The organism is Microbacterium sp. MYb64 (genome assembly GCF_002979495.1).
Lineage (GTDB): Bacteria > Actinomycetota > Actinomycetes > Actinomycetales > Microbacteriaceae > Microbacterium > Microbacterium azadirachtae_A.
The window spans coordinates 56,495-271,409 of sequence record NZ_PCOW01000003.1 but is presented as its reverse complement, the minus strand read 5'-3'; the positions used below and the strand labels follow the sequence as shown (position 1 = coordinate 271,409).

Genomic DNA, 214,915 nt, shown 5'->3' with positions numbered 1-214,915 from the left:
GGCCCCCCTTGTCGCACCCCACTTCCGAGTCGTCCCCCTCAGCGGAGCCCATAGCGTCCGCTGACGGGGACGACTCGGAGGTGGGCTTTGCGTCGTCCCCGCCAGCGGAGGCCCCCGGGTGCGCTGAGGGGGACGACTCGAAGCAGTAGTTGGCCACATCCTGGATTTACCTCTTGTCATTACCTATCATCATAGGTATTCTGACGGCAGGCCCGTTCAATGCCGAACAGGGCCTGACCGCTCCGCTCGCACTGCCGCGCGCGGACCCGCCGAAAGGATGCCGATCCGTGTCACGCACCACACCCGTCGCGAACCCGATCGCGGCGCGCGCGCTCGTCGACGACTTCTCCCTCGAGATGACCGGGAAGGACGTCCCCGGCCTCCAGGAGGCGCGCGACACGATCCCCGCGGGGACCAAGATCAACGTCACGTTCCTCGGCAATGAGGATCTCGAGATGCGCGTGGCCGCCGCCAAGGCGGTCCGGGATCTGGGCTTCGTGCCGGTCCCGCACATCTCGGCCCGCCGGCTGCGGTCGCGCGCGCAGCTCGAGGAGTTCCTCGGGCGACTGCAGGAGGTGGGCGCCACGGATCACGTCTTCGTCGTCGGCGGGGATCCCGCCACGCCGGACGGGCCGTACGCCTCGGCCTTCGACGTCATCTACACGGGTCTGCTGCTCGACTACGGCGTCCGCGAGGTGTCGATCGCCGGCTATCCCGAAGGGCACCCCGACATCGCCGATGACGAGCTGTGGCGCCATCTCGAGAACAAGTCGGCGGTGCTCGCGGAGCAGGGGCTGGACGCCGTGATCCTCAGCCAGTTCGCCTTCGACACGGATCCGGTCCTGGCCTGGATCGACCAGGTCCGCGCACGCGGGATCGCCTCCGAGATCCGGGTGGGCACGCCGGGACCCGCGGGCGTCAAGCGGCTCCTCGGGTTCGCCCGCCGGTTCGGCATCGGTGCGAACGCGATGATCGTGAAGAAGTACGGCTTCTCCCTCACGAACCTGATGGGGACGGCGGGGCCGGATGCGTTCGTCTCCGACCTGTCCGCGCTGCTCGCGGCCGACGCCGAGACCGGCGCCGTCAAGCTGCACTTCTACACGTTCGGCGGCCTGCTCGCCACGTCGGCATGGGCGCGCGACTTCGTCGCCGCCCGCCGCTGAGGGGCCGGGATGACCATCCACGTCGAGCGACTGCGCGATGACGCCTGCCTGATCGTGCACGGCCCGGATCAGCCCGGGATCGTCTCGGCCGTCAGCGCCCTGATCACCCGCAACCGGGGCAACATCGTGTCTCTGGATCAGTACACCGACGACCCTCAAGGCGGGGGTTTCTTCCAGCGCGTGGTCTTCCACCGCGCCGACCTCTCCGCGGCGATCCCCGAGCTCGAGGCCGACCTCGCCGCCACGCTCGGACCGCTCGGCCTGTCCTGGCGGCTCACCGACCGGTCGGTCCCGAAGCGGATGGCCGTGCTCGCCTCCACCAGCGACCATTGCCTGCTCGAGCTCCTCTGGCGGCACCGGCGCGGCGAGCTGCCGGTCACGATCCCGATGGTCATCAGCAATCACACGAACGTCGCAGAGGACGTCCGCGCCTTCGGCATCCCGTTCTTCCATGTGCCCTCGCAGGGGCCGGACAAGTCCGACGCGGAGGCCAGGATCCTGGAGCTCGTGAAGGGGAATGTCGACTTTCTCGTGCTGGCGCGGTACATGCAGATCATCTCCGAGGACTTCCTGGACGAGGTCGACGTGCCGGTCATCAACATCCACCACTCCTTCCTGCCCGCCTTCATCGGCGCGGCCCCGTATCGCAAGGCCAAGGAGCGCGGCGTGAAGCTCATCGGCGCGACCAGCCACTACGTGACCAAGGTCCTGGACGAGGGCCCGATCATCGAGCAGGACGTCGCCCGCGTCGACCACTCGATGAGCGCGGCCGGCCTGCAGGCCCGCGGCGCGTACGTCGAGCGCGCCGTGCTCTCCCGCGCGGTGCAGTGGCACGCCGAGGACCGGGTGATCCGGAACGGCAATCAGACCGTCGTCTTCACCGACCGCCCCTGACCCCCGACCACCACGAAAGAACAAGAGAGGGCTTCCATGGCCGACAACCTTCAGCAGCTGATCGACGAGACCAACCCCGTCGAACTCCTGCGCAACTCTCAGATCGGGTCGTACATCTACCCGGTCGTGCCCGCCGACTTCAGCAGCTGGATCAAGGAGCAGCGGGCGTGGCGCGACAGCGCGGTGCTGTATGACCAGTCCCACCACATGGACAACGTGTTCCTGAAGGGCTCGGACGCGATCCGTCTGATCAGCGACACCGCCATCAACTCGGTCGCGAACTTCCCCGTCAACCGTGCGAAGCAGTACGTGCCGACCACCGCGGCGGGCCACGTCATCGGCGACGGCATCCTGTTCCGCGAGGCCGAGGACGAGTACGTCTACGTCGGCCGGGCGCCGGCTTCGAACTGGCTGATGTACCACGGCGAGACCGGCGGCTACGGGAACCTCGAGGTGACCGTCGACCGGCGATCGCCGTCCCGCCCGTACGGGCACCCCGTCTCGCGCCGCTACTACCGTTTCCAGATCCAGGGCCCCAGGGCCTGGCAGGTCATCGAGAAGCTCAACGGCGGCCCGCTCGAGGAGCTGCGGTTCTTCAGCATGTCCACGATGGCGATCGAGGGCGCGCAGGTGCGCACCCTGCGCCATGGCATGGCCGGCGCACCCGGCCTCGAGGTCTGGGGCCCGTACGAGGACCACGACCGCGTCCGCGACGCGATCGTCACCGCCGGTGCCGAGTTCGGGCTGCTGCCGGTCGGATCCCGCGCGTATCCGTCCAACACTCTGGAGTCCGGCTGGATCCCCTCGCCCCTCCCCGCCATCTACACCGGTGAGGCCGAGCGCGGCTACCGCGAGTGGCTCGGCGCGGACAGCTACGAGGCCACCGGCACCCTCGCCGGCTCGTTCGTGTCGGGAGACATCGCGGACTACTACCTCACGCCGTGGGAGCTCGGCTACGGATCCTTCGTGAAGTTCGACCACGACTTCATCGGCCGTGACGCGCTCGAGAAGATCGACCCCACGACGCAGCGCCGCAAGGTCACCCTGGCCTGGGACGCCGAGGACATGACGAAGATCTTCGGCTCGCTGTTCGACGTGGACGGCCCCAGCTACAAGTTCTTCGATCTGCCGCTCGCGAACTACGGCTCGGCGAACTACGACGCGGTCGTCGATGCCGACGGCAACGTCGTCGGGTTCTCGATGTTCACCGGCTACAGCGCGAACGAGCGCCGCGCGCTCTCGCTCGCCACCGTCGCGCCCGACGTTCCGGAGGGCGCAGAGCTCCGCGTGCTGTGGGGCGAGGGGCCGAACACCGCGAAGGCGACGGTCGAGCCGCACGAGCAGCTCGCGGTCCGCGCGGTCGTCAGCCCGACGCCGTACTCCTCGGTCGCCCGGCAGACCTACCAGGGCGGGTGGCGCACCGGCTACGCGAGCTGAATCCCGTCATCCCGGCAGTAGGCTCGACGCGGGAGGAACCGCATGAGTCTGCGCTACGCAATCCTGGCGATCCTGCGCGTCGGGCCGCTGTCGGGATACGACCTGCAGAAGCAGTTCTCGCAGTCGGTGGGGCACGTCTGGCACGCCCCCGACTCGCAGATCTACCCGGAGCTGCGCAAGATGGAGGCCGCGGGGCTCATCGAGGGCGAGGAGCAGGCCCGCGGCCAGCGCGGCACCCGGCGCATGTACACCGTGACGCCGGCCGGCGACGCCGACTATCTCGCCTGGATGCAGACGCCCCTGGATTACCAGCGCGTCCGCGACCCCGCGCACCTGCGCGCCGCCTACCTGGAGAACACCACGCCGGAGGCGGCGCGCGACTTCCTGCGCCGGCACATCGCGCAGTGGGAGGGCGAGCTCGAACAGTGGCAGGGCGAGCTCACCCACATCGAGAACCTCAGCAATCCGATGCTGACGCGTCGGCTGAACGTCACTCCGGACAGCGAGCGCGAACGCACGATCGCATACAAGAGGTTCGCGTACGAGGGACTGGTCGAACGGGCGCGGCTCGAGATCGCCTGGGCCCGCCGCGGCCTCGACCTCGTCGACAGCCTCGGCGACTAGCGCGGGCGACCGGCCTCACCGCGATCCGGCCAGCGCCTCGCGATCGATCTGCTCCTGGTTCTCCACGTACGGCGTGCCGTGCGTGTGGAAGGTGGCGACGGTCTTCATGCCCCAGGCCTGCCCCTTGGCGCGCTCGGCCTGGCTCCACTCGACGACCGGCCAGTCCGGGTCCAGGAGGAGCCTGGCCTGCGCGTTCGCGAACTCGATGCGGTTGCCGCCCGGCTCCCAGACGTAGAGGAAGAAGGTCTGGTTGATCGCGTGCTTGTAGGGTCCGTACTCGATGTGGATCCCGTTCTCGAGGCAGATGTCCGCCGCTTTCAGGATGTCCTCCCGGGAGTCCGGCGCGAACGCGAAGTGGTGGAAGCGGCCGCGGCTGCCCGTCCAGTCCGCGGAGTAGACGACGTCGTAGGACTTCTGATGGAACCGGAACCACCGTGCCGCGAACCGTCCATCGTCCTGGCGCACCCGCTCGGACTCCCTCGCGCGCATGACGTCGGCCCAGAACTCCCCCGCGGCGGTCACGTCGCTCGCGAGGTAGTTGATGTGGTCCATGCGGCGGGCGTTGATGCCTCGCCCGGGATAGGCGGAGGCCTGGTTCTTCAGCGCGGGCCGGTCCTCATCGTCCGGCACGTAGAGCTCGGTCTCGTAGTGCAGCGCCATGAGGTGCCCGTCCGGATCCTCGAACTCGTAGGACCGTCCGACGCCGACCTCGGGATCGCGCCAGCCGTGGCCGAGGCCGGTCGCCTCGATCGCGGCCACCCGGCGCTCGAGCGCCTCCTGGCTCGTCGTGCGGAACAGCGTGCGCCCGACTCCGTTGGTATCGGATGCCGTGAGTTTGAGCGTGTACCTCTGGTACTCGTCCCAGCAGCGCAGGTACGCGGAGTCGCCGACGCGGGCGACCTCGCGCATCGCGCAGGTGTCCCGGAAGAAGTGCAGACTCTCCTCGAACTTCGGGGTGTGCAGCTCGACCGCGCCGAGGTGGGCGAGGTCGAAGTTGTCGCTGGTTGCCATGGGGTCCGTCCTTGCTCTGGTTGTGTGGGGTCCGGCGTCAGCGCCGCGGACGCGGGAAGACGATGCCGTCGAAGATCTTGCGCGCGGTGCGCGTCGAACGGGACGATGCCCGCCAGGCGCCGTCGGCGCCGTGCGTGACGTCGACGCGGGTGCGGAGCACTCCGGCGGGATGCTCGATGTCGTGCTCCGGCCCCGCCGGCAGGCGGGCCAGATCGTGTCCGATGGCGCCGGGGATCCGGATGCCCGCAGCGACCGAGGCCGCCATCAGGACGCCGATCGACGCGTGCACGCGGAACGGGATGAACGCCCGCGTGGAGATCGTCCCGCCCTGCCGCGGTGACGAGAGCAGCACGACCTTGGGTACGGTCTGCTCCGTCACATCGCCCAGGCCGAACAGCGGACCGGCGGCTCGGCGGACCTCTTCGACGACAGCGCACAATCGCGCATCGGCCTCGAGCCCGCCCGGATCCTCGTCCCCCGACACCCCGAGCGACCCGGCGTCCATGAGCACGACCGGCAAGCCGTTGTCGACCAGCGTCACGCGGTGTCCGGCGACCGTCTGCGTCACCAGGCCGGTCGGGAGCACGGAGGCTTCGCCGACGCCGAGCCGGAGCTCGATCGGCCCCGCAGAGCCCGGCACGCCGTCGATCTCCGTGTCGCCGTCGTAGTCCGGCATCCCGGCCGGCGTCGCGAACGAGGCCGTCGCGATCCCGCCGGTGTTGCGCAGCCGGATGCGCGCCGTGGTCGTCTCTCCGCCGGCCGGCAGGATTCCTCGCTCGACCGCGAAGGGCCCCACCGCGGCGAGGAGGTTGCCGCAGGTCTGCGCATCGCCCACCGTGGGACGGTCGACGCCGACCTGCAGGAACAGATAGTCGAGATCCGCGCCGGGATCCTCGGAGACCGACACGATCGCCGCCTTGGAGGTCAGCGCGTGCCCGCCCCCGAGCCCGTCGATCTGCCGCGGATCCGGGCTGCCCAGAAGCCGGAGCATCAGCTCGTCGCGCTCCTGGGGATCGGCCGGCACATCCGTCGCGAGGAAGAACGCCCCCTTCGACGTCCCGCCGCGCATGAGCATGCAGCGGATGCCTCCGGGGTGCGCGCCTCCGGCGGCGTCAGCGCGCATCGCCGCTCCGCTGGGCGACGTGCTCGACGCCGAGCCCGTCGAGCACTGCCCGGAGGCCACCGACGTCCATCGAGATCTCACCGGCCCGATAACGCTCGCGCGCTGCGGCCTCGCGCTCCGCCCGCCGCCGCGCCGCCTCCAGCGCCTCGGCCGCACGTGCGCGGGGCACGATCGTCACGCCGTCGTCGTCGGCGACCACGATGTCGCCGGGTTCGACAACGACGCCGTCGAGCGCGATCGGCACGTTCACCGATCCTGCCGCTTCCTTCAGGGTGCCCTGCGCGGTGATGTGCGCGGTCCATACCGGGAACCGCATGGCCCGCAGCTCCGCGACGTCGCGCACCCCGGCGGACGTGACGTAGCCGCCGACCCCTCGGGCCTGCATCTGGGTCGCCATGAGCTCCCCGATGAAACCGTGCCGCGACTCCGACGCCGGCGCCACGACGATGATGTCACCCTCCTGCGCCTGCTCGATCGCGACGTGCACCATGAGGTTGTCCCCGGCGGCCGGGAGCACCGTGATCGCGCTGCCGGAGACCACGACACCCTCCTGGATCGGGCGGATCCGCGCCCCCGCGCAGCCGATCCGGCCGAGCGCCTCGTGCACCGTGGCCGACCCGAACGCGGCGAGCGCGTCGACGAGTGCGCGCTCAGCGCGGGCGATGTCCGTGACGACGACGGGGCTCATGCCAGCACGTCCGTGACCTGGGGGTAGTAGCGCATGTACGCCTCGGCCATCGTCTCGTGGGCGAGGCCGAGATTGGGGCCCGCATTGCGCTTCAACTGAACACCGCGTCGGACGGCGAGATCGGTGTAGTAGGACCACATGTGCTGCTGAGCGGGGAGGCACTCCATCGCTGCGCGCTTGCGCGGGAACGCGGTGGTGATGTCCAGCAGCACGCCGGGGGTGAAGCCGGACTGCTCGCTCTGGTGCGGCTCGAAGAAGAAGACGGGCGGGGCGCCGATGACGTCGTCCGGTCGCGGATAGCCGCCATCCGCGTTCGCGACGCCGATCGCCTGCGCGAGAACTCTCGCCTCCAGCGCCATCCGCGCCGCTGCCGGATGGTCGCCGTTGTACGGGTCTGCGAGAGGGTGGGTCAGCAGCACCGTCGGCTGCAGGCGCCGGAACGCGTCGACCAGCGTCGCCACCACCTCCGGCGACTCCCGCAGCGGGTAGTCGCCGAGGTCGAGGAACTCGATCTCGGCGCCGAGCGCGTTCGCCGCCTCCGTCGCCTCCGCCCGGCGGATCGCCTTGATCTCGTCGAGCCCCCTGCCTGCGAGCCACTGGCTCGCGGACTCCCCTCGCTCCCCGTAGGACAGGCAGATCACGACCGCGCGCTCTCCGCGGAGCGCCGCTGCCGCGATCGCGCCTCCGGCCCGCCACACGAAGTCGCCCGCGTGCGCACTGACCACCACCAGACAGGGCGTGCGCTGCGACATGGGACTCCTCGGGTTCGCGCCGGATCCGGCCGGCCGGCGCCGCTCGTCGCCGCGCCGGGCCCCACACAAGCACAGCGTCCCCCTCGTGGTCAAGGATTGTCGCCAATCTTGTCGCCAACTACTTCCCTCTTCGCTTTACCTATGGACAGAGGGATTGATCTTCCGTACCATCGGGCCTCAGATCGAGCCGACGACGGCGACGATCAGCCGGATCGATGTCGAGGGAGACACCATGGCCAGCACCCTGCAGGAACTGCTCGACGAGAAGGGCGATGCGGTCCGGATGCTGCGCGACTCGCCCCTCGGCACGTACATCTATCCGGTCGTGCCGGCCGAGTTCACGAACTGGCGCCGCGAGCAGAAGGCGTGGCGGGAGACCGCTGTGCTGTACGACCAGACGCACCACATGGTGAACTTCTTCGTCTCCGGCCCCGACGCTCTGCGCCTCCTCTCAGAGACCGGCATCAACTCGTTCGCGAACTTCCCCGTCGACACGGCGAAGCAGTTCGTCCCCACCGCGTCCCACGGAGGCGTGATCGGCGACGGGATCCTGTTCCACGAGGCCGAGCAGGACTACGTGTACGTCGGCCGGGCCCCCGGCGCCAACTGGCTCCAGTTCCATGCGGAGACCGGTGGCTACGACGTCGAGTTCCGCTACGACGACCGATCGCCGTCGCGCCCCTACGGTCAGGCTGTGCATCGCGAGTACTACCGCTTCCAGATCCAGGGCCCGAACGCGTGGGCGATCATCGAGAAACTCGCGGGCGGGCCTGTGGAGCCGGTGCGGTTCTTCCGGATGGGGCACATGACGATCGCCGGCGAGCAGGTGCGCACGCTCCGGCACGGCATGGCGGGAGCACCCGGCCTGGAGCTCTGGGGCCCGTATGTGCAGCATGGGAAGATCCGCGACGCGATCCTCGAGGCCGGCCGCGAGTTCGGCATCGAGCCCTGCGGATCGCGTGCGTACTCGTCGAACACCCTGGAGTCGGGCTGGATCCCGTCCCCGCTGCCGGCCATCTACACGGGCGAGGCGGAGCGCGCCTACCGGGAGTGGCTGCCGGCGACCAGCTATGAGGCCATCAACGCCGTGGCGGGGTCGTTCGTGTCCGAGGACATCGAGGACTACTACCTCAACCCGTGGGAGCTCGGATACGGCTCGTTCGTGAAGTTCGATCACGACTTCATCGGGCGCGACGCGCTCGAGAAGATCGATCCCGCACAGCAGCGCAAGAAGGTGACGCTCGCCTGGAACGACGAGGACCTCGCGAAGATCCTCGCGAGCGCGATCGACCGGAACGGTCCCGGCTACCAGTTCTTCGACCTCCCGAACGCGAACTACGGATCCTCGAACTACGACGCGGTGATCGACGCTGACGGCGAGACCGTCGGGCTCTCCCTGTTCACCGGCGTCACCGCGAACGAACGGCGGGGTCTCTCTCTCGCGACCGTCGACCACGATGTGCCGATCGGCGCCGAGGTGCGGGTCGTCTGGGGCGAACCGGACGGAGGATCGCACAAGACCACGGTCGAGCCGCACGAGCAGTTCGCGGTGCGCGCCGTGGTCAGCCCCGTGCCCTACGCCGCGACAGCCCGCACCGAGTACCAGGGCGGCTGGCGCACGACCAGCGCTTGAGAGTCGGCGACGGGGACGGCATCGCGGGGCCGCGGGGATCGCGGCCCCGTGGAGTCACGCCCCGCGGAGTCACGCCCCGCTCAGGGCACGAGGTCCGTGGCGCCCGCCCGGAACTCGGCCAGCGTGTGCGATTCGAGAGTCCGGCGCGCGCGCCGGAGGTAGTCCGCCAAGGCCGCGGTCTCCTCCTCCGCGAAGCCCGTCGTCAGGAGCCGCTCCAGCTCGGCCAGGCGCGGCGCGGTGCGGTGCACGGCCGCCACGCCCTCATCGGTGAGGAAGAGCAGCAGCCGTCGGGCGTGCTCCGGGTCGCGCTCACGTCGCACCAGGCCGGCGTCCAGGAGCGGATCCATGGTCTGGGCCATCGTCTGCGCACGCACGAAGGAACGCCGCGCGAGTTCGGAGCTCGTGATGCCGGGGCGCCGTTCCAGCACCGTGAGCGCCGTGAACTGGGCGATCGTCATACCGGCCTGAGCACAGACCTCCTCGAAATAAGGACGGAGCGCGAGCTCGAGCTGCTTGATGACATAGGTGAAGTTCGTGCCTTCCATCAAGACCTTTCGTCGCGACCCCGGATACAGGCTAGCTTTCGTGCGACCGCCGCGCACATGCCGCACCGGCCCATCGGCCGGCGATCACGGTGGACGCCCCGTGCGGCCATCCGACGGTGCGGCCCGCTCGGCCCAGACGCGCACCCCTTCCTCCGCCTGCGACACCAGGATCATGCCGCGCTGATCCGTGCGCAGGACCGGCGCACGCAGCGCCTGCAGCATCTCCAGCGTTGAGGCGCGCGGGTGTCCGTAGTCGTTCCCCTCGCCGACGGAGATCAGGGCCAGCGCGGGATCCAGATCCTCGTAGAGCTGCGGATCCTGATCGGCGCTGCCATGGTGGGCGACCTTGACGACGCTCTCATCGTGCGGGCGCGCGAGCCGTCGCAGCGCGCCCTGCGCCGCGGCCGAGAGATCGGCCAGGAACAGGCTTCGCGGAACGCCTCCGCCCTCGATCTGCAGGATCACGCCGGTCTCGTTCCCGGGAGGGAAGACCTTCTCGCCGCGGCGAGGCCACAGCACGCGCCAGTCCGCATCTCCCAGACGCCCCGCCATGCCCGCCGCTGCCTGGACCACGTCCGCTCCCCCGGCTTCGAGCCGCTCGAGTGACCGCTGATGGGCTGGAGTGTCCACCGGCCCGTGCAGCACGGTGCCGACGCGCCCGACCACCACGTCGGCGGCCCCGGCGTGATCCCGGTCGAAATGGGTCAGCACCAGCAGGTCGAGCCGCGCGATCCCCAGCGTGTCGAGGCAGCGCCGCAGCGGTTCCGGCTCTGGCCCGGTGTCGATGAGCATCGTGCGTCCGGCCGAGCGCACCAGCGCGGCGTCCCCCTGCCCGACGTCGCACAGGGCGATCGCCCAGTTCGCTGGGCGCTGCAGCAGCGCGACCGGACCGGCGACGATGCCCCAGCCCGTGCCCGCTCCGATCACGACCGCGAGGACGCCGCCCACGACGGCGCGCCAGGGAGCGCGGAGCGGGCGATGCGGCGCGACGACCCAGAAGACCCCTGCGCTGAGCGCCGCCACCACGAGCGCCGTGCCGACGCCGGCCGGCGCCTCGATCGTGGCCATCGGCAGCGCTGCGGTCGTCACCGCCGTCTGCGCGATCCACGCCGAGGGCAACCAGGCCGCGGCTGCGAACAGGTCGGCCAGCGGCGGGATCGGCATCGCGAGGCAGGCGAGCAGCCCGAGCACCGTCGCGATCGGCGACGCCGGTGCGGCCAGCAGGTTGGCCAGTACGGAGACCAGGGACTGCTGCGCCGCGAACAACGCGATGATCGGACCGCAGGCGAGCTGTGCAGACAGCGGGACCGCGATCGCCAGGGCGACCGGTCGCGGCAGCCGACGCGCGAGCCCCCGCGCCAGTGGCGGGGCGAGCACGATGAGACCGGCTGTGGCCGCAGCCGACAGCGCGAACCCGGGCGCGGCCGCGAGATGCGGATCGACGAGCAGGAGCACCGTCACCGCGAGCATCAGGACCGAGAGGCCCGCACGCGGGCGCCCGAGCAGCAGCGCGGTCAGGGCGACTCCAGCCATGGCCGCGGCCCTGATGACGCTCGGCTGCGGCGTGACGAGCACCACGAATCCGGCGAGGGCCAGCACGGCGATGGCGACGCGGAGCACCCTGCCCCCGCCGCACAGCGCCACGATCCCGAACGCCGCCGCGGCCACGAGCGCGAGGTTGCTGCCGGACACGGCTGTCAGATGCGAGAGCCCGCTGGCCTTCATCGCGGCATCGAGTTCGTCGCTCACGGCTCGCACATCGCCGACCGCAAGCCCCGGAAGCAGCTCTGACCCGGGTTCGGGCAGACGTCCGGCGCGCTCGATGAACGCCGCGCGCACGTCGCCGGCGAGCCGCTCGACCGGGCCGCCACGCGACAGCTGCACCGCCGCCCCGCTCGAGAACAGCACGAGTGCCGCACGCTCGCCCGGATCCGTGCGTTTCGTCTGCGCCGTGAATCGCAGCGCCGTCCCCGGTCCCAGGGTGGCGGATTCGGCGTCGGGCGGGATCCCGATGCGCACCGGCACCCGCAGCGGATCGGGTCGGTCCCCCGGACCGAGCCGGAACGCGTCCGCGTCGGCCCAGAGCCGGCCGTCCGCGCCGAGCGAAGGAAGCGATCGCACGCTCACCTCGGCGGTCACCGCGTGCCCTGCCAGGGAGGCGGCCTGCTCTCGGGCCGGCGTCGCGGCTGTCGCGGCGCCGGCGATCGCCGCGGCGACGGTCAGGCAGACGATCGAAAGAGGCCCGGCGCGGGCGACCGCGGTGCGGGTCCGGGAGCGGCACACGATGAGCAGGATCCCGGTCCCCGTTGCCGAGAACGCGATCACTGTCCCGGCCGTCCAGGGCAGGAACGAGACCAGGAGCGCGATCGCCCACGCGATGACAGCGACCGGCACCATGCGCACGTCGCGCAGCCGGCCTCGCGGAGCCCCCGGAGCCCGCCGATCCAGAGCTGTCATACCCGCACCAGGTCGCGGATCCCGGCCAGCATCTTCTCGCCGATGCCGGAGACTCCGAGGAGATCATCCACGCTCGTGAAGCGCCCGTTGGCCGTGCGCCAGTCGACGATGCGCTGGGCGAGCGCGGGGCCGATCCGGGGCAACTGGTCGAGGGCGGCGACATCGGCCGTGTTGAGGTCGACGAGTCCGCCCGCTGCTCCCCCGCCCGCCGCACCGGATGTTCCTGCCGCCGCGCCCGGTGCAGCACCTGCCGCACCGATCGCCGGCACCAGGATCTGCTCCCCGTCGGCGACCGTACGGGCGAGGTTCACCGCGGCAAGGTCCGCCGTCGGCAGCGTGCCTCCGGCCGCCGCCAGAGCCTCGGCCACCCTCGCACCATCGTCGAGCACGTACAGGCCCGGCTTCGAGACCTCCCCGAGCACGTGCGCGTAGACCGCACCGGCGGAGACCCCCGGCCCACTGGTGCGCGGTGACGGCGACACGACGACCTCCTCCGGCACCGCCGACCGGCCGAGCAGGCCGATGCCCACCGTGACCGACACCGCCACGAGCCCCACCACCACGGCCGCACCGAGCCCCAGCCGGAGCCGCCGGGGCGCACGCGCGACGACCGTCGACCCCGCCTCCTCCGTCTCCGACTGCTCGCTCACACGCCGACGCTAGGCGTGCACGATCGTGTCCGGAGACGACTTCACGCAACCGGTGCGGAGCCTGGTCGGAGCGGGCACTGTGGAGGACGAAAGCGAGCTGTCGCACGGAGCCGCCGCCGCACCGAGCGTTACGCTGGCCTCATCCCACGATCGACCCGGAGCCGCCATGCGCCTGCACGATTTCCTCCCCCCTGACACCGCTGCAGCCCGCGGGGCGCACGAGCTCGTCACCCGGTTCCAGTCCCCCGCCCTGGTCAATCACGTGCTGCGCAGCTGGCTATGGGCGGAGGCCTTCGCGATCGTGGAGGGTCACCGCGGGATCGACCACGAGCTGCTTTACACCGGAGCCGTGCTGCACGACATCGGGCTCGCGCCGGCCTATGACAACCACGTGCTCGGCTACGAGGAGGCGGGCGGCTTCGTGGGCGAGGCACTGACGGCCGGAGCCGGATGGTCCGTCGAGCGGCAGCGCCGCGTCAACGAGATCATCGTGCGGCACAACTGGCCCTCCGTGGATCCCGCCCAGGACGTCGAGGGATACCTGCTCGAGACGTCGACCGGGCTTGACATCGCCGGGCGCCGGGACGAGGAGATCCCCCTCGAGTTCCGCCGCGAAGTGCTGGCAGCGTACCCCCGGCTCGGCCTCGCCGCCGAGTTCGGCGACTGCGTGCAGCAGCAGGCGGAGCGCAAGCCGTACAGCCAGGCGCGACGTCTCGTCGAGGGAGGACTCGTCGGGAGACTCGCGGACAACCCCCTCGAGCGGATCTGACCCGGCCTGGCGACCGCCGGGCCGCGCGCCGCGCGGAGGAACCGGTCAGCGTCCGAGCACCGCGCGCAGCGCGTCCGCGTAGTGCGGGGCGATCTTGTCATGCCCCGCGGGCGCCAGGTGCACGTTGTCGACCTGGGGAGCCGTGTAGTCGCTCACCCATCCGGCGACGGAGATCGCGTGGACGCCGAGCCGCTGCGCCTCCTCGGTCACAGCCGCGTCCATCGCGCGGCGCGCCGCGTGCGCGGCATCGTTGCGGCTCATCACGCCGTCCACGACGATCGCGGCGTTCGGGTAGGCCTGCCGCAGCATCCCGATCAGCTGCTCCTCGGCGGCCGTCACATCGGAGACAGGGCGCTTCTGCGCCGCGTCATTGCCTCCGAGGGTGATGATCACGACGCCCGGATCCCCGTCCGGAAGCAGCAGGCTGTTGCGCGACACGCTCTCGGTGAAGCCGGTCCCCAGCCCGCTGATCGGCGCGAGATATCCCGACCCGCCGTATCCGAACTCCACGATGTTGGAGAACCCGGCCCGCCGCGCTCCCTGCTTGATCCAGGAGTTGCCGCTGCACTGCGAATCGCACAGGAGCACGGCCGTCGAGGCGTCCACCGGTGTCGATGGCACCGTGAGCAGGCGCCCCTCGCGCAGCACCGTCTGCGTCTTCTCCCAGTCCTGATGCACCCCGCGCTCGTCGGTGCGCGAGTCCTTCGTCGGCCATCCGAACCGGGCAGGATCCGCCACCCAGAATGCGAAGTTCGCGGCATCGAGGCGGAAAACCCCTGCCCCTTCATGCCACAGCAGCGCGCCTCCGGCGAACGCCTGATAGCGGCCCCCGGCGACGTCGATCTTCTCGCCCATCGGCAAGCCCAGCTCGCCTCCTGGCCCGCCCAGCTCCTCGTACCGCTGCTGGATGACGCCGGCGGTCGTGGCACGGATCGACCCGTCCTCGTCCGAGCGATACAGAACTCCGCCCTGGAAGGGCTGCATCGAGCCGCCCTCGAGTCGCGATGCCTCTGCGGTGGGCAGGCCGAGCGCCCCGTCCGCGCCACCGCGTTCGTGGAAGGCGGCGAGGAACGGAGCTTGCACCGAAGCGGCACCCGTGTCGCCGGACCACCACACCTCGCCCCCGTCGAACTGCTGCACGAGACGATCGCCGACCGCGCGTTGCGTGCCCTTCGGGTATCCGAGCGGCCCGTACGCCCCTCCGGCGCGACGGTGGGCGGCAGCGATGTCCGAGATCGTGGGCACGGGGGCGCCATCGCGCAGGTAGATCACGCCGTTGATGAAGTTCTGGACCGGATTACCGTGCCTGTCCTTGTGTTCCGCGTCCTTCGGGAACCCGAGGCCGCCGCGCTCTTCGGCGAAGCGCAGCCATGACTGCCAGAACACACCGCGCACGAGGGTCGGGACATCGTCCTCGCTCGCGAAGATCCCCGCGCGCTGGAACGCCTGCCACGGCCGGTCGGCGGGTCCGCTCTGCTCCGCGATCGGCAGACCCAGCCTCGCCACGCCTCCGAGTTCGTCGAACGCCTCGCCGACCGCGCCACCATGAACGATGTGCGCGTCGCCCTTCACCGCGGCGTAGATGGTGCCCCCGCGGTAATTCTGCCGACACACCCCTTCCGCGCACGTCTCGCGGTTCCACGCGGCGCCCAGCTCATCGCTGTGCTTGTGCCAGAGCACGCCGATCGCGCTGGTGTCGCTGATGGGGCGCGGCAGCTGCCAGACCAGCAGCAGCCCCCCGCCCGCGACCAGCGCGACGATCACCGCCGTGCCGAGCACGCGCCTCATCACCCGGAGGGCGCGCGCTCCTTTCCCCCCGGAGCGCAACGGAACTCAGCCCTTGACGGCGAAGTTCACGATCTTCGGAGCCCGCACGATGACGCGCACGATCTCCTTGCCGTCGAGTGCCCGCTGCACCTTCTCGTCCGCACGGGCCAGCGCCTCGAGCTCGGCGTCGCCGATCTTGGCGGGCACCTCGAGCGTCGTGCGCACCTTGCCGTTGACCTGCACGGCGCAGGTCGCCGTGTCCTCGACGAGCAGCAGCGGGTCGGCCTGACGCCAGGTGACGAGTCCCACGGACGGCTCGTGACCGAGGATCTCCCACATCTCCTCCGCCGTGTGCGGCGCGACGAGGTCCAGCATGACGGCGACGGTCTCCGCAGCCTCGCGCACGGCGGGGTCGGCGGGGCCGGAGCCGGCGTCGATCGTCTTGCGGATCGCGTTCACCAGCTCCATCAGGCGCGCGACCAGCACGTTGAACTTGGTCTGCTCGACGAGCGCGGGGGCGTCGGCCAGCAGATGGTGGGTGATCCGGCGCAGTGCCGCATCGCCTCCATCGAAGACGACGTCGACGGCGCTCGAGACGTCCTGCGCCGCGCGCAGCGCACGAGCCAGGAACTTCTGCGCGCCGGTCGTCGAGACGTCCTTCCAGTCCTTGTCGTCCTCCACGGGACCGGCGAAGGCCAGGGCGACGCGCAGCGCGTCGGCGCCGTAGGCATCGAGCTCCTCCTGGAAGAGCACCAGGTTGCCCTTGCTCTTCGACATCTTCGCGCCGTCGAGGATCACCATGCCCTGGTTGATCAGGCTGGAGAACGGCTCGGTGAAATCGATCAGCCCCATGTCGAACAGGACCTTGGTGATGAACCGCGCGTACAGCAGGTGCAGGATCGCGTGCTCGACGCCGCCGATGTACGAGTCGATGGGCGCCCAGCGGCGGGCCTCGTCCACGTCGAAGGCCACGGTGTCGCTGTTCGGCGAGAGGAAGCGCAGGTAGTACCAGGAGCTGTCCACGAAGGTGTCCATGGTGTCCGGGTCGCGCAGCGCCGGCTCACCGGTTCCGGGCACGGTCGTCTGCACCCAGCTGGTCGCCGCGCCCAGCGGCGAGGCTCCCTTCGGCGACAGGTCCAGGCCCTCGATGCTCGGCAGGCGCACGGGCAGCTGCTCCTCGGGCACGGGCACGATCTCCCCGTCCTGCGTGTGCAGCATCGGGATGGGGGTGCCCCAGAACCGCTGGCGCGAGATCAGCCAATCCCGCAGACGGTAGTTCTTCGCAGCGCGGCCGGTGCCGGCCGCCTCCAGCTGCTCGATCGCGCGGGCGATCGCGTTGCGTTTGGAGAGGCCGTTCAGCTCGCCGGAGTTGATCATGCGGCCGTCGCCGGTCAGGGCGATGCCGGTCTTCACCGGGTGCTGGTCGTCGAGCGACTCCAGGGGCTCGATCGGGACCCCGTCCTCGTCGACCTCGATCACGGGCAGCGCGCCGGTGATCGGCGCGGTCGTGTCGACCACGACCTTCACGGGCAGGTCGAACGCGCGGGCGAAGTCGAGGTCGCGCTGGTCGTGGGCGGGCACGGCCATGACCGCGCCGTGGCCGTAGTCGGCCAGCACGTAGTCGGCGGCCCAGATCGGCAGCCGCTCGCCGTTCACGGGGTTGATCGCGAAACGGTCCAGGAACACGCCGGTCTTCGGGCGGTCGGCGGACTGACGGTCGATCTCGCTGGTCTTCTGCACCTGGGTCAGGTAGTCCTGGAAGCGCATCCGCACGTCCTCGGACGATCCGGCGGCCAGCTCGGACGCCAGGTCGGAGTCGGGCGCGACGACCATGAAGGTCGCGCCGTGCAGGGTGTCGGGGCGCGTGGAGAACACGGTCACAACACCCTCGCGGCCCTCGATCGCGAAGTCCACGTCGGCGCCGATCGAGCGGCCGATCCAGTTGCGCTGCATCTGCAGCACCTTGTGCGGCCAGAAGCCCTCGAGCTGGTTCAGGTCGTCCAGCAGGCGGTCGGCGTAGTCGGTGATCCGGAAGTACCACTGGGTCAGGTTCTTCTTCACGACCTCGGCGCCGCAGCGCTCGCAGCGCCCGTCGACGACCTGCTCGTTCGCGAGCACCGTCTGGTCGTTCGGGCACCAGTTCACCGGGCTCTTCTTGCGGTAGGCCAGGCCCCGCTCGTAGAGCTTCAGGAACAGCCACTGGTTCCAGCGGTAGTACTCCTCGTCGGAGGTGTGCAGCACGCGGCTCCAGTCGAAGGAGACGCCGTAGGACTGGAAGCCCGCCTTCTGCTGGGCGATGTTCTGGTACGTCCACTCGCGCGGGTCCGCTCCGCGACGGATGGCCGCGTTCTCGGCGGGCAGCCCGAAGGAGTCCCAGCCGATCGGATTCAGCACGTTGTGTCCGCGGTGACGCCAGAAGCGCGCCACGATGTCGGAGTAGAGGTAGTTCTCGGCGTGCCCCATGTGCAGGTCGCCCGACGGGTACGGGAACATCGCCAGCACATACTTGCGAGGGCGCACGTCCTCGGCGCCGCCGGCCTGGAAGGTCTCGTTCTCGGCCCAGTACCTCTGCCACTTCTCCTGAAGCCGCTGGGCCTGGCGCGCCTGAAGCTCGTGCACCGGCAGCGACTCGTCGATCGACGGGGATGCGGTGTGGGACGGGTTCTCAGACAACGCGACGACCATTCTCTGCAGCAGGGGAAAAGAATGCCCCGAACAGGGCAACCTCCAGATTATCCCAGCCCGCGAGGCCCGGCGTTCCGCCCCTGAGCCTGCGTCAGGGCGCGGACGTGAAAGACTAGAGGCGCTATGCCCTCGTCCTCAGCCCGACCGGAGCGGATCCACTGGTTCGCCCGCCTGGAGCACCGCTTCCACGCGTGGCGTGAGCGGCGTGCCCGCAAACGCGGCCGCACCGCGAGCATCGTGCCCTTCCCGGGCTACGGCGGCGCGGGCTGGGTGCGCGTCGTCGGCCGCGTCCTGATCCTGCCGAAGACCCGTCGCGGCGGCAAGGACGCGAGCGTCCGGGGCTGGCGCAGCTTCGTCGGCATCCCGGTGAGCTTCGCGACCGTCACGATCACGGTCGCCGGTCGTGCGCACGAGGTCGCGGCCGATCGCGGCGGCGTCGTCGACTGCCGCATCGAGGCCGACCTCGCCCCGGGCTGGCAGCAGGTGACGATGTCCGTCGAGGGTCAGGATCCGACCCCTGCGCGGGTGTTCGTCGTCGCCGACGACGTCCGCTTCGGCGTGATCTCCGATGTCGACGACACCGTCATGGTGACGGCCCTGCCGCGGCCTCTGATCGCCGCGTGGAACTCCTTCGTCGTCGACGAGCACGCGCGCACCCCGGTCCCCGGCATGGCGGTGCTGCTCGAACGGCTCATGCGCGACAACCCCGGCTCGCCGATGATCTACCTCTCCACGGGCGCCTGGAACGTGGCTCCCACGCTCAACCGCTTCCTCTCCCGTCACCTCTTCCCCGCCGGATCCATGCTGCTCACCGACTGGGGGCCCACGCATGAGCGCTGGTTCCGCAGCGGGCGCGAGCACAAGCTGCGGAACCTCTCCCGCCTCGCCGAGGAGTTCCCGCACATGCAGTGGCTGCTGATCGGCGACGACGGGCAGCACGACGAGGCCATCTACGGGCAGTTCCTCATCGACCACCCCGAGAACGTCGCGGCCGTCGCGATCCGTCGCCTGCTCCCCGCGGAGGGCGTCCTCGCCGGCCGTCGCGCCTCGGCCCGTGCCGACGGCGACGGCGCAGACGCCGAGGCGCGCGACGAGGACCTCGCGCCGTGGGTGAGCGCGGAGGACGGCGCCGGCATCCTCGACGAGCTCATCGACGCGGGCGTCGTGCGCTCGGAGCCATGACCGGCCCCGCCGGCGCGCCGGCCTCCGCTCTCGCCTCGGCGCCGGGCTCTGCCGCGGCGGCGGTCCCTCGCGCGCGCCTGGATCGCGCGACGTGGTCGGCCCGCGCGGAGGCCCACGCGGAGCGCGCCGACGCGCTGACCGCGGAGCACCGTGCCCGCCAGGCGCGTCGCGAGAAGCACCCCGTCCACGACTTCCTCTTCACGTACTACGGCTACAAGCCGGGTCAGCTGCGCCGCTGGCACCCCGGGGCGGGAGTGGTGCTCGAGGACGCTCCGGAACGGGCGGGCTGGCGCTGGTACTCCCCCGCGCCGCATCAGGACGCCGCGTCATCCGGATCCGGATCCGATGCCGTCATGCCGGACGCGGACGCCTTCGCCGCCGACAAGCCGGAGCTCGCGCGCCTCGTGCACGCGATGCTCGCGCGCACCGCCGCGCGTCCCGGGCAGTTCGGCTGCTTCGGCCTGCACGAGTGGGCGATGGTGTACCGCACGCCCGAGCACCGGCACGCCGTGCCGCTGCGACTGGGGCAGGCGGGAACCGACGCGGTCGTGGAGCAGGGCGAGCTGCGCTGCACGCACATCGACGCGTACCGCTTCTTCACGCCGGACGCGGTGCCCCGCAACCGGCTCGCGCCGACCCGCGAGACGCAGCCCCTCCTCGAGCAGCCCGGCTGCCTGCATGCAGGCATGGACGTCTACAAGTGGGCCATGAAGCTCGGACCGCTCGTGCCCGGCGAGATCCTGCTGGACGCGTTCGAACTGGCCCGCGACATTCGGGTCCTCGACATGGAGGCAGCGCCCTACGATCTCTCCGACTGGGGCGTCGTCCCGGTGCGGATCGAGACCGCGGAGGGCAAGGCCGAGTATGTGCGTCGTCAACGCGAGTTCGCCGAGCGCGGCAACGTCCTGCGCACTCGGATCCTCGAGGGCTGGCAAGGCGCAGCGGGCTGACGCACGGGGCCTGTGACGGGCTCAGTGCCGTCGGTCTGCGATGTCCAGGCGGAGCGCGACCACCCGGGACGCCGCCTCGCGGAGGCGATCGGCGGGAAGGGCGCCGCTGCGGACCGCCGCGACGAGCCCATCGGCGATCTTCTGCGCGGTGTCGGGTCCCGCGCCGTCGAGGGCGAGCACGAGGTCGCTCCCCGCGACGACCGCCTGCACGGCGTCGGACACCTCGTCCGCGTACGCGGGATCGCCGGAGTCGACCAGCATGTCGAGGTCGTCGGTGACGATGACGCCGCGGAAGCCGAGGTCGTCGCGCAGGATCTGATGCCAACGAGGCGACAGGGACGCCGGCTGCGCGTCCACCGCCGTGTACGCGAGATGCCCCATCATCACGATCGGCGCACCCGCCCTGATCCCAGCCAGGAAAGGCGGAGCCACCTCTGAGCGCCAGGTCTCCAGATCCATCCCCGTGCTCGGGATCATGTGGTGCGAGTCGCCCTCGGCCGCACCGTGTCCCGGGAAGTGCTTGAGGGTCGTGGACACCCAGGACGCCTCCCCGCGCACAGCCGCGTCGACGCGCTCGGCCGCGGCGGCCGGATCCGTGCCGAACGAGCGGTCGTAGATGAACGAGTCCGGCGACGACGCCACATCCGCGACGACGCCGAAGTTGACCGTCACGCCCGATTGCGCGAGCAGCATCCCGCGCCGGGCGAACGCGGCCCTGGTAGCGCCGGCGGGCTGCGCCTTGAGCACGTCCGCTCCCGGCTGATCGTCCCAGGGCAGGCGGACCACGTCGCCGCCCTCCTCGTCGGTCGCGATCAGCGGCGGCAGCGCGGGGTCGATCGTGAGAGCCTCGGACATCGCATGCAGGTCACCCGGGGTGGCGGGCACGTTGGATCCCATCAGGATGAACCCGCCGAACCCACGGCTCATCATCGCGCGCATCGCCACCGGATCCGCACCCGGCGTGTTGCCCATCACCACCGCGGACGCCTGCTGCGCGAGATCCATCTGCGTGACGATCTCCTGCACGCGGGAGCGCGGGGACGCTGTCGGCGCGGGTGCGGGCTCAGCGCTCGGTGTGTGCGCGGAGGGCACGGACGCGCCGGATCCCCCCGCGGACGAGGAGTCCGGTGCACAGGCGGATGCAGCGAGCAGCGTCGAGAGCAGCAGGGCCACCGCGCCCGCACGCCTGCCGACCGCGTGCGACGCGTGGGCTCGCCTCGTGAACACCCGCATGCCTCCAGCCTAGGTCGGCGCGGCTGGGCGTCTCTGCGGCGACGCCGGTCGCCGCTGACCGTTCCGAACCGCGCGGGGCCGCCGCACGTTCTACGATTTCAGGTGATGTCCCCTTCCGAACCCGTCTCCCCCGACGTCGCTCTCGGCGACCTCGGCGCGCTGCTGCTCGATTCCGGCGTGTCCGTGACCGACGTGCGCGGCACGCTCGAGCGCGCCCGCGACGCGACCGCTCCCGGCGCCGACCTCTCTTTCGCCGTGCTCCCCGAGCACGTGTTCGTGAGCCGTCCCGGCATCCCGGGAGCGACCACGATCTCCGCCGGCGGAGGGCCGGGGCTGACCTTCCGCCAGACCGCCCACGCCTCGCGTCTCGCACGGCGGCTCGAGGCGGGACGCGTCACGCTGGACCAGGTTCCGGCGCACATCTCGCACATCCGCGGTCTGCAGCGCCGGCATCCGGTCCTGCAGACCGCGCTCGGCGGCGCGCTCCTGGCGGCGGGACTCGCGATACTGTTCCGCTGCCCGTGGTGGGCGATCGTGCTCGCGCTGCTGGTCGGCGGGCTCGTCGCCGCGATCGTGCTGGCCACGGAGCGGATCCGCGCGGCCGCCGCCGTGGTCCCGTTCGTCGCATCGCTCATCTCGACCCTCGTCGTCGGGGTGGTCGCCGATCGCCTGGATCTGGGCGCCGTGCCGCTCTTCGCGGTGTGCGCCCCTGTCGCGCTGCTCGTGCCGGGCGCCCTCATCACGAACGCCCTCCTCGAACTGACCGCGGCCGACATCGTCACCGGCGCATCGCGGCTCGTGTACGGCCTGATCATGCTCACGTTCATGGCCGCGGGGATCTTCACCGGCGCGGCGGCGACCGGCTTGCGCGTGGATCCGCGTTCCGCGGCCCTCGTCGGTGAGACCTCGCTCGTCACGGGGCACGGCGGGTGGGAGGCGGTACCGCCGCTGGCCTGGAGCTGGGTCGGTGTCGTGGTGCTCGCGATCGGGATCGGGCTGAGCTTCGGATCCGGATTCCGCCTCACGATCGCGACGGTGATCGTGATGATCTGCACCTACGCAGCGCTGATGCTGCTGAGCCCGTACACCGGCAGCACCGTCGCGACGGGGATCACCGCCGGGCTGCTGTTCCTCGCGGCGCGCGTGCTGGAGAGGATGACGCTCGCGGTCCCCGCGACGGTCTCGTTCCAGCCGGCTTTCCTGCTCCTGGTCCCGGGCACGGTCGGGCTCGTGGCGCTCGCGTCGTTCGACGCCGCCGCGCTCGCGGCCGCCCCGATGATCTTCATCAGCCTGTGCATCGGGACGAAGGTCGGCGCGCTGATCGCCGACGCGCTGCGGATCACGCGGCCCGTCTCCCCGTCCACCGCGACCGGCTCGATCCGCATCATCCGCTGACCCCCGCGCCCTCTTCCTTCTCCTGGCGCACAAGTGCTCCGTTTGGGGCGCACCCCACCGTTTTGGGGCACGCCACGCCCGGTTTCGACGACGTGGTGCGCCCCAAAACGAGAGAACGCGCCCCGAAGGGTCACGTCGGCCGGATCCGGATCCGACACCGTCCTGACTCAACACCCTGCCGCGCGCGGTCGCTCCGTTTGGGGCGCACCCCCTCGTTTTGGGGCGCACCGCACCCCGATTCCACGTCGTAGCGCGCCCCAAAACCGGAGAACGCGCCCCGAAAGCGGGCGCCCGGAGCCGCGCGGACCCGAGCGGCTCAGCCTGCCTCGACCGCGGCAAGCGCCCGCGCGAGGTAGCGCTGCACGCCGCGCGCCGCGGTGCGGCCGGCCCGGTTCGCGCCGATCGTGCTCGCCGAGGGGCCGTATCCCACGAGCTGGATCCGCGGATCCTTCACCGCCGTCGTTCCGCGACCGTCGCGATCGAGCTGGATCCCGCCGCGCTCGCTGCGCAGGTGCAGCGGGGCGAGGTGCCCGATCGCGGGCCGGAACCCCGTGGCCCATAGGATCGCGTCGACAGGCTCGAAGGAGCCGTCCGCCCAACGGACGCCGTCCGGTTCGATGCGCTCGAACATGGGCCGGCGCGCGTCGTAGACGCCGAGCCGCGCCGCCGCCTGCTCCTGCGGCCGCAGCATCAGGCCGGTCACGCTGACCACACTCTGCGGGGCGAGACCCTGAGCGACGCGCTGTTCGACGAGCGCCACGGCGGCGGCGCCCGCCTCGGGGGTGAAGTCGTCGTCGCGCCAGACGGGCGGACGTCGCGTGACCCACACGACGCCAGCGATCGGTGCGAGCGCACCCAGGAACTGCACGGCCGACGCCCCGCCGCCGACCACGAGCACGCGCTTGCCTCGGAGGTGCTCAGGTCCCGGGTAGTCGACCGTGTGGAACTGCTCCCCGAGGAAGGTCTCCATACCCGGGTAATGCGGCAGGAACGGCTGCGTCCACGTGCCCGTGGCGTTGATGAGGGTGCGGGTGCGCCAGCTCCGATCGCCCGCGTGCACGACGAGGATCCCTTCGTCGTCGGTCACCCGGTCGACGTGGACAGGCCGGATCACCGGCAGCTCATGGGCGCGCTCGTAGCCGGCGAAGTAGGCCGGCACGGCACGGTTCGCCCGCTCCGTCGTGCGCGGAGGCGGAACGGACCCCGGCAGCTCCGCGACGCCGTGCACGTCCTGCATCGTGAGCGCGTCCCAGCGGTGCTGCCACGCGCCGCCCGGCGCATCGTCCGCGTCTAGGACCACATGCGCGATGCCGAGCCGGCGCAGATGGTGCGAGCTCGACAGGCCGGCCTGGCCCGCGCCGATCACGATGCTGTCGAGGATGTCCACGGCCGGTGCAACATCTCGAGTGCTCCCGGTGTTCCCCACCTTTCCCGTGTTCCCCGTGCTCCCCGTGCTCGCCGCAACGATCTGCGGACGCCCTCGGGTTTCTTCACCGGAGCGCGTCACTATCGGCCGGTTGCCGACTCTCTACATCGACGACCCCTCACCGGGTCGGATGATCGGCTCGCGGTGGGCCGATGCACGAGTGAGGATGACATGCGCAACCCGGAGACGCCACCCGAAGGATCCACCCCCGATTCGGAGGAGGTGGGCGAGCGCACGCTCGACCGCAGAAGAGTCCGGCCCAGCGCTGCGTGGAACCTGACCGTCATCACCGCGATCGCCGCCGCCGACGATGCCGCCGCGGCCGCCGCGGCAGTCCCCGCCGCACTGGCGGAACCAGAGGATGAGAGGCCGCGCTGCGCTCCCCACGACGTCCGCCCGCATGACCACCCGCGCCGGAATCTGCGCAAAGGATCGGCCCCTGCCCGCGGCTAGACGTCAGGGAAGCACGACGCGCAGTTCCAACGAGAGTCCCAGGACGCTGATCTGGGACGTCGCGACGAGCTGCGCACTCGTCGGCGGCAGGTCGACGACGGGCAGCGACGCGTCCGGGAGAGTCATCGACCACAGTTCCGCAACACCATCCGGAGGCACCTGCACGGCGGGAACCGGAGGCACCGGCACGGCGGGAACCGGAGGCGCCGGCACGACGACATCCGGAGGCACCGGCGCGGCGGGAACCGTAGGCACCGGCACGACGACATCCGGAGGGAGCGGTACGGCAGGATCCGGAATCACGGCCGCAACGGGATCCGGAGTCACCGCGGAGAGATCCGGAGCCACCGGAGCAGGATCCGGTGCCGCCTCCACCGGAGGATCCGGCGCGGGCGCAACGGGCTCGGGCACCTCGGTCCGAGCTGCCTCCGCGTCCGCGGAGGGGCCCGGAGACGGCGTCGCTGTCGCCGTCGGGGCGCGGAGGGCCTCCGCCGGCGGCGCGACCGCAGGCGCGACGGTGAGCAGCGCCGTCGCCACGAGACCGCCGACCGTGGCGGCGGTGACGCCGCCCGCGAACAGCCAGGCCAGTACACCCGCGCCCGCCGTGGTCGTGGCCGCGGCGGCCGTCCCGGCGCTCAGCGACGCGGTGACCGGCACTCCCGCTCCGACCGTCCCGAGCAGCACCGCCGACAGCGCCCCGCCCTGTGCCCGGGCGACGGAGGCATGCATGCCGCGCAGCAGGTCCGTGCAGAGCATGCAGGTCACGAGGTGCGCGGCGACCTCCGCGGCGAGAGCCGCATTCCGGGGGTGCGCCAGGTGCTGCGGCAGCAGACGGGCGACGTGTGCGGCATCGCCGCGAAGTCCCGTCGGAACCTGCCGGACCAGCCATTGATACTTCATGCCCGCGCGGGCACGACGTTGCAGCGCCGACACCGCATTCGGTCTGATGCCCAGCTCGCGCGCGATCGCGGGACGCCCCGCCTGATCCACCTCTGAGAGCCAGAGCACCCGCTGCCAGCGGTCGGGAAGCGCTCCGAACGCGGCGAGGACATCCGCCGCACCGGACTCCCGTTCGACGTGGCGGAGGCCATCGCGAGGATCCACCTGATCGATGTCCTCGGTGTCGAGCATCCGACCGGCGTCCGCATGCCATCGGGCGGAGGTGTTGCGGATCACCGTCTTCAAGTAGGCACGGAAAGACGAATCCGGCCCGTTGTCCCGCGTTCGCAGCTGCTGGTAGATCGCGAGGAACGACTCCGAGACGAGATCCTCCGCCCGCGACCAGTAGAGGCGCCGGGCGTACCGGAGAGCGGAGTCGTAGTGACGGTGCCACAGGAGCTCCCAGGCGCCACCGTCGCCGCCTCGCACCGCGCGGAGCAGCTGCGCATCGCTGCGGTCGTCGTGCATGCTCGCTCCCCCCGCAAGACGTCGGACCAATATATTCAGTCTGTCATCCCGACGCCGGATCCCGGCGAGCGGATGCCTCCCGCATCCGATCCGCACCCCTGACCGTGCTCAGGCGACACCGGGCGCAGTCATAGCCGAGCCTCAGCCCACCGACCTACGCTCGCCGGATGGCGACGCGGAACGGCGGCAGACGACATCGCAGGCGGACGGCTGCAGAGCGCGGATATCGGACGCCGTGGATCCTCCGAGATGTCTACGGAGCGCCGGTGTGGAGCATGCTCGCGGTCGCGCTGGTGATCATCGGCGTGCTCGTCCTCTATCTGTCGACGCGGTAGCCCCGCGCTCCGAGCAGACCGGCCAGGCGCTACCCGAGAGACAGCAGCTCTCGCTCCGCCGTCTGCTCCGCGAGGTCGCAGGCGTAGGTGCGACGGTACGCGCTCGGCGCGATCCCGACCTCCCGCGTGAAGTGGTGCCGGAACAGCGTCGCACTGCCGAATCCGCAGGTGGTCGCGATCTCCTCGATCGATGCATCGGTCGTCTCGAGGGCGAGCCGCGCATGCAGCACCCGCTGAGCGGTGAGCCACTGCATCGGCGTCACCCCGGTCTCCGCGACGAACCTCCGCGCGAACGTGCGGGTGGACATGTGCGCACGCTGTGCGAGCGACGCGACGGAATGCGCGGCGCCGAGACGATCGCCCAGGTACGCCAGGACGTCGCCCATGGCATCCGAATCGGCCTGCGGGACCGGGCGCTCGATGTACTGACGCTGCCCGCCGTCGCGCTGCGGCGGCACCACCATGTTCCGGGCGATGACGTTGGCGATCGCGCTGCCGAGCTCACGGCGCACGAGGTGCAGACTCGCGTCGATGCCCGCCGCGGTGCCGGCGCTCGTGATCAGATCGCCGTCGTCCACGAACAGCACGTCCGGATCGATACGGGCCGTCGGGTAGCGCCGCTGCAGTTCCTCGGCATAGCGCCAGTGCGTCGTGCACGGCCTCCCGTCGAGCAGACCCGCGGCTCCCAGGATGAACGCCCCGGAGCAAGCGCTCAGCAGGATCGCCCCGCGATCCGCGGCGCGGCGCAGCGCATCCAGCAGCTCGGCCGGGTACTCCTCGGCGGGACGGACGCGTGCCGCCGGCACCGCGATCACGTCGGCATGTTCCATCGCCTCGAGCCCGTAGGCGGGGATCACCTGCGCCCCGACCTCGGTGCTCACGGCTCGCCCGGCCTCGAGGCCGCACACGCGGAAGTCGAAGGCGGGGACGTCCGAATAGACGCTCCGATCCAGTCCGAAAACCTCGCTGAGCAGGCCGAACTCGAAGACGGCGAGCCCGTCGATCACGGGAAGGGTGACGCTCTGCAGCATGCTGCGATCATACTGGCTGAATCTTTATGGCGAAAGTCTTTCCGCCATCTGGTGGCAGGATCCTGGTGCTCGTAGCTTTGAAGCCATGACCGAGACCGCTACGACCCCCGCCCCCTTCCGGATCCCCCTGGCCCGCACGGACGCCTCCCCGCGTACCGCTGCGGACACCGCGCCGTCGCCGCAGCGACGCGCGCGTCTCGCGATGCCGACGTGGCTGCCCCGCCGGATCCTGCAGCGCGGCGGCGTGCCTACCCGCGAGGATGCGCGCGCGATGCGCGACCTGCAGGCCGCGCTCGACCGCAGCGACTGGTGACAGGTCGCCTCTGCGCGAGGATCCGCGCCCCGAGGCTCAGCGAGCCTCGGGCAACGCGACCTTGAGCTTCGCCCAGGATCGCCCCTGGGTGTCCTTCAGGATGTCGTACTCCACGTCGACGTGCGGTTCGATCGCACTGTACTTGTCGTTGGGCGCCCCGATCACGAGCTGGAACCCGAGACCGCGCCATGCGCCGATCGCCCGCTTGGTGAAGTGCGCATCGGCCTTGATGAGGGCCTCGTCCATGAACACCGGGGCGTAGCGCGGGCGCTCGGCTCCGGCATCGCCCAGCTGGTAGCGGAGCGCCGCGCCCACGATGAACGCGATGAGCTCCTGCGACTCGCCGCCGGACTTCTCGCCGATGTGGTCGTAGAGCGCGACGTGCTGCTTGGTGTCGGCGGTGACGCGCTCGGCGCTCACCCGCACGTGGTTGCGCACGTCGATGAGATCGGCGAAGTCCGGCGCGCTGCGCCGCAGGTGCCCGATGAGACGCGACATCCGGCGGTAGGCCTGCTCGCGTTCCTGATCGCTGGACGCGCCCTCGATGAGCCCCCGCACCTCGCGCAGGTCACGCCGGAAGCGCTTGCGCGCCTCGGACTGGCTCTCGCGGGTCGTGATCTGCAGGCGGTGGTGGTCGTCGTAGAACGGCAGGTCCTGCATGATCCGGTTGATCGGCTCGATCCGTTCCCGGATGTCCCGGAGCGCCCGGCCGAGCGTGGAGTCGAGGTTCGTGAGGTCGTTCCCGGAGAGGTGGACGAGGCTGTCCCGCCACTCGCTCTCGAGCTGATGGAGTCCGCTCGTCTCGAGCGCCGCGAGGATGCTCTCGAAGTCGTCGACGTACAGATCCGGATCGGCGACCAGGTTCGGGTTCTCCCAGCGCTCCAGGAATCCGGCCATCAGACGGCGCATGCTCTCGCGCTGTTCGTGGTGAGCCTCGAACGCCGTCGCGCGGTCCTCGTTCAGCCGGTTGCCCGCGGTCTGCAGCGCACCGTCGAAGCGCTCCAGCAGCACCGAGGGCCCGGCCTTTGCCGATGCGGGCGAGGCGAAGCGGTCGTCGAGGTACTGCGCCTGCTCCGCGCCGACGGCGCGATCGGATCCGGTCGCCTCGTCGATCAGCGCCTGACCGGCGTCGACGTCGTCCGTGATCTCGCCCCAGCGCTGCTCGACCTGCTGACGTTCGGCCGTGGCCGCGCCGATCTCCTCGCGGAGTCGTCCCGCCAGCGCCTTGGCCTTCTCGATCTGCGCCGCGATCCCGGCGATGTCCGGGTTCTTCTCCGCGACCTCCGACTCGACGCCGCGCCAGCGCTCCTGCACGGCGACGAGGGCGTCGACGTCGACCTGGTCCCACACGACGTCCACGATCCGCGCGAAGGCCGCGCGCTCGGCGTCGAACCGGTCCAGCGCCGTCTCGGCCGCCGTCACGGCTTCCTCCGCGCGATCGAGGGCGGGTCGCAGCTCCTCGACCGCGGCCTCCAGCTCGCGCAGGCGGGCGCGGTTGGAGAAGCCGAGCACGTTGGCCCTGCCGTGGCCGCCGTGCGCGCCCTGGTCCCCGCGGGAGACCTGGCCCGTGATCGTGAGCGCCTGCTCATGCGCGGCGAGCTCCGCGGAGGAGTTCACGCAGACGAAGCCGAACCGCTCGGCCAGACGCACCTGCAGCCAGCCCGTGAAGGGCGCGTCCGCGTACTCGAGACGTCCCGGCAGGCGGTTCTCCGCTCCCCCGCCGTTCGCGGGGAGACCGGTGTGCACCCCCTGGTACGTGAGGCGACGCGGAGTGCGCACGCCGTCGATCGCGGTGCGGAACCGGTCGAGGTCGGCAACGTCGAGCAGCACGGTCGTGGCGAAGCCGCCGAGGGCGAGGTTGAACGCCTCGCGCCACGGCTCGTACTCCGTGCGGACCTCGATGAGCTCGCCCACGAAGGGCAGCTGGTGCGGTTCGAGCCCCGCCGCCTCGGCGAGCAGCTCCCGGGAACGGTACAGGTCGCCGGGGATGTTGCCCGCGAACGCCGTGGCCTCCTCGGCCGCACGCTCGCGCTGCGCGAGTTCGATCTTGAGGCCGTCCCTGGTGCGACGTGCATCGGCCCACGCCTCGCGCGCGTTGCCCTTGGCGTCCGCGTCGCCGAGCACCGCGCGGGCGCGCCCGACGAGCTTGTCGAACTCCGCCCTGCTGTGCACCTCCGCGCCGAGCGCGCGCAGGTCGTCGTCGAATCTCGCACGAAGGACTCGAGCGTCCTCCAGACGCCGCTCGACACCGCGCAGCTCCCGCTGCGCCGTCTCCAGCCTGTCGCCGCCGCGCTCGCGCAGCAGATCCCGCAGGCCGTCGTGCTCGACCTCCGCGGCCTCCGCCTGCACGCGCTTCTCCCGCACGAGGACGTCGAGCACGCGGGTCCGGTCGCGGAGCTCATCCTCGACCGTGCGGAGCAGGTCCATGCGCCGCTCGGCACGCCAGAGGGAGGCGACGGACGTCGGATCCTCAAACACGCCCACCGCGTCGATGAGCGTCATCCGCCCGGCCGCGGTGTCGATGCGCTGGCGCAGGTCTCGGATCGGCTCGAGGGCGGCGACCTGCTGGCGTGCGACGAGCATGCGCTGCTTCGTGCTCTCGAGTTCATCGAAGTGCACGACCACGGCGTCCGCGGTGCGCATCGTCTCGGGCTCTTCGAGCACCAGGCGCTTGTAGAGGTCGTCGACCGTCGTGATCTGCTGTCCGGCCTGGATACGGGCGAGCAGGCTCATCGCATTCGCGCCGGATCCCGCGGCTCCGATGCCCAGCACGGAGTGCAGCCGTGCCGAGAACTCGCGGTCCGTGCCCACGGGTTCCAGCCCGGCGGCGCGCACGGAGGCGTCGGTGAGGCGCTGCGCGGCCGCACGTTCGAGTGTCGCGAGGTCGAACCCGGTGTTCGCGGTGGCGCGCACGCGCACCGTGTCCTCGAGCACGCGCGCGCCGGCCGGGATGTACCAGGCGCGCACGGCCGTGAAGCGCGAGTCGTCGTGGTCGCGCCACGTCACCGCGATCGCTGTCCAGGTGTCCTCGCCGTCGCCGCGGAGCACCTGCACCTTCGTGCCCTCCTCGGTGCGCGTCTCGTCGAGCTTGCCGCGCCCGTAGGAGAGCACGTTGCGCTGTTCGTCGCCACGAGGGCGCCCGGTGACGCCACCGTTCGACGCGCCGTTGAACGGTGTCGTGTGCGGCATCATGAGCGCGATGTACGCGTCCATGAGCGTCGATTTGCCGGATCCGGATCCGCCGCAGAGCAGGGTCGCGGCAGGAGAGAACCGCACGCGGTGCGGTCCCCCGTCGTAGCCGCCCCAGTTCACCAGCTGCAGATCCTCCGCGACCCACTGCTGGCCGCGGGACGCTTCGGGGATCAGTCCGAAGAGAGTGTCGACCATCGTCATGACAGGGCGTCCTCCAGGGCTTCCTCGGGGGCGTCGGCGTCGAGCGCGACGCCGCCTGCGGCGGCACGTCGTTCGGCGGCGGTGTCGCGCAGCCAGTCGCGCAGCTCAGTGAGCTTCTCCGCGCTCAGCACGACCTCGACGAGAGGACCGATCCGGTAGCGCCCGGTGGTCTCCTCGCTGATGATCCCGTCGTTCGAGAGCTTGCGCATCGCATCGCGCACGGCCTTCTGGCGCCGCGAGATGTCGCCGTCGGCATCGGTGAAGTAGCTGAGCACGGTCTGCTCGACATCCTCGATGTCGATGCGCGGCGCGGCCTCGCCGGCGACGTTCTCCCGTTCGTAGACGGTGCGCAGGTGCACCAGCACCAGGGTCTCGGAGCGGGTGTAGGGCGTATCGCGCAGGAGGATCGGGATATCGAGCTCGTCGATGCGGATCTGCTGCTTGTAAGCGAGGCCGTGCTCGTGATCGACGATCAGCCGGATGTACAGATCGTTGAGGCGCGACTCGATCACCGTCTGGTGGTCGAGCAGGGTGCGCCACTCGGTGCGATTGCGGTCGGCGAGCAGGAAGCGCCGATGCAGGATCAGCGCGAGCGTGCGCCGCACCTCGGGATCGAGCACCCCACGGTCGCCGGGGAACAGCTCGGCGAGGTCGTCCTCCATCGCGACGGGCTCGATGAACCCCGAGGTCTCTGTGGCATCCGAGGTCTCGGCGGCATCGGAGGTCTCTGCAACATCGGAGGTCATCGTTCCTCTTCCTTCCTCGCATGGGCGGTCACGGATCCGAAGGCGAATCGGCGCGCGGTGCCGTCGGGGCGCACGGTCTCCACGATCGAGACCCCGTCCGCCTCTGCCAGCCCGTTGCGGTGGGCGATCTCGAGCAGTCCGAGCAGATCGACCGGGCGGCGGGTGCTTTCCGCGACGATCGCCTGGAACGCTTCGCCGAGGTCGAACACGTCGCCGAGTCCTGAGACGTGCGCCTCGAGTTCGGCGTAGTGCGGGCCGCCCCAGGCCCGTGTGTCGGCGTCGACGAACTCGGCGTCCTGACCCTGCGTGACCAGAGCCACCGGCGATCCGGGCGGGCGGATGTCGCCGAGCGATTGGCGCAGGTGGCCGATGCTCGCGACCGGCAGGCGGCGGAGCGGTTCCACCGGGGTCTCGGGGGTCCGCGTCTGCGTCCAGGCCTGCATCCCCGCGATGACGTCGCGCAGCAGCTCATCGACCTGGCGATCGCGCGCGGGGTCGTGCGTGCGCACCTGACCCGCGATGACGTGCGACGCGCGGCGCTGTGCGGTCAAGACCTCCTGCACGCCCAGCTCCATGCGGCGCCCGATCATGTCGAGCTCCGTGCGCTGCGTGCCGTCCAGCAGTTGCGCGAACGGGCGCGAGAGGAGTCCGTGCAGTTGATCCGTGAGCTCGTCGATCCGCTCCGGGTCGCCGATGAGGCGCAGCGCGCCCGCGAACGCCTGCCCCTCGCGCGTGGACTGCATAACCTGCTGGCCGCGCAGCAGATATTCGCGCAGCACCTCCCCTGTCGGGCGCTCGTCGCGACGGAGGTCGCGGATCACATCGCGCTGCATCGCCTTGATCGACTCCGCGACGCGCGTGAAGTCCGCCGGCAGCCCTCGCGAGAGGTGCAGCACGTTCTCGGCCTCTTCGAGCAGTTCGTCCTCCGGCACCGGATCGGCCGCCCCGCTCTCGAGCGCCGTGATCTGGGCGTCGAGCGCCGCCCGCTCCGCGCGCAAGCGCCTCAGCCGTCGCGCCGGGTCGTCGTCCGCGTTCCCCGCGAGGCGCTCCACGGCCTCGAGCAGGGTGCGCACCCGGGAGTTGGAGACGCGCGCGCCGCCCCCGGTGAGGTCGGCGATCTCGAGCGCGCGCACGGCGTGCGCGGTGAGGCGGTAGACCTCGCTCTCGCCCTCGATCTGCTGGCCCAGCCAGCCGACCTTGATCCAGTACCGGCACACCTCACGACCGGTCGTGGCGGGCAGCCGGCGGTCGTCGCGCCCATAGCCCGCCGCGCGGAGCTGATCCAGCATCTCGCCGACCTCGACGTGCGCATCGGCGATGGCCACTGTCGGCCGGTCGGCAGAGAACATCTGGCTCAGCACGGCGACGACGAAGGGCGCGTACCGGCCGTGCAGCAGATCGAGCGTCGGCGTCTTGAACGCCGCGAGAGCGCGCAGATAGGCGCCCTCTGCCCTGCTTCCGGTCACGATCGCTCCCTACAGCTGTGGAACGCGCCGTTCCCAAAGGCCTCAGCTTATCAATGCCGGTCGCCGCGTGACGTCGTACCCGGGCGCCTCAGCTCATCGCCGTGATCACGGCGGCAGCCACCAGCCCCAGAACGATGACGAGGGCCCCGATGGCGAAGCCGCGGCCCGACCGGGGCACTGCGAAGAGAGCGTCGCGCTCGACGCTGCGGCTCCTCCATCCCGATGCCGTCCCGGCCGGCACCGGCGCCTCCGGCCGCGAGAAGAGCGAGACGAGACGATCGATGTCGCCGACCCAGCGCCAGAACACGGGGTCAGTGAACGGGAGTGCCTTGCGGGCGATGATGTGGATCCGGCCGCCGTCCACCTCGATGTCGCACTTCCCGGCGACCTCGAGCAGAGCGTCGCGCACCTGCGGTGTCAGCTGTCTCCGCACGGCATCGTCGTCCTGGGGCTCGCAGTAGACCCGGACCCGCTCGTCGAAGTCCTCGTTGATGCTGACCTGATGCTGCGTGCTGCCGCGGGTCGACGGCTGGCTCCAGACGTCGCCGAGCTTCGTGGCCATGGTCATCGACGGCGCTGCGCCCCGGAGATCCAGCGCGACGTAGCTCGAACTGTGCGCGACCGTCGAGCGCCCCATGCTCCGCACGTAGTAGTAGGTGCCCGCTTCGAGCCCGGATCTCTCAGGCGCGCGCAGCAGATCCCTGATCGCGAGCGGCCCGCCGGTGCGGAATCGGGCGACGGGATGCTCTACCGCAGGCTCGGCGGCGACGTGACTCATCCGGTTGTCTGCGGCGAAGCGCGTGAGCCGGTAGGTGCGCTCGTCGAGCTCCCGGCGGCGGGATCCGAACGCTCTGATCTGCGCGATCGCGGCGAACGGTGAGACCATGAACGCCGCGATGATCCAGGTGAGGGCGTTCATCCCATCCCCGCCGAAGATCAGCTGCACGAACACCACCATGATCGCGGCCAGCACCCCGAACCCGAGAACCTGGATGACGACGCTGATGACGAGTCGTCGCACCGACAGCTCTTCCGCAGCGCTTCCGTGGATCGCGCTCTCCGGCGGGCGGACGGGCGTCGATCGGTCGACCGGTCCCCGCAGGGCGGCGGTGTCGAACTCGAAGGAACTCACGCCATCCATTGGTCCTCCCTCACGAAGATCGCTCAACGGAGCAGTCTGCCATCTCGCCTGCGCAGTGGCCGGCCGAGTCTTCGCGTAGTCGGCACACGCGGTAGCGAGGTCAGAGTCTCACTGAGGTCCAGTCCACTCGCCGTAGCGTTCGGTCATGCCCGTGAGGCCGACGCCCCCTGTCCCCGCATTCGTCACGCCCAGTGGAGCGAGGTCGTCCGCCGCCGCCCTCAGATCGACCACTTCGTGACCGTCGGTCGTGTCCGCTCCGGCCGTGATCTCAATCGCGTTCGGCTCCCACGGCACCGCACCCCAGATCGCTTCGACGACCGCATCGAGTTCGTCTGCGGAGAACGGTTCTCCGCTATCTGTGACGAGCGACAGGTCGAGCCGGTAAGCGAACCCGTTGAGCGATTTTCCGAGGTCTTCCACTGCCAGCACTCTGGGAGACGCGGCCACGACAGCCTCAGCGATGCTCCCATAGCCGGTCGTTTCACCGGCGCGGTGGTCGATCTCCGAGGCGATGACGGAGCAGCCTGTCGCCGCTCCGCACAGCAGCACGCTCGCGAGCGCGACCGCGATCGCCCTCTGACCCATGTTTATCGATCGCATCCGTCCACGATCCCACAGCTCGCGGAATCTCGGCCCGATGGCGAGCGGCACTGAGACCCGCGAACGCAGCGCGTTCAGTAGCGTGCGTCGCATCTCGGGAACAGAGTGTTTCCCACCCCATCCGAATACACGAAAACCCCTGGGTGACCAGGGGTTTTTCGTGGACCTGAGGGGACTCGAACCCCTGACCCCCTGCATGCCATGCAGGTGCGCTACCAGCTGCGCCACAGGCCCAGACGCTGTTCGCGGCTTCCCGCGACAACTCATTCAGCCTACAACATGGCCGTCTCACTACGCCAATCGTGACGCCTGATACGCGCCGCCGGGCGTGTCATCCCCTCCCCTGGTCACGCGGCCGGCAATGCGCTGAAGGCGTCGCGGATCGCGAGCACCAGCTGGCGGACCGCGGTGGACGGCCCGCGCGTCGACCCCTCGGCCGAGGTCGCCACGAGGATGGAGCGCACGAACGACGGATCCGCGATCGGTCGCAGGACGATCCCGGGATGGGATCCGCCGACCGCGAGGCTCGGCAGCAGGCCCACCGCGAGACGGGCGGCGATCATCCCCAGCATCACCTGGAAGTCGTCGGTGCGGATCGCGACGTCGAGCGCGTGCCCTCTGGCGGCGAAGGCGTCGATCACGATCGTGTCCATCGGATCGTTCCCCGCTGCGGCGAAGAGCCAGCGCTCCTGCCACAGCGTGAGCAGCGTCGGCACGTCGATGGGCCTCGGCGTCGCGAGCGGATGCCCGACGGGCAGCGCCAGCAGGAGCGGATCGCGGTGCACCTCCCTCGTGGCGACGTGCGCACGGAACGGCAGCTCGTACCCCGGCACGGTATAGACCAGCGCGGCATCCAGGCCTCCGCGGTTGATCCGGTCCACGAGCGTCGGCACCTCCTCGAGCATCGCGTCGATCTCGATGCCGAGATCGTCGACGCGCGTCACGACCGACGGCAGGATCTTCGCCGCCGCCGTGGGGAAGGTCCCGAAGCGCAGTCGCACCCGCCCCATCGACGTCAGCTCCCTCGCGTCGCGGATCGCGCGTTCGCCCAGGGTCAGGATCTCCTGAGCCCGCTCCAGCAGCAGCGATCCGACCGGGGTGAGCCTGCTGCCCCGCGACGAGCGGATCAGCACGGGAGAGCCGACGAGGCGCTCGAGGTTCTTGAGGTGGTAATCGACGGTCGGCTGCCCCCAGCCCAGCCGTCGCGCAGCCGCAGTCACCGACCCCTCGGCATGCACCGCGCGGAGCGCTTCCAGCTGACGCAGATCGAGCATGGAAACCAACCTCCTATGTCGGCAGACACCGGTTGCTGGCATGCCGTCACATACAGGATATGTGGGGCAGGAGAATTTCCGGGGATTCCTCCTTCGCCCGAAAGGTCGCACCATGGACCAATGCCGTTCCCCGAGTCCCTCACCCTCGACCCGTCCCCCGCCGCATCGTCCGGCTCGCCGATCGTGGATCCCCGCCACCGCGAGACCCCGTATGCCGACGCTCTGGAGCGGCACGCGGAGCGCGCGCCGATCCAGCTGATGGTCCCGGGACACGGCGGCACCGGCCGCGGACTGAGCGCCCGGCTCGCGGAGTTCCTCGGCGAGCGCGTGCTGCAGCTCGACGTGCCCATGCTGCTGGAGCGCATCGATCTCGGCGAGGACTCGCCGCTCTCCCAGGCGCTCGACCTGGCCGCCGATGCCTGGGGTGCACGCCGCACCTGGTTCCTCACCGGAGGCGCGTCTCAGGCCAACCGCGTCGCCGCTCTCGCGGTGCGCGGGCTCGGCCCGGGGATCCTCTCCCAGCGCAGCGCCCACTCCAGCTTCAGCGACGGCGTCCTCACCGCGGGACTCACCCCGTCGTTCGTGCTGCCCTCGGTCGACGCCCGGCACGGCATCGCCCACGGCGTCTCCCCGGCGGCCCTCGACGAGGCGATGACCTCCGCCGCGCGCGACGGGCACGCCGCGAGCGCCGTGTACATCGTCTCGCCCAGCTACTTCGGCGCGGTCGCCGACATCGCCGGCCTCGCCGAGGTCGCCCATGCGCACGGCGCTCCGCTCATCGTGGACGGCGCCTGGGGCCCCCACTTCGGGTTCCACCCCGATCTGCCGGAGTCGCCCACGCGACTCGGCGCCGACCTCGTCGTCTCGAGCACGCACAAACTCGCCGGCTCCCTGACCCAGTCGGCGATGCTGCACCTCGGGGACGGCCCGTTCGCCGATCGTCTGGAGCCGCTGGTCGAGCGCGCGGTCACGCTCACCGCCTCGACCTCGTCCTCCGCGCTGCTGCAGGCGTCGCTGGACATCGCCCGCCACTCTCTGATGACGGGCGAGCACCACATCGGGCAGTCGATCGCGGCAGCGGAGTCGTTCCGCGACGCGCTGCGCGAGGACCCGCGCTTCGCCGTCCTCAGCGACGGCTTCGATGCGTTCGAGGACATCGTCGCCGTTGACCCGCTGCGGGTTCCCATCGACGTCTCCGCCACCGGCGTGAGCGGTCACTGGCTGCGTCAGCGACTCATCGAGCGCGACGGCATCTACTTCGAGATGTCCACCGCCACCTCCCTCGTCGCCCTCATCGGCGCGGGAACGACGCCGGATCTCGCGACCGCGCACCGCGCGCTCGTCGCCGCCGTCGACTCGGCGGACGCTCACGCCGAGCGCACCGCGGGCGACGCGGCCGGCTTCCCGGCGCTCCCGCCGTCCGGACCGCTGCGGATCCTGCCGCGCGACGCATTCTTCTCCGCCACCGAGCTCGTGCCTGCCGCGGAAGCGGTCGGCCGCATCTCCGCAGACACCCTCGCCGCCTATCCGCCCGGGATCCCGAACGTCATCCCCGGCGAGCAGATCACGGCGGAGACCGTCGCGTTCCTGCAGGCGGTCGCGGTGTCCCCCAGCGGGTACGTCCGCGGTGCCGTGGACGCGCAGGTGTCGCGCTTCCGGGTGACGAGAGAAGTCTGAACAAAGGTTCCCGCGGCGCACCGCGTCGCGGGTCGGCCCCACCATTCGAAGGAGATTGGTCCATGCCCACCATCGCCCAGCAGTTGCTGCGCCGGAAACCCACCGCGCCGGTCGCGACCGGGGAGGTGCACCTGAAACGGAGCATCGGCCTGTTCTCGCTGACCATGATCGGCGTCGGCGGAACGCTCGGCACCGGCATCTTCTTCATCCTGTCGCAGGCCGTGCCGATCGCCGGTCCCGCCGTGATCTGGTCCTTCGTGATCGGCGGCGTCGTCGCCGGGCTCACCGCGCTCTGCTACGCGGAGATGGCCGGTGCGGTGCCGGTGTCGGGATCCACCTATTCCTATGCCTACGCGACCCTCGGCGAGGGCACCGCGATGGCGGTCGGCGCCTGCCTGCTGCTGGAGTACGGCGTCTCGACCGCGGCGGTCGCCGTCGGGTGGTCCCAGTACGTCAACCAGCTGCTGCAGAACCTGTTCGGCTGGCAGATCCCGGTCCAGCTGTCTCAGGCGCCCGAGCAGGGCGGCATCGTGAACATCCCCGCCGTGATCGTGATCGTGCTCTGCGCGCTGCTGCTCATGCGCGGCGCCCGCGAGTCCACGCTCGTGAACAGCATCATGGTGGTCATCAAGATCTCTGTCGTGCTGTTCTTCTGCGCGGTCGCGTTCACCGGCTGGAACACCGACCATTTCCACAACTTCGCCCCCGCCGGCCTCGCGGGCGTCGTCGGCGGAGCCGGAATCATCTTCTTCTCGTTCGTCGGACTCGACGCGGTCTCCACCGCCGGTGACGAGGCGAAGAACCCGAAGCGCAACCTGCCGCTCGCGATCATGTTCGCGCTCGGGATCATCATCACGCTGTACGTGCTCACCTGTCTCGCGGCGCTCGGCGCCCAGGCGCCTGAGAAGTTCAAGAACCAGGACGCCGGCCTCGCCGCGATCCTGCAGAACATCATCGGATCCACCTGGCCCGGCACCGTCGTCGCGATCGGGGCGATCATCTCGATCTTCTCTGTGACGCTGGTCTGCCTGTACGGGCAGACGCGCATCCTGTTCGCGATGTCCCGCGACGGGATGATCCCGCGGGTCTTCGCGAAGGTCAACCCGCGCACGATGACGCCGATCCCCAACACGGTCATCGTCATGATCGCCACCGGCGTCCTCGCGGCGGTCGTCCCGATCGACTTCCTCGCGGAGATGACGAGCATCGGCACGCTCGTGGCGTTCCTGGTGGTGTCCCTCGGCGTGATCATCCTGCGTGTCCGCGAGCCCGAGCTGGAGCGGGGCTTCCGCCTCCCGCTGGGCTGGACGATCCCGATCCTGTCGATCCTCGGCTGCATCGCGATCATCACCCAGCTGCGCCTGGTCACGATCCTGGTGTTCCTGGCCTGGACCGCCGTCTTCCTCGTCTTCTACTGGTTCTACGGCCGTCGCCACTCCGCGCTCCAGGTCGGGCACCCCGTGATCGAGGCCGAGGCGCCGTACACGACCAACGTCGCGCAGCCCAGCACCGGAGCCGTACGAGAGGCGGCCGAGGCCCGCCGCAAGGCGGACCGGACATGAGCCTCGTCGTCGGGCTGGATCCGGCGCACCGCTCCACGGCGGTGCTGCATCTCGCAGCGATGCTGGCCCGCTCCGCCGACACCGACCTCGTGGTCGCCACGGTGCTTCCGCAGACGTGGCCGTTGGCCGCGGGCAGCGCCGACGCGGAATGGCGCGGCTACACGCGCGACACCGCGAATCTCGTGCTCGATCATGCCGCCGCCGTGCTGGGCGGCAGCGTCCGCGCGGAGTACCTCGTGCACGAGGCGTCGTCGGCACGGCGCGGGCTCGCCGAGCTCGCGGTCGACCGCGGCGCCGCCCTCATCGTGATCGGCTCGTCCTCCGCCGCTCCCGTCGGCCGGATCGCTCTGGGGTCGGAGAGCGACGCTCTGCTGCATGCCTCGCCCGTGCCGGTCGCGATCGCACCCCGCGGTTTCCGCGCCGCCGAGGACGCCCGCGTGGGCCGTGTGACCGCGGCGTTCCGCGGGACCGACTCCTCGGGCGACCTCGTGCTCGGCGCGGCCGGCGTCGCCGCCGCGGTGGGCGCCGATCTGCGTATCGCCTCGTTCGCCGTCGTCCCCCCGGAGTCCGGGACCTCGGGAGCGGGTCTCGACGCCGAGAAGCGCATCGCCCGGCAGTGGGCCGAGGACATCGCGCATCAGGCGAGCGGCCTGCTCGCTCAGGTGTCACGACTCGAGGAGGCGCCTCGGATCGCAGGCACCGAGATCGGCGTGGGCGATAACTGGGATGCGGCGATGACACAGGTCGAGTGGCGCGCCGATGAGGTGCTCGTGGTGGGCTCGAGCACGCTCGGGCCGATCGCCCGGGTCTTCCTGGGCTCGCATGCGGCGAAGGTCGTGCGCCACTCCCCTGTTCCGGTGGTCGTGGTGCCCCGTGGCGCCGCGGTCCCCGACCTCGACTGACCCATGGGTGCGGCGGATCCCCGATCCTCCGCACGGCAGGGGCCGCGGCTCTCGAGCCGCGGCCCCTGCGTAGACTCCGAACCGAACGAAGGGCCAACCCCATGTCGCACCCCCTGCTCGAGCTCCTCCCCGTCGGCACCGAGGTCGATGCCGACGGCACCCTGCGGATCGGAGGATGCCGCGTCGACGATCTCGCCCGGGACTTCGGCACACCGGCGATCATCGTGGACGAGGCCGCGCTGCGCGCCCGCGCGCAGGAGTACCGCACTGCTCTGACCTCGCGCCGGCCGAACGCCCGCGTGGTGTTCGCGTCGAAGGCGTTCCCGGCCACGGCCGTGCAGCGGGTCATGGTCGAGGAGGGCATCGGGCTGGACGTCGCGGGCGAAGGTGAGATCCTCAGCGCGCTGCGCGCCGGCATCGACCCCTCGCTGCTGGTCATGCACGGCAACGCGAAGACGACCGAGGAGCTGCGGATCGCGGTCGACGCGGGTGTCGGCCTGGTCGTCGTCGACAACGCCGACGACGTGGACCGCCTGGAGCAGCTGGTGCCAGAGGGACGCGACCAGGACGTGCTCGTGCGCGTGATCCCCGAGGTGGAGTCCTCCACGCATCCGCACGTGCAGACGGGACAGGTGGGATCCAAGTTCGGCCTCACCGCGGCCGCCGCGAAGGCCCTCATCGCCCGGATCGAGGCGAGCCCGCGGTTGCGGATGCGCGGTGTGCACGCCCACGTCGGCTCGCAGATCATGGATCCGGCCGAGCTCGCCGCCGCGGTCGCGCCCCTCGCCGCGCTCGGCACCTTCCCCGTCTACGACCTCGGCGGCGGGCTGGGAGCGCGCTACACGTACGACGAGCACCCCGCCTCGGTCGACGCCTACATCGAGGCGCTGCTCGCCGCGGCGGCGGAGCACCTCCCCGCCGAGGCCGAGATCATCATCGAGCCCGGACGCAGCATGGTGAACGCCTCGGCGCTGACCCTGTACACCGTGACCACGGTGAAGCGCGACGCCCGCACGTTCGTGGCGGTCGACGGCGGGATGGGCGACAACCTCGAGGTCGCGCTCTTCCAGCAGCGCTACGAGGCCGCGCTCGCTCAGCGCCTGCACGAGGACGCCGTGGAGGACGTGGTCGTGGTCGGTCGGCACTGCGAGTCCGGCGACGTCCTCATCGATCCCCTGCGCCTCCCCGAGGTCCGCGTCGGCGACCTGCTCGCGGTGCCCGCGACGGGCGCCTACACGCACACCATGGCGAACAACTACAACGGCTACCGCCGCCCGCCCGTGGTGTTCGTCCGCGATAGCGCGGCCAGGGCGGTGATCCGCCGCGAGACCTGGGACGACCTGTTCGCCCGAGACCTCTGAGCGCGAGGGCGACGGGCCCGCTCACCCCACGGCAGAATGGCGGGATGCGCCATCACGACCTGCTCCGCGACCTGACCGCGCTGCCGCCCTCCCCCGTGCGGGACGCCTATCTCGAGTTCGTGCGCGCCGGCGACGATGACGCACTGCGCCGCGACGGCGGAGCGGAGCACGTCACGGGATCCTGCTTCGTGTTCTCCCCCGACTTCGCCCAGGTGCTGCTGTGCTTCCACGGCAAGGGGCGGTTCTGGGTGCAGTTCGGCGGGCACGTGGAGCCGCAGGACCGGTCGGTCTCCGCGACCGCGCAGCGGGAGGCGCGGGAGGAGTCCGGGATCGGCGATCTGCGCCTGCTCTCGGCCGCGATCCTCGATCTCGACCGGCATGCGCTGCACGGAGGCTTCGCCTGCGCCGCGCACTGGGACATCGGCTTCGCGGCCCTCGCGGATCCCGCGGCGCCCATCGCCGTCAGCGACGAAAGCGAGGATGTGCGCTGGTTCCCGGTCGACGCCCTGCCCGCGGAGGTGCCGCACGGGTTCGGAGAGCGCCTCCGCGCGGTCCGACAGGCGGCGTTGCAGCTCGCGGACGCCTGAGGACGACCCCCGGCAACGCGGCGGCGCTCAGGCCGCGCGCGCCGCGGACCGGGTGACGGTGACCTGAATGCTCTTCATGAGCGGCTGGTCGCTCTGCGCGCTGAAGTCGGCGTGCCCGATCAGCACGTTCAACTCCGGCATGTAGCCGGCCGCGCAGCCCTGCGGGAGGTCGTAGGGCACCGCGCGGAAGGAGCGCACGACACGGGTGGATCCGTCCTTCGAGGTCGACCGGATGTCGACGAGATCCCCCTCAGCGATCCCCCTCGAACGCATGTCGTCCTCGTGCAGGAAGATCAGCTCGCGCAGGTTCTTCACGCCGCGATAGCGGTCGTTGCTCGAGTAGATCGTCGTGTTCCACTGGTCGTGCGAGCGCATGGTCTGCAGCACCAGCGTCTCGGCGGACGCGGGGATCACATCGGGCAGCGGCGCGTGCGAGAACTCGGCCTGCCCGGACTCCGTCTCGAACACGCGCTCGCGGGCCGGCTGCGGGATGCGGAAGCCGTGACGGTTGCGGATCAGGTCGTTGAAGCCCTCGAAGCCGGGGAGGACCTGCGCCATCACGTCCCTGATCCGGTCGTAGTCCGCGATGTAGTCGTCCCATGGCGTCTGCGACGCCGGCAGGGTGGCCTTCGCGATCCCGGCGATGATCGCGGGCTCAGAGCGCAGGTAGGCCGAGGCCGGCCGCTTGCGTCCCACCGAGAGGTGCACCATGCTCATCGCGTCCTCGACCGTGACGCCCTGCGGACCGGCCTGCTGCTGGTCGCGCTCGGTGCGTCCGAGGCAGGGCAGGATCAGCGCCTTCTCGCCGTGGACGAGGTGGCTGCGGTTGAGCTTGGTGCTGACCTGCACCGTCAGCAGGCAGCGGGTGAGCGCCTCGGCGGTGTACGCCGTGTCGGGGGCGGCGAGCACGAAGTTGCCGCCCATGCCGACGAAGACCTTGACCGTTCCGTCGTGCATGCCGCGGATCGTCTTGACCGTGTCCAGGCCGGGATGGCGCGGCGGGTCGATGCGGCAGACCTCCGCGAGCCGATCCGTCCACGCAGGCGGGCGGTGGTCGATGCCGCAGGTGCGGTTGCCCTGCACGTTGCTGTGCCCGCGCACGGGCGACGGCCCGGTCCCCGGGCGCCCGATGTTGCCGCGCAGCAGCAGCAGGTTCACGATCTCGCGCACGGTGTCCACCCCGTGCTCATGCTGGCTCACACCGAGGCACCAGCTGATCACGGTCCGCTCCGAGCCGAGGTAGACCGCCGCGGATTCGCGGATCCGCTCCTCGCTGAGGCCGGACTGCCGCACCAGCTCCGTCCAGGGCGTGGCCTCGACCAGCGCACGGTAGTCCTCGAGACCGTTCGTGCAGGCGCGGAGGAATGCGGTGTCGAGGACGGTGGGATCCGTCTCTGCCGCCTCGAAGACGACTTTCGCCATCCCGCGGATGAGCGCGAGATCGCCGCCGAGGCGCACCTGCAGGTTCATCGTGCTGGTGGCGGTGCTCTTGAACAGGGCCATGTCGACGAAGTCGTGCGGCACGATCGTCCTCGTCGCCCCGACCTCGACGAGCGGGTTGACGTGCACCACCTGCGCGCCGCGGCGGACGGCATCAGACAGCGCTGTCAGCATGCGCGGGGCGTTCGATGCGGCGTTCACGCCCAGCACGAAGAGCGCGTCGCACTCGTCCCAGTCACGCAGATCCGCGGTTCCCTTGCCCGTGGCGAGCGAGGCCTTCAGCGCACGCCCCGAGGCCTCGTGGCACATGTTCGAGCAGTCCGGGAGGTTGTTGGTGCCGTACTCGCGCACCATGAGCTGATACAGGAACGTCGCCTCGTTGCTCAGGCGTCCCGAGGTGTAGAAGCTGGCCTCGTCTGGGCTGGCGAGACCCTGCAGCTCTTCGCCGATGAGCGCGAACGCGTCGTCCCAGGAGATCGGCACGTACCGGTCGCTCGCGGAATCGTAGCTCATCGGCTCGGTGAGGCGCCCCTGATCCTCGAGGTCGAAGTCCGTCCATGAGGACAGCTCGGCGACCGTGTGCGACGCGAAGAACTGCCGGTCGACGCGCTTATGCGTCATCTCCCACGTGACGTGCTTGATCCCGTTCTCGCAGATGTCCAGGCGCAGATTGCCCGGATCGTCCGGCCAGGCGCAGCCGGGGCAGTCGTATCCCGAGACGCCGTGGTTCATGATGAGCATCGCGCCGGAACCCGCGATCGGCTCGCGCTCGCGCAGCAGCACCTGACCGACCGACTTCGCCGCGCCCCAGCCCGCGGCCGGGTGATGGTAGGGCTTCCGCGACCAGGCCGCCGTCGTGCGCGGCCCGTAGCCGCCCTGCCTGGGCTCGTCCGGCATGAGCCCGAAGGCCGTGCCTCCGCGCGCGTCCACGTCGTCGCTCATCGCTCTGCCTGTCCTTCCCGCACGGGTTCCCCGCCCTGCGTCGCCGCATCGATCAGCACGCGCTGCGCATGCGCGTACACGTTCATGGATCGTCCTCGCACGAAGCCGATCAGCGTCAGCCCGGTCTGCTCGGCGAGTTCCGCCGCCAGCGAGGACGGCGCGGAGACCGCCGAGAGGATCGGGATACCCGCCATGACGGCCTTCTGCACGAGCTCGAAACTCGCCCGTCCCGACACCTGCAGCACGGTCGAGCGCAGCGGGAGCCGCCCCTCCTGGAGCGCCCAGCCGACCACCTTGTCCACGGCGTTGTGCCGGCCCACGTCCTCCCGGATCACGAGCAGCTCGCCGCTGACGGCGTCGAAGAGGGCGGCGGCGTGCAGTCCCCCGGTCTTGTCGAAGGCGGCCTGTTCCGCGCGGAGCCGGTCCGGCAGCTCCGCGATCCATCCCGCCTCGACCTCGACGTCGTCCTGTGCGACGTCGTGGTGCGACACCGTCCGCACCGCGTCGATGCTGGCCTTGCCGCACACGCCGCATGAACTGGTCGTGTAGAAGCGGCGCGCCTCGTCGGCGCCGGGCAGCCGCACCCCGGGGGCGAGCGACGTGTCGAGCACGTTGTAGGTGTTCTCGGCGCCGCCGGTGCCGGGACCGCCGCAGTGGATCGCGGCGCGGAAGTCGGACCTCTCCGAGATCACGCCCTCCGAGACGAGGAATCCGATCGCGAGTTCGACGTCATGGCCGGGGGTCCGCATCGTGACCGCGAGCGGCGCGCCGCCGATCCGGATCTCGAGCGGTTCCTCGACCGCGAGCGTGTCGGCGCGACGATGCACGCCCTCCCCCAGGGCGATCCGGGTGACCGGCCGCAGCGTCGTGATCCGTCCCACGGCTCGACCCTACTCGCGGATCGCGGATCCTCGCCGGATCAGTCCCGCTCGGCGGGCACGCCGAGCGGCGCGGGCTCGGCGATCGGCACGACAGGGCAGTCCTTCCAGAGGCGCTCCAGACCGTAGTACGTGCGCTCCTCCTCGTGGAAGACGTGCACGATGAGGTCGCCGAAGTCGAGCAGCACCCAGCGTGCCTCGCTGCGGCCCTCGCGACGGACGCGCTTGTGGCCCGCCTCGATCATCTTGTCCTCGACCTCGTCGGCGATCGCGGCGACGTTGCGCTCGCTGTTGCCGGTGACGAGGAGGAAGATGTCGACGAGCGGCAGCGGCTCCGACACGTTCAGCGCGAGCAGATCCTCTCCGCCCTTGGAACGGGCCGCGTCGGCGGCGATCTGCAGCATGTCTGCGGCGGACGGCGACTGCATCATGAAGAGAACGCTCCTGTGGTGATGGCGACGATGAGCGCGCCGACCAGGGCGACGGCGAGAGCGCCGGCGGTGATGGTCAGAGCGAGCATGAGCTTGTTGCCCTTTTCGGGCTCGGGCGGGCGGATGACCTCGCCGGCGGGCTTGATCGTGCCGATCGCCGCGCTGGCGGCGATCGGGGTGGGCGAGGACGCGGGTGCGAGCTCGCCGTCGACGAGCACGGCGTCGACCTCCTTGCCGTCGGCGACGCCGTCGGCGTGGCCGCGCGAGCCGAGGCCCGAAGGAAGGTCGTAGCTGCCGGTGACGAGGATCTCTCCGGTGGAGGCGACGGGACCCGACAGCGACAGACCAGCAGGCGCCTGCTGGAAGATCAGGGCGTTCGGTGCGGCGTGGTGCGAGCCCGTGGAGTCGCCGATCAGCGCGTCGAAGGAGTCGGCCTGCGGGGTGCGCGCCTGCTCGGCGAGCACGCGCTGGCCGAAACCGGCGTTGACCGTGGACGCGGAACCCGCGGCGGGCGCGGTCTGCGGTACGGGGCGCGGCGCGGCCTCCGCGGGTGCGGCAGGCGCCTGCGGAGCCTCGGGGGCGGAGTCCGCCGACCAGAGCGCCGTCTGCTCGGACGAGAAGGGCAGGCTCACCGGGTCGGAGTCCGGCGCGGGCGTCGGGCCCGCGACGGGGACCGCGGGCAGCAGCGAGGCGGAAGACGTATCGGCCGGACGGGAGGACCGCGTGCCCTCGACCGACTGGGGCGCGGCGGCGACGGGATCCGCCTGCCACGTGCGTCCGGTCTCCTCCTCGGCGCGCATGACCGAGGAGACCGAGACCGGGGCGACGCCCTGTTCGGCGTCGTCGACGCCGTCCTGCTCGTCGGACTCAGGGGCAGACGCGGGCGCGGTGGATTCGAACGACTGGCGACGGCTCGGGTAGCTGGGCCGCGGAACGTCGGTGATCATCTCGGACGCCGCGGGCGCCGCGGGCACGGCCGGCGCGGGCTCGGGGGCGACAGGCGCCGCGGCCGGGACCACCGGCGGGGCGAACGAGGGGGCCGCCGTGGCAGGGGCCGCAACGGGTTCGGGTGCGAGGGCAGGCGTGTTCGGAGCACCCTGGGCTGACGGATCGGACACCGGCAGCGCACCGGTGCGGAGCCGCTCCTGCTCGCGCTTCTGGCGACGAGTGAGCGGCTCTTCGCCCTCGGCGGAGTCCTGGGGGTCGACGTCCGCCGGCGCGGCCGGTGCAGCAGGCTCAGCGACAGGGGCCTCGATGACAGGTGCCTCGGCGACGGGCTCCGCAACGGGGGCCTCGAGAACGGGCTCCGCCACCGGCGCGTCCGCCGCAGTCGCCGCAACGCTCTGCAAGCGCGATGCTTCGGCCTCCTCCGGAGTGACGATCGGGGTCGATCCGGTGAGGCGCACCTCCCGCAGCTGCTTGCGGGTGAGTTGGGTGCTGCCGGCTGACTGATCAGCAATGTTCGCGTGCTGATCCGATGTGCTCATGACGTGCTCCGATAGAGGTGATGCTTCGCGATGTACTGGACCACACCGTCCGGCACGAGGTACCAGACGGGATCCCCCTCGCGGACGCGGGATCGGCAATCGGTCGACGAGATCGCGAGGGCGGGGACTTCGAGTTGGCTGACGTCGTCGCTGGGCAGACCGTCCGTGCTCAGCACGTGACCTGGTCGGGAAACCGCGACGAAGTGGGCCAGATCCCACAGTTCATCATGATCCCTCCAGCTGAGAATCTGCGCCACGGCGTCTGCGCCGGTGATGAAGAAGAACTCCGCATCGGGGCGCTGGGTCTTCAGATCCCGCAGCGTGTCGATCGTGTAGGTCGGGCCCTCACGGTCGATGTCCACGCGGCTGACGGTGAACGACGGGTTCGAGGCCGTCGCGATGACCGTCATCAGATAGCGGTGCTCGCTGTCCGACACGTCGCTCTTCTGCCACGGCTGACCCGTGGGCACGAAGACGACCTCGTCCAGTCCGAACGAGTGCGCCACTTCGCTGGCGGCGACGAGGTGACCGTGATGGATGGGGTCGAAAGTTCCGCCCATCACGCCGATCCGCGGCGCAGGAGTGGTCGTCATCGGATCAGCTCAGTGACCGTGACCGGCCCCGTGTCCTTCGTGACCGTGCTCCGCCGCCCACGCCTGAGCCTTGCGGTCGTGGCGGTTGGCGACGTTGCGGTAGGAGAGCGCGACCAGGCCGAGCAGCGCGAACACGCCGGCGGCGATCAGACCGAACGGAAGGGTCTCCAGCGCCACGTTGCCGTGGTGCTCGGTGGTCTCTGCGGCGGTCTGCACGAGCTGTGCGACGAGGTTCATCGATTCTCCAGAGTGATCAGGGTGGATCTCAGCTCCTCAGTCTAGCCCTCAGCCGCGCGTCTGCCCCGCTCCGCGCGCGAGCCACTTGGTGCTGGTCAGCTCGGCGAGACCCATCGGGCCTCTGGCGTGCAGCTTCTGCGTGGAGATGCCCACCTCGGCGCCGAAGCCGAACTCGCCCCCGTCCGTGAACCGCGTCGACGCGTTCGCCATCACCACGGCCGAGTCGACCTCGGCCAGGAAGCGCTCGATCGCGAGGGCGTCCGTGCTGATGATCGACTCGGTGTGCCCCGTGCTGTACTGCCGGATGTGCGCGAGAGCGCCGTCGAGATCGTCCACCACGCGCATCGACAGGTCGAGGCTCATGTGTTCGGTGTCCCAGTCCTCGTCGGTCGTCGGGACCGCCGCGGGCACGAGCCGGCGGACGTCCTCGTCGCCGTGGATCGTGACGCCCTGCGCGATCAGCGCCTCCGCGACCTCGGGCACGAGCCGGTCGGCGGCGGCGCGGAGCACCAGGACGGTCTCCACCGCGTTGCACACGCTGGGGCGCTGCACTTTGGCGTTCACGACGATGTCGCGTGCCCAGTCCAGCGGAGCGGTCTCGTCCAGCACGATGTGCACCACGCCGGCCCCCGTCTCGATCACGGGGACCGTGGATTCGGTCACGACGGTCTCGATGAGCCCTGCACTGCCGCGCGGCACGAGCACGTCGATGAGACCGCGGGCGTGCATCATCGCCGTGGCGCCGGCGCGGCCGAAGTCGTCCACGGTCTGGATCGCCTCTGGGGTCACCCCTGCCGCGGCGAGGGCGTCGCGCATGACGCGCACGAGCACGGTGTTGCTCTCCTTGGCGGCGCTGCCCCCGCGCAGCACGGCCGCGTTGCCGGAGCGCAGCGCGAGCGCGGCGATGTCGACCGTGACGTTGGGGCGGGCCTCGTAGATCGCGCCGACCACGCCGAAGGGCACTCGAACCTGCTCGAGGGCGACGCCGTTGGGCATGCGATGCCCGCCGACGACGCGGCCGACGGGATCCGGCAGGGCTGCGACCTCGCGCACGGCCGCCGCGAGCGCATCGATCCGCTTCTCGTCCAGGCGGAGCCGGTCGAGGAGCCCGTCGCCGATGCCGTCCTCCGCGCCGCGCGCGAGGTCGAGCGCGTTGGCGGCGATGATGTCGGCCGACGACGCCGTGAGCGCGTCGGCGATCGCGTGCAGGGCGGCCGCCTTGCCTGCGCTCGTGAGTCGCGCGACCTCGCGGGACGCCTCCTTGGCGGCGCGCATCCGCGTCTCGGGCGATTCCGTCCCGTCCTGCGCGGAGGCGTCTGCGGGCACGGCGAAGTCGGCGATCACGGTGGACATGCGGTCAGTGTACCCATGCGCCGCACCCCGCAGGCCCGGATGACGGAATCAGACCGCGGGCTCGAACCAGGTGCCGATCTCGGCGCCGGAGAGCGCCTCTGCGACCAGATCAGCGCTGGTCACCAGCACGCCGATGCCGCTCGCGGCGGCCAGGCGGGCGGCGGAGACCTTGGTCGCCGCCCCGCCGGTGCCGACGCTGTTCACGACGGTCGCGCCGAACTCGAGTCCGGAAAGGTCCGCGCCCGCCGCGACGATGTCGAGCGGTTCGGCGCTCGGGTCGGATGGCGGCCTGGTGTAGAGCGACTCCACATCGCTGAGGAGCACGAGCGCATCGGCCCCGGTCAGCTGCGCCACGAGTGCGCCGAGCCGGTCGTTGTCGCCGAAGCGGATCTCCTGCGTGGCGACGGTGTCGTTCTCGTTCACGATCGGCAGCACGCGCAGGCCGAGCAGGCGCTCCATGGCACGGCGCGCATTGCTGCGCGATGTCGGATGCTCGAGGTCGCCGGTGGTCAGCAGCACCTGACCCGCCACGATGCCGTGCGGGTGCAGGGCCTCCTGGTAGCGGTAGATGAGCACGTTCTGCCCGACGGCGGCCGCAGCCTGCTGCGTGGCCAGGTCGGTCGGCCTGGCGTCGAGCTGCAGGAACGGGATCCCCGTCGCGATCGCACCGGAGGACACCAGGACGATCTCGGTGCCGCGCGCGTGCGCCTCTGCGAGCGCCTCCACGAGCACTGGGATCCGCCAGGCCGCCTCACCGCTGATCGAGGAGGATCCGACCTTGACGACGATCCGCGCCGCCGTCGGCAGATCCGCCCGGGTCAGCGCCGTCACTCGACGTCCTCGATGCCGGAGTCCTCCCCCGCTGCGGCGCCTCGGGCGAGGCGCTGCTCCTCGAGCTCGGCCCGGGCGGCCGCCTTCGCATCCATGCGCTCGTGGTACCGCTCGCGGCGCTCGTTCGTGGTGCGGCGGGTGTTCGGGTCGAAGCGCGAGTCCAGACCGCGCGGCGAGGTGATGAGCTCTGCGGCCGACGACATCTGCGGCTCCCAGTCGAACACGATGCTCTCTCCGGGGCCGATCACGACGGTGGATCCGCGCTCGGCGCCCAGGCGGAAGAGCTCGTCCTCGACGCCGAGCTTCTCGAGCCGGTCGGCGAGGTAGCCCACGGCCTCCTCGTTCTGGAAGTCGGTCTGCTGCACCCAGCGCACCGGCTTGTCGCCGAGGATCCGGTACACGTTGCCGTAGCTGCCGCCCTCGACGCGGATCTCGAACTCGCGCTTCGAGCCGCGCGGTCGGATGACGACGCGCTCCTTGGGCGCGGCGGCGGCCGCAGCCAGCTCGGCGCGGTGCTCGTCGACGATCTCGCCGAGGGCGAAGGTCAGCGGCCGCAGCCCCTCGTGCGACACGGTGGAGATCTCGAACACGCGGAAGCCGCGCTCCTCGAGCTCGGGACGCACGAAGTCGGCGAGCTCACGGGCCTCCGGCACGTCGATCTTGTTGAGCGCGATCACCTGCGGGCGCTCGAGCAGCGGGACCTGTCCCTCGGGCACCTCGTAGGCGGCGAGCTCGGCGAGGATCACGTCGAGGTCGCTGAGCGGATCGCGGCCGGGCTCGAGCGTGGCGCAGTCGAGCACGTGCAGGAGGGCCGAGCACCGCTCCACGTGCCGCAGGAACTGCAGGCCGAGGCCGCGGCCCTCGCTCGCGCCCTCGACGAGGCCGGGGACGTCGGCGACGGTGTAGCGCGACTCTCCGGCCTGCACGACGCCGAGGTTCGGATGCAGCGTGGTGAACGGGTAGTCCGCGATCTTCGGCCGTGCGGCGGAGATCGCCGCGATCAGGCTCGACTTGCCGGCGGATGGGTACCCGACCAGCGCCACATCGGCGACGGTCTTGAGCTCGAGCACGACGTCGCCCTCGAAGCCGGGCGTTCCCAGCAGCGCGAAACCGGGCGCCTTGCGCTTCGGCGTCGCGAGCGAGGCGTTGCCGAGGCCGCCGTGTCCGCCCGCGGCGACCACATAGCGCTCCCCCGGGATGACCATGTCGGTGAGGATCTCGCCGTCCGGTGTCTTGACGACCGTGCCCACCGGCACGAGCAGCTCGAGGTCCTCGCCGTCGTAGCCGGAGCGGTGATCGCCCATGCCGAATCCGCCGTTCTGCGACGTGCGGTGCGGCGAGTGGTGATACGACAGCAGCGTGCCGGTCTGCGGGTCGGCGACGAGCACGATGTCGCCGCCGTCACCGCCCTTGCCGCCGTCCGGGCCGCCGAGGGGCTTGAACTTCTCGCGGTGCACGGACACGCAGCCGTTGCCGCCCTTGCCCGCGCGCAGGTGCAGCGTCACCCTGTCGACGAACGTGACCATGCGGATCCTCCTGGATTGGGGGCGGGAAGGGACGTGCCCGGAAATATGGAAACGGGGCGAGCCGAAGCCCGCCCCGTTCCCGAACAGTGCCCAGCCGAGGCTGGGCCTGTGGAAGCCTTACTCGGCAGCCGCGACGATGTTGACGACCTTGCGGCCGCCCTTCGCGCCGAACTCGACCGCACCGGCGGCGAGGGCGAAAAGCGTGTCGTCGCCACCACGGCCGACGTTGACGCCGGGGTGGAAGTGCGTGCCGCGCTGACGGACGAGGATCTCGCCGGCGTTGACGGCCTGGCCGCCGAAGCGCTTCACGCCGAGTCGCTGTGCGTTGGAGTCACGACCGTTGCGGGTCGAGCTCGCACCCTTTTTGTGTGCCATTTCTCAGCTCCTCTTCGTGCTTACTTGATGCCGGTGATCTTGAGGCGCGTGAGGTCCTGACGGTGACCCTGGCGCTTCTTGTAACCGGTCTTGTTCTTGAACTTCTGGATGACGATCTTCGGGCCGCGGAGGTGGCTGACGACCTCGGCGGTGACCTTGACCTTCGCGAGCTTGTCGGCGTCGGTGGTGATCTTGTCACCGTCGACGAGGAGCACCGCGGCGAGCTCGACCTTGTCGCCCTGGGCCGCCTTCAGGCGGTCGAGCTGAACGATCGTGCCGACCTCGACCTTCTCCTGGCGTCCACCGGCGCGCACTACTGCGTAAACCACTTCATACCTGTTTCGTTGGGGAGCGGAACCGCTCCGTAATCTCACGGGAAGACTGTGCTTGCATCGCGCCACAGCAGAGGGATCCGCAGTGGCGGGCGCGAGTTGCATGATCCCGCGGCGGCCGAGTGGGGCGTCCGGCGCGGTGCACCAAGGAGCTACTTTACCGGATGCGGCGTCCCCTCGCAAAGCGAGCGCCGCCGTGTCGGGATCCCGGATCCGATCGCGGGGCGGATCGGCCTCCACGCCTCTCCCCGCGTCTAGGATCGCGGAATGGCGATCCTCGTGGACGACGCGATCTGGCCCGCGCACGGCCGCCTCTGGGCGCACCTCGTGAGCGACGCCAGCGTCGCCGAGCTGCATGCCTTCGCCGCACGCCACGACATCCCCCGCCGGGCGTTCGACCTGGACCACTACGACGTCCCCGCCGACGCGCTGGACCGGCTCGTCGCGGGCGGCGCCGAGCACGTGGGCGGCAAGGAGCTCACCCGCCGGCTGATCGCATCAGGCCTCCGCGTCCCGGCCCGCGACCGCACCGAAGGACACGACCACGACACGAGGCTCCCGCGATGACCTCGAGCAGGCTGGAGGCGTTCAGCGACGGCGTCCTCGCGATCATCATCACGGTGATGGTGCTCGGACTCGCCGTGCCGAAGGGGTCGACCTGGACCGACCTCGTGCACACTTCGGGACTGGGGCTGCTCACCTATCTGCTCAGCTTCGTGTACGTCGGGATCTACTGGAGCAACCACCACCACCTGTTCCAGCTGCGCCCCGCCGTGAACGGCACCGTGCTCTGGGCCAACCTGCACCTGCTGCTCTGGCTCTCGCTCTACCCGTTCACCACCGCGTGGCTGACCGAGACCCGCGTCGCCCAGGTGCCGACGATCGTCTACGGACTGAATCTGCTCGGCGCCGCCCTCGCCTACACGATCCTGCAGCGGACCATCGCGCGGCAGCCCGGCGGCGAGAGGTTCCGCGAGGCGTTCGGGCGCGACGTGAAGGGGATCGCGTCCGTCGTGCTGTACCTCTCGGGTCTTGCGCTGTCGTTCGTGGTGCCGTGGCTGGGTCTGGTGCCGTTCGTGATCGTGGCCGTGATCTGGCTCGCACCGGACCGGCGCGTCGAGCGCTACCTGCGCGCGCACCACGGCGCGGTCCCGGCGGGGAACGGCGAGGAGGACCCGGCGCCGTAGCGCCGAGCCCTCCTGACGTGGTCTTGCGGGGCTGTCAGCCCTGGTCCGCCTGCGGCGCGGCCTCGGTCGTGTGCACGATCGCGGTGCCCGCGGACAACGCGGCGGTGGTCACCCGGCGACGGTTGCGGCCCTGTCCGGGCGCCTTCGGCTCGGGAAGCGCGTCCAGCACGGAGTCGAGCAGCTGCTCCGCCTCCGTCTTGGGCGCCTTGCCGCGGTCGGAGCCGCGCTTCTTGCGCGGCTTCTTGGCGCGCTCCTGCCCCGCACGCTCGGACGGAGCCTCCGCGGCGGGCTCGACCGGAGTCTCGCCGGCTGCCGTCGGCGTCTCCCCCGCGGCGCGGCTGGACGCGGCGATCTGGGCGAGGGCGGACTTGGCGCCCTCGGGAATGACGTGCGTACCGCCGTTCGCCGGCGCCGCAGCCGGTGCCGGAGCAGGCGCGCCGGCGTTCGCGGAGCCGTTCCCACCGCGCTGACGACGGTTGGAGCTCTGCTGAGGCGCGGCCGCACGGTGCTTCACGACCGGGTCGTGGTGCACGATCACACCGCGGCCCGCGCACACCTCGCAGGGCTCGCTGAAGGTCTCCAGCAGGCCCAGGCCGAGCTTCTTGCGGGTCATCTGCACGAGGCCGAGCGAGGTGACCTCGGCGACCTGGTGCTTGGTGCGGTCGCGGCTCAGGCACTCGACGAGACGGCGCAGCACGAGATCGCGGTTGGACTCGAGCACCATGTCGATGAAGTCGACGACGATGATGCCGCCGATGTCGCGCAGACGCAGCTGGCGGACGATCTCCTCCGCGGCCTCGAGGTTGTTCTTGGTGACGGTCTCCTCGAGGTTTCCCCCCGAGCCGACGAACTTGCCGGTGTTGACGTCGACCACGGTCATCGCCTCGGTGCGGTCGATCACGAGCGATCCGCCGGAGGGCAGCCAGACCTTGCGGTCCAGCGCCTTCTCGATCTGCTCGGTCACGCGGAACACGTCGAACGGATCGCGGACGTCCTCGTACGCCTCGACCCGGTCCAGCAGGTCGGGGGCGACGCCCTCGAGGTAGGTGCGGATGGTGTGGCCGGCGTCGGCGCCCTGGATCCGCATCCGGGTGAAGTCCTCGTTGAAGACGTCGCGCACGATCTTGACGAGCAGGTCGGGCTCGGCGTGCAGCAGCGCAGGCGCCTGCTGGCTCTCGACCTGCTTCTGGATGTAGCTCCACTGCGCGGTGAGGCGCTGCACGTCGTTGGTCAGCTGCTCCTCGGTCGCGCCCTCGGCCGCCGTGCGCACGATCACGCCGCTGGACTCGGGGAGCACCTCCTTGAGGATGCGCTTGAGGCGCGCGCGCTCGGTGTCGGGCAGCTTGCGGGAGATGCCGTTCATGGATCCGTTGGGCACGTACACGAGGTAGCGGCCTGGCAGCGAGATCTGGCTGGTGAGGCGGGCGCCCTTGTGGCCCACCGGATCCTTCGTGACCTGCACGAGCACCCGGTCGCCCGCCTTGAGGGCGAGCTCGATGCGACGCGGCTGGTTGCCGGTCTCGACGCCGTCCCAGTCCACCTCGCCGGAGTACAGCACGGCGTTGCGGCCGCGGCCGATGTCGACGAACGCGGCCTCCATGCTGGGCAGGACGTTCTGCACGCGCCCCAGGTACACGTTGCCGATGAGCGAGGCGTCCTGGTTGCGGGCGACGTAGTGCTCGACGAGCACGTTGTCCTCGAGCACGGCGATCTGGGTGCGCCCGTTCTTGGATCGCACGATCATCTCGCGGTCGACGGCCTCGCGGCGGGCGAGGAACTCGGCCTCGGTCACCACGGGGCGACGTCGGCCGGCGTCACGGCCGTCGCGGCGGCGCTGCTTCTTGGCCTCGAGCCGGGTGGAACCCTTGATCGCCTTCGGCTCGGTGATGTACTCGACGACGCGCTGGCGCTGGCGCGGCTGCTCGCTGTCGCCGCCACGCCCGCGGGTGCGACGGTTGTCCTCGCCGTCCTGACCGCTGTCGCGCGTGCGGACCGGGAACGGCACGAACGCGGGAGCGTGGAAGTGCAGCTGCGTCGAGACGCGCGAGACGAAGATCTCCGGCAGCAGACCGAGGCTCACGGCGGTCGCAGCCTCCGGCTCCGCCTGGGGGGCGGGATCGGGCTCGACTGCAGGGGCCGGCTCGGGCTCTGCGGCAGCAGGCTCGGCCTCAGCGGACGCCTCGGTCGGGGCCTCGGGCTCGGTCTCAGCCTCGGGCTCCGCGACGCTCTCGGCGTCGGCGGATGCGTCGGCGTCCGCGACCTCGGCGGGAGCGGAGTCCTCGTCCGTCGGCGCGGCCGCCGGCTCTGCGGGCTCGGGAGCTACCGGCGCCTGCAGCGCGTCGAGATCGAGGGTGGGGGCGTTGTCATTGTTCTCGTCGGCCATCTCTGGCGTACTCCCTGCACGACGGCCCGGCCGTCGTGAATTCTCTCGTGCGGCGCACTCGGCGCCGCGAACTCAATCGGTCTGCGATCGGCATGTGCTCTGATCGCTGGGGGCCGGGGCCCCCGAAGTCTGTATCCGCCGACCGCCATCATGGTGGTTCGACCCGTCCATTATCGCACCATCAGGGCAAGATGCCCGACTCGACGCGAAGCGGAGCGCCGCATGCACGTCGCACAGAAGCGCGACTGCCATAATCGCGGCATGTCCGCACAGCGCACCCGTCCCGTCGGCTACGCCATCTGGCTCATCATCGCGAGCGTCGTGGGGTGGTGGGCCGCCTTCCAGCTCACCCTCGACAAGTTCGCCACCGCAGCCAATCCCAAGGCCGCCCTGGGGTGCGATATCAGCGCCTTCGTGCAGTGCGGCGCGAACCTCGATTCGTGGCAGGGCTCCGTGTTCGGCTTCCCGAACCCCCTCATCGGCCTCACCGGATGGATGGCCCCGCTCGTGGTCGGGGTCGCGATCCTCGCCGGCGCTCGCTTCCCGCGCTGGTTCTGGGGGCTCTTCGGCCTCGGCATCACGGGCGCGTTCGTGTTCATCTGCTGGCTGATCGGCCAGAGCTTCTTCGCCCTGCACACCCTGTGCCCGTGGTGCGGACTGACCTACATCGTGGTGATCCCGACGTTCCTGGCGACGGTGCTCCAGCTCTTCGCCAACGGGACCTTCCCGATCAGCCGCAGCGCGCAGGAGCGTGCGAAGCGGCTCGGCGCCTGGGTCCCGCTCGCCTCGATCCTCGCGTTCGTGATCGTCATCCTGCTGGCGCAGTCCGCCGGCGTGGACCTGGTCGGCGAGGTCGTCCGCCTGTTCCGCGGCTGACCTCGGGCTTCGGGATCCCGACGCGGACCTCAGCCCCTCGTCCAGAGCTTCTCGATGCCGACAGTCCCTTGAAGGATGCGCTCGGCGGCGCGGTGACCGGAGAGCATGGCGGCGTTGACGGTGGCGGGGTCGTCGGTCCAGGTCGCTTCGCCGGCGATGTGCAGCCTCCCGCCGATCGGTGTGGCGAGGTGGTCATGGTCGGACGTCGTCGATCCGACGGCCATGTAGGCATAGGCTCCCCGTGAGTAAGGATCGTCTTGCCACGCGGTGCGGTCCGCCCGCGTCGGGCCGACGGCACGATCGCCATAGAGGCGACGCAGTTGCGCCATGACGGACTCGACGACCCGGTCGTCATCCCACGTCCGCGTGGCGTGGGCCGCGCGCCCCGCGGCAAAGGTCAACAGCGTCGGCTCGCCGTGCAGCGCGGTGAGGTCGTACCAGCAATGCCACCAGTCGCCGGCAGAGCCCTGCTGCCGGATCGCGTACACGTCGTCGTCCCAGAACCTGACCGGGAACCTGAGGAAGACCTTCTCGAACGCGTTCATCCGGAGCCGGCTCAGGGCATCGCGGTTGACCGGCGGCAGCGGGGGCGTGATCGTCACGGTCCCGCTGCGGAGCACACCGACGGGCAGCGTGATGACGGCGTCGTGCGCGACGAAGTCCCGCTGGCTGCTCGTGACCCGAACGGCGTCCGACCAGACGATCTCGGTCACCACGTGGTTCATGCGGACATCGAGGCCCTCGGCCAGCCGCGCGGGCAGCACGTCGTACCCGTCGGGGAAGACGACCTCGTCGCCTTCTATCGAGTCGTCGTCGAGACCGTGCGCCGCGAGCTCCTCGATGATCGCGCCGTACTGCTCTTCCGACCGATGAGCGAGGTACTCGCGGACCCGTTGCGTGCGTTCCTGATCCCACCCTTGCGCATCCAGCGCCGCTTCGGTGACGTCGCGATAGGAGGCGTCCGGTGCCGAGCCCGAGATCGCATCTGCGAGAACGTGATCCACCAGATGGATATCCGCGACGAAAGCGGCGGTCGCCTCCACCGACAGACGATGCCCGTCCGGTCCGTAATAGGCGATCGGCCGGCTGTCCGGCTGGTAGCCGCCAACGGTGAACTCCTGCGTGCGCATGCCGAAGGCGGCGGCCGCATCCGCGACCGGACTGCCATCGATCCCGTGGATCCACGATGCGCCGAGATCGGTCGGCGACCCCGCGCGGTCGGTTCGCACACGCCCGCCGACGCGATCGCGCGCTTCGAGAACGATCACCGCTTTCCCTGCCAGGGCGAGGAGCCGGGCCGCCGTCAGTCCCGCTACACCAGCGCCGACGACGATGACATCGCACCGCTCCGTCACGACAACTCCTCTTTCCTTTTCGGAGGTCACAGGCCTCCGTCGATGGAACGCGGGAAGTCGGCCGGATCCTCGGGCACCATGACCTCGGTCTCCCTGTTGAGGCTCTCTCCGCGGAAGAATCTCTTGGATCTCGGGAAGAGATACCAGAGCAACATCAGAACCAGTCCGATCCCCAGGGAACCGATGCCCACGACGAACGTTCCGCCGATGCCCCAGATCACGGTGTTGCCGTAGTCGGGCTGCCACATGTCCACGGCCGACTGCACGAATGCGGCAGTGAGCATGATGCCACCCAGGAGCGGGAAGAGGCCCTTGAAGAAGAAGTCCCGGACGGAGTGGGTCAGCTCCTCCCGGAAATACCACACGCACGCGAATCCGGTGATGGCGTAGTAGAAGGCGATAGCGAGACCGAGCGACAGGATCGAGTCCTGCAGGATATTGTCGCTGATCAGCGTCATTCCCACGTAGTACGCGACCGCCACCACCCCCATGACGAGCGTCGAGAAAGACGGGGTCTTGTAGACGGGATGCACGTCCTTGAACTTGGCCGGCAGTGCACGGTAGACACCCATCGCGAGCGTGCCTCGCGCGGTCGGCAGGATCGTCGTCTGCGTCGAGGAGATCGCGGAGATGATGACCGCGACGACGAGCACCCAGCCGAACGGACCCAGCAGGCCGTCCTTGATCGCGAGGAAGAAGTTGTCGGCGTTGGCCTCGTTCCCCAATCCTGTTCCCTTGGCCCCCAGTCCGGCGTACATCATCGCCGCGATCGTCACCGACACGTAGGTGACGAGCAGGATCACCGTGGTCAGCAGTGCCGCACGACCGGGGATCCGCTTCGGATCCTTCGTCTCCTCGTTCAACGCGAGGCAGGTGTCCCAGCCCCAATAGATGAAGAGCGCGAGCAGGATCGCCTGCGTGAATCCGGACCAGGAGGTGAACGCGAACGGGTTCAGCCACTCCCAGGAGAACGGCGTCGCACCTGGTGCAGAGCCCGTAGCGAACTGCCAGACGGCCGCGATCAGGAAAACGGCGAGCGCCAGATACTGGACGCCGAGGAGGACGTTCTGGAGACGTTCGCCGATCTCGACGCCGCGCCAACTGACCCACGTCATCGCGGCGATGAACAGCACGGCGACGAGGATGACCCTCAGGTCGTTGTTGGTCACGTCCTGTCCCAACAGGGACCAGAAGTAGACGGAGGCGATCTGCGCGAGGTTCGCGAGCACCACCATCCCGGCGACCGCGACGCCCCACCCTCCCATCCACCCGACGACGGGCCCGAACGCCTTCGTTCCCCAGGTGAAGGTCGTGCCACAATCCGGAACCGCGTTGTTCAACTCGCGATAGGCGAAAGCGATCAGCAGCATGGGCACGAACGCAAGGATGAACGCGATCGGAGCCTGCGCTCCGACGGCGATCACCACCCAGCCCAGTGACGCGACCAGCGAATACACCGGTGCCGTGGACGCCAAACCGATAACGGTCGATCCCCACAACCCCAGCGTTCCTGCTGCCAGTCCTTTTCCCTCAGGATTTCCCAAATGGATCGGCGTCGTCGACATGCAAGTGACAGTAGGACCAATCCGCTCGGCCGCACAAGGCGCAGGCCGTCCCTCTCTGCGCGCGCATCGAGGCCCTGCGCTTCGTCACGGAAGCACCGGGCCTCGATGCGCTCGGATGCTCAGCCGAACCAGATGCCGAGCTCGCGCGCGGCGGACTCGGGCGAGTCGGAGCCGTGCACCAGGTTCTGCTGCACCTTCAGACCCCAGTCGCGGCCGAAGTCGCCGCGGATCGTGCCGGGGGCGGCGGTGGTCGGGTCGGTGGTGCCGGCCAGCGAGCGGAAGCCCTCGATGACGCGGTTGCCTGCCAGGCGGATCGCCACGGACGGGCCGGAGAGCATGAACTCGAGCAGCGGCTCGTAGAACGGCTTGCCCTCGTGCTCCGCGTAGTGCGCGGCGAGGAGGTCGCGGTCGGGGTCGACGAGGCGGATGTCGACGAGGGCGTATCCCTTGGCCTCGATGCGGGCCAGGATCGCGCCGGTCAGGCCGCGCGCGACGCCGTCGGGCTTGACCAGGACGAGGGTCTCTTCGGTGGGCATGTCAGTCACTCTCTGTGGTCGTTTCCAGGGGTGTCGGTGGAGGAGTCGGGGGCGGCGGGGGCCGCGGACGGCAGCGAAGCGCCGGCCGAGCGGGCGGCGCGGTCTGCGCGCCCGCCCACGATCATCGCGTAGGCCCACATTCCGCCGAAGACGATCGCGACCAGCAGGATCGCGGGCACCAGGATGGCGGACAGCAGGACGATGACCTGCAGGATCCATCCCATCACGATTCCGGCTCTGCTGCCCATGAGACCTGCCGCGACGAGCATCGCGACGCCGACGACGGCGCCGCCCACGATGCCCCACCACGGCTCGATGCCCGGGCCGAGTGCCTTCAAACCGAAGACGGTCAGCCCCGCGAGGCCCACGACGATGGCCTCGAACGCGAGGATGATCGATCCGAGCTTCTGGGCGAGGCCGCGCGGCGGGCGGGCCCGGCGCGGCTTCGCGGTCGCGGATCCGGATGCGGTCTCGTCGGTCACGCGCGCCATCCGCTCTTCCAGTCCTCGGCGGCGGCGAGCGAGATCGCCTCGCCCGCCAGCACCACGGATCCGGCGATGATCACCGCGCGGCGGTCGGCCGAGGCCGCCCATTCGCGCGCGGCGTCCGCCGCCTCAGCCAGGGTCGGGTGCACGGTGGCCCGACCGCCGGCGCGCTCCACCAGGTCGGCGAGGGCGTCGGGGTCGCTCGCACGGTCGGAGTCGGGAGCCGTCGCGAACACGTGCTCCACGGAGGGCAGCAGCGTCTCGACGATGCCCGTCGCATCCTTGTCGCCGAGCACGCCGAGCACGAGGCCCCACTCGTCGAAGTCGAAGCTGTCCTTCAGCGCAGCCGCGAGGGCGCGCGCGCCATGCGGGTTGTGCGCGGCGTCGACGATCACGGTCGGCGCGATGCCGAGCAGCTGCAGGCGGCCCGGCGAGGTCGCGCCCGTCAGGCCCTCCGCGAGCACGTCGCCCACGATCGCGTGCTGCGCTCCCCCGATGAGCGACTCCACGGCGGCGATCGCGAGAGCGGCGTTGAACCCCTGGTGCTCGCCGTACATCGGCAGGTACTCCTCGGCGTACTGCCCCGCGAGCCCGCGCACGGTGAGCTGCTGACCGCCGACGGCGAGGCGCTGCTCGACGAGGGCGAAGTCCTGACCCTCGAAGGCGATGCTCGCACCGCGCTCCGTCGCGACGCGGCGCAGCACGGCCTCGGCCTCCGGCGTCTGACGCGAGGAGACCACGGCGGCGCCGTCCTTGATGATCCCGGCCTTCACCTCGGCGATCTTCGCGATCGTGTCGCCGAGGCGGTCGGCGTGATCGAGGTCGATCGGCGTGAACACCGCGACGTCGCCGTCGGCCGTGTTCGTGGAGTCCCAGGATCCGCCCATGCCGACCTCGAGCACGAGCACGTCGATCGGGGCGTCCGCGCAGGCCACGAAGGCCAGCACGGTGAGCAGCTCGAAGAAGGTCAGCGGCGCATCGCCCGCGGCCTCGAGCTCGGCGTCCACGATGCCCGCGAAGGGCTCGATCTCCTCCCACGCGTCGGCCACGGCGGCGTCGGCGATGGGCTCGCCGTCGATCATGATCCGCTCTGTGAATCGCTCGAGGTGCGGGCTCGTGAACAGGCCGGTGCGCAGCCCGTGCGCGCGCAGCAGGCTCTCGATCATGCGCGCGGTCGAGGTCTTGCCGTTCGTGCCGGTGAGGTGCACGACGCGGTAGGTCTTCTGCGGGTCGTCCATGAGCTCGAGCAGGCGCGCCGTGCGCTCCTTGCGGGGCTGCACCCAGCGCTCTCCTGCGCGCTCCATGAGCGCGGAGTAGACCGCGTCCGCGCGCTCTCGGTCATCTGTCACTTCGTCTCGCTCCGCTCGCTCAGCGCATCGCACGATGCGTCTCCGATCCGGCTCACGGCGACGGCGAAGCCGCCGCGGTTGGCGTAGGTGCCGTTGTCGATGTCCGCCACGAACTCGGCGGCGGCGAACTCGGCGCCCGCATCCAGGATCCCCGCCTCGACGGCGAGCGTCTCCTCGGCGACGCCGGCGACGGCGAACGCCGCGCGGACCGCCGCGGCGTCCTCAGCATCCTCGAAGCGTAGCTGCAGGCGGATGCGGTCGCTCACGTCGAACCCGGCGTTCTTGCGGGTGTCCTGCACGGCGCGGATCACGTCGCGCGCCAGGCCCTCCGCCTCGAGCTCGGGCGTGGTGGCGGTGTCGAGCAGCACGAAGCCGCCGGTCGGGACGACGGCGAGCGCCTCGCCCTCCGGCCGGCCCGTGGTCTCCAGGGCGAGCTCGTACTCGTGCGGCTCCAGGGCGATGCCGTCGGCGGTCACCACCCCGTCCTCCTCGGTCCAGAAGCCGTCCTTCGCGGCGCGGATGACGCGCTGCACCTCCTTGCCGAGGCGCGGGCCCGCGGCACGGGCGTTGACGCTCAGGCGGTGGCTGATGCCGTACTCGGCCGCGGTGGCCTCGCCCTGCGCGACGAGCTCGACCGCCTTGACGTTGAGCTCGTCTCGGAGGATGTCCTCGAACGGCGCCAGGGCGTCCGCCTGAGGGGTGACCACGGTGAAACGCGCCAGGGGCAGCCGCACGCGCAGCTTCTCCTTCTTGCGGAGCGCATTGCCGACGCTGGACAGCTCGCGCACGGCGTCCATCGCGTCGCGCACGTCATCCGCGTGCGGGAACAGCTCGGCGTCGGGCCAGTCGGTCAGGTGCACGCTGCGCCCGCCGGTGAGTCCCTGCCACACGCGCTCGCCGATGAGCGGCACGAGGGGAGCCGCCACGCGGGTCAGCGTCTCGAGGACGGTGTACAGCGTGTCGAAGGCCTCGGTGCCCGAATCGGTCCCTGAGCCCGTCGAAGGGTCGATGCCGACCCAGAACCGGTCACGCGACCGGCGGATGTACCAGTTCGTGAGCACCTCGGCGAAGTCGCGCAGGCGCGAGGCCGCGGTGGTCGAGTCGAGCCCCTCGAGGTCCTCCTGCACGCCGCGGACGAGGTCGCCCGTGCGCGCCAGGATGTACCGGTCCAGCACATCGGTCGAGTCCGTGCGCCAGCGCGCCTGGTAGCCGGCGCCGTCGGGGCCGCCCGCGGCGTTCGCGTAGGTCGCGAAGAAGTACCACGAGTTCCACAGCGGCAGGATGAACTCGCGCACGCCGGCGCGGATCCCCTCCTCGGTGACCGAGAGGTTGCCGCCGCGCAGCACCGAGCTCGACATCAGGAACCAGCGCATGGCGTCGGATCCGTCCCGGTCGAACACCTCGGAGACGTCGGGGTAGTTGCGCAGCGACTTCGACATCTTGTAGCCGTCGGATCCGAGCACGATGCCGTGGCAGCTCACCCCGGTGAACGCAGGGCGATCGAAGAGCGCGGTCGATAGCACGTGCATGAGGTAGAACCAGCCGCGGGTCTGCCCGATGTACTCGACGATGAAATCGGCCGGCGAGTGCGAATCGAACCACTCCTGGTTCTCGAACGGGTAGTGCACCTGCGCGAACGGCATGGATCCGGAGTCGAACCACACGTCGAAGACGTCCTCGATGCGGCGCATCGTGCTCTTGCCGGTGGGGTCGTCGGGGTTCGGCCGGGTGAGCTCGTCGATGAACGGGCGGTGCAGATCCACCTCGCCCTCGGTGTTGCGCGGCAGCCGGCCGAAGTCCCGCTCCATGTCGGCGAGGGATCCGTAGGCGTCCACGCGCGGGTATTCGGGGTCGTCGCTCTTCCAGATCGGGATCGGGGATCCCCAGTACCGGTTGCGGCTGATCGACCAGTCGCGCGCACCCTCGAGCCACTTGCCGAACTGGCCGTGCTTGACGTTCTCCGGCACCCAGGTGATCTGCTCGTTGTTCGCGAGCATGTCGTCCTTGAAGTCCGTGACCCGCACGAACCAGCTGGAGACCGCCTTGTAGATGAGGGGGTTGCGGCAGCGCCAGCAGTGCGGGTACGAGTGCAGGTAGCTCTGCAGGCGCAGCAGGCGGCCGTTCGCGCGCAGCAGGCGCACGAGCGGCGTGTTCGCGTCCATCCAGAGCTCGCCGGCGACGTCGGTGACGTTCGGCAGGAAGCGTCCGCCCTCGTCGAGCGACAGGATCGTGGGGATCCCCGCCGCGCCGGCGACGCGCTGGTCGTCCTCACCGTAGGCGGGCGCCTGGTGCACGATGCCGGTGCCGTCGCTCGTGGTGACGTAGTCGTCGACGAGGATCTGCCAGGCGTTCTGCGTGCCCCAGGTCTCCGTGTCGGCGTAGTAGTCGAAGAGGCGGTCGTAGGTCACCCCGCCGAGCTCGGCGCCGGTCACGGTCGCGGAGACCGCGGCGAGCGCGTCCTCTGCGCTCTCGTAGCCGAGGTCCTTCGCGTAGCCGCCGAGGAGATCCCGCGCGAGCAGGAAGCGGTCGCCCTGCGCGCCCTCGGACGCGCCGTTCGGCCCCACGGGCAGCACGGCGTAGACGATCTCCGGTCCCACGGCGAGCGCGAGGTTGGTCGGCAGGGTCCACGGGGTCGTGGTCCACGCCAGCGCGCGCACGCCCTCCAGTCCCAGGGCCGCGGCTTTCTCCCCCGCGAGCGGGAAGCTCACGGTGACGGACGGATCCTGACGCTCCTTGTAGACGTCGTCGTCCATGCGCAGCTCATGCGCCGAGAGCGGCGTCTCGTCGCGCCAGCAGTACGGGAGAACGCGGTAGCCCTCGTAGGCGAGCCCCTTGTCGTGCAGGGTCTTGAAGGCCCAGAGCACGCTCTCCATGTAGCCGAGGTCGAGGGTCTTGTACCCGCGCTCGAAGTCGACCCAGCGGGCCTGCCGGGTGACGTAGTCCTGCCACTCGTGCGTGTAGGTGAGCACGGACTCGCGCGCCTTCGCGTTGAAGACGTCGATCCCCATCTGCTCGATCTCGTCCTTCTCGGTGATCCCGAGCTGCTTCATCGCCTCGAGCTCGGCGGGAAGGCCGTGCGTGTCCCACCCGAACACGCGGTCGACCCTCTTGCCGAGCATGGTCTGGAAGCGCGGGAACAGGTCCTTCGCGTACCCGGTGAGGAGGTGGCCGTAGTGGGGCAGGCCGTTGGCGAACGGAGGGCCGTCGTAGAAGACCCACTCCTCTGCGCCCTCGCGCTGCGCGATCGAGGCGCGGAAGGTGTCGTCGGCCTCCCAGAACGCGAGCACGTCGCGTTCGATCTCGGGGAAGCGCGGGCTCGGGGTGACGGCGGCCGGACCGAACGAGGATCCGGTGGGAGAGGTGCGCGGGTAGGTCATCGTGTCTCGCAGTGTCAGTGGCGGGCGGGAGCTGCGCGCCGGGACGATCCTGTGCTCGTCGAGCAACCGGGACCGCGGTACCACCCTGCATTGCCCCGCCTCGCGACGGAGCCACTCTCACTGCGGCTGTGACGGGCCTGCCCCGCTCGGTTCTACTTGCTCCGGTCGCTCAGCGGGTCGTGCATGCGCTGGGCTGGTCGAAGCTTTCTTCCGAGAGCTCCCCGGTGATGGCCGGATCGATGCTCGTGCCGTCCAGTCTAACGCCGCCGGATCCGCGTCCGCTCCGAACGGGTAGGGCATCGATCGATGAGGCGCTGTCGGCCGCCGGCCCTAGGGTCGTGGCATGGCCCGCAGCACCGAACGCCCCCAGCCGCCCCGCGTCTCGCCACCGGATCTGCCGGACGAACTCGACGACGGAGCGGGCCGCCGGCACGGCGACCACATCGGCCTGCGGATCCCGCTGACCGAGGACCTCGCGCATGCGCAGTTCGAGCAGTGCTCGCTGTCGGGCGCCGCAGACCGCGTCGACCTCGCCGGCTCCACCTTGCTGGACGTGGAGATCGTGGATGCGCGCACGCCCGTGCTGTCGCTCAAAGATGCCACGATCCGCCGGCTGCGCATCGCCGGCGGCAGGATCGGCACGCTCGACCTGTCCGGCGCGCACGTCGCCGAGCTGATCGTCGAGCACGCCCGCATCGACTACCTCTCCCTCGCTGCCGCGAAGATCCAGGACTCGCTCATCGCGGACTGCACGCTCGCGACCGTGGACGTCCCCGCGGCCACGGTCACCCGGGTGCGGTTCGAGCGCAGCAGCGCAGACGAGGTCGACACCCGCGGTCTTCGGGCCGACGCCCTCGACCTGCGAGGCCTCGACGCCCTCGCGTTCCTCGACGTGACCTCGCTGCGCGGGGCCACCCTGACCTCCCGGCAGGTCGAGCTGCTGGCCCCGGTCTTCGCCCGCGCCGCCGGCATCGACGTCCAGGACTGACCCTCTCCTACTTCCGAGTCGTCCCCATCAGCGCACGCCCTGGGCTCCCCTCACGGGGACGACTCGGAGGTGGAGGGCGCTCTGAAACAGGGGGCACGCTCAGACGGAGAGATCGGAGGCGGCGAGCAGTTCGCGCGTGAAGGGGTGCTGCGGAGCGTCGAGGACCTGCGCGGCCGGACCCTGCTCGACGATCGCCCCGTCCTGCATCACGAGCACGTCGTCCGCGACTGACGCGATCACTCCGAGGTCGTGCGAGACGAGGAGCATGGTCAGTCCGCGGTCGCGCTGCAGGCGATCCAGCAGCGCGAGGATCCGCGCGCGCACGGTCGCGTCCAGCGCCGACACCGGCTCGTCGAGCACGAGCACCTCGGGATCCGCGGCGAGCGCGCGCGCGATCGCGGCCCTCTGGCGCTGCCCGCCCGACAGCGCCGCGGGGCGCCGGGCCGCGAGCGCCGGATCCAGTCCGACCTCGCCCAGCAGGGAATCGGCGCGCGACGCCCGAAGCCCGCGGGGGACGCCTCCGGCCGCGAGCGCCTCCCGGAGTGAGCGTCCGATCGTCCAACGCGGATCGAACGCGCCCAGAGGGTTCTGATGCACGAGCTGGATCCGCGGTCGCACGCCGCCGGCCCAGGCGGCCGTGCCGGTGTCGGCGCGCTCGACGCCGAGCAGGATCCGCGCCAGCGTGGTCTTCCCGGATCCGGACTCCCCCACGACGCCGAGCGTCCGTCCTCTGCGCAGCACGAACGACGCATCGCGCAGCACCGGACGATCGAAGCTCTTCCCGACCCCGGTCACCGTGGCGAGCATGGGCGCATCCCCCGCGGGCGGGGTGCGCGGAGTCCGCGCGGATGCGAGCACCAGCTCCCGCGTGTAGGCGTCCTGCGGTGCGGCGAGCAGCTCTGAAGCCGGCCCCTGCTCGACCACGCGTCCGTCCCGGAGCACCACGACGCGATCCGCGATCCTGCGCACCGCCGCCATGTCGTGGCTGACGAACACCACAGCGGTGCCGTCGTCGGCGATCCGGCGCAGCAGCGCCAGCACCCTGGCCTGCACAGTGGCGTCGAGCGCCGTGGTCGGCTCGTCCGCGAGCAGCACTGCGGGGTCCGCGGCGAGCGCGCTCGCGATGAGCGCCCGCTGCCGCAGCCCCCCGCTCAGCTCGTGCGAGCGCTGCCTGGCTCGTCGCTCGGGATCCGGCATGGCGACGTCTGCGAGGAGCTCGCGCACGCGATCCGCGCGATCCGCGCGGGTGAGGGATCCGTGGATCTCGAGCGGTTCCGCGACCTCGGCGCCGATGCGTCGCAGCGGATCCAGGGACACGAGGGCGTCCTGCGAGACGAGGGCGATGTGCGCTCCCCGCAGCGCGCGCCACTCGCGTTCGGGCAGCCTCCTCGCGTCGACGCCGTCCACCTCGAGGGTCTCCGCCGAGACCTCGGCATGCTCCGGGAGCAGGCCGAGCAGGGCACGGACGGTGAGGGACTTCCCCGCCCCCGACTCCCCGACCAGCGCGACGCACTCCCCCGGCGCGACCGCGAACGAGACGTCGTCGACGAGGACCCGCCGGTCGATGCCGATCCGCAGCCCCTCCACGAGAAGCGCAGGTTGAAGAGCGGACGGGGAGGAGGGCCCGGGACCCGGCAGGCCACCGTCCCCGGACTCCGCGGCGCTCATGCGCGCCTCCCCTCGGCCCGGGCGCGCAGCGTGCGGCCGAGGAAGGTCGCCGCGAGCACGGTCAGGGTGATCGCGAGCCCGGGGAACACGGCGATCCACCAGGCCTGGCCCAGCACGTTCCGTCCGCCCGCGAGCATGAGCCCCCACTCCGGAGACGGCTCGGTGGGCCCGAGACCGAGGAAGCTGAGACCGGCGGCGGCGAGGATGCTGGAACCGAGCCCGATCGTCGCGAGCACACTGAGCGCTCCGAGCACGCCCGGCGCGACGTGCCGGCGGAAGACAGTGAACGGTCCGACGCCGAGGATCCGCGCCGCCTCCACATGCTCGGCGCGGCGCAGCACTTGCGTCTGGGCGCGGGCGAGTCGCACGTACACCGGGATCGCGGCGAGTGTCACGCCGATCGCGACATTGGCTGTGCCGGGGCCGAGGATCGCGACGACCACGAGCGCCAGCAGGAACTCCGGGAAGGCCATCAGCACGTCGTTCGTCCGCATGAGCGCCGCGTCCACCGGCCGCGGCGAGACCCCGGCGAGCGAACCGACCAGCAGGCCGACCACGAGGGCCAGTCCCGTCGCCAGGACGCCGATGCCGAGCGAGCGCCCGGCGCCGTGCACCACGCGGGCATACACGTCGCGCCCGCTCTGGTCGGTGCCGAAGGGGTGACCAGGACCGGGCGGCAGCAGTGCGTCGCGCACCTGGGTCTGCAGCGGATCCGCGGGCGCGAGCAGCCCCGGCGCGAGGGCGGCGATCACGACCGCCGCCAGCACCAGTACGGCGAGCGCGAGCAGCATGCGCCGCAGCAGCCTCATCGTCCGGCCTCCGGACGCGCGGGCGCGGCGTCTGCGACGGGCGTGGCCGAAGTGCGCAGCCGCGGATCCAGGAACGGCGCGGCGAGCTCCACGAGCGTGTTCACGATCACGAAGACGAGGGCGCTGAACAGGATGATCCCGGTGACGACCGGCAGATCGCGGCCCGTGATCGCCGCGAGCGCCACCCGGCCGAGGCCGGGCCGGGCGAACACCGTCTCCACGAGCACCGCGCCGCCGAGCAGCGATCCGACGAGGTACGCGCTCAGCGTCAGCGCCCCGAGCGAGCCGTGCCTCAGGGTGTGCCGTAGCGTCAGCCTGGCGTGGTCCGCGCCGCGGGCGCGAACGCTCAGCGCCCAGGGCTGGCGCTCCGCCGCCTCCACGCCGTCGCGCAGCACCTGGCCGAGCAGGGCTGCGACGGGCAGCGCGAGGGTGACCGCCGGCAGCACGAGGCCGGCTCCGGTCCGTGAGCCCGCCACGGGGAACCAGCCCAGCCCGAAGGCGAACACGGTGAGCAGCAGCAGCCCGATCCAGAACACCGGTGAGGACAGCACGATCAGCTCGGCCGCCGCGAGGAGCCCGCGGGCGAGCGGTCGGCGCGCGATCAGCACTCCGGCGAGCGCGAGCAGCACGGCGATCGCGAGGGCGGCTCCCGTGAGCTGCAGCGTCGCGCCGAGCTGACGCCCGATCACCTCGCTCACCGGCATCCGCAGCTGGTACGACGTGCCGAGATCCCCGCGGAGCAGGTCCCCCAGCATCGAGAGGTACTGCTGCCAGATCGGTCGGTCCAGTCCCAGGTCCGCCCTGATCCCGGCCTTGACGGCCTCGCTCACCTGCGCCTGGGGACCGAGCATGACGCTCACCGGGTCGCCTGGCAGCACGCGGAACGCGAGGAACGAAAGCGTCGCCGCGCCCCAGAGCACGAGCACGAGCGAGAGCGCCGCACCGCCGATCCGGCGCAGGAGTGCGCCGGATCGCGGCGAGGCGCTCGTCGGCGACTGCTCCGGACGATCCCTCACGAGCGGACGATACCGCGAACCGCGCTCACTTCACGCCGGCGCCGAAGAACAGCGGCCGCCCGTAGATGTCGAAGCCGAGGCCCGCGACCTTGTCGCCGACCGCGGTGATCGCCGAGGTGACGTAGAGGGGCACGATCGCGTCGTCCTTCGCGTTCCACTTCTGGATCTGCGCGTAGACGTCGGCGCGCTTCGCCGCGTCGGTGGTGGCGATGCCGTCCTTGAGGAGCTGGTCGAGCTTCGGATCGCTCACGGAGGACGCGTTCTGGAAGCCGTCCGTCGCGAGATGGCTGCGCAGCAGGTCGGGGTCGACCCCGGAGAAGTCCCAGTCCGTGATGTCGAACGTCTTGGGACCGTACTTCGCGTTGTACGCGCCGGGCTCGAGCGTTTCGCGCGTGACCTCGAAGCCGACGGCCTTGAGGTCGGACTGCACGGCGTTCGCAAGTGCGGCGTGGTCGTCGGAGACCGGGGTCCATGCGATCCAGTTCGCGGTGAGCCGCTGTCCGTCCTTGGTGCGGATGCCGTCGGCTCCGCGCTGCGTCCACCCCGCCTCGTCGAGGAGCTTGTTCGCGGCTTCCTTGTCGAAGGGCCAGCTCTTCTCGAGGCTCTTGTCGTAACCGGGAGTGGTCGGGCCGAGGATGCTCCACGCGCGCGGGAACTGGCCGAAGAAGATCTTGTCCACCGCGGTGTCGACGTCGATCGCACGGGTGAACGCCTCGCGCACCTTCTGGTCGGCGAACACTCCGTTCTTCTCGTTCAGGAACAGCGAGTACGGGAGCCCTGGCACCTGCACGGACTTCACGGTCGCGGATCCCTTGACCTGCGACACGAGGTTCGGCGGCAGCTGCGAGGCGAGATCGATCTCGCCCGACGACACGGAGCCGCTGCGCACGGACGCCTCCGGCAGGATCTGGACGCGCAGGGTCTTGAAGGCCGGCGCCTTCTCCCCCTCGGGGGCCCACGCGTACTTCGCGTTGCGCGTGTACACGATCTCCTGATCCGGCGTGTACGACGAGATCTGGAACGGACCGGTGCCGACCGTGATGTCCTTGCCGCCCGCGGCCAGGTCGGCGGAGTGCTCCTTGAGCACCTTCGGCGCGTAGAAGCCGAGCTGCGCGGTGCTCGCCGCCTGCAGGAACGGCGCATAGGGCTGCGAGAAGGAGACCTTGACCGTGGTCGGGTCGATCACCTCCGTGCCCTTGTACAGCTCGCCGCCGAGCATGCTCGCGGCCTGCGCCGACTTGGTCGCAGGATCCGCGATCCGGTCGAAGTTGGCCTTCACGGCGGCGGCATCGAAGGTCTCGCCGTCCGTGAACGTCACGTCGTCGCGCAGGTGGAACGTGTAGGCGGTGCCGTCCGCGGAGACCTCCCACTTCTTAGCGAGCCACGGCACGAAGGACCCGTCCGCCTTCTGGAACACGAGCGAGTCGAGCACGGCGCGCTGAACCATCGCCGTCACGTCGAGCTGGCTGGTCTGCGGATCCATCTTCCCGGACGACAGCAGGCTGCCGTCCACGCCCCAGACGATCTCGCCGTTCGCATCTCCGGATTCGGATCCGGATCCGGTCGTGGCGGAGCAGGCGCTGAGCGCGAGCGCGGCGGCCGCGGCGAGCGCGGTGAGGGGCAGGAGTCGACGCCGAAGCGGAGAAGGCATGAGGATCCTCGGGGTGCGGTGAGGGGGTGCTGAGTGCGGGACACTCCAGGCTACCGGTTTGTGGACAGGGTGGATCTATCGGTGGCCGGGCGCGCAGGCCTGCCCGGTAGACTGTCGCCACACCCCCACACTCAGGCACGCTCACACGGTGCCGCACACATCGCATGAGGAGAGACCCATGTCACAGGCGAACCCGATTCCCGACAAGCCGGCGCTGGAAGGCCTCGAAGCGAAGTGGGGTGAGCGCTGGTCGACGGATGGCACCTTCCTCTTCGACCGCCTCCGCGCCGCCCAGAGCGGCCGTGACGGCGTCTTCTCGATCGACACCCCGCCGCCGACCGCGAGTGGCAGCCTGCACATCGGCCACGTGTTCTCCTACACGCACACCGACATCAAGGCGCGCTTCGAGCGCATGCGCGGCAAGAACGTGTTCTACCCGATGGGCTGGGACGACAACGGCCTGCCGACCGAGCGCCGCGTGCAGAACTACTACGGCGTGCGCTGCGACCCTTCCCTGGGCTACGACCCCGACTTCGCTCCCCCGTTCGAGGGCGGAGACAACAAGTCCTCCCGCGCGGCCGACCAGCTTCCGATCAGCCGCCGCAACTTCATCGAGCTCTGCGAGAAGCTCACCGAGGAGGACGAGAAGCACTTCGAGGCGCTCTTCCGTCAGCTCGGCCTGAGCGTCGACTGGACCCAGACCTACCGCACGATCTCGAACGAGTCGATCCGCCAGAGCCAGCTGGCGTTCCTGCGCAACATCGAGCGCGGCGAGGCCTACCAGTCCCTCGCGCCGACCCTCTGGGATGTGGACTTCCGCTCCGCGATCGCGCAGGCCGAGCTCGAGGACCGCGACCAGCAGGCCGCGTACCACACCATCGACTTCCCGTTCGCGGACGCCTCGGGCCACATCACGATCGAGACGACCCGTCCCGAGCTGCTGCCGGCGTGCGTCGCAATCGTGACCCACCCCGAGGGTCCGTACAAGCACCTCATCGGCACGAAGGTGCGTACGCCCTTCTTCGACGCCGACATCGAGATCCACGGCCACCACCTCGCCCAGCCCGACAAGGGCACGGGAGCGGCGATGGTCTGCACGTTCGGCGATGTGACCGACATCGTGTGGTGGCGCGAGCTGCGCACGACCGACGGGCGCGACCTGCCGAACATGACCACGATCGGCCTCGATGGCCGCTTCCTGCCCGACGCCCCCGCTTCGGTGGGCGACGCGGACGCCGCGGCCTGGTACGTGGAGAACATGGCTGGCAAGACCGTCTTCTCCGCCCGCAAGGCGCTCGTGGAGAAGCTCCAGGAGACCGGCGCGATGACCGCCGTCGGCAAGCCCTTCAACCACGCGGTGAAGTTCTTCGAGAAGGGCGACCGCCCGCTCGAGATCGTGTCGACCCGCCAGTGGTACATCCGCAACGGCGCCCGCGATACGGACCTCCGCGACCAGCTGATCGCCCACGGCGCCGAGCTGAACTGGCACCCTGAATTCATGCGCGTCCGCTACGAGAACTGGGTGGGCGGCCTGACCGGCGACTGGCTGGTCTCCCGGCAGCGCTTCTTCGGCGTGCCGATCCCGCTCTGGTACGCCTTGGACGAGAACGGCGAGCGCGACTACGACCGTGTGCTGACGCCCGATCACGCGAGCCTGCCGATCGATCCGACCAGCGAGGTGCCGGCCGGCTACACCTCCGAGCAGCGCGGTGTGCCTGGGGGCTTCGACGCCGAGGCGGACATCCTCGACACCTGGGCGACCTCGTCGCTCACCCCGCAGCTCGCGGGCGGCTGGGAGCGCGATGCCGAGCTGTGGGACGTGGTGTCGCCGATGGACCTGCGCCCGCAGGGCCAGGACATCATCCGCACCTGGCTGTTCTCCACCATGCTGCGCTCGACCCTCGAGGACGGCCGCACCCCGTGGCGCAACGCCGCGATCAGCGGCTTCATCGTCGACCCCGACCGCAAGAAGATGTCCAAGTCCAAGGGCAACGTGGTCACGCCGGCCGACATCCTCGACACGCACGGATCCGACGCGGTGCGGTACTGGTCCGCCTCCAGCCGCCTGGGCGCCGACGCCGCCTTCGACCCGCAGAACCCGACGCAGGTGAAGATCGGCCGTCGCCTCGCGATCAAGATCCTCAACGCGGCGAAGTTCGTGCTCTCGTTCCCCGTTCCCGAGGGCGCAGAGATCACGCACGCGCTGGACGCGTCCATGCTCGCGACCCTGGACGGCGTGGTGCGCGACGCGACGGCCGCGTTCGAGAACTACGACCAGGCCCGCGCGCTCGAGATCACCGAGGCGTTCTTCTGGACGTTCTGCGACGACTACCTCGAGCTCGTCAAGGAGCGCGCCTACGACCGCACGAACGTGGGTCAGGCCTCCGCGGCGCTCGCCCTGCGCCTCGCGCTGTCGAGCCTGCTGCGCCTGCTCGCGCCGGTCGTCTCGTTCGCGACCGAGGAGGCATGGAGCTGGTTCGAGGACGGCTCGGTGCACACCGCGGCATGGCCGGAGCCGCGCGGCGGCGAAGGCGACCCCGCGATCCTCGCGACGTCGAGCAAGGCGCTGATCGGCATCCGCCGGGCGAAGACCGAGGCGAAGGCCTCCCAGAAGACCCCCGTGTCGTCCGCGACGATCGCCGCCCCCGCAGCCGACATCGCGGCGCTCCAGGCCGCGGCCGACGATCTCCGTGCCGTGGGCCGGATCACCGAGCTCGGCTTCGTCGAGGCGGAGGAGCTCGTCGTCACCGCGATCGAGCTCGCGCCGGCCGTGGAGGCATGATGCAGCTCGGGACGCGCTGGGCCGCCGGATCCGAACCGCCCGCATCGGTTCCCGCGGCCCTGCGCCCCGGAATCGCCGACGCCGAGGCCCGGAGCGTGGCCGGCGGCACGCTGAGCCTGCAGACCGGAGTCCTGAACCTGCTCCGCGGCACGTGGACCCTCACCTGGCTGGAGGGCCGGCCGATCGCCGAGCTCGACACCGGCTGGGAGGTCTCGCGCACCGCCTCGGGCGAAGTCGTGGTCCGTCCGTTCGAGGACTGACCCACCCGGTCGTTCGCGCGGGGTCGCGCCCCGCTTGGCGTCAGCGCGACCGGGATCCGATCATCTGCAGCGCCTTCTCGAGGACGTACGGATCCGTCGTCTTGCGCGCCTGCTGCTCTCGCAGCAGGTCGATGGCGAGCGCGCGCCGCTCCGCGCGACGCTCCATGCGCCGGCGGACGTACCCGGTGATCGCATCGGCGATGCGGAGTCCCGTGCGCTCGGCGAACGTGGGCGCGGCGATGTGCAGCGTTGCGGCGGTCATGACAGCTCCTCGGTCTCGGTCGTGCGGTGTTCGGCGGCACCCTGCGGGCGGCCGTCGGGAAGGTCGAACAGATCGGCGCGGATCGTGACGCGGCGCACCCCGGGACCGGTCTGGTCCCGGTAGCGCAGCACGGCCGCCTCGACGAGCTCGTCGATCTGCTGCGCGAGTTCCTGCAGCTGGGGCGCCGTCATGTCGAGCATCGTCGTCATGTGGTGCGCCGCGTCGCGCCATTCCTGAGGCACCTCCGCCTGGGGCCGGTGCAGGTGGTCCATGAGGCGCTGGTGCCTGTTGCGGAAGAACTCGTCCTCCACGATCTGCGCGGCGGCCCGGCCCGACGGCGTCATCGCGTCGTTCGGCCCGGAGAACGACATGCGTCCACGGGGGCGCTCCCACCACCGCTCGCGCGCCGTGCCGCGCCCCGCGACCTCGTGGATGAGGTCACGCGAGGCGAGCGCCCGCAGGTGATAGCTCGTGACGCCGGAGCTCTCCCCGATCATCGACGCGAGCGAGCTCGCCGTCTGCGGCCCGCGCTCGGCGAGCAGATCCAGGATCCGAACCCGCAGCGGGTGCGCGAGCGCCTTCAGGGCGCCCGCGTCGAGCGTGCGCTCCTCGGGCTGCGCATCCCCTCGGGGTGTTTCGTTCTCGGTCATGATTGCAAAGATACCTTTGCAAGAGAGTCTTTGCAAGCACTTCTTTGCAACATTCGCGTCGACGCCCCCTCTGCGCACCGACGCCCCCTCGCAGGAGCGGCGCTCAGAGGGGGCGTCGGTGCTGCGAGGGGGCGTCGCGGGACCTCAGCGCGCTGTCACGCGCTCCATCCAGGTCAGGATGGTCTCCACCGCGGCAGGATCCAGCCGCGTCCCCTCCTCGTTGTAGTTGGTGCCCGGCACGATCTCGGCGCGCGGGCGGGGCTCGTGCTTGAGCACGTGGTTCGCGTCCGCCGGGAACGCGAACGTCACGAGCGGATTGTCCGCGGCCGCCGCCTGCAGCGGCTCCCCGTCGGCCGTGGCATCGATCTGCAGGTCCTTCTCCCCGATCAGCACGAGCGTGGGGATCCCGACGCCCCCGATGCCGTCCGAGGCGCTCTCGTTCCACAGCTCGCGCGCGAACGGGAGGTTGACCGGGCTGTCGAAGCTCCGCAGCACGTTGGCGACGGGGTCGGGGATGGATCCGTCCGGATCCATCGACCCGCCCGCCGAGAAGCGCGCCGTCGCTTCCCGCACGAGGGCGAGGATCCCGTCTCCCCCTGGCGCGGCGGCGAGCTGCGCGCTCAGCTGCATGTCGAGCACCGTGCCGACGCTGCGTCCAGGAGGCGCCGCCAGCACCAGCCCGCGGAGCGCAACCGCCATGTCCCCCGCCGCCTGCGTGAGTCCGTAGTGCAGCACGTGCACGCAGCCCTCGCTGTTGCCGAGGCCGATCACCCGGCCCCGATCGACGCGAGGATCCGCGACGAGCACGTCGAGCGCGGCGGTGAGTTCGGCGAGGTGCGACGCCATGCTGAACGTCCCCGCGAGGCGGGGCAGGTTCTCGACGACGTGCGGACCCGACGCCCGCTTGTCGTAGCGCAGCGAGGCGAAGCCGCGCTCGGCCAGGGATTCGGCGAGCAGCCGGCCGGATCCGTTCGTCCCTGGCAGCATCGGGGAGTTCCAGTCCCGATCGGTCGGCCCGCTGCCGGCGACCAGGACGACCGCGGGGAACGGCCCGTCCCCGTCCGGCGCCGCGATCGTGCCGAACATGTCGATGCCGTCGAGCGTCCAGCTCACCTCTGCAGAGTGCGTCATGAGCGAAGTCTGGCGCGCAATCCTCTCGGTTGCCCAGGAACGCGCGGAGAACTTCTCGTCGACGCCCCCTCTGCGCACCGACGCCCCCTCGCAGGAGCGGCGCTCAGAGGGGGCGCCGGGGCTGCGAGGGGGCGTCGAGGAAGAAGCTCAGGCGGCTGCGCGCGCGGCGACGAACGCGGCGACGCAGCGCTCGACCTGCTCCGGAGTGTGCGCGGCCGAGAGCTGCACCCGGATGCGCGCGAGACCGCGCGGCACCACCGGGAAGCTGAACGCCGTCACGTACACGCCCTGCTTCTGCATCTCCGCAGCGACCCGCGCGGTCAGCGCGGCGTCGCCGAACATCACGGGCACGATCGCGTGCTCGCCCGGGAGCAGGTCAAAGCCCTCCTCGGTCATGCGGCGGCGGAACAGCGCCGCGTTCTCCTGCAGCTGCGCGCGCAGGGATCCGGATCCCTCGACGAGATCGAGCGCGCGCAGGGTGCCCGCGACGATCGACGGGGCGAGCGTGTTCGAGAACAGGTACGGACGGGCGCGCTGGCGCAACAGCGCCACGATGTCGCGATGCGCGGCGACGTAGCCGCCGCTCGCGCCGCCGAGCGCCTTGCCGAACGTGCCGGTGTAGATGTCGACACGGCCCTCGACGCCGCACAGCTCCGGCGTACCTCGACCGTGCTCGCCGATGAATCCGACCGCGTGCGAGTCGTCCACGAAGACCAGGGCGTCGTAGCGCTCCGCGAGGTCGCAGATGTCGGCGAGCGGGGCGATGTAGCCGTCCATCGAGAACACGCCATCGGTCACGATCACCCGGAACCGGGCGTCGGCGGCGGCCTTCAGCTGCTCCTCGAGGTCCGCCATGTCGCGGTTGCGATAGCGCAGCCGGCGCGCCTTGGACAACCGGATCCCGTCGATGATCGACGCGTGGTTGAGCTCGTCCGAGATGATCGCGTCCTCGGCCGTGAACAGCGTCTCGAAGACGCCGCCGTTCGCGTCGAAGCAGGACGAGAACAGGATCGCGTCCTCCGTGCCGAGGAACGACGACAACCGTCGCTCCAGCTCGAGGTGCTGCTCCTGCGTGCCGCAGATGAATCGCACGCTGGCCAGGCCGTAGCCCCACTCGTCGAGCGCCCCCTTGGCCGCCTCCACGAGGCGCTCGTCATCGGCGAGGCCCAGGTAGTTGTTGGCGCAGAAGTTCAGGACCTCGGCGCCGTCCGCGACGATCTCCGCGCGCTGCGGACCGCGGATCCCGCGCTCGTGCTTGGTCAGGCCCGCCTCGTCGATCCCGGTGAGCTCGTCGGCGAGGTGCTGCTGGAATGATCCGTACATCGTCGTCTCCTACAGTTCGGTCCAGTCGAGGATGATCTTGCCCGTGCCCGCCGATGCGGCGGCCGCGAAGCCCTTCTCCCAATCGCGCGCCGGGAGCACCTCGGCGATGATGCGGGTGATGGAGTCGCGCAGCACCGGACTGGTCTGCAGCATCGCCCCCATCGCGTTCCAGGTCTCGAACATCTCGCGGCCGTAGATGCCCTTCACGGTGAGCATGTGCGTGACGATCTTGCCCCAGTCCACGCTGAACGGGCCGGTCGGCAGGCCGAGCATCGCAATCCGTCCGCCGTGGTTCATGTTGTCGATCATCGCGGGCAGCGCGCTCGGCGCCCCGCTCATCTCGAAGCCGATGTCGAACCCTTCGCGCATGCCCAGGGCCCGCTGCGCGTCCGCGATGTCCTCGCGGGAGACGTCGACGACCGCGTCGGCGCCCATCTCGCGGGCGAGCTCCAGTCGCGGGGCGCTCACGTCGGTCGCGGTGATGAAGCGGGCGCCCACGTGGCGGGCGATCGCGATCGCCATGAGCCCGATCGGACCGCAGCCCGTGACGAGCACATCCTCTCCGACGAGGGGGAAGGCGAGCGCGGTGTGCACGGCGTTGCCGAGCGGGTCGAAGATCGCGCCGAGTTCGGGCGTCACATCGGCGTGATGCACCCAGACGTTCGTGGCGGGCAGGGTGAGGTACTCCGCATATGCGCCGTCGCGCTGCAGACCGAGACCGATCGTGCGGATGCACATCTGCCGGCGGCCGGCACGACAGTTGCGGCACATGCCGCACACGATGTGCCCCTCGCCGGAGACCCGGTCTCCGACCGAGATGTCGTGCACCAGAGGGCCGACCTCGACGACCTCTCCGTAGAACTCGTGCCCGGGGATCAGCGGCGCCTTCACCGCGGAGGCCGCCCAGTCGTCCCAGCGCTGGATGTGCAGGTCGGTGCCGCAGATGCCGGTGCGCAGCACGCGGATGACCACCTCGTCGGGTCCGGCCACGGGGTCCGGCCGGTCGACGAGCTCGAGGCCCGCGTGGGGGCCGTCCTTGTAGAGAGCCTTCATGCTTCGATCCCACCGCGAACAACCCTGTAGATCAATCCCCACTGTCTGGACAGAGCTTTAAGCATCGCTACATGCTTGACTGGACATATGCAACTGCAGCAGCTTCAGATCCTCCGCGAGCTCGGCGCGCTCGGCAGTGTGACTGCCGTCGCGGAGGCCCTGCGCGTCACGCCGTCCGCCGTCTCCCAGCAGCTCGCGGCGCTGCAGCGCGGCGTGCGTGCGCCGCTGACGCGCAAGCAGGGCCGCACGCTCGTGCTGACGCCCGCCGGAGAAGCACTCGCCGAGGCCGGGGCGGCGGCGCTCGACGCGATGGCCGCCGCGCGTTCCGCGGTGGACGAGTTCGAGGCCGCGGAGGGCGGCATCGTCACGATCAGCGGGTTCCTCAGCGCGGCGCAGGCACTGTTCGGCCCTCTCATCCGCGCGCTCGGATCCGGCCCCGACGTCCCGGCGATCCGCTTCACCGACGAGGACGTCGCGCAGAGCGACTTCCCGGCGCTCACCGCCCGCTACGACCTCGTGCTCGCGCACCGCATGGAGCACAGCCCGCCGTGGCCGAAGACCGGGATCCGCGTGCTCACCCTCGCCGCCGAGCCGCTCGACGTGGCGCTCTCCCCCGAACACCCGCTCGCCCAGCGCGCATCCCTGCGCCCCGCCGACGTGGTGGGCGAGCGCTGGGTCACGAGCCGGGCGGGCTATTCCCCCGACGACGTGCTGCGCACGATCTCCGCCATCACCAACCGGCCGGCCGAGATCGTGCACCGGATCAACGACTACGGCGTCGCCGCCTCGGTGATCGCGACGGGAGACGTCATCGGCGTGCTCCCCCGCTACACGTCGCCGGGCACCGACGCCGTCGTGCGCCGCCCGCTGCAATACGTCAGCACCAACCGGATGATCGACGTGCTCGCCCGACCGGAGAACCTGCGCCGACGGTCCGTGCGCCTCGTCTCCGACGCACTGCGCACGGTCATGGCGGATCTGACCGGCTGAGCCGGCACCCCGCCGCCTCCCTCCCTCGGAGCGGAGCGATCTTCTAGGCTCGGAGGATGACGGTCGAGACGAACCCGCTGCTCACGCCCTCCGCCCTCCCCTATGCGCTGCCCGACTACGGCCGCATCCGTGCGGATCACTACCTCCCCGCGTTCCGGCAAGGGTTCGAGGAGCAGCTCGCGGAGATCCGCCGGATCACGATGGTGCGGTCGATGCCGACGTTCGAGAACACGATGGTCGCCCTGGAGCGCAGCGGAGAGCTGCTGGACCGGGCCTCGCACGCGTTCTACACGGTGGCCTCTGCGGATGCCACGGCTGAGATCCAGGCGATCGATGAGGAGCTCGCGCCGCTGATGGCGGCGCACCAGGATGCGATCCTGCTCGACTCCGCGCTCTACTGGCGGGTCTCGCAGCTCCACGACCAGATCGACGCCCTGCCGCTGGAGCCGGAGCAGCGACGCCTCGTCGAACGCTGGCATCGCGAGATGACCCTGGCCGGCGCGGCGCTCGACGAGTCGGCCAAGACCCGGCTCACCGAGCTGAACCAGCGGATCTCCTCGCTCAGCACCACCTTCGAGAAGAACCTGCTCGCCGACACGAACGAGCTGGCGGTCGTGTTCGACGACGCGGCCGACCTCGATGGCCTGAGCGCCGGGGAGCTGTCCTCCGCGGCCCGCGCGGCCTCCGAGCGCGGGCTCGAGGGCAAGCATCTGCTCGCGCTCCCCCTGTTCACCGGCCACCCGGCGCTCGCGGCGCTCACGAACAGGGAGAGCCGTCGCCGGGTCATGGAGGCGTCGCGCTCGCGCGGCGCACGAGGCGGCGAGCACGACAATCGCGGCGTCCTCGCCGAGATCGCGAGGCTCCGCGCCGAACGTGCGGCGCTGCTCGGCTACGCGTCCCACGCGGCGGCGGTGACGGCCGATGAGACGGCGGGCACGCCCGAAGCCGTGGAGCACATGCTGCGCGACCTCGCCGCCCCCGCTGCGCGCAACGCGGCCGCCGAGCGCGCGGCCCTGCAGCGGCTCATCGACGAGACCGAGCCGGAGCCCTTCGCCCTGGAAGCGCACGACTGGGCGTTCTACACGGAGAAGCTGCGCACGGCGCAGTACGACATCGACACCGCGGCGCTGCGGCCGTGGTTCGAGGCCGAACGCGTCCTGCACGACGGCGTGTTCGCGGCGGCCGGCCGGTTGTACGGGCTCTCCTTCACGGAGCGCGCCGACCTGCCGGTCTACCACCCGGGTGCGCGGACGTTCGAAGTGTTCCAGGAGGACGGATCCGCGCTCGGCCTGTACGTGCTGGATCTGTACACGCGCGACAGCAAGCGCGGCGGGGCGTGGATGAACCCGATCGTGAGCCAGTCCGCGCTGCGCGGCACGCTTCCGGTCGTCGCGAACAACCTGAACGTGTCGAAGCCCGCCGACGGAGAGCCCACGCTGCTCACGCTCGACGAGGTGAACACGCTCTTCCACGAATTCGGGCACGCCCTGCACGGTCTGTTCTCCGAGGTGACCTATCCGCATTTCTCCGGCACCAACGTGTTCCGCGACTTCGTCGAGTTCCCGAGCCAGGTCAACGAGATGTGGATGCTCTGGCCCGAGATCGTCGATGCGTATGCGCGGCATCATGAGTCCGACGAGCCGCTTCCCTCGGGCCTCGTCGAACGTCTGCGGGCGACGGAGACGTTCAACCAGGGCTTCGAGACCAGCGAGTACCTCGCGGCGGCCTGGCTCGACCAGGCCCTGCACGCGCTGCCCTCAGGCGACGCGATCGACGACGTCGCGGCGTTCGAGGCCGCGACGCTCGCCGACATCGGACTGGACGATCCCGCCGTGCCCACGCGGTACTCCTCCGCGTACTTCGCCCATGTGTTCTCCGGCGGCTACAGCGCGGGCTACTACTCGTACATCTGGAGCGAGGTCCTCGACGCCGACACCGTCGAGTGGTTCCGTGAGAACGGCGGCGCCCAGCGGTCCAACGGCGAGCGGTTCCGGCGGCGTCTGCTGGGTGTGGGCGGATCCAAGGATCCGCTCGAGGCCTACCGCGATTTCCGAGGACGCGACGCGGAGATCACCCCGCTGCTGCAGCGACGAGGTCTGGATCGCTGACCGGCTGCAGGCGATCGGCTGAGCCCCTGTCGGGGAGGAGTCTCCCGACCTAGGCTGGTGGCGGATGCGGCGATGGATGCCGCCCGCAGCGAGGAGGAACCGATGTCCGTGTTCTCGGAAGAGCCCTACGACGCCACGACCCCGCTCGATCTGCCGCCCGCCGCGCTCGCCGCGATCCACCGGACCGGCTTGCGCATCGACGGTCTCGGCTCCACGTTCGATCTCGCTTTCGGCGCGCTCGGAAAGGCGATCGCTGCGGGAGCCTTCACGCCCTCCGGTCCCGCGGTCGCGATCTATCGCGGCGATCCCATGGATGTCTTCGACCTCGACGTCGGATTCCCGGTCGATGAGGCGCTGTCCGCACCGCTCACCGTCGACGATGTCGAGATCGAGGCCGCGGAACTGCCGAGCGGACCCGCGGTGGCGACGACCGTGATCGGGCCGTACGATGGGCTGGGCGAGGCGTGGGGGCGCCTCGCCGGCGAGAGCACTGCGCTCGGGCACAGCCCCGCCGGCGTCTGGATCGAGGTCTACGTGTCCGACCCGAGCGTCACGGCTGCCGCCGAACTGCGGACAGACCTGATCCTGCCGGTTCAGCGCTGAGCGCGGGCGCCGCTCAGGCGCTCTTGCGCTTGCGCGCGAGGACCAGCGTGGGGGGCGCGCCCTCGTCGACGGCAGCGCGGGTTACGATGACCTTCTGCACGTCCTCGGTCGAGGGGATCTCGAACATGATCGGTCCGAGCACGTCCTCGAGGATCGCGCGGAGTCCGCGTGCCCCCGTCTTGCGGAGTACGGCGAGGTCGGCGATCGACTGCAGCGCGTCTTCCTCGAACTCCAGCTCCACGCCGTCGAGCTGGAACATGCGCTGGTACTGCTTGACCAGGGCGTTGCGCGGCCCGGTGAGGATGTCGATGAGGGCGGCCTGGTCGAGCGGCGAGACCGAGGCCACGACGGGAAGCCGGCCGATGAACTCGGGGATGAGGCCGAACTTGTGCAGATCCTCCGGGAGCACCTCGCTGAACAGATCCAGGTCCTTGCCCTTGTCGTGCAGCGGTGCGCCGAAGCCAACGCCGTGCTTGCCGACGCGGGAGGAGACGATGTCCTCGAGGCCCGCGAAGGCACCGGCCACGATGAACAGCACGTTCGTGGTGTCGATCTGCAGGAACTCCTGGTGCGGGTGCTTGCGACCGCCCTGCGGGGGCACCGAGGCGACCGTTCCCTCGAGGATCTTCAGCAGCGCCTGCTGAACTCCCTCACCGGAGACGTCACGCGTGATCGACGGGTTCTCCGCCTTGCGCGCGATCTTGTCGATCTCGTCGATGTAGATGATGCCCTGCTCGGCGCGCTTGACGTCGTAGTCGGCGGCCTGAATGAGCTTGAGGAGGATGTTCTCCACGTCCTCGCCGACGTAGCCCGCCTCCGTGAGCGCGGTGGCATCGGCCACGGCGAACGGCACGTTCAGGCGCTTCGCCAGGGTCTGCGCGAGGTAGGTCTTGCCGCAGCCCGTGGGGCCGATCATGAGGATGTTGCTCTTCGCGATCTCGATCTCGTCGGCCTTCTGCTCGGCCGGCTGCAGCGTTCCACGGGCGCGCACGCGCTTGTAGTGGTTGTAGACCGCGACCGAGAGGGCGCGCTTGGCCTGCTCCTGCCCGACGACGTACTCCTCGAGGAAGGAGAAGATCTCGCGCGGCTTGGGCAGATCGAATTCGGCGACCTCGCCGTTCGCGGACTCCGCCATGCGCTCTTCGATGATCTCGTTGCAGAGCTCGACGCACTCGTCGCAGATGTAGACGCCGGGCCCGGCGATGAGCTGCTGGACCTGCTTCTGGCTCTTGCCGCAGAACGAGCACTTGAACAGGTCGGCGCTCTCACCGATGCGTGCCATGTGCGTCCTCCTTCGAGACGTGGTCCGCGGTCGCCTGCGTGGCGTCACGACGGGCGATCACGGTGTGGGAACACCGTGCGGCGTTGCCGCTGTTCGAGCCTAACCGCTGCATCCGACATCCGGCCGCATCGCCACGGATCCCCCGAGACGCGCCGCTCCGCGCACGGCGAACACGCGCCGGATCCGGGCTTTCATGGCGAACGGCCCGCTCCGCGCGATGCGGGGCGGGCCATTCGGTACTTCGATGCGCTCAGGGGCCGCGCTCAGACCATGCTCTTCGGGTGCCACACCGTCTTCACCTCGGTGAACGCGGCGATCCGCTGCGGCGAGGCGACCACCTCGCCCGGGGCGAGAACGCGCTTGAGCGTGTCGGCGGCCGCGATCTGCAGATCGACCCAGTCGATCCCGCCCGCCCCTGCCAGGTCCAGCGCGTTGACGTCGGCGTGCGCCGCGAGCCACGGCGCGAGCTCGGCCGGGGAACCGGTCAGCACGTTCACCACGCCGCCCGGCACATCGCTCGTGGCGAGCACCTCGGCGAGGCTGATCGCCGAGAGCGGAAACTGCTCGCTCGCCACGACGACCACCGCGTTGCCGGCGACGAGCGCCGGAGCGACGACGGAGACGAGACCCAGCAGCGCGGACTCCTGCGGCGCGACGATCGCGACGACTCCGGTCGGCTCGGGCGCCGAGATGTTGAAGTAGGCCCCCGAGACCGGGTTCAGGTTGCCGGCGATCTGGGCGTACTTGTCGCACCAGCCCGCGTACCAGACCCACAGATCGATCGCCTCGTCGACCTGCGCGCCCGCGACGGCCGCCGAGACGCCCTGCTGGGCGACGATCTCTTCGACGAACTGGGCGCGACGTCCCTCCAGCACCTCGGCCACGCGGTACAGCACCTGGCCGCGGTTGTAGGCGGTCGCTTTGGCCCAGCCGGCCTGCGCGGTGCGCGCGGCCTTGACCGCATCGCGGGCGTCCTTGCGCGAGGCCTGGGCGGCGTTCGCGAGGAACACGCCCTTCGGACTCGTGACCTCGTAGGTGCGTCCCGATTCGCTGCGCGGGAAGACGCCGCCGATCGCGAGCTTGTAGGTCTTGGGAACGGTCAGACGCGCGCTCATGCCGCGGATCCCTTCTTCAGCGCCTTGGCTTCGGTCTTGGTCTCGTTCTGGCCGAGCGCCCTCGGGGCGACCGCCGCCGGACGCAGATAGGCCGCCAGACCCTGCTTGCCGCCCTCGCGCCCGTAGCCGGACTCCTTGTAGCCGCCGAACGGGCTGGACGGATCGAACCGGTTGAACGTGTTGGCCCACACGACACCCGCGCGCAGGCGGTCGGCGACGGCGAGGATCCGAGAACCCTTGTCGCTCCAGACCCCGGCGGACAGGCCGTACGGCGTGTTGTTCGCCTTCGCGATCGCTTCGGCCGGGGTGCGGAAGGTCAGTACGGACAGCACGGGACCGAACACCTCCTCGCGGGCGATGCGGTGCGACGCCTCGACGCCCGTGAAGATGGTCGGGGCGAACCAGAAGCCCTTCTCCGGGATCACGCAGTCGGCGGTCCAGCGCTGCGCGCCCTCGTCCTCGCCGACCTGGCTGAGCTCGCGGATCCGCGCCAGCTGCTCGGCCGAGTTGATCGCGCCGATATCGGTGTTCTTGTCGAGCGGGTCGCCGAGGCGCAGCGTCGACAGGCGGGACTTCAGCCGGTCGATGACCTCGTCGTGGATCGATTCCTGAACGAGCAGGCGGCTGCCGGCGCAGCAGACGTGGCCCTGGTTGAAGAAGATGCCGTTGACGATCCCCTCGACGGCCTGGTCGATCGGGGCGTCGTCGAACACGATGTTCGCGGCCTTGCCGCCGAGCTCGAGGGTGAGCGCCTTGCCGGTGCCGGCGACGGTGCGGGCGATCTCGCGGCCCACCGCGGTCGACCCCGTGAAGGCGACCTTGTCGACGTCGGGGTGGCGCACCAGCGCCGCGCCGGTGGCCCCGGCGCCCGTGATGATGTTCACCACGCCGGCCGGAAGATCGGCCTGCTGCAGGATCTCGGCGAAGATCAGCGCCGTGAGCGACGTGGTCTCGGCGGGCTTCAGCACGACCGTGTTGCCGGCGGCGAGGGCCGGCGCGACCTTCCACGCGAGCATGAGCAGCGGGAAGTTCCACGGGATGACCTGCGCGGCCACGCCATGCGCCGACGGGTTCGGTCCGGCACCGGCGTAGTCGAGCTTGTCCGCCCAGCCGGCGTAGTAGAAGAACCACGAGGCGACGAGCGGCACGTCCACGTCGCGGGACTCCTTGATCGGCTTGCCGTTGTCGAGGCTCTCCGCCACGGCGAGCTCGCGGGCGCGCTCCTGCACGAGGCGCGCGATCCGGAACAGGTACTTGCCGCGGTCGCGGCCGCTCATCTTCGACCACACCTTGGTGTGGGCGCGGCGCGCGGCGGCGACGGCGAGATCGACGTCCTCATCCGAGGCGTGCGCGATCGTGGCGATGCGCGACTCGTCCGCTGGCGAGATCGTGGCGAAGGAGGTGCCGCGGCCCTCGACGAACTCGCCGTCGATGAACAGCCCGTACTCGTCCTTCAGGTTGAGGATGCTCCGCGACTCGGGCGCGGGTGCGTAATCCAGGAATCCCATGCGTGGTCCTCCGTCAGTCGATCGTGACGTAGTCGGGGCCGGAGTAGTGGCCGGTGGTCAGCTTCTGCCGCTGCAGCAGCACGTCGTTGAGCAGGCTGGAGGCGCCGAAGCGGAACAGGTGCGGCTGCAGCCACTCCTCCCCGACGGTCTCGGCGACGTGCACCAGGTACTTGACCGCATCCTTCGAGGAGCGGATCCCGCCGGCCGGCTTCACGCCGATCTTCTCGCCGGTGAGCCGGTGCCAGTCGCGCACGGCCTCGAGCATGAGCAGCGTGACCGGCAGGGTGGCCGCGGGCGCGACCTTGCCGGTGGACGTCTTGATGAAGTCGCCTCCCGCCAGCATGCCGAGCCACGAAGCGCGCTTGATGTTGTCGTAGGTGTTCAGCTCGCCCGTCTCGAGGATGATCTTGAGCGAGGCGGACGTGCCGTCCCCCCGGCGGCAGGCGTCCTTGACCGCGACGATCTGCTCGAACACCTGTCCGTAGCGCCCGGAGAGGAACGCACCGCGGTCGATGACCATGTCGATCTCATCGGCACCGGCCTCCACCGCGTCGCGGGTGTCGGCGAGCTTCACGGCCAGCGAAGCGCGCCCGCTCGGGAACGCGGTCGCGACGGCGGCGACGGAGATGCCGCCGTCGTCAGGGTCGCCGTGTCGGGCGCCGAGCGCCTCGACGGCGTACGGAACCATGTCGCCGTACACGCACACCGCGGCGACCGAGGGGCAGGACGGATCGGAGGCGTCGGGCAGCTTGGCCTTGGACACCAGCGAGCGCACCTTGCCCGGGGTGTCGGCGCCCTCGAGGGTCGTCAGGTCGATGAGGCGCACGATCGTGTCGAGGGCCCAGGCCTTCGACGTCGTCTTGATCGAGCGCGTGCCGAGCGCGGCGGAACGCTGCTCCAGGCCCACCGCGTCCACGCCGGGGAGCCCGTGCAGGAATCGGCGCAGCGTGAGGTCGTCGGGTTCGCCGCCGAGCACCTCCAGCGCGGTGCGCCGTGCGAGTTCGGTCGTCGTCACTGGTCCTCCAAGAGGGTCCGGGCGGTCGCCTCGTCGGTGACCACCATCGTGCAGAGGTTCGCGGTCACGACCGTGCGGGCGATGTCGTGCTTCGCCTCTCCTGCCGTGACGAAGACGGCGGTGCGCGCCTCGCGCAGCCGCTCGAGGCTGAGCCCGACCGTGCGGGCGTCGAGCTCGGGATCCACGACGTTGCCGTCCGCGTCGATGTAGCGGCCCAGCACATCTCCGACCGCGCCGCGGCGGGCGAGCTCGTCGATGTCCCGGACGCTCAGATAGCCGTTCTCGACGTGCGCGGATCCGGCATCGCAGACGCCCGCCGTGAAGAGGTAGGCATCCGCCTGCGCGGCCTGATCGAGCACGCCCGCGACGGTGCGGTCCCGCTCGATCGCCTGCTTGGTCTCGAGCCGCTCCAGGATCGCGGGACTGGGCAGCAGCGCGACGTGCCCCGCAGCGCGCTGCGCGATCGTCGCCGCCAGCGAGGCGGCGCCTCCCGGGCGGCGGTTCACACTCACGCCGCCGTTCATCTGCACCACGGTGACGCCACGGGCCCACCCCTCGGCCATGCGGTCGGCGATCGCGGTGAGCGTGCGCCCCCAGCTCACGGCGAGGGTCTTGGGCACCGGACGGAGGGCTGCGAGATGATCCGCGGCGCCCTGTGCGACCCGGCCGAGGGTCTCGGTATCGCTCGGCCCGTTCGGCACCACGACCGCGTCGGCGAGCCCGAAGCGCTCGCGCAGCTCGCGCTCGATGCCGAGCTTGCGAGCACGCGGATGCACGATCTCGATCCGCACGATCCCGTCGATGCGGGCCTGCTGCAGGAGCCGGCCGACCTTCCAGCGCGAGATCCCGAGCAGACCGCCGATCTCGTCCTGAGTCTTGTCCTCGTCGTAGTACAGCTCCGCCACGCGGACGGCGAGCAGCTCGTCATCGTCGATGGCGGAACGGGGCATGCTCCGAGAGTACCCTTCACCACACGCACGCGCACGGATCTGCTCATATGAGCAATCGCCAACGCTCACCCGCGCAACCGGAGCGGGGACGCGAGAGGGCGGCCCGGAATCGGATCCGGGCCGCCCTCTCGAGGATGTCGGCAGGTCAGCTCAGCGACTGGCGCTTGCGGCTGGTCAGCACCTGATCGACGATGCCGTACTCCTTGGCCTGCTCCGCGGAGAGGATGTTGTCGCGATCGATGTCGCGGTTGACCTTCGCCACCGGCTGCCCGGTGTGCTTGGCCATCGTCTCCTCGAGCCAGGTGCGCATGCGCAGGATCTCCGCGGCCTGGATCTCGATGTCCGACGCCTGCCCCTGGCCGGCCTCGCCCATCGCGGGCTGGTGCATCAGCACGCGCGCGTTCGGCAGCGCGAGGCGCTTGCCTGGTGCGCCCGCGGCGAGCAGGACCGAGGCCGCCGAAGCGGCCTGGCCGAGCACGACCGTCTGGATCTGCGGCGCGACGTACTGCATCGTGTCGTAGATCGCGGTCATCGCCGTGAAGGATCCGCCGGGCGAGTTGATGTACATCGTGATGTCGCGCTCGGAGTCCTGGCTCTCCAGGACCAGCAGCTGCGCCATCACGTCATCGGCCGACGCGTCGTCGACCTGGACGCCGAGGAAGATCACGCGGTCTTCGAACAGCTTGTTGTAGGGGTCCTGACGCTTGAAGCCGTAAGCAGTGCGCTCCTCGAACTGAGGAAGGACGTAGCGGCTCGAGGGCAGGTCGCCGGCGGACCGGAACGTAGGTGTGTACATGGGTGTCCTCTCCAGCCCTTACTTGTCCGCGCCCGTGCCGCCGCCGCCGTGCACGTCACTGGCGTGCTCGCGCATGTGGTCGACGAAGCCGTATTCGAGCGCCTCGGCGGCGGTGAACCACCGGTCCCGGTCGCCGTCCTCGTTGATCTGCTCCACCGTCTTGCCGGTCTGCGAGGCGGTGATCTCGGCGAGGCGCTGCTTCATCGACAGGATGAGCTGCGCCTGCGTCTGGATGTCGCTGGACGTGCCGCCGAAGCCGCCGTGCGGCTGGTGCAGCAGCACGCGCGCGTTCGGCGTGATGTAGCGCTTGCCCTTGGTGCCGCTGGTCAGCAGCAGCTGTCCCATCGAGGCCGCCATGCCGATGCCGACCGTGACGATGTCGTTCGGCACGAACTGCATCGTGTCGTAGATCGCCATGCCCGCGGTGATGGACCCGCCGGGCGAGTTGATGTAAAGGTAGATGTCCTTCTCTGGGTCCTCGGCGGCGAGAAGAAGGATCTTGGCGCAGATCTCGTTGGCGTTCTCGTCCCGCACCTCGGATCCCAGCCAGATGATGCGATCCCTGAGCAGCCTGTCGAAGACGCTCGTCGCGACCAGGGGTTCAGCCATTTCCGCTCCTGCTTCCGTGTTCGGTGTTTCGAATCTACCGGCGACAACGCACGCGCCCGGCCGTGTTCGCCGTCGGCATATCAGGCGTCGTCGCCCGCGATCTCATGGGCGTACGCGGTCATGGACCGGTGATAGCGGGGCATGTGCGGCACGAGGGCCAGGATCGCGACGCCCAGCCCGCGCTCCGGGTGACCTGCGCTGGCCAGCGCGAGCGCGTGCATCGCCGCGATCGCGTCGCGGTAGACCGAGTCGGGGTGGGCGTCGCGCTCCGCCTCGATGAGCTCGAGCGCGCCCTGCACGTCGCCGAGGTTGCGCAGCGAGCTCGCGAGCTGGATCGTCGCCTGGGCACGGCGGTCGTCGTCGAGCCCGAGCCCGAGCGCGCGACGATAGAGCGGCACCGCCTCATCCGGCCGTCCCGCGGAGTCGCGGGCGCCGGCGCGTTCGAAGGCGGCCTCGGCGTCATCCGGGCCGCGCTCGGCCGCGATCGCATCGATCCGCGTGATCACCTCGTCGTCGACGAGACCGCCCGCTGCGGCCTCCCAGACGGCGTCGATCCGCTCCTGCCAGTCGTTCATGTCTGTCCTCTGTCTCGTGCGCGATGGATGCGAAGAGGGCGGGTGCATGATGCACCCGCCCTCTTCCGGATCGTGGATCCGATGCTTACTCGGCGTCAGCAGCCTTGTCGGCGGCCTTCTTGGCCGGGGCCTTGCGCGCGGCCGGCTTCTTGGCGGCGGGCTTCTCCTCGGCGGGGGCCTCGGCGACGGCAGCCTCGTCGGCCTCCGCGGCCTTCTTGGCCGGAGCCTTCTTGGCCGGAGCCTTCTTGGCCGGAGCCTTCTTGGCGGGCTTCTCCTCGGCCGGAGCCTCGGTGGCGTCCTCGGCGTCGTCGTCGGTGGCGATGAAACCGGTCAGGTCCACGGCCTTGCCGTTGGAGTCGACGACGGTGACCTTGCCCAGGGCGACCGCGAGAGCCTTGTTGCGGGCGACCTCGCCGACCAGGACGGGCAGCTGGTTCTGGGACTGCAGCGCCTCGACGAAGTCCTGCGGAGCCATGCCGTACTGCGCGGCGGACTGGATCAAGTACTGGCTGAGCTCGTCCTGCGAGACCTGAACGTTCGCGTCCTCGGCGATCGAGTCGAGCAGCACCTGGGTGCGGAACTGCTTGGTGCTCGCCTCGGTGACCTCGGCGCGGTGCTCGTCGTCCTCCAGGCGACCCTCGCCCTCGAGGTGGTTGTGCACCTCGTCCTCGATGAGCTGCGGCGGAACCGGGATCTCGACCTTCTCCAGCAGGGTCTCGACGAGCTTGTCGCGCGCCGAGGAGGCCTGGGTGAACACGCCCTGCTGCTCGACCGACTCGCGCAGGCTGTCGCGCAGCTCGGCGATCGTGTCGAACTCGCTCGCGATCTGCGCGAAGTCGTCGTCCGCCTCGGGCAGCTCGCGCTCCTTGACGGCCTTGACGGTGACGGAGACCTCGGCATCCTCACCCGCGTGGTCGCCACCGACCAGCTTCGAGCGGAAAGTGGTGTCCTCACCGGCGGTGAGCGAGTCGATCGCGTCGTCGATGCCCTCGAGCAGCTCGCCGGAGCCGACCTCGTAGGAGACGCCCTCCGCGCGGTCGATCTCTGCGCCGTCGATCGCGGCGACGAGGTCGAGCTCGACGAAATCGCCCGCCTTAGCGGGACGGTCGACGGGGACCAGGGTGCCGAAGCGGGCGCGCAGGCGGTCGAGCTCTGCGTCCAGGGCTGCCTCATCGGCCTCGATGGCGTCGACGGTCACGGTGATGCCGTCGAGCGACGGGACCTCGATCTCGGGACGGACATCGACCTCGACCTCGACCTTGAGGTCGCCGGAGAAGTCCTTCTCGTTCGGCCACTCGATGACCTCGGCCGAGGGACGGCCGACGATACGGAGGTTGTGCTCGAGCGACGCCTCGCGGAAGAAGGTGTCCAGACCCTCGTTGACGGCGTGCTCGATGACGGCGCCACGGCCGACGCGCTGGTCGATGATCGGCGCGGGCACCTTGCCCTTGCGGAAGCCGGGGATCTGCACGTCCTGCGCGATGTGCTCGTAAGCGTGCGCGATGCTGGGCTTGAGGTCCTCGGGGGTGACCGTGATGTGCAGCTTGACCCGGGTCGGGGCAAGCTTCTCGACGGTGCTGTTCGCCATGCTGGTGTGCTCTCCTTGTGAGTGTCCCGCGTGTGTCGCGACGCGGTTGTGAGGTCTGAGGGCAGTGACGAGAGCGATCCGTCGGATCGCTCTCGTCACTGCTGTCGGGGCGACAGGATTTGAACCTGCGACCTCCCGCTCCCAAAGCGGGCGCTCTACCAAGCTGAGCTACGCCCCGGGTAGGAACCCGCGCGCGCGGGAACGGCCTTCACGAGTCTAACGGAACGGAGCACCCCCGTCAGTCAGGTATGCTCGTGGAAGTCCCGCAGCGTTCCATCGCGGGCCGGTCCCTCGCTCCGCGAGCGGTCCGGGGCTGTAGCTTAGTGGTAAAGCCTCTGTCTTCCAAACAGATGATGCGAGTTCGATTCTCGTCAGCCCCTCCACGTTTTTTCTTCCTTCTCCGGCGCCATCGCGCTCCCCCGTCCGCGGCGTAGAGTCGCTGCGTCGAAGGGAACGGGCATGGAGATCACTCCGTCGCGCATCGCATCGCTCGAACCGGACGAGGTCTTCGTCTTCGGGTCGAACGCCGAGGGGCTCCACGGCGGCGGTGCCGCGCTCATCGCATACGAGAGCTTCGGCGCCGTCTGGGGCGAGGGCCACGGTCATCACGGCCAGACGTACGCGATCGACACCATGAGCGGACTCGACGTCCTCGCCGCGGAGGCAGCGATCTTCGTGGCGTACGCGTCCGCGCATCCCGCCCTGCGGTTCCTGCTCACTCCGGTGGGGTGCGGGATCGCGGGCTACACGCCGGACCAGGTCGCACCGCTCTTCATCGGACTCCCCGCGAACGTGACCCGGCCCGAGGCCTTCGTCGCGTACCTTTGAGGCCGGCGCCCACAATCCTCTAGCCGCTCCCGTCGCCTTCCTCCAGGACGCGCTCGCGCAGACCAACGCCAGCTTCCGTTGAGAGTCATAGTTGCTCCGCCGGAATCCTCCGCTCTAGTGTTCTACCCAAGATCCGAATGAGCGGGGGGCCCATGGGATTCGTCGATGTCGTACTCGCGGAGAACGTGAGCATTGCGTACCAACAGCGCAAGCGCGACTGGAACGACGCGCAGTCGCAGGTTCAGAGTTGGTTGCTCCGGCTGTTCGGCTCGATCCTGGACGGCGTGGACGGCTCGCGCCTCGACCCGGGGCACTCCCGAATCAAAGCGGAGAACCGGACCCTGGACAAGCTTCGACGCAAATGCCAAGAGGATCCGGCGATCGCCGTGACGTCGCCAGCTGATGTGGAGCTCCACATCCAGGACATCGTCGGAGTCAAGGTGCTCTGCAAGTCTCCTAGAGACCAGCGGGCCGCGTACGAAGCCCTCACTACGACCGATCTCACGGACACTCCGTTCGACATGCTCGCCAGTAAGGACTATGTCTCTGATCCGAAGCCGTCGGGGTATCGAGGATTCCACGTGATCCTGCAAGCCCGGCTAACTGGGGCCGCCCCTGTCTGCGTCGAGGTCCAGATCAAGACCCGACTGCAGGACGCGTGGAGTGAGCTGACACACGAGGACCTCTACAAGCCCGGAGCGCCGATAAGTCCCTCCGTGTTTCACAAGTCGGTCGCCACGCATATGGCGTCTCTTCTCGCTGTCGTCGACGACATGGCCGATGAACTCGCGGGTGCGCTCGAAGCTACGATCACTGAGGATGTTCAGGCGTCGCGTGAAGCCGCCGAGACTCGCGAACATGTGAGGGTGCGAACGACCGGGCCCAGATATGCACTTGCCGTCGACGCTGCGGGACGCCAAGGCCTCATCCAGGCTGTCACCGTCCGGAATCTCGCACACGCCGCCGGGCTCGTCGGCGCGGACGCATTTATCGACGTCTCGCGATATTTACACGCAGGGGATGACTTGGAGATCGAGATCGTGGAGACGGACGAAGCGCGCTATTTCGTGCCGATCGCGCTTCCGCATCGATCCTCGACGTCTTGATCTGACATGCAGACGACGAGAGCCCCCGCCGAAGCAGGGGCTCTCGTCGTGCAGAGGTGCGGGAGTCGTCAGGACTGGCCGCGACGCTCGCGCAGCTGTGCGAGCGCGTCGCCGAGCAGCTGCTCGGCCTCCTCGTCGGTGCGGCGCTCCTTCACGTACGCGAGGTGCGTCTTGTAGGGCTCCGCCTTCGCGATCTCCGGAGGGTTCTCCTTGTCGCGTCCGGCCGGCAGGCCGGAGTGCGGGTGGTCGATGATGTCCGGGATCTCCTCCTCGGGCAGGCCCGCCGCGAAGTACCGCACGGTCTCGTTGCCGAGTCCGTCCCAGTACGAGATCGCGATGCGGTCGGCGTGGTAGCCGTGGTCCTGCTCGCCCATCGGGCCGGATCCGACCCTCGTCCCTCGGATCGCGTTGCCGCCGGTCGCCATCAGATCGCCTCGAACTTCGTGATCAGGCCGAGTCCCACGACCGCGACGAACCAGGTCAGCGCGAGCACGACCGTGAACCGGTTGAGGTTCCGCTCGGCAAGACCGCTGGACCCGACGGCGGAGGACATGCCGCCGCCGAACATGTCGGAGAGGCCTCCGCCGCGCCCCTTGTGGAGCAGGATCAGAAGGGTCAGCAGGACGCTGGTGATGCCCAGCAGCACCTGCAGGATGAACTGGAGAATATCCACGGATCGGCCTTTCGCTCGGGCCCGCACGGGCGTGCGGGATCCCGGGTAACGGTCAATTATACGTCGAGACGTCCCCGTCCCTTCGGGCGGGGACGCGTGTCACACTCCGACGTGCTTCTGATAGCGCACGATCGCGGCGAACTCGTCGACGACCAGGCTCGCCCCGCCGACCAGCGCACCGTCCACATCGGGCTCGCGCATGAACCCGGCGATGTTCGCCGACTTCACCGATCCGCCGTAGAGGATCCGGGTGCGTGCTGCCGCCTCGTCGCCGAGGACCTTGGCGATCACGCCGCGCAGGACCGCGCAGACGTCCTGCGCCTGCTGCGGGGTCGCGGCCTGGCCCGAGCCGATGGCCCAGACCGGCTCGTACGCGACGACGATGTCCGCCTTCGCGTCGAGACCCTGCAGCGCCGTCTCGAGCTGACCGGCGGGAACCGCACTCGCGCCGAACTTCTCCAGGTCCTCCGCCGTCTCGCCGACGCAGATGACCGGCACCAGGCCGTGCTTGAGCGCCGCCTTGGTCTTGGCGGCCACGATCTCGTCGCTCTCGGCGTGGTACTCGCGCCGCTCCGAGTGGCCGATGATGACGTAGCTCGCGTCGAGCTTGGCCAGGAACGCGCCGGAGATCTCACCGGTGTAGGCGCCGGAGTCGTGCTGCGACAGGTCCTGCGCGCCGAACGCGAACGGGATCTTGTCCGCGTCGATCAGCGTCTGCACGCTGCGCAGATCGGTGAACGGCGGGAACACCGCCACCTCGACCGTTCCGTCCTCGTGCTTCGCGTCCTTGAGCGTCCAGTGCAGCTTCTGCACGAACGCGACCGCCTGCAGGTGGTCGAGGTTCATCTTCCAGTTGCCCGCGATCAGCGGGGTTCTGCTGTTCACACCCATCCGAGGACCTCCAGTCCGGGAAGCTTCTTGCCCTCGAGGAACTCGAGGCTCGCGCCCCCGCCCGTCGAGATGTGACCGAATTGGTCATCCGCGAAACCGAGCTGACGCACGGCCGCAGCGGAGTCTCCGCCACCGACGACGCTCAGGCCGTCGGTCTCGGTCAGCGCCTGCGCGACGGCCTTGGTGCCGGCGGCGAACGCAGGGAACTCGAACACGCCCATGGGCCCGTTCCAGAACACGGTCTTGGATCCGCGGATCGCATCCGCGAAGCGCGCCGCGCTGTCGGGTCCGATGTCGAGCCCGATGCCCGAGGCGCCGAAGGACGTCGCCTCGATCGCGTCGGCGGCGGCGACCTCGTGGGCCGCATCCGCGGAGAACGACGCCGCGACGACCACGTCGGTGGGGAGCACGAGCTCCACGCCGCGCTCGGCCGCTTCTGCGACGTACCCGCGCACGGTGTCGAGCTGATCCTTCTCCAGCAGGCTGGCGGCGACCGCGTGGCCCTGTGCTGCGAGGAACGTGAACAGCATGCCGCCGCCGACGAGGAGACGGTCGACCCGCGGCAGCAGGTGCGAGATCACCCCGAGCTTGTCGGAGACCTTCGATCCGCCGAGCACCACCGTGTAGGGGCGCTCGGGGTTCTCGGTGAGGCGGTCGAGGACCTTCAGTTCGGCCTCGATGAGCAGACCGGCCGCGGACGGCAGGATCTGCGCGAGGTCGTAGACACTGGCCTGCTTGCGGTGCACGACGCCGAACCCGTCGGAGACGAACGCGTCGCCGAGGGCGGCGAGCTGCTCCGCGAAGGCGCGGCGCTCTGCGTCGTCCTTCGAGGTCTCCCCCGGGTTGAAGCGGAGGTTCTCGAGCACGACGACGCCACCGGGCTGCAGAGCCGCCACGGCGTCCTGCGCCGAGGCGCCGACGGTGTCGGCCGCGAACGCGACCGGCTGCCCGAGCAGCTCGCCCAGGCGCGCCGCGACGGGCGCCAGGCTGTACTGCGGGTCGGGGGCGCCCTCAGGACGACCGAGGTGGGAGCACACGATCACGCGGGCCCCCTGGTCGATGAGGGCTTTGAGGGTCGGCACCGACGCTCGAACACGGCCATCGTCCGTGATGACCCCGTCCCGCAAGGGGATGTTGAGGTCACAACGGACGATGACGCGTGTTCCGTCGAGCGAACCGACCGATTCCTTCAGGGATTCGAGGGTGCGCAGAGTCATGGATATGAGCTTAGAGCCGCTCGGCCACGTACTCGGTGAGGTCGACGAGACGGTTCGAGTAGCCCCACTCGTTGTCGTACCAGCTGGAGACCTTGACCAGGTTGCCGGAGACGTTGGTGAGGGTCGAGTCGAAGATCGACGAGAAGGGGTTGCCCTGGATGTCGCTCGAGACGATCTGGTCCTCGTTGTACTGCAGGTAGCCGTTGAGGCGACCCTCGGCGGCGGCCTTCGCGTACGCGGCGTTGACCTCGTCGGCCGTCAGGTCCTCGCGGTCCGTGATGAGCGTCAGATCGACGATCGAGCCGGTGGGGACGGGCACGCGGTAGGAGGATCCGCTGAGCTTGCCGTTGAGCTCCGGCAGCACGAGGCCGATCGCCTTGGCGGCGCCGGTGGAGGCGGGGACGATGTTGATCGCGGCGGCACGGGCGCGGCGCAGGTCGCCGTGCGGGCCGTCCTGCAGGTTCTGGTCGGCGGTGTAGGCGTGCGCGGTCATCATGAAGCCGCGGACGATGCCGAACTCGTCGTTGAACACCTTGGCCAGCGGCGCGAGGCAGTTGGTCGTGCAGGAGGCGTTGGAGATGATGTGGTCGGTCTCCGGGTTGTAGGTCTCCTCGTTGACGCCCATGACGATGGTCGCGTCGTCGCCGGTCGCGGGAGCGGAGATCAGCACCTTCTTGGCGCCGGCCTCGATGTGCTTCTTCGCGAGCTCGGCCTTGGTGAAGAAGCCGGTCGACTCGATGACGATGTCGACACCCAGCTCGCCCCACGGCAGGTTCGCGGGGTCGCGCTCGGCGAACGCCTTGATGTGGTGGCCGTCGACGGTGATGCTCTCGTCGTCGTAGCTCACGTCCGCCTTCAGCACGCCGCCGACGGAGTCGTACTTCAGCAGGTGCGCGAGGGTCTTGTTGTCGGTGAGGTCGTTGACCGCGACGATCTCGAGGTCGGCACCCTGCTCGAGGGCTGCGCGGAAGTAATTGCGTCCGATTCGGCCGAAGCCGTTGATACCGATCTTGACAGACACGAAAGTCTCCTGGTTCTTACTCAAGGAAGGGCGTGATTCTTGCGGATTGCACGGACAACGGCGTCCTGATGGGACTTTCGCCCATCAGGACGCCCATCTTTTACGACAGTACCAGCAGTCCGTTGGTCTTCTCGCGCGCGGCGGCGAAGCGCTGGGCGACGTTCTCCCAGTTCGCGATGTTCCACGCGGCCTTGACGTAATCGGCCTTGACGTTCAGGTAGTCCAGGTAGAAGGCGTGCTCCCACATGTCCAGCTGGAACAACGGCACCGTGCCCTGCGCGGTGTTGCCCTGCTGATCGAACAGCTGCTGGATGATCAGGCGGGCGCCGATCGGGTCCCAGCTCAGCACTGCCCAGCCGGAGCCCTGGATGCCCATGGCCGCGGCGGTGAAGTGCGCCTGGAACTTCTCGAACGAGCCGAAGAACTCGTCGATGGCCGCCTTCAGCTCGCCCTCGGGCTGACCGCCGCCGTTCGGCGACAGGTTGGTCCAGAAGATCGAGTGGTTGACGTGGCCGCCGAGGTGGAACGCGAGGTCCTTCTCGAGCCGGTTCACATTGGCGAAGTTCCCGGTCTCACGGGCCTCCGCCAGCTGCTCCAGCGCCGCGTTCGCTCCGGCGACGTAGGCGGCGTGGTGCTTGTCATGGTGCAGCTCCATGATCTTGCCGCTGATGTGCGGCTCGAGGGCCGCGAAATCGTACGGAAGGTCGGGCAGCGTGTAGATCGCCATGTCGATTTCATCCAATCCGCGCCGCGCTCGCGGCGCTTGCCGGTCCCCCGAAGCGCGGTGGTGCGCACGGGGCGGACGTCTTTCATCCTAATGACGGCAACGCGCGGATTGTCCGGATCCTTCCGGATGTGACGGCATCGAGGGCCTGCGTCCGGGCGTGTTTCCACAGACCGGAACGCAGGCCCTCGATACGGCGTCTCAGACGTCGAGACCGGCGGGAACCGCGGCCTCGGTGCCGGGAATACCCTCGGTCTGCGCACGCTTGTCGGCCATCGCGAGAAGGCGGCGGATGCGGCCTGCGACCGCGTCCTTCGTGAGGGGCGGGTCGGCGTGGTGGCCGAGTTCGTCGAGGCTGGCGTCGCGGTGCGCAAGGCGCAGAGCGCCGGCGGTGCGCAGGTGCTCCGGCACGTCCTCGCCGAGGATCTCCAATGCGCGCTCGACGCGGGCGCAGGCGGCGACCGCGGCCTGCGCGGAGCGGCGGAGGTTGGCGTCGTCGAAGTTCACGAGACGGTTGACGCCCGCGCGCACCTCGCGGCGCTGGCGCATCTCCTCCCAAGCGGCCGCCGTCTTGGACGCGCCCATCAGGGCGAGCACGGCGCGGATGCCCTCGGGCTCGCGGATCACGACGCGGGGCATGCCGCGGACCTCGCGCGCCTTCGCGGCGATGCCGATCCGGTGCGCGGCGCCGACGAGCGCCATGGCGGCTTCGGAGGACGGGCAGGCCACCTCGAGAACGGCGGAGCGGCCGGGCTCGCTGAGCGAGCCGGCGGCGAGGAAGGCGCCGCGCCACAGGCCGGCGAGCTCTTCCCTGGATCCGGTGGTGAGACGGTTCGGCAGCCCGCGAACAGGCCGGCGGCGCTGGTCGAGCAGACCGGTCTGGCGGGCGAGGGTCTCACCGGCGGCGATCACGCGCACGGCGAACTTGGCGCCGTCGTGGCTGGACGCACCCTGGATCGGGGCGATCTCGGGACGGACCCCGAACAGCTCCGCGAGGTCGCGGGCGACGCGACGTGCGAGCAGCTCCGCATCCACCTCGGCCTCGACCGCGATGCGGTTGGCGATCTGGTGCAGCCCCCCGGCGAACCTCAGCACCGCCGTCACCTCCGCGACGCGCACCGAGGGGGGTGCGTTCCGGATGCTGACGAGCTCGGCCTTGACGTCGGTGGTGAGTGCCACGGGTCTCCTTCTCACGGGCGGCGCCGGATCTCGGCACAAGGGATCAGCTTACCCGGCCGCGGCGCTCACCACCGGCCGGGCAGGCCTCACTCTCGCCCGAGATCGCGGTGACGGACGGTCACCGCGACGCCCGGGATCTGTCCCAGACGCGCCGCGAGCTCTTCGACCATCGCGACCGAACGGTGCTTTCCGCCGGTGCAGCCGATGGCCACCATCGAGTGGCTCTTGTTCTCGCGCTGGTAGCCCTCGAGCACCGGGCGCAGTGCAGCCGTGTACGCGTCGAGGAATTCCTGCGCGCCGTCGCGGGTGAGGACGTAGTCGCGGACCTCGGAATCGAGGCCGGTGGAACCGCGCAGCTCGTCGATCCAGAACGGGTTGGGCAGGAAGCGCATGTCGGCCACGAGGTCCGCGTCCGAGGGCAGGCCGTACTTGAAGCCGAAGCTCATGACCGTGAGCTTGTGGCGCGCGGCGCCCTCCTCCGCGAACACCTCGTTGACCTTGGTCGCCAGCTGGTGCACGTTCAGGCTCGACGTGTCGATGATGATGTCGGCGGCCTCGCGCAGCGGCGCGACCCTTGTCCTCTCTGTGCGGATCCCGTCGAGCAGGGTGCCGTCGCCCTGCAGCGGGTGCGGGCGTCGGACGGATTCGAAGCGTCGCACCAGCACGTCGTCGACCGCGTCGAGGAACACCACCTGCACGGATCCGTGCTCCCGGAGCGCGCGCGCCACGCCCGGGAAGCCGTCGAAGAGATCGCGCCCCCGCACGTCCACGACGGCGGCCACCTTGGGCAGCGCCGCACCGCCGAGGTTCGCGAGATCGAGCAGCGGCCGGAGCATCTGCGGCGGCAGGTTGTCGACCACGTACCAGCCCAGGTCCTCGAGAGCGTTCGCGACGGTCGAGCGCCCGGCGCCCGACATTCCGGTGACGATCAGGAACTCACCCTGGTCGGCGCTCATCTGCTCTCCTCCTCGCTCGCGTCCAGCCTAGCCAGTAGGCGGGTCCAGTGAGGCATCGGAATCGGATCCCGCGCCGACGAGCACGGAATCGAGGCCGTCCGTGGATCCGAGAGTCGCCGAAGGTCCGGCGAGGTGGGCGCGGATCGCCTCCGCGAGGGCCGGCCCGATCCCCTGCACCTCCTGGATCTCCGCGGAACCCGCGCGGCGCAGGGCGGCAACGGATCCGAAGTGCCGCAGCAGCGTCTTGATCCGTGCCGCGCCGAGGCCGGGGACCTCGCCGAGGATCGAGGCGATGTCGCGCTTGCGGCGCTTGCGCTGATGGGTGATCGCGAACCGGTGCGCCTCGTCGCGCAGACGCTGGACGAGGTAGAGGGCCTCGCTCGTGCGGGGCAGGATGACGGGGTACTCCTCCCCCGGCAGCCAGAGCTCCTCCAGCCGCTTGGCGATGCCGCACAGGCCGATCCCGGTGCGACCGGCGTCGCGGAGCGCACGCGCCGCCGCCTCGACCTGCGGCTTGCCGCCGTCGACGATGAGCAGCTGCGGCGGGTACGCGAAGCGCGGCTTGCGGCGCTCCGTCACGACCAGCTCCGCTGCGTCTCCGAGAGCGTCGCCGGCATCGGCGATCACCGCCGTCGCCTCGAGCTCCTCCGGCGCGTCGATGTGGGCGAGGCGGCGACGCAGCACCTGGTACATGGAGTCGGTGTCGTCGGTGGTCTCGGCGATGTTGAACGACCGGTACTGATCCTTGCGCGGCAGGCCGTCCTCGAACACGACCATCGAGGCCACCACGTTCGTGCCGCCGAGATGCGAGATGTCGAAGCACTCGATCCGCAGCGGCGCATCGTCGAGGCCGAGCGCGTCCTGAAGATCGGTGAGCGCCTGCGTGCGCGTCGAGTAGTCGCTGGAGCGGCGCGTCTTGTGGCGGATCAGCGCCTGCTGCGCGTTCAGCGTGGCGTTGCGCATGAGCTCCGCGCGCTGACCGCGCTGGGCGACTGCGATCTCGACCTTCTTGCCGCGTCGTGCGCGCAGCCACTCCTCGAGTTCCGCGGCGTCGTCCGGCAGCGCCGGCACCAGCACCCGCCGGGGCACCTGCTCCCCGCTCGCCTCGCCGTACGTGCGCTGCAGGATCTGGTCCACCAGATCGGCGCCCGAGATGTCGATCTCCTTGTCGAGCGTCGACGCCCGCACACCGCGCACGCGTCCTCCGCGGATCACGAAATGCTGGATCGCGGCGGACAGCTCATCCTCCGCAATGCCGAACAGATCCGCGTCTTCATCCTGCGGGAGCACCAGGGCGCTTCGGCCCAGCACCGCGTCGATCGACGCGAGCTGGTCGCGGTACTTCGCCGCGCTCTCGTAGTCCATCGCCGCCGATGCCTCGTGCATGCGCCGCGTGAGGTCCCGGGTGAACCGCTCATCCCCGCCCTCCATGAACGCGATGAAGTCGTCGACCATGGCGCGGTGCTCGGCGATCGACACCTTCATGGAGCACGGTCCGCCGCACTTCCCGATCTGGCCGGGGAAGCACGGGCGCCCGGTCTGCATCGCCTTGCGATAGCTGGCGTCGCTGCAGGTGCGGATCGGGAACACCTTGATCATCAGGTCGATGGTGTCGTGCACCGCCCACACCTTGGGATACGGCCCGAAGTACTTGGCCCCGGGGATCCGCCGGTTGCGGGTGACGATCACCCTCGGCGCCTCGTCGGAGAGCGTGATCGCCATGAACGGGTAGGACTTGTCGTCCTTGTAGCGCACGTTGAACGGCGGATCGAACTCCTTGATCCACATGTACTCGAGCTGCAGCGAATCGACGTCCGTGGGGACCACGGTCCACTCCACGGAAGCGGCCGTCGTGACCATCCGTCGAGTGCGCTCGTGCAGGGTCCGCAGCGGCGCGAAGTAGTTCGACAGCCGCTGACGGAGGTTCTTGGCCTTGCCGACGTACAGCACCCGCCCCTGCGCGTCGCGGAACCGATACACGCCGGGGTCGGTCGGGATCTCTCCCGGTCTCGGCTTGTACGGGAGTTGTTCTGCCATCAACCCGCCTTGCGCTCGAGCACCCGCCGCGCTCCGGGGCGTCCTGCGGCGATGGCGGCGTCGAGGACCTCCGCGAGGAACGCGCCCGTGTGGCTGTCGGCGTTGCGCGCGACCTGTTCCGGTGTGCCGGTCGCGATGATCTGCCCGCCGCCGGATCCGCCCTCGGGTCCGAGGTCGATGACCCAGTCCGCCGACTTGATGACGTCGAGGTTGTGCTCGATCACGATGACCGTGTTGCCCTTGTCCACGAGCCCGTTCAGCACCTCGAGGAGCTTGCGCACGTCCTCGAAATGCAGACCCGTGGTCGGCTCGTCGAGCACGTAGATCGAGCGGCCGTTGCTGCGGCGCTGGAGCTCGGTGGCGAGCTTGACGCGCTGCGCCTCGCCCCCGGAGAGCGTGGTCGCCGACTGGCCGAGCCGCACGTACCCGAGGCCCACGTCGACGAGCGTCTTCATGTAGCGGTGGATCGCCTGGATCGGCTCGAAGAACTCCGCGGCCTCCTCGATGGGCATCTCGAGCACCTCTGCGATGTTCTTGCCCTTGTAGTGCACGGCCAGGGTGTCGCGGTTGTACCGCTTGCCGTGGCAGACCTCGCAGTCGACGTAGACGTCGGGCAGGAAGTTCATCTCGATCTTGATCGTGCCGTCGCCGGAGCACGCCTCGCAGCGCCCGCCCTTGACGTTGAAGCTGAACCGCCCGGGCTGGTAGCCGCGCACCTTGGCCTCTGGCGTCTCGCTGAACAGCGTGCGGATACGGTCGAACACGCCCGTGTAGGTGGCAGGGTTCGACCGCGGGGTGCGACCGATCGGCGCCTGGTCGACGTGCACGACCTTGTCCAGGTTGTCGAGCCCGGTGACCCTGACGTGCTTGCCGGGAACCGTGCGCGCCCCGTTCAGCCGCGACGCGAGCACGCGGTACAGGATGTCGTTCACGAGGGACGACTTCCCGGAGCCGCTGACACCGGTGACCGCCGTCAGCACCCCGAGCGGGAAGTCCGCCGTGACGTTGCGGAGGTTGTTCTCCTTCGCCCCGACCACGCTGAGCATGCGCTTGCGATCGATCCGGCGACGCTTCTTCGGCGTGACGATCTCCCGGCGGCCGGCGAGGTAGTCGCTGGTCATCGAGGCCTTCTCGCGGAGCAGCGCGTCGTACGGACCGGAGTGCACGACCAGACCGCCGTTCACACCGGCGCCGGGGCCGATGTCGACCACCCAGTCCGCCGCCTCGATCGTCTCCTCGTCGTGCTCGACCACGATGAGCGTGTTGCCCAGGTCGCGGAGCGTCAGCAGCGTCTCGATGAGTCGCCGGTTGTCGCGCTGGTGCAGGCCGATCGACGGCTCGTCCAGCACGTAGAGCACGCCGGTGAGCCCTGATCCGATCTGCGTCGCAAGACGGATGCGCTGCGCCTCCCCGCCGGAGAGGGATCCGGCCGAGCGGCTCAGGTTCAGGTACGACAGGCCGACCTGCAGCAGGAAGTCGAGCCTCAGCCGGATCTCGCGCAGCACCTGCGCCGCGATCTTCGCCTCGCGCGGGGTCAGCTCCAGGAGCTGCATGAACTCCTGCGCCTCGGCGAGGCTCTTGTGCGAGACCTCGGCGATCGAGTGGCCGTGCACCTGCACGGCGAGCACCTCGGGCTTGAGCCGGTCGCCGTCGCAGACCGGGCAGGGCACCTCGCGCAGGTACTCGCCCCAGCGGCTGCGCTGGGTGTCGCTCTCCGCCTGCTGGTACTGGCGCTCGATGTACGGCACCACGCCCTCGAAGCCGGACGAGTACCGCATCTCGCGCCCGTACCGGTTCTTCCACTTCACGGTGACCTTGTAGTTCTCGCCGTGCAGCACGGCCTCCCGCACATCGGAGTGCAGATCCTGCCAGGGCGTGTCGAGCGAGAAGTCGAGATCCGCGGCGAGCCCCTCGAGCAGGCGCTCGTAGTACTGGAACAGGCCCTTGCCCTGGGTCGTCCAGGGGATGATGGCGCCCTCGCGGATCGACAGCGACTCGTCGCCGAGCATGAGGTCGGCATCGACCGACATCCTGGTGCCGAGGCCCGAGCAGGCGGGGCACGCGCCGAACGGCGCGTTGAAGGAGAACGTGCGCGGCTCGATCTCGGTGAGCGTGATCGCGTGCCCGTTGGGGCAGGCCAGTTTCTCCGAGAACGACTGCCAGGCGTCGTCCCCCTCCCCGTCCACGAAGTTCACCTGGATGACGCCGCCGGCAAGGCCGAGCGCCGTCTCGACGGAGTCGGTGACACGGCCCAGGATGTCGGGGGCGGCGACGAGGCGGTCCACGACCACGCCGATGTCGTGCTTGTAGCTCTTCTTCAGCACCGGCGGCTCGGCGAGCTGCACGAGCTCGCCGTCGACGATCGCGCGCGCGTAGCCCTTGGCGCCGAGCTCACGGAAGAGGTCGACGAACTCGCCCTTCTTCTGGCTCACGACGGGTGCGACGATCTGGTAGCGGGTGCGCTCGGGCAACTCCATGAGCTGATCGGCGATCTGCTGCACGGTCTGACGCTGGATCCGCTCACCGCACTGCGGGCAGTGCGGCACGCCGATGCGCGCCCAGAGCAGGCGCATGTAGTCGTAGATCTCGGTGATCGTGCCGACCGTGGAACGCGGGTTGCGGTTGGTCGATTTCTGATCGATCGACACCGCGGGGCTCAGGCCCTCGATGAAGTCGACGTCTGGGCGGTCGACCTGGCCGAGGAACTGACGGGCGTAGGCGCTGAGGGACTCGACGTAGCGGCGCTGCCCCTCGGCGAAGATCGTGTCGAAGGCGAGGCTCGACTTCCCGGATCCGGAGAGGCCGGTGAAGACCACCAGGGAGTCACGCGGGATCTCGAGGTCGACGTTGCGGAGATTGTGGACACGAGCGCCTCGGACGCTGAGTCTTCCGGGGCTGGTTACGGGTACGATCGGCACCCGTCAAGTCTAGGAGCGGCCACCGACATTGGCTCCGGGGGCGACCGCGGAGGGCCCCGCATCGGACCCGGCGGCGGTGCGCGACGCGGTCCGCTGCCCCGGATCCGGCCCCAGCGAGACCCGCAGAGCGATCGCGCTGACCCCCGTCAGAACGGCGGCGCCGAGCGGTGCCAGCCAGGCGAAACCCGGCCCGTGCAGCGGCGGCACCGCGAGCGCCATGAGCGCCGCGACCGCCTGCGCGACGGCCTGGATCACCAGCAGCCGGCGGATGCCGGGCAGCAGCACCGACGGCCGGATCCGCGAGCGCCATGGCACCGCCCAGGCCCAGGAGGCGATCACGTGGGCGGCGTGGATCAGCAGCACGGCCAGCGCGGTGCGTCCCGCCGAAGGTTCGGTCAGGACCACTCCCAGGGCCATGCAGGACATGCCGAGCCACGAGCCCATGGACCGCGGGAGGAAGACGGAGAGCACGGATGCGGCACCGGCGACCCACCACCACATCGGATACGGGTTCAGCAGCAGCACGCCGCCGAGGACGACGACGGCAGCGCCGATGCGCAGCACCGGCGCTGGCACCGACCCCGCCGCGGTCAGCTCGTGCGGGCCTCTCATCTGGGCACCCCGCGTCCTCGATCGCGTCGCGCGATGCGGGCCGCGATCCGCAGGGCGGCCCTCGGATCGTCTGCATCCCAGGAGACCACTTCGACCCCCGCGCCCCTCAGATCGTCGAGCACACCGGCGCGCTCGAGCAGGAGGGTCCGCATCGCGAGGCCCTGCGCGGCGCTGAGCCGCTGCGTGCGCGGCGTCGGAAGCACGTCGATCGCGACGACCGCCTGCCCGCCGGAGCTCCACCGCAGCGCCAGATCGGCCGCGGCCCCGTCGAAGAACGTCGACAGCACGAACACGATCGACCCGGGGGGCACGGGCGGCGTGCGCCGGTACCGCGTGCCGTCGCCGTCGGCGCCGGTGCCGGCGATCACGCCGCGCAGCCGTTCGAGATGCCGGGCTCCGGATCCGCTGCGCAGCGTCCGGCCGCCGGGCGAGAGCGCGTGGAACGCGACGCGGTCGCCGGCCCCGATCGCGGAGGCCGCGACCGAGAGCGCCGCCTCCCGTCCGAGGTCCATCGAGGTGGGCCCGCTGCGCGCCGTCGCGCCGCTCCCCCACGTCGCGACGACCGCGCCGAGATCGTCGGCGGTGTCGAGTGCGATCACCACCGCGCTGTCGCTCAGCGCGTTGGTCCGGCGCACCAGCAGATCGCCGGGGCGCCGCGCCATCCGCGCCGTCGCCCGCCAGTCCACCCTGCGCAGCTCATCGCCCGGCGCGAACGGGTGGATGTCGCGGAAGTCCCCACCGCTGCCCCCGCGCTGCCCGTCATGACCGCCGTGCAGCCCGATCAGCCGTGGCGACAGCGGGAGCTCGGCGATCCGCCTGGCGCGAGGGGACGCGGCCCACACCGCGGACACGCGCGGTGTCGGCGCACTCGCCCAGGCGGCGTCGTGGTGCAGTGCGCGGGCCGTGACGGCGAGCGCCTCGGACGGACCGGAGTGCAGGATGCGGGTACGGGTGCGCGCCACCTCTCCGGTGCCCGTCTCGACCTCGCCCGTGCGCTCGCCGCCTTGATCGACCGCGAGCTGCGTCCACTCCGCGTCCGTGATGACGTCGACCGCGCCCACGACCGAGTCCGCGTCCGCCGCGGCGTCCAGGCTCAGGATGATCTCGGCAGAGGATGCGCCCGGCGGCCGGAGCAGCGCCCACACCCCGGCGAGTGCGAGTGGGAGCCCTGCGGCGATCACATCGGGGCGGCCGAAGACGAGCCCCGCGCCGGCCAGGAGCACGGCACCGCAGAACGCCGCCGCGAGAACCGGGGTGCGCTGCCACGACAGAGGTGCGCGCAGCGTCGAGCGGGTCTCGGTCATGGGCGGAGCGCGACGGCGTCGGCCACCGTGGGCGGCACGGGCGTCGTGTTCACGACCGCGCTGACGACGCCCGCCGGATCGACGCCCTGCGCCCATGCCTGAGGGGTCAGGGTCAGCCGGTGCGCGAGCACGGGGATCGCGATGCGCTTGACGTCGTCGGGACGCACGTATCCGCGTCCCTCGATGGCCGCCACGGCTCGTGCCAGCAGGATCAGCGCCTGGGATCCGCGCGGAGAGGCGCCGACCGCCACGTTCGTCGCGGTGCGCGTGCCCCGGACGAGATGCACCGCGTAGCGGATCAGGTCGTCGTCGACGTGGATCCGCTCGACCGCCGCCTGGAGCGCGATCAACTCCGTCGCGTCGATCACGGCGTCCACGTCCGTGTGCTCTCGCTGGCGCCGGATGCGCTGTTCGACGATCCCCGCTTCGTCCTCGGGTTCGGGATAGCCCACGGCGAGGCGCACCATGAAGCGGTCCAGCTGGGCTTCGGGCAGCGCGTACGTGCCCTCGTATTCGATGGGATTCGACGTCGCGATCACGTGGAAGGGTTCGGGCAGCGGGTATCGATGGCCTTCGACGGTCACCTGCCGCTCCGCCATCGCCTCGAGCATCGCGGACTGGGTCTTCGGGGTGGTGCGGTTGATCTCGTCCGCAAGCAGCAGGCCCGTGAAGATCGGTCCCGGACGGAAGCGGAAGTCCCCGGAATCCGGCGCGTACACGAAGGATCCCGTGACATCTCCCGGAAGCATGTCCGGCGTGCACTGCAGCCGGCGGAACTCCAGTCCGAGCGCCGCCGCGAGGCTGCGTGCCGCGAGCGTCTTGCCCAGACCCGGGACGTCCTCGAAGAGCACGTGACCGCCGGCGAGGATCGTGGCCAGGGCGAGCGTGAGCGGTTCGTCCATGCCGACGACCGCGGTGCGCACGCCATCGAGCACCCGGGCGGCGGTGCGGGTGATGGCGGCGATGTCGCCGTCGCTGGTCTGATCGATGTTCATGCTCTCTCCGGGGTCGACGGGACGGGCGGGGACTCCAGGGCGCGCAGGACCCGTTCGAGGTCGGGGCTGCGCATCTGGGTGACGATGAGGGCCGCGTGCACTCCGGGACCGAGGATCGCGTCGACCGCTGCGGCGTCGGCCTGCTCGAGGGACAGGCCGTGCTCGCGCAGTCGTCGGTCCGCGAGCGCGGAGACCCGGCGGCGCAGCGGCATCCCCACGGCCCCCGTGCGCGCGTCGATGGCCCAGGCCAGCCGGGACACGTCGGAGCCGCGGGCGAACTGCTCCGGGGCAGGAGGGGGCCAGAGTCCGGACTCATCGAGGAAACTCTGCTGCGCGATGAGGAGCGCGGCCGCGAAGACGAGGATCCAGGCGATGCCGAAAGGGAGCGGGACGCCGAGGAAATCGAGCAGCAGCGCGACCGGAACGCCGAGGACGATCCAGAGGACGATCAGTACGATCCATCGCCTCACCGCCACACCTCCTCGACGATCGCGAGGCACCGGCGCGCGGTCGCACGCCCGCTCTCGTCGGCCTGCACGCCGCCGAATCGCACGGATTCGTACAGTCCCAGCAGCGTCTCGAGCTCCGTATCCACTCCCGGCCGCCGACGGAGGATCCGCAGCGCGAACTCCCCCGGCGTCTCGGACGGGAGGCGCGACCGGCCTGCACGGGAGGTCGCCTCCTCCAGATGCACCCACGCCGCGACGATCGCATCGCCGGGGTCGCGGTGGGTCTCGATCGCTTCCTGTGCGTCAGCCGCGGCGCTGCGGATCGCTCCTGCGTCCACGGACTCGTCTCCGGCGACAGCGCCGGCGCCGGCATCGCCCGCGCCGCCGATCTCGCGACTCAACGGGCGAGCGGCCCAGAGCGCGCGGGCCAGGCGCCAGAACAGCCACGCGAGGACCGCCAGGAAGCACGCGGCGATCACGAGCTCGATGACGGCGACGATGATGCCAAGGATCGGGCTGTCGGGAAGCTGCCCGGCCGGTACGCCGCCCGGCGTCTGCGTCCCGCTCGTGGGGGTCGGCAGCGGATTCCGGCGCTCGAGCGCTATGTCGCCGAACTGCGGCACGCCCTGCAACGCGGCGATCGCCATCAGCAGCGCAGCCAGAAGCACCACGCCCGCGAGTGCTCCCGCCAGCGGAGACGTGCGAATTCGCGGGTCGTCGCGGACCATGCCCTCACCCTACGGGGTGGCACTCGCCCCCGCGATCACGGCCCGCCGCAGGTCGCGCGACGAGCCCTCGCACCGAAGTCTTCAGAGCTCGATCGCTCCGGCGAATCGGATCAGCCCGTCGCGCACGGACTCCACCTCAGGCACGGTCATGCCGAGCCGCGTCATCACCTGCCGGGGCACGTCCAGAGCCTGCTCACGCAATGCCGTCCCCTTCGCGGTGAGGGCGATGTCGAGCCGGCGCTCATCGGTGACGCTGCGGTGCCGCTCGATCAGACCGTCGGATTCGAGTCTCTTGACGAGCGGCGAGGCCGTCGCCGGATCCATCGCCAAGGCGCTCGCGAGGTCGCCGAGCGACCGCGGCGACTGCTCCCACAGCGCCAGCATCGCCAGGTACTGGGGATGCGTCAGACCGAGCGGTTCGAGGATCGGGCGATAGATGCCGACCACGTTGCGCGCGGCCGTCACGAGCGCGAAGCACAGCTGGTTCTCCAGGCGGAGCAGGTCGTCGGGTGTGGAATCGGTCACCCCACGATGTTACCAACTGCCCTAATCATTAGTACACTAAACATCATGACGAACACTCCCGCGGAGCGCCCACCGCTCCGGCAGCGCATCCGTGAGGCGGGCGGACTGTACGCATGGATCAACACCAACCTGATCCGCTTCGCCGGCCCGGCCTCCGTCGGGCCCTACGAGGCGACGCCTCCGCCGTCCGCCGCGGAGCGAGCGCAACGCGCATGCCCGCTGTGCGGCGAACCGATGACGGCCCACGAGATCGACCGCAGCGGCCCGAAGCCACTCATGCACTGCCCCTGACTCTCCGCGCCCCGACCAGGACAGAGTCGCCCGCGGCGCGCCCGTGACCGGCGTCCCGCCGGGGTCACGCCGCGCCGGCGTCCTCCCGCGCGACGTCGATCCACTGCATGAGCGCGGCATCATCGGCGATCACCTCGGGAGACACGTCGAGCCAGTTGTCGCTCATCGTGCGCGCACCCATGACCGCACGGGACACGCCACGCTCGGTCAGCAGCGCGGCGGCACGCTCAGCCTCGACACGCACCAGCAGTACTCCTCCCTTGCGCGCACCGACCAGGATCCTGCCGCCGCTGAGGAAGGCGCAACTGCCGAACATCGCACGTTCCTCGATCTCGCCGGCGCCGCCCAGCAGGGCGCGGATCCGGTCGGCCAGCTCGACAACCGACGCATCCACCATGTCGCCTCCTCCGCCCGCAGTCTCCGGCCGACACGCGTCAGGCGTGTCCGGCCCGCTCCATCGCGCGCAGCTCCTTCTTCATGTCCTGCACCTCGTCGCGCAGGCGCGCGGCGAGCTCGAACTTGAGCTCCCCGGCCGCCGCGAGCATCTGCGCGGACAGATCGGCGATCGTGTCCTCGAGCTGTTCGGCGCCCTCCGCCGCGATGCCCTCGCGGCGCAGGTTCGGCGTCGGCGACTTGCCTCGGCCAGATCTGGTGCGCTTGGCGAGCAGCTCGGCCGTGTCCGCACCCTCACGGGCGAGCACGTCGGTGATGTCGGCGATGCGCTTGCGGAGCGGCTGCGGATCGATGCCGTTCTCGGTGTTGTACGCGATCTGCTTCTCGCGCCGCCGCTCGGTCTCCTCGATCGCGTTGCGCATCGAGTCCGTCATGTTGTCGGCGTACATGTGCACCTCGCCCGACACGTTGCGCGCCGCGCGACCGATGGTCTGGATCAGCGACGTGCCGCTGCGGAGGAAGCCCTCCTTGTCGGCGTCGAGGATCGCGACGAGCGACACCTCGGGCAGGTCGAGTCCCTCGCGGAGCAGGTTGATGCCGACGAGCACGTCGTAGACGCCCGCCCGCAGCTCGGTGAGGAGTTCGACGCGACGCAGCGTGTCCACGTCCGAGTGCAGATAGCGCACCCTGACGCCGTGCTCGCCGAGGAAGTCCGTGAGCTCCTCCGCCATCTTCTTGGTGAGCGTGGTGACGAGCACGCGCTCATCGCGTTCGGCGCGGAGCCGGATCTCCTCGAGGAGGTCGTCGATCTGCCCCTTCGAGGGCTTCACCACGATCTGCGGATCCAGAAGACCGGTCGGACGGATGATCTGCTCGACGATGCCGTCCGCGATCCCCATCTCGTACTTGCCGGGCGTCGCGGAGAGGTAGACGGTCTGCCCGATCCTGTTCTTGAACTCGTCCCACCGCAGCGGTCGGTTGTCGAGAGCGCTCGGCAGCCGGAACCCGTGATCGACCAGCGTGCGCTTGCGCGACGCGTCACCCTCGTACATCGCGCCGATCTGCGGGACCGTCACGTGCGACTCGTCGATCACGAGCAGGAAGTCGTCGGGGAAGAAGTCCAGCAGCGTGTGCGGCGGCTCGCCCGCCTCGCGTCCGTCCATGTGCCGCGAATAGTTCTCGATACCGGAGCAGAAGCCGAGCTGCTGCAGCATCTCCAGGTCGAAGCTGGTGCGCATGCGCAGCCGCTGCGCTTCGAGCAGCTTGCCCTGGCGCTCGAGCTCGGTGAGGCGCTCGGTGAGCTCCTCCTCGATCTGGCCGATCGCTCGCTGCACCACGTCCGTGCCCGCCACGTAGTGCGAGGCGGGGAAGATCGGCACGGAATCGAGCTTGGCGATCACCTCGCCCGTGAGCGGGTGCAGCGAGTACAGCGCCTCGATCTCATCGCCGAACAGCTCGATGCGGATCGCGTGCTCCTCGTAGACCGGGATGATCTCGATCGTGTCACCGCGCACGCGGAAGTTGCCGCGGGAGAAGTCGACGTCGTTGCGGTTGTACTGCATGGCGATGAACTGCCGGATGAGCGCGTCGCGGTCGTAGCGCTCCCCCACCTGCAGCGCGACCATCGCGCGGAGATACTCCTCCGGAGCACCGAGGCCGTAGATGCAGGAGACCGTGGAGACGACCACCACGTCGCGACGACTGAGCAACGAGTTCGTCGTGGAGTGGCGCAGCCGCTCGACCTCGGCGTTGACGGAGGAGTCCTTCTCGATGAAGGTGTCCGTCTGCGGGACGTAGGCCTCCGGCTGGTAGTAGTCGTAGTACGAGACGAAGTACTCGACGGCATTGTTCGGCATGAGGTCGCGGAACTCGTTCGCGAGCTGCGCCGCGAGCGTCTTGTTGTGCGCGAGCACGAGAGTGGGGCGCTGCACCTGCTCGATGAGCCAGGCCGTGGTCGCGGACTTGCCAGTTCCGGTCGCGCCCAGCAGCACCACGTCGGTCTCCCCCGCGTTGATGCGTGTCGCGAGCTCGGCGATGGCCTGCGGCTGATCACCCGCGGGCACATACTCCGAGATGACTTCGAACGGCCGGACCGAACGTGTGGGTTGCATCCCTTAACACTACGAGGAGCCTCCGACATTGGCGTCGGAGGCTCCTCGGTCGCGGCCGCGGGTCAGGCGTCGTGGACCTTGGGCCCGACGACAGGGCCGTTGTCGAGGGACGAGACGAGACCGTCGATCTTGCGGGTCCCGTCGGTGCTCACGCCCGAGATGTTCAGGGTCAGCGAGTTCAGCGGGGGCACGGCCGAACCGGCGTTGTACGCCAGGTCGAAGCCGGTGATCCCGCTGTAGCAGGCCACCGTCTGCGTCGCCGTCAGCGTCACGGACGTCGCGGTCCGGCTGGCGACGGTCCACACGTTCCCCGCCGACGTGACCGTCGCTCCGGCGAGGGAGAAGGCCGGGTCGCTGTTGTCGAATGTGACCGTGGCGATCAGGTTGAACGGGGTGGAGAAGGTATCGCTGGGGAAGCACGCCTCGACGCGCGACGAGGACGCCGACAGCACGCTGTCCTTCACGTTCGGCGAGGACTCGACGAGCGGTCCGACGCTCTTCGGGTTGGTGGTCGTGCTCGCTGCGGCCATCGGTGCGGCGGCGGCGACGGCGATGACGGGCATGGACCATGCTGCGCCCTTGATCACGGTACGGCGCGAGAGGCCGCTCTTGACGTCGGTCATGATGTTGCACTCCAGATATCGGTTGAGCCAACGGCTCGGAAACCGAGATCGCGCACGTCTCAGGGTCGACGCGCACGACGGAGACGCCACGCGTCCAGCACCCAGAAACTCCCCAGAGCTTTCCCCATTGTCCCCACAGCGCTTCCCGGCGCTGCCCCACGAGCGAAGATATATCATCCTGGGGAATAATGCAAACCATACGAACAAACTGTCCGATCGTTTGGTTTCTCCAGGTGTTGACAGTTGTTTCGCCCTGTTCAGACGGCAATATGTGGCATATCACCACGGCTCCCCTACAGTGGTCCCGTGCTCGAATTCGTGATCGGCTCCAGCCTCGCCGCCGCGGCGGGCCTGAACGCGTGGATCCCGCTGTTCCTCCTCGGCCTGGCAGCGAAGCTCCTGCCCGCGGTCGCTCTCCCGGCCGGCTGGTCATGGCTGAGCAGCGACATCGCGCTCTGGGTCATCGGCGCGCTGCTGGTGCTGGAGATCATCGCGGACAAGATCCCGGCACTGGACTCGCTGAACGACATCGTGCACAGCATCATCCGGCCGGCGGCGGGCGGAATCGCCTTCGGCGCCGGTGCGAGCGCGCAGACGATCGCGGTCGACGACCCCGGCTCGTTCTTCTCGGAGCACACCTGGATCCCGGTCGTCGCCGGCGTCGTGATCGCCCTCGCCGTGCACGCGGCCAAGGCCATGGGGAGAGTCGCGGCCAACGCGGCGACGGCCGGCATCGCCGCCCCGGTGCTCAGCACGGCGGAGGACATCGCCGCGTTCGTCCTGAGCACGGCCGCGATCGTCGTGCCCGTCGTCGCCGCGATCCTGCTGCTGTGCCTGATCGTCGCGATCGTCATCGTGGTGCGGCGGCGATCGCGGCGCCGCCGGGCCCGCGCAGTACCCGAGTAGCCTCAGGCCCCGCGCGTCCAGACGTACGGAGTGGTGGTCGTCACCTTGCGCATCCCGGAGCGCTCCAGGATCGGCCGAGAGAACTCGGTCGAGTCGGAGTGCAGATACCGCAGCCCCCGGCGCAGCGCGGCCTGCGCCCGCTTCGCGGTCAGAGCGCGGTACACGCCGCGTCCGCGCCATTCCGGAACCGTCGCACCGCCCCATACGCCTGCGAACTCGGTACCGGCGACGGGCTCGAGACGGCCCGCGCTGATCATGTGCCCCTCAGCCTCCGCGACCCACAGCACGACATCGTCGCCGGCGGCGACGCGGGCGAGCGTGCGCTGCGCCCTCTCTTCGCCGTCGCCGTGCCCGAACACGTCGGCCTGCATCCGCTCCATCGCCACGATGTCGACCTCGTCGCGGACTTCGCGCAGCACCACTCCCTCCGGCACCGGCACATCGGCCGCGAGGGCCGTCGCCTCGCCGAGCATCACCGACTCCGTCTCTTCCGGGACGAAGCCCGCGTCGCGCAGCGCGGCCTCGAGCCCGGGCGCGACGTCGTGCCCTCGGGTCTTCCACTCCGCCGAGCGCACGTCCGGCAGCGCCTCGAAGCGCGCACGCACCTCGAGGACCAGCGAGCGGATGCGCCGCTCCCCCAGGCCGGCGAGGTCGACGTAGCTCGCGAAGCCGGTGCCGCCGGGGAATACCCCCACGGAGACGGGGCCGATGAGGCGCACTCCCTCGGCGCCCGCCAGCTCCGCCTCGCCCCGCAGCTGGGCGTCGTACGCCGCGAGCAGGTCGGTCATGCCGTCGCACCCGTCCGCAGGCGCGCCCACAGCACATCGGTCTGGCGAAGGGTGTCCTCGAGCGACCCGGCGGTATCGATGAGCACATCCGCGATCTCGCGGCGCCGCTCGTCCGGCACCTGCGACGCGATCCGCTTCTGCGCCTCGGCGCGATCGAGACCCCTGTCATGCACGAGCCGCTCCTCGCGCACCGCGGCGGGCGCATCGGCGACGACGATCAGATCCCAGGGATCGTCCACCCGCGCCTCGACCAGCAGCGGGACATCGTAGACGACGACCGCAGCCGGATCCGCGGCCAGTGCCGCCGCGAACCGGCGCTGCGACTCCTCCTTGACGGCCGGGTGCACGATGGCGTTCAGCCGGCCGAGCGCCTCCGCGTCGCCGAAGACCCGTGCCCCGAGCCGCGCGCGATCGAGCGCGCCATCGGGCTGGATCATCTCGGCCCCGAATTCGGTCGCGAGGCGCGCGAGCACGGGCGATCCCGGCGCCTGCACGTCACGGACGATCCGGTCCGCATCGATGACGGCGGCGCCGTGCTCGGCGAGCCGGGCCGCGATCGTGGACTTGCCCGACGCGATGCCGCCGGTGAGCGCGATGAGGGGCATGCTGCCAGTCTCGCACGCCGCTCCCTCGCGAGCGCTCAAGACCGCATCGGATCCGCCGCACGCAGTGCGACCGCCGCGGCAACAGCCGCCAGCGCGCACATCCCGATCACGATCCCCCCGAACCACGCCCACCCCCAGGCGCCGAACGCGATGCCGAGCGCCCACCCGAAAAGGCTCGAGCCGGCGTAGTACGCGAAGTAGTACAGCGAGGACGCCTGTGCGCGGCTCTCCGCGGGGGCGGCGACCGGCGTCCACCCCGAGGCCACCGCGTGCGCGCCGAAGAATCCCGCGGTGAAGAGCAGCAGCCCGACCAGGACGATGATCGTGAGCGGCGAGAGCATGAGCGCGGCGCCGCCGGCCATCACCGCGACCGAGCCCAGCAGCACGGGGTACCTTCCCGTCCGCGATGCGAGGACGCCCGCCCATGGCGAGGACGCCGTGCCTGCGAGATACGCGAGGAACAGCAGCGTGACGAGCCACGCGGGCAGCGCGAACGGCGGTGCCGAGAGATGAAAACCCAGGTAGTTGTAGACCGCCACGAAGGCGCCCATCAGCAGGAAGGCCTGCGCGTACAGCGCGAGCTGGCGGGGAGAACGCAGCAGCCGCAGGAGTCGCGTCAGCACGCCGTCACCGCGTTCGGCGCGTCGCCGCGATGGCACGAAGCCCTGCGATCTCGGCGCGAGCCAGAGGAAGAGGGCGGCCGCGACGGCGCACAGACCGGTCGCCGCCCACACACCGGCCTGCCAGCCCGCGGCCTCGGCGACGAGGCCGGACACGATCCGTCCCGCCAGTCCGCCGACCGTGGTTCCTGCGATGTAGCTGCCGGCCGCGGCGGCCGCATGACGAGGCCCCACTTCCTCCGCCAGGTAGGCGAGAGCGACGGCGGGCACCGCACCCAGCGCGATCCCCTCCGCGCACCGCGGCGCGAGCAGGATGCCGATGTCGCCGGCAAACGGCGCGAGCAGACCCAGCGCCGTCGCCGCGATCACCCCGACCGCCATCGCCGGCACGCGCCCGATCCGATCGGCGACGACCGACCAGCCGATCACCGATGCGGCCAGACCCAGCGTGGCCGCGGAGACGCTCAGCGCCGCGGTCGCCGGATCGACGGCGAGATCGCGCGCCAGCAGCGGCAGCACGGCCTGCGGAGCGTACAGTTGCCCGAACGTCGCGATTCCGGCGAAGAACAGCCCGAGGATGAGCCGCCGGTACTCAGGCGAGCCGGGGGCGTGACCGGCGAAGGTCACCGGAGGCTGATCAGCCGTCGCGCGATGCCGGGACGGGGAGCGATCGGATCCATGTCCTCCATCCTCACACGTCCGCGCACCCGGCTTCCGGCGAGGGCGCCACCCGAAGCCGGGATCCGCCCGCGGACGCGGAACGGGCCGTCACCCGCCCGAAGGCGAGGTGACGGCCCGTTCTGAAGGGTGATGCTTACGCGTTGCCGCCCGAGAGCTTCTCACGCAGAGCCGCGAGAGCCTCGTCGTCGGCCAGCGTGCCGGCACCGGTGGAGTCGCTGGAGAACGACTGGGCGCTCGCGCCGAAGTCGTCGCCCGCAGCGGCCTCGGCCTCGGCGGCCTTGATGACCTGAGCCTTGTGCGCCTCCCAGCGAGCCTGGGCAGCCGCGTACTCCTGCTCCCATGCCTCGCGCTGGGTGTCGAAGCCGTCCTTCCAGGCGCCGGTCTCGGCGTCGAAGCCCTCGGGGTACTTGTACTCGCCGTTCTCGTCGTACTCGGCGAGCATGCCGTACAGGGCCGGGTCGAACTCGGTGCCGTACGGGTCGACCGACTCGTTGGCCTGCTTCAGCGACAGCGAGATGCGACGACGCTCGAGGTCGATGTCGATGACCTTGACGAAGACCTCTTCGCCCACCGAGACGACCTGCTCGGCCAGCTCGACGTGCTTGCTGGACAGCTCCGAGATGTGCACGAGGCCCTCGATGCCGTCCGCGACACGCACGAACGCACCGAACGGGACGAGCTTGGTGACCTTGCCCGGCGTGACCTGACCGATCGCGTGGGTACGGGCGAAGACCTGCCACGGGTCCTCCTGCGTCGCCTTCAGCGACAGGGAGACGCGCTCGCGGTCGAGGTCGACCTCGAGGATCTCGACGGTGACCTCCTGGCCCACCTCGACGACCTCGGAGGCGTGCTCGATGTGCTTCCAGGAGAGCTCGGAGACGTGCACGAGACCGTCCACGCCGCCGAGGTCGACGAACGCACCGAAGTTCACGATCGACGACACGACGCCCTTGCGGACCTGACCCTTGTGCAGGTTGTTGAGGAACGTGGTGCGCGACTCGGACTGCGTCTGCTCGAGCAGGGCACGGCGCGAGAGGACCACGTTGTTGCGGTTCTTGTCGAGCTCGAGGATCTTGGCCTCGATCTCCTGGCCGAGGTACGGCGTGAGGTCGCGGACGCGACGCAGCTCGATGAGCGAGGCCGGCAGGAAGCCGCGGAGGCCGATGTCGACGATGAGTCCACCCTTGACGACCTCGATGACCTGACCGGTGACGACGCCGTCGTTCTCCTTGATCTTCTCCACGTCGCCCCAGGCACGCTCGTACTGTGCGCGCTTCTTGGACAGGATCAGACGGCCTTCCTTGTCCTCCTTCTGGAGAACGAGGGCCTCGACCTGGTCCCCGACGGAGACGACCTCGTTGGGGTCGACGTCGTGCTTGATGCTCAGCTCGCGCGAGGGGATGACGCCCTCGGTCTTGTAGCCGACGTCGAGGAGGACCTCGTCGCGGTCGATCTTGACGATCGTGCCCTCGATGATGTCGCCGTCGTTGAAGAACTTCAGGGTCTTCTCGACCGCAGCCAGGAAGTCCTCGGCAGATCCGATGTCGTTGATCGCGACCTGCTTGGTGGCCGGAGCGGCCGTTGCGGTAGTCATGTAGTGGGTTGTCCTTGTTGATGGATACTCGGGCTGCGGCGCGCGCTCTTCACAGAGCAGAGGATCGCACCGCGGCGAAATGAATGTGTGTTGTCCGTCACGCACGCGGGAGGAAGCCCCCACGGGTGACACCTCATGCTATCAGGTCGCTGAGCGCTCCGGTGATCGCGTTTCCCCGCGCGCACCCCCGTCGAGGACAGCGGGCCTGGCAGACTGTGGACATGACCGACGCCGCTCCGAAGCTCCTCCTTCTGGACACCGCCAGCCTCTACTTCCGCGCGTTCTACGGCGTGCCCGACGCGGTCAAGGCGCCGGACGGAACCTCGGTGAACGCGGCCCGCGGGCTGCTCGACATGATCGCGAAGCTCGTGACGACCTACCGGCCCACGCACCTCGTGGCCTGCTGGGACGACGACTGGCGTCCGCAGTGGCGGGTCGACCTCATTCCGAGCTACAAGGCGCACCGCGTCGTCGAGGTCGTCCCCGGCGGCGCCGACGTCGAGGAGGTGCCGGATCCGCTCGAGGCGCAGATCCCGATCATCCGCGAGGCGCTCGCGGCGCTGCGCATCCCTGTCATCGGCGTCGCGGAGCACGAGGCCGACGATGTGATCGGCACCCTCGCGACCGTGTCGGACATGCCCGTCGACATCATCACCGGCGACAGGGACCTGTTCCAGCTCGTGGACGACGCCCGCGGAGTCAGGGTGATCTACACCGGCCGCGGGATGAGCAACCTCGAGGACCTCACCGAGGAGGCGGTGGTGCGCAAGTACGGCGTGCTCCCGAGCCAGTACGCCGACTTCGCCACGATGCGAGGAGACGCCTCCGACGGGCTCCCCGGCGTGGCCGGGGTCGGCGAGAAGACCGCCGCGAACCTCCTCGCCGTGCACGGCGACCTCACGGCGATCCGCGCGGCTGCAGAAGGCGCTGAGGGCATGTCGGTGGGCGTCGCGAAGAAGATCCTCGCCGCGTCGGACTATCTCGACGTCGCCCCCACCGTGGTGCGCGTCGCGACCGCCCTGCCGATCGCGGTTCCCGCCGAAGCGCTGCGACCGCTCGACGCCGCGGAGACCGCCACCGCCGTCGGGGTCGCTGAGCACTGGAACCTCGGCACGTCGATGGCGCGCGCGCTGGAGGCGCTCGGCCGCACGGCCTGAGCTCAGGACGGCGTGCCCCCGCGCGCCTCTGGAACACCTGCAGGACCGTGGGACGGATGCACGACCGGATCGCCGAATCCACCGTGCATTCGTCCCCGGATCCTGCATCCGTACCCGGATCCCACGTCGGCGCCCGGACCTGGAGGCACCCTGACCGGCCTCACTCCGCCCAGCGCAGCAGCCGGTCGAGCCCCCAGGTCGTCACGATCCGCTCTGCGGGGACGCCGGCGCGCTCGGCGCGCTGCGCGCCGTGGTCCAGAAGCGACAGCTGTCCCGGTGCATGCGCGTCGGAGTCGATCGAGAACAGGCAGCCGATCTCGAGCGCGAGCGCCAGGAGTCCGTCCGGCGGATCCTGTCGCTCGGGACGCGAGTTGATCTCCACCGCGACGCCGTGCTCCGCGCAGGCTTCGAACACGGCGCGGGCGTCGAACCGCGAGGGCGGCCTCGTGCCCCGCTCCCCCTGCACGAGCCGTCCGGTCATGTGCCCGAGCACGCTCACGCGCGGGTTCGAGACCGCGGCGACCATGCGCCGCGTCATCGGGCCGGGATCCATGGCCAGCTTGGAGTGCACGGAGGCGACCACGACGTCCAGCTCGCCGAGCAGTCGGTCCTCCTGGTCCAGGCGACCGTCGTCGAGGATGTCGACCTCGATCCCGGTGAGCATCGTGAGTCCGCCGCCGCTGAGCGCGCGCACCTGCGGCAGCTGCGTGCGCAGCCGTTCCGCCGTGAGGCCGCGTGCCACGCGCAGTCGCGGCGAGTGATCCGTGATCGCGAGGTACTCGTGGCCCAGCGCGCGGGCCGCATCCGCCATGGCCTCGATCGGGGTCGTCCCGTCCGACCACTCGGTGTGCGCATGCAGATCGCCCCGCAGCCGTGGCCGCAGCTCCGACGCGATCTCCGGCTCGACCTCGCCGCGCAGCTCGACGAGATAGGACGGCGTCCGTCCTTCGAGCGCCTGCCGGATGACCTCGAACGTCGAGGAGCCGATCCCCTTCGCCTGCTGGATCCGGTTCAGGTCCGCTCTCGCATCCTCGGGGAGCTCGGCGTAGGTCGCCGCCGCGGCGCGGAACGCCTTGGCCCGATACCGCGACGCCCGCTCGCGCTCGAGCAGCCGGGCGATCTCGAGCAGCGCCTCCTGCGGATCCATGCCGGTCCTTCCGTCCGCGCCGCTCAGTCGGCGGCGAGCTCCTTGGATGCCGCGACCCACGCGTCCAGCTTCGCGATGGCGCGCCCGTCGTCGACCGCGGCTTCGGCCAGGGCCAGGGCCGCACGCAACCGCTCCACGATGGGCACCTGCGCCTGGGCCGCGTCGTGGGACAGCTCATAGGCGACGATGCCCGCCGCGGCGTTCAGCAGCACGATGTCGCGCACGGCGCCGCGCTCGCCCTCGAGCGTGCGGCGCAGCACATCCGCGTTGTGCTCCGGCGAGCCGCCGATGAGGTCGGCGAGCTCGGCGAGCGGGATGCCCAGGTCGCGCGGATCAAGGTCGTGCTCGTGGATGTCGCCGCGACTGACCTCCCAGATGCGGCTGTGGCCCGTGGTCGTGAGCTCATCGAGGCCGTCGTCTCCGCGGAACACCAGCGCGGTGGCTCCGCGGGTGCGGAACACGCCGGTGATGAGAGGCACGCGATCCAGCTGGGCGACGCCGACCGCGTTCGCCTCGGCGCGGGCGGGATTGCAGAGCGGGCCGAGCATGTTGAACACGGTCGGCACCCCGAGCTCAGCACGGACGGCGCCCGCGTTCTTGAAACCGGGGTGGAAGGCGCCGGCCCAGGCGAAGGTGATGCCGGTGCGATCGAGGATCTCGGCCACGGCCCGCGGGTCGAGGGTGAGCTGGAGGCCCAGCGCTCCGAGGACGTCGGAGGATCCGGACGCCGAGCTGGCCGCACGGTTGCCGTGCTTGACGACGGGCACTCCGGTCGCCCCGATGATGACGGCCGCCGTGGTCGACACGTTGACGGTCCCGATGCGGTCCCCGCCCGTGCCGACGATGTCGAGGACGTCCGAGGACACCGGCAGCGGCACGGCCGCTTCGAGGATCGCATCGCGGAAGCCGACGACCTCGTCGATCGTCTCCCCCTTGGCGCGGAGACCGATCAGGAATCCGGCGAGCTGCGCCTCGGTCGCCTGGCCGCGCATCACCTGACGCATCGCCCAGGTCGACTCGTAGACGCTCAGATCGCGTCCGGCGAGGAGTGTGGAGAGGACATCGGGCCAGGTCAGAGCTTCCGCCATGCCAGCGATCCTATCGATGTGATCCAGTCGTGATCCCCGCGATGACGGCTTCCACGCGGCCCGCAACCACGCGTCTCCCAGGGGATTCGCGGCTGGTTCCGAGGCTGCACCGAGGCGCGGACGAGCTGAACCGCCGCCCCCGGTGCGACAATCGGCGTCCAGGATCGGCCATAATGGACAGGTGACGACCTCAGCGACGTATGCCCCGGTGGCGAGAACGATCAAGCGCCCCAACCCGGTGGCTGTGGGAACCATTGTCTGGCTCGGCAGTGAAGTGATGTTCTTCGCGGGACTCTTCGCGATCTACTTCACCCTGCGCAGCACCTCTCCGGAGCTCTGGGCATCACGCACAGAGAGCCTGAACGTGCCGTTCGCCGCGATCAACACCCTGGTCCTGGTGGCGTCCTCGTTCACCTGCCAGATGGGCGTGTTCGCGGCGGAGCGCATGCAGCCCTACACGTCGGTCAACGACAAGGGCCGCAAGCGCTGGGGCATGGTCCCGTGGTTCTGGCTGACCTTCGCGATGGGCGCGTTCTTCGTGTCCGGTCAGGTGTGGGAGTACTCCCAGCTGATCGCCGAGGGCATGCCGATCTCGGCCGATTCCTACGCCTCCGCGTTCTACATCACCACCGGCTTCCACGCCCTGCACGTCACCGGCGGTCTGGTCGCGTTCCTGCTGACCCTCGGCCGCGCATTCGCCGTCAAGAACTTCACGCACAAGGAGGCGACGACCGCCATCGTGGTGTCCTACTACTGGCACTTCGTCGACGTCGTCTGGATCGTGCTGTTCTTCGTCATCTATTTCCTCAAGTAAGAAGCGGAGCGGATTCCCGACATGGCACGTGAGAAGAAGCGCCGTACCGGCCGCCGCAGCCCCCTGGCTGCCGCGGCGCTGATCGGCGCAGGCCTGATGATCACCGGCGGCGTCTACGCCGGTGCGAGTGCGGCGTTCGCCGCGACCGAGCCGGCGTCCGTCACCGCCGCGGTCTCGACCGAGGACGGGCAGAAGCTGTTCCAGGCGAACTGCGCCACCTGCCACGGCATGAACCTGCAGGGCACCGCCACCGGACCGAGCCTTTACGGCGTCGGCGAGCTCGCGGTCGAGTTCCAGATGTCGACGGGCCGCATGCCGCTGCAGATGCAGGGTCCGCAGGCTCCGCAGAAGCACCCGCAGTTCTCCGAGGAGCAGATCAAGAACGTCGCCGCCTGGGTGCAGTCGGTCGCCCCCGGCCCGACCTACCCCGAGGAGAAGACCCTCGACGGCAAGGGCGACGTCGCGCACGGCGCCGAGCTGTTCCGCATCAACTGCGCCATGTGCCACAACGTGGCCGGCGCCGGCGGTGCGCTGACCGAGGGCAAGTATGCGCCGGGCCTGATGAAGACCAGCGCCCTGCACATGTACGCGGCCATGGTCACGGGCCCGCAGAACATGCCGGTCTTCGGCAACATGTCGCTGACGGCGGAGGACAAGCGCGACATCATCTCCGCCCTGCTCTTCCAGCAGAAGGCGACCCAGGTGGGCGGCATGGATCTCGGATCCCTCGGCCCCGTCTCGGAGGGCTTGTTCATCTGGATCTTCGGCATCGGCGCACTCGTCGCCATCACCGTGTGGATCACGGCGAAGTCCAACTGACGCCGGCATATCGAAGAACGTACGAGGAGAACCATGGCACACGACGACCCGCACGCTCTTGACCGGACCTATCAGGCACCGGTCGGGCTGAGCGTCGACGTCAGCGACCCCGCGCAGAACCCGGGGCTGCCCGCGCACCGCGAGCGCGTCACGGACCAGGACCCGACGGCGATGAAGCACGCCGCCCGCACCGTCTACACGCTCTTCTACCTCTCCCTCGCGGGCAGCATCTGGGCGGTCGCCGCTTACATGCTGTTCCCGATCGAGAGCGGCTCGCTCGTCGACGTGCGCTACAACAACCTGTTCATCGGCCTCGGGATCGCCCTCGCCCTGCTCGCGCTCGGCATCGGCGCGATCCACTGGTCGAAGGCGATCATGGCCGACAAGGAGCACATCGAGTACCGCCACCCCACGCGTGGCCGCGACTCGACCCGTGAGGCCGCGATCCAGGCGTTCGCCGACGCGAACGAGGAGTCCGGCTTCGGCCGCCGCGTGATGATCCGCAACTCGCTCATCGCCGCGGTCGTCGCCTCCGTCGTCCCCGGTCTCGCGCTGTTCCGCGGCCTTGCTCCGCACAGCACCGCCGAGAACCCGATCGCGGGCGACCCGGTGCAGCTGCTCAAGCACACCATGTGGGAGAAGGGCATGCGCCTGGCGCACGACCCCGACGGCACCCCGATCCGCGCCGCGGACATCGTGCTCGGCTCTGCCGTGCACGTGATCCCCGAGCCTCTCAGCAAGGTCGGCCATGAAGACGGCTACCTCGAAGAGAAGGCCAAGGCGATCGTCCTGCTGATGCGTCTGCTCCCCGAGCAGCTCATCGAGACCGAGGACCGCAAGACCTGGTCCTACGACGGCATCGTCGCCTACTCCAAGGTCTGCACGCACGTCGGCTGCCCCGTCGCACTGTACGAGCAGCAGACCCACCACCTGCTCTGCCCGTGCCACCAGTCGCAGTTCGACGTGACCGAGCACGCCAAGGTCATCTTCGGCCCGGCCGCCCGCCCACTGCCGCAGCTGCCGATCACCGTCGACGACGAGGGCTACCTCGTCGCGCAGAGCGATTTCCACGAACCCGTCGGTCCGAGCTTCTGGGAGCGTCATTGAGCACCGCAACTGTTACCGAGCAGAAATCCTCGGAGAAGCCTTCGGAGAAGCCCTCTGAGGCGCCGCTGGGCGGCCGATTCGTCGGCGGTCTCTCCAACTACATCGATGAGCGGACGAGCCTCTCCGGCTTCGTCAAGGAGCTCGGCCGCAAGATCTTCCCCGATCACTGGTCGTTCATGCTCGGCGAGATCGCGCTGTGGAGCTTCGTCGTCGTGCTGCTCTCCGGCACGTTCCTGACGTTCTTCTTCCAGGCGTCGATGGTCCCCACGCATTACGCCGGCGCCTACGCGCCGATGCGCGGTGTGGAGATGTCCGCGGCGCTCGACTCGACGCTGCGCATCTCCTTCGACCTGCGCGGCGGGCTCCTCGTCCGTCAGATCCACCACTGGGCCGCGCTCACGTTCGTCGCCGGCATCGGCGTGCACATGCTGCGCGTGTTCTTCACGGGTGCGTTCCGCAAGCCGCGTGAGCTGAACTGGGTGATCGGCTTCGTGCTGTTCGTCCTCGCGATGGCAGAGGGCTTCACCGGCTACTCGCTCCCCGACGACCTCCTCTCGGGCAACGGCCTCCGCATCATCGACGGCATGATCAAGGGCCTCCCCCTGATCGGCACCTGGACCTCGTTCATGCTGTTCGGCGGCGAGTTCCCGGGCGACCAGATCGTGGGACGCCTCTACACGCTGCACATCCTGATCCTGCCGCTCCTGGTGATCGGCCTGGTCGTGCTGCACCTCATGCTGATGGTCATCAACAAGCACACGCAGTTCGCCGGCCCCGGCCGCACGGACGAGAACGTCGTGGGCTACCCGATGATGCCGATCTACATGTCGAAGATGGGCGGCTTCCTGTTCATCACGTTCGGCGTGATCGTCCTGATCGCCTCGCTGTTCCAGATCAACCCGATCTGGAACTACGGTCCGTACGACCCGTCCCCCGTCTCGGCGGGTACCCAGCCCGACTGGTACATCGGCTTCGCCGACGGTGCTCTGCGTCTGGCGCCGTCGAACCTCGACGTCGTCTTCCTCGACCACACCTGGTCGTTCGGGATCATCATCCCGGTCCTGGTGCTGGGCCTGTTCATCGTGCTCGTCGCCATCTACCCCTTCATCGAGGCGTGGCTGACCGGCGACAAGCGCGAGCACCACATCGCACAGCGCCCGCGCACCTCCGCGACCCGCACCGCGATCGGCGTCGCCGGCGTGATCTTCTACGCGGTGCTGTGGGCGGCCGCGTCGTCCGACCTGATCGCGACGCACTTCTCGCTCACGATGGAGGGCGTGATCCACACGCTCCAGGCGCTGCTCTTCCTCGGCCCGATCCTCAGCTACTTCATCACGAAGCGCATCTGCATCGCGCTCCAGAAGAAGGACCGCGAGATCGTCCTGCACGGCTACGAGTCCGGTCGCATCGTCCGCCTGCCCGGCGGCGAGTACATCGAGGTCCACAAGCCGGTCGACGTCTACGACCGCTGGAAGCTCATCGACACCGAGGTGTACGAGCCGCTCGTGGTCCGCCCGAACGCCAAGGGTCGCATCCCGTGGACGCAGAACCTGCGTTCCTCGATGTCGCGCTGGTTCTTCGAGGACCGCCTCTCCCCGCTCACGCAGGCCGAGATCGCCGCAGCGGACGCGCACCAGCGTCACACGCTGCACGACACGAACGAGTCCGCGCACGAGGAGATCGTCGCCTCTCACGCCCGTGCAGGTGTGAGCGAGGACGAGATCGAGCCCGCCGACAACTCGCGCGTCAGTGAGACCCCGAACACGCCGAGCTCCGCGCTCGCGCCGGAGTCGCTGCCTGCGAAGGAGAGCGGCGAGTAGTCCGCTCCCCCACCACTGCCGAAGGCCCCGTCATCTGACGGGGCCTTCGTCGTCGGTGCCTCCGCGCCGGAGTAACCTGGCCAGATGACCTCAGCCGTGGACCACTTCTCCGCCAAGCTCGCCCACGAGACCGATGCGAGCGACGTGCATGCCGCCCGTAAAGCCGGCCGGGAGATCGCCGTCGTCGATGTCCGCAGCGACGAGGCATGGGCCCAGGGCCGCATCGTCGACGCGATCCACATGCACTACAGCGAGATCGCCGCGAGGGCGCCGCAGGAGATCCCCCAGGGCACGCCCGTGGTCGTCTACTGCTGGAGCCCCGGCTGCAATGCGGCCGACAAGGGCGCCCTGGAGTTCGCCAAGCTCGGCTACGACGTGAAGCTCATGATCGGCGGCTTCGAGTACTGGGTGCGCGAGGGCTACCCCGTCGAGAACGCCGACGGCGTGCATCGCCGACCGGTGGATCCCCTCACCGGCGTCCCGCGCATCCGCACCAACGCCTGACACGGCACCTAGGAACGGTGCAGGCGACCGGTCCCGGGGTCGATCCAGTTGCCGGAACCGGTGGTCCGATGCCAGCGCTTGTGGAACGCGAGGTCGGTGCCGTCGGCCTCGACGACGGCCGCACCGCACAGATCGCAGATGCGCAGGAGGACGGTGTCGCCGTTCGCGGTCGTGACGAAGACCGTCCCCTCCGGGAATACTACGCCCATCACGCTCCTCCTTGCGCGGCAGCCGACACAGGGCGGTCGGCCTCCGAGCCTGCCATCAGCGTACGTCATGCGGCGTCTCTGCGCCGTGAGTCAGTGTCGGGTGAGCAGCCCTCAGACGACGAGGCCCCTGGAGCAAGAGCTCCAGGGGCCTCGTGAGAAGAAACTCAGCGGGCGAAGTGACCGCGGTAGTACTCGTACACCCAGCCGACGATCGCGACCACGAAGATGGCCAGCGCGACCGGGAAGAGGAAGACTCCCACGGCCAGTGCGATCATCCCGACGGCAGCGGCTCCGGCGAGCACGATCGGCCACCAGGACCAGGGGCTGAACTCGCCGAGCTCGGGGTCACCGTCATCGATGTCGCTCGTGAGGATGTCCTCGGGGAGGCTACCTCCCTGGGCCTTGTGCGTGCGGTCCAGGTAGAACGCGATCATCGCGGCCATGAAGGCGGCGAAGAACAGTGCGACGGTGCCGACCCACTCGATGGCCCTCACGGGCGGCTCACCGGCGTGCGCGACCAGGTTCCAGACCGTGTAGATCACGCCGACGAGGGCGAAGAATCCGGTAAGGATCCACCAGAGAACGATGTTGTCGCGCATGGGTCAGTGGGCCTTTCCGTCGGCGGCCGCGGCAACCGGGTGCTCTGCGGCCTCCGGGTGATTGAGGTCGAATGCCGGACGCTCGCTGCGGATCCGCGGGATCGACGTGAAGTTGTGGCGCGGCGGCGGGCACGACGTGGCCCACTCGAGCGAAGCCCCGTAGCCCCACGGGTCGTTCACGGTGACCTTCGGCGCCTTGCGCGCGGTCAGCCACACGTTCAGGAAGAACGGCAGCATCGACGCGCCGAGGATGATGGCGCCGATCGTGGAGACCTGGTTCTCCCAGGCCCAGTTGTCGTAGGCCGAGTAGTCGGCGTAACGACGCGGCATGCCGTCGACGCCCAGCCAGTGTTGGATGAGGAACGTCATGTGGAAGCCGATGAACAGCATCCAGAAGTGCACGTAGCCGAGGCGCTCGTTGAGCATCCGGCCGGTCCACTTCGGCCACCAGAAGTAGAAGCCCGCGAACATGGCGAACACGACCGTGCCGAACACCACGTAGTGGAAGTGCGCGACGACGAAGTACGAGTCGGAGAGGAAGAAGTCCAGCGGCGGGGAGGCCAGGATGACACCGGTCAGACCACCGAAGACGAACGAGACCAGGAAGCCCAGCGCGAACACCATGGGTGTCTCGAAGGTCACGGATCCTCGCCAGAGCGTGCCGATCCAGTTGAAGATCTTCACGCCGGTCGGAACCGCGATGAGCATGGTCATGAGCGCGAAGAACGGCAGCAGGACACCGCCGGTCACGTACATGTGGTGCGCCCACACGGCCACCGACAGGGCGGCGATCGCGATCGTCGCGTAGACGAGGGTCTTGTATCCGAAGATCGGCTTGCGGCTGAACACCGGGAAGATCTCCGAGACGATGCCGAAGAACGGCAGCGCGATGATGTAGACCTCGGGGTGGCCGAAGAACCAGAACAGGTGCTGCCAGAGGAGCACGCCGCCGTTGGCCGGGTCGTAGATGTGCGCGCCGAGCACGCGGTCGGCGGCGGCGGCCAGCATGGCCGCGGCCAGGACCGGGAACGCCATCAGGATCAGCAGGCTCGTGATCAGCGTGTTCCACGAGAAGATCGGCATGCGCCACATGGTCATGCCAGGAGCGCGCATCGTGATGATCGTGGTGATGAAGTTGACCGCACCGAGGATCGTTCCGAAACCGGACATGCCGAGGCCGAGCATCCACAGGTTTCCACCGGCGCCGGGAGTGAACGAGGCGCTCGCGAGCGGCTGATAGGCGAACCAGCCGAACGAGGCGGCGCCCTGCGGGGTGAGGAAGCCGGCGACCGCGATCGTGGAGCCGAACAGGAAGAGCCAGAACGCGAAGGCGTTCAGACGCGGGAATGCGACGTCGGGGGCGCCGATCTGCAGCGGCAGGATCGCGTTCGCGAAGCCCGCGAACAGCGGGGTCGCGAACATCAGCAGCATGATCGTGCCGTGCATCGTGAACAGCTGGTTGTACTGCTCCTTCGTCGGGATGATCTGCATGCCCGGCGAGAAGAGCTCAGCGCGGATGATGAGAGCCATCACGCCGCCGAGGAGGAAGAACAGCACCGAGGCGATCAGATACATGTATCCGATCGTCTTGTGGTCGGTGGAGGTGATCCACTTGACGACGATGTTGCCCTTCTGCTCGACGCGGGTCGAGCTGAGCAGGGCCGCCTGGCGCGGCGGGATCGTCGTCGGACGCGCGCCGACCTCTGACGTGTCGGGAAGAGTGCTCGTCATTCTGCTTACTTCGCTTCCGAGTCGGTCGTGGGCTTGCCGGTGCCGGGGTAGTTGGTCAGGCGGTTGTAGGCGTCGGTGATGTCACCCGTGTTGCCCTCGTCCTTGAGCTTGGCGAGGTACGACTGGTAGTCAGCGTCGCTGACGACCTTCACGTTGAAGAGCATCATCGAGTGGTACTCGCCGCAGAGCTCTGCGCACTTGCCCTGGTAAGTGCCCTCGCGGGTCGGCGTGAAGGACCACGAGTTGTCCTTGCCGATGTACATGTCCTTCTTGTACAGGAAGTCGATGATCCAGAACGAGTGGATCACGTCGCGCGACTGCAGGTTGATCTTGACCGTCTTGTTGACCGGCAGGTACAGGGTCGGCAGAGCCGACTGATCGATGTTGCCCGCCTTGTCGGGCTGCGCCTGGACACCCATGGTCCACACGGCGTCGGAGTTGTCCTTCTCCTTGCCGTCGTACTGGAAGTCCCAGGCCCACTGCTTGCCGATCGCGGTGATCTCCACATCGGGCTTGTCGTACTGCGTCTCGATGATCGTCTGATCGCGCGCGGTGAAGGCGAACATCCCGAAGATCAGGATCAGCGGGACGATCGTGTAGAAGATCTCGAGCGGCATGTTGTAGCGCAGCTGCACCGGGAGGCCGGTCTGGCCCTTGCGGCGGCGGTAGGCGATCGCGGCCCAGCCCATCAGACCCCAGGTGATGAGGCCGACGATGAGCAGGACGATCCACGAGTTGACCCAAAGCGCGGCGACGCGATCGGTCTGGTTGGTGGCGGGTGTGCCATCGGCTACGAAGCCCGGAAGGAATCCGTGGAGCTCGGTGGGAGAGCATCCCGCGAGGGCCACGGCTGCCGCAACTCCCAAGGGGAGTGCGGCCCAACGAAGGCGGCGTTTCGAGGGCACGATGCACCTTTCAGATCACGGACGTGGGCTACCCCAGTCTAGGGCAAGCTCACACCCGATTCACGCCATCCACGCAGGTTCGGCGTGGATGGCGCAGGGGTGGGAGAGGGGAATTCTGCGGGTCAGTGGAAGCTGTCGCCGCACGCGCAGGAGCCCTGCGCGTTGGGGTTGTCGATCGTGAATCCCTGCTCCGAGATGGTGTCCTTGAAGTCGATCGCCGCACCATCGAGATACGGCACGCTCATGTTGTCGATGATCACCTCGACGCCGTCGAAATCGACGGTCTCGTCGCCTTCGAGATAGCGCTCGTCGAAGTAGAGCTGGTAGATCAGGCCAGAGCAGCCTCCGGGCTGCACGGCGACGCGCAGGCGCAGGTCGTCGCGGCCCTCCTGCTCCAGCAGGCTCTTCACCTTCGCCGCTGCGGCGTCGGTGAGCTTCACGCCGTGCGCGGCGGTGGTCTCGGGGGTGAGGGTGATGTCGCTCATGTCGCTCCTTGGATCGGCCGTGGCCAGGCACGGTTTCCGTCAGTCGAGTCTACCGCCGCGCACGCGCAGGGCATCGATCACGGCCGGTCACGACCGCGTCTCGATGCACTCCGGGTCGTCAGAGGGTGATCTCGTTCATCCGCGTGAGCAGCAGCGCCTCGGTCGCCACGGCGTGGCGGAACGTGTCCAGGTGCAGCGACTCGTTGGGGCTGTGCGCCCGCGAGTGCGGGTCCTCGACCCCGGTCACGAGGATCTCTGCGCCGGGGAATCGCTCCACCAGGTCCGCGATGAACGGGATGGATCCGCCGATGCCGAGATCGACCGGCGCCGTGCCGTAGCCGTCCGCCATCGCACCGCGCACCAGGCCGACGGCCCATCCGCTGGTCTCGACCAGGAAGGGGTTGCCGAGATCGACGTCGGAGAAGGAGAGCTCGGCGCCGAAAGGCACGTGAGCCCGCAGGTGCGCCTGCAGTGCGGCGTACGCGTCGTCCGCGCTCTGCCCCGGCGCGATGCGGCAGCTGAGCACGACGGTGGCCTCGGGCGAGAGGGTGTTGGATGCCGCCGCGACGGACGTGGCGTCGACGCCGATCACCGTCACGGACGGCTTGTTCCAGATGCGGCTGAGGATCGTGCCGTCGCCGATGGGCGACACCCCTGGCAGCAGCCCCGTCTCGTCGCGCAGCGTCTCCTCGCTGTACTCGGGCGTGGCGGCGTCGCGCACGGTCAGCCCCTCGACCGCGACGGATCCGTTCTCGTCCCACAGCGTGTTCAGAAGGCGGATGGTCGCGAGCATGGCGTCGGGCACCGCTCCCCCGAACATGCCGGAGTGCGAGGCGTGGTCGAGCGTGCGCACCGTGAGGGTGAAGCGCACCGCGCCGCGCAGCGAGACCGTGAGCCCTGGCGTGTCGGAGTCCCAGTTGCCGGAGTCCGCGACCACGATCGCGTCGGCGCGCAGCGCGTCCTCATTGTCGGTGAGGAACTGCGCGAAGGAGCGGGATCCGTACTCCTCCTCGCCTTCGATGAACATCGCGATGCCGAGGTCCAGGTCGTCGCCCAGCGCCTCAGCGACCGCGCGGATGGACGCGATGTGCGCCATGATCCCCGCCTTGTCGTCGGCGGCCCCGCGGCCGTACAGGCGGCCGTCGCGGACGGTCGGCTCGAACGGCGGGGTCTCCCACAGCTCGTCGGCCCCGGGGGGCTGCACGTCGTGGTGCGCGTAGAGCAGGATCGTGGGCTTGCCGTTGCGCGCGGCCCTGCGGGCCAGGATGGCGGGCTGTCCGACTTCGTCGGTGCCGGGGATCGCCGCTCGCAGCACGCGCACGCTGTCGAACACTCCCGTCCCCTCGGCGAGTTCGGCGACCGCTGCGGCGCTGCGCACCAGCTGGGTCTGATCGAAGGCGGGCCATGCGATCCCCGGGATGCGCACCAGGGCGCCGAGATCGCTGAGGGCGGCGGGGATCCCGGTGCTCACGGCGGCGGTGACGGCGGCTTCGACGTCACCGGGGGCGGTGACCGAGGAGGAGGGAGAAGTCATGCAGGTAATCTTAGAGAACACCCGTTTCCCGTCTCTCGACCTCAGGAGCCTTCGTGCCCAGCACTCCCACCCCCGCACCAGAGGACTCCTCGGCCGACGCGAGCGGCAAGGGACGCCGCACACCGACGCGCGCGGAGCAGGAGGCCGCCCGTCGCCGGCCGCTCGTGCCGGACACCAAGGAGGCCAAGGCGCAGGCGCGCGCCGACCTGCGTCAGCGCCAGGACCGGCAGCGCATCGGCATGGCCAACGGCGAGGAGAAGTACCTCCCCGTCCGCGACCGCGGCCCTCAGCGCCGCTGGGTGCGCGACTACGTCGACGCCGGCTGGCACGTCAGCGAGTGGATCATGGCCCTCATGGTCGTCGTGATCGTCGTCTCGCTGATCCCGAACACGCTGGTCGCCTACTGGGCGTTCATCGGCCTGTGGGGGTTCATCGCGATCGCGGTCATCGACATGGTCTTCCTCGGCATCCGGGTGAACCGCCGCATCGCCGAGAAGTACGGCAAGGACAAGCGAGAGCGCGGTCTCGCCTGGTACGCCGCCATGCGGTCGCTGCAGATGCGCTTCATGCGCCTGCCGAAGCCCCAGGTCAAGCGCGGGCAGTACCCGGACTGATCCGGATCCCCCTGACAGACGAGAAGGTCCCGGTGCGCAGCGAGCGCCCGGGACCTTTCTCGTCGTGTGCGGGTCAGCGCGTGCGCAGCCCGGCGCGGATCTGGCGCGCCCAGAACGGTCCGCGGTAGAGGAAAGCGGTGTACCCCTGCACCAGGGTCGCACCGGCCTCGAGCCGCTCCCGCACCTCCGCACCGGTCTCGACCCCTCCCACGGAGATGACGCAGAAATCGGCGGGCACAGCGGCGCGGACGAGACGCAGGACTGCGAGCGAGCGCTCCTTGAGCGGGGCGCCGGACAGGCCGCCCTCCCCCGCTGCGGCGACCTTCACGGGGTCCGTGCTCAGTCCTTCCCGCGAGATCGTCGTGTTCGTCGCGATGAGGCCGTCCAGCCCTTCGGCGACCGCGAGCTCCGCGATCGCGGTGACCTCGTCGTCGGGAAGATCGGGGGCGATCTTCACCAGGAGCGGAGTCGCTCCCGCGGCGGCCTTCACCGCGCGCAGCAGCGGCGCGAGGGTCTCCACGGCCTGCAGGCCGCGCAGGCCCGGCGTGTTCGGCGAGGACACGTTGATCGCCAGGTAGTCCGCGAGCGGAGCGAGGCGCACGGCCGAGGCGACGTAGTCGGCGGTCGCGTCCTCGACCGCGACCACACGGCTCTTGCCGATGTTCACGCCGATCACGGCGGAGGGCCTGCGGCGGCGGAGCTTCCACAGCCGCTTCTCGGCGGCCTCGGCCCCGGCGTTGTTGAAGCCCATCCGGTTCACGACCGCGCGGTCCGGAATGAGTCGGAAGAGGCGCGGCTTGGGGTTGCCGGGCTGCGGGATGGCGGTGATCGTGCCGACCTCGACATGGCCGAAGCCGAGCGCGGACAGCCCGCGCACGCCGACCGCGTTCTTGTCGAAGCCGGCGGCGATGCCGAAGGGGGTGGGGAACGTGAGCCCCAGCGCCTGCACCTCGTCGCCGGAGGCCGGCCGGGTCAGCGCACGCGCCACCCAGGAGAACGGGGGCACGCCGAGGATCCGCACCACGACCATGCCGGCATGGTGGGCGAATTCGGGATCGAAGCGCGCGAGGACGAGGCGGAAGAGCAGGGCATACATCCCTGCCAGGCTACCGGTCGGACGCGGTGGATCCGACCGGCGGCTCAGAGCGCGGTCTGCGCGGCGGCGCGGCGGTGGTCGGCGCGCAGCTCGGCGATCGACGTCTCGAAGTCCTCGAGCGAATCGAACGCCTGGTAGACGCTCGCGAAACGGAGGTAGGCCACCTCGTCCAGATCCCGGAGCGGGCCGAGGATCGCGAGGCCGATCTCGTTCGTGTCCAACTGCGAGACGCCGGTCTGGCGCACCGCCTCCTCGACGCGCTGCGCGAGGATCGCGAGATCCGCCTCGGTCACGGGTCGCCCCTGGCAGGCCTTGCGGACGCCGGAGATCACCTTCTCGCGGCTGAACGGCTCCATCACGCCGGAGCGCTTGATGACGTTCAGGCTCGCGGTCTCGGTGGTCGTGAACCGGCCCCCGCACTCGGGGCACTGACGGCGCCGGCGGATCGAGAGCCCGTCGTCGCTCGTGCGGGAGTCGATGACGCGGGAATCCGGATGACGGCAGAACGGGCAGTGCATTCGAGAAAGCCTACGCCCCGGCCGCCGCGGCGGGCTCGGGCGCGGCTGTGAAACGGGCCTCGACGGCCTCGCCGTGCGCCGGCAGCACCTCGGCGTCGGCGAGCGCGACGACACCGTCGCGAGCGCGCGCCAACGCGTCCCGGTCGTAGGAGATCACCTGCTGCGGACGGAGGAAGGTGTAGGACCCGAGTCCGGATGCGTAGCGCGCCTGTCCCCCGGTCGGCAGCACGTGATTGCTGCCGGCCATGTAGTCGCCCAGGCTCACCGGCGTCTGGTCTCCGACGAACACGGCACCCGCGCTCGTGAAGGAGGCGGCGGCCTCCTCCGCATCTTCGAGGTGCAGCTCGAGGTGCTCCGGCGCGTACGCGTTGCTGAAGGCCACGGCGGCCGCCCGGTCGTCGACCAGCACGATCGCCGACTGCGGTCCGTCCAGGGCGGTCTGCACGCGGACGCTGTGCCGAGTCGTGGCCGCGGCGTTCGCGACCTCGACGGCCACGCGGTCGGCGAGCTCGGCGGAGTCGGTGACGAGGACGGCGGATGCCTGCTCGTCGTGCTCGGCCTGGCTGATCAGATCCATGGCGATGAGGCGAGGATCCGCGTCGGCGTCCGCGACGATGAGGATCTCCGTCGCCCCGGCCTCGGAGTCCGTCCCGACGACGCCGGCGACGGCGCGTTTGGCGGAGGCGACGTAGTTGTTGCCGGGGCCCGAGATGACGTCGACCGGCTCGAGACCGATCGCCTCGACGCCGTAGGCGAGGGCGCCGATCGCGCCCGCGCCGCCGATCGCGTAGACCTCGTCCACCCCGAGCAGCCCTGCGGCGGCCAGGATCGTCGGGTGGATGCGCCCGTCCTCACCGGACTGCGGCGGGGAGGCGAGCGCGATGCTGCCGACGCCCGCGACCTGTGCGGGAACGACGTTCATGACGACGCTCGAGGCGAGCGGCGCCTTGCCGCCCGGAATGTAGACGCCGACCCGACCGACCGGCTGCCAGCGCTGCACGATGCGGGCACCGGGGCCGATCTCGGTCACGCGCGGCGCGGGGACCTGTGCTGCCGATCCTTGACGCACCCTGTCGATGGCGGCCTCGAGCGCGGCGCGAACCCGCGGGTCGACGCCGGCGAGCGCCTCGTCGATGTGCTCTCGCGGCACCCGGATCGCGTGCCCGCTGACGCGGTCGAAACGCTCGGCCTGCTCGCGCAGCGCCTCCTCGCCGCGTACGCGCACGTCTTCCACGATCGCGGTGGCCGTGGCCAGCGCTTCCGCACGCGCGGCAGTGGCGCGCGGCACGGCCGCCAGCATCTCGGCGGTGGAGAGGGTGCGTCCCCTCAGGTCGATCGTCTGCATGCGTCCTCAGCCTCGGGTCATGTTCTCGGTGTCGTGCAGGTAGCCCACGCGACCATCGTCGTGGCGCACGACGAAGGCGCCGCCACGGTCCTCGAGAACAAGGATCCATGCTTCCGGCCCGATCGTGAAAATCGAGTCGCCCCGCGCGTCATGAACGACGCGCGTGTCCGGAGCGAGCGCCCAGAAGGGCTGGAGCTGCTCCCCCGTCGACACCGAGCTCACCGCATCCGGCTCCTGCACGCCGTCCTGCGGCACGACGTCGACCGCGTGCGTGGCCACCTCGTCCACGGACGACGGATCGAGCAGGTCGCCGAGCACCTCCGTCATGGTGTCGGAGAGATCCTGCGGCGCGGCGCTCGAGTCCTGCGAATCGACGGGTCCGCGGGCGGCGTCCGGGAACGAGTCGGACTCCTGCTCGGGCTCCGGCTCCGCGACGACCGCGGCGCGTCGGACGTCGGCGCGCGTGGCGGGCTCGCCCTCCTCCCGCGCATCCTCGGCGGGAGCCGGCGGCTCTTCGTCCTGGAGCGCCGGGCGGTCGGCGTCCGAGATCGTCTCGGTCAGGGCGTCCGCGGTCGGCATGACGCCGGTGAGGGCGTCGTCAGAGGGCACCGTCTCCTGCGCAACCGGCGAGGGCTGTGCCTCGACGACGGCGACGACGGGCGTCTCCCCCGATGCCAGGAAGGATTCGCGGTGGTGCTCGGGGACGTAGCCCGTCTCACCCTGGACCACCGCGCCCGTGACACCCGTGGCCGAGAGGTGTCCGGCCGCGCCGACCTCGTTGTCGTGCAGCAGACCCGGATCCACGTCGTCTTCGTTCTGCGGGTCGGAGACGCTTCCCCTCGCCCGCACAGGACGGGGACGCGAGAACACCGGACGGACGGGATTCGCACGGCGGTGCGCGAGGGTCTCGGTCCGCTCCTCGAAGTCCTCGCGGAGCCCGGGGATGAGCGCCGCGAAGACCGTCACCGCGACGAGGACCAGCATCAGCAGGATCTCCAGCCACAGCGGCCAGGTGACCAGCGGGGACCGCCGGGTCGCGCCGACCAGATCCAGCTGCTGCCACAGCAGGACGACCCAGCTCACGAGCGCGACCGAGAAGGCCACGGAGGCGAACTGATCGATGCCGAGGGATCCGACCCGACGGATCCCCTCGGGAGAGAGCCGGCGGAGCACGATCAGGAACACGGCGGCGGTGGGCACGCCGATGGCGAGCGCCCACGCGCCATTCATCGTCCATACCGTCGCGGAGCTGTCCAGGACGCTCCCTCCGCCGGCCACGAAGGAGAGCGCGAAGGCGATCACCCACGCGCCGATCATGATCAGCTCGCGCAGCGAGAAGCCGAACCAGCCCTGCTGCGGCGCCGCAGCGGGCAGGGGGCCCTCGTCGACCTCCATGTCGAACGAGGGGTCGTCGTTCGAAGTCGGATCCTGTACTTCCTGCGCCATCTCAGCGGAGGGGACGTCGCCGGTCATCGGTGATTCCTTTCGTCGTGCGGCCGCTGGGGGCTTCGGCCGTCGAACGGGACCCGATATTACCCGGCGACGGTGGAGACCTCCTGAGCGACGTCCTGACGCGATCAGCCCAGGCACTGGGGACCGAGCAGCGACTTCAGATCGCCGAACAGGTCCGCCGTCACGGTCACCGGCATGGGCACCTCGAACACCTTCGCGCGCCCGCCGCGATGCATCTTCAGCATCACCTCGGTCTCGCCGGCGTGGCGGCGCAGCACGTCCGCCAGATCCTCGATGACACGCTCGGTGGCCCGCTGCTCCGGCACCAACAGGGACAGCGGTCCCGCGGCGTCGAAGGAGCCGACGTCGGGCGTGAACGCCGACTGCGCGTGCAGGTTCATGCCGTCGTCACGACGGGAGACGCGCCCGCGCACCGCCAGGATCGAGTCCTGCTGCAGCATGCTCTGGAACTCGAGGTACGTCTTGCCCATGAACATGATCGTGATCTCGCCGCCGAAGTCCTCGACCGTGATCATGCCGTAGGGGTTGCCGCTGGCCTTGGCGACGCGATGCTGCACGCTCGTGACGAGCCCGGCGATGGTGACCTGATCGCCGTCCTGCAGATCCTCGGACTCCAGCAGACTGTTGATCGCGATCGAGGCGTGCTTCGCGAGCGGGACCTCGAGGCCGGCGAGTGGATGATCCGACACGTACAGGCCGAGCATCTCGCGCTCGAATGCGAGTTTGTCCTTCTTGGTCCACTCCGGGCGGATGGGCACCTTGGGAGGCGCGACCTCTTCGATCTCGTCGTACAGGCTGTCGAAGTCGAAGCCGATGGCGCCCTGCGCCTCGTTGCGCTTCTGGCCCACCGACGCCTCGACGGCGTCCTCGTGGATCTCCACGAGAGCGCGCCGCGTGTCGCCCATCGAGTCGAACGCGCCCGCCTTGATGAGCGACTCGACCGTGCGCTTGTTCGCGACGTGCAGCGGCACCTTCTTCAGGAAGTCGTGGAAGGAGGTGAAGTTCTCCTCCTGGCGGCCCTGCACGATGCCCTCGACGACGTTGGATCCGACGTTGCGCACGGCGCCGAGACCGAAGCGGATGTCCTCGCCGACGGCCGCGAAGAAGTTGATCGACTCACGCACGTCGGGCGGCAGCACCTTGATGCCCATGCGGCGGCACTCGTTCAGGTACAGCGCCATCTTGTCCTTGGAGTCGCCGACGCTGGTGAGCAGCGCCGCCATGTACTCGGCCGGGTAGTGCGCCTTGAGGTACGCGGTCCAGTACGAGATCACGCCGTAGGCGGCGGAGTGCGCCTTGTTGAAGGCGTAGTCGGAGAAGGGCAGCAGGATCTCCCAGAGCGCGTTGACGGCGCCGTCCGAATAGCCGTTCGCGTGCATGCCCCCCTGGAAGCCCTCGAACTGCTTGTCCAGCTCGCTCTTCTTCTTCTTGCCCATGGCACGGCGGAGGATGTCGGCCTGACCGAGCGAGAACCCGGCGACGCGCTGGGCGATCGCCATCACCTGCTCCTGGTAGATGATGAGGCCGTAGCTCTCCTCCAGGATGTCCTTGAGCGAGTCGGCGAACTCCGGGTGGATCGGCGTGATCTCCTGCAGGCCGTTCTTGCGCAGGGCGTAGTTCGTGTGCGAGTTGGCGCCCATGGGGCCCGGCCGGTACAGCGCGATGAGGGCCGAGATGTCGCCGAAGTTGTCCGGCTTCATCAGGCGCATGAGCGCGCGCATCGGGCCGCCGTCGAGCTGGAACACGCCGAGCGAGTCGCCTCGGGTGAGCAGGTCGTAGGACGGGCGGTCGTCGAGCGCGAGGTCTTCGAGCACGAGCTCCTCGCCCCGGTTCATCCGGATGTTGGCGAGCGCGTCGGAGATGATCGTGAGGTTGCGCAGCCCCAGGAAGTCCATCTTGATGAGCCCGAGCGACTCGCAGGACGGATAGTCGAACTGCGTGACGATCTGGCCGTCCTGCTCGCGCTTCATGATCGGGATGATGTCGATCAGCGGATGCGAGGACATGATGACGCCTGCGGCGTGCACGCCCCATTGGCGCTTCAGGTTCTCCAGGCCCAGGGCCGTGTCGAAAACGGTCTTCGCCTCGGGATCGGACTCGATCACGACGCGGAACTCGCTGGCCTCCTTGTACCGCGGGTGCTCCGGGTTGAACATGCCGTCCAGCGGCATGTCCTTGCCCATCACGGCGGGAGGCATCGCCTTGGTGAGCTTCTCCCCCATGCTGAACGGGAAGCCGAGCACGCGACCTGCGTCCTTCAGCGCCTGCTTGGCCTTGATCGTGCCGTACGTGACGATCTGCGCAACGCGCTCGTCGCCGTACTTCTCGGTGACGTACTGGATCACTTCGCCGCGACGACGGTCGTCGAAGTCGACGTCGAAGTCGGGCATGGAGACGCGGTCGGGGTTCAGGAACCGCTCGAAGATGAGACCGTGCTCGAGCGGGTCGAGGTCGGTGATCTTCATCGCGTATGCCGCCATGGACCCGGCTCCGGATCCGCGCCCTGGTCCGACCCGCACCCCGTTGTCCTTGGCCCAGTTGATGAAGTCGGCGACGACGAGGAAGTAACCGGGGAACCCCATGGACGAGATGACCTCGACCTCGTAGTTCGCCTGCGTGCGCACCGCGTCCGGGATTCCGCCCGGGTAACGGTAGTGCAGGCCGTTCTCGACCTCCTTGATGAACCAGCTCTCCTCGGTCTCGCCGTCCGGAACCGGGAAGCGCGGCATGAAGTTGGCGCCGGTGTTGAACGAGACGTCGCAGCGCTCGGCGATGAGCAGCGTGTTGTCGCACGCCTCGGGGTGATCGCGGAACACCTGGCGCATCTCCGCCGCGGACTTCACGTAGTAGCCGTCGCCGTCGAACTTGAACCGGTTCGGATCGTCGAGGGTCGAGCCGGACTGCACGCAGAGGAGCGCCGCGTGGCTGGTCGAGTCGTGCTGGTGCGTGTAGTGCAGGTCGTTGGTGCCGACGAGCGGGATCCCCAGATCCTTCGCGATCTTCAGCAGGTCGCCGGTGACGCGCCGTTCGATCTCGAGCCCGTGGTCCATGATCTCGGCGAAGTAGTTCTCCTTGCCGAAGATGTCCTGGAACTCGGCGGCCGCCGCACGGGCGGCGTCGTACTGGCCCAGACGCAGCCGGGTCTGGATCTCGCCGGAGGGGCAGCCCGTGGTGGCGATCAGGCCCTTGGAGTACTTCTGCAGGATCTCGCGGTCCATGCGCGGCTTGAAGTAGTAGCCCTCGAGGCTCGACGTCGACGAGAGCCGGAACAGGTTGTGCATGCCCTCGGTGGTCTCGGAGAGCAGGGTCATGTGCGTGTAGGCGCCGGAACCGGAGACGTCGTCGCGGCGCTGCTCCGGCGAACCCCACTGCACGCGGGACTTGTCGCTGCGGTGCGTACCGGGGGTGACGTACGCCTCGATGCCGATGATCGGCTTGACTCCGGCCGCCTGCGCGGCCTTGTAGAACTCGAATGCGGCGAACGTGTTGCCGTGGTCGGTCACGGCGACCGCCGGCATGCCCTGAGCGACGGCCTCCTGCACGAGCGGCCCGATGCGCGCGGCCCCGTCCAGCATCGAGTACTCGCTGTGCACGTGCAGGTGGACGAAGGAGTCTGATGCCATGCTTCGAGTCTACGTTTCGGGGTGGGACATCGAGGCCCCGGACGCCCGCCGATAGCCTGGATCGCATGACCACCCCCGACTTCGTCCTCGCGCTCCGAGAGCATGTGGGTCACGCCCCGCTGAACCTCGTCGGCGTCACCGCGATCGTGTTCCGCGACGAGAAGGTGCTGCTCGGCAAGCGCGCGGACAACGGCGCATGGCAGGCGGTGTCCGGGATCGTGGAGCCCGGCGAGGAGCCCGCGGACGCCGCAGCGCGGGAATGCCTCGAGGAGGCCGGCGTGGCGGTGAAGGTGGAGCGACTCGCCCTCGTGCAGCAGCTCCCCCGCGTGACCTACGCGAACGGCGACGAGGTCGACTACCTCGATCTGGTGTTCCGCTGCACCTGGGTCTCGGGCGAGCCGTACCCGGCCGACGGCGAGCTCACGGAGGTCGGCTTCTACGACCTCGCCGCGATGGGCGACGTCGACGACGCCCACGTGCGCAAGATCGCCCTCGCCATGGCGGAGGACGATCCTGCGCATTTCCGCGGCGGGAGGCCGCCGCGGGCGGCTCAGCCGGGCAGGCCGTCCACGACGTCGACGACGTAGTCGGTCCTGACATCGGCGACGCCGTCGGGGACGATGCTCCCGCCGGGGTTGGTGCTGTCGGAGCTGCCCGTCACGCGTCCGTTGGACACATCGACGGTGATCGTCTGATGACGCTGCACATCGCCGGACTCCCCCGGCTCGCTCCCGAAGGACGAGTCGAACGAGATCGTGCGCAGGGATCCATGGCTGTCGACGATCGACGAACCGGGAAGCCGGCCGAGGGCCTGCAGCATCGCCGCACGCACGTCGCCGGATCCCGCGTTGCATCCGAGCAGGGTGATCAGCCTCCAGCCGACCATCGCGGCGTGATGGTAGTCCGTGGTGCTGCCCTGACCTTCGGAGAACTGCGAGAGCACCCCGTCGGCATCCGCGGGCAGTGACGTCAGGTAGTCGCTGTAGGTGGTCCCGTCCCCCTCGGGCAGGGAGCCTCCACCGCTCTCGAATCGTCCGTCGCCGCCCGCTGTGCTCCACAGATCCAGACGCTGCTGCAACCGCGCGTCGGCGTCGGCGTCCTGTCCATAGGCGGAGGTGACCGCGACCGGTCCATCCCCCGTCCGGTACCAGTCGCCGGTCAGATCGGCGGGGATGTACGTGGTGCCGCTGCTCCGCACCACCCAGGCATGCGTCGCCATCGGGTAGGACAGACCGGAGCCGGGTTCGGAGATCGTGGAGTCGTCCCCGAGGAGGACACGGTCCGATGTCCAGGTGACGCGCAGGTACTGTCCGGACTGCGGCGAGAACCCTCCGTGGATCGCGGACGCGGACGCGGCACTGAACACGCCTTGCACCGTCTCAGGCACCGCGGACGCCGTCGGCGTCGGCGCGGGAGAGGAAGGAGCGGTCTGCGCAGGAGTCGGCGCCGGATGCGCGACGACGGGCGGCTTCGGTGCGGTCATGCCACCGACGATGAGCACCCCGGCGGTCGCCGCCGCCAGGGCTCCGGCCGCTCCTGCAGCGAGGAACCACGTCCGTCGGACGGGGCGCGCGCGCACAGGGCGCTCTTCGCCGCGGATCTCCGTCATCAGCCGCATCCGCGCAGCCGCGAGGCTCTCCTCGACGCCCTCGATCTCGGGCCTGATCTTCTCGACCTTCTCAAACACGTCCAACGCTCTCTCCCTTCTGCTGCTTCTTCTCGAACGCCTCGATCCGACGGTCCGGATCCAGGCGGCGGCGCACGCGATTGAGTCGCGACCGCACCGTTCCGACGGGGATGCCGAGGGCTTCCGCCACTTCCTCGTAGCTCAGCCCCTGCCAGGCGTAGAGCAGGAGCGTCTCCCTGTCTCTCGGCGCGAGGGCGGCGATCCGCGTCTTGAGCGACGCCACCTCGCGTTCCGCATCGACACGTGACAGCGCCTCATCGACGCCGCCCGACGACGTGAGCTCCTCGCGCCTCGCGGACGCCGTGAACGACCTCCAGTGCTTCGCCTCCACCGCGCGATGCCGACGGATCAGCCGTGCGGCGATGCCGAGGAGCCAGGGAACTCCCGATTCGGCGGCGAGGTCGAAGTCCGCGCGCCGGCGGAAGGCCGTCAAGAATGTCTCGCTCAGCACGTCTTCCGCAGCAGCGCGCCCCACGCGATAGGTCGCGAAGGCGTTCACGCTTCTCGCGTGCCGGTCGAAGAACTCGGCGAACGCCTCCGGCTGCTCGAGAGACCTCTGGATGATCTCGCTGTCTGTGCTCACGCTATGTATTGTCTGAGCCCGCGCATCCGGTTCACGGTATTTGCGGAGCAGCACTCACCGCAGGTCGAGTCGCATCAGCACCCGCGGGAAGCCGTCCAGGACCGAGCCGGTGTCGGCGGCCTTCTCGAAGCCCGCGGACTCGAACAGGGAGCGCGTGCCCGCGTAGGCCATCGTGAGGTTCACCTTCGCGCCCTCGTTGTCGACGGGGTACCCCTCGATGGCCGGTGCACCGCTCTCTCTCGCATGGGCGACGGCGCCCTCGATCAGCGCGTGCGAGATCCCCTGCTTCCGGTGGCCGGGACGCACGCGGAGGCACCACAGCGACCAGACGTCGAGATCATCGATCTGCGGGATCAGGCGATTGCGCGCGAAGCTCGTGTCCCGCCGCGGATGCACCGCCGCCCATCCGACCGGCTCGTCGTCGAGATAGGCGATCACGCCGGGCGCCGGATCCTGATGGCACAGCTCGCGCACCCGCTCGGCGCGTGCGGGCCCATGCAGTGCGACGTTCTCCTTGTTCCCGATCCGGTAGCTGAGGCAGAAGCACACGTTCGAGGCCGGGTTCTTCGGCCCGACCAGCGTCGCGACGTCCTCGAAGACGGTCGCAGGGCGCACCTCGATGCTCATGAGCCCATCCTGCCCCGGCGGTCGGACATCCGCGCGGGTGCGGAACGGGCTCAGGGCTCGACGATGCGCTGATCCGTGTTCGTGTAGGTGATCGAGTCGGCGATCGTGCCGACGAGACCCATCGTGACGCGCAGCAGGCCCGGCTTGACATCATCCAGCGGCGGGGGCGTGTCGGTTCCCAGGGTCAGCGCACGGCCGTCCTGCGTGGTCGCGGTGACCGACCCGAGGTACACGCTCACGTGCCCGGTGAGGGTCATGGTGTCGGCGTTCGTCACGAGTCCTGCCTTGTCCGGCGGGCGGACGGTGAGCGAGAACCCCGAGATCGTGATCGAGTCGGCCGAGATCTTGAGGGCGCGGATCGTGCTGCCGTCGATGGTCGGCACATCGACGATCGAGATGCCGCTCAAGCCGGTGAAGGACAGGCCCTGCGACCCCATCGAGGCCGGGATCTTCGTGAAGACGGGCGCGCTCTCGTCCCTCGTCGCGGCGACCGGGGTCGGCGCGGGCGTCGGCGCAGGATCTCCCGGAGTCGTCGGAGTCGTCGCCCCGGGCGTCGACGGCGCGCCGGGCACCGCAGGCAGCCCCGGGACCGTGGGACCTGGCGTCCCCGACTTCGGCGGGGGCGTCGTCGGCGTCGGACTCGGAGAAGGGCACCAGAGCAGCGGGATGCACAGTCCTGTCGGCTGCGCCGCCGGGGCCACGGCGGCGCCGAGGGTCATCGGCGCCACGAGGGCGAGCGCGGCCAGGAGCGCGGCGCCGGGCCGGCGCTGCGGCGTCACGACGCCGCCTCCTCGGCTCCGTCGACGGGCGCGGGGTCGCGCGGTCCCATCCAGGCGACCACGAGCACCGCCCCGGTGCCGGCGAGGAGCATCCCGATGATGAACCCGCCGAGGTTCACGCCGATCAGCGAATAGATCGCTACGACCAGCGCGAGGATCCCGTAGAAGACATGGTGCGCGGGCATCGTGACGGCGAGGATCCCTAGCAGCAGCAGCGCGATCGGGATGATCGTCGCCTGCAGGCCCTCGATCCCCAGCTGCACGTGCAGATGTCCGATGTCGAGCTGCCCGGAGAAGAACATCTCGATGCCGCCGAGTGCCACGAGCAGACCGCCGACCAACGGCCGCTGCCGCCGCCAATGCCGGAATCCCCGCACAGGCGCATCTGCGTCTCGCGGAACGCGCCGTGCGGATCCGCGAGTGCTCGCGTCGTCGGTCATCGCAGCCCCGTCGTTCAGAAGCATCCCTGCGAACCGTCCGTCAGCTCCAGCGTCATGCCCGTGAGGGTGAACACCGAGGCCTGGGTGCTCCAGGCCGTCTGCTGCAGGTTCTTGATCGAGACGGTGTCGGCATCCTGGGCGAAGTCGCCCGCGGAGCCCTTGGCGTCGGTGTTGACGGTCGAGGCGTCCACGCCGATGCGGATCGCGCCGAACGACGCGTCGCCCTTGAGCCCGGTCATGCCGATCTGCAGATCGCTGGCCGACGCCGGGTTGCCGTTGCCTCCCGCCTTGATGAGCACGCCGACCTTGCCGAGCGGCGTGTCGGTGATGACCGACTGGCAGAGGTCGGTGAGCGTCGCGCTCTTGATGTTCGCGATGGCGACGGTGTGCTCCTTGCCCTCCGTGTCCTTCGCGACGCCGGCGTACTGCGAGAAGCCGCTGCCCTCCAGCTGGGAGGCGCCGATCTGGAACTGGCTCCCCGACACGGCGAACGAGACGGGCACGGCTCCCTGGGCGACTCCGCCCATCAGCGCTGCGGCGACGACGCCTGCGGGGATCGCCACGAGGGCGATGCGGCCGGCGTGGGACGAGCCGAGCTTGCGGACACGGTCGGACTTCGGGAACTTCATCGATCCTCCTCCAGCGCGCCGGCTGCGATGGCGGCGCTCACCTGGTCGAGTATATTGCCCGTTGACTCAGAGTCAATACCGGACACGGTCAGCGCTCTCCTCCCACTAGGCTCGGGGCATGCCCGACCTGCGACGCGTCCGACTGACACCGGAGGAGCGTCGTGCGCAGCTCATCGCGACCGGGGTGAACTTCCTCGCCGAGCATTCCCTGGACGAGCTCACCATGGATGTGCTCGCTCAGCGCGCCGGCGTGTCCCGCCCGCTGCTGTTCCACTACTTCGACACCCGCCAGGGCATGCACCTCGCGGTCGTCACCATGGCCAGGGACAGCCTGCTGCTCGCCTCAGAGCCCCGCGACGAACTGGAGCCGCGCGCACGCATCCGCGACACGCTCCTGCGCATCACGGAGTTCGTGAGCCAGCACCAGGGCACGTTCCACTCGCTCGTACGAGGCATCGCGAGCGGCGACCCCGCCGTCCGGCGGGTGGTCGACGAGTCTCGCGACCTCAACGCGGAGCGGCTGCTCGACGCCTTCACCGAGCTCGGCACGCCGGACACGCCTGCCCTGCGCATCGCCCTGCGCTCCTGGGTTTCCTTCACCGAGGAGACCCTGATCAGCCTGGTGATCGACCGCGATGAGGATCCAGAGGTCGTCGTCCGGTTCCTGGAGGCGACGCTCGACGGCGTGGTGTCCGCAACGGGCGAGCTGCCCCTCTGAGGCCCGCGGCCTCGGAGACGGGGCTCAGTCCTCGCCGCGGAGCACGTCGAGCGCGTGCTGGAAGTCGGCGGGGTACGGCGATTCGGTCTGAACCCATGCGCCGGTGGTCGGATGGGCGAAGCCCAGCCGGTGCGCGTGCAGCCACTGTCTCGTCAGCCCGAGACGCGCCGACATCGTCGGATCGGCGCCGTACAGCGGATCCCCCACGCACGGGTGCCGGTGGGCGGCCATGTGCACGCGGATCTGATGCGTCCGACCGGTCTCGAGATGGATCTCCAGGAGCGATGCGCCGGGGAAGGCCTCGAGCGTCTCGTAGTGGGTGACCGAGGGCTTGCCGTCGGGGATCACCGCGAACTTCCAGGAGTGGTTCGGGTGCCGTCCGATCGGCGCGTCGATCGTGCCGGCGAGCGGGTCGGGGTGCCCCTGCACGACCGCGTGGTAGATCTTCTCGACCGTGCGCTCCTTGAAGGCGCGCTTGAGCTCCGAGTACGCGGCCTCGGACTTCGCGACCACCATGAGGCCGCTGGTTCCCACGTCGAGTCGGTGCACGACGCCCTGACGCTCCGGCGCGCCGCTCGTGGCGATCCGGAATCCTGCGGCGGCCAGGCCACCGACCACCGTCGGCCCCTCCCAGCCCATGGACGGATGCGCGGCGACGCCGGTGGGCTTGTCGACCACCACGATGTCGTCGTCGTCGTAGACGATGCCGAGGTCGGGCACGGCGATCGGCTCGATCCGCGGCGCCTGCTTCGGCGCCCACTCGATATCGAGCCAGCCGCCGGCGCGCAGCTTGTCCGACTTTCCCAGCACGGTGCCGTCGAGCGTCACTCCCCCGGCTTCGGCGACCTCCGCCGCGAAGGTACGCGAGAAGCCGAGCATCTTCGCGAGCGCGGCATCGACCCTGACTCCGTCCAATCCGTCCGGGACGGGAAGGGAACGGGATTCCACGGTCAGTCCTCGGATCCGGCGCGGTCGCGCCGCGCAGTGTGCTTCGGATCCGGGCCGGGTGCCGCCTCGTCGGCAGGGATGCCGTCGGCGACAGCGGCTGCGGACTCGGCGTCTTCCGCCGGCTCGTCCTTGTGGTCCCGCTCACGGGTGCCGTCGAGGCGGAGCCCCACGATGATCAGCAGTGCGATCGAGATCATGCCGCAGACGATGAAGATGTCCGCGACGTTGAAGATCGCCGGCAGCATCCACGGCATGGAGATCATGTCGACGACGTGCCCGACGCCGAATCCCGGTTCGCGGAGGATCCGGTCGGTGAGGTTCCCGAGCACACCGCCCAGCAGTGCTCCGAGCACGACGGCCCACAGCCGCGCGCGCACGGAGAACGCCTTCCACACGATCACGCACGCGACGACGGCCAGCGCGATCGTGAAGACCCACGTGTAGCCCGCGCCGATCGAGAACGCCGCCCCGGAATTGCGGATGTAGAAGAGCTGCAGGAAGCCCCCGAGAACGGGAACGACCTGCTCCTGGGGCAGATGGGTGATGGTGAGGTACTTCACAAACTGGTCGGCGGCCAGCACGAGCACTGCGAGGATCGCAATGATCGCGCCGGCCGCCGAACCGTGAAGCGGTTGACGCCGGGTCAACGGGGCCCCTTACTGCGCGGAGGAGGCGTCCCCGTTGGGGCCGCCCTTCTCGTCGAGGTCGCGGAGCTGACCCTCGATGTAGCTGCGCAGCTGCGTGCGGTACGTGCGCTCGAAGTCGTGCAGCTCGGTGATCTTGCCCTCGAGCACGTTGCGCTCGCGCTCGAGACGCGAGGTCTCCTCGCGCTGCTTCTGCTCGGCGTCGGCGAGGATCTTCGACGCCTGGGCCTTCGCGTCCGCGATGAGCTGGTCGCGCTGGGACTTGCCCTCTGCGACGTGCTCGTCGTGCAGACGCTGCGCGAGCTCGATGATGCCTGCGGTCGCAGCGGCCGGCGCACCGGTCTCGGCGACCGGGGCGGCGACGGGCGCGGGCGCCGCGGCGACCGGAGCCTCGGCCGCGGGAGCGGCCTTCTCGCCGGACTCGTAGGCGGCCAGCTTCGCCTTCAGCTCGGCGTTCTCGTCGAGGGCCTTACGCCACTCGAGCACGACCTCGTCGAGGAAGTCGTCGACCTCGTCCGGGTCGAAGCCGTCCTTGAAACGGACGTGCTGGAACTGCTTGGTGACGACGTCATCCGGGGTCAGTGCCATGGGTGGCTCCTCTTTCGATGAGTTCTCGGTGGCCGGGTGGAAATGGCGCCTGCCCCTCGGCGTGCACCTTCAGAAAAGCATAGCCTTCCGATCGCGGCGCCGCGAAGGCGCGCGCGGGCGGGCGCGGCGACGCGCCCTAGATGAAGTATCGGGTGATCGACATCAGGATGAGCACGATGATCATGGTGAGCGTGAAGCCCAGGTCGAGCGCGACGGGTCCGATCCTCAACGGAGGAATGAGGCGTCGGAACAGTCGGATCGGCGGATCCGTGAGCGTGTAGACGATCTCGGCGACGATCAGGCCCGCACCGCGCGGGCGCCATGAGCGGTTGAAGATGGGGATGTACTCCAGGATCAACCGTGCGAACAGCGTGAGCAGGTACAGCAGGAGCAGGATGTTGAGAATCGCTGCGATCGTCGAGACCGCGGCCGGCACCACCACGCGTCAGGAGTGCGCGAGCGCGGGCTCGTCGCCCCCGGCCATCCCGCCCTGTCCCGACACCGCGATGCTCTCCGGCGACAGCAGGAAGACCTTGCTCGTCACGCGCTCGATGCGCCCGTACAGGCCGAGCGAGAGCCCGCTCGCGAAGTCGATCAGGCGGCGCGCGTCGGCGTCGCTCATCTGCGAGAGGTTGATGATCACCGGGATCCCGTCGCGGAAGCTCTCGGCGATGACCTGAGCATCGCGGTACTGCTTCGGGTGCACCGTGAGGATCTCGTTCACGGCGCCGACGGACGGCTGGCGCACGGCGGTCGGACGGCGCAGCGGCGTCACAGGAGCCGGCTTCGCCTCCTCGCGCTCACGACGCACCTCGTCACGGCGGACGGGCTCGTGGCGGATCTGCTCCTGGCGGGCGCTCTGCGCGGCCGGAGCCTGCTCCTCGTAGACCTCTTCCTCATCGGCGAGGCCGAGGTAGACCATGGTCTTCTTCAGCGGGTTCCCCATCGTGTCCTCCGAACGTGTAGGGGTGGTTCTGTTTCGAGGCTAACCCTGTGCGGGTCGTGGCCCCGTGATTGCGGAGCCGATGCGTAGGTGTGTCGCGCCTGCCGCGATCGCCTCGGCGAAATCGCCGGTCATCCCGGCCGAGATCCAATCGGCACCCGGCGCGACCGCGCGCAGACGCTGCGCGGACTCCTGGACGCGGGCGAACGCGGCGGCCGGGTCCTCGTCGAGGGGCGCGACGGCCATCACGCCGCGCAGTCGCAGCGTGGGCAGCGCGAGCACCTGTTCGGCGAGCCGCTCGAGCTCCGTCGGCGCGACGCCCCCGCGGCCCGGGTCGTCGGTGAGGTTGATCTGCAGCAGGACGTCGAGCAGCAGGTCGTCGGTCGCGGCCCGGTCGAGCGCCTCGGCGATGCGCAGACGATCCACCGAGTGCACGGCCTGCGCCGCGCGACGGATCGCGCCGGCCTTGTTGGTCTGAGCCTGCCCGATGAAGTGCCACCGCAGGTCGTCCAGCTCCGCGAGGGCCTCAGCCTTCGCGGAGAGCTCCTGCTGCCGGTTCTCCCCCACCTCGCGGACGCCGAGGCCGTACAGCTCGCTCACGAGTGCGGCGGGGTGGAACTTGGTCACGACGATGCGCGTGATCTCCGCGGGATCCCGTCCCGCGCGCCGCGCGGCGTCCGCGATCGCTGCATCGATCGCGGACAGCCGCTCGGCGACCGCGGTCACTTCAGGAACTCGGGGATGTCGAGATCGCTCTCATCGAACGCCGGCTCGATGCTGGTGTGCACGGGCGGGATCGAGGGCACGGTCACCGGAGCGGTCTCGCGCGGCGCCTCCTCGGCCTGGGCCGAGTCCTCGCGCTCCTCGACGGCGGGCTTCTCGGCGACTGCAGGGGTCGTCGTGCGCGAGAAGATCTGCGGGTCGAGGCGCAGCGTGGGCTCACCGCTGTCGAAGCCCGCGGCGATCACCGTGACGCGCACCTCGTCGCCGAGGGTGTCGTCGATGACCGTTCCGAAGATGATGTTGGCCTCGGGGTGCGCAGCTTCCTTGACCAGGTCTGCCGCATCGTGGATCTCGAAGATGCCGAGGTTCGACCCGCCCTGGATCGACAGCAGCACGCCGTGCGCGCCCTCGATCGACGCCTCGAGAAGGGGCGATTCGACCGCGAGCTCGGCCGCCTTGATCGCACGGTCGGCACCGCGGGCGGAGCCGATGCCCATGAGCGCGGATCCAGCCCCCTGCATGACCGACTTGACGTCGTTGAAGTCGAGGTTGATGAGACCCGGCGTGGTGATCAGATCGGTGATGCCCTGCACACCGGCGAGCAGCACCTGATCGGCGGTCGCAAAAGCCTCGATCATCGAGATGCCGCGGTCGCTGATCTCGAGAAGACGGTCGTTCGGCACCACGATGAGGGTGTCGACCTCTTCCTTCAGCTTCGCCACGCCGGCATCGGCCTGGCTCTGCCGACGGCGGCCCTCGAACGAGAAGGGCTTGGTCACGACGCCGATGGTCAGGGCGCCGATCGACTTGGCGATGCGCGCCACGATCGGCGCACCGCCGGTGCCGGTTCCTCCGCCCTCGCCCGCGGTAACGAAGACCATGTCGGCGCCGGTCAGCGCCTGCTCGATCTCCTCCGCGTGGTCCTCTGCGGCACGGCGTCCGACTTCGGGGTCGGCGCCTGCGCCGAGCCCGCGGGTGAGGTCGCGTCCGACGTCGAGCTTGACGTCCGCGTCGCTCATCAGCAGCGCCTGCGCATCGGTGTTGATCGCGATGAACTCGACGCCGCGAAGGCCGAGATCGATCATGCGATTGACGGCGTTGACGCCGCCACCGCCGACACCGACGACCTTGATCACGGCAAGGTAGTTCTGGTTCTGGCTCATCCCGTCCTCCGATGTATTTCGAGCCCCGAGCCGGCAACCTTAAACCTCAAGCAGAAGGTTAAAGTATTTCCCGGTATTGCTTTCTCCTGGATCGAAGGTAAGCGGCGCACGGCGCGCAGAAGCCAAGCGACACGCACCTGGGCGCGATCGTTTCGGATATTCGTGCTCAGCCAACGATTCCGACGCCCGGCGAGGACACGTCGTACGACGCCGCGCCCGGACTCGCCTTCATCAGCGCCTGCAGGGAGCGGGTCTTGAGCGCCGACTGCTCCGCGCTCCCCCACACCACCTGAGCGCCGCCGGACAGCTTCAGCACGATGTCGTCGGGGGTCGACGCGGTGGCGCCGTCGACCTGGCCGCGCAGCTCGGCGGGCAGCGAGCGGAGGGCTGTGCCCACCGCGGCGAACGCCTTGGACCCTGTGCCGCCGGCGACGTCGATCAGGGCGTAACCGGCGGGCCGCGCCTCCGCGGTCGAGAGGACGACTCCTGCGGCGTCGACGACCGTGAACCGACCGTCATCGGCTTGGAGGACGCCGACCGGCGTGCGCTCCACGATCCGCACCACGAGGTCGTGCGGAGGGTGGGCCTCCAGGCGGTAGGTCTCGATCAGGGGGAACGCGACGAGCGCGGCCTTGACGGCGCTGGAGTCCACGAGCGCCAGCGGCCTGCCGACCTGCCCCGACAGCGCCTTCTGCACGTCGGCGGCCTTGAGCGCACTCGTCCCCTCGACCGTGACGGTCTCCACCGCGAACAGCGGGCTGTACGCCGCGCCGATACTGCCACCCACGACGAGCAGGGCGAGGGCCGCTCCCACGATCCAGCCGGTCCTCCGGCGCCGGGAGCGCTGGGTGAAGCGGCGGATCTCGGTGCGCAGCGCCTTCCGGCGCGCCCTGGTCGCGTGCCAGAGGTCGCGCGCGGTCAGCGGCACGTCGTCCTGCGCTGCCGTCGGATCCGCCTCCTCCGCACGCTCCCGCGCGGTCGAGGGGACGGCGGAGGCCCCGCGGTCGAGCAGGATCGGCACGGTGGTGTTCGCGTCATCCGGCACGGCCGGGATCGCGTCCGCATGGGGCCCCGCGGAGGCGTCGATGCCGAAGCCCGCCGTCCCTCTCCGCGCGCCGTCGAACAGCGGCGCCCCGGCCGGACGCTCCGGCTCGACCGGAGGCGCGGGAGAGGGGATCGCGGACGGCCGGCGCACGGTCAGCCCTCGGCGGTGGTGCGCAGGGCGCCCAGCACCTGCGGGATGATCTGGTAGACGTTGCCGCAGCCGAGCGTGATCACGTAGTCGCCGTCGCGCGCCACGGATGCGGTGTAGTCGGCCGCCTGCTGCCAGTCCGCGACGTAGTGCACGTGGTGCGGGTCCGCGAACGCGCCGCTGACCAGCTCGCCGGTGACTCCTGGCACCGGATCCTCGCGCGCCCCGTAGACGTCGAGCATGACGGTGTGATCGGCGTAGGTCTCGAGCACCTCGGCGAACTCGCGGTACATGTGCTGCGTGCGCGAATACGTGTGCGGCTGCTGGATCGCGATGATCCGGCCCTCTCCCACGATCGTGCGCATGGCCTCCAGGGCGGCGCGGACCTCGGTCGGGTGGTGCGAGTAGTCGTCGTAGACGCTCACCCCGCGTGCGCTGCCGTGCAGTTCGAGGCGGCGGACCGTGCCCGCGAAGCCCTCCATCGCGCGGGCGGCGTCGGCCAGCGCGTAGCCGAGCGTCGTGAGCACGGCGACCGCGCCGGCCGCGTTGATCGCGTTGTGCACGCCGGGGACCGCGAGCTGCATGCGGGCGGAAGCCCCGTGCATGGTCAGGGTCGCGGCGACAGGGCCGTCCGTGACGATGTCGGTGATCCTCAGATCCGCGTCTTCCGCGAGGCCGAATGAGATCACGTTCGGATGAGTGATCCCCGCCCGCACGCGCAGCGCGCCGGGATCGTCGCTCGAGATCACGACGGCCTCGCTCGCGGCGTTCGCGAACGTCACGAAGGCGTCGTGGAAGGCCTCGTCGGATCCGTAGTGGTCCAGGTGATCGGGGTCGACGTTCGTGATCAGCGCGACCGAGGTGTCGTAGAGCAGGAACGTGCCGTCGGACTCGTCGGCCTCGATCACGAAGAGGTCGTCCGCGCCGGAGGAGCTGGAGGCGCCCAGCTGCTCGATCACGCCGCCGTTGACGAAGTTCGGGTCGGCGCCGAGTTCCTGAAGGGCGGTGACGATCATGCCGGTCGAGCTGGTCTTGCCGTGCGCGCCGGCCACCGACACGAGGCGCCGTCCGCGGATCAGCCAGTGCAGTGCCTGCGATCGGTGGATCACATGCAGACCGCGCTCCTTGGCGAGCAGGAACTCGGGGTTCTCCGGCCAGATCGCGCCCGTGTGCACGACCGTGTCCGCATCGCCCAGGTTCGCCGCGTCATGGCCCACGTGCACATCGGCGCCGAGAGCCGCCAGAGCCTGGAGATTGGCGCTGTCCGCGCGATCGCTCCCGGACACGCGGATGCCCGCGTCGAGGAACATGCGGGCGAGGCCCGACATGCCGGAGCCGCCGATGCCGATGAAGTGCGCGGCGGTGATGTCGTCCGGAATCGGCAGGGAGAGGTCGGGTCTGATCATGGCTGAATCATCCTAAGTCGGGGCGAGGAGGCCTGGGGCCCGGCTCGCCGGGTCAGGGCTGCGGGGCGCTCAGCGCGCGAGTGCGCGATCGGCGAGGGCGATGAGATCCTCGGTTCCGGTGCGCGATCCGACGCGCTCGGCCGCCTGTCGCATCGCGTCGCGGCGGGCGGCGTCGCCCAGCAGCGGGACCACCTCTTCCCTCACGCGCTCCGGGGTGAGCTGCCCGTCCTCGATCAGCACGGCGGCGCCCGCGTCGATCGCGGCCGCGGCGTTCAGCCGCTGCTCGCCGTTCCCGACGGCGTAGGGCACGTAGATCGCCGGGATGCCGAGTGCGCTGATCTCGCTCACCGTCGCCGATCCCGAACGGGAGAGGATCAGGTCAGCCAGGGCGAAGGCGAGATCCATCCGGTCCAGGTAGCGGCGCAGGGCGTAGCCGGAAGCACCGGGATCGGGCATGTCGGAGCGGTCGCCGGTCGCATGCAGGATCTGCCACCCCGCGTCCAGGATGTCCTGCCAGGAGCCGGCGATCGCCTCGTTCAGGCGCTGCGCGCCGAGGGAGCCGCCGAACACCAGCAGAACGGGTCGCTCGGGGTCCAGGCCGAACTCCGCCGCCGCCTCGGCACGGAGGGCCGCACGATCCAGCTCCACGATCTCCCGTCGCAGCGGCATCCCGACGACCTCGCCGCCGCGCAGGGGCGTGCCGGGGAATGCGACGCCGACCGCCGCCGCAGTGCGGGCGCCCAGCACGTTCGCCATGCCGGGACGGGCGTTGGCCTCGTGCACCACGAACGGCACGCGCTCGCGACGGGCGGCCACATAGGCCGGAGCCGAGGCGTAGCCGCCGAAGCCGATCACCGCGTCCACGCCGTGCTCGCGGATGTACGAGCGCACCTGCTTCACCGCGCGCGAGAACCGCACGGGGAACGCGAGGGCTGCGCCGTTCGGGCGGCGCGGGAACGGCACCTTGTCGACCGTGAGCAGCTCATAGCCGCGCTGCGGCACGAGTCGCGCCTCGAGGCCCTCGCGCGTGCCGAGCACGAGGACTCCCGTCTCGGAGTCGCGGGCGCGCAGGCCGTCGGCGACGGCGAGCAGCGGATTGACATGGCCGGCGGTTCCACCGCCGGCCAGAAGATACGTGGTCACTTCCCGAGGCTACCCGACCGGCCTGCGGGCAGGCTCTGCGCGGGCGCGGGCAGCGTGCGCGCGAAGGAGAGGAGCACCCCGCAGCCGAGCAATACCGACAGCAGCGAGGTGCCGCCCTGCGACATGAACGGCAGTGGCACGCCAAGGACCGGGAAGATCCGCAGCACGACGCCGATGTTGATGAGCGCCTGCGAGAGGATCCAGACCACGATGCCGCCAGCGGTGATGCGGACGAACAGGTCGTTCGTGCGGCGGATCATGCGGAACACGGCGACCGCGAACAGCACGAACAGGGCGAGCACGAGCCCGCAGCCGATCAGGCCCAGCTCCTCCCCCACGATCGCGAAGATGTAGTCGTTGGACGCGGCGGGGAGCCAGCCGTACTTCTCGCGCGAGTTGCCGAGGCCCACACCGAAGATGCCGCCGTTCGCCATGCCCCAGATCGCGTGCACCTGCTGGTAGCACGTCGTCAGATAGCAGCTGGTGTCGTTCGAGTGGTCGAAGACGCCGAGGATCAGCGACCGACGGCGCTCGTCGGCGAAAGCGAAGCCGAGCACCGCGACCACCGAGATGAGCAGCGGCAGGATGAAGATCCGCAGCCGCACGCCGGAGAAGAAGAGCGCGCCGAGGATGATCAGGAACAGGATCATCGACGTGCCGAGGTCCTTGCCGCCCAGAACGGCCGCGATCGCGAGGAAGCCGACGGGGATCAGCGGGATGAACACGTGCTTCCAGCGGCCCAGGAGCTCCTGCTTGCGCCAGAGGATGAACCCGGCCCACACCGCGAGGGCGAGCTTGATGAACTCGGAGGGCTGGATCACCTGGCTGCCGATCTTGAGCCAGTTCGTGTTGCCGTCGTTCTCGTAGCCGAGAGGCGTGTAGACGAGCATCTGCAGACCCACGGCGAGGATCAGCACGAGCCACGCGGTGCGCTTCCAGAACTGCACGGGGAAGCGACTCATCAGGAACATCAGCGGCACGCCGATCGCAGCCACGAGCGCCTGCGTCAGAACGATCGAGAACGGACCCTGTCCCTGGTCCACGGCGTTCGCGCTGGAGGCCGAGAGGATCATCACCAGGCCGAACACGGTGAGCAGCAGCGACGTCGAGGCGATCAGTGCGAACTCGGTGGACATCGGACGGAAGACGCGCCCCAGTCGCACCCGGGCGGCGAGTCCGTCGACGCGGGGCTCAGGCGCCGGCGTCCGGCGTGGTGCCACCTGCGTCATCCGTGCTCCCCTGATCGCTCGACCGTCCCTGATCGATCCACTGCCGCACCGCCTCGGCGAAGCGGTGGCCGCGATCCGCGTAGCTCGCGAACTGGTCGAAGGACGCCGCCGCAGGAGCGAGGAGCACGGTGTCCCCCTCTTGGGCGATGCCCGCGGCCAGTTCCACGACGCGGGTCATGACCCCTTCAGTGTCGCCGGGGACGACCTCGAGGACCTGCACCGCCGGCGCGTGTCGCGCGAACGCCTCGAGCACATGATCGCGGTCGACGCCGATCACCACCGCGGCGCGCGCGGTCGCTCCGGCGCCCGCGACGAGATCCGTCAGGTCGACGCCCTTCAGATCCCCCCCGACGATCCAGATCGCGCCGGGGAACGCCTGCAGCGACGACTGCGCCGCGTGCGGGTTCGTCGCCTTGGAGTCGTCCACCCAGGTGATCCCACCCGCCCGGGCGATGACCTCGATCCGGTGCGCGTCGAGGCGGAAGCCGTCCAGCGCCGTCTTGATCGCCGCGGGCTCGGTCCCGAGCGAGCGGCTGAGGGCAGCGGCGGCGAGGATGTTCTGCACGATGTGCGGGGCGTTCAGGCCGTGCGCGGCGAGGTCGGCCACGGTCGTGAGTTCGAGCGCGCTGTCGCGCCGATCGTCGAGGAAGGCGCGGTCGGCCAGGATCCCCTCGACGACGCCCAGATCGCTCGGGCCCGGGATGCCGAGCCCGAATCCGATCGCGCGGGCGCCTTCGATCACGTCCGCGTCCTCGACCATGCGCTGCGTGGCCTCGTCCGCCTTGTTGTAGACGCAGGCCGCCCGCGTATTGCGATAGACCAGGGCCTTCGCCTCGCGATACGCCTCCGCGCTGCCGTGCCAGACGAGGTGGTCGTCGGCGAGATTGAGGCACGTGGCCGCCCACGGCACCGGCTGACCGGCGGGATCCGAGAGCCCGAGGTACCAGAGCTGGTGACTGGACAGCTCGACCACGAGCACGTCGAAGCCGCCGGGGTCGCGCACCGCGTCGAGGACGGGCACGCCGATGTTGCCGCACGGCGCCGCGCGCAGCCCGCCGGCGACGAGCATGGTCGCGGTGAGCTGGGTCGTCGTGGTCTTGCCGTTGGTGCCGGTGATCAGCACCCACTCGGCCGGGGTGCCATCGTCGCGGAGGACCTTGTCCCGCACGCGCCAGGCCAGCTCGATGTCGCCCCACAGGGCGATCCGCTGCGTGCGGACCCACGCGATCACGGGATGGGCCGGCGCGAATCCGGGCGAGGCGATGACGATCTCCGGTGCGAACTCGACGAGCGGCTCCGGAACGGATCCGAGATCGCCGATCCACAGCCGGGCCCCGATCAGCGGCACCAGCCGCTCGTACTCCTCGGTGGCGCTCTCGGAGAGCACGAGCACCTCGGCGCCGAGCTCGGTCAGCGTGTCGGCGACCGAGAAACCGGTCACGGACAGCCCGAGCACGGCGACCCGCAGTCCCCGCCAGTCGGCGTGCCAGCTGGTCAGGGCGTCGAGATCACGGGTCATGAGCTGGTCAGCCTCAGCCACTCGACGTAGAACAGGCCGAAGGCGGACACGGACAGCAGCCCGGCGATGATCCACATGCGCACCACGATCGTGGCCTCGGGCCACCCGCGCATCTCGAGGTGGTGATGGAACGGGCTCTGCAGGAACAGCCGCTTGCCGCGGGTGAGCTTGAAGTAGGCCAGCTGCACGATCACGGAACCCGAGGCGATGATGAAGACGCCGGCCAGCAGCAGGAGCAGCAGCTCGGTGCGGGTCAGGATCGCGAGCGCGGCGATCACACCGCCGATCGACATGGATCCGACATCGCCCATGAACACCTTCGCCTTGGGCGCGTTCCACCAGAGGAACCCGATCAGCGCGCCGACGAACGACGCGGAGATGACGGCGAGGTCGAACGGGTGCGCGACGTCGTAGCAGCCGTTCAGGGACGACGGCGAGAGCGATTCCGCGGCGCAGGACTGCTTGAACTGCCAGAACGAGATGAGGCTGTAGGCGCCGATCACGAACACCGCGCAGCCGGCGGCCAGGCCGTCCAGGCCGTCCGTGAGGTTCACGCTGTTGGAGGTGGCGATGCCGATCACCGAGATCCAGAGCAGGTAGAGCAGCCAGCCGACGATCGGGCCGAGCGCGAACAGCCACAGCACAGGGATGTCGCGGAAGAGCGAGACGAACGCGCTGGCCGGGGTGTTGCCGGAGGCGCTGCGCACCGTCAGCGCCACGATGCCGAACGGCACCATGACGAGCACCTGTCCGAGGATCTTGCGCCAGCCCGAGAGTCCGAGGCTGTTGCGCTGGCGCAGCTTCATGTAGTCGTCGATGAACCCGACCGCGCCGAAGCCCAGCATGAGCCAGATCACCAGCAGGCCCGAGACCGTGGGATAGCTCCCGCCGGTGAAGGTGCCGACCATGTATCCGACGACGGTGCCGAGGATGAAGATCACGCCGCCCATGGTGGGCGTGCCGCGCTTGGCCTGGTGGCTGGGGTTGCTGATCGATTCCGGGGTGCGGATGACCTGCCCCCAGCCCCACTTCCGGAACAGCCGGAGGAAGACCGGGGTCAGCAGGAGCGTGAACGCGAGGGAGATCGCGGCGGAGGTAAGCAGAGATCTCACGAGAACGATTCTCCCAGACGATCGCCGAGGAAACGGAGTCCGGCGGAGTTGGACGACTTGACGAGCACGCGGTCTCCTGGACGCAGTTCGCCCTGGAGGTACTCGAAGGCGGCGTCGGCGTCGGCGAGGTGCACGGCCTCGCCGTCCCACGACCCCTCGCCCACCGCCGCGAGGAAGAGCCGGCGCGCGTCGGCGCCGACGACCACGATGCGCTGGATGTTCAGGCGCACGGCGAGCAGGCCGATCCGGTCGTGCTCATCGCCGGCGGTCTCGCCGAGCTCGCTCATCGCGCCCAGCACGGCGACGGTGCGCTCGTCGGGGCCGGTGATCTGCGCCAGCGTGCGGAGCGCGGCGGCCATGGAGTCGGGGCTCGCGTTGTACGCGTCGTTGATGATGCGCACCTCGGCACCGCCCATGGGCTGCATGCGCCAGCGCTCGGCGAGCTGCACCGTCTCCAGGCGCGCGATGGCGTCCTCCGGGGCGACGCCGAGCGCGCGTGCCGCGGCGATCGCGGCGAGGGCGTTGTTGACGTGGTGCGCGCCGAGGACCTGCAGCCGCAGCGGCAGCTCCTGGGCGTCGACGTGCACGATGCACGACGTGCCGGATGCGGTGACGTCGATGCCGGCCGCGCGCACGGCGGCGGCGGGTCCCTGACCGAAGCCGACGATGCGCAGCCCCTGCTCCTCGGCGAGCGGCGCCATGCCCGCCACGCGCGGGTCGTCGAGGTTCAGCACGGCGGTCCCGCCGGGGGCCGCCGCCGCGATGAGCTCCGCCTTGGCGCGAGCGGTCTCCTCGATGCCCCCGAAGCCGCCGGCGTGCGCGAGCCCGACCATGAGCTCGACCGCGATGTCGGGGTGCACGAGTCCCGCGAGGCGCGCGATCTCGCCCGGCGCGCTCGCGCCGAACTCGCACACCAGGAAGCGGGTGGTGTCGGTGATCCGCAGCATCGTGAGCGGCGCGCCGACCTCGTTGTTGTAGGAGGCGATCGGCGCGATCGTCTCGCCCTCGTCCTGCAGGATCCGGGCGAGGAAGTTCTTGGTGGTCGTCTTGCCGTTCGACCCGGTGATGCCGACGATCCGCAGGTCGCCGGCCGCGCGGACGCGGGCGACGACGGCACGGGCGAGGTCAGCGATGGCGACGACGACGTCCGATACGACGATCTGCGAGATCGCCTCGTCTACGGGGTGCTCGACCAGCGCCAGCACGGCGCCGTTCTCGATCGCGGCGCCGACGAAGTGGTGGCCGTCGGTGGTCTCGCCGGGCTTGGCGACGAAGACGCCGCCGGGGGTCATCTGCCGCGAGTCGGTGTCGACGACACCGGACACGATCGATGCGGGATCGTGACCTGCAGCGGGGCGCAGGTCGCCGCCGACGATCTCGGCGATCTCCGCGAGGGACAGAGCGATCATGGGGATGGGATCCTCCGTGGACGATGTCGCCGTGCTCGGGCGACGGCGGCCATCACTTGAACTTGGGCAGCAGCGGTTCCATGGGTGTGGTGGAGGGCTGCACGCGATAGGTCTTCAGCACCTGCGTCATGGCCTTCTGGAAGGCGGGCGCGGTGGCCGCAGACGAGGTTACCCTAGTGGGCTCGTCGAGGGTGACCACGACGACGTACTCGGGGTGGTCGGCGGGGGCGTATCCCACCATGCTGGTGAAGTAGATCCCCTCCTTGTACGCGCCGGTCTCAGGATCCGGCTTCTGCGCGGTTCCGGTCTTCGCCGCGATCCGGTAGCCGGGGACCTTGATCAGGTCGGAGACGCTGCCCTGCTCGGCCACGTTCTCGATCATGCGGCTGAGCTCGGCGTCCTTGGTCGCGTCGAACACGCGCTGCGGCTTCGGCGCCGGGGCGTCGGTGACCTTGCCCGTGCCGTCCGTGCAGGACTCCACGAGCGACAGCGGGATCTTCACGCCGCCGTTCGCGATGGCCTGGTAGGCGCTGGCGACCTGCGGGGCGGTGACGGTGTAGTACTGGCCGAACGTCGTCGTGTAGTGCGACTGGTAGTCCCAGTCCTTGACCGGGTGGATGATGCCGGCGGCCTCGCCGGGGAAGTCGATCGCGGTCTTGCTGCCGACCCCGAACTTCACCAGCTCGTCGTAGCGCTGCTGATCGGTCACCATGTCGCCGAACTTCGACAGCGCCACGTTGGACGAATCGATGAGCGCGCCCGCGAGCGTGTAGTCGTAGGCCGGGTGCTCGAAGGCGTCGTTGATGACCGCGCCGTTCGGGAACTCCTCGTGGCTGGACGCCCCGGTGATCGAGGTCGATGCGTCGGCGTTCGCGTACTCCATGACGGAGGCGGCGGTGATCGCCTTGAACGTGGATCCCGGCTCGAAGCTCGTCGAGAAGATCCGCGATCCGCGATCCTCGGGGTTCACCGCTCCCGGGTCGTTGGGATCGACGCTCGGGAACTCCGCGGCCGCGCGGATCTTGCCCGTGCCGACCTCGACGACGGTGACCGTCCCGGCCTTCGCGGCCTGCGCCTTGACCTCTTCGGAGATCATCTGTTGCAGATACCACTGCAGCTCCGTGTTGATCGTGAGCTTCACGGTGCCGCCGTCGATCGCGGGCTTCTCCTGCTGGCTCCCCGGGATGACGACGCCGTCCTTGCCGGTGAGGAAGCTCTCCTTGCCCTTGGTCGCGCTCAGGCACTGGTTCTGGGCTTCTTCGAGGCCCTCCTTGTCACCGTTTCCGGCGATGAACCCGATGAGATTTCCCGCGACCGCTCCGTTCGGATACACGCGGACCGAGCGCGGATTGGGCTGCAGGTAGACGAGGTCGAGGGCGCGCAGCTTCAGGAACTGGTCGGCGCTCACGCCCTTCTTCAGCTGGACCCATTTCGCCTCGGGGTCCTCCTTCAGCCTGTCCGCGACAACGGCGCGTATCGCATCGCCCTTCTCGCCGAGGATCTGTGCGATCTTGTCCGATGCCTGTGCCCACGGCAGCTTCGGAGGAGTCTTGGCCGTCTCGAGGCCGAGCATGATCGACGGATCCATGTCGATGTCGTAGACGAGCTGGCTCTCCGCGAGCACCGTCCCGTTCGAATCGACGATCTTCCCGCGCGCGCCGTCGATCTCCCGGGACGTCCCGAGGCTCCAGTCGACGGACTGGGTGACGTTCGCGGCCGCGCTCACCACCTGGATGTCGACGAGGCGCACCAGGAAGCCGCACATGACCGCGACGATCACGGCGAGGGCGAGGACGGTCCGCCGGCGCGGGGTCCGACTGGCTCGGGGTGTCATCGGATCTCCATCCGGGGCTCGCGGTCTGTCATCGTCTCGGGCGGGTGCGTCGGCTGCTCATGTCAGCGGATGGTCGGCGTCGGCAGTCCCTCGGCCGTCGGCGGCGCCGCCGGCTGCACCGGCGCCGCCTCCTGTGCCTTCGGTTCTACGCCCGCTCCCCCCGGGTTGCTCTCGGGGGGCGGCGGCGTGTCGCGGACCAGCGCGTTCGGAACGGCGTTGCCCCCGGTGGGGTTGACGGTGGAGGCCCAGGGTGCGGGACCGGCGGCGCCGATGACGCCGCCGTCGCTCAGTCGCAGGTAGCTGGCGCTGCCGCCGACCACGAGGCCGAGCTTGCTGGCCTCCGCCGCGAGAGATTGCGGCGAGCTGATCCCGTCGAGGTCCTGCGCGGCGGCCTGCGCCTGCCACGTCAGCTGCTTGTTCTGCTGGCTCAGCTTCGCGACCTCGAACGAGTCCTGCGTAGTCGCGATCGTGAGCGCGATCTGCGCCCCGGCGATGAGGGCGGCGCCGGCGAGGGCGACGATGGCGTACGCCAGACGCGGGCGTCGACGGCGGGCCGGGCGTTCGACCGCACGGAGGTGGCGCGAGCGCTCCGGCTCGTCGAACTCCGGTTGCCGCAGGGCGTTCTCGGCCAGGCTCATCGCGCGGCGCTCCTCTGATCGTCTCTCACACGTTCTGCGGCGCGCAGGCGCACCGGGATGGCACGGGGATTGGCCGCGCGCTCCTCCTCGTCGGCGAGCTCCGCGCCCTTAGTGAGCGTCTTGAACCGCGGTGCGTGCTCCGGCAGCTCGACCGGCAGGCCCGCGGGCGCCGTCGAGGCGGAGGCCGCGGAGAACGCCTGCTTGACGAGCCGGTCTTCGAGGGACTGGTACGACATGACGACGATCCGCCCGCCCAGGACGAGCGCGTCCATCGCGGCCGGGATCGCGTCGGCGAGCACGTTCAGCTCCCGGTTCACCTCGATCCGCAGCGCCTGGAACACCCGCTTGGCGGGGTGCCCCGTCCGCGCGACCGCGGCGGGGGTCGCCTCCTGCAGCACCTCGACCAAGCGCCCCGACCGCTCCAGCGGAGCGGACTGGCGGGCCGAGATGATGGCTCGGGCGTAGCGTCCGGCCAGCTTCTCCTCGCCGTAGCGCTCGAAGATGCGGCGCAGTTGGCCCTCGCTGTAGGTGGCGAGAACCTCGGCGGCGGTGATGCCGCTCGACTGATCCATCCGCATATCCAGCGGCGCATCCTTGGCGTACGCGAAACCGCGCTCGGCCTCGTCCAGCTGCAGCGACGAGACGCCGAGGTCGAAGAGTATTCCGGATGCACCCTCGGCATGGGTGCCGATCGCGTCGTAGACCGTGTGCACGAGCGTGACGCGGTCGCCGAAGCGGGCGAGCCGCTCCCCCGCGATCCGCAGGGCGTCGGTGTCGCGGTCGAGCCCGATCAGGCGGATGTGCGGCAGGCGCTCGAGGAAGGCCTCGGAGTGCCCGCCCATGCCGAGCGTGGCATCGACGAGGATCGCCCCGTCGTGCTGCAGGGCGGGTGCCAGCAGCTCGACGCAGCGCTCGAGCATCACGGGGGTGTGTATGCGTCGGATGTCCATGGTTCCTTCGGCCCTCCGGTCCCTGGCCCTGATCCCCATCCGCTCGACCCGGCACCGGGGAAGGTGCGCCGGGGCGGGAGCGGCTGGGAGTCACAGCCAGGGGCCCGTTCAGAACAGGCCGGGGATCACCTCCTCCTCGAGTTCGGCGAAGGCGTCTTCGTGTCCTTCGGCGTACGCGTTCCACGCCGCCGCGTCCCAGATCTCGGCGTGCGCGCCGACACCGGTGACGATGAGTTCCTTGCCCAGGCCCGCGTAGGAGCGCAGGTGGGCGGGGATGGTGATGCGGTTCTGGCTGTCCGGCATCTCGGCGCTCGCCCCGGAGAGGAACATGCGCAGGAATGCCCGCGCCTCCTTGTTCGCGAGCGGCGCCTGGCGGATGCGCTCGTGCACGCTCTCGAACTCGGCCGTGCTGAACACATACAGGCAGCGGTCCTGACCGCGGGTGACGACGATGCCGCCGGCCAGATCCTCGCGGAACTTGGCGGGGAGGATGACGCGGCCCTTGTCGTCGAGCTTGGGGGAATGCGTGCCGAGCAACATGCGCCTATCCCCCTTTCGCCGCCGTTTCCTCCACTTTACTCCACATCCCTCCATTTCGATACCTATTCGTGTCCGGAGGGGCATGTCGCCCGGGACGACGAAGGCCCCTGTTCCGCGGAATCATGCGGAACGGGGGCCTGTGGAGGGCAGTGGAGGGATTCGTGGGGCGAAAGGGAGGATCCCGGGGGCGGACGAGTCCGGGGAACGACGGAGGGCCCGGACGCCGCAGCGTCCGGGCCCTCAGGAAGTCTGAGCGAGGAGGTCAGCGCTCCTCGTGGCGGCGATCCCACCGGTCGTTCATGCGATCCATGAACGACGGAGACGGCTCTTTCGTCTTCGTGGCGGATCCCCCGTCGCGACCGCCGCTCTGGTGCACCGGTGTCAGGGCCAGCATGAGCCCGCCGAGCATGGCCGCGAAAGCGACGACGCCGATGATGATCCCGGCGATGTTGCCGACCACGACGCCCACGATCAGGCCGCCGACGCCGGCCAGCAGCAGCACGGCTCCGTAGATGAGATTGCGATAGCTGAGCGCGCGGTCTCCTGCATGCGCGGAAACGACGTCGGCGTCATTCTGCATGAGATGGCGCTCCATCTCATCGAGCAGACGCTGCTCCTGTTCGGAGAGTGGCATTTCGTCCCCCTCGGGTGGTCTTCCCCACAGTCTACGCGCGCCGGGATGCACCGGGGTAGGGATTCGGCTGGGAGTTGGGCATCACGTTGCAGAACGCGCCCGCGACCGGGTCATGACGGTGCTGGGTAGGCTGATCCGGTGGCATCCTCCTCCGCTGTGATCGACCAGGTCTCCGCCCGTCTCGACGCCTTCGTCGCCCGGATGCGCGAGGAGACCGCGACCTACGGTCCTGATGCCTCCGCCTTCGTCTCCTCCGCCGAGGCGACCCTCCGCGGAGGCAAGCGACTGCGCGCCAGGTTCTGCCACGCGGGATGGGCATCGGTCGCGGGACTCGACGAGATCGACGTCGAGCCGGCAGCCCTCTGGGACGCCTGCGCCGCGCTCGAGGTGTTCCAGTCCGCCGCCCTCGTGCACGACGATCTGATCGACAACTCCGACACCCGCCGAGGCCGCCCCTCGGCACATCGCGCCCTCGAGGCGGCGCATGTGGGACAGGGATGGAGCGGGAGCGCCGTGGACTTCGGTCGCGCCGCCGCCGTGCTGCTCGGCGACCTGCTGGTCGCCTGGAGCGACGACCTGCTGGAGGCGGGCATCGCGGCGAGCCCGCATGCCGATGCCGTCCGTGCGGAGTACGCCAGGATGCGGCGCGACGTCACGATCGGCCAGTTCCTGGACATCGCCGAGGAATCGGCCTGGAGCGTGAACGTCGACGACGGCCATGCGGAGCGCGCCCTGCGCGTCGTCTCGCTCAAGGCCGCGCGGTACAGCGTCGAGCAGCCGCTGCTGATCGGGGCAGCGATCGCCGGCGCCGATGGGGCGCAGCAGACGGCACTGCGCGCGTTCGGCCACCCGCTCGGGATGGCGTTCCAGTTGCGCGACGACGTGCTCGGGGTGTTCGGCGACGAGAAGGTCACCGGCAAGCCGGCGGGCGACGATCTGCGCGAGGGCAAGCGCACGCTGCTCATCGCCTGGACCCGCCAGGCGCTGGCTCCGCAGGGGCGGCGCATCGTCGACGAGCTGCTCGGCGACCCGCACCTCACCGCGGATCAGATCGTCAGCCTGCAGGAGATCATCGTCGAATCCGGTGCGCTGACCCGCATGGAGCAGCTCATCACGGAGTACGCCGAGGCAGGCGAGGCTGCGCTGCAGGGCGCCCCGCTCGATGCCGGCGCGCTCGACCTGCTGCGCGGGCTCGCGCGCGACGCGACGCAGCGCACCGCCTGAGGCCGGATCAGGCCAGGGCTCTGGCGATCCGGCGCACCTCGCTCTTGTGGCCCTCGCGCAGAGCGGCGATCGGCGCGCGGCCCATCGACTCCTCCTCGGCGAGCAGCCAGTCGATGGCCTCGTCGTCGCTGAACCCGGCGTCCTTGAGCACGATGATCGTGCCGCGCAGGGATCCGAGCGGCTGGTCGTCCTTGAGGAAGACCGCAGGAACCGCGAGCGGGCCGTTGCGGCGCGACCCGATGAGGTAGTGCTCATCGAACAGCCGGCGCACTCGCCCGAGCGTCTCGCCCAGGATCTCGACGAGCTCGGGCAGGGTCAGCCATTCGGCCGCCTGGGCCGCCGTTTCCGTTTCAGACACCCAGCAATGTTCTCATCCCCTGAGAGGACCGGGGATCACCAGCTGCGATTCCGCGCCTGACCACATCTTTCACATTCTTCACTTCTGTTGACTTGAATACTCATCCGTGACAGCGTCGTAGGGCCGACGCGCAAGGACGCGCTCGGCGTCAGACGTCAGAATCGGGGGATCCATGACGACCACGACGAGTCCGCGCCGCGCACTCTGCCTCGCAGTGCCGACCGTGCTGCTGACGACGGTGGCGACCGCGCTCGCGGCGACGCCTGCGCAGGCGCACACTCCCGTGCGCGCTCCGCTGGCCGCGCTCCCGACCGGAGCGGTCGCGGCCGCACTGGCCGCACGGAACGTGCCGACCGAGACCGCACCGCCGACGCATTACACCGTGCAGGACGGCGACACGCTCTGGGACATCGCGCGCGCCCACGACATCAGCGTCGCCGCACTCTATGCGGCGAACGGACTCGGATCCGATTCGATCATCTATCCCGGCCAGGTGCTCGCCCTCGGCGGGTCGGCCCCGGAGCCTGCTGCTGCCGCGCCCGCGGAGGCAGCAGCCCCCGCCCCTGCGTCCGACACCGCCGGCACGGGCTACGACGTGGTCGCCGGCGACACGCTCTGGTCGATCGCGCACGAGCACGGGATCACGCTCGCGGACCTGTACGCGGCGAACGCCCTCTCCCCCGACTCGATCATCTACCCCGGCCAGACGCTGCGCTTCGCCGCGCCCGCGCCGGCGCCCGCGCCCGTTCCGATGCCGGCGCTGGCCGACGTCGCGCCCCAGCCCGCACCGGACACGTACACGGCCCCCCAGGTCGTGCTGAGCGATGTGCAGACCGCCAACGCGCAGCACATCATCCAGGTCGGCCGGGAGCTGGGCGTGAGCGACCACGGCATCGCGATCGCCCTGGCCACCGCGATGGTCGAGTCCGGCCTCGTGAACACCGCGTCCGGGGACCGCGACTCGATCGGGCTGTTCCAGCAGCGTCCCAGCACCGGCTGGGGCACGCCGGAGCAGATCGCTGACGCGGACTACGCGATCAGGGCCTTCTACGTGGGCACACCCCACACCAACGGGCTGCTCGACATCCCCGGCTGGGAGGGGCTCGGCTTTAGCGAGGCCGCGCAGGACGTGCAGATCTCCGCCTTCCCCGCCCGCTACGGGCTGTGGGAGCCGCAGGCGGACGGCTGGCTCGCGGCGCTCGGCTGAGCCGCCGCGGGATCCGCTCGCGGAGAACGGAAAAGCGCTCGCACGCGAGCCGTTCCCCGGGCTCTCAGCGAGTTCTCCATAGACTCTTGCCGTGACGACCAGCCAACAAGCCGACCCCCTCATCGGGCGGCTCGTCGACGGTCGCTATCGCGTCCGCGCCCGGATCGCGCGTGGCGGCATGGCGACGGTGTACGTCGCCACGGATCTGCGCCTCGAGCGCCGCATCGCACTGAAGGTCATGCACGGCCATCTCAGCGACGATTCGGTGTTCCAGAGCCGCTTCATCCAGGAGGCGCGCGCAGCCGCCCGCCTGGCCGATCCGCACGTCGTCAACGTCTTCGACCAGGGCCAGGACGGCGAGCTCGCCTACCTCGTGATGGAGTACCTGCCCGGCATCACGCTGCGGGAGCTCATGCGCGAGCAGCGCCGGCTCACCGTGCCGCAGACCATCACGATCATGGATGCCGTGCTGTCCGGCCTCGCCGCCGCGCATCGCGCCGGCATCGTGCACCGCGACGTCAAACCCGAGAACGTGCTTCTGGCCGAGGACGGCCGGATCAAGATCGGCGATTTCGGCCTGGCCCGCGCGACCACCGCGAACACCGCTTCGGGCGCCCAGCTGATGGGGACGATCGCCTATCTCGCGCCGGAGCTCGTCACCCGCGGCACCGCGGACGCCCGCAGCGACATCTACGCGCTCGGCATCATGCTCTACGAGATGCTCGTCGGCGAGCAGCCGTACAAGGGCGAGCAGCCCATGCAGATCGCGTTCCAGCACGCCACCGACTCGGTCCCGCGCCCGAGCGTGCGCAATCCCGGCGTGCCGGAGCAGCTCGACGAGCTCGTGCTGTGGGCGACCGAGAAGTCGCCGGACGAGCGCCCGGACGACGCACAGGAGATGCTCGAGCGGCTGCGCGTGATCGAGCGCGAGCTGGGCGTCACCCCCACGCCGACCACCGCGAAGACCACGGTCGTGCCGATGCGCGACACCGGGGATCAGACCCTGGTGCTGCCGGGCATCCCCACGGCGACTGCGCCGGCGCCCACTGCCGACGCCCCTCTCGACAACGCGACGCTGCTGCGCCGCCGCACCGCGCACCGGCGCTCCCGCGGGGCGCTGCTGCTCGTGCTCGTGCTGCTCCTGGCCGTCCTGGCCGGCGGAGCGGGCTGGTGGTTCGGATCCGGTCCCGGCTCCAAGCTCTCGGTGCCGGATGTGGCGGGCAAGACCTGGGAGGTCGCCGCGGCCACGATCACGAAGGAGGGCCTCACGCCCGTGCAGGGCAGTGAGAACTCCCTCAAGGTGCCTCAGGGCCAGGCGATCCGCACGGATCCCGGCGCAGGCTCCCGCCTGGACAAGAAGGCCAAGGTCACCGTGCTGATCTCGGCGGGTCCCGCCCAGCACGACATCCCCAAGCTCGACGGCATGACCGAGCAGCAGGCGAAGCAGGCGCTCGCGGATTTCCACCTGACCCTGCAGGACTCCGTGCCGCTCTTCTCCGGCGCGGACAGCGGGCTCGTGATCAACGCCGAGGTCACCCCGCGCGCGGGAGGCGACGTCCACGAGTGCGGCGAGGGCTGCACCGTCTTCGAGGGCGACCAGATCCGCCTCCTGCTGTCGCTGGGCCCCGTGCCGGACGTGACCGGACTGACCGTGGACGATGCCACGAGCAAGCTCAAGGCGGTGGGGCTGGGTGCAGACTCCGGTTCGTCCGCCTCCTACAGCGACAGCGTGCCGAAGGGCCGCGTGATCGGCGTCGGCGACCGCGAGGGCGGCGGCAACTGGCGCCCCGGCGACACGATCGTGCTGAACGTCTCGAAGGGCCCGGAGCCCGTCACGGTGCCCGACGTCGTCGGCAAGAACCTCGCCGAGGCGATGCAGGCCCTCACGAATGCGGGCCTGAATCCGCAGACCAGCGTGCCCGAGATCGCGTGGAGCCTGTTCCAGGTGACGGGGACGGATCCGAAGGCCGGCGACAGCGTGGAGAAGAACTCGACGATCCGGGTCAAGGTCTCCGGCTGATCCGACCGTCCGCATCGGGTGAGCCGTCTGCTCCCGGATACGACGACGGCCCGGTACCGCTGCGCGGTACCGGGCCTTCGTGTCGGTGTCTCGGCGGGGTCTCAGCGTTTCTCGAGTTCCTCGGCCACGAGGAACGCGAGCTCGAGCGACTGCATGTGGTTGAGGCGCGGGTCGCACAGCGACTCGTAGCGGGTCGCCAGACCCTCCTCGTCGATCTGCTCGGATCCGCCCAGGCACTCGGTGACATCGTCGCCGGTGAGCTCGACGTGGATGCCGCCGGGGAAGGTCCCGACAGCGCGGTGCGCCTCGAAGAAGCCGCGCACCTCGTCGACCACGTCGTCGAAGCGCCGGGTCTTGTAGCCGGTCGGCGTGGTGATGCCGTTGCCGTGCATGGGGTCGGTGACCCACAGCGGCTGCGCGCCGGAGTCCTTCACGGCCTCCAGCAGCGGAGGCAGCGCCTCGCGGATCTTGCCCGCACCCATGCGCGTGATGAAGGTGAGCCGGCCCGGCTCGCGGTTCGGGTCGAGCTTGTCGATGAGCGCGAGCGCCGTGTCGGTCGTCGTGGTGGGGCCGAGCTTGACGCCGATCGGGTTGCGGATCTTCGAGAAGTAGTCGACGTGCGCGCCGTCGAGTTCACGGGTGCGCTCGCCGATCCAGAGGAAGTGCGCCGCGGTGTTGTACGGCGTGAGCGTCCGCGAGTCGATGCGGGTCATCGGGCGCTCGTAGTCCATCAGCAGGCCCTCGTGCCCGGTGAAGAACTCGACGCGCTTGAGCTCGTCGAAGTCGGCGCCGGCGGCCTCCATGAACTTGATGGCGCGGTCGATCTCCGCGGCCATGCGCTCGTAGCGCTGGTTCGCGGGGTTCTGCGCGAAGCCCTTGTTCCAGGAGTGCACCTCGCGGAGATCCGCGAAGCCGCCCTGGGTGAAGGCGCGGATGAGGTTCAGCGTCGAGGCGGCCGTGTGGTACCCCTGCAGCAGACGCGAGGGGTTCGCCTCGCGGGAGCCCTCGGTGAAGTCGTAGCCGTTGACGATGTCGCCGCGGTAGGCGGGAAGAGTGACGTCGCCGCGGGTCTCGGTGTCGCTCGAGCGCGGCTTGGCGAACTGCCCCGCCATGCGCCCCATCTTCACCACCGGCATCGAGGCGCCATAGGTCAGCACGACCGCCATCTGCAGGACCGTCTTGATGCGGTTGCGGATCTGGTCGGCGGTGGCGCCGGCGAAGGTCTCGGCGCAGTCCCCGCCCTGGAGCAGGAACGCCTGCCCGGAGGCGGCGCGGGCGAGACGCTCGCGGAGGTTGTCCACCTCACCGGCGAACACCAGCGGAGGCAGCGCGGCGATCTGCGAGGAGACCTCGGCGACGCGCTCGGCGTCAGGCCACTGCGGCTGCTGCTTGATCGGGAGGGCGCGCCACGAGTCGAGATCGAGAGGCTGAGGCATCCCCCCATCCTAGGGTGCCGGACAGGGGGCGGATCGCTCTGTGAAGCCTCGGCGGCCAGGCGCCCTAGGACGCCTGCGAGGCCAGGCGCTCCTTGACCGTGGAGGCGTAGACGTCCTCGTAGCGCTGCTCCCCCAGGCGCTGCAGCGCGACCATGATCTCGTCGGTCACCGAGCGCAGGATGTAGCGGTCGTTCTCCATGCCCGCGTAGCGGGAGAAGTCGAGGGGTTCGCCGATCACGATCCCCACCCGCATGATGTTCGGAATGCGCTGCCCTGTCGGCATCGCGACGTCGGTGTCGACCATCACCACCGGGATCACCGGGACCTTCGCCTCCAGCGCCATCCGCGCGATGCCGGTCCGTCCGCGGTAGAGCGTGCCGTCGGGGCTGCGCGTGCCCTCGGGATAGATGCCGAGCAGATCGCCGCGCCCCAGGACGCCCAGGCCGGTGTTGAGCGAGGCCTCTGAGGCCTTGCCGCCGGAGCGGTCGATGGGGAGCTGCCCCGTGCCCTTCATGAACATGCGGGTGGCCCAGCCCTTGAGGCCTTTGCCCGTGAAGTAGTCGCTCTTGGCGAGGAAGGACATCTTCCGGTCCAGCATGAGCGGCAGGAAGATCGAATCGGAGAAGGACAGATGGTTGCTCGCCATGATCGCGGCGCCGGTGACGGGCACATGCTGACGGCCCACGACCCACGGGCGGAAGATCGCCTTCACCAGCGGCCCGATGGCGATGTACTTCATGAACCAGTAGATCATCGCCCGCAGTCTATCCCGCCGCCGCGAACAGGACGAGAGCCGCGTTCACCCTTGCGACGCAGTTTCACCGATCGTGCGACTGAATCTCACACTTGATGCCCTGTGCCCAGGCGCCCCATGGCATAGACTCCTGGGAAGCATGTACCCGTCCGGCCCCGAAGGAGTTGCCGTGGTCCAGTTCGAAGTCCCCGCGATCGTGAAAGCCGCACCCGAGGACAACATCACCGACCTCCTCGAGCAGCGGGTGCAGAAGACCCCGAATCTCGCGCTGTTCTCCGTGCCGGAGGGCGCGGGATGGCGCGACATCACGGCCGCGGACTTCCGCACCGCGGTGATCGCCCTCGCGAAGGGTTTCATCGCCGCGGGGATCCAGCCCGGCGAGAAGGTCGGCTTCCTGGCCCGCACCACCTACGAGTGGACCCTGGTCGACTTCGCGCTGTTCTACGCCGGCGCGGTCATGGTTCCGATCTATGAGACCAGCTCCCCCTCGCAGATCCAGTGGATCATGGAGGACTCCGGGGCGATCTCGCTCATGGTCGAGTCCCCCGAGCACTTCACCCGCTTCGACGAGGTGCGCGGCGACCTCCCGCTCGTCCGCGACGTCTGGCAGATGCACCTCGGGGCGATCGCCCAGCTCACGGCGCAGGGCGTCGAGGTCCCGGACGAGGAGGTCGAGCGCCGTCGCGTCATCGCGAACGCCGCAGACATCGCCACGCTCATCTACACCTCCGGCTCGACCGGCCGCCCCAAGGGCTGCGTGCTGACGCACAGCAACTTCGTCGAGCTCGCCCGCAACGCGGCGAAGTCGCTCGACGACGTGGTCTCCATCCAGGGCGCCTCGACCGTGCTGTTCATCACGACCGCGCACGTGTTCGCGCGGTTCATCTCGATCCTCGACATCCACGCCGGCGTGCGCACGGGTCACCAGCCCGACACCAAGCAGCTGCTCCCGGCGCTCGGATCCTTCAAGCCCACCTTCCTCCTGGCCGTGCCGCGCGTGTTCGAGAAGGTCTACAACTCGGCCGAGCAGAAGGCCGAGGCCGGCGGCAAGGGCAAGATCTTCCGCGCCGCCGCGGCGACCGCGATCGAGCACTCCCGCCTCGTCGAGGAGGGCGCGAAGATCCCGCTCGGCATGAAGATCAAGTTCGCCCTGTTCGACCGGCTCGTCTATGCGAAGCTGCGCGAGGCGATGGGCGGCAACATCCAGTACGCGATCTCCGGATCCGCGCCGCTCGGCGCACGCCTCGGCCACTTCTTCCACAGCCTCGGCGTGGTCATCCTGGAGGGCTACGGCCTCACCGAGACCACCGCCCCTGCCACCGTGAACCTGGCGGACAAGTCGAAGATCGGCACGGTCGGGCCCGCGCTGCCCGGAGTGGGCATCCGCCTCGCCGACGACGGCGAGATCGAGGTGCGCGGCATCAACGTCTTCAAGGAGTACTGGAACAACCCGGAGGCGACCGAGGCCGCGTTCCGCGACGGCTGGTTCTGCACCGGCGACCTCGGCTCGTTCGACGACGAGGGATTCCTGACGATCACGGGTCGCAAGAAGGAGATCATCGTCACGGCGGGCGGCAAGAACGTCTCTCCCGCCGCGCTCGAGGACCCGATCCGCGCCAACCCGATCGTCGGCCAGGTGGTCGTCGTCGGCGACCAGAAGCCGTTCATCGCGGCGCTCGTCACGCTCGATCCCGAGATGCTGCCGTCGTGGCTGGCCAACAACGGGCTCCCGGCGGACCTGTCGCTCGCCGACGCCGCCACGAACGACGCGGTGCGCGCCGAGGTGCAGCGCGCGATCGACGTGGCCAACACCCGCGTCTCGCGCGCGGAGTCGATCCGCAAGTTCGCGATCCTGCCCTCCGAGTGGACCGAGGCGAGCGGGCACCTCACGCCCAAGCTCTCGATCAAGCGCAACGTGATCATGAAGGACTTCGCGCCGCAGGTCGCCGCGATCTACGACGAGAGCACCGCGACCACGACGGTGCCGCTGGGCTGACGCCATGACATGAGGAAGGGCCCCGGGGATTCCCCGGGGCCCTTCCTCATGCCTTCAGAGCCCGCTTCGCGTCAGAACAGGTCGTTGAGGCGGCTCCACGGCATGCGCCCCGCTGTCGAGGTCGCCACGCCGTCGTCCACGATCTCCTGCGCCATCCTCAGCGTGGCGGCATGAACGGCTTCCGCGACCGACGATCCGACGCTGACCCGCGCGGCCCCCGCTTCGGCGAGCTCCGCGACAGACAGCGTGGCCGCATCGAGCGCCACGTTCACGGGCAGGTCCACGGCACGGACCAGGTCCCTGAGCGCCGTCGCAGACAGAGCCCCGAGGACGAAGATGCCGTCGGCGCCCGCCTCGGCGTATGCGCGGGCGCGCACCACGGTCTCGTTCAGCCAGCGCTCGTCATCGCCGAGCAGGGAGTGCGTATCGATCCGGGCGTTGAGGAAGAGCGGGCGGCCCGCGGCATCCGCGGCGGCCCTGGCCGCGGCCAGTCGCTCCGCCTGCTCGCCCGGCGCTCGGAGCGAGTCCTCGAGGTTCACGCCGACGATGCCCATCGCCACGGCCTCCGCGACGGTCGCGGCAACGGCGGTCGGGGTGTCCCCGAAACCGTCCTCCAGGTCAGCCGTCACCGGGAGCCTGCCTGCGACGGCCTCCACGATCCGCTGCAGCGCCTGCAGTGCGACGGCGCGATCGAGCCGGTGGCCGTCGGCGCTGCCGTTGGCCCAGGCGATCCCCGCACTCGTCGTCGCAATGGCACGCACTCCCGCCTGTTCGGTGAGCCGCGCCGACACCGGGTCCCATGCATTGACGAGAACCAGCGGATCCCCCGGGACGAGGAACGATCGAAACCTGTCCGCAAGCGCTCGCTGCGCCGACTTCTCCGTCACAGGCTCAGAACCAGGAGCTCTCGCGCACTTCGCGCATGGCGAGCTTGCGGGTCTCCGGGGCGAGCCGGGAGAGATAGACCTTGCCGTCGAGGTGGTCGGTCTCGTGCTGCAGGGCCTGGGCCAGCAGCCCCTCCCCCTCCAGCACCACGGGCTCGCCGTCGAGGTCGATGCCCTCCACGCGGGCCCACGGGTGGCGCAGCGCGTCGTGCCAGAGGCCTGGCACCGACAGGCAGCCCTCTCCGGTCGGCACCGGCTCGCCGCGCACCTCGACCAGCACGGGATTCAGCACGTAGCCGATGTCGCCGTCGATGTTGTAGCTGAAGGCGCGCAGCGCCACGCCGATCTGCGGGGCGGCGACCCCGGCGCGACCGGGAAGCTCGACGCTGTCGACGAGGTCGGCGACGAGGGCGCGCACGCCGTCGTCGATCGTGCCGATCTCCGCGCACACGGTGCGCAGCACGGGGTCTCCGAAGAGCCGGATCTCGCGGACCGCCATCAGGCCGCCTGCTCCCTCAGGCCCTCGACCACGATCGCGGCCAGCTCGCGCGCGGCCTGACGGGTCTCGGGCTGCAGAGCGGCGAACGTGATGGCGCTGCCGGCCGCGATCCGGGCGTCGTACGGGATGCGCACGACGTGCGCCACGCGGGTGCGGAAATGCGCCTCCAGCTCCCCCAGGCGCACCATGGGCGAGCCGGGTGTCGACTGGTTGAGCACCACGACGGCCTCGCGCACCTTGTCGGCGTAGCCGTTGGTCTCCAGCCACGTGAGCGTCTCGGACGCGAGCCGCGCCTCGTCGACGCTGAGGCCGGCGACGATCACGATCGTGTCCGCACGGTCCAGGGTCGCGCCCATCACGGAGTGCACGATGCCGGTGCCCGTATCGGTGAGCACGAGCGAGTAGTAGTGCGCCGCGACCGAGGCGACCTGGTCGTAGTCCTCGTCGTTGAACGCCTCCGAGACACGCGGATCCGCGTCCGAGGCCAGCACGTCGAGGCGGGTGGCATCGCGCGAGACGACGGCGGAGATGTCGTGGTAGCCGGTGACCTGGTCGTGGATCCGCACCAGATCGCGCACCGTCTTGCTGTTGGTGCGGGCGATGCGGTCGGCGAGCGTGCCCCGGTCGGGGTTCGCGTCGACCGCGATGACCCTGTCCTCGCGCGAGTCGGCGAGCGCCATCCCGAGCAGCGCCGTCACCGTCGTCTTGCCGACGCCGCCCTTACGGCTTAGCACGGGGACGAAGCGGGCCGATCCCGACAGCGGTGCGGCGATGCGTGCGCTCAGAGCCTTGCGCTGCTGCGCGCGCTTGCCGTCTCCGAGGTTGATGCGGCGTCCGGAGACCGTGTAGAGCAGGTGGCTCCAGAGCCCCTCCGGCTCGGGACCCACGAGCCTGCTCGCGTCCAGCAGCCGGTCGGCGGTGAGCAGATCCGCGCTCTCCCGCTCCCGGTCACCGAGCTGGTCCAGCCGGCGCGAAGTGAGCTCGGGGTCGGGCGTGCGCGCGTGGTCAGCGGTCATGGTCTCCTCCTCAGCCGCGGCGGGGGTCGCGGTGGTCACCTCGAGCTCTCGCACGGGCGCAGGCGCCGCCACGTCGACGGCGCGGAGCACCATCGACTCGGCGACGGCAGCCGTCACCGGCTGTGCCCGGTCGGGCGCGTCGACCGCGATCCGGCCGGAGTCCTGCGCGACCTCGACGTCTTCACGCACGGAGTCGGCGACCGGATCCTCGGTCAGGTCTTCGGCGTCCTCGGACGCGTGGCCCGCAGAGGTCGGAGCGACCGCGTCCGCCGGCTCTTCGTCCACAGGGTCCTCGTCCACGGGGTTCTCGTCCACGGAGTCCTCGTCCACGGAGCCCTCGTCCACAGGCACTTCGTCGACAGGCACCTCATCAGCAGGCACCTCATCAGCAGGCACCTCATCAGCAGACACCTCGCCCACGGGGTCCTCATCAGCAGGCACCTCGTCGGAAGGCGGCTCGCCCGCGGGGTTCTCGTCGACGAACGCCGCTTCCGCGGCGTGCTCCTCGTCAGCAGCGTCGTCGATCGCATCCTCGGACGCGACGGGCTCGTCGGGAACCGTCGCCTCCTGCGCCGGCTCCATGGGCATCTCGACGTCGCCCGCGGCTTCGGCCTCGGTCTCGACCTCGTGATCCGTGGTCGCGCCGTCCTCGACGATCTCAGCCACCACGACGTCCTCGGCGGCGGCCGCCGGGATCTCGATCACGATGTCCGAGAAGCCCGCCCCCAGATGGATCCGTCCGATGCCGTCGTCCTCGCGGACGAGTGCGGCAGGGTCGGCGTCGAGGACGAGGTCGGCGAAGGCCTCCCCGTCGGTGACGTCGTCGTCGACGAGATCGTCGTCGTCCGCGACGGGCAGGGCGACGGGCACCTGCGCGGTGGCGTCGCCGAGCAGCCCGATGCCGACGGTACCGATGGCCCCAGTGCTGTCGAGGATTCCGAGGGATTCCTCGGGATCCTCACTCTGTGTATTCCTACGTTCTGTGCTCATGATGCTTCTCCCCCGTGATACGCCCTATCGGCGCGCATCACAACGCACAAGGTTAGTGCACATCGCCGCACGCCGACGCGGCGGGCCGAGGCGGAGGACGCCCTGTACAGGCCGTCCTCCGCCCCTCACCGCTGCGTTCAGTCCGTGTGCGACGGGCGGATCACCACCAGGAGATCGCCGGCGTCGACCTGCTGCGTGGCGCCGATCGCGACGCGCTCCACGACACCGTCGACGGGTGCCGTGATCGCCGCTTCCATCTTCATCGCCTCGATCGAGGCGATGGGCTCCCCGGCGCGCACAGCATCGCCGACTTCGGCCTTCATGGTCACCACGCCCGAGAACGGCGCCGCCACCTGACCGGGCTTCGAGGTGTCGGCCTTCTCCACCTCGCGGACGTCGACCTTGAGCGAGCGATCCCGCACGAACACGGGACGGAGCTGGCCGTTCAGCGTGGTCATGACGGTGCGGATGCCCTTCTCGTCCGCCTCGCCGATCGCCTCGAGCCCGACGTAGAGCTGCACCCCGGGATCGATCTCCGCGACGTGCTCCTCACCCGGCACGAGGCCGTAGAGGTAGTCCGGCGTGCCGAGGGCCGACAGGTCGCCGAAGGCGGCGCGGTTGCGCTCGAACTCGGCCGCCGGTCCGGGGAAGAGCAGGCGGTTCAGCGTCTGCCGGCGCTCGAGGCTCTCGCCGTCGAGCGCACGCTGTTCGTCCGCCGAGATCGGGACGATGTCGATCGACACTTCGCGCCCCGCCAGCACCTTCGTGCGGAACGGCTCCGGCCATCCGCCGGGAAGGTCGCCCAGCTCGCCGGCCATGAAGCCGACCACCGAATCGGGGATGTCGTAGTTCTGCGGGTTCTGCTCGAAGTCCGCAGGATCCGCGCCGGCGGCCACGAGCGCGAGCGCCAGATCGCCGACCACCTTCGAGGACGGCGTCACCTTGGGGATCCGGCCGAGGATCCGGTCCGCCGCGGCGTACATGTCCTCGATGCGCTCGAAATCGTCCGCGAGACCCAGCGCGATCGCCTGCTGACGCAGGTTCGACAGCTGTCCGCCCGGGATCTCGTGGTGGTACACGCGTCCGGTGGGCGCTGGCAGCCCCGACTCGAAGGGACGGTAGAGCTGACGAACGCCCTCCCAGTACGGCTCGAGGTCGCCGATCGCCTGCAGGTCGAGCCCGGTGTCGCGCTCGGTGTGAGCAAGAGCCGCCACGAGGGCGGACAGCGACGGCTGGCTCGTCGTGCCGGACATCGGCGCAGCGGCGGCATCGACCGCGTCGGCGCCGGCCGCGCTGGCCGCCAGCAGCGTCGCGAGCTGCCCACCCGCGGTGTCGTGCGTGTGCACCTGGACCGGAAGGTCGAACCGCTCGCGCAGCGCGGACACGAGGCGCGCGGCGGCCGCGGGCCGGAGGAGGCCCGCCATGTCCTTGATCGCGAGGATGTGCGCGCCGCTCTCCACGATCTGCTCGGCGAGCCGCAGGTAGTAGTCCAGCGTGTAGAGCTGCTCCGCAGGGTCGAGCAGGTCGCCGGTGTAGCAGAGCGCCACCTCGGCGACGGCGGTGCCGGTCTCCCGCACCGCGTCGATCGCGGGACGCATCTGCGACACGTCGTTGAGCGCGTCGAAGATGCGGAAGATGTCCACCCCGCTCGACGCCGCCTCGCGCACGAACGCGTTCGTCACCTCGACGGGCCGCGGCGTGTATCCAACCGTGTTGCGCCCCCGCAGCAGCATCTGCAGCGGGATGTTCGGAATCGCCGCCCGCAGCGCCTCCAGGCGCTCCCACGGGTCTTCGGCGAGGAAGCGCAGCGCGACGTCGTAGGTCGCGCCGCCCCATGCTTCGATCGAGAGCAGCTGCGGCGTCATGCGCGCCGCGTGCGGGCCCACACGCACCAGGTCCCTGGTGCGCACGCGCGTGGCCAGCAGCGACTGGTGCGCATCGCGGTAGGTCGTCTCGGTCACGGCCAGTGCGGTCTGCTCGCGGAGCGCGCGGGCGAACCCATCCGGCCCGAGGCGGAGCAGCCGCTCGCGGGCTCCGGCGGGCGGCTCGACGCTGAGGTCGATCTTGGGGAGCTTGCTGCCCGGCGAGGGCGACAGCGGCTTGTCGCCGTACGGCTTGTTCACCGTGACGTCGCCGAGCCAGTTCAGCAGCCGCGTCGCCCGGTCCCTCGAGGGGTTGCTGGTGAGCAGCTCCGGCCGCTCCTCGATGAACAGGGTCGACACGTCGCCGGAGACGAAGGCGGGGTCGTCGAGCACGGCGCGCAGGAACGGGATGTTCGTGGCCACGCCGCGGATCCGGAATTCGGCGAGGGCGCGCTTCGCACGTGCAACGGCCGCCGGGAAATCCCGGCCGCGGCAGGTGAGCTTCGCAAGCATCGAGTCGAAGTGCGGGCTGATCTGCGAACCGGCCGCCGTGGTGCCGCCATCGAGGCGGATGCCGGCGCCGCCGGGCGAGCGGTAGGTCGTGATCCGGCCGGTGTCGGGGCGGAAGCCCTGAGCCGGATCCTCCGTCGTGATGCGGCACTGCAGTGCGGCGCCGCGCAGCTGGATGCTGTCCTGCTCCAGGCCGAGATCGGCGAGCGTCTCGCCGGCCGCGATCCGGATCTGCGACTGCACGAGGTCGACGTCTGTGACCTCCTCCGTCACCGTGTGCTCGACCTGGATCCGCGGGTTCATCTCGATGAAGACGACCTCGCCGGCCCGCTCTCCCGCCGTCTCCAGGAGGAACTCGACCGTGCCGGCGTTCTGGTAGCCGATGGACTTCGCGAAGGCCACGGCGTAGCCGTGAAGGGCCTTGCGGATCCCCTCGTCGAGGTTCGGCGCGGGAGCGATCTCGACCACCTTCTGGTGACGGCGCTGCACCGAGCAGTCGCGCTCGAACAGGTGCACGGTGTGACCCGTGCCGTCCGCGAGCACCTGGACCTCGATGTGCCGCGGCCGCTGCACGGCCTGCTCGAGGAAGACGCGGGCATCGCCGAACGCGCTCCCGGCCTCGCGCATGGCCTCGGCCAGTGCGGGTGCCAGCTCGCCGAGCGACGCCACCCGGCGCATGCCGCGACCGCCGCCGCCGGCGACGGCCTTGACGAAGATCGGGAATCCGATCCCCTCGGCCTGGGCGACCAGCTCGTCCACGTCATCCGAGGCGTCGGTCGAGCGCAGCACGGGCACGCCCGCGGCGACCGCGTGCTGCTTGGCCGTCACCTTGTTGCCGGCCATCTCCAGCACGTGCGCCGGCGGCCCGATGAAGGTGATCCCGTTCTCGGCCGCGCGCGCAGCCAGCTCCGGGTTCTCGGAGAGGAAGCCGTAACCGGGGTAGATCGCATCCGCGCCGCACTCCCGTGCCACGCGGATGATCTCCTCCACGTCGAGGTAGGCCCGCACCGGGTGCCCCACCTCGCCGATCTGATACGACTCGTCGGCCTTCTGGCGGTGGATGGATCCGCGATCCTCCCAGGGGAAGACCGCGACGGTCCTCGCCCCTACCTCGAACGCGGCTCTGAAGGCCCGGATCGCGATCTCTCCACGATTGGCCACAAGGATCTTCTGGAACATGGCACCTCGAACACTGGTTGCGCAGCGACGCGCATCGGGGGGCTGAGTGTTTCCTCAGCCTAGAGGAAGGTAACGTGGTCTCCGTGCACGTACTCAGCGTCAGTTCCCTCAAGGGCGGTGTCGGCAAGACCACCGTGACCCTCGGCCTCGCCTCGGCGGCGTTCGCCCGCGGCGTCCGGACCCTGGTGGTCGACCTCGACCCGCAGTCCGACGTCTCCACCGGCATGGACATCCAGGTCGCAGGGCGCCTCAACGTCGCCGATGTCCTGGCGAACCCGAAGGAGAAAGTGGTCCGACAGGCGATCACGTCCTCGGGCTGGGCGAAGGTGCACCCGGGGACGATCGACGTGCTCATCGGAAGCCCGTCCGCGATCAACTTCGACGGTCCGCACCCGAGCGTGCGCGACGTGTGGAAGCTCGAGGAAGCGCTGGCCGCCGTCGAGGCCGACTACGACCTCGTCCTGATCGACTGCGCCCCGTCGCTGAACGCGCTCACGCGCACCGCGTGGGCCGCGAGCGACCGCGTCATGGTCGTGACCGAGCCCGGTCTGTTCTCCGTGGCCGCCGCTGACCGCGCCCTGCGTGCGATCGAGGAGATCCGCCGCGGCCTCTCCCCCCGGCTGCAGCCGCTGGGCATCGTGGTCAACCGGGTGCGCCCGCAGTCCATCGAGCACCAGTTCCGCATCAAGGAGCTGCGCGACATGTTCGGCCCGCTCGTGCTCTCGCCGCAGCTGCCGGAGCGCACCTCGCTGCAGCAGGCCCAGGGCGCTGCGAAGCCGCTGCACATCTGGCCCGGCGACTCCGCGCAGGAGCTCGCCGCCGACTTCGACACGCTGCTGGACCGGGTGATCCGCACCGGGCGCATCACGCTGCCCGACGACACCCGCGTCTGAGCGGACTCAGCGACTCGGAAGAGTCCTGATACGACGAGAGCCGGTCCTCGAGGGGCCGGCTCTTTCCGTTGCGGCGCTGCGCGGTCAGGCGGTGCGACGCGAGCGACGTGCGGCGAGATCGTCCATCGGCTCCGGCGCGAGGGCGTCGAACTCGACGAGCGTGGCCTCGACCTCGTGGAACACCTTGCCCACCGCGATGCCGAAGACGCCCTGGCCACGGCTGAGCAGGTCGATCACCTCGTCGTTCGAGGTGCACAGGTAGACCGATGCGCCGTCGCTCATGAGCGTGGTGCCCGCGAGGTCGCGGATGCCTGCGGCCCGGAGCTGGTCGACGGCGGTACGGATCTGCTGCAGCGAGATGCCCGTGTTCAGCAGCTCCTTGACGAGCTTGAGCACGAGGATGTCGCGGAAGCCGTAGAGACGCTGGGATCCGGATCCGCTCGCCCCGCGGACCGTCGGGACGACCAGCTCGGTCCGCGCCCAGTAGTCCAGCTGGCGGTAGGTGATGCCGGCCGCACGGGCCGCCACGGCCCCGCGGTAGCCGACCTCGTCGTCCATCGCGGGAAGCCCGTCGGTGAAGAGGAGATCGTCTCCGAACGACGGTGCATCGCCCCGTTCCTCGGCGCTCATCGCATCCTCCTCATCCTGAAGGAACAGCATCCTTCAACCACTACCTGAAAGTCGATGACTCCACGCTAGAACAGCGCGGCATCCCCGACAACGACATCCGCCCCGAGTCGGGGGTGTGTCGCAATCAGTTCGTTACGACAGCAGTCGGCCGATGCCGTCCTTGACGAGGAGCGAACGCACCTCGTCGAGGCGGGACGCCAGTTCTGGAGCCATCTCGCTGGCCCGCGCCCGCGAGGGGGTGTCGGTGCGGCGCAGCAGCGCGGACAGCGCCGACTGCACCAGGGCGATGTCTCGTTCGGCGCTCTGTCGCAGCGGCCGCAGGTGGCGCGGCCCGATGCCGTGGCCGTCCAGGGCCGCCAGCGCGCGCAGCAGCGACACCGCGGACTCGGGGTAGGTCTCGGCCGCCGGCAGCATGCCGCTCGACACCGCATCGCCGAGCAGGGCGTGCGACGCACCCGCGGCGTGGACGAGCTCGTCGCGGCGATACCGGCGCGGCCCCTTCACGATCGACGCGGGCAGCTCCGGCGCGCCGCCGGATTCCTCGAGCGCGTCAAGGTGCTCGCGGATGACCTTGAGCGGCAGGTACTGGTCGCGCTGCAGCGTCAGCGCGATGCGGATCCGCTCCAGATCGGCGGCGGAGAACTTGCGGTACCCGGAGGCGGTGCGCACCGGGTTCACGATGCCCTTCTCCTCCAGGAAGCGGAGCTTGGAGGCTCTCACATCGGGGAACTCCGGCGTGAGGCGCGCGAGCACCTGGCCGATGCTCAGCAGCCCGGAAGGGGCGGAACGCTCGGCGGCCGATGCCGCCATCAGTCGTTCGCCTGCGCGAGATCCACGGGCGACGCGAAGAAGTTCAGCCGGAACTTGCCGACGCGCACCTCGTAGCCGTTGCGCAGCTCGCTGCGGTCGACCCGCTCGCCGTTGACGTAGGTTCCGTTCAGCGAGCGCTGATCGACGACCTCGAAGGCCGTGCCGGTGCGGATGACCTCGGCGTGGCGACGGGAGACCGTCACATCGTCGAAGAAGATGTCCGCCTCGGGATGGCGTCCGACCGTGGTCACCGCCGTGTCGAGCAGGTACCGGGCGCCGGCGAGCGCGCCGGAGCGGACCAGCAGCAGCGCCGAACCGGAGGGCAGCGCGGCGATCGCCGCCTGCTCGACCTCCGTCAGCTCCGCGCCGAACGGGACGAACGACAGGTCGGAGTCGTGGCCGAACGTCTGCGTGGTGTCGTGCATGGGCTCACCGCCGCGGCGGACGGCGCCTTCGGGAACGTCGTTCTCAGTCACTGTTCTCCCCCTCCTCTGGCGTTCCAGCCTATCGGAAGCACGCGGCGCCCGGGAGCCGGATCCGCGCGGCATCGCCCGCCCGGGGTCGTCTGCGCGGGCGATAGGCTGGGAGCATGCCACACTACGACGTCGTCATCCTCGGCGCTGGCCCCGGCGGTTACGTCGCCGCCGTCCGCAGCGCCCAGCTCGGTCTTTCCACCGCGATCATCGAGGAGAAGTACTGGGGCGGTGTGTGCCTCAACGTGGGCTGCATCCCCTCCAAGTCGCTCCTGAAGAACGCGGAGATCGCGCACACGTTCACCCACAAGGCCGAGTTCTTCGGCATCTCGGGCGACGTGCACTTCGACTTCGGCGCCGCGTTCGACCGCAGCCGCAAGGTGGCGGACACCCACGTCAAGGGCATCCACTTCCTGATGAAGAAGAACAAGGTCGTCGAGTACGACGGCCGCGGCACCTTCACCTCCCCGAAGGCCATCTCCGTGGCGAAGTCCGACGGCACGACCGAAGAGGTCACGTTCGACAACGCCATCATCGCCACCGGATCCACCGTCCGCCTGCTGCCGGGCGTGCAGCTGAGCGACAACGTCGTCACCTTCGAGGAGCAGATCCTCAGCCGTGACCTCCCCGAATCGATCGTCATCGTCGGAGCCGGCGCGATCGGCATGGAATTCGGCTACGTGCTGACGAACTACGGCGTCAAGGTCACCATCATCGAGTTCCTCGACCGGGCGCTGCCCAACGAGGACGTCGAGGTCTCCAAGGAGATCCAGAAGCAGTACAAGAAGCTCGGCGTCGAGATCCTCACCTCGACCGCGGTCAAGACCGTCACCGACAACGGCTCCTCCGTGCACGTCACGTACGAGACGCGCGACGGTCAGCCCGGCGAGATCACGGCCGGCAAGGTCCTCATGTCCGTCGGCTTCGCCCCGAACGTGAACGGCTACGGCCTGGAGAACACCGGCGTCGCACTCACCGACCGCGGCGCGATCGACATCGACGACCACATGCGCACCAACGTCGAGGGCATCTACGCGATCGGCGACGTCACCGCCAAGCTACAGCTCGCGCACGTCGCCGAGGCTCAGGCCGTCGTCGCCGCCGAGACCATCGGCAAGGCCGAGACCATGACGCTGGGCGACTACCGGATGATGCCGCGCGCCACGTTCTGCCAGCCGCAGGTCGCCAGCTTCGGACTCACCGAGGAGCAGGCCAGGGCCGAGGGCCGCGAGATCAAGGTCGCGAAGTTCCCGTTCAGCGCGAACGGCAAGGCCAACGGCCTGGGCGAGCCGGTGGGCTTCGTCAAGCTCATCGCCGACGCCGAGCACCTCGAGCTCATCGGCGGCCACCTGATCGGCCCCGACGTGTCCGAGCTCCTCCCCGAGCTGACCCTCGCGCAGAAGTGGGACCTGACCGCTCTCGAAGCCGCCCGCAACGTGCACACGCACCCGACCCTGTCGGAGGCGCTGCAGGAGGCGTTCCACGGGCTCGCGGGTCACATGATCAACCTCTGATCGGATCCGATCGGACAGAGGGCCGGTCACGCCAGGTGCGTGGCCGGCCCTCGTCGTCTGCACCGCATGCCGTCAGAAGCCCCGCATCGTCACCAGTCCGGAGGCCCACGAACGGAGCGGCCCCGAGCCCAGGGCCCGGATGAGCGTCTCGCGTGTGGCGAGCGGAACACCCTGCGCCGGGGCGCCCATGGTCATGTAGAAGGCGCTCCGCCTCTGCGCGGCGCGAGCGGCGCGCAGGGCCCCGTGCGCATAGCCGCCGAGATCCCGGTCGCCCTCGACCAGGGCCGTGCGCAGCGCCGCGGCCAGCCGGCCGGCGTTCACCCAGCCCAGGTTCATGCCCTGCCCGCCGATCGGGCTGATCTCGTGCGCGGCGTCGCCGAGCAGCGCCACCCGGCCTCGGGCGACGGTCCGGCTCAGATGCTGGGCCGCGACGAAACCCGTCGGCCGGACCTCGTCGCCGATCGCCGGTTCCCGCCCGATCCGCTGCGCGATCGCGGTACGGAACTCCGCCCCGGTGTGCACGCCTCCACCCCGCAGCACCCAGCGCCGCATACCGCCCGGCAGCGGGAACGCCTCGACGATCCCTCCGGGTTCGCAGTGCAGCTGGGCGCGGACCCCGGCCGCAGGGTCGGGGACATCGGCCATCGTGTACGCGGCGCGGCCCGGGCGACGGCGCCATTCGAAGCCGAGCTCCCGGCGCAGAGTGCTGTGCACGCCGTCCGCGAGCACCACGAAGGCGGCGGTGACCTCCTGCCGACCCGCGGGCCGATCCACGGCGAGCCGCACGAACTCCCCCTCGTCCCTGACCGCGCGCACGCTGCAACCGGGACGCAGAGCGCCCGCGGACAGGGTCTGCAGCCGCTCCCGCAGCAGGGCGTGCGTCCGCTGCTGCGGGAGCACGCGCACGGGCCGGTGCGCGGAGAAGTCGAGCGACGCGAGGACCCGGCCCCGACTGAGCACGTCGCCGCCCTCGAGCGCGAGCGATGCCGCACGCGCCGCTGCTCCCACTCCTGCGCGATCGAGCATCTCCAGACCCGGCGCGTGTATTCCGATCGCGCGGCTGCGCGGATCCTCCTCCCGGCGGCGTTCGCAGACCACGACGTCGATGCCGTCCTGGGCGAGTAGGCAGGCCAGCAGCATCCCGACCGGGCCGGCGCCGACGATCACGACGTCATGGTCGAGCACCGTGGTGCTGACCAGCAGCTGCTCAGGATCGCTCATCGCCCGGCTCCCGGCGCAGCTCGAGGCGGGAGGGCAGCCCGCGCCGCACGGTCCACCCCGCCGGCGCGACGGCGGCGAGCTCCGCGGCCGTGTACGACCTGCGGATACTGGTCAGCCCGTCGGCGCGGATGAAGGATCCGGCCAGCAGGTTGCCGGCGAACGGCCACGTCCCCATCGCGAACAGGGCGTAGGCGGTGCGGCTGCGCGCGATGTCGCGATGCACCACGAGTCCCGCCTCTCCCGCGAGGTGCGCGGTGTCGGTGAGCATGTCCTGCAGCTCGGCCGCACCGAGGTGGTGCAGCACGTGGTTGGACAGCACGATGTCGTAGACCTCGCCCGCCCGGACCAGATCGGCGACGAGCGCGCACCGGTACGTCACCCCCGCTCCGCCGTCGTGCGCGGCGGCCCAGGCCGTGGCGCGTTCGTCCGCGTCGAGGGCGGTGATCTCGGCCGGGAGTCGGTCGCGTCCGAGCCGCGCGGCGAGCGCGCGGCAGAGGTCTCCCCCGCCGGCCCCCACGTCCAGGATCCGCACCAGGCCCGTCCTCGCCCGGGGCCTGATGTCGTCCCGGTACAGTGCGCCGGGGCGGGAGACCACGGCGTTCACCGCTCCGAAGCGCCTGTAGGTGCGCTCCAGCGTCTGCGGATCAGCGACGGGGTCGTCCATCAGCTCGCGCACGTCGACGGCGCGGGTGGACAGGTCAGCGCCCATCGCCCTCCGCGCCGACGACCGTCATCAGCGCGCTCTCCGCGGTCAGGCCGGGCCCGAACGCCATCGCGGACACGCGTTCACCGTCGCGCGCGCCCTCTTCCTCCAGGATGCGCCGCAGCACGAACAGGATCGTCGCACTGGACATGTTCCCGTGCCGCCGCAGCGTCTCGCGGGCGGGGTGCAGCTGCGCATCGCTGAGCGCGAGCCGGTCCTGCACCCGGTCGAGGATGCTGCGACCACCGGGATGGATCGCCCAGTGCTGCACCTCCTCGCCGATCCTGCCGTCCTCGAAGGGCGCTCCGAGCTCCCCGGCGTAGAGGGGGCGCAGCGCGTCGACGATGGTCTCGCCGATGATCTGGGGCACCGCGGTGGAGAGGGTCATCTCGAAGCCGTGGTCGCCGATCGTCCACGCCATGTCCTTCCGGCCCTGCGGGGCGATCGCGGTGTGGAAGCGGTCGAGGCGCAGCCCCGGGGCGACGGACCGGCGCGCCGTGACGATGCCGGCCGCCGCACCGTCGGCGAACAGCGAGGAGGCGACGATCACGTCCGGATCCTCCGAGGAGCGCAGGTGCAGCGTGCAGAGCTCGACGCTGACCACCAGCACCACGGCGTCCGGATCCGCGACGCAGAACTGACGGGCCGCACGCAATGCCGGCATCGAGGCGTAGCAGCCCATGAAACCGAGGTGATAGCGCTGCACGGAATCGGAGAGGCCCAGCGCGCGCACGATCTCGTACTCCGGCCCCGGGGCGTGGAAGCCCGTGCAGGAGACCGTGACCACGTGCGTGACATCGGCGGGCCCGACCTCAGGGTCGGCCTCGAGAGCGGCCTGCGCCGCGGCGATGAACAGCCGGCCGGCCTCGCGGACGTAGACGTCGTTGCGGACACCGGTGGCCGGGGACAGCAGCTCCCCCGTCGCGCGGTCGAAGAACACCGGCTCCGCGTCGGTCGCCGTCCACGTGAGCTCGTCGAGCACGGTGCGGCGGGTGTTGATGCCGGATCCGTCGAACGAGGCGGTGACGATCCGCCGCGCCAGCCGGGAGAGCCCTGGCTGCGCGGCGAACACGTCGCGCACCTCGTCCTGATGCAGGATCGTGTCCGGCACCACCGTCTGCAGGGACCTCAGCATCACCGGGCTGCTCATGGTGCCACTCAAGCATGCTGCCCGCGTGGCAGGAAGGGGCTTGCGGATCCGGGCCGTTCAGAAACCGAGTGCGCGTCCGAGCTTCGATCCCGAGAGCGACTCCCGGCCGCCGGCCGCGACGACCGCCTGCTCGACCGCCCGGAAGAAGGCGTCCCGCCCCGCGTCGTCCGCCGGGGCCGCCGGCCCCAGCTCCATCTCCCACTCGCGCCATTCCCGCTGTCCGCCGCGGCGCAGATCCGTGCCGCGGACATGATCGTCCACGAACTCGGCCACCACCCCGCCCGGTCCGGTGAGCAGGTAGGCCGTGCGGGCGTTCTCGATCCGGGCGAGCGGGAAGACCGGACGCGTCGTCCACTGCGCGACGATCTCGGCGACCGCGGACGGCAGCTCATCGCCCTCACCGAGCGGCCAGCCCAGCTCGAGGCGCCCGTCGCGGTTGCGCGGGCCCTTCACGTGCCACCCCTCGTCGGGACCGCCGGTGCGGCGCCGCAGCGCCACGCCCGCCCGTGCGAGATCGCCCTCGGCGGTATCGAAGTACCGGGCGTCCAGAGCGCGGGGCTCGCCCTCCGTCACCGCATCGACGCCGGGGATCGCGTCCCAGGCGGGCAGCGGAGTGTCGCCGTCGACGTCGTACTTGCGCTCGACCTCGAGCGTGCGCGACGGTTCAGTCATCGGACGGGACGATGTCCTCGAGGGACTCCTCGTACCAGTACTCCACCTCGGTGGGCCCGTCGTGCGGGCCGGTGTTCTTCGGCTCGCCCCGGCGGTTGTAGACCACCTGGGTCTCGCTGTAAGGGAGGATCAGCTTGTCGTCCTCCGCGGCGAGGGGGAGGATCTGCCCGTCCAGCGGGCCGCCGTGAAGCCGTGCGAGTGCCATGTGCTCACCCTAATCCCCCGCCCGCGCGCAGGACGCGATCCCGATACGGCGTTCCTCGCACTGTCCCCGCGCGACGGTTCGTCGCGCAGGCTCGTCACGCGACCGCGACGCCGAGCGCACTGCCGACGATCATCCACGGGCCGAACGCGAGGTGCGTCGAGCCGGTCGCCCGGCGGAGCGCGATGAGCCAGATCGCATGCGCGGCGCCCAGCACGAACGCGGACGCCGCGCCTACCAGGAGCGCCTGCCAGCCGTGCCAGCCCAGCACCAGCCCGATGAGCGCGCCGAGCTTCACATCGCCGCCGCCCATGCCCTCGCGGCTCAGCGCCCGCAGCAGCGCGTAGAAGCCGCCGAGGATCAGCATCCCCCACAACGCTCCGAGCAGCCTCGCGCCTCCGCCCGCGAACACGGCGTCGACGAGCGCGAGCAGGAGCGCTCCCCCGAGCGTCGGCAGCACGATCCGGTCCGGGAGCCGGTGCGTGGCGATGTCTACGGTGATCAGCCGGATCCCGACCGCGAGCAGGACGAGGTGCGTCAGCACGACGACCACCGCAGCAGGATCCATGCCCTGACGGTAGGAGATCGGCGCGACCGCCGTGAGCGGGGTGTGGATAACCGGACCCGGCCGGCGGGCGCGGTCAGGCCGAACGGAGCAGGATCCGCCCGTCCTCGACCTTCGCCTCCCAGCGCGGCTGCGGCACGCTCGCCGGCCCTCGCTGCACCGAGCCGTCCTCGATGCGGAACCTGCTGCCGTGCCACGGGCAGGTGACGCAGCCGTCCGCGCCGAGCTTCCCCTCGTCGAGCGGGCCGCCCTGGTGGCTGCAGACGGCGGAGATCGCATGCAGAGCGCTGCCTGCCCGGATGAGCAGCACGGGGACCTCGCCGACCATGACCCGCGACCGGGCGCCTTCGACGAGGTCGGCGTCCGCCCCCACATCCGTCCAGCGTCGCACCGCGCCCTGGAACGCCGTGTGGTTCACGCCGGTGCCGCGCACGAACGAGAGGTGCCCGCCGAGGTACGACGAGCCGAGGGTGAGGCTCAACCCCAGCAGGCTGAGCGCGGCGCCGGCGCCGTGGTGCCCGCGGCGCCGCACCAGCCAGGAGGTGATCTGCAGGACGGAGGCCGTCGCATTCGCGGCGGCGTGGATCAGGCCGACCCGTTTCGCAGGGCCGTACAGGGACGACCAGTCGGAGGCGCCCGCGGCCGCCGTCGGCGCGGAGGCGAGGATGCCGAGGCCGACGAGACGCCTTGACGCCGCCGGATCCGCCCCGGTGAGATCGAGCACCGTGGCCGCGCCCCACGCCCCGATCGGCAGATCCGTGAGCATCGGATGGACCTGATGCCCCAGCCAGGATCCGGAGAGCGCGTTCTTCACGGGCGTGGAGCGCGTGGCCGCTTCGACCCAGCCGCTCAGCTTCTCCGCCGCGGGATCGAGCCCCTTCGTCTTCCCGATCGTCCGGATCAGGGACTGCATCGCCGCTGTCACTCGCATGGGATCTCCTCCGCACCGCGCCGTGGGAACCTCCTGTCTACTCCCGCGGTCGGCGAGGGTCAACGGCGTGACGGGCGGGACCCGTCGCGCGGACTGATAGCCTCGCGCGATGGATCCGACCTCCCGCCCCCTGCCCCACGAGGACGTGCACCGCCTGCTGACGGGGATGTACGACGACTATCTGCGCGGCGCTCCCTCGGCGATCGATGCCCGCCTCGCGGAGGACGTGACGATCTTCGACTCCGCCTCCGACGCCCTGGTGACGGGGCTCGAGGAGCTCGCCGCGCTCCGCGGTCGCCGCACCGAGATCGCGGCGGAGCCGAGCGCGCCGGCCTGGACGGAGACCTCGCTGACCGTCGAGGATCTCCGCGTGCGCGAGGCCGGCGGCATCCTCGTCGCGACCTGGTGGCTGCGGGTGGACGGCACGGACGCCCACGGCGTCGCGGTCTCTCCCGAGCTGTCGCGCAACACCGCCGTGCTGCAGCACCGGACGGACGGCGCGCTGCGCATCCTGCACCTCCACGAGGACGTGCGCCAGGAGGCCTGCCCCGTCTCCTGAGCTCCCTCTCCTCCATGTCGGATGTACGAGTTATCGTCTTCTTTGCAGTTGCAGTATTAGAAGAGATATTCGAGAATGGAGGTCATGGGGATGACGCTCGCTTCCATGATCGTCCCCGACGCCGACACCCGCGCCGAGGACGTGCTGCGTCTGCGCCGCGAGATCACGCGCATGCAGCGCCGCCGGAGCGACCTGCCGCTGATCCCGGTCCCCCCGCCCCTCGAGCCGATCCTCCCCGAAGGGGGCCTGCAGGTCGGCACGACCTACGATCTCTCTCCCTCCCCCGGGCTCATCGGGGCGCTGCTCGCCGGCGCCTCGCGCACCGGCGCGTGGTGCGCCGCCGTCGGCATGCCCACCCTGGGCGTCGAGGCGCTGGCCGGGCACGGCGTGGATCTGGACCGCCTCCTCCTCGTCCCCGCTCCAGGGCCGCGCTGGCTCTCCGTCGTCTCCGCGCTGAGCGAGGTGATCCCGCTCATCGCGATCCGTCCCTCGTCCTCCGTGCGGGATGCGGAGCTGAGCCGGCTGAGCGCCCGGCTCCGCGATCGCGGCTGCACGCTGCTGGTCGTCGCCGGAGCACCGGGTGCCGCCGCCTGGCCGCAGAGCGAGGGCTCCCTCCGGGTGCACGATCCGCACTGGCGAGGACTGGGATCCGGCTGGGGCGCGCTGGAGGAGTGCGAGGTGACGGTCACCGCACGCACCCGGCGCTCCCCCGCGCCGCAGAGCGTGCGGGTGCGGCTGCCGGGCGCCCACGGCATGGTCGAGGCCGTCGCCCCGGCGGCGCCCCGCCTCGTCCCGCTCCCGTCCCTGCACGCCGCCCCGCGTCCGCTCGCCGACGCGCCGGCGCTCCTGGCGGTGGCGGGATGAGCCCCGCGGTGCAGGAACCGACCAGGGTGATCGTGCTGTGGTTCCCGGACTGGCCGCTGCGCGCTGCCCTGGGTGCAGAGGCGGGCGAACCAGCGGCGATCCTGCATGCGAACAGGGTGGTCGCCTGCAGCGCGGCGGCGCGCGCCCAGGGCGTCCGCGTCGGGCAGCGGCGCAGGGAGGCGCAGGGGCTGCTGCCGAACCTGCGCATCCTGCCCGCGGATCCGGCCAGGGACGAACGGGCGTTCCTGCCCGTCCTGCGCCTGATCGAGGAGCAGGCCCCAGGGGCGCAGCTGCTCCGGCCAGGGCTCGCGCTGCTCCGCGCCCGCGGCGTCGCGCGCTTCCACGGCGGGGAGGGCGAGGCCGCGCGCGCCCTGCACGTCCGGCTCGCCGAGGAGGGGCACCCCGAGGTGCGGATCGGGATCGCGGACGGGCCGTTCACGGCCGAGCTCGCGGCGCGCGGCGCGGATCCGGTGCTCGCGGTCGACGCGGGCGCCTCCGCCGCCTTCCTCGCCCCGCTGCCCGTGCAGGCCCTGCAGGATCCGGAGGTGACCGCGCTGCTGCTCCGCCTCGGCGTGCGCACCCTCGGCGAGCTCACCGCTCTCGGGGCGGAACGGCTGCGGGCGCGCTTCGGCGAGCACGGCGCGCGCCTGCACGCCCTGGCCGCGGGCGCGGACTCCCGCCCCGTCGTGCCCCGCCCGCCGGATCCGGAGCTCGTGTCGGAGATCGAGTTCGAGTCGCCCCTCGGGCAGTCCGACCAGATCGCGTTCGCCGTCCGGCAGAGCGCGGATGCCGTGATCCTCGCCCTCGCGAAGGCCTCGCTGGTGTGCACCGAGGTGCGGATCGATCTCACGGACGACGACGAGCAGGTCACCTCGCGCACCTGGCTGCATCCCACCTGCTTCGAGGCCTCCGACCTGGTCGACCGCGTTCGCTGGCAGCTGGAGTCGCTGGCCGCCGAGACCGCCGCTTCCGGCGATGACGACGAGGCGCACCGATTCAGGGGCATCGTCCGGGTGCGGATCGCCCCCATCGCCGTCGACGACGCCGCGCACCATCAGCCAGGACTGTTCGGATCCGGCACCGACGAGCGGCTGCACCACGCCGTCTCCCGCGTGCAGACCCTGCTCGGCCACGAGGGCGTGGTCACCGCGGTCGTGGCCGGCGGGCGCCTCGTCTCCGACCGGCAGCAGCTCACCCCCTGGGGCGAGCGGGTCGTGCCGGCCCGGCCCGCGGATCAGCCCTGGCCGGGACAGCTGCCGGATCCGCTGCCGGCCGAGGTGTTCGCACCGCCGCGGCCGATCACGGTGACCGCGGCCGACGGCAGCACCGTCGAGATCGACGGTCGCGGGCTGCTCACGGCCGAGCCGGCGGCCGTCGACGAGTGCGCGGTGCTCTCCTGGGCGGGCCCCTGGCCGGTGCGGGACCGGCGCGGGGATCCGGCGGGTGCGTTCCGTGGCGAGCGCCTGCAGCTCGTGGACGAGCAGGAGCGGGCCTGGCTGGTGCTGCATCAAAGCGGACGCTGGCTGGCCGAGGGGAGGTACCACTGATGGGCTTCCACAACCCGGACATGTCGTGGGCCGCGCTGGAGCGCACCCTCAGCGGCAGAGCACCCCGCGACGGAGCCTCCGACGGCGAAGCCCCGGACGGTGCCGGTCCGCTGCATCAGCAGATCCCGGTGGACGCGCCCTCCCGCATGCACAAACGCTCGCCCATCCGGATGGAGGGGATCGAGCGACCGAAGAACGCGGTCCCCTACGCCGAGCTGCACGCGCATTCCTCGTACTCCTTCCTCGACGGCGCATCCTCCCCCGAGGACCTCATCGCCGAGGCGCAGCGGCTCGGGCTCACCGCCCTCGCGATCACCGACCACGACGGCTTCTACGGCGCCGCGAACTTCGCCGAGGCCGCGGAGTCCCTGGCGAACGCGGAGAAGAAGGCGAAGGCGGAGAGAGGGGAAGACGCCGACGCCGAGCCCGCAGGGCCGCCGCTGCAGACCGTGTTCGGGGCTGAGCTGTCGCTCCCCGGCGCCGATGCGAACGGTCCCGGCGCACGAGGTAGGGCCGGGCTCCTGCCGCCCCCGGAGCGGCGGGGGCTCCCGGATCCGCTCGGCGAGCACCTGCTCGTGCTGGCCCGCGGCGAGGAGGGCTACCACCGCCTCTCCGCCGCGATCACCGAGGCGCAGCTGCGCGGGGGCGAGAAGGGGCGGCCGTTCTACGAGATCGAGTCGCTGGCGAACCGCGCCGAGGGGCATTGGACGATCCTCACCGGCTGCCGCAAGGGCGGCGTCCGCCGCGCCCTCGAACGGGAGGGGCCGGAGGGCGCGGAGCGGGCGCTACTCACCCTCGTCGACCTGTTCGGCACGGACCGGGTCGCCGTCGAGCTCATCGACCACGGCGATCCGCTCGACAGCCGGCGCAACGACGCCCTCGCCGCCCTCGCGCTCCGGTACGGCCTGCCCATGGTCGCGACGAACAACGTGCACTACGCGGCGCCGGAGCGGGCAGAGCTCGCCGAGGCGATCGCCGCCGTGCGCGCCACCCGCAGCATGCGGGAGCTCGAGGGCTGGCTGCCCGCGCACGGCACCGCGCACCTGCGCTCCGGGGCGGAGATGACGGCGCGCTTCGCCCGCTATCCGGGGGCGATCGCGGCGGGGCTCGAGATCGCCGAGGCCTGCGCCTTCCCGCTGCGCCGCGCCAAGCCGGCCCTGCCCACGATGAGCGTCCCCGCGGGCGAGACCCCGATGAGCCACCTGCGGGCGCTGGTCTGGGCGGCGGCGCCGGAGAGGTATCCGGAGCACTCCCCCAAGGAGCTCACCGCCGAGGGGAGAAGCCGCATCGAGCGGGAGCTGAACGTGATCGAGGAGAAGGACTTCCCGGGCTACTTCCTCATCGTGCACGGGATCGTGAAGGAGGCGAAGGACCGCGGGATCCTGTGCCAGGGACGCGGATCCGCTGCCGCGAGCGTGGTCTGCTATCTGCTCGGGATCACCGCGGTGGATCCGATCCTCTACGGCCTGCCCTTCGAGCGCTTCCTCGCCACGACCCGCACCGAGGAGCCGGACATCGATGTCGACTTCGACTCGGGGCGGCGCGAGGAGATCATCCAGTGGGTCTACGAGAGCTACGGGCGGGAGAACGCCGCGCAGGTCGCGAACGTCATCCAGTACCGCCCGAAGAACGCGGTGCGCGACATGGCCCGCGCGCTCGGGCACTCCCCGGGCCAGCAGGACGCCTGGTCGCGTCAGGTGGAGCGCTGGGGGCTGGATCTGAGCCCCGTCCCAGACCACGACATCCCGGAGCAGGTGGTCGCCTACGCTGATGAGCTGCTGCGCGCGCCCCGCCACCTGGGGATCCACTCCGGCGGCATGGTGCTCACCCGGCGCCCGGTCGGCGAGGTCGTTCCCGTCGAGCACGCCCGGATGGAGAAGCGCACCGTCATCCAGTGGGACAAGGACGCGGCGGCCTGGATGGGGCTGGTGAAGTTCGACCTGCTCGGGCTCGGGATGCTCTCCGCCCTGCGGCACTGCTTCGACCTGGTCCGCGAGGCCACCGGCGAGGAGTGGACGCTGGACTCCCTGCCGAAAGAGGAGCCCGCGGTCTACGACATGCTCTGCCGCGCCGACACGATCGGGGTGTTCCAGGTCGAGTCCCGCGCGCAGATGGGGCTGCTCCCTCGCCTCCAGCCGAGGGAGTTCTACGAGCTCGCGATCCAGATCGCCCTCATCCGTCCCGGCCCCATCCAGGGCGGGGCGGTGCACCCCTTCGTGCGCCGCAAGCTCGGCCAGGAGAAGGTCACCTACGCGCATCCGAAGCTGGAGCCGGTGCTGAGCCGCACGCTGGGCATCCCGGTCTTCCAGGAGCAGCTCATCCAGATGGCGACCACGCTCGGCGACTGCACCGCCGACGAGGCCGACACGCTGCGCCGCGCGATGGGATCCAAGCGGGGGCTGGAGAAGATCGACAGCATCCGGGAGAGCCTGTACGCGGGCATGCACCGGCACGGGCTGGACGGGGAGACCGCGGATCGCATCTACGCGCAGATCCAGGCCTTCTCCGACTTCGGCTTCGCGGAGTCCCACTCCCTCTCGTTCGCGCTGCTCGTCTACGCGAGCTCCTGGCTCAAGCTGCACTACCCCGCCGCGTTCCTCGCCGGACTCCTGCGCTCCCAGCCGATGGGGTTCTACTCCGCAGCGACGCTCACCGGCGACGCCCGCCGGCACGGGGTCGAGGTGCGCCGGCCCGACATCCGCCTGTCCGGGGCGACGGAGACCCTGGAGCCGGTGGATCCGGCGGCGACCGGGCGCACCGGACGGGATTCGTGCACGCATCAGCTCCCGGCCCGACCTCCCGGCACGGACCCGGATCCGTTCGACCCGAGAGCCGCGGACGAGACCGCCGCGCACCGCAGGGACGGCCGCTACGCCGTCCGTCTCGGGCTCGCCGGCGTCACCGGGATCGGCGAGAAGACGGCGGAGCGGATCGTCGCCGAACGCGATGCTCGCGGCCCGTATCGGGATCTGAACGACCTCGTCCGCCGCACCGACCTCACCGCCGCCCAGGTGGAGGCCCTCGCGACCGCCGGGACGTTCGACTCCCTCGGGCTGCAGCGCAGGGAGGCGATCTGGCTCGCCGGATCCGCCGCGGAGGACCGCGCCCGCTATCTGCCGGACACGGTGGTCGCGGTGCAGCCGCCCTTGTTCGGCGACCAGACCAGCTATGAGATCCTCACCGCCGACCTCTGGGCGACCGGGGTGTCCACCGACGACCACCCGCTCGCGCACTTCCGCCCGGGATTGGATGCGCGCGGGGTGCTGACCTCCTCCGCACTGCGCACGCACGAGAACGGCCGCCGGGTCGAGACGGCGGGCCTCGTGACCCACCGGCAGCGTCCGTCCACGGCGGGCGGCGTGACCTTCCTCAATCTCGAGGACGAGCACGGCCTGGTGAATGTCATCTGCACGCAGGGTGTGTGGCTGCGCTACCGCCGGATCGCCCGTGAGTCACCCGCGCTGATCGTGCGCGGCATCCTGGAGCGCTCCCCCGAGGGCGTCACCAACCTGCTGGCCGACGCGTTCGAGCCGCTGCAGGTGGGCGTGGCGCATCACTCCAGGGATTTCCAGTGACGCGCCACGGGCGCTCACCAGAAGCGCGGCTGCTCCTCCTGCGGAGGACGATCGGTACCGCCCCAGATCGCGGCCTGGGCCTTGGCCGCGGCCGCTGCCTCCTCCGCGCCTTCGAGCGCGACCGCGGCTCCGCGGAGGTCGACGGCTCCACCCGGCACCGCGTCGAGCACGAGCTCGGTGACCACGCCCTCCTCGGTCGCCAGCACGCTGCACGCCTCCACGCGGCCGCGCCAGGGCAGCGCTCCGAGCTCGGGAAGGACGGATCCCGGCACGCGGTAGACGACGCCCGTGGTCAGGTCCCGGATGCGCACCGCGCGGGACTCCTCGTCCACGGCGACGATGCGCCCGACGCCGAGCGGCGCGGAGAGCGGAAGGATCAGGGTCACGGACATGGCTCCACCTTCGTTCAGAACGGTCCGGCTGGCAAGCCGTCCGGACGTGGTTCGGCGCTCAGCCTCGCGGGACTTCGACCGCCGCCGCCGAGGAGACCAGGCTGTCGTAGTGACGGTCGACATAGAGCAGAGGCGCCCCTGGGGTGCCCTCGAGCACATCGAGCACGTCGAGCAACACGAGCGCCGAGGGCCCGACCGGGTGCGTCTCGCGGATGGTGCCGCGCACCGCGATCCGGGCCGACGGGAGGAACGGCTCGCCCGTGGGCAGCGTCTGGAACCCCTGCTCGGCGGTGAAGCGCGGCTGGCCCGTCCTGGCGAACGCATCGGCGATGGGCTCCTGCCCCGCGACGAGGAAGTGCACGAGCGCGCTGGGCGCCGCGAGGATTCCTCCCGCGCTGCCGGTCGCGCGCGTGACGGAGAAGACGAGCACGGCGGGGTCGGCGCTCACCGAGGCGACGCTCGACAGCGTGAGTCCCACGGGACCGTCCGGCGCGATCCCCGTCACCAGCGCGACGCCGGCGGGGTGATGCCGGAACGCCCCCTTGAACTTCTCGGTGACGTCGTTCTCCAGACCCGGGGTGCTCATCGTGCTTCTCTCTGTCGTTGCCATGGGCGCAGCGTTCGCGTCCACCTCAACGGTATGCCCGTTCCTGAGGTGTCGGCTCCGGATCCGGTGTCGGACCCCCGTGCTGGAATGGTTCCATGACGACGGGGACCAAGATCGACCTCACCAAGAGCCTGGACGGCTATCGTGCTCGTGCCGGCGAGTTCCGCCTCGTCGACCTGCCCGCGAACCGCTACCTCGCGATCGACGGGCACGGCGATCCGAACTCGGCTCCCGCCTATGCCGAGGCCCTCGAGACCCTGTACCCGGTCGCCTACGCGCTGAAGTTCGCCAGCAAGCGCGAACTCGACAGGGACTACGTCGTCCCGCCGCTGGAGGGGCTGTGGTGGGCGGAGGACATGGACGCGTTCACGACGGCGCGCGACAAGTCGCGCTGGGATTGGACGATGCTGATCCTCGTCCCGGAGTGGATCGACGACGCGTTCGTGGACGCCGTGGTCGCGACCGTCCGTGCGAAGAAGACGCCGCCGCGGCTCGACGACCTGCGAATACTGTCCCTGTCCGAGGGGCTCTGCATGCAGACGCTGCACGTCGGCTCCTTCGACGACGAGGCGCCGCTCCTCGAGCGCCTGCACGACGAGGTGATCCCGGAGCAGGGCCTGCGCCTGGCGGGCCTGCACCACGAGGTCTACCTGAGCGATGCCCGTCGGGTGGCGCCCGAGAAGCGCCGCACGATCCTGCGCCAGCCCGTCGCGCCCGCCTGATCACAGCCGCAGGAAGAGCATCATTCCCGACTTTCGGTCTCCGCAAGCCAGTCCCGAATGACATCGACGCCGTGTTGCAATCGGCCCTCATCGGCGACGCTCGCGAGAAGCAGCGTGCGCGTGCCGTCGACCTGCACCACGCACAGCGTGTTCGTGACGTTCATACGCATCAACGTGAAGAACAGCGACGCCCAACCTCCCACCGGCGCAATCCGCACGTCCTCGATCACTGTCCGGTCGAAGACGCGAGTTCGCATGTACCCGCGATCGAGGAGTCTGCTCGGGGTCAGCTCCACCCCATGGAGAAAGCCGCGAAGCGCAGGGACGAGCATCAGAGCAACCCAGATGACGAATCCGCCGGAGACGAGTACCCCAGGCAATGCTTGAGCGTCTCGTTCGATGACCTTTCCGATCATCTGTTGGCACACCCCGACCAGCATTGCTGCGAGCAGACCTCCGACGGGAATCGAGGCGATGAACGAGACGCGCCACCGATCGCCCGGACCACCGACGATCAGGGGCTCTCCCGTCATGGAGGCGCCCACACGAGCCAGCGCAGCAGGCGGGCGACCCAGCATCAGGACCAGAGTCAGAACCAGCCATGACACCATCAGCCCGGCGGTGATCGGGAGGTCGACGCCCCACTCGAGCCCGTCGCTCTGCACACCCCAGATCAGGATCGCCCGTATGAGGAAACACCGAAGGCGCCCATTCCGACGAGCATGATCCACGGCGACCAGATGCGCAGCAGACGATACGCACGGGGCGGAAGCGCGAACTCTGGCCGCCGCACTCTCACTCGTATCGTCACCGATCGAGCATAATGAACGCGTGGCGGCGGTCCGGGATCGTCACAGCCCAAGGATCTCCACGGCCATCTCGCGCATCTCGACCTTGCGCACCTTGCCGGTCACGGTCATCGGGAACGCATCGACGAGGTGCACATACCTCGGGATCTTGAAGTGCGCGAGCCGGCCCGTGGCGAACTCCCGGACGGCGTCCGCCGTGAGGGGCTCCGCGTCGGGCCGCATCACGATCCAGGCCATGACCTCCTCGCCGTACTTCGCATCGGGCACGCCGATCACCTGCACGTCGCCGACATCGGGGTGGCGGTAGAGGAACTCCTCGATCTCGCGCGGGTAGATGTTCTCGCCACCACGCAGGATCATGTCCTTGATCCGGCCGACGATGTTGAGCCGACCGTCCAGGTCCATGGTCGCGATGTCGCCGGTGTGCATCCAGCGTCCGGCGTCGATCGCCTCCGTGGTCTTGTCCGGTTCGTTCCAGTAGCCGAGCATGACCGAGTAGCCGCGCGTGCAGAACTCCCCCGGCGTCCCGCGCGGGACGACGAGTCCGTCCTCGTCGACGACCTTCACCTCGACGAACGGCATCACCTCGCCGATGGTCTGCGTGCGCGCCGCGAGATCATCCTCGCGGGAGGTCATCGTGGACACCGGGGACGTCTCCGTCATGCCGTAGCAGATCGCCACCTCCGGCATGTGCATCTCGGCGACCACCCGCTCCATGACCTCGACCGGGCACGGGGATCCGGCCATGATCCCGGTGCGCAGCGATGTCAGATCGAACTCGGCGAAGCGCGGGTGCGCGAGCTCGGCGATGAACATCGTCGGCACGCCGTACAGCGACGTGCAGCGTTCGGCGTGCACCGCCTCGAGAGTCTTCTCGGGGTCGAAGACGGGCGCGGGCAGAACGACGCAGGCGCCGTGCGAGTGCGCGCCGAGCACCCCCATCACCATGCCGAAGCAGTGGTACAGCGGCACCGGCACGCACACGCGGTCCTCCTCGGTGTAGTGCACGCCCTCCCCCACGAAGAAGCCGTTGTTGAGGATGTTGTGGTGCGAGAGCGTGGCTCCCTTGGGGAACCCGGTCGTGCCCGACGTGTACTGGATGTTGATGGGCTGGTCGAAGGTCAGAGCGGCGGCGCTCGCGTCGAGCGCCGCCGGATCCGCTGCCGCGCCGACGGCGAGCGTCTCGTCCCAGGCGGGGGTCCCGATGAACAGCACGTCATCGAACCCGACCTCCGCGAGCATCGCCGCGTAGTCCGTGGTCCGGAACGAGGCTGCACTCACCATGAGGCGCAGCCCGGACTGCCCGATCACGTACTCGACCTCGCTCGTCCGATAGGCCGGATTGATGTTGACCAGGATCGCCCCGAGGCGCGCGGTCGCATACTGCGTCAGCACCCACTCGGCGCAGTTCGGCGACCAGATGCCGACGCGGTCGCCCTTCTCGACACCTCGGGCGCGCAGGCCGAGCGCCAGTCGGTCGATCTCGCCGCGCAGCTGGGCGAAGGTCCAGCGCCGCCCGCTGGCGGACTCCACGAGCGCTTCCCGGTCGGGATGCAGGTCGGCGATCCGATCGAGCATCTCACCGATGGTCTGCCCGAGCAGAGGGGTGGATGCGATTCCGGACGAGTACGAGATCTGTGCTTCATTGCGCATGAGCACAGGATCCGGTGCTGCTGTCCCGATCGGCACCCCCGAACGGGGGTGGACCCGTGGGGCCGGTGGTGGCACAGTGTGATCGACGCAAGGAGTCGATGTGGAGCCTTCGCTGAAGACGGCCGTCGCTGCGGTGCGGCGCGACACCGGGCTGCCCGTCGCCTTCGCCGGTGCGGTGGATCGGAGCGGTCGGCTGTACCCGATCACCGCGACGGCCGGGTGCCTGACCTCCGTGCTGGACGGGCTGGTGATCCGCTCCGGCAACGGACTCGGCGGCCGTGTGCTCGCCGGTGCGCGGATCCAGACCGTGACGGATTACCTCCACGACGACGGCATCAGCCACCAATACGACGGGCCGGTGTCGCAGGAGCGGCTGCGTTCGATCGTGGGAGCGCCGGTGGTCGTCGACGGCTCGGTGCGCGCTGTGCTGTACGGCGCCCTGCGGACCTCGGCGCAGCTCGGCGCGCGCACGCTCGACGCGATGCAGCTGTCGGCGCAGCGGCTGGCATTCGAGATCGCGGTGTCCGAGGCGACCGCCCGGCGGCTGCGCGCCGTGGAGACGGCAGCGCTCATGCGCGAGGCCCGTACGGGGCCGACGCGTCCGGAGTGGGAGGAGGTGCGGATCGCCCACGCCGAACTGCGGGCCCTGGCCGGCAGCGTCGGAGACGAACGGCTGCGCTGCCGCATCGACGACATCGCCGCCCGGCTCACCGCGACCGCGCCCGCCCGCGAGCGACCCGCGCTGACCGCCCGCGAGATCGACGTGCTGGCCCTGGTCGCGATCGGCTGCACCAATGCCGAGATCGGTGTGCGCCTCGATCTCGGCGCGGAGACGGTGAAGAGCTACCTGCGTGCGGCGATGCGCAAGCTCGGCGCCCACCGGCGGACCGAAGCCGTGACGCTGGCCCGCACCGCCGGAATCCTGCCCTGACCTGTTCCCGACCCGGTCACCTCAGCCGCGCATCGGACGCACGGTGAGGATCTGCTGCACCGTCCCCACCGGTCCGCGTTCGTCGTGCAGCACCGTGTCCGTGAGACCGAGCCCGGTCGGGCCGATCGAGACCGTGGTGTCGAAGCCGATCCATTCGCCCGTGGGAACCGCGAACAGGTGACAGGTGAGATCGACGTTCGGGAACGCGGCTTCGGTCGGAGCCAGGCGCAGCGTCAGCCCGTTGGCGAAGTCGACCATGCCGAGCAGCCGCGCGATCGGCCCGATCCGCTCCCCCTCCAGCAGCGGGACGCGCGGCCGCAGCCAGCCCCACGCATGCCCCGGCTGCCGCTGCCCGCGATGGAAGTCCACACTGCGCACGGCCCCGCCCGGCCAGTGATCGCCCATCGCCCAGGGATCGAGCTCATCGCGGCCCGGCATCGCCGGTAGCGCGCTGCCGGCCAGCGCCCGGGTGTCCGCGGCCTGCATGAACCAGGCCCTGGCGATCACCGCGGCCCGGCCCTCGTGGCTCAGCACGGCTTCGACGAGCTCGATCGTGCGCCCAGGGCGAAGGATCCGGATGTCGAGATCCACGCGCTCGATCGGGATCGTGCCGAGGATGTCGTACGAGATCCGTCCGAGCTGAAGATCCCCGCCCCGGCGCTCGGCGTGCTCCTTCTCGATCGCGTGCGCGATGAGCCCCAGCGACGGCGCGATGTGCTGCTCCTCGGTGCTCCATGCCCCCTCGACGGCCGAGGTCGGACGGAAGGAGGACGCGTCGATGCGCTCGAAATAGGCGGGCATGTTCGGATCCTACGTCGAGCCCGGCATCGTCGCGGACCGCGCCCTGGGAACAGCGCACGCCGCGGTACGTTGAACTCGTCGAACAGAACGCGCTCGAGAGGAACAGCATGCGCCCCTACCTGGACAAGGCGATCCCCGAGGCCTGGAAGGCCGCCTCCGCGTACTCCGAAGCGGTGTCCGCGGCCACCGCCGCACGCGGGCTCACCGCCGCCGAGGCCGAGTTCGTCAAGGTGCGCGCCTCCCAGCTCAACGCCTGCGCGTTCTGCCTCGACCTGCACATGCGCGAGGCCCGCGCCGCCGGCATCACCCAGCAGCAGTTGGACGTGCTCCCGGCCTGGCGCGAATCATCGCTATTCTCGGAGCGCGAGAAGGCGATGCTGGCGATCGCCGAGGCCGCCACCCGCATGCCGCTCGGCGAGGAGGCCAAGGCTGACCTCGCTGCGTCGCGCGGACTGCTCGGCGATGAGATCTTCGCCGCGGCGGAATGGGTCGCACTGACGATCAACATGTTCAACCGGATCTCGATCCTCAGCGAGCATCCGGTGCGCCCGCGCGATGCCCAGGGCGATCTGATCCGCTGATCGACGTGATCCGCCGTTCGACGCCAGGAGGTGGCAGATGATCCAGGGAACCGACACGAGACGACCGCCCTCGGGGCCGGGGTGCGCCGAGTGCGAGCGCGACGGAGGCTGGTGGTTCCATCTGCGCCGCTGCGCGGAGTGCGGACATGTCGGATGCTGCGACGACTCGCTCGGCCAGCACGCTACGGCGCACTTCGCCGAGACCGGCCACCGGTTCATCCAGAGCTACGAACCGGGTGAGGACTGGTTCTGGGACTATCGCACGGCGCAGATGACCGACGGCCCGGAGCTCGCGCCGCCGCGGAGCCATCCGGAGGACCAGACCGTGCCGGGCCCGGCCGAGCGCGTCCCGGTGGACTGGCAGGATCGGATCCTCCGCGCCAGGGCGGGCCGCGAAGGCCGCGCCGGCTGACCACGACGAGCGTTCAGGACGGCTCGGCAGCGGCTCCGCGCCGAGCTCCTGCGCCGATCGCCAGCGCGAGGGCGGCGAGGATGACGCCTGCGGCGAGCAGCGCGCCTCCGCCCAGCCATCGATGCGCCGCCGCACCGGCCACGGCGCCCGCCGCGAGCGCTGCCCAGAGCAGCAGCGGACGCCGCCACGCGGTCGAGGACCGGCCGGTGACCAGGTCCGCGAGCGCGAGGCCGAGACTCACCAGCGTGCCCGTGGCGTAGGTGATCGCGATCCGCGCCCTCCCGTCGGCCAGGTACAGGGTGTTGAGGGCGCCCATCGCGCAGGCCAGCAGCGCGAACCGCCATTCGGCGTGCGGCAGCGCGAATCCGACGAGCGCACTCGCGGCGACGGCGACCGCACTGCCGGCGACCACGGCACTGCGCCGCCGTGCGTGCGCGCCGACGACCACGCCGCCCGCGGCGACGCCGATCACGAAGGCCCCGACGAGCGCGAGCGGGAGCAGCGCACGCCCAGGGCCATCGGTCCAGACCTCCACACCGGCCTGGGTGGAGTTCCCGCTCATGAACGAGACGAAGAACCCTCCGGTCACGATGAACCCGACGGCGTCGACGTATCCCGCCACAGCGCTGAGCGCGAGGGAGAGCGCGATCCCGCGGCGGGAGACCTCTCTCACGCTTCGGTTCCGCTCACTCGCACCGCTCCATCCTGCGGCCCAGCGTGGCTCGACGGCAAACCGGGAACGACTTCGGGCCCGCCGGAGGTGTCCGACGGGCCCGAAGGTGAGTGGCTTTACGGCGCGACCGCCTCGTTCCGGCGCGGCAGCACCCAGCCCGCGCGCGGGAAGTGGCAGGTGTAGCCGTCCGGGTAGCGCTCCAGGTAGTCCTGGTGCTCGGGCTCGGCCTCCCAGAACGGACCCTCCTGCTCGATCGTGGTGACCGCCTTGCCGGGCCACAGGCCCGAGGCGTCGACGTCGGCGATCGTGTCGCGCGCGACCTGCTCCTGCTCGGTGCTGAGCGGGAAGATCGCCGAGCGGTAGCTCGTTCCGATGTCGTTGCCCTGACGGTTCATGGTCGACGGGTCGTGGATCTGGAAGAAGAACGCGAGGATGTCGCGGTAGGTGGTCTTCGACGGATCGAAGACGATCTCGACGGCCTCCGCATGCCCCGGGTGGTTCCGGTAGGTGGCGTGGTCGTTGCTGCCGCCGGTGTAGCCGACGCGCGTGCCGAGCACACCGGGCTGACGGCGGATGAGATCCTCCATCCCCCAGAAGCAGCCGCCGGCGAGGACGGCGGTCTCGGCGCCGGGAACCTGGGCGATGGATCCGGTGTCGGCGGGTCCGCTGGTCATGATGCGTTCTCCTCTGGGGTCTGCGGGGTGGTGGTCTCGAACAGTCCACGGTACGCGCCGTAGCCCTGCTCCTCGAGCGCGGCGGCCGGGATGAAGCGCAGCGCGGCCGAATTCATGCAGTATCTCAGTCCGCCGGCGGCCCGCGGGCCGTCGTCGAACACGTGGCCGAGGTGGCTGCCGGCACCGGCGGAGATGGCCTCGGTGCGGACCATCCCGAAGGTGCGATCCGTCGTCGTGGTGACGGCGTCGGGTTCGATCGGCCGCGTGAAGCTCGGCCAGCCGGTTCCGCTGTCGAACTTGTCCGTGGACGAGAACAGCGGCTGGCCGGAGACCACGTCGACATAGATGCCCGGATCGTGGTTGTCCCAGTACGCGTTGCGGAACGGCGGCTCGGTGCCGCCCTCCTGCGTCACCGTGTACTGGTGCGCGGTGAGCGCGTTCAGCGCCTCGGTGGTCCTGCGGTAGTCGGTGGGGTTCATCGTGATGCTCCTCTGCTGCCGCCGCTGGCTGCGGCGTCATCAGAGAGAACGAGGGACGAGCCGGTTTTGGTCCCGCGAAGCTGTGCGCCGACTGTGAGTTTCGAGGACGGTCCGACGGAGCGGATCAGGCGGGTCGCGTCGCCCTGCGGACGACGGCCAGCACCGCCGCGACGACAAGGCACAGCAGGGTGAGCGCCACGAACGACAGCGTGAAGGACGTCCCTGCCGCGAGGGCGCCGATCGCGAGCGCGCCGATTCCCGTTCCTGCGTCGAAGGCGACGTTCCACGCGGTGCTGGCGACGCCCTTCGCGTGCTCCCCCGCGACCTCGAACGCGCGCACCAGGGTCACGTTCTGCATGGTGCCGAACGCCGTGCCGACGAGGATCGCACCGCCGATGAGCAGGATCGGGCTCCCGGATCCGAGGAGCCCCGAGATGCCGGTGGCGATGGCGCCGAGGCCGAGCGCCGCGATCGCGAGCCCCGGCAGGACGAACCGCTCCGCGCCGACCCGGTCGGCGGGACCCCCGACTGCCCAGCGCGCGAACGCTGCGGCGGCGGTGTAGAGGAACAGGGCGACGACGGTGAGCACCGCATCGGGCACGAACTGCGGCGTGAAGGTGGTGATGGCGCCGCCCGCGCACGTGACCGCGGTGAGTGCCAGGATGGGCGGCCAGAGCCGGGCGAGCGCATGGCGTGCCTCGCGCGGGCTCTCGTGCGGAACAGGCGCGGCTGCGGCGCCGTTCGCGATGGCGGCGGCCGCCGCGGCGCGCGCATGCTTCGCGATCGAGGCGCCCGCGGCGAGCGCGAACGGGATCCCCAAGAGCGGCAGTGCCGCGACGGCCAGCGCGACCGGGAGCCCTGCCTGATCGGCGATCCAGGGCGAGATCGGGGTGAGCACGAGCTGGGCGCCGGCGACCGCGAGCCCGTACGCGCCGATCGCGCGACCGCGCCGCTCGGGCGGGAATAGCGCTCCGACCGCGGACGACCCGCTCACCGTGACGATGCCGAACCCGATTCCGCGCACGGCCGCCAGAACGAGGACCTGTCCCGGCGTCGTCGCGAAGATCTCGCCGAGCGCCGGCAGACCGAGAAGGAGACAGGCGAGCGCCAGGCTGACCCGCCAGCCCATCCATGAACGCATCCGCTCCACGACGAGCTGGGTGAGGATCGTGGCCGCCATGAGCACGGCGTTGACGAGCCCGGCGAGAAGCTCGTCCCCACCGAGCGCGACCATGTGCATGGGTGCCACCGGCAGCATGACCGCGAACCCCGCGAAGGCGAACGTCGTCATCGCCAGCAGTGCGGGCATGCCGGGCTCTCGCCACGGCGGGCCTGCGGGGTTCGCGATCCGCACCGCGTCACCCTGATCCTGAGCGCTCGTCACCGCGCCACCCTATCGAGTCCTGTCCCGACGGACATCGCGCGCTCGCCGGCGCCGCCCGGGACGCCGAACGAGCGGCCTGGTCGTTCCCGTCAGCCGGCAGCGATCCAGGGCCGGGTGAAGCCCAGCACGCGCTCGCCGTCGAGGTCGGCGAGCGAGACGCCCACGAAGGCCGTCGCGCCTTCGGAGCTCTGCCGGCGGAAGCGGTACTCGTCCGCCATCACCGCCGCGGCGATCGCCGCTCCGGCGGACTCCGCCGTCTGGGCATTCGCGAAGGCCCCGGAGGTACGGCTCACGTAGGCGCTGAGCAGCGAGGCGTAGGGTCCGCCCTCTTCCGGCCGCACCACGTTCGCCACGAACGAGCTCGCGACCGCCGCCGGCTCGATCACGCCGACGCGGATGCCGAAGCGCTCGGCGACCACCGCGAGCGACTGCATGAACCCCTCCACCGCGAACTTCGCTCCGCAGTACGCGTCCGCGAAGGGCTGGCCGACGGTTCCGCCGACGCTCGTGACGGTGAGGATCCGGCCGTTGCCGCGCTCGCGCATGCCGGGGAGCACGAGCTTGGTGAGGTTGACCGGCGCCAGGTAGTTGATGTCCAGCTGATCCTGAATCTGCTGCATGCTGAGCTGCTCCGCGGTGGCGACGCTCCCCTGCCCCGCGTTGTTGACGAGGACGTGGATCCCGCCCAGCTCGGCCTCGATCTCGGCGACCAACCGTGCGGCGGCGGCATGGTCGACGACGTCGAGCGCGCGCACGTCGATCTCGACGCCGGCTGCGGCCGCGGCCTCGCGCAGTGGTGCCGCACGGCCCACGTCGCGCATCGTCGCGACGACGTGCAACCCGCGGCGGGCGAGTTCGACAGCGGCATGCAGACCCATGCCCGAGGAGGTTCCGGTGATCAGTGCGACGTCGGTCATGCGAGAACACTATGCCTGTCGCGGGTGGCGAGCGCGAGCCGGATCAGGGGCAGGTCCGCGCGCGGGATCACGACCGTCACCACGATCTCGGCCGAGAGCTGAGCGCCGATCCCGTACACGAAGGGATCCGTGTCGATCTCGACGGCATCGACCTCGTGGCCGTCGACCTCGACGTGCGCCTTCGGATTCACCGCCGACAGCCGTGCATGCCAGGGCTCACCTCCCGGCGAGCCGCTCGGCGGGCCGTCGGGGATGCCGAGCTCCGCGCGGAAGCGGTTCATCAGGATGTGGTTCACGTGCTGCACGAGTTGGTTCGGGAGCGACTGGTGCTCGTCAGGAACGCGCGTCCACGTCGTGCGGACCACCTCCCAGAGCATGGGGTATCGCATGCGTTCGACCTGCTCGACGAGCCATCGGGGACGAGGCCAGGGAGGATCCTGGTCAAGGGACTCGCGGGTGACTTCATCGAGTTCGGCGAGGTTCGCGGGATCATCGTGATCGTCCGGGTTGTGCCACAGCGTGTAGTTGAGGGCAACCGTCGTCTGGGTCGTTCCGTCACTTCCGCGCGCGGCCATGACCCCGAAACTGTTCAGGTCCTCGAGCGACGGCTGCGGCACCAGGCCGTAGATCGCGAACGGAAGTGCGCGCACCATCTCCGCGCCTTTGATCCTCGGGTCGGGAGCATCGGGAGGCAGGACTCCGGAGATCCACATGCCCCGAGCCTGACGGAGAACACGAGCCGCGACAACCCCCTCAGTTCTGCGATGGGCCCTAGACCGTGTATGCGCGGAAGAACACCTCGACGGCACCCTCGACGTGATTCTCGATCTCGGCACGGGTGAGGATCGCGTCGTCGCCGAGCAGCATCGCCCGATTGATCGGCTCCCCCATGACCAGCCAGTTCAACTGCGTCGCGGCCGCTACCGGGTCCGCGATCTCCAGCGCGCCGGTCGCCGCGATGCCCGCGAGAAGGTCGGCGAGGACCTCGATCGCGTACGCCGGGCCGTTGCGATACATCGCCTCGGCCAGTTCGGGAGATCGCGTGAGCTCGCCGATCACCAGGCGACGGAGGGCGAGCACCCGGGGATCGAGCACCTGAGCCAGCTGAACGACCAGGCGCTCGCGCAGCAATTCGCGCGGATCCGCTGTCTCATCCATGCCGGGAGACGCCGCGAAGGCTGCCCCTCTGGCGCCGGTCGTGCTCGTCGTGACGAGTTCGAGGAACAATGCCCTCTTGCTGCCGAAGTAGCTGTAGAGCGTCTGCTTCGCGATTCCCGACTCGTGGGCGATCGACTCCATCGTCACCGACTCGTATCCGGTCGCCAGGAACTGCTTCTCCGCGGCGTCCAGCGCGGCCTCGCGTTTGAGCTTCGAACTCGGTCGCATCCGCTCACCCCCTTGCCGAAATCATACCGAAGAGTCTATTCTCCAAACAAGACCGATGAGTCCAATAACTGGAGGAATGCGATGCTGACCCAACTCGACACCCCCGTGGAGTTCGACGCGACACTGCGGATCGCCCCCGAGACCGGATCCTGGACGGTCTTCGACGTCCCCGGATCCCGCGAGATCTTCGGCACCGGGAACCCGGTCAAGGTCACGGGAGCCATCGACGGACACCCGATGGCGATCACGCTCATGCCGACCGGCAACGGCGCCCATGTGGGCCCCGTCAAGGCGGAGCTGCGAAAGACCATCGGCAAGGCCGCCGGCGACGCGGTCCGCATCCGGCTCGACGGGAGGGCGTCATGAGCACGCTGACCACGGCCATGGGCGACACCGTCACCTACGACCACTACGGACCGGCCGATGCTCCTGGCGTGCTGTTCATCCAGGGCGCCGGTCCCACGCGCGCCGACGATCCGGTGACCACTGAGACGGCGCGCCTGCTCGGTGAGAGCGGCGTGCAAGCCGTCGTGCACGACAGGGTCGGGCGCGGCGACTCCCCCGCTGCGGGTCCGATCCCCCTCGAGCGCGAGCTCGCGGCGATCACCGCGCTCGCCGCGACGATGCCGGGACCGGTCGTGCTCGTCGGGCACTCGTCCGGATGCGCGATCGCCATGATCGCCGCGCGCGAGGTGCCGAACCTCGGCGGTCTCGTCCTGTGGGAGGCACCTCTGGGCCAGTTCCCCGAAGGGGCGCCCGTGTGGTGGGCGGGAGTCGAGGCAAGCATCTTCGCCGGCCGCCTGGAAGACCCAGTGGCCACGTACATGGTCGGCATGCCGCCGGAGTGGCTCGACGAGCTGCGACGCTCCCCCGCGTACCCCGAGCTGATCCACTCTTGGATCCCGGACGGCACTGCGCTCGCCCGCGTTGAGGAGGACGGTGTCGCCGCCCGACTGCGCGGCATCACGGTGCCGGTCCTCGCCGTGGTAGGCACCGAGACCTTCCCCGGGATGGCCGAGGCCGCAGACGCGATCGCCGATACCGCAGCCACTGGAGCGAGCGAGAGCGTCGCCGGCGCCTGGCACAGCTGGGATCCGGAGGCGATGAGTACTCGGCTGGCCGCGTTCGTGCGGGACGGACGCTGACGCCGACGCTCGCCGCGCCCGGGCGCGTCCGCGTTCGCGGTGGCCCCGGGAGTCGGTTAGGATTGTGGAGTTGCCCGCGCTCCGGTGCGGTCGACGGGCTGTGGCGCAGCTTGGTAGCGCACTTGACTGGGGGTCAAGGGGTCGCAGGTTCAAATCCTGTCAGCCCGACCAGAACGCAAGAGGAGGGATGATCCGCAAGGATCATCCCTCCTCTTGCGTTTACTCGTACCCGACCCCGCTCAGCCGTCCAACTCCCGACGCTGACGCATCCGTCCCCCGGCGTCGAGTTCGACGATCGTGTCGATGCCGATCCGTTCCAGGAATGCGAAGTCGTGGCTGACGATCAACAGCGCCCCGCGGTACGCGTCGAGGGCCTCCGCCAGCTGCTCGACGCTCGCGATGTCGAGGTTGTTGGTCGGCTCGTCCAGGATCAGCAGCTGGGCGGGCGGCTCGGCGAGGAGCAGCCGGGCGAGCGAGACACGGAACCGCTCGCCACCCGAGAGCGTGCGCACAGGCCGATCGACGCTGTCGCCGCGCAGGAGCAGCCGAGCGAGCTGGTTGCGGATGGTTCCTGCCGGCGTGCCGGGAGCAACGGCCTGCACGTTGTCGATCGCACTGGCGTCGTCGTCGAGTCCGTCCAGACGCTGCGGAAGGAAGCCGACGAGCTCGGTCACGAGTCGGCCGTGGGGCCGCCCGGCGACCGGCTCGGTGCGCCCCAGGAGCTGTTCGATCAGGGTCGACTTCCCTGACCCGTTCGCGCCGATGAGCGCGACGCGCTCCGGCCCCTGGATCACGATCGTCCGGCCCTGGTCCTCCAGTTCGGCGAGCCGTCTGCCGCGAGGCACATCGGGATCCGGCAGAACGAGGTGGATGTGCTCCTCGTCCCGGACTCGGGCGTCGGCCGCATCGACCGCGGCCTGCGCGGCCTGCACCTTTTCGTCGAGCGTCGAACGCATCGAGCCCGCCGACGCCTGCGCCTTGCTGGCGCGGTTCCCGGCGAGGATCTTCGGAATGCCGCCGTCCTTCTGCGTCTTCTTCCCCGTCCGCTCGCGGCGCGCCAACTTGGTCTCCGCCTCGACGCGCTGCTTCTTCTCGACCTTCAGCGTCTGCTGCGCCGAACGTGCGGCCTGCACGGCGGCGGCCTGCTCCTGCAGTTGCTGCTCTTTCCACGCGCTGTACGGACCGCCGAACGTCTCCAGCCTCCCGCTGTACAGCTCGGCGGTGTCATCCATGTGCTCGAGCAGCTCGAGGTCGTGACTGACCACGACGAGCGCGCCAGGCCACTGGTCGACGAGCTCGGCCAGTCTCGCGCGCGTGGGGCGATCGAGATTGTTGGTGGGCTCATCGAGGACGGTGATCGGGGTGCGGCGGATGCGCAGCCCGGTGATCGCGATGAGCATCCCCTCTCCCCCGGAGACCTCGGCGATCCGGCGATCGAGATGGGCGGCCGAGAAACCGATCTGATCCAGTGCCTCCGCCGCGCGGGACTCGATGTCCCAGTCGTCGCCGATCTCATCGAAGTGGCGCTGGTCGACGTCGCCGGACTCGATCGCCGTGATCGCATCGAGGATTGACCGGATGCCGAGCAGCTCCGCGATCGTCGCGTCCTGTCGCAGCGTGAGCGTCTGCGGCAGGTGACCGACCTCGCCGCTGGTATCGACGTGCCCCGAGGTCGGATCCAGCTCACCCGTGATGAGGCGGAGCAGCGTGGATTTGCCGGCGCCGTTGCGGCCGATCAGTCCGGTCCGGCCGGTGCCGAACGTGCCGTTGACGCGGTCGAGTGCGACCGTGCCGTCCGGCCATTCCAGGGTCAGATCACGCAGGGTGATGGCGGATTTCGTAGACATTGCGTAGTTCTCTCTTCTCTGCCGTCGCGCACCGGGAGGGCGCGACGAAAGCAGTTCCGTGTCGGGAGCGCCGGCGGAGTCGGCAGGTCAACCGACCGCGGATGAGAGTGCCTTGCTGCGAGAAGTCACGCCGGATGCGAACCCGGGCAGGACCACGCGTTCGCATTCGTGCACTCGAGACCGAGGTCGGTGCGATGCGAACATGCCGGTGAGGACCACGCAGCGTCGACGTCCCGGAAGGAGACGGACTCTGTGCGCGAAAAAACGATCGATCACTGATGCGGCTGATCACCGCACGCGCGAAAGCCACCGGCAGTTCGGTGGCTAGGCTCTGTCGACCTCGATCGTTTCCATCGCGACCAGCCTACCGCAGAGCCTCAGGCGTCTTCCGCGCGGTAGCGCGCCCGCAGCTCCTCCTCGTGCTCCTTCTTCGGGAGGCCGAACCAGACGATCAGCCCGCCGAGCACGATCGCGACGGCGCCGATGAGATACGCCCCCCATGCCCCGGCGAGCAGGCTCTCCCGCGCCGCCGCGAGGATGTCCGCGGAGAGGTCCGGATGCTGTTCGGCGACGTGGGCCGCGGAGGCGAAGGACGACTGCAGCGCCTTGGTGACCTCGGTGCTGACGTGTCCCGCTTCGCTGCTGCCGTCGATGAGCTCGAGGAACCGGGCCGAGAAACCGGCGGCGAGGATGGCCCCGAGCAGTGCCTGCATGATGGATCCGCCGAGGTCGTTCTGCAGGTCCGAGGTCGCCGACGCCATTCCGACCCGGCGCACAGGAGTGCTCCCGGTCAGCGACCGCGACGACGCGGTCATCACGAACGATGCGCCCGCACCGACGGCGAGGAATCCGACGCCGATGAGGACGTAGGGGGTCCCCTCGCGCCAGAGCAGCATCGTGGCGAAGGCCACGAAC

201 protein-coding genes and 4 tRNA genes (1 of these 205 only partly in view) are annotated in these 214,915 nt (G+C 70.1%); 56 read left to right on the top strand and 149 right to left on the bottom strand.

Translation table 11 applies throughout. The annotated features are described in order from the left end of the window. Nucleotides 1-356 precede the first annotated feature (356 nt). The 4 genes from CQ044_RS05170 to CQ044_RS05155 are packed head-to-tail and all read left to right on the top strand — an operon-like array spanning nucleotide 357 to nucleotide 4,118. Complete coding sequence (locus CQ044_RS05170; RefSeq protein WP_146116739.1) at nucleotides 357-1,163, top strand: methylenetetrahydrofolate reductase; 807 nt, start codon at nucleotides 357-359, stop codon at nucleotides 1,161-1,163. A 9-nt stretch (nucleotides 1,164-1,172) separates the two neighbouring features. Next, nucleotides 1,173-2,057 (top strand): formyltetrahydrofolate deformylase, encoded by an 885-nt coding sequence (gene purU, locus CQ044_RS05165; RefSeq protein ID WP_105687325.1) that lies wholly within the window; start codon nucleotides 1,173-1,175, stop codon nucleotides 2,055-2,057. Nucleotides 2,058-2,093: 36 nt separating this feature from the next. Next, complete coding sequence (locus tag CQ044_RS05160) at nucleotides 2,094-3,494, top strand: aminomethyltransferase family protein (protein ID WP_105687323.1); 1,401 nt, start codon at nucleotides 2,094-2,096, stop codon at nucleotides 3,492-3,494. Nucleotides 3,495-3,536: 42 nt separating this feature from the next. Further along, a complete protein-coding gene (locus CQ044_RS05155) occupies nucleotides 3,537-4,118 on the top strand; it encodes a PadR family transcriptional regulator (protein WP_105687321.1) in 582 nt (193 codons plus the stop codon). A gap of 15 nt (nucleotides 4,119-4,133) precedes the next feature. Here the strand turns inward: CQ044_RS05155 and CQ044_RS05150 are convergent, their stop codons facing one another. The 4 genes from CQ044_RS05150 to CQ044_RS05135 are packed head-to-tail and all read right to left on the bottom strand — an operon-like array spanning nucleotide 4,134 to nucleotide 7,692. Next, on the bottom strand, nucleotides 4,134-5,129 hold the full coding sequence (locus CQ044_RS05150) for a VOC family protein (protein ID WP_105687319.1): 996 nt from the start codon (nucleotides 5,127-5,129) through the stop codon (nucleotides 4,134-4,136). Between the two features lie 37 nt (nucleotides 5,130-5,166). Further along, complete coding sequence (locus CQ044_RS05145; RefSeq protein ID WP_105687318.1) at nucleotides 5,167-6,252, bottom strand: PrpF domain-containing protein; 1,086 nt, start codon at nucleotides 6,250-6,252, stop codon at nucleotides 5,167-5,169. Continuing rightward, nucleotides 6,242-6,940, bottom strand: a complete 699-nt coding sequence (locus tag CQ044_RS05140) for a 4-carboxy-4-hydroxy-2-oxoadipate aldolase/oxaloacetate decarboxylase (RefSeq protein ID WP_105687316.1) — start codon at nucleotides 6,938-6,940, stop codon at nucleotides 6,242-6,244. The genes CQ044_RS05145 and CQ044_RS05140 overlap by 11 nt, the downstream gene beginning before the upstream one ends. Continuing rightward, complete coding sequence (locus tag CQ044_RS05135) at nucleotides 6,937-7,692, bottom strand: PIG-L deacetylase family protein (RefSeq protein ID WP_105687314.1); 756 nt, start codon at nucleotides 7,690-7,692, stop codon at nucleotides 6,937-6,939. The genes CQ044_RS05140 and CQ044_RS05135 overlap by 4 nt, the downstream gene beginning before the upstream one ends. A 232-nt stretch (nucleotides 7,693-7,924) precedes the next feature. Here CQ044_RS05135 and CQ044_RS05130 point away from each other — a divergent pair, with 232 nt between their 5' ends. After that, the gene (locus CQ044_RS05130; RefSeq protein WP_105687357.1) at nucleotides 7,925-9,325 is read left to right on the top strand and encodes an aminomethyltransferase family protein; all 1,401 of its coding nucleotides are present in this window, start codon (nucleotides 7,925-7,927) and stop codon (nucleotides 9,323-9,325) included. Nucleotides 9,326-9,405: 80 nt separating this feature from the next. Here CQ044_RS05130 and CQ044_RS05125 read toward each other — a convergent pair whose 3' ends face one another. The 3 genes from CQ044_RS05125 to CQ044_RS05115 form a co-directional block, all read right to left on the bottom strand. After that, on the bottom strand, nucleotides 9,406-9,870 hold the full coding sequence (locus CQ044_RS05125; protein WP_105687312.1) for a MarR family winged helix-turn-helix transcriptional regulator: 465 nt from the start codon (nucleotides 9,868-9,870) through the stop codon (nucleotides 9,406-9,408). 84 nt (nucleotides 9,871-9,954) lie between these two features. Further along, complete coding sequence (locus tag CQ044_RS05120) at nucleotides 9,955-12,327, bottom strand: ComEC/Rec2 family competence protein (RefSeq protein ID WP_105687311.1); 2,373 nt, start codon at nucleotides 12,325-12,327, stop codon at nucleotides 9,955-9,957. Further along, nucleotides 12,324-12,977, bottom strand: a complete 654-nt coding sequence (locus tag CQ044_RS05115; RefSeq protein WP_105687309.1) for a ComEA family DNA-binding protein — start codon at nucleotides 12,975-12,977, stop codon at nucleotides 12,324-12,326. Before CQ044_RS05115 ends, CQ044_RS05120 begins: the two co-directional genes overlap by 4 nt. Nucleotides 12,978-13,143: 166 nt before the next feature. Here CQ044_RS05115 and CQ044_RS05110 point away from each other — a divergent pair, with 166 nt between their 5' ends. Continuing rightward, complete coding sequence (locus tag CQ044_RS05110) at nucleotides 13,144-13,746, top strand: HD domain-containing protein (RefSeq protein WP_105687307.1); 603 nt, start codon at nucleotides 13,144-13,146, stop codon at nucleotides 13,744-13,746. Nucleotides 13,747-13,791: 45 nt separating this feature from the next. On the opposite strand, the gene CQ044_RS05105 is transcribed toward CQ044_RS05110, so the two are convergent. Continuing rightward, entirely contained in the window at nucleotides 13,792-15,534 is a 1,743-nt protein-coding gene (locus CQ044_RS05105) for a GDSL-type esterase/lipase family protein (protein WP_105687305.1), read from the bottom strand. A gap of 45 nt (nucleotides 15,535-15,579) precedes the next feature. Beyond that, a complete protein-coding gene (gene leuS / locus CQ044_RS05100; protein WP_105687303.1) occupies nucleotides 15,580-18,198 on the bottom strand; it encodes a leucine--tRNA ligase in 2,619 nt (872 codons plus the stop codon). A 123-nt stretch (nucleotides 18,199-18,321) separates the two neighbouring features. On the opposite strand from leuS, the gene CQ044_RS05095 reads away from it, so the two are divergent. Both CQ044_RS05095 and CQ044_RS05090 read left to right on the top strand, forming a co-directional pair. Then, complete coding sequence (locus CQ044_RS05095) at nucleotides 18,322-19,380, top strand: App1 family protein (protein ID WP_105687302.1); 1,059 nt, start codon at nucleotides 18,322-18,324, stop codon at nucleotides 19,378-19,380. Then, complete coding sequence (locus tag CQ044_RS05090) at nucleotides 19,377-20,330, top strand: 3-methyladenine DNA glycosylase (protein ID WP_258133165.1); 954 nt, start codon at nucleotides 19,377-19,379, stop codon at nucleotides 20,328-20,330. The genes CQ044_RS05095 and CQ044_RS05090 overlap by 4 nt, the downstream gene beginning before the upstream one ends. Nucleotides 20,331-20,351: 21 nt before the next feature. On the opposite strand, the gene CQ044_RS05085 is transcribed toward CQ044_RS05090, so the two are convergent. After that, on the bottom strand, nucleotides 20,352-21,563 hold the full coding sequence (locus CQ044_RS05085) for a glycoside hydrolase family 3 N-terminal domain-containing protein (RefSeq protein WP_105687300.1): 1,212 nt from the start codon (nucleotides 21,561-21,563) through the stop codon (nucleotides 20,352-20,354). A gap of 105 nt (nucleotides 21,564-21,668) precedes the next feature. Here CQ044_RS05085 and CQ044_RS05080 point away from each other — a divergent pair, with 105 nt between their 5' ends. Next, a complete protein-coding gene (locus CQ044_RS05080) occupies nucleotides 21,669-22,958 on the top strand; it encodes a threonine/serine exporter family protein (RefSeq protein ID WP_105687298.1) in 1,290 nt (429 codons plus the stop codon). 316 nt (nucleotides 22,959-23,274) lie between these two features. Here the strand turns inward: CQ044_RS05080 and CQ044_RS05075 are convergent, their stop codons facing one another. Together CQ044_RS05075 and CQ044_RS05065 are read right to left on the bottom strand one after the other, a co-directional pair. After that, on the bottom strand, nucleotides 23,275-24,345 hold the full coding sequence (locus CQ044_RS05075; RefSeq protein WP_105687297.1) for an NAD(P)/FAD-dependent oxidoreductase: 1,071 nt from the start codon (nucleotides 24,343-24,345) through the stop codon (nucleotides 23,275-23,277). Between the two features lie 495 nt (nucleotides 24,346-24,840). Further along, on the bottom strand, nucleotides 24,841-26,244 hold the full coding sequence (locus CQ044_RS05065; protein ID WP_105687294.1) for an RNA polymerase sigma factor: 1,404 nt from the start codon (nucleotides 26,242-26,244) through the stop codon (nucleotides 24,841-24,843). Between the two features lie 167 nt (nucleotides 26,245-26,411). Here CQ044_RS05065 and CQ044_RS19505 point away from each other — a divergent pair, with 167 nt between their 5' ends. Next, the gene (locus CQ044_RS19505) at nucleotides 26,412-26,579 is read left to right on the top strand and encodes a hypothetical protein (RefSeq protein WP_181158180.1); all 168 of its coding nucleotides are present in this window, start codon (nucleotides 26,412-26,414) and stop codon (nucleotides 26,577-26,579) included. Nucleotides 26,580-26,608: 29 nt separating this feature from the next. On the opposite strand, the gene CQ044_RS05060 is transcribed toward CQ044_RS19505, so the two are convergent. Next, a complete protein-coding gene (locus tag CQ044_RS05060) occupies nucleotides 26,609-27,610 on the bottom strand; it encodes a helix-turn-helix domain-containing protein (protein WP_105687292.1) in 1,002 nt (333 codons plus the stop codon). An 85-nt stretch (nucleotides 27,611-27,695) separates the two neighbouring features. On the opposite strand from CQ044_RS05060, the gene CQ044_RS05055 reads away from it, so the two are divergent. Beyond that, nucleotides 27,696-27,923: a hypothetical protein gene (locus tag CQ044_RS05055; RefSeq protein ID WP_105687291.1), complete on the top strand. Its 228-nt coding sequence runs from the start codon at nucleotides 27,696-27,698 to the stop codon at nucleotides 27,921-27,923. A gap of 36 nt (nucleotides 27,924-27,959) precedes the next feature. Here CQ044_RS05055 and CQ044_RS05050 read toward each other — a convergent pair whose 3' ends face one another. From CQ044_RS05050 to CQ044_RS05020, 7 genes are all read right to left on the bottom strand, one after another. Beyond that, the gene (locus tag CQ044_RS05050) at nucleotides 27,960-31,316 is read right to left on the bottom strand and encodes an ATP-binding protein (RefSeq protein WP_105687289.1); all 3,357 of its coding nucleotides are present in this window, start codon (nucleotides 31,314-31,316) and stop codon (nucleotides 27,960-27,962) included. Further along, nucleotides 31,313-32,062, bottom strand: a complete 750-nt coding sequence (locus CQ044_RS05045) for a DUF4194 domain-containing protein (RefSeq protein WP_105687287.1) — start codon at nucleotides 32,060-32,062, stop codon at nucleotides 31,313-31,315. The genes CQ044_RS05050 and CQ044_RS05045 overlap by 4 nt, the downstream gene beginning before the upstream one ends. After that, a complete protein-coding gene (locus CQ044_RS05040; protein WP_105687286.1) occupies nucleotides 32,059-33,528 on the bottom strand; it encodes a DUF3375 domain-containing protein in 1,470 nt (489 codons plus the stop codon). Before CQ044_RS05040 ends, CQ044_RS05045 begins: the two co-directional genes overlap by 4 nt. Nucleotides 33,529-33,616: 88 nt before the next feature. Further along, entirely contained in the window at nucleotides 33,617-34,660 is a 1,044-nt protein-coding gene (locus CQ044_RS05035) for a hypothetical protein (protein WP_146116737.1), read from the bottom strand. 117 nt (nucleotides 34,661-34,777) lie between these two features. After that, nucleotides 34,778-35,320: a hypothetical protein gene (locus CQ044_RS05030; RefSeq protein ID WP_146116736.1), complete on the bottom strand. Its 543-nt coding sequence runs from the start codon at nucleotides 35,318-35,320 to the stop codon at nucleotides 34,778-34,780. A 110-nt stretch (nucleotides 35,321-35,430) separates the two neighbouring features. After that, a tRNA-Ala gene (locus CQ044_RS05025) sits at nucleotides 35,431-35,503 on the bottom strand. A gap of 113 nt (nucleotides 35,504-35,616) precedes the next feature. Continuing rightward, the gene (locus tag CQ044_RS05020) at nucleotides 35,617-36,543 is read right to left on the bottom strand and encodes a LysR family transcriptional regulator (protein WP_105687281.1); all 927 of its coding nucleotides are present in this window, start codon (nucleotides 36,541-36,543) and stop codon (nucleotides 35,617-35,619) included. 120 nt (nucleotides 36,544-36,663) lie between these two features. Between CQ044_RS05020 and CQ044_RS05015 the strand changes: the two genes are divergently transcribed. From CQ044_RS05015 to CQ044_RS04995, 5 genes are all read left to right on the top strand, one after another. After that, nucleotides 36,664-38,220: an aminotransferase class I/II-fold pyridoxal phosphate-dependent enzyme gene (locus CQ044_RS05015; protein ID WP_105687279.1), complete on the top strand. Its 1,557-nt coding sequence runs from the start codon at nucleotides 36,664-36,666 to the stop codon at nucleotides 38,218-38,220. A gap of 62 nt (nucleotides 38,221-38,282) precedes the next feature. Next, the gene (locus CQ044_RS05010; protein ID WP_105687278.1) at nucleotides 38,283-39,782 is read left to right on the top strand and encodes an amino acid permease; all 1,500 of its coding nucleotides are present in this window, start codon (nucleotides 38,283-38,285) and stop codon (nucleotides 39,780-39,782) included. Then, nucleotides 39,779-40,684 (top strand): universal stress protein, encoded by a 906-nt coding sequence (locus tag CQ044_RS05005; RefSeq protein WP_105687276.1) that lies wholly within the window; start codon nucleotides 39,779-39,781, stop codon nucleotides 40,682-40,684. The genes CQ044_RS05010 and CQ044_RS05005 overlap by 4 nt, the downstream gene beginning before the upstream one ends. 101 nt (nucleotides 40,685-40,785) lie before the next feature. After that, nucleotides 40,786-42,045: a diaminopimelate decarboxylase gene (lysA, locus tag CQ044_RS05000; RefSeq protein ID WP_105687274.1), complete on the top strand. Its 1,260-nt coding sequence runs from the start codon at nucleotides 40,786-40,788 to the stop codon at nucleotides 42,043-42,045. Between the two features lie 44 nt (nucleotides 42,046-42,089). Beyond that, a complete protein-coding gene (locus CQ044_RS04995) occupies nucleotides 42,090-42,632 on the top strand; it encodes an NUDIX hydrolase (RefSeq protein WP_105687273.1) in 543 nt (180 codons plus the stop codon). Between the two features lie 27 nt (nucleotides 42,633-42,659). Here CQ044_RS04995 and CQ044_RS04990 read toward each other — a convergent pair whose 3' ends face one another. From CQ044_RS04990 to rplU, 11 genes are all read right to left on the bottom strand, one after another. Continuing rightward, nucleotides 42,660-45,014, bottom strand: a complete 2,355-nt coding sequence (locus CQ044_RS04990) for an FdhF/YdeP family oxidoreductase (RefSeq protein WP_219844921.1) — start codon at nucleotides 45,012-45,014, stop codon at nucleotides 42,660-42,662. After that, complete coding sequence (gene fdhD, locus CQ044_RS04985) at nucleotides 45,011-45,895, bottom strand: formate dehydrogenase accessory sulfurtransferase FdhD (RefSeq protein ID WP_105687271.1); 885 nt, start codon at nucleotides 45,893-45,895, stop codon at nucleotides 45,011-45,013. The genes CQ044_RS04990 and fdhD overlap by 4 nt, the downstream gene beginning before the upstream one ends. A gap of 38 nt (nucleotides 45,896-45,933) precedes the next feature. After that, nucleotides 45,934-46,323 carry a ribosome silencing factor gene (gene rsfS, locus CQ044_RS04980; protein ID WP_045272566.1) on the bottom strand — a complete coding sequence of 130 codons (390 nt, stop codon included), beginning with the start codon at nucleotides 46,321-46,323 and terminating at the stop codon, nucleotides 45,934-45,936. Further along, nucleotides 46,320-47,810 carry a hypothetical protein gene (locus CQ044_RS04975; RefSeq protein ID WP_105687269.1) on the bottom strand — a complete coding sequence of 497 codons (1,491 nt, stop codon included), beginning with the start codon at nucleotides 47,808-47,810 and terminating at the stop codon, nucleotides 46,320-46,322. The genes rsfS and CQ044_RS04975 overlap by 4 nt, the downstream gene beginning before the upstream one ends. After that, nucleotides 47,807-48,403, bottom strand: a complete 597-nt coding sequence (gene nadD, locus CQ044_RS04970) for a nicotinate-nucleotide adenylyltransferase (RefSeq protein ID WP_045272564.1) — start codon at nucleotides 48,401-48,403, stop codon at nucleotides 47,807-47,809. Before nadD ends, CQ044_RS04975 begins: the two co-directional genes overlap by 4 nt. Before the next feature lie 9 nt (nucleotides 48,404-48,412). Then, entirely contained in the window at nucleotides 48,413-48,640 is a 228-nt protein-coding gene (locus CQ044_RS04965) for a hypothetical protein (protein WP_045272563.1), read from the bottom strand. Nucleotides 48,641-48,688: 48 nt separating this feature from the next. Next, nucleotides 48,689-49,993: a glutamate-5-semialdehyde dehydrogenase gene (locus CQ044_RS04960; protein WP_105687268.1), complete on the bottom strand. Its 1,305-nt coding sequence runs from the start codon at nucleotides 49,991-49,993 to the stop codon at nucleotides 48,689-48,691. A gap of 48 nt (nucleotides 49,994-50,041) precedes the next feature. Then, entirely contained in the window at nucleotides 50,042-50,824 is a 783-nt protein-coding gene (gene proB / locus CQ044_RS04955) for a glutamate 5-kinase (RefSeq protein WP_105687266.1), read from the bottom strand. Then, complete coding sequence (gene obgE, locus CQ044_RS04950; RefSeq protein ID WP_105687265.1) at nucleotides 50,821-52,350, bottom strand: GTPase ObgE; 1,530 nt, start codon at nucleotides 52,348-52,350, stop codon at nucleotides 50,821-50,823. Before obgE ends, proB begins: the two co-directional genes overlap by 4 nt. 117 nt (nucleotides 52,351-52,467) lie before the next feature. Further along, complete coding sequence (gene rpmA, locus CQ044_RS04945) at nucleotides 52,468-52,725, bottom strand: 50S ribosomal protein L27 (RefSeq protein ID WP_045272559.1); 258 nt, start codon at nucleotides 52,723-52,725, stop codon at nucleotides 52,468-52,470. Between the two features lie 20 nt (nucleotides 52,726-52,745). Beyond that, nucleotides 52,746-53,054 carry a 50S ribosomal protein L21 gene (rplU, locus tag CQ044_RS04940; RefSeq protein ID WP_045272558.1) on the bottom strand — a complete coding sequence of 103 codons (309 nt, stop codon included), beginning with the start codon at nucleotides 53,052-53,054 and terminating at the stop codon, nucleotides 52,746-52,748. 270 nt (nucleotides 53,055-53,324) lie between these two features. Between rplU and CQ044_RS04935 the strand changes: the two genes are divergently transcribed. Continuing rightward, nucleotides 53,325-53,624 (top strand): DUF4031 domain-containing protein, encoded by a 300-nt coding sequence (locus tag CQ044_RS04935; protein WP_045272557.1) that lies wholly within the window; start codon nucleotides 53,325-53,327, stop codon nucleotides 53,622-53,624. After that, a complete protein-coding gene (locus CQ044_RS04930) occupies nucleotides 53,621-54,244 on the top strand; it encodes a TMEM175 family protein (RefSeq protein ID WP_045272556.1) in 624 nt (207 codons plus the stop codon). The genes CQ044_RS04935 and CQ044_RS04930 overlap by 4 nt, the downstream gene beginning before the upstream one ends. A 34-nt stretch (nucleotides 54,245-54,278) precedes the next feature. On the opposite strand, the gene CQ044_RS04925 is transcribed toward CQ044_RS04930, so the two are convergent. Continuing rightward, the gene (locus tag CQ044_RS04925; protein ID WP_105687263.1) at nucleotides 54,279-56,627 is read right to left on the bottom strand and encodes an Rne/Rng family ribonuclease; all 2,349 of its coding nucleotides are present in this window, start codon (nucleotides 56,625-56,627) and stop codon (nucleotides 54,279-54,281) included. Between the two features lie 261 nt (nucleotides 56,628-56,888). On the opposite strand from CQ044_RS04925, the gene CQ044_RS04920 reads away from it, so the two are divergent. Then, complete coding sequence (locus CQ044_RS04920) at nucleotides 56,889-57,503, top strand: vitamin K epoxide reductase family protein (protein ID WP_105687261.1); 615 nt, start codon at nucleotides 56,889-56,891, stop codon at nucleotides 57,501-57,503. A gap of 29 nt (nucleotides 57,504-57,532) precedes the next feature. On the opposite strand, the gene CQ044_RS04915 is transcribed toward CQ044_RS04920, so the two are convergent. The 6 genes from CQ044_RS04915 to ileS all read right to left on the bottom strand — a co-directional run bounded on the left by CQ044_RS04915 (nucleotide 57,533) and on the right by ileS (nucleotide 66,170). Then, nucleotides 57,533-58,858: an NAD(P)/FAD-dependent oxidoreductase gene (locus tag CQ044_RS04915; RefSeq protein WP_181158183.1), complete on the bottom strand. Its 1,326-nt coding sequence runs from the start codon at nucleotides 58,856-58,858 to the stop codon at nucleotides 57,533-57,535. Nucleotides 58,859-58,884: 26 nt separating this feature from the next. Continuing rightward, entirely contained in the window at nucleotides 58,885-60,423 is a 1,539-nt protein-coding gene (locus tag CQ044_RS04910) for an APC family permease (protein ID WP_105687259.1), read from the bottom strand. Nucleotides 60,424-60,542: 119 nt separating this feature from the next. Further along, entirely contained in the window at nucleotides 60,543-60,959 is a 417-nt protein-coding gene (gene ndk / locus CQ044_RS04905) for a nucleoside-diphosphate kinase (protein ID WP_045272553.1), read from the bottom strand. A gap of 5 nt (nucleotides 60,960-60,964) precedes the next feature. Continuing rightward, entirely contained in the window at nucleotides 60,965-61,450 is a 486-nt protein-coding gene (locus tag CQ044_RS04900) for a DUF4233 domain-containing protein (protein WP_045272552.1), read from the bottom strand. Next, nucleotides 61,438-62,748, bottom strand: coding sequence for a folylpolyglutamate synthase/dihydrofolate synthase family protein (locus tag CQ044_RS04895; protein ID WP_105687350.1), 1,311 nt, complete (start codon nucleotides 62,746-62,748; stop codon nucleotides 61,438-61,440). The genes CQ044_RS04900 and CQ044_RS04895 overlap by 13 nt, the downstream gene beginning before the upstream one ends. 41 nt (nucleotides 62,749-62,789) lie before the next feature. Further along, the gene (ileS, locus tag CQ044_RS04890; RefSeq protein WP_105687258.1) at nucleotides 62,790-66,170 is read right to left on the bottom strand and encodes an isoleucine--tRNA ligase; all 3,381 of its coding nucleotides are present in this window, start codon (nucleotides 66,168-66,170) and stop codon (nucleotides 62,790-62,792) included. 343 nt (nucleotides 66,171-66,513) lie between these two features. Here ileS and CQ044_RS04885 point away from each other — a divergent pair, with 343 nt between their 5' ends. Then, a complete protein-coding gene (locus tag CQ044_RS04885; protein WP_105687256.1) occupies nucleotides 66,514-67,158 on the top strand; it encodes a pentapeptide repeat-containing protein in 645 nt (214 codons plus the stop codon). Between the two features lie 99 nt (nucleotides 67,159-67,257). Here CQ044_RS04885 and CQ044_RS04880 read toward each other — a convergent pair whose 3' ends face one another. From CQ044_RS04880 to CQ044_RS04865, 4 genes are read right to left on the bottom strand one after another with little or no spacing between them, the layout of a single operon-like run. After that, on the bottom strand, nucleotides 67,258-68,826 hold the full coding sequence (locus tag CQ044_RS04880) for an ABC transporter ATP-binding protein (protein ID WP_105687255.1): 1,569 nt from the start codon (nucleotides 68,824-68,826) through the stop codon (nucleotides 67,258-67,260). Continuing rightward, on the bottom strand, nucleotides 68,823-69,635 hold the full coding sequence (locus tag CQ044_RS04875) for an ABC transporter permease (protein WP_105687253.1): 813 nt from the start codon (nucleotides 69,633-69,635) through the stop codon (nucleotides 68,823-68,825). Before CQ044_RS04875 ends, CQ044_RS04880 begins: the two co-directional genes overlap by 4 nt. After that, nucleotides 69,632-70,651, bottom strand: coding sequence for an ABC transporter permease (locus CQ044_RS04870; RefSeq protein ID WP_219844920.1), 1,020 nt, complete (start codon nucleotides 70,649-70,651; stop codon nucleotides 69,632-69,634). Before CQ044_RS04870 ends, CQ044_RS04875 begins: the two co-directional genes overlap by 4 nt. Before the next feature lie 25 nt (nucleotides 70,652-70,676). Then, the gene (locus tag CQ044_RS04865; protein WP_105687252.1) at nucleotides 70,677-72,302 is read right to left on the bottom strand and encodes an ABC transporter substrate-binding protein; all 1,626 of its coding nucleotides are present in this window, start codon (nucleotides 72,300-72,302) and stop codon (nucleotides 70,677-70,679) included. A gap of 178 nt (nucleotides 72,303-72,480) precedes the next feature. Between CQ044_RS04865 and valS the strand changes: the two genes are divergently transcribed. Beyond that, entirely contained in the window at nucleotides 72,481-75,084 is a 2,604-nt protein-coding gene (gene valS / locus CQ044_RS04860) for a valine--tRNA ligase (RefSeq protein WP_105687250.1), read from the top strand. Beyond that, nucleotides 75,081-75,344, top strand: coding sequence for a hypothetical protein (locus CQ044_RS04855; protein WP_374954847.1), 264 nt, complete (start codon nucleotides 75,081-75,083; stop codon nucleotides 75,342-75,344). The genes valS and CQ044_RS04855 overlap by 4 nt, the downstream gene beginning before the upstream one ends. 40 nt (nucleotides 75,345-75,384) lie before the next feature. Here CQ044_RS04855 and CQ044_RS04850 read toward each other — a convergent pair whose 3' ends face one another. The 5 genes from CQ044_RS04850 to tdh all read right to left on the bottom strand — a co-directional run bounded on the left by CQ044_RS04850 (nucleotide 75,385) and on the right by tdh (nucleotide 79,763). Then, nucleotides 75,385-75,606, bottom strand: a complete 222-nt coding sequence (locus CQ044_RS04850) for a hypothetical protein (RefSeq protein ID WP_105687249.1) — start codon at nucleotides 75,604-75,606, stop codon at nucleotides 75,385-75,387. Further along, nucleotides 75,603-76,256 (bottom strand): helix-turn-helix domain-containing protein, encoded by a 654-nt coding sequence (locus CQ044_RS04845; RefSeq protein WP_105687247.1) that lies wholly within the window; start codon nucleotides 76,254-76,256, stop codon nucleotides 75,603-75,605. Before CQ044_RS04845 ends, CQ044_RS04850 begins: the two co-directional genes overlap by 4 nt. A gap of 144 nt (nucleotides 76,257-76,400) precedes the next feature. After that, entirely contained in the window at nucleotides 76,401-77,387 is a 987-nt protein-coding gene (locus CQ044_RS04840) for an alpha/beta fold hydrolase (RefSeq protein WP_105687245.1), read from the bottom strand. Between the two features lie 147 nt (nucleotides 77,388-77,534). After that, the gene (locus tag CQ044_RS04835) at nucleotides 77,535-78,710 is read right to left on the bottom strand and encodes a glycine C-acetyltransferase (protein ID WP_105687244.1); all 1,176 of its coding nucleotides are present in this window, start codon (nucleotides 78,708-78,710) and stop codon (nucleotides 77,535-77,537) included. A gap of 9 nt (nucleotides 78,711-78,719) precedes the next feature. Then, nucleotides 78,720-79,763, bottom strand: a complete 1,044-nt coding sequence (gene tdh, locus CQ044_RS04830) for an L-threonine 3-dehydrogenase (protein WP_105687242.1) — start codon at nucleotides 79,761-79,763, stop codon at nucleotides 78,720-78,722. Between the two features lie 87 nt (nucleotides 79,764-79,850). On the opposite strand from tdh, the gene CQ044_RS04825 reads away from it, so the two are divergent. The 3 genes from CQ044_RS04825 to CQ044_RS04815 all read left to right on the top strand — a co-directional run bounded on the left by CQ044_RS04825 (nucleotide 79,851) and on the right by CQ044_RS04815 (nucleotide 83,464). After that, a complete protein-coding gene (locus CQ044_RS04825; protein WP_105687240.1) occupies nucleotides 79,851-80,753 on the top strand; it encodes a LysR family transcriptional regulator in 903 nt (300 codons plus the stop codon). Nucleotides 80,754-80,809: 56 nt separating this feature from the next. Continuing rightward, entirely contained in the window at nucleotides 80,810-82,861 is a 2,052-nt protein-coding gene (locus tag CQ044_RS04820) for a M3 family metallopeptidase (RefSeq protein ID WP_105687238.1), read from the top strand. Between the two features lie 102 nt (nucleotides 82,862-82,963). Next, nucleotides 82,964-83,464, top strand: coding sequence for a GyrI-like domain-containing protein (locus CQ044_RS04815; RefSeq protein WP_181158179.1), 501 nt, complete (start codon nucleotides 82,964-82,966; stop codon nucleotides 83,462-83,464). Between the two features lie 13 nt (nucleotides 83,465-83,477). On the opposite strand, the gene clpX is transcribed toward CQ044_RS04815, so the two are convergent. From clpX to CQ044_RS04765, 10 genes are all read right to left on the bottom strand, one after another. Next, a complete protein-coding gene (clpX, locus tag CQ044_RS04810) occupies nucleotides 83,478-84,746 on the bottom strand; it encodes an ATP-dependent Clp protease ATP-binding subunit ClpX (protein WP_045272536.1) in 1,269 nt (422 codons plus the stop codon). A 263-nt stretch (nucleotides 84,747-85,009) separates the two neighbouring features. Continuing rightward, nucleotides 85,010-85,861 carry an aldehyde dehydrogenase family protein gene (locus tag CQ044_RS04805; protein ID WP_105687235.1) on the bottom strand — a complete coding sequence of 284 codons (852 nt, stop codon included), beginning with the start codon at nucleotides 85,859-85,861 and terminating at the stop codon, nucleotides 85,010-85,012. Then, nucleotides 85,858-87,369 (bottom strand): aldehyde dehydrogenase family protein, encoded by a 1,512-nt coding sequence (locus CQ044_RS04800; RefSeq protein ID WP_105687233.1) that lies wholly within the window; start codon nucleotides 87,367-87,369, stop codon nucleotides 85,858-85,860. Before CQ044_RS04800 ends, CQ044_RS04805 begins: the two co-directional genes overlap by 4 nt. A 13-nt stretch (nucleotides 87,370-87,382) precedes the next feature. Then, nucleotides 87,383-88,351 (bottom strand): deoxyribose-phosphate aldolase, encoded by a 969-nt coding sequence (deoC, locus tag CQ044_RS04795; protein ID WP_374954848.1) that lies wholly within the window; start codon nucleotides 88,349-88,351, stop codon nucleotides 87,383-87,385. Nucleotides 88,352-88,380: 29 nt separating this feature from the next. Next, nucleotides 88,381-89,334 (bottom strand): sugar-binding transcriptional regulator, encoded by a 954-nt coding sequence (locus CQ044_RS04790; RefSeq protein WP_235281765.1) that lies wholly within the window; start codon nucleotides 89,332-89,334, stop codon nucleotides 88,381-88,383. A gap of 145 nt (nucleotides 89,335-89,479) precedes the next feature. Beyond that, nucleotides 89,480-90,130, bottom strand: coding sequence for an ATP-dependent Clp protease proteolytic subunit (locus CQ044_RS04785; RefSeq protein ID WP_105687231.1), 651 nt, complete (start codon nucleotides 90,128-90,130; stop codon nucleotides 89,480-89,482). A gap of 18 nt (nucleotides 90,131-90,148) precedes the next feature. Then, a complete protein-coding gene (locus CQ044_RS04780; RefSeq protein WP_105687230.1) occupies nucleotides 90,149-90,739 on the bottom strand; it encodes an ATP-dependent Clp protease proteolytic subunit in 591 nt (196 codons plus the stop codon). Nucleotides 90,740-90,819: 80 nt separating this feature from the next. Beyond that, on the bottom strand, nucleotides 90,820-91,314 hold the full coding sequence (locus CQ044_RS04775; protein WP_105687228.1) for a tetratricopeptide repeat protein: 495 nt from the start codon (nucleotides 91,312-91,314) through the stop codon (nucleotides 90,820-90,822). Between the two features lie 85 nt (nucleotides 91,315-91,399). Beyond that, entirely contained in the window at nucleotides 91,400-92,902 is a 1,503-nt protein-coding gene (gene tig, locus CQ044_RS04770; RefSeq protein WP_105687226.1) for a trigger factor, read from the bottom strand. Nucleotides 92,903-93,006: 104 nt separating this feature from the next. Continuing rightward, nucleotides 93,007-93,080 (bottom strand) — tRNA-Pro (locus tag CQ044_RS04765). Nucleotides 93,081-93,211: 131 nt separating this feature from the next. On the opposite strand from CQ044_RS04765, the gene CQ044_RS04760 reads away from it, so the two are divergent. The 3 genes from CQ044_RS04760 (at nucleotide 93,212) to CQ044_RS04750 (ending at nucleotide 94,836) form a co-directional block, all read left to right on the top strand. Continuing rightward, nucleotides 93,212-93,285: transfer RNA gene (locus CQ044_RS04760), tRNA-Gly, on the top strand. Between the two features lie 76 nt (nucleotides 93,286-93,361). Then, complete coding sequence (locus CQ044_RS04755) at nucleotides 93,362-93,730, top strand: hypothetical protein (protein WP_105687224.1); 369 nt, start codon at nucleotides 93,362-93,364, stop codon at nucleotides 93,728-93,730. Between the two features lie 152 nt (nucleotides 93,731-93,882). Further along, nucleotides 93,883-94,836: a GTP pyrophosphokinase family protein gene (locus CQ044_RS04750; RefSeq protein WP_181158178.1), complete on the top strand. Its 954-nt coding sequence runs from the start codon at nucleotides 93,883-93,885 to the stop codon at nucleotides 94,834-94,836. A gap of 68 nt (nucleotides 94,837-94,904) precedes the next feature. Here the strand turns inward: CQ044_RS04750 and CQ044_RS04745 are convergent, their stop codons facing one another. The 16 genes from CQ044_RS04745 to CQ044_RS04670 all read right to left on the bottom strand — a co-directional run bounded on the left by CQ044_RS04745 (nucleotide 94,905) and on the right by CQ044_RS04670 (nucleotide 111,065). Then, a complete protein-coding gene (locus CQ044_RS04745; protein ID WP_045272527.1) occupies nucleotides 94,905-95,261 on the bottom strand; it encodes an RNA polymerase-binding protein RbpA in 357 nt (118 codons plus the stop codon). Beyond that, nucleotides 95,261-95,509: a preprotein translocase subunit SecG gene (gene secG, locus CQ044_RS04740; protein ID WP_045272526.1), complete on the bottom strand. Its 249-nt coding sequence runs from the start codon at nucleotides 95,507-95,509 to the stop codon at nucleotides 95,261-95,263. Before secG ends, CQ044_RS04745 begins: the two co-directional genes overlap by 1 nt. Before the next feature lie 99 nt (nucleotides 95,510-95,608). Next, the gene (gene tpiA, locus CQ044_RS04735; protein WP_105687221.1) at nucleotides 95,609-96,400 is read right to left on the bottom strand and encodes a triose-phosphate isomerase; all 792 of its coding nucleotides are present in this window, start codon (nucleotides 96,398-96,400) and stop codon (nucleotides 95,609-95,611) included. Continuing rightward, nucleotides 96,391-97,617, bottom strand: coding sequence for a phosphoglycerate kinase (locus CQ044_RS04730; RefSeq protein WP_105687219.1), 1,227 nt, complete (start codon nucleotides 97,615-97,617; stop codon nucleotides 96,391-96,393). Before CQ044_RS04730 ends, tpiA begins: the two co-directional genes overlap by 10 nt. Before the next feature lie 10 nt (nucleotides 97,618-97,627). Beyond that, a complete protein-coding gene (gene gap, locus CQ044_RS04725) occupies nucleotides 97,628-98,638 on the bottom strand; it encodes a type I glyceraldehyde-3-phosphate dehydrogenase (RefSeq protein WP_045272523.1) in 1,011 nt (336 codons plus the stop codon). A 100-nt stretch (nucleotides 98,639-98,738) separates the two neighbouring features. Beyond that, nucleotides 98,739-99,365: a superoxide dismutase gene (locus CQ044_RS04720; protein ID WP_045272522.1), complete on the bottom strand. Its 627-nt coding sequence runs from the start codon at nucleotides 99,363-99,365 to the stop codon at nucleotides 98,739-98,741. Between the two features lie 198 nt (nucleotides 99,366-99,563). Further along, nucleotides 99,564-100,541, bottom strand: coding sequence for a DNA-binding protein WhiA (gene whiA, locus CQ044_RS04715; RefSeq protein ID WP_045272521.1), 978 nt, complete (start codon nucleotides 100,539-100,541; stop codon nucleotides 99,564-99,566). Nucleotides 100,542-100,627: 86 nt separating this feature from the next. Continuing rightward, nucleotides 100,628-101,497: an RNase adapter RapZ gene (rapZ, locus tag CQ044_RS04710; RefSeq protein ID WP_045272520.1), complete on the bottom strand. Its 870-nt coding sequence runs from the start codon at nucleotides 101,495-101,497 to the stop codon at nucleotides 100,628-100,630. A 27-nt stretch (nucleotides 101,498-101,524) separates the two neighbouring features. Next, nucleotides 101,525-103,534, bottom strand: coding sequence for an excinuclease ABC subunit UvrC (uvrC, locus tag CQ044_RS04705; RefSeq protein ID WP_105687217.1), 2,010 nt, complete (start codon nucleotides 103,532-103,534; stop codon nucleotides 101,525-101,527). Continuing rightward, nucleotides 103,534-106,452: an excinuclease ABC subunit UvrA gene (gene uvrA / locus CQ044_RS04700; RefSeq protein WP_045272519.1), complete on the bottom strand. Its 2,919-nt coding sequence runs from the start codon at nucleotides 106,450-106,452 to the stop codon at nucleotides 103,534-103,536. The genes uvrC and uvrA overlap by 1 nt, the downstream gene beginning before the upstream one ends. A 9-nt stretch (nucleotides 106,453-106,461) precedes the next feature. After that, nucleotides 106,462-107,064, bottom strand: coding sequence for a hypothetical protein (locus CQ044_RS04695; protein ID WP_105687215.1), 603 nt, complete (start codon nucleotides 107,062-107,064; stop codon nucleotides 106,462-106,464). After that, nucleotides 107,061-108,368 carry a DUF58 domain-containing protein gene (locus CQ044_RS04690; RefSeq protein ID WP_105687214.1) on the bottom strand — a complete coding sequence of 436 codons (1,308 nt, stop codon included), beginning with the start codon at nucleotides 108,366-108,368 and terminating at the stop codon, nucleotides 107,061-107,063. Before CQ044_RS04690 ends, CQ044_RS04695 begins: the two co-directional genes overlap by 4 nt. After that, on the bottom strand, nucleotides 108,365-109,363 hold the full coding sequence (locus CQ044_RS04685; protein ID WP_105687212.1) for a MoxR family ATPase: 999 nt from the start codon (nucleotides 109,361-109,363) through the stop codon (nucleotides 108,365-108,367). Before CQ044_RS04685 ends, CQ044_RS04690 begins: the two co-directional genes overlap by 4 nt. After that, nucleotides 109,360-109,833 (bottom strand): hypothetical protein, encoded by a 474-nt coding sequence (locus tag CQ044_RS04680; protein ID WP_146116735.1) that lies wholly within the window; start codon nucleotides 109,831-109,833, stop codon nucleotides 109,360-109,362. Before CQ044_RS04680 ends, CQ044_RS04685 begins: the two co-directional genes overlap by 4 nt. Next, nucleotides 109,830-110,540: a DUF4129 domain-containing protein gene (locus tag CQ044_RS04675; RefSeq protein WP_105687209.1), complete on the bottom strand. Its 711-nt coding sequence runs from the start codon at nucleotides 110,538-110,540 to the stop codon at nucleotides 109,830-109,832. The genes CQ044_RS04680 and CQ044_RS04675 overlap by 4 nt, the downstream gene beginning before the upstream one ends. 81 nt (nucleotides 110,541-110,621) lie before the next feature. Continuing rightward, complete coding sequence (locus CQ044_RS04670; protein ID WP_258133163.1) at nucleotides 110,622-111,065, bottom strand: MarR family winged helix-turn-helix transcriptional regulator; 444 nt, start codon at nucleotides 111,063-111,065, stop codon at nucleotides 110,622-110,624. A 45-nt stretch (nucleotides 111,066-111,110) separates the two neighbouring features. Here CQ044_RS04670 and CQ044_RS04665 point away from each other — a divergent pair, with 45 nt between their 5' ends. After that, a complete protein-coding gene (locus tag CQ044_RS04665) occupies nucleotides 111,111-111,356 on the top strand; it encodes a hypothetical protein (RefSeq protein ID WP_045272513.1) in 246 nt (81 codons plus the stop codon). 64 nt (nucleotides 111,357-111,420) lie between these two features. On the opposite strand, the gene CQ044_RS04660 is transcribed toward CQ044_RS04665, so the two are convergent. The 3 genes from CQ044_RS04660 to CQ044_RS04650 all read right to left on the bottom strand — a co-directional run bounded on the left by CQ044_RS04660 (nucleotide 111,421) and on the right by CQ044_RS04650 (nucleotide 114,483). Then, nucleotides 111,421-111,753 (bottom strand): TfoX/Sxy family protein, encoded by a 333-nt coding sequence (locus tag CQ044_RS04660; RefSeq protein ID WP_258133162.1) that lies wholly within the window; start codon nucleotides 111,751-111,753, stop codon nucleotides 111,421-111,423. 37 nt (nucleotides 111,754-111,790) lie between these two features. Beyond that, on the bottom strand, nucleotides 111,791-113,860 hold the full coding sequence (gene uvrB / locus CQ044_RS04655; protein ID WP_105687207.1) for an excinuclease ABC subunit UvrB: 2,070 nt from the start codon (nucleotides 113,858-113,860) through the stop codon (nucleotides 111,791-111,793). Nucleotides 113,861-113,922: 62 nt separating this feature from the next. After that, the gene (locus tag CQ044_RS04650) at nucleotides 113,923-114,483 is read right to left on the bottom strand and encodes a hypothetical protein (RefSeq protein WP_105687205.1); all 561 of its coding nucleotides are present in this window, start codon (nucleotides 114,481-114,483) and stop codon (nucleotides 113,923-113,925) included. A gap of 306 nt (nucleotides 114,484-114,789) precedes the next feature. Here CQ044_RS04650 and CQ044_RS04645 point away from each other — a divergent pair, with 306 nt between their 5' ends. Then, nucleotides 114,790-115,389, top strand: a complete 600-nt coding sequence (locus CQ044_RS04645) for a DUF4126 domain-containing protein (RefSeq protein WP_105687204.1) — start codon at nucleotides 114,790-114,792, stop codon at nucleotides 115,387-115,389. Between the two features lie 2 nt (nucleotides 115,390-115,391). On the opposite strand, the gene CQ044_RS04640 is transcribed toward CQ044_RS04645, so the two are convergent. From CQ044_RS04640 to rpsA, 4 genes are all read right to left on the bottom strand, one after another. Next, the gene (locus CQ044_RS04640; protein WP_105687343.1) at nucleotides 115,392-116,177 is read right to left on the bottom strand and encodes a GNAT family N-acetyltransferase; all 786 of its coding nucleotides are present in this window, start codon (nucleotides 116,175-116,177) and stop codon (nucleotides 115,392-115,394) included. Then, complete coding sequence (coaE, locus tag CQ044_RS04635) at nucleotides 116,174-116,782, bottom strand: dephospho-CoA kinase (protein ID WP_105687202.1); 609 nt, start codon at nucleotides 116,780-116,782, stop codon at nucleotides 116,174-116,176. The genes CQ044_RS04640 and coaE overlap by 4 nt, the downstream gene beginning before the upstream one ends. Before the next feature lie 35 nt (nucleotides 116,783-116,817). Beyond that, the gene (locus CQ044_RS04630) at nucleotides 116,818-118,029 is read right to left on the bottom strand and encodes an MFS transporter (RefSeq protein ID WP_105687200.1); all 1,212 of its coding nucleotides are present in this window, start codon (nucleotides 118,027-118,029) and stop codon (nucleotides 116,818-116,820) included. A gap of 187 nt (nucleotides 118,030-118,216) precedes the next feature. Beyond that, the gene (rpsA, locus tag CQ044_RS04625; RefSeq protein WP_045272506.1) at nucleotides 118,217-119,677 is read right to left on the bottom strand and encodes a 30S ribosomal protein S1; all 1,461 of its coding nucleotides are present in this window, start codon (nucleotides 119,675-119,677) and stop codon (nucleotides 118,217-118,219) included. A gap of 221 nt (nucleotides 119,678-119,898) precedes the next feature. On the opposite strand from rpsA, the gene CQ044_RS04620 reads away from it, so the two are divergent. After that, nucleotides 119,899-120,834: a 5'-3' exonuclease gene (locus CQ044_RS04620; protein ID WP_105687198.1), complete on the top strand. Its 936-nt coding sequence runs from the start codon at nucleotides 119,899-119,901 to the stop codon at nucleotides 120,832-120,834. 160 nt (nucleotides 120,835-120,994) lie between these two features. On the opposite strand, the gene CQ044_RS04615 is transcribed toward CQ044_RS04620, so the two are convergent. Then, complete coding sequence (locus CQ044_RS04615; protein ID WP_105687197.1) at nucleotides 120,995-121,981, bottom strand: PHP domain-containing protein; 987 nt, start codon at nucleotides 121,979-121,981, stop codon at nucleotides 120,995-120,997. A gap of 23 nt (nucleotides 121,982-122,004) precedes the next feature. Then, the gene (gene trpD, locus CQ044_RS04610) at nucleotides 122,005-123,069 is read right to left on the bottom strand and encodes an anthranilate phosphoribosyltransferase (RefSeq protein WP_105687195.1); all 1,065 of its coding nucleotides are present in this window, start codon (nucleotides 123,067-123,069) and stop codon (nucleotides 122,005-122,007) included. Nucleotides 123,070-123,250: 181 nt separating this feature from the next. Between trpD and CQ044_RS04605 the strand changes: the two genes are divergently transcribed. The 5 genes from CQ044_RS04605 to CQ044_RS04585 all read left to right on the top strand — a co-directional run bounded on the left by CQ044_RS04605 (nucleotide 123,251) and on the right by CQ044_RS04585 (nucleotide 128,133). Beyond that, complete coding sequence (locus CQ044_RS04605) at nucleotides 123,251-123,883, top strand: heme-copper oxidase subunit III (protein WP_105687193.1); 633 nt, start codon at nucleotides 123,251-123,253, stop codon at nucleotides 123,881-123,883. A gap of 21 nt (nucleotides 123,884-123,904) precedes the next feature. Further along, complete coding sequence (locus tag CQ044_RS04600) at nucleotides 123,905-124,702, top strand: cytochrome c (protein ID WP_105687191.1); 798 nt, start codon at nucleotides 123,905-123,907, stop codon at nucleotides 124,700-124,702. 33 nt (nucleotides 124,703-124,735) lie between these two features. Next, nucleotides 124,736-125,809, top strand: coding sequence for a ubiquinol-cytochrome c reductase iron-sulfur subunit (locus CQ044_RS04595; protein WP_105687190.1), 1,074 nt, complete (start codon nucleotides 124,736-124,738; stop codon nucleotides 125,807-125,809). Next, a complete protein-coding gene (locus tag CQ044_RS04590; protein ID WP_105687189.1) occupies nucleotides 125,806-127,629 on the top strand; it encodes a cytochrome bc complex cytochrome b subunit in 1,824 nt (607 codons plus the stop codon). Before CQ044_RS04595 ends, CQ044_RS04590 begins: the two co-directional genes overlap by 4 nt. An 84-nt stretch (nucleotides 127,630-127,713) precedes the next feature. Further along, complete coding sequence (locus CQ044_RS04585) at nucleotides 127,714-128,133, top strand: rhodanese-like domain-containing protein (protein ID WP_105687187.1); 420 nt, start codon at nucleotides 127,714-127,716, stop codon at nucleotides 128,131-128,133. A gap of 8 nt (nucleotides 128,134-128,141) precedes the next feature. Here the strand turns inward: CQ044_RS04585 and CQ044_RS04580 are convergent, their stop codons facing one another. The 6 genes from CQ044_RS04580 to CQ044_RS04555 all read right to left on the bottom strand — a co-directional run bounded on the left by CQ044_RS04580 (nucleotide 128,142) and on the right by CQ044_RS04555 (nucleotide 133,596). After that, entirely contained in the window at nucleotides 128,142-128,342 is a 201-nt protein-coding gene (locus CQ044_RS04580) for a histidine ammonia-lyase (RefSeq protein ID WP_105687185.1), read from the bottom strand. Between the two features lie 164 nt (nucleotides 128,343-128,506). Then, nucleotides 128,507-128,941, bottom strand: coding sequence for a cytochrome c oxidase subunit 4 (locus CQ044_RS04575; protein ID WP_045272496.1), 435 nt, complete (start codon nucleotides 128,939-128,941; stop codon nucleotides 128,507-128,509). Between the two features lie 3 nt (nucleotides 128,942-128,944). After that, nucleotides 128,945-130,672: a cytochrome c oxidase subunit I gene (gene ctaD / locus CQ044_RS04570; protein ID WP_045272495.1), complete on the bottom strand. Its 1,728-nt coding sequence runs from the start codon at nucleotides 130,670-130,672 to the stop codon at nucleotides 128,945-128,947. Nucleotides 130,673-130,677: 5 nt separating this feature from the next. After that, a complete protein-coding gene (gene coxB, locus CQ044_RS04565) occupies nucleotides 130,678-131,577 on the bottom strand; it encodes a cytochrome c oxidase subunit II (RefSeq protein ID WP_105687183.1) in 900 nt (299 codons plus the stop codon). Nucleotides 131,578-131,699: 122 nt separating this feature from the next. Next, the gene (erpA, locus tag CQ044_RS04560; protein WP_045272493.1) at nucleotides 131,700-132,062 is read right to left on the bottom strand and encodes an iron-sulfur cluster insertion protein ErpA; all 363 of its coding nucleotides are present in this window, start codon (nucleotides 132,060-132,062) and stop codon (nucleotides 131,700-131,702) included. A 118-nt stretch (nucleotides 132,063-132,180) separates the two neighbouring features. Next, a complete protein-coding gene (locus CQ044_RS04555) occupies nucleotides 132,181-133,596 on the bottom strand; it encodes a dipeptidase (RefSeq protein WP_105687182.1) in 1,416 nt (471 codons plus the stop codon). Between the two features lie 53 nt (nucleotides 133,597-133,649). On the opposite strand from CQ044_RS04555, the gene CQ044_RS04550 reads away from it, so the two are divergent. Further along, nucleotides 133,650-134,210 carry a DUF3043 domain-containing protein gene (locus CQ044_RS04550; protein WP_045272491.1) on the top strand — a complete coding sequence of 187 codons (561 nt, stop codon included), beginning with the start codon at nucleotides 133,650-133,652 and terminating at the stop codon, nucleotides 134,208-134,210. Between the two features lie 73 nt (nucleotides 134,211-134,283). Here the strand turns inward: CQ044_RS04550 and CQ044_RS04545 are convergent, their stop codons facing one another. The 5 genes from CQ044_RS04545 to dnaE form a co-directional block, all read right to left on the bottom strand. Beyond that, on the bottom strand, nucleotides 134,284-135,306 hold the full coding sequence (locus tag CQ044_RS04545; RefSeq protein WP_105687180.1) for a quinone-dependent dihydroorotate dehydrogenase: 1,023 nt from the start codon (nucleotides 135,304-135,306) through the stop codon (nucleotides 134,284-134,286). Between the two features lie 44 nt (nucleotides 135,307-135,350). Next, complete coding sequence (nrdR, locus tag CQ044_RS04540; RefSeq protein WP_105687178.1) at nucleotides 135,351-135,824, bottom strand: transcriptional regulator NrdR; 474 nt, start codon at nucleotides 135,822-135,824, stop codon at nucleotides 135,351-135,353. 10 nt (nucleotides 135,825-135,834) lie between these two features. Further along, on the bottom strand, nucleotides 135,835-137,169 hold the full coding sequence (gene hisD / locus CQ044_RS04535) for a histidinol dehydrogenase (protein ID WP_105687176.1): 1,335 nt from the start codon (nucleotides 137,167-137,169) through the stop codon (nucleotides 135,835-135,837). A 6-nt stretch (nucleotides 137,170-137,175) separates the two neighbouring features. Next, a complete protein-coding gene (locus CQ044_RS04530; protein ID WP_105687175.1) occupies nucleotides 137,176-138,642 on the bottom strand; it encodes a CvpA family protein in 1,467 nt (488 codons plus the stop codon). A 104-nt stretch (nucleotides 138,643-138,746) separates the two neighbouring features. Further along, complete coding sequence (gene dnaE, locus CQ044_RS04525) at nucleotides 138,747-142,265, bottom strand: DNA polymerase III subunit alpha (RefSeq protein WP_105687173.1); 3,519 nt, start codon at nucleotides 142,263-142,265, stop codon at nucleotides 138,747-138,749. A 65-nt stretch (nucleotides 142,266-142,330) separates the two neighbouring features. Here dnaE and CQ044_RS04520 point away from each other — a divergent pair, with 65 nt between their 5' ends. Continuing rightward, nucleotides 142,331-142,852 carry an NUDIX domain-containing protein gene (locus CQ044_RS04520; protein WP_105687171.1) on the top strand — a complete coding sequence of 174 codons (522 nt, stop codon included), beginning with the start codon at nucleotides 142,331-142,333 and terminating at the stop codon, nucleotides 142,850-142,852. Here CQ044_RS04520 and CQ044_RS04515 read toward each other — a convergent pair. From CQ044_RS04515 to CQ044_RS04490, 6 genes are read right to left on the bottom strand one after another with little or no spacing between them, the layout of a single operon-like run. Further along, on the bottom strand, nucleotides 142,816-143,958 hold the full coding sequence (locus CQ044_RS04515; protein WP_146116734.1) for a hypothetical protein: 1,143 nt from the start codon (nucleotides 143,956-143,958) through the stop codon (nucleotides 142,816-142,818). The genes CQ044_RS04520 and CQ044_RS04515 overlap by 37 nt on opposite strands. After that, nucleotides 143,945-144,535 carry an RNA polymerase sigma factor gene (locus CQ044_RS04510; protein WP_105687168.1) on the bottom strand — a complete coding sequence of 197 codons (591 nt, stop codon included), beginning with the start codon at nucleotides 144,533-144,535 and terminating at the stop codon, nucleotides 143,945-143,947. Before CQ044_RS04510 ends, CQ044_RS04515 begins: the two co-directional genes overlap by 14 nt. A 54-nt stretch (nucleotides 144,536-144,589) precedes the next feature. Further along, entirely contained in the window at nucleotides 144,590-145,162 is a 573-nt protein-coding gene (locus CQ044_RS04505) for a GNAT family N-acetyltransferase (RefSeq protein ID WP_105687167.1), read from the bottom strand. A 50-nt stretch (nucleotides 145,163-145,212) separates the two neighbouring features. Then, complete coding sequence (locus CQ044_RS04500) at nucleotides 145,213-145,941, bottom strand: hypothetical protein (RefSeq protein WP_105687165.1); 729 nt, start codon at nucleotides 145,939-145,941, stop codon at nucleotides 145,213-145,215. After that, complete coding sequence (locus CQ044_RS04495) at nucleotides 145,938-146,381, bottom strand: DUF6114 domain-containing protein (RefSeq protein ID WP_219844919.1); 444 nt, start codon at nucleotides 146,379-146,381, stop codon at nucleotides 145,938-145,940. Before CQ044_RS04495 ends, CQ044_RS04500 begins: the two co-directional genes overlap by 4 nt. A 14-nt stretch (nucleotides 146,382-146,395) precedes the next feature. After that, nucleotides 146,396-147,010 carry a DUF6230 family protein gene (locus tag CQ044_RS04490; RefSeq protein ID WP_105687163.1) on the bottom strand — a complete coding sequence of 205 codons (615 nt, stop codon included), beginning with the start codon at nucleotides 147,008-147,010 and terminating at the stop codon, nucleotides 146,396-146,398. Between the two features lie 118 nt (nucleotides 147,011-147,128). Here CQ044_RS04490 and CQ044_RS04485 point away from each other — a divergent pair, with 118 nt between their 5' ends. Next, nucleotides 147,129-147,728: a TetR/AcrR family transcriptional regulator gene (locus CQ044_RS04485; protein ID WP_105687161.1), complete on the top strand. Its 600-nt coding sequence runs from the start codon at nucleotides 147,129-147,131 to the stop codon at nucleotides 147,726-147,728. A gap of 24 nt (nucleotides 147,729-147,752) precedes the next feature. Here the strand turns inward: CQ044_RS04485 and CQ044_RS04480 are convergent, their stop codons facing one another. From CQ044_RS04480 to CQ044_RS04390, 19 genes are all read right to left on the bottom strand, one after another. Then, nucleotides 147,753-148,676 (bottom strand): RluA family pseudouridine synthase, encoded by a 924-nt coding sequence (locus CQ044_RS04480; RefSeq protein WP_105687160.1) that lies wholly within the window; start codon nucleotides 148,674-148,676, stop codon nucleotides 147,753-147,755. Between the two features lie 2 nt (nucleotides 148,677-148,678). Further along, nucleotides 148,679-149,323, bottom strand: a complete 645-nt coding sequence (gene lspA / locus CQ044_RS04475) for a signal peptidase II (RefSeq protein WP_105687158.1) — start codon at nucleotides 149,321-149,323, stop codon at nucleotides 148,679-148,681. Between the two features lie 9 nt (nucleotides 149,324-149,332). Beyond that, on the bottom strand, nucleotides 149,333-149,908 hold the full coding sequence (locus CQ044_RS04470) for a DivIVA domain-containing protein (protein ID WP_045272478.1): 576 nt from the start codon (nucleotides 149,906-149,908) through the stop codon (nucleotides 149,333-149,335). 136 nt (nucleotides 149,909-150,044) lie between these two features. Continuing rightward, complete coding sequence (locus CQ044_RS04465; protein ID WP_235281762.1) at nucleotides 150,045-150,350, bottom strand: YggT family protein; 306 nt, start codon at nucleotides 150,348-150,350, stop codon at nucleotides 150,045-150,047. A gap of 3 nt (nucleotides 150,351-150,353) precedes the next feature. Beyond that, complete coding sequence (locus CQ044_RS04460) at nucleotides 150,354-150,854, bottom strand: cell division protein SepF (protein WP_045272477.1); 501 nt, start codon at nucleotides 150,852-150,854, stop codon at nucleotides 150,354-150,356. A 39-nt stretch (nucleotides 150,855-150,893) separates the two neighbouring features. Next, entirely contained in the window at nucleotides 150,894-151,577 is a 684-nt protein-coding gene (locus CQ044_RS04455) for a YggS family pyridoxal phosphate-dependent enzyme (RefSeq protein ID WP_105687157.1), read from the bottom strand. Beyond that, nucleotides 151,574-152,737, bottom strand: a complete 1,164-nt coding sequence (gene ftsZ, locus CQ044_RS04450) for a cell division protein FtsZ (protein WP_105687155.1) — start codon at nucleotides 152,735-152,737, stop codon at nucleotides 151,574-151,576. Before ftsZ ends, CQ044_RS04455 begins: the two co-directional genes overlap by 4 nt. 166 nt (nucleotides 152,738-152,903) lie before the next feature. Then, entirely contained in the window at nucleotides 152,904-153,932 is a 1,029-nt protein-coding gene (locus tag CQ044_RS04445) for an FtsQ-type POTRA domain-containing protein (protein ID WP_258133161.1), read from the bottom strand. A 2-nt stretch (nucleotides 153,933-153,934) separates the two neighbouring features. Next, nucleotides 153,935-155,335: a UDP-N-acetylmuramate--L-alanine ligase gene (murC, locus tag CQ044_RS04440; protein WP_105687154.1), complete on the bottom strand. Its 1,401-nt coding sequence runs from the start codon at nucleotides 155,333-155,335 to the stop codon at nucleotides 153,935-153,937. A 69-nt stretch (nucleotides 155,336-155,404) separates the two neighbouring features. Further along, nucleotides 155,405-156,478, bottom strand: a complete 1,074-nt coding sequence (gene murG, locus CQ044_RS04435; protein WP_105687152.1) for an undecaprenyldiphospho-muramoylpentapeptide beta-N-acetylglucosaminyltransferase — start codon at nucleotides 156,476-156,478, stop codon at nucleotides 155,405-155,407. Continuing rightward, entirely contained in the window at nucleotides 156,475-157,707 is a 1,233-nt protein-coding gene (locus CQ044_RS04430) for an FtsW/RodA/SpoVE family cell cycle protein (RefSeq protein ID WP_105687150.1), read from the bottom strand. The genes murG and CQ044_RS04430 overlap by 4 nt, the downstream gene beginning before the upstream one ends. Continuing rightward, on the bottom strand, nucleotides 157,670-159,226 hold the full coding sequence (murD, locus tag CQ044_RS04425; protein ID WP_105687149.1) for a UDP-N-acetylmuramoyl-L-alanine--D-glutamate ligase: 1,557 nt from the start codon (nucleotides 159,224-159,226) through the stop codon (nucleotides 157,670-157,672). The genes CQ044_RS04430 and murD overlap by 38 nt, the downstream gene beginning before the upstream one ends. Beyond that, a complete protein-coding gene (mraY, locus tag CQ044_RS04420; protein WP_105687147.1) occupies nucleotides 159,223-160,338 on the bottom strand; it encodes a phospho-N-acetylmuramoyl-pentapeptide-transferase in 1,116 nt (371 codons plus the stop codon). The genes murD and mraY overlap by 4 nt, the downstream gene beginning before the upstream one ends. After that, nucleotides 160,335-161,747: a UDP-N-acetylmuramoyl-tripeptide--D-alanyl-D-alanine ligase gene (gene murF / locus CQ044_RS04415; RefSeq protein ID WP_105687145.1), complete on the bottom strand. Its 1,413-nt coding sequence runs from the start codon at nucleotides 161,745-161,747 to the stop codon at nucleotides 160,335-160,337. The genes mraY and murF overlap by 4 nt, the downstream gene beginning before the upstream one ends. A gap of 52 nt (nucleotides 161,748-161,799) precedes the next feature. Next, nucleotides 161,800-163,581, bottom strand: a complete 1,782-nt coding sequence (locus CQ044_RS04410) for a penicillin-binding protein 2 (protein WP_105687143.1) — start codon at nucleotides 163,579-163,581, stop codon at nucleotides 161,800-161,802. Nucleotides 163,582-163,643: 62 nt separating this feature from the next. Then, a complete protein-coding gene (locus tag CQ044_RS04405) occupies nucleotides 163,644-164,219 on the bottom strand; it encodes a hypothetical protein (RefSeq protein ID WP_105687142.1) in 576 nt (191 codons plus the stop codon). Next, nucleotides 164,216-165,169, bottom strand: coding sequence for a 16S rRNA (cytosine(1402)-N(4))-methyltransferase RsmH (rsmH, locus tag CQ044_RS04400; protein WP_105687140.1), 954 nt, complete (start codon nucleotides 165,167-165,169; stop codon nucleotides 164,216-164,218). The genes CQ044_RS04405 and rsmH overlap by 4 nt, the downstream gene beginning before the upstream one ends. A 108-nt stretch (nucleotides 165,170-165,277) precedes the next feature. Continuing rightward, nucleotides 165,278-165,709 (bottom strand): division/cell wall cluster transcriptional repressor MraZ, encoded by a 432-nt coding sequence (gene mraZ, locus CQ044_RS04395; protein ID WP_045272464.1) that lies wholly within the window; start codon nucleotides 165,707-165,709, stop codon nucleotides 165,278-165,280. 262 nt (nucleotides 165,710-165,971) lie between these two features. After that, nucleotides 165,972-166,343: a DUF3040 domain-containing protein gene (locus CQ044_RS04390; protein WP_105687139.1), complete on the bottom strand. Its 372-nt coding sequence runs from the start codon at nucleotides 166,341-166,343 to the stop codon at nucleotides 165,972-165,974. A gap of 138 nt (nucleotides 166,344-166,481) precedes the next feature. Between CQ044_RS04390 and CQ044_RS04385 the strand changes: the two genes are divergently transcribed. Beyond that, a complete protein-coding gene (locus CQ044_RS04385; RefSeq protein ID WP_105687137.1) occupies nucleotides 166,482-167,567 on the top strand; it encodes a polyprenyl synthetase family protein in 1,086 nt (361 codons plus the stop codon). Nucleotides 167,568-167,574: 7 nt separating this feature from the next. Here the strand turns inward: CQ044_RS04385 and CQ044_RS04380 are convergent, their stop codons facing one another. Beyond that, a complete protein-coding gene (locus CQ044_RS04380) occupies nucleotides 167,575-167,925 on the bottom strand; it encodes an Rv2175c family DNA-binding protein (RefSeq protein WP_105687135.1) in 351 nt (116 codons plus the stop codon). 172 nt (nucleotides 167,926-168,097) lie between these two features. On the opposite strand from CQ044_RS04380, the gene CQ044_RS04375 reads away from it, so the two are divergent. Together CQ044_RS04375 and pknB are read left to right on the top strand one after the other, a co-directional pair. Beyond that, nucleotides 168,098-169,132, top strand: a complete 1,035-nt coding sequence (locus CQ044_RS04375; protein WP_105687134.1) for a LysM peptidoglycan-binding domain-containing protein — start codon at nucleotides 168,098-168,100, stop codon at nucleotides 169,130-169,132. Between the two features lie 91 nt (nucleotides 169,133-169,223). Next, nucleotides 169,224-171,152 (top strand): Stk1 family PASTA domain-containing Ser/Thr kinase, encoded by a 1,929-nt coding sequence (gene pknB, locus CQ044_RS04370; RefSeq protein WP_105687132.1) that lies wholly within the window; start codon nucleotides 169,224-169,226, stop codon nucleotides 171,150-171,152. Nucleotides 171,153-171,253: 101 nt separating this feature from the next. On the opposite strand, the gene CQ044_RS04365 is transcribed toward pknB, so the two are convergent. Together CQ044_RS04365 and CQ044_RS04360 are read right to left on the bottom strand one after the other, a co-directional pair. Continuing rightward, on the bottom strand, nucleotides 171,254-172,588 hold the full coding sequence (locus tag CQ044_RS04365; RefSeq protein WP_105687131.1) for a class II 3-deoxy-7-phosphoheptulonate synthase: 1,335 nt from the start codon (nucleotides 172,586-172,588) through the stop codon (nucleotides 171,254-171,256). A gap of 64 nt (nucleotides 172,589-172,652) precedes the next feature. Beyond that, nucleotides 172,653-173,342, bottom strand: coding sequence for a 1-acyl-sn-glycerol-3-phosphate acyltransferase (locus CQ044_RS04360; protein ID WP_045272457.1), 690 nt, complete (start codon nucleotides 173,340-173,342; stop codon nucleotides 172,653-172,655). 169 nt (nucleotides 173,343-173,511) lie between these two features. On the opposite strand from CQ044_RS04360, the gene CQ044_RS04355 reads away from it, so the two are divergent. Further along, a complete protein-coding gene (locus CQ044_RS04355) occupies nucleotides 173,512-175,338 on the top strand; it encodes a long-chain fatty acid--CoA ligase (RefSeq protein WP_181158177.1) in 1,827 nt (608 codons plus the stop codon). 71 nt (nucleotides 175,339-175,409) lie between these two features. Here CQ044_RS04355 and CQ044_RS04350 read toward each other — a convergent pair whose 3' ends face one another. The 4 genes from CQ044_RS04350 to CQ044_RS04335 form a co-directional block, all read right to left on the bottom strand. Beyond that, complete coding sequence (locus tag CQ044_RS04350) at nucleotides 175,410-176,225, bottom strand: isocitrate lyase/phosphoenolpyruvate mutase family protein (protein ID WP_105687128.1); 816 nt, start codon at nucleotides 176,223-176,225, stop codon at nucleotides 175,410-175,412. Nucleotides 176,226-176,229: 4 nt separating this feature from the next. After that, nucleotides 176,230-176,721, bottom strand: coding sequence for a peptide deformylase (locus CQ044_RS04345; protein WP_105687126.1), 492 nt, complete (start codon nucleotides 176,719-176,721; stop codon nucleotides 176,230-176,232). Next, the gene (locus CQ044_RS04340; RefSeq protein WP_105687124.1) at nucleotides 176,721-178,727 is read right to left on the bottom strand and encodes a MinD/ParA family protein; all 2,007 of its coding nucleotides are present in this window, start codon (nucleotides 178,725-178,727) and stop codon (nucleotides 176,721-176,723) included. Before CQ044_RS04340 ends, CQ044_RS04345 begins: the two co-directional genes overlap by 1 nt. Nucleotides 178,728-178,864: 137 nt before the next feature. Then, nucleotides 178,865-182,278, bottom strand: coding sequence for a pyruvate carboxylase (locus CQ044_RS04335; RefSeq protein WP_105687122.1), 3,414 nt, complete (start codon nucleotides 182,276-182,278; stop codon nucleotides 178,865-178,867). A gap of 83 nt (nucleotides 182,279-182,361) precedes the next feature. Between CQ044_RS04335 and CQ044_RS04330 the strand changes: the two genes are divergently transcribed. Continuing rightward, the gene (locus CQ044_RS04330) at nucleotides 182,362-183,171 is read left to right on the top strand and encodes a ParA family protein (protein ID WP_105687339.1); all 810 of its coding nucleotides are present in this window, start codon (nucleotides 182,362-182,364) and stop codon (nucleotides 183,169-183,171) included. Nucleotides 183,172-183,255: 84 nt separating this feature from the next. Here CQ044_RS04330 and CQ044_RS04325 read toward each other — a convergent pair whose 3' ends face one another. From CQ044_RS04325 to CQ044_RS04315, 3 genes are all read right to left on the bottom strand, one after another. Further along, the gene (locus CQ044_RS04325; RefSeq protein ID WP_045272640.1) at nucleotides 183,256-183,801 is read right to left on the bottom strand and encodes a MerR family transcriptional regulator; all 546 of its coding nucleotides are present in this window, start codon (nucleotides 183,799-183,801) and stop codon (nucleotides 183,256-183,258) included. 132 nt (nucleotides 183,802-183,933) lie between these two features. Continuing rightward, complete coding sequence (locus CQ044_RS04320; RefSeq protein WP_045272453.1) at nucleotides 183,934-184,611, bottom strand: MerR family transcriptional regulator; 678 nt, start codon at nucleotides 184,609-184,611, stop codon at nucleotides 183,934-183,936. Then, nucleotides 184,611-185,036 carry an FHA domain-containing protein gene (locus tag CQ044_RS04315; RefSeq protein ID WP_105687337.1) on the bottom strand — a complete coding sequence of 142 codons (426 nt, stop codon included), beginning with the start codon at nucleotides 185,034-185,036 and terminating at the stop codon, nucleotides 184,611-184,613. Before CQ044_RS04315 ends, CQ044_RS04320 begins: the two co-directional genes overlap by 1 nt. A gap of 164 nt (nucleotides 185,037-185,200) precedes the next feature. Here CQ044_RS04315 and lpdA point away from each other — a divergent pair, with 164 nt between their 5' ends. Continuing rightward, nucleotides 185,201-186,598 carry a dihydrolipoyl dehydrogenase gene (gene lpdA, locus CQ044_RS04310; RefSeq protein WP_045272451.1) on the top strand — a complete coding sequence of 466 codons (1,398 nt, stop codon included), beginning with the start codon at nucleotides 185,201-185,203 and terminating at the stop codon, nucleotides 186,596-186,598. A 72-nt stretch (nucleotides 186,599-186,670) separates the two neighbouring features. Here lpdA and CQ044_RS04305 read toward each other — a convergent pair whose 3' ends face one another. From CQ044_RS04305 to CQ044_RS04275, 7 genes are all read right to left on the bottom strand, one after another. After that, nucleotides 186,671-187,819 (bottom strand): NAD(P)/FAD-dependent oxidoreductase, encoded by a 1,149-nt coding sequence (locus CQ044_RS04305; RefSeq protein WP_105687121.1) that lies wholly within the window; start codon nucleotides 187,817-187,819, stop codon nucleotides 186,671-186,673. After that, a complete protein-coding gene (locus CQ044_RS04300) occupies nucleotides 187,806-188,528 on the bottom strand; it encodes a methyltransferase domain-containing protein (RefSeq protein WP_105687119.1) in 723 nt (240 codons plus the stop codon). The genes CQ044_RS04305 and CQ044_RS04300 overlap by 14 nt, the downstream gene beginning before the upstream one ends. Further along, nucleotides 188,518-189,672, bottom strand: a complete 1,155-nt coding sequence (locus tag CQ044_RS04295) for a type III polyketide synthase (protein WP_258133160.1) — start codon at nucleotides 189,670-189,672, stop codon at nucleotides 188,518-188,520. The genes CQ044_RS04300 and CQ044_RS04295 overlap by 11 nt, the downstream gene beginning before the upstream one ends. 57 nt (nucleotides 189,673-189,729) lie before the next feature. After that, the gene (locus CQ044_RS04290; RefSeq protein WP_105687115.1) at nucleotides 189,730-190,344 is read right to left on the bottom strand and encodes a CYTH domain-containing protein; all 615 of its coding nucleotides are present in this window, start codon (nucleotides 190,342-190,344) and stop codon (nucleotides 189,730-189,732) included. After that, on the bottom strand, nucleotides 190,337-190,549 hold the full coding sequence (locus tag CQ044_RS04285; RefSeq protein WP_045272447.1) for a hypothetical protein: 213 nt from the start codon (nucleotides 190,547-190,549) through the stop codon (nucleotides 190,337-190,339). Before CQ044_RS04285 ends, CQ044_RS04290 begins: the two co-directional genes overlap by 8 nt. Nucleotides 190,550-190,643: 94 nt before the next feature. After that, nucleotides 190,644-191,114, bottom strand: coding sequence for an A24 family peptidase (locus tag CQ044_RS04280; RefSeq protein ID WP_105687114.1), 471 nt, complete (start codon nucleotides 191,112-191,114; stop codon nucleotides 190,644-190,646). A gap of 73 nt (nucleotides 191,115-191,187) precedes the next feature. Next, on the bottom strand, nucleotides 191,188-192,042 hold the full coding sequence (locus tag CQ044_RS04275; RefSeq protein WP_258133159.1) for a Rieske (2Fe-2S) protein: 855 nt from the start codon (nucleotides 192,040-192,042) through the stop codon (nucleotides 191,188-191,190). A 109-nt stretch (nucleotides 192,043-192,151) separates the two neighbouring features. On the opposite strand from CQ044_RS04275, the gene CQ044_RS04270 reads away from it, so the two are divergent. The 4 genes from CQ044_RS04270 to CQ044_RS04255 all read left to right on the top strand — a co-directional run bounded on the left by CQ044_RS04270 (nucleotide 192,152) and on the right by CQ044_RS04255 (nucleotide 198,587). Beyond that, entirely contained in the window at nucleotides 192,152-192,601 is a 450-nt protein-coding gene (locus tag CQ044_RS04270; RefSeq protein WP_105687112.1) for a nuclear transport factor 2 family protein, read from the top strand. A gap of 90 nt (nucleotides 192,602-192,691) precedes the next feature. After that, entirely contained in the window at nucleotides 192,692-193,465 is a 774-nt protein-coding gene (locus CQ044_RS04265; RefSeq protein WP_146116733.1) for a hypothetical protein, read from the top strand. Continuing rightward, complete coding sequence (locus CQ044_RS04260; protein WP_105687109.1) at nucleotides 193,462-195,012, top strand: DNA polymerase Y family protein; 1,551 nt, start codon at nucleotides 193,462-193,464, stop codon at nucleotides 195,010-195,012. The genes CQ044_RS04265 and CQ044_RS04260 overlap by 4 nt, the downstream gene beginning before the upstream one ends. Then, the gene (locus CQ044_RS04255) at nucleotides 195,012-198,587 is read left to right on the top strand and encodes an error-prone DNA polymerase (RefSeq protein ID WP_105687107.1); all 3,576 of its coding nucleotides are present in this window, start codon (nucleotides 195,012-195,014) and stop codon (nucleotides 198,585-198,587) included. The genes CQ044_RS04260 and CQ044_RS04255 overlap by 1 nt, the downstream gene beginning before the upstream one ends. Before the next feature lie 14 nt (nucleotides 198,588-198,601). Here the strand turns inward: CQ044_RS04255 and CQ044_RS04250 are convergent, their stop codons facing one another. Beyond that, a complete protein-coding gene (locus CQ044_RS04250) occupies nucleotides 198,602-198,979 on the bottom strand; it encodes a hypothetical protein (protein WP_052680229.1) in 378 nt (125 codons plus the stop codon). Between the two features lie 58 nt (nucleotides 198,980-199,037). After that, nucleotides 199,038-199,565, bottom strand: a complete 528-nt coding sequence (locus tag CQ044_RS04245) for a flavin reductase family protein (RefSeq protein WP_045272441.1) — start codon at nucleotides 199,563-199,565, stop codon at nucleotides 199,038-199,040. A 116-nt stretch (nucleotides 199,566-199,681) separates the two neighbouring features. Here CQ044_RS04245 and CQ044_RS04240 point away from each other — a divergent pair, with 116 nt between their 5' ends. Further along, the gene (locus tag CQ044_RS04240) at nucleotides 199,682-200,308 is read left to right on the top strand and encodes a GyrI-like domain-containing protein (RefSeq protein WP_105687105.1); all 627 of its coding nucleotides are present in this window, start codon (nucleotides 199,682-199,684) and stop codon (nucleotides 200,306-200,308) included. 20 nt (nucleotides 200,309-200,328) lie between these two features. On the opposite strand, the gene CQ044_RS04235 is transcribed toward CQ044_RS04240, so the two are convergent. Both CQ044_RS04235 and CQ044_RS04230 read right to left on the bottom strand, forming a co-directional pair. Beyond that, entirely contained in the window at nucleotides 200,329-200,973 is a 645-nt protein-coding gene (locus CQ044_RS04235) for a hypothetical protein (protein ID WP_105687104.1), read from the bottom strand. A gap of 186 nt (nucleotides 200,974-201,159) precedes the next feature. Continuing rightward, nucleotides 201,160-202,770: an AMP-binding protein gene (locus tag CQ044_RS04230; RefSeq protein ID WP_105687102.1), complete on the bottom strand. Its 1,611-nt coding sequence runs from the start codon at nucleotides 202,768-202,770 to the stop codon at nucleotides 201,160-201,162. Between the two features lie 100 nt (nucleotides 202,771-202,870). Here CQ044_RS04230 and CQ044_RS04225 point away from each other — a divergent pair, with 100 nt between their 5' ends. Beyond that, entirely contained in the window at nucleotides 202,871-203,701 is an 831-nt protein-coding gene (locus tag CQ044_RS04225) for a LuxR C-terminal-related transcriptional regulator (RefSeq protein ID WP_105687100.1), read from the top strand. Nucleotides 203,702-203,722: 21 nt separating this feature from the next. Here the strand turns inward: CQ044_RS04225 and CQ044_RS04220 are convergent, their stop codons facing one another. Then, nucleotides 203,723-204,502, bottom strand: coding sequence for a thioesterase family protein (locus CQ044_RS04220; RefSeq protein WP_105687098.1), 780 nt, complete (start codon nucleotides 204,500-204,502; stop codon nucleotides 203,723-203,725). 107 nt (nucleotides 204,503-204,609) lie between these two features. Here CQ044_RS04220 and CQ044_RS04215 point away from each other — a divergent pair, with 107 nt between their 5' ends. Beyond that, a complete protein-coding gene (locus CQ044_RS04215; protein ID WP_105687096.1) occupies nucleotides 204,610-205,083 on the top strand; it encodes a carboxymuconolactone decarboxylase family protein in 474 nt (157 codons plus the stop codon). Between the two features lie 37 nt (nucleotides 205,084-205,120). Further along, nucleotides 205,121-205,495, top strand: coding sequence for a UBP-type zinc finger domain-containing protein (locus CQ044_RS04210; protein WP_105687095.1), 375 nt, complete (start codon nucleotides 205,121-205,123; stop codon nucleotides 205,493-205,495). Nucleotides 205,496-205,508: 13 nt separating this feature from the next. Here the strand turns inward: CQ044_RS04210 and CQ044_RS04205 are convergent, their stop codons facing one another. The 7 genes from CQ044_RS04205 to CQ044_RS04175 all read right to left on the bottom strand — a co-directional run bounded on the left by CQ044_RS04205 (nucleotide 205,509) and on the right by CQ044_RS04175 (nucleotide 211,008). Next, nucleotides 205,509-206,168, bottom strand: coding sequence for a YoaK family protein (locus CQ044_RS04205; protein WP_105687093.1), 660 nt, complete (start codon nucleotides 206,166-206,168; stop codon nucleotides 205,509-205,511). A gap of 116 nt (nucleotides 206,169-206,284) precedes the next feature. Continuing rightward, complete coding sequence (gene msrA / locus CQ044_RS04200) at nucleotides 206,285-206,842, bottom strand: peptide-methionine (S)-S-oxide reductase MsrA (RefSeq protein ID WP_045272432.1); 558 nt, start codon at nucleotides 206,840-206,842, stop codon at nucleotides 206,285-206,287. Continuing rightward, nucleotides 206,839-207,321, bottom strand: coding sequence for a peptide-methionine (R)-S-oxide reductase MsrB (gene msrB / locus CQ044_RS04195; RefSeq protein WP_105687091.1), 483 nt, complete (start codon nucleotides 207,319-207,321; stop codon nucleotides 206,839-206,841). The genes msrA and msrB overlap by 4 nt, the downstream gene beginning before the upstream one ends. Nucleotides 207,322-207,445: 124 nt before the next feature. Then, a complete protein-coding gene (locus tag CQ044_RS04190; protein ID WP_219844918.1) occupies nucleotides 207,446-208,705 on the bottom strand; it encodes an MFS transporter in 1,260 nt (419 codons plus the stop codon). A gap of 89 nt (nucleotides 208,706-208,794) precedes the next feature. Next, the gene (locus CQ044_RS04185; protein WP_105687089.1) at nucleotides 208,795-209,622 is read right to left on the bottom strand and encodes an SDR family NAD(P)-dependent oxidoreductase; all 828 of its coding nucleotides are present in this window, start codon (nucleotides 209,620-209,622) and stop codon (nucleotides 208,795-208,797) included. After that, entirely contained in the window at nucleotides 209,619-210,275 is a 657-nt protein-coding gene (locus CQ044_RS04180) for a hypothetical protein (RefSeq protein WP_258133158.1), read from the bottom strand. Before CQ044_RS04180 ends, CQ044_RS04185 begins: the two co-directional genes overlap by 4 nt. Before the next feature lie 118 nt (nucleotides 210,276-210,393). After that, on the bottom strand, nucleotides 210,394-211,008 hold the full coding sequence (locus CQ044_RS04175; protein ID WP_105687086.1) for a TetR/AcrR family transcriptional regulator: 615 nt from the start codon (nucleotides 211,006-211,008) through the stop codon (nucleotides 210,394-210,396). Nucleotides 211,009-211,089: 81 nt separating this feature from the next. Here CQ044_RS04175 and CQ044_RS04170 point away from each other — a divergent pair, with 81 nt between their 5' ends. The 3 genes from CQ044_RS04170 to CQ044_RS04160 all read left to right on the top strand — a co-directional run bounded on the left by CQ044_RS04170 (nucleotide 211,090) and on the right by CQ044_RS04160 (nucleotide 212,324). Further along, a complete protein-coding gene (locus tag CQ044_RS04170) occupies nucleotides 211,090-211,374 on the top strand; it encodes a DUF1905 domain-containing protein (protein ID WP_105687084.1) in 285 nt (94 codons plus the stop codon). Further along, nucleotides 211,371-212,153, top strand: coding sequence for an alpha/beta hydrolase (locus tag CQ044_RS04165; protein ID WP_105687083.1), 783 nt, complete (start codon nucleotides 211,371-211,373; stop codon nucleotides 212,151-212,153). The genes CQ044_RS04170 and CQ044_RS04165 overlap by 4 nt, the downstream gene beginning before the upstream one ends. Nucleotides 212,154-212,247: 94 nt before the next feature. Then, a tRNA-Pro gene (locus CQ044_RS04160) sits at nucleotides 212,248-212,324 on the top strand. A 68-nt stretch (nucleotides 212,325-212,392) separates the two neighbouring features. Here the strand turns inward: CQ044_RS04160 and CQ044_RS04155 are convergent. Both CQ044_RS04155 and CQ044_RS04150 read right to left on the bottom strand, forming a co-directional pair. Further along, nucleotides 212,393-214,000: an ABC-F family ATP-binding cassette domain-containing protein gene (locus tag CQ044_RS04155; protein WP_105687081.1), complete on the bottom strand. Its 1,608-nt coding sequence runs from the start codon at nucleotides 213,998-214,000 to the stop codon at nucleotides 212,393-212,395. Between the two features lie 377 nt (nucleotides 214,001-214,377). Further along, nucleotides 214,378-214,915, bottom strand: the final stretch of a protein-coding gene (locus CQ044_RS04150) for an MFS transporter (protein ID WP_105687080.1). The gene runs 1,046 nt beyond the window's last position; only the last 538 of its 1,584 coding nucleotides appear in the window; the start codon falls outside the window, past its right edge — the gene reads right to left on this strand; the stop codon is at nucleotides 214,378-214,380.

Bases quoted from the DNA above. Each gene is read 5' to 3' on its own strand.
- erpA (WP_045272493.1), bottom strand. From the start codon at position 132,062: ATGAGCGACATCACCCTCACCCCCGAGACCACCGCCGCGCACGGCGTG.
- coaE (WP_105687202.1), bottom strand. From the start codon at position 116,782: ATGCCCCTCATCGCGCTCACCGGCGGCATCGCGTCGGGCAAGTCCACG.
- CQ044_RS05125 (WP_105687312.1), bottom strand. From the start codon at position 9,870: ATGGAAGGCACGAACTTCACCTATGTCATCAAGCAGCTCGAGCTCGCG.
- murD (WP_105687149.1), bottom strand. From the start codon at position 159,226: ATGACCCGTGATCTCGACGCCCTGACCAGCTGGCACGCCGACTGGCGG.
- CQ044_RS04965 (WP_045272563.1), bottom strand. From the start codon at position 48,640: ATGAACCTCGTCGCACAGCTCGTGCAGACCGCCGCAGAGACCACCGAG.
- CQ044_RS05155 (WP_105687321.1), top strand. From the start codon at position 3,537: ATGAGTCTGCGCTACGCAATCCTGGCGATCCTGCGCGTCGGGCCGCTG.
- tig (WP_105687226.1), bottom strand. From the start codon at position 92,902: ATGGCGAACAGCACCGTCGAGAAGCTTGCCCCGACCCGGGTCAAGCTG.
- murC (WP_105687154.1), bottom strand. From the start codon at position 155,335: ATGATCAGACCCGACCTCTCCCTGCCGATTCCGGACGACATCACCGCC.
- CQ044_RS04175 (WP_105687086.1), bottom strand. From the start codon at position 211,008: ATGCGACCGAGTTCGAAGCTCAAACGCGAGGCCGCGCTGGACGCCGCG.
- nrdR (WP_105687178.1), bottom strand. From the start codon at position 135,824: ATGCACTGCCCGTTCTGCCGTCATCCGGATTCCCGCGTCATCGACTCC.
- nadD (WP_045272564.1), bottom strand. From the start codon at position 48,403: ATGACGACCACTCCTGCGCCGCGGATCGGCGTGATGGGCGGAACTTTC.
- CQ044_RS04300 (WP_105687119.1), bottom strand. From the start codon at position 188,528: ATGGGCGCTGACCTGTCCACCCGCGCCGTCGACGTGCGCGAGCTGATG.
- CQ044_RS04685 (WP_105687212.1), bottom strand. From the start codon at position 109,363: ATGAACATCGATCAGACCAGCGACGGCGACATCGCCGCCATCACCCGC.
- CQ044_RS04555 (WP_105687182.1), bottom strand. From the start codon at position 133,596: ATGACTTCTCCCTCCTCCTCGGTCACCGCCCCCGGTGACGTCGAAGCC.
- CQ044_RS05145 (WP_105687318.1), bottom strand. From the start codon at position 6,252: ATGCGCGCTGACGCCGCCGGAGGCGCGCACCCCGGAGGCATCCGCTGC.
- leuS (WP_105687303.1), bottom strand. From the start codon at position 18,198: ATGGTCGTCGCGTTGTCTGAGAACCCGTCCCACACCGCATCCCCGTCG.
- CQ044_RS04790 (WP_235281765.1), bottom strand. From the start codon at position 89,334: ATGCCCCGTTCCGCCATCGACGATGACGAGCTGCTCGCCGTCCGCGTG.
- CQ044_RS04485 (WP_105687161.1), top strand. From the start codon at position 147,129: ATGCCCGACCTGCGACGCGTCCGACTGACACCGGAGGAGCGTCGTGCG.
- mraZ (WP_045272464.1), bottom strand. From the start codon at position 165,709: ATGTTGCTCGGCACGCATTCCCCCAAGCTCGACGACAAGGGCCGCGTC.
- CQ044_RS04375 (WP_105687134.1), top strand. From the start codon at position 168,098: ATGACGACCACGACGAGTCCGCGCCGCGCACTCTGCCTCGCAGTGCCG.
- CQ044_RS04280 (WP_105687114.1), bottom strand. From the start codon at position 191,114: ATGGATCCTGCTGCGGTGGTCGTCGTGCTGACGCACCTCGTCCTGCTC.
- CQ044_RS04600 (WP_105687191.1), top strand. From the start codon at position 123,905: ATGGCACGTGAGAAGAAGCGCCGTACCGGCCGCCGCAGCCCCCTGGCT.
- CQ044_RS04745 (WP_045272527.1), bottom strand. From the start codon at position 95,261: ATGGCGACCGGCGGCAACGCGATCCGAGGGACGAGGGTCGGATCCGGC.
- ctaD (WP_045272495.1), bottom strand. From the start codon at position 130,672: ATGACGAGCACTCTTCCCGACACGTCAGAGGTCGGCGCGCGTCCGACG.
- CQ044_RS04840 (WP_105687245.1), bottom strand. From the start codon at position 77,387: ATGACGCACTCTGCAGAGGTGAGCTGGACGCTCGACGGCATCGACATG.
- clpX (WP_045272536.1), bottom strand. From the start codon at position 84,746: ATGGCACGCATCGGTGAGAGCGCCGACCTGTTCAAGTGCTCGTTCTGC.
- CQ044_RS05085 (WP_105687300.1), bottom strand. From the start codon at position 21,563: ATGCGGGTGTTCACGAGGCGAGCCCACGCGTCGCACGCGGTCGGCAGG.
- CQ044_RS04595 (WP_105687190.1), top strand. From the start codon at position 124,736: ATGGCACACGACGACCCGCACGCTCTTGACCGGACCTATCAGGCACCG.
- rsmH (WP_105687140.1), bottom strand. From the start codon at position 165,169: ATGGACATCCGACGCATACACACCCCCGTGATGCTCGAGCGCTGCGTC.
- CQ044_RS04875 (WP_105687253.1), bottom strand. From the start codon at position 69,635: ATGAGGCTGCTGCGGCGCATGCTGCTCGCGCTCGCCGTACTGGTGCTG.
- ileS (WP_105687258.1), bottom strand. From the start codon at position 66,170: ATGACCTACCCGCGCACCTCTCCCACCGGATCCTCGTTCGGTCCGGCC.
- CQ044_RS04520 (WP_105687171.1), top strand. From the start codon at position 142,331: ATGACCACCCCCGACTTCGTCCTCGCGCTCCGAGAGCATGTGGGTCAC.
- CQ044_RS04360 (WP_045272457.1), bottom strand. From the start codon at position 173,342: ATGATCTACTGGTTCATGAAGTACATCGCCATCGGGCCGCTGGTGAAG.
- CQ044_RS04825 (WP_105687240.1), top strand. From the start codon at position 79,851: ATGCAACTGCAGCAGCTTCAGATCCTCCGCGAGCTCGGCGCGCTCGGC.
- CQ044_RS04775 (WP_105687228.1), bottom strand. From the start codon at position 91,314: ATGAACGACTGGCAGGAGCGGATCGACGCCGTCTGGGAGGCCGCAGCG.
- CQ044_RS04320 (WP_045272453.1), bottom strand. From the start codon at position 184,611: ATGGCGGCATCGGCCGCCGAGCGTTCCGCCCCTTCCGGGCTGCTGAGC.
- CQ044_RS04240 (WP_105687105.1), top strand. From the start codon at position 199,682: ATGACGACGGGGACCAAGATCGACCTCACCAAGAGCCTGGACGGCTAT.
- ftsZ (WP_105687155.1), bottom strand. From the start codon at position 152,737: ATGAGCCAGAACCAGAACTACCTTGCCGTGATCAAGGTCGTCGGTGTC.
- CQ044_RS04650 (WP_105687205.1), bottom strand. From the start codon at position 114,483: ATGACCGACGTCAAGAGCGGCCTCTCGCGCCGTACCGTGATCAAGGGC.
- CQ044_RS05120 (WP_105687311.1), bottom strand. From the start codon at position 12,327: ATGACAGCTCTGGATCGGCGGGCTCCGGGGGCTCCGCGAGGCCGGCTG.
- CQ044_RS05140 (WP_105687316.1), bottom strand. From the start codon at position 6,940: ATGAGCCCCGTCGTCGTCACGGACATCGCCCGCGCTGAGCGCGCACTC.
- CQ044_RS04850 (WP_105687249.1), bottom strand. From the start codon at position 75,606: ATGACCGCCGCAACGCTGCACATCGCCGCGCCCACGTTCGCCGAGCGC.
- CQ044_RS04185 (WP_105687089.1), bottom strand. From the start codon at position 209,622: ATGACCGACGTCGCACTGATCACCGGAACCTCCTCGGGCATGGGTCTG.
- CQ044_RS04250 (WP_052680229.1), bottom strand. From the start codon at position 198,979: ATGTCCGTGACCCTGATCCTTCCGCTCTCCGCGCCGCTCGGCGTCGGG.
- CQ044_RS05110 (WP_105687307.1), top strand. From the start codon at position 13,144: ATGCGCCTGCACGATTTCCTCCCCCCTGACACCGCTGCAGCCCGCGGG.
- rpmA (WP_045272559.1), bottom strand. From the start codon at position 52,725: ATGGCACACAAAAAGGGTGCGAGCTCGACCCGCAACGGTCGTGACTCC.
- msrB (WP_105687091.1), bottom strand. From the start codon at position 207,321: ATGAACCCCACCGACTACCGCAGGACCACCGAGGCGCTGAACGCGCTC.
- CQ044_RS05105 (WP_105687305.1), bottom strand. From the start codon at position 15,534: ATGAGGCGCGTGCTCGGCACGGCGGTGATCGTCGCGCTGGTCGCGGGC.
- CQ044_RS04660 (WP_258133162.1), bottom strand. From the start codon at position 111,753: ATGGTGGATGCGTCGGTTGTCGAGCTGGCCGACCGGATCCGCGCCCTG.
- CQ044_RS04230 (WP_105687102.1), bottom strand. From the start codon at position 202,770: ATGCGCAATGAAGCACAGATCTCGTACTCGTCCGGAATCGCATCCACC.
- CQ044_RS05090 (WP_258133165.1), top strand. From the start codon at position 19,377: ATGACCGGCCCCGCCGGCGCGCCGGCCTCCGCTCTCGCCTCGGCGCCG.
- purU (WP_105687325.1), top strand. From the start codon at position 1,173: ATGACCATCCACGTCGAGCGACTGCGCGATGACGCCTGCCTGATCGTG.
- CQ044_RS05005 (WP_105687276.1), top strand. From the start codon at position 39,779: ATGAGCCTCGTCGTCGGGCTGGATCCGGCGCACCGCTCCACGGCGGTG.
- CQ044_RS05020 (WP_105687281.1), bottom strand. From the start codon at position 36,543: ATGCTCGATCTGCGTCAGCTGGAAGCGCTCCGCGCGGTGCATGCCGAG.
- CQ044_RS04780 (WP_105687230.1), bottom strand. From the start codon at position 90,739: ATGGCTGAACCCCTGGTCGCGACGAGCGTCTTCGACAGGCTGCTCAGG.
- CQ044_RS04800 (WP_105687233.1), bottom strand. From the start codon at position 87,369: ATGGGATTCCTGGATTACGCACCCGCGCCCGAGTCGCGGAGCATCCTC.
- CQ044_RS04245 (WP_045272441.1), bottom strand. From the start codon at position 199,565: ATGAGCACCCCGGGTCTGGAGAACGACGTCACCGAGAAGTTCAAGGGG.
- CQ044_RS04155 (WP_105687081.1), bottom strand. From the start codon at position 214,000: ATGTCTACGAAATCCGCCATCACCCTGCGTGATCTGACCCTGGAATGG.
- CQ044_RS04900 (WP_045272552.1), bottom strand. From the start codon at position 61,450: ATGGCGCGCGTGACCGACGAGACCGCATCCGGATCCGCGACCGCGAAG.
- CQ044_RS04275 (WP_258133159.1), bottom strand. From the start codon at position 192,042: ATGCGAGTGACAGCGGCGATGCAGTCCCTGATCCGGACGATCGGGAAG.
- CQ044_RS04865 (WP_105687252.1), bottom strand. From the start codon at position 72,302: ATGCCTTCTCCGCTTCGGCGTCGACTCCTGCCCCTCACCGCGCTCGCC.
- rpsA (WP_045272506.1), bottom strand. From the start codon at position 119,677: ATGACTACCGCAACGGCCGCTCCGGCCACCAAGCAGGTCGCGATCAAC.
- hisD (WP_105687176.1), bottom strand. From the start codon at position 137,169: ATGCAGACGATCGACCTGAGGGGACGCACCCTCTCCACCGCCGAGATG.
- CQ044_RS04410 (WP_105687143.1), bottom strand. From the start codon at position 163,581: ATGACACCCCGAGCCAGTCGGACCCCGCGCCGGCGGACCGTCCTCGCC.
- CQ044_RS04315 (WP_105687337.1), bottom strand. From the start codon at position 185,036: ATGCACGACACCACGCAGACGTTCGGCCACGACTCCGACCTGTCGTTC.
- CQ044_RS04695 (WP_105687215.1), bottom strand. From the start codon at position 107,064: ATGAGAGGCCCGCACGAGCTGACCGCGGCGGGGTCGGTGCCAGCGCCG.
- CQ044_RS04820 (WP_105687238.1), top strand. From the start codon at position 80,810: ATGACGGTCGAGACGAACCCGCTGCTCACGCCCTCCGCCCTCCCCTAT.
- CQ044_RS04960 (WP_105687268.1), bottom strand. From the start codon at position 49,993: ATGTCCACCGTGATCGCCGACTTCGCCGTGCCCGCAGACGCCTCCGCG.
- CQ044_RS04975 (WP_105687269.1), bottom strand. From the start codon at position 47,810: ATGAGCACATCGGATCAGCACGCGAACATTGCTGATCAGTCAGCCGGC.
- CQ044_RS04910 (WP_105687259.1), bottom strand. From the start codon at position 60,423: ATGTCGACGACGCCGATCCATTTGGGAAATCCTGAGGGAAAAGGACTG.
- CQ044_RS04255 (WP_105687107.1), top strand. From the start codon at position 195,012: ATGGGCTTCCACAACCCGGACATGTCGTGGGCCGCGCTGGAGCGCACC.
- CQ044_RS04335 (WP_105687122.1), bottom strand. From the start codon at position 182,278: ATGTTCCAGAAGATCCTTGTGGCCAATCGTGGAGAGATCGCGATCCGG.
- CQ044_RS04545 (WP_105687180.1), bottom strand. From the start codon at position 135,306: ATGTATGCCCTGCTCTTCCGCCTCGTCCTCGCGCGCTTCGATCCCGAA.
- CQ044_RS04880 (WP_105687255.1), bottom strand. From the start codon at position 68,826: ATGAGCGCCGCGGAGTCCGGGGACGGTGGCCTGCCGGGTCCCGGGCCC.
- CQ044_RS04920 (WP_105687261.1), top strand. From the start codon at position 56,889: ATGTCCGCACAGCGCACCCGTCCCGTCGGCTACGCCATCTGGCTCATC.
- rapZ (WP_045272520.1), bottom strand. From the start codon at position 101,497: ATGAGCGCCGACCAGGGTGAGTTCCTGATCGTCACCGGAATGTCGGGC.
- valS (WP_105687250.1), top strand. From the start codon at position 72,481: ATGTCACAGGCGAACCCGATTCCCGACAAGCCGGCGCTGGAAGGCCTC.
- CQ044_RS04835 (WP_105687244.1), bottom strand. From the start codon at position 78,710: ATGTACGGATCATTCCAGCAGCACCTCGCCGACGAGCTCACCGGGATC.
- CQ044_RS04755 (WP_105687224.1), top strand. From the start codon at position 93,362: ATGGAGATCACTCCGTCGCGCATCGCATCGCTCGAACCGGACGAGGTC.
- CQ044_RS04805 (WP_105687235.1), bottom strand. From the start codon at position 85,861: ATGAGCGCGCGTCTGACCGTTCCCAAGACCTACAAGCTCGCGATCGGC.
- CQ044_RS04305 (WP_105687121.1), bottom strand. From the start codon at position 187,819: ATGAGCGATCCTGAGCAGCTGCTGGTCAGCACCACGGTGCTCGACCAT.
- ndk (WP_045272553.1), bottom strand. From the start codon at position 60,959: ATGCCCACCGAAGAGACCCTCGTCCTGGTCAAGCCCGACGGCGTCGCG.
- msrA (WP_045272432.1), bottom strand. From the start codon at position 206,842: ATGACCAGCGGACCCGCCGACACCGGATCCATCGCCCAGGTTCCCGGC.
- CQ044_RS04750 (WP_181158178.1), top strand. From the start codon at position 93,883: ATGGGATTCGTCGATGTCGTACTCGCGGAGAACGTGAGCATTGCGTAC.
- CQ044_RS05045 (WP_105687287.1), bottom strand. From the start codon at position 32,062: ATGACCTCCGATGTTGCAGAGACCTCCGATGCCGCCGAGACCTCGGAT.
- CQ044_RS04270 (WP_105687112.1), top strand. From the start codon at position 192,152: ATGGATCCGACCTCCCGCCCCCTGCCCCACGAGGACGTGCACCGCCTG.
- CQ044_RS04615 (WP_105687197.1), bottom strand. From the start codon at position 121,981: ATGGATCCGCAGGAGGCGCTGCTCGAGATCGCCCGGCTGCTCGAGCGC.
- CQ044_RS05135 (WP_105687314.1), bottom strand. From the start codon at position 7,692: ATGTCGCAGCGCACGCCCTGTCTGGTGGTGGTCAGTGCGCACGCGGGC.
- CQ044_RS04895 (WP_105687350.1), bottom strand. From the start codon at position 62,748: ATGGAGCGCGCAGGAGAGCGCTGGGTGCAGCCCCGCAAGGAGCGCACG.
- CQ044_RS04925 (WP_105687263.1), bottom strand. From the start codon at position 56,627: ATGGCCGACGAGAACAATGACAACGCCCCCACCCTCGATCTCGACGCG.
- CQ044_RS04620 (WP_105687198.1), top strand. From the start codon at position 119,899: ATGACCGACGCCGCTCCGAAGCTCCTCCTTCTGGACACCGCCAGCCTC.
- rsfS (WP_045272566.1), bottom strand. From the start codon at position 46,323: ATGATGCAGTCGCCGTCCGCCGCAGACATGCTGCAGATCGCCGCCGAC.
- CQ044_RS04365 (WP_105687131.1), bottom strand. From the start codon at position 172,588: ATGCCTCAGCCTCTCGATCTCGACTCGTGGCGCGCCCTCCCGATCAAG.
- murF (WP_105687145.1), bottom strand. From the start codon at position 161,747: ATGATCGCTCTGTCCCTCGCGGAGATCGCCGAGATCGTCGGCGGCGAC.
- CQ044_RS04390 (WP_105687139.1), bottom strand. From the start codon at position 166,343: ATGCCACTCTCCGAACAGGAGCAGCGTCTGCTCGATGAGATGGAGCGC.
- CQ044_RS04260 (WP_105687109.1), top strand. From the start codon at position 193,462: ATGAGCCCCGCGGTGCAGGAACCGACCAGGGTGATCGTGCTGTGGTTC.
- CQ044_RS04325 (WP_045272640.1), bottom strand. From the start codon at position 183,801: ATGAGCGCCGAGGAACGGGGCGATGCACCGTCGTTCGGAGACGATCTC.
- CQ044_RS05080 (WP_105687298.1), top strand. From the start codon at position 21,669: ATGTCCCCTTCCGAACCCGTCTCCCCCGACGTCGCTCTCGGCGACCTC.
- CQ044_RS05160 (WP_105687323.1), top strand. From the start codon at position 2,094: ATGGCCGACAACCTTCAGCAGCTGATCGACGAGACCAACCCCGTCGAA.
- CQ044_RS04885 (WP_105687256.1), top strand. From the start codon at position 66,514: ATGGCCCGCAGCACCGAACGCCCCCAGCCGCCCCGCGTCTCGCCACCG.
- CQ044_RS04995 (WP_105687273.1), top strand. From the start codon at position 42,090: ATGCGCCATCACGACCTGCTCCGCGACCTGACCGCGCTGCCGCCCTCC.
- CQ044_RS04690 (WP_105687214.1), bottom strand. From the start codon at position 108,368: ATGACCGAGACCCGCTCGACGCTGCGCGCACCTCTGTCGTGGCAGCGC.
- CQ044_RS05130 (WP_105687357.1), top strand. From the start codon at position 7,925: ATGGCCAGCACCCTGCAGGAACTGCTCGACGAGAAGGGCGATGCGGTC.
- CQ044_RS04490 (WP_105687163.1), bottom strand. From the start codon at position 147,010: ATGAAGTTCCCGAAGTCCGACCGTGTCCGCAAGCTCGGCTCGTCCCAC.
- CQ044_RS04215 (WP_105687096.1), top strand. From the start codon at position 204,610: ATGCGCCCCTACCTGGACAAGGCGATCCCCGAGGCCTGGAAGGCCGCC.
- CQ044_RS04170 (WP_105687084.1), top strand. From the start codon at position 211,090: ATGCTGACCCAACTCGACACCCCCGTGGAGTTCGACGCGACACTGCGG.
- CQ044_RS04815 (WP_181158179.1), top strand. From the start codon at position 82,964: ATGTCCGTGTTCTCGGAAGAGCCCTACGACGCCACGACCCCGCTCGAT.
- CQ044_RS04990 (WP_219844921.1), bottom strand. From the start codon at position 45,014: ATGAGCGACGACGTGGACGCGCGCGGAGGCACGGCCTTCGGGCTCATG.
- CQ044_RS05060 (WP_105687292.1), bottom strand. From the start codon at position 27,610: ATGCTGCAGAGCGTCACCCTTCCCGTGATCGACGGGCTCGCCGTCTTC.
- CQ044_RS04295 (WP_258133160.1), bottom strand. From the start codon at position 189,672: ATGAGCAGCCCGGTGATGCTGAGGTCCCTGCAGACGGTGGTGCCGGAC.
- CQ044_RS04470 (WP_045272478.1), bottom strand. From the start codon at position 149,908: ATGGCACTGACCCCGGATGACGTCGTCACCAAGCAGTTCCAGCACGTC.
- CQ044_RS04730 (WP_105687219.1), bottom strand. From the start codon at position 97,617: ATGACTCTGCGCACCCTCGAATCCCTGAAGGAATCGGTCGGTTCGCTC.
- CQ044_RS05010 (WP_105687278.1), top strand. From the start codon at position 38,283: ATGCCCACCATCGCCCAGCAGTTGCTGCGCCGGAAACCCACCGCGCCG.
- lpdA (WP_045272451.1), top strand. From the start codon at position 185,201: ATGCCACACTACGACGTCGTCATCCTCGGCGCTGGCCCCGGCGGTTAC.
- trpD (WP_105687195.1), bottom strand. From the start codon at position 123,069: ATGGCGGAAGCTCTGACCTGGCCCGATGTCCTCTCCACACTCCTCGCC.
- CQ044_RS05055 (WP_105687291.1), top strand. From the start codon at position 27,696: ATGACCGAGACCGCTACGACCCCCGCCCCCTTCCGGATCCCCCTGGCC.
- CQ044_RS04530 (WP_105687175.1), bottom strand. From the start codon at position 138,642: ATGACCGGCGACGTCCCCTCCGCTGAGATGGCGCAGGAAGTACAGGAT.
- CQ044_RS05095 (WP_105687302.1), top strand. From the start codon at position 18,322: ATGCCCTCGTCCTCAGCCCGACCGGAGCGGATCCACTGGTTCGCCCGC.
- CQ044_RS04285 (WP_045272447.1), bottom strand. From the start codon at position 190,549: ATGGCACTCGCACGGCTTCACGGCGGCCCGCTGGACGGGCAGATCCTC.
- CQ044_RS04165 (WP_105687083.1), top strand. From the start codon at position 211,371: ATGAGCACGCTGACCACGGCCATGGGCGACACCGTCACCTACGACCAC.
- CQ044_RS04575 (WP_045272496.1), bottom strand. From the start codon at position 128,941: ATGCGCGACAACATCGTTCTCTGGTGGATCCTTACCGGATTCTTCGCC.
- lysA (WP_105687274.1), top strand. From the start codon at position 40,786: ATGTCGCACCCCCTGCTCGAGCTCCTCCCCGTCGGCACCGAGGTCGAT.
- CQ044_RS04845 (WP_105687247.1), bottom strand. From the start codon at position 76,256: ATGACCGAGAACGAAACACCCCGAGGGGATGCGCAGCCCGAGGAGCGC.
- CQ044_RS04405 (WP_105687142.1), bottom strand. From the start codon at position 164,219: ATGAGCCTGGCCGAGAACGCCCTGCGGCAACCGGAGTTCGACGAGCCG.
- CQ044_RS04340 (WP_105687124.1), bottom strand. From the start codon at position 178,727: ATGAGCACAGAACGTAGGAATACACAGAGTGAGGATCCCGAGGAATCC.
- CQ044_RS04585 (WP_105687187.1), top strand. From the start codon at position 127,714: ATGACCTCAGCCGTGGACCACTTCTCCGCCAAGCTCGCCCACGAGACC.
- uvrC (WP_105687217.1), bottom strand. From the start codon at position 103,534: ATGGCAGAACAACTCCCGTACAAGCCGAGACCGGGAGAGATCCCGACC.
- CQ044_RS05050 (WP_105687289.1), bottom strand. From the start codon at position 31,316: ATGACGATGGTCGACACTCTCTTCGGACTGATCCCCGAAGCGTCCCGC.
- uvrB (WP_105687207.1), bottom strand. From the start codon at position 113,860: ATGCAACCCACACGTTCGGTCCGGCCGTTCGAAGTCATCTCGGAGTAT.
- dnaE (WP_105687173.1), bottom strand. From the start codon at position 142,265: ATGGCATCAGACTCCTTCGTCCACCTGCACGTGCACAGCGAGTACTCG.
- CQ044_RS04430 (WP_105687150.1), bottom strand. From the start codon at position 157,707: ATGACGCAGGTGGCACCACGCCGGACGCCGGCGCCTGAGCCCCGCGTC.
- CQ044_RS04210 (WP_105687095.1), top strand. From the start codon at position 205,121: ATGATCCAGGGAACCGACACGAGACGACCGCCCTCGGGGCCGGGGTGC.
- CQ044_RS04495 (WP_219844919.1), bottom strand. From the start codon at position 146,381: ATGACCGACGACGCGAGCACTCGCGGATCCGCACGGCGCGTTCCGCGA.
- CQ044_RS04505 (WP_105687167.1), bottom strand. From the start codon at position 145,162: ATGAGCATCGAGGTGCGCCCTGCGACCGTCTTCGAGGACGTCGCGACG.
- CQ044_RS04665 (WP_045272513.1), top strand. From the start codon at position 111,111: ATGACGAACACTCCCGCGGAGCGCCCACCGCTCCGGCAGCGCATCCGT.
- tpiA (WP_105687221.1), bottom strand. From the start codon at position 96,400: ATGGGTGTGAACAGCAGAACCCCGCTGATCGCGGGCAACTGGAAGATG.
- CQ044_RS04720 (WP_045272522.1), bottom strand. From the start codon at position 99,365: ATGGCGATCTACACGCTGCCCGACCTTCCGTACGATTTCGCGGCCCTC.
- CQ044_RS04640 (WP_105687343.1), bottom strand. From the start codon at position 116,177: ATGACCGACCTGCTCGCGGCGTACGACGCCCAGCTGCGGGGCGAGGCG.
- CQ044_RS04345 (WP_105687126.1), bottom strand. From the start codon at position 176,721: ATGGCGGTCCGCGAGATCCGGCTCTTCGGAGACCCCGTGCTGCGCACC.
- CQ044_RS04580 (WP_105687185.1), bottom strand. From the start codon at position 128,342: ATGGGCGTAGTATTCCCGGAGGGGACGGTCTTCGTCACGACCGCGAAC.
- CQ044_RS04460 (WP_045272477.1), bottom strand. From the start codon at position 150,854: ATGGGGAACCCGCTGAAGAAGACCATGGTCTACCTCGGCCTCGCCGAT.
- CQ044_RS04290 (WP_105687115.1), bottom strand. From the start codon at position 190,344: ATGACTGAACCGTCGCGCACGCTCGAGGTCGAGCGCAAGTACGACGTC.
- CQ044_RS05150 (WP_105687319.1), bottom strand. From the start codon at position 5,129: ATGGCAACCAGCGACAACTTCGACCTCGCCCACCTCGGCGCGGTCGAG.
- CQ044_RS04180 (WP_258133158.1), bottom strand. From the start codon at position 210,275: ATGGTGCGCGCACTTCCGTTCGCGATCTACGGCCTGGTGCCGCAGCCG.
- CQ044_RS05015 (WP_105687279.1), top strand. From the start codon at position 36,664: ATGCCGTTCCCCGAGTCCCTCACCCTCGACCCGTCCCCCGCCGCATCG.
- CQ044_RS19505 (WP_181158180.1), top strand. From the start codon at position 26,412: ATGGCGACGCGGAACGGCGGCAGACGACATCGCAGGCGGACGGCTGCA.
- obgE (WP_105687265.1), bottom strand. From the start codon at position 52,350: ATGGTCACGTTCGTCGACAGGGTGACGCTGCACCTGCGCGCGGGCAAG.
- CQ044_RS04785 (WP_105687231.1), bottom strand. From the start codon at position 90,130: ATGTACACACCTACGTTCCGGTCCGCCGGCGACCTGCCCTCGAGCCGC.
- CQ044_RS05065 (WP_105687294.1), bottom strand. From the start codon at position 26,244: ATGCACGACGACCGCAGCGATGCGCAGCTGCTCCGCGCGGTGCGAGGC.
- CQ044_RS05170 (WP_146116739.1), top strand. From the start codon at position 357: ATGACCGGGAAGGACGTCCCCGGCCTCCAGGAGGCGCGCGACACGATC.
- CQ044_RS04675 (WP_105687209.1), bottom strand. From the start codon at position 110,540: ATGGTCCGCGACGACCCGCGAATTCGCACGTCTCCGCTGGCGGGAGCA.
- CQ044_RS04935 (WP_045272557.1), top strand. From the start codon at position 53,325: ATGGCGATCCTCGTGGACGACGCGATCTGGCCCGCGCACGGCCGCCTC.
- CQ044_RS04930 (WP_045272556.1), top strand. From the start codon at position 53,621: ATGACCTCGAGCAGGCTGGAGGCGTTCAGCGACGGCGTCCTCGCGATC.
- tdh (WP_105687242.1), bottom strand. From the start codon at position 79,763: ATGAAGGCTCTCTACAAGGACGGCCCCCACGCGGGCCTCGAGCTCGTC.
- CQ044_RS04265 (WP_146116733.1), top strand. From the start codon at position 192,692: ATGACGCTCGCTTCCATGATCGTCCCCGACGCCGACACCCGCGCCGAG.
- CQ044_RS04220 (WP_105687098.1), bottom strand. From the start codon at position 204,502: ATGCCCGCCTATTTCGAGCGCATCGACGCGTCCTCCTTCCGTCCGACC.
- CQ044_RS04855 (WP_374954847.1), top strand. From the start codon at position 75,081: ATGATGCAGCTCGGGACGCGCTGGGCCGCCGGATCCGAACCGCCCGCA.